The sequence below is a fragment of the Streptomyces sp. NRRL S-37 genome (genome assembly GCF_000721605.1).
Lineage (GTDB): Bacteria > Actinomycetota > Actinomycetes > Streptomycetales > Streptomycetaceae > Streptomyces.
This window is the reverse complement of the sequence record NZ_JOIZ01000001.1, coordinates 172,677-403,362: the sequence shown is the minus strand read 5'-3', so window position 1 is coordinate 403,362 and position 230,686 is coordinate 172,677. Positions and strand designations below refer to the sequence as shown.

The 230,686-nt window shown below is 71.9% G+C and carries 179 protein-coding genes, 1 tRNA gene and 5 pseudogenes (2 of these 185 only partly in view); 109 read left to right on the top strand and 76 right to left on the bottom strand.

Annotated elements, in window-relative coordinates; translation table 11 throughout:
* From IH50_RS0101650 to IH50_RS0101620, 7 genes are all read left to right on the top strand, one after another.
* Positions 1-1,252, top strand: the 3' portion of a protein-coding gene (locus IH50_RS0101650; protein ID WP_030856399.1) for a SpoIIE family protein phosphatase. Its footprint begins 1,220 nt before the window's first position; 1,252 of the gene's 2,472 nt are visible here — the last part of the coding sequence; the start codon falls outside the window, past its left edge; it ends in the stop codon at positions 1,250-1,252.
* A 141-nt stretch (positions 1,253-1,393) separates the two neighbouring features.
* A complete protein-coding gene (locus tag IH50_RS0101645) occupies positions 1,394-2,116 on the top strand; it encodes a class I SAM-dependent methyltransferase (RefSeq protein WP_030856397.1) in 723 nt (240 codons plus the stop codon).
* A gap of 102 nt (positions 2,117-2,218) precedes the next feature.
* Positions 2,219-3,052, top strand: coding sequence for a M55 family metallopeptidase (locus tag IH50_RS0101640; protein ID WP_030856394.1), 834 nt, complete (start codon positions 2,219-2,221; stop codon positions 3,050-3,052).
* On the top strand, positions 3,045-4,349 hold the full coding sequence (locus IH50_RS0101635) for a M20/M25/M40 family metallo-hydrolase (RefSeq protein WP_030856393.1): 1,305 nt from the start codon (positions 3,045-3,047) through the stop codon (positions 4,347-4,349). The genes IH50_RS0101640 and IH50_RS0101635 overlap by 8 nt, the downstream gene beginning before the upstream one ends.
* A 4-nt stretch (positions 4,350-4,353) precedes the next feature.
* Positions 4,354-6,318 (top strand): prolyl oligopeptidase family serine peptidase, encoded by a 1,965-nt coding sequence (locus tag IH50_RS0101630; RefSeq protein WP_030856391.1) that lies wholly within the window; start codon positions 4,354-4,356, stop codon positions 6,316-6,318.
* Entirely contained in the window at positions 6,315-7,247 is a 933-nt protein-coding gene (locus IH50_RS0101625) for a S66 peptidase family protein (RefSeq protein ID WP_030856390.1), read from the top strand. The genes IH50_RS0101630 and IH50_RS0101625 overlap by 4 nt, the downstream gene beginning before the upstream one ends.
* 59 nt (positions 7,248-7,306) lie before the next feature.
* Positions 7,307-7,861, top strand: a complete 555-nt coding sequence (locus tag IH50_RS0101620) for a GNAT family N-acetyltransferase (RefSeq protein ID WP_030856389.1) — start codon at positions 7,307-7,309, stop codon at positions 7,859-7,861.
* Between the two features lie 61 nt (positions 7,862-7,922).
* On the opposite strand, the gene IH50_RS0101615 is transcribed toward IH50_RS0101620, so the two are convergent.
* On the bottom strand, positions 7,923-8,270 hold the full coding sequence (locus IH50_RS0101615) for a VOC family protein (RefSeq protein WP_030856387.1): 348 nt from the start codon (positions 8,268-8,270) through the stop codon (positions 7,923-7,925).
* A gap of 137 nt (positions 8,271-8,407) precedes the next feature.
* Positions 8,408-9,370: an LLM class F420-dependent oxidoreductase gene (locus IH50_RS0101610; protein WP_030856386.1), complete on the bottom strand. Its 963-nt coding sequence runs from the start codon at positions 9,368-9,370 to the stop codon at positions 8,408-8,410.
* Positions 9,371-9,512: 142 nt separating this feature from the next.
* On the opposite strand from IH50_RS0101610, the gene IH50_RS0101605 reads away from it, so the two are divergent.
* The 13 genes from IH50_RS0101605 (at position 9,513) to IH50_RS0101545 (ending at position 19,144) form a co-directional block, all read left to right on the top strand.
* On the top strand, positions 9,513-10,985 hold the full coding sequence (locus tag IH50_RS0101605; RefSeq protein WP_030856385.1) for an NAD(P)/FAD-dependent oxidoreductase: 1,473 nt from the start codon (positions 9,513-9,515) through the stop codon (positions 10,983-10,985).
* Entirely contained in the window at positions 10,982-12,829 is a 1,848-nt protein-coding gene (locus tag IH50_RS0101600) for a transketolase (RefSeq protein ID WP_030856383.1), read from the top strand. Before IH50_RS0101605 ends, IH50_RS0101600 begins: the two co-directional genes overlap by 4 nt.
* Positions 12,826-13,752, top strand: coding sequence for a non-homologous end-joining DNA ligase (ligD, locus tag IH50_RS0101595; protein ID WP_030856382.1), 927 nt, complete (start codon positions 12,826-12,828; stop codon positions 13,750-13,752). The genes IH50_RS0101600 and ligD overlap by 4 nt, the downstream gene beginning before the upstream one ends.
* A 108-nt stretch (positions 13,753-13,860) precedes the next feature.
* Positions 13,861-14,232, top strand: coding sequence for a gas vesicle protein (locus tag IH50_RS0101590; protein ID WP_078913813.1), 372 nt, complete (start codon positions 13,861-13,863; stop codon positions 14,230-14,232).
* A gap of 46 nt (positions 14,233-14,278) precedes the next feature.
* The gene (locus tag IH50_RS0101585; RefSeq protein WP_030856379.1) at positions 14,279-14,713 is read left to right on the top strand and encodes a gas vesicle structural protein GvpA; all 435 of its coding nucleotides are present in this window, start codon (positions 14,279-14,281) and stop codon (positions 14,711-14,713) included.
* Positions 14,710-15,483, top strand: coding sequence for a GvpL/GvpF family gas vesicle protein (locus tag IH50_RS0101580; protein ID WP_030856378.1), 774 nt, complete (start codon positions 14,710-14,712; stop codon positions 15,481-15,483). Before IH50_RS0101585 ends, IH50_RS0101580 begins: the two co-directional genes overlap by 4 nt.
* 4 nt (positions 15,484-15,487) lie before the next feature.
* Entirely contained in the window at positions 15,488-15,754 is a 267-nt protein-coding gene (locus tag IH50_RS0101575; protein WP_030856376.1) for a gas vesicle protein GvpG, read from the top strand.
* The gene (locus tag IH50_RS41505) at positions 15,751-16,374 is read left to right on the top strand and encodes a hypothetical protein (RefSeq protein ID WP_030856375.1); all 624 of its coding nucleotides are present in this window, start codon (positions 15,751-15,753) and stop codon (positions 16,372-16,374) included. The genes IH50_RS0101575 and IH50_RS41505 overlap by 4 nt, the downstream gene beginning before the upstream one ends.
* A complete protein-coding gene (locus IH50_RS0101565) occupies positions 16,371-17,516 on the top strand; it encodes an SRPBCC family protein (protein ID WP_030856374.1) in 1,146 nt (381 codons plus the stop codon). The genes IH50_RS41505 and IH50_RS0101565 overlap by 4 nt, the downstream gene beginning before the upstream one ends.
* Positions 17,513-17,854: a gas vesicle protein gene (locus IH50_RS0101560; RefSeq protein ID WP_030856372.1), complete on the top strand. Its 342-nt coding sequence runs from the start codon at positions 17,513-17,515 to the stop codon at positions 17,852-17,854. The genes IH50_RS0101565 and IH50_RS0101560 overlap by 4 nt, the downstream gene beginning before the upstream one ends.
* On the top strand, positions 17,851-18,630 hold the full coding sequence (locus tag IH50_RS0101555) for a GvpL/GvpF family gas vesicle protein (protein ID WP_030856370.1): 780 nt from the start codon (positions 17,851-17,853) through the stop codon (positions 18,628-18,630). The genes IH50_RS0101560 and IH50_RS0101555 overlap by 4 nt, the downstream gene beginning before the upstream one ends.
* The gene (locus IH50_RS0101550) at positions 18,627-18,815 is read left to right on the top strand and encodes a gas vesicle protein (protein WP_030856368.1); all 189 of its coding nucleotides are present in this window, start codon (positions 18,627-18,629) and stop codon (positions 18,813-18,815) included. Before IH50_RS0101555 ends, IH50_RS0101550 begins: the two co-directional genes overlap by 4 nt.
* Complete coding sequence (locus IH50_RS0101545) at positions 18,812-19,144, top strand: gas vesicle protein K (RefSeq protein ID WP_391794207.1); 333 nt, start codon at positions 18,812-18,814, stop codon at positions 19,142-19,144. The genes IH50_RS0101550 and IH50_RS0101545 overlap by 4 nt, the downstream gene beginning before the upstream one ends.
* 134 nt (positions 19,145-19,278) lie before the next feature.
* Here IH50_RS0101545 and IH50_RS0101540 read toward each other — a convergent pair whose 3' ends face one another.
* Both IH50_RS0101540 and IH50_RS0101535 read right to left on the bottom strand, forming a co-directional pair.
* On the bottom strand, positions 19,279-19,449 hold the full coding sequence (locus IH50_RS0101540) for a hypothetical protein (RefSeq protein WP_030856366.1): 171 nt from the start codon (positions 19,447-19,449) through the stop codon (positions 19,279-19,281).
* Positions 19,450-19,491: 42 nt separating this feature from the next.
* Complete coding sequence (locus tag IH50_RS0101535) at positions 19,492-20,313, bottom strand: methyltransferase domain-containing protein (RefSeq protein ID WP_030856365.1); 822 nt, start codon at positions 20,311-20,313, stop codon at positions 19,492-19,494.
* A 145-nt stretch (positions 20,314-20,458) separates the two neighbouring features.
* Between IH50_RS0101535 and IH50_RS0101530 the strand changes: the two genes are divergently transcribed.
* On the top strand, positions 20,459-22,078 hold the full coding sequence (locus IH50_RS0101530; RefSeq protein ID WP_030856363.1) for an ABC-F family ATP-binding cassette domain-containing protein: 1,620 nt from the start codon (positions 20,459-20,461) through the stop codon (positions 22,076-22,078).
* A gap of 6 nt (positions 22,079-22,084) precedes the next feature.
* Here IH50_RS0101530 and IH50_RS0101525 read toward each other — a convergent pair whose 3' ends face one another.
* Positions 22,085-23,197: a Vms1/Ankzf1 family peptidyl-tRNA hydrolase gene (locus IH50_RS0101525; protein WP_030856361.1), complete on the bottom strand. Its 1,113-nt coding sequence runs from the start codon at positions 23,195-23,197 to the stop codon at positions 22,085-22,087.
* A 62-nt stretch (positions 23,198-23,259) separates the two neighbouring features.
* Between IH50_RS0101525 and IH50_RS0101520 the strand changes: the two genes are divergently transcribed.
* Positions 23,260-23,547 (top strand): DUF6158 family protein, encoded by a 288-nt coding sequence (locus IH50_RS0101520; RefSeq protein WP_030856360.1) that lies wholly within the window; start codon positions 23,260-23,262, stop codon positions 23,545-23,547.
* Positions 23,548-23,607: 60 nt separating this feature from the next.
* On the opposite strand, the gene IH50_RS0101515 is transcribed toward IH50_RS0101520, so the two are convergent.
* The 3 genes from IH50_RS0101515 to IH50_RS0101505 all read right to left on the bottom strand — a co-directional run bounded on the left by IH50_RS0101515 (position 23,608) and on the right by IH50_RS0101505 (position 25,074).
* A complete protein-coding gene (locus IH50_RS0101515) occupies positions 23,608-24,153 on the bottom strand; it encodes a type 1 glutamine amidotransferase domain-containing protein (protein ID WP_030856359.1) in 546 nt (181 codons plus the stop codon).
* A 30-nt stretch (positions 24,154-24,183) separates the two neighbouring features.
* Positions 24,184-24,609 (bottom strand): CBS domain-containing protein, encoded by a 426-nt coding sequence (locus IH50_RS0101510; RefSeq protein ID WP_030856357.1) that lies wholly within the window; start codon positions 24,607-24,609, stop codon positions 24,184-24,186.
* Positions 24,610-24,681: 72 nt separating this feature from the next.
* Positions 24,682-25,074 (bottom strand): DUF2795 domain-containing protein, encoded by a 393-nt coding sequence (locus IH50_RS0101505; RefSeq protein ID WP_030856355.1) that lies wholly within the window; start codon positions 25,072-25,074, stop codon positions 24,682-24,684.
* Positions 25,075-25,233: 159 nt separating this feature from the next.
* Between IH50_RS0101505 and IH50_RS41915 the strand changes: the two genes are divergently transcribed.
* The 4 genes from IH50_RS41915 to IH50_RS0101485 all read left to right on the top strand — a co-directional run bounded on the left by IH50_RS41915 (position 25,234) and on the right by IH50_RS0101485 (position 28,958).
* A complete protein-coding gene (locus tag IH50_RS41915; protein WP_199822026.1) occupies positions 25,234-25,374 on the top strand; it encodes a hypothetical protein in 141 nt (46 codons plus the stop codon).
* 309 nt (positions 25,375-25,683) lie between these two features.
* Entirely contained in the window at positions 25,684-26,478 is a 795-nt protein-coding gene (locus IH50_RS0101495; RefSeq protein WP_030856353.1) for an RNA polymerase sigma factor SigF, read from the top strand.
* Between the two features lie 141 nt (positions 26,479-26,619).
* Entirely contained in the window at positions 26,620-27,513 is an 894-nt protein-coding gene (locus IH50_RS0101490; RefSeq protein WP_030856351.1) for a hypothetical protein, read from the top strand.
* A gap of 197 nt (positions 27,514-27,710) precedes the next feature.
* Positions 27,711-28,958: an aminotransferase class I/II-fold pyridoxal phosphate-dependent enzyme gene (locus IH50_RS0101485; RefSeq protein ID WP_030856349.1), complete on the top strand. Its 1,248-nt coding sequence runs from the start codon at positions 27,711-27,713 to the stop codon at positions 28,956-28,958.
* Positions 28,959-28,984: 26 nt separating this feature from the next.
* Here the strand turns inward: IH50_RS0101485 and IH50_RS0101480 are convergent, their stop codons facing one another.
* The gene (locus tag IH50_RS0101480) at positions 28,985-29,608 is read right to left on the bottom strand and encodes a DedA family protein (protein ID WP_420708988.1); all 624 of its coding nucleotides are present in this window, start codon (positions 29,606-29,608) and stop codon (positions 28,985-28,987) included.
* 47 nt (positions 29,609-29,655) lie between these two features.
* Positions 29,656-30,429, bottom strand: coding sequence for an MBL fold metallo-hydrolase (locus IH50_RS0101475; RefSeq protein ID WP_030856345.1), 774 nt, complete (start codon positions 30,427-30,429; stop codon positions 29,656-29,658).
* An 83-nt stretch (positions 30,430-30,512) separates the two neighbouring features.
* Between IH50_RS0101475 and IH50_RS0101470 the strand changes: the two genes are divergently transcribed.
* From IH50_RS0101470 to dnaK, 7 genes are all read left to right on the top strand, one after another.
* A complete protein-coding gene (locus IH50_RS0101470; RefSeq protein ID WP_030856343.1) occupies positions 30,513-30,914 on the top strand; it encodes a hypothetical protein in 402 nt (133 codons plus the stop codon).
* Positions 30,915-31,087: 173 nt separating this feature from the next.
* A complete protein-coding gene (locus IH50_RS0101465) occupies positions 31,088-33,109 on the top strand; it encodes a phage holin family protein (protein ID WP_030856340.1) in 2,022 nt (673 codons plus the stop codon).
* Positions 33,110-33,205: 96 nt separating this feature from the next.
* The gene (locus IH50_RS0101460) at positions 33,206-34,267 is read left to right on the top strand and encodes an ATP-binding protein (protein WP_030856339.1); all 1,062 of its coding nucleotides are present in this window, start codon (positions 33,206-33,208) and stop codon (positions 34,265-34,267) included.
* Positions 34,264-36,066 (top strand): DUF2201 family putative metallopeptidase, encoded by a 1,803-nt coding sequence (locus IH50_RS0101455; protein WP_030856338.1) that lies wholly within the window; start codon positions 34,264-34,266, stop codon positions 36,064-36,066. The genes IH50_RS0101460 and IH50_RS0101455 overlap by 4 nt, the downstream gene beginning before the upstream one ends.
* Before the next feature lie 97 nt (positions 36,067-36,163).
* On the top strand, positions 36,164-36,592 hold the full coding sequence (locus IH50_RS0101450; RefSeq protein ID WP_030856337.1) for an OsmC family protein: 429 nt from the start codon (positions 36,164-36,166) through the stop codon (positions 36,590-36,592).
* Between the two features lie 80 nt (positions 36,593-36,672).
* Positions 36,673-37,404: a glycerophosphodiester phosphodiesterase family protein gene (locus IH50_RS0101445; protein WP_030856336.1), complete on the top strand. Its 732-nt coding sequence runs from the start codon at positions 36,673-36,675 to the stop codon at positions 37,402-37,404.
* A 93-nt stretch (positions 37,405-37,497) separates the two neighbouring features.
* Complete coding sequence (gene dnaK, locus IH50_RS0101440) at positions 37,498-39,369, top strand: molecular chaperone DnaK (RefSeq protein ID WP_030856335.1); 1,872 nt, start codon at positions 37,498-37,500, stop codon at positions 39,367-39,369.
* Between the two features lie 19 nt (positions 39,370-39,388).
* On the opposite strand, the gene IH50_RS0101435 is transcribed toward dnaK, so the two are convergent.
* From IH50_RS0101435 to IH50_RS42310, 3 genes and pseudogenes are all read right to left on the bottom strand, one after another.
* Complete coding sequence (locus tag IH50_RS0101435; RefSeq protein ID WP_030856334.1) at positions 39,389-40,204, bottom strand: SAM-dependent methyltransferase; 816 nt, start codon at positions 40,202-40,204, stop codon at positions 39,389-39,391.
* A 55-nt stretch (positions 40,205-40,259) separates the two neighbouring features.
* Complete coding sequence (locus IH50_RS0101430) at positions 40,260-41,123, bottom strand: helix-turn-helix domain-containing protein (RefSeq protein WP_030856333.1); 864 nt, start codon at positions 41,121-41,123, stop codon at positions 40,260-40,262.
* A 249-nt stretch (positions 41,124-41,372) separates the two neighbouring features.
* Positions 41,373-41,555 (bottom strand): annotated as a pseudogene (locus IH50_RS42310) (transcriptional regulator); the annotation flags it as partial.
* Between the two features lie 141 nt (positions 41,556-41,696).
* On the opposite strand from IH50_RS42310, the gene IH50_RS0101420 reads away from it, so the two are divergent.
* From IH50_RS0101420 to IH50_RS0101400, 5 genes are all read left to right on the top strand, one after another.
* Positions 41,697-42,002 carry a 4a-hydroxytetrahydrobiopterin dehydratase gene (locus IH50_RS0101420; RefSeq protein WP_030856332.1) on the top strand — a complete coding sequence of 102 codons (306 nt, stop codon included), beginning with the start codon at positions 41,697-41,699 and terminating at the stop codon, positions 42,000-42,002.
* Positions 42,003-42,007: 5 nt separating this feature from the next.
* A complete protein-coding gene (locus IH50_RS0101415; RefSeq protein WP_051767125.1) occupies positions 42,008-42,781 on the top strand; it encodes a class I SAM-dependent methyltransferase in 774 nt (257 codons plus the stop codon).
* 38 nt (positions 42,782-42,819) lie between these two features.
* On the top strand, positions 42,820-44,691 hold the full coding sequence (locus IH50_RS0101410) for a rhamnogalacturonan lyase (RefSeq protein WP_030856330.1): 1,872 nt from the start codon (positions 42,820-42,822) through the stop codon (positions 44,689-44,691).
* Between the two features lie 252 nt (positions 44,692-44,943).
* Positions 44,944-48,258, top strand: coding sequence for a CHAT domain-containing protein (locus tag IH50_RS37330; RefSeq protein ID WP_158801138.1), 3,315 nt, complete (start codon positions 44,944-44,946; stop codon positions 48,256-48,258).
* Positions 48,259-48,269: 11 nt separating this feature from the next.
* The gene (locus IH50_RS0101400) at positions 48,270-48,962 is read left to right on the top strand and encodes a hypothetical protein (protein WP_158801136.1); all 693 of its coding nucleotides are present in this window, start codon (positions 48,270-48,272) and stop codon (positions 48,960-48,962) included.
* A gap of 260 nt (positions 48,963-49,222) precedes the next feature.
* On the opposite strand, the gene IH50_RS0101395 is transcribed toward IH50_RS0101400, so the two are convergent.
* Both IH50_RS0101395 and IH50_RS0101390 read right to left on the bottom strand, forming a co-directional pair.
* Positions 49,223-51,892 (bottom strand): cellulose binding domain-containing protein, encoded by a 2,670-nt coding sequence (locus IH50_RS0101395; RefSeq protein WP_030856327.1) that lies wholly within the window; start codon positions 51,890-51,892, stop codon positions 49,223-49,225.
* Positions 51,893-52,035: 143 nt separating this feature from the next.
* Positions 52,036-54,951, bottom strand: coding sequence for a glycoside hydrolase family 48 protein (locus tag IH50_RS0101390; RefSeq protein ID WP_030856326.1), 2,916 nt, complete (start codon positions 54,949-54,951; stop codon positions 52,036-52,038).
* Positions 54,952-55,445: 494 nt separating this feature from the next.
* Here IH50_RS0101390 and IH50_RS0101385 point away from each other — a divergent pair, with 494 nt between their 5' ends.
* Both IH50_RS0101385 and IH50_RS0101380 read left to right on the top strand, forming a co-directional pair.
* Positions 55,446-57,158: a glycoside hydrolase family 6 protein gene (locus tag IH50_RS0101385; RefSeq protein ID WP_030856324.1), complete on the top strand. Its 1,713-nt coding sequence runs from the start codon at positions 55,446-55,448 to the stop codon at positions 57,156-57,158.
* A 165-nt stretch (positions 57,159-57,323) separates the two neighbouring features.
* On the top strand, positions 57,324-58,223 hold the full coding sequence (locus IH50_RS0101380; RefSeq protein WP_030856321.1) for a class I SAM-dependent methyltransferase: 900 nt from the start codon (positions 57,324-57,326) through the stop codon (positions 58,221-58,223).
* Positions 58,224-58,333: 110 nt separating this feature from the next.
* Here the strand turns inward: IH50_RS0101380 and IH50_RS0101375 are convergent, their stop codons facing one another.
* The 3 genes from IH50_RS0101375 to IH50_RS0101365 form a co-directional block, all read right to left on the bottom strand.
* Positions 58,334-59,125, bottom strand: a complete 792-nt coding sequence (locus tag IH50_RS0101375) for an aldo/keto reductase (protein WP_078913812.1) — start codon at positions 59,123-59,125, stop codon at positions 58,334-58,336.
* Positions 59,126-59,260: 135 nt separating this feature from the next.
* Positions 59,261-61,087, bottom strand: a complete 1,827-nt coding sequence (locus IH50_RS0101370) for an AMP-dependent synthetase/ligase (RefSeq protein ID WP_030856318.1) — start codon at positions 61,085-61,087, stop codon at positions 59,261-59,263.
* Between the two features lie 294 nt (positions 61,088-61,381).
* A complete protein-coding gene (locus tag IH50_RS0101365; RefSeq protein WP_030856317.1) occupies positions 61,382-62,254 on the bottom strand; it encodes a LysR substrate-binding domain-containing protein in 873 nt (290 codons plus the stop codon).
* A 171-nt stretch (positions 62,255-62,425) separates the two neighbouring features.
* Here IH50_RS0101365 and IH50_RS0101360 point away from each other — a divergent pair, with 171 nt between their 5' ends.
* On the top strand, positions 62,426-63,445 hold the full coding sequence (locus IH50_RS0101360) for a bile acid:sodium symporter family protein (RefSeq protein ID WP_030856315.1): 1,020 nt from the start codon (positions 62,426-62,428) through the stop codon (positions 63,443-63,445).
* A 322-nt stretch (positions 63,446-63,767) separates the two neighbouring features.
* Here the strand turns inward: IH50_RS0101360 and IH50_RS0101355 are convergent, their stop codons facing one another.
* The 6 genes from IH50_RS0101355 to IH50_RS0101330 form a co-directional block, all read right to left on the bottom strand.
* On the bottom strand, positions 63,768-65,369 hold the full coding sequence (locus IH50_RS0101355; RefSeq protein WP_030856313.1) for an alpha/beta hydrolase: 1,602 nt from the start codon (positions 65,367-65,369) through the stop codon (positions 63,768-63,770).
* Positions 65,370-65,675: 306 nt separating this feature from the next.
* Positions 65,676-66,524 carry a formate dehydrogenase accessory sulfurtransferase FdhD gene (fdhD, locus tag IH50_RS0101350; RefSeq protein WP_030856311.1) on the bottom strand — a complete coding sequence of 283 codons (849 nt, stop codon included), beginning with the start codon at positions 66,522-66,524 and terminating at the stop codon, positions 65,676-65,678.
* A 17-nt stretch (positions 66,525-66,541) separates the two neighbouring features.
* Positions 66,542-67,402 carry a 2Fe-2S iron-sulfur cluster-binding protein gene (locus IH50_RS0101345; protein WP_030856309.1) on the bottom strand — a complete coding sequence of 287 codons (861 nt, stop codon included), beginning with the start codon at positions 67,400-67,402 and terminating at the stop codon, positions 66,542-66,544.
* A complete protein-coding gene (locus IH50_RS0101340) occupies positions 67,399-69,351 on the bottom strand; it encodes an NAD(P)H-dependent oxidoreductase subunit E (protein ID WP_030856305.1) in 1,953 nt (650 codons plus the stop codon). The genes IH50_RS0101345 and IH50_RS0101340 overlap by 4 nt, the downstream gene beginning before the upstream one ends.
* The gene (locus IH50_RS0101335; RefSeq protein WP_030856303.1) at positions 69,332-71,275 is read right to left on the bottom strand and encodes a molybdopterin oxidoreductase family protein; all 1,944 of its coding nucleotides are present in this window, start codon (positions 71,273-71,275) and stop codon (positions 69,332-69,334) included. The genes IH50_RS0101340 and IH50_RS0101335 overlap by 20 nt, the downstream gene beginning before the upstream one ends.
* On the bottom strand, positions 71,272-72,243 hold the full coding sequence (locus IH50_RS0101330) for a 2-dehydropantoate 2-reductase (protein WP_030856301.1): 972 nt from the start codon (positions 72,241-72,243) through the stop codon (positions 71,272-71,274). The genes IH50_RS0101335 and IH50_RS0101330 overlap by 4 nt, the downstream gene beginning before the upstream one ends.
* Positions 72,244-72,419: 176 nt before the next feature.
* Here IH50_RS0101330 and IH50_RS0101325 point away from each other — a divergent pair, with 176 nt between their 5' ends.
* The 19 genes from IH50_RS0101325 to IH50_RS0101235 all read left to right on the top strand — a co-directional run bounded on the left by IH50_RS0101325 (position 72,420) and on the right by IH50_RS0101235 (position 96,323).
* Positions 72,420-73,760 carry an OFA family MFS transporter gene (locus IH50_RS0101325; RefSeq protein WP_030856299.1) on the top strand — a complete coding sequence of 447 codons (1,341 nt, stop codon included), beginning with the start codon at positions 72,420-72,422 and terminating at the stop codon, positions 73,758-73,760.
* A complete protein-coding gene (locus tag IH50_RS43445; RefSeq protein ID WP_391794251.1) occupies positions 73,729-73,872 on the top strand; it encodes an MFS transporter small subunit in 144 nt (47 codons plus the stop codon). Before IH50_RS0101325 ends, IH50_RS43445 begins: the two co-directional genes overlap by 32 nt.
* Positions 73,873-74,019: 147 nt before the next feature.
* Entirely contained in the window at positions 74,020-74,967 is a 948-nt protein-coding gene (locus IH50_RS0101315; RefSeq protein WP_030856298.1) for a beta-ketoacyl-ACP synthase III, read from the top strand.
* A gap of 144 nt (positions 74,968-75,111) precedes the next feature.
* Positions 75,112-75,789, top strand: coding sequence for a GntR family transcriptional regulator (locus tag IH50_RS0101310; protein ID WP_030856297.1), 678 nt, complete (start codon positions 75,112-75,114; stop codon positions 75,787-75,789).
* A 210-nt stretch (positions 75,790-75,999) separates the two neighbouring features.
* Positions 76,000-77,181, top strand: coding sequence for an ROK family protein (locus tag IH50_RS0101305; protein WP_030856296.1), 1,182 nt, complete (start codon positions 76,000-76,002; stop codon positions 77,179-77,181).
* Between the two features lie 329 nt (positions 77,182-77,510).
* On the top strand, positions 77,511-79,028 hold the full coding sequence (locus tag IH50_RS0101300) for a sugar ABC transporter ATP-binding protein (RefSeq protein ID WP_030856294.1): 1,518 nt from the start codon (positions 77,511-77,513) through the stop codon (positions 79,026-79,028).
* Positions 79,025-80,044 (top strand): ABC transporter permease, encoded by a 1,020-nt coding sequence (locus IH50_RS0101295; protein ID WP_030856293.1) that lies wholly within the window; start codon positions 79,025-79,027, stop codon positions 80,042-80,044. Before IH50_RS0101300 ends, IH50_RS0101295 begins: the two co-directional genes overlap by 4 nt.
* A 17-nt stretch (positions 80,045-80,061) precedes the next feature.
* On the top strand, positions 80,062-81,108 hold the full coding sequence (locus tag IH50_RS0101290; protein ID WP_030856292.1) for a substrate-binding domain-containing protein: 1,047 nt from the start codon (positions 80,062-80,064) through the stop codon (positions 81,106-81,108).
* Positions 81,109-81,187: 79 nt separating this feature from the next.
* Positions 81,188-82,396 (top strand): Gfo/Idh/MocA family protein, encoded by a 1,209-nt coding sequence (locus tag IH50_RS0101285; protein WP_030856291.1) that lies wholly within the window; start codon positions 81,188-81,190, stop codon positions 82,394-82,396.
* A gap of 14 nt (positions 82,397-82,410) precedes the next feature.
* Positions 82,411-83,409, top strand: a complete 999-nt coding sequence (locus IH50_RS0101280) for a sugar phosphate isomerase/epimerase family protein (protein ID WP_030856290.1) — start codon at positions 82,411-82,413, stop codon at positions 83,407-83,409.
* A 283-nt stretch (positions 83,410-83,692) separates the two neighbouring features.
* Complete coding sequence (locus IH50_RS0101275) at positions 83,693-87,406, top strand: ThuA domain-containing protein (RefSeq protein WP_030856288.1); 3,714 nt, start codon at positions 83,693-83,695, stop codon at positions 87,404-87,406.
* A gap of 152 nt (positions 87,407-87,558) precedes the next feature.
* Positions 87,559-88,722, top strand: coding sequence for an inositol-3-phosphate synthase (locus tag IH50_RS0101270; RefSeq protein WP_030856286.1), 1,164 nt, complete (start codon positions 87,559-87,561; stop codon positions 88,720-88,722).
* Positions 88,723-88,772: 50 nt separating this feature from the next.
* Positions 88,773-89,804 (top strand): SCO3242 family prenyltransferase, encoded by a 1,032-nt coding sequence (locus tag IH50_RS0101265; RefSeq protein WP_030856284.1) that lies wholly within the window; start codon positions 88,773-88,775, stop codon positions 89,802-89,804.
* Between the two features lie 119 nt (positions 89,805-89,923).
* Complete coding sequence (locus IH50_RS0101260; protein WP_030856282.1) at positions 89,924-90,841, top strand: sugar phosphate isomerase/epimerase family protein; 918 nt, start codon at positions 89,924-89,926, stop codon at positions 90,839-90,841.
* The gene (locus IH50_RS0101255; RefSeq protein ID WP_030856280.1) at positions 90,838-91,578 is read left to right on the top strand and encodes an EboA domain-containing protein; all 741 of its coding nucleotides are present in this window, start codon (positions 90,838-90,840) and stop codon (positions 91,576-91,578) included. Before IH50_RS0101260 ends, IH50_RS0101255 begins: the two co-directional genes overlap by 4 nt.
* Positions 91,578-92,468 (top strand): TatD family hydrolase, encoded by an 891-nt coding sequence (locus IH50_RS0101250; RefSeq protein ID WP_030856277.1) that lies wholly within the window; start codon positions 91,578-91,580, stop codon positions 92,466-92,468. Before IH50_RS0101255 ends, IH50_RS0101250 begins: the two co-directional genes overlap by 1 nt.
* Before the next feature lie 3 nt (positions 92,469-92,471).
* Entirely contained in the window at positions 92,472-93,641 is a 1,170-nt protein-coding gene (eboE, locus tag IH50_RS0101245; protein ID WP_030856275.1) for a metabolite traffic protein EboE, read from the top strand.
* A complete protein-coding gene (locus IH50_RS0101240) occupies positions 93,638-95,017 on the top strand; it encodes a nucleotide pyrophosphatase/phosphodiesterase family protein (protein ID WP_030856273.1) in 1,380 nt (459 codons plus the stop codon). The genes eboE and IH50_RS0101240 overlap by 4 nt, the downstream gene beginning before the upstream one ends.
* Positions 95,018-95,132: 115 nt before the next feature.
* Entirely contained in the window at positions 95,133-96,323 is a 1,191-nt protein-coding gene (locus IH50_RS0101235; protein ID WP_030856272.1) for a sugar phosphate isomerase/epimerase family protein, read from the top strand.
* A gap of 79 nt (positions 96,324-96,402) precedes the next feature.
* On the opposite strand, the gene IH50_RS0101230 is transcribed toward IH50_RS0101235, so the two are convergent.
* The 4 genes from IH50_RS0101230 to IH50_RS0101215 all read right to left on the bottom strand — a co-directional run bounded on the left by IH50_RS0101230 (position 96,403) and on the right by IH50_RS0101215 (position 102,981).
* A complete protein-coding gene (locus tag IH50_RS0101230; protein WP_030856270.1) occupies positions 96,403-97,782 on the bottom strand; it encodes an OFA family MFS transporter in 1,380 nt (459 codons plus the stop codon).
* 123 nt (positions 97,783-97,905) lie between these two features.
* The gene (locus IH50_RS0101225; protein WP_030856269.1) at positions 97,906-100,050 is read right to left on the bottom strand and encodes an acetate--CoA ligase family protein; all 2,145 of its coding nucleotides are present in this window, start codon (positions 100,048-100,050) and stop codon (positions 97,906-97,908) included.
* Between the two features lie 4 nt (positions 100,051-100,054).
* Positions 100,055-101,287 carry a formyl-CoA transferase gene (frc, locus tag IH50_RS0101220; RefSeq protein ID WP_030856268.1) on the bottom strand — a complete coding sequence of 411 codons (1,233 nt, stop codon included), beginning with the start codon at positions 101,285-101,287 and terminating at the stop codon, positions 100,055-100,057.
* An 11-nt stretch (positions 101,288-101,298) separates the two neighbouring features.
* The gene (locus IH50_RS0101215) at positions 101,299-102,981 is read right to left on the bottom strand and encodes a thiamine pyrophosphate-binding protein (protein WP_030856267.1); all 1,683 of its coding nucleotides are present in this window, start codon (positions 102,979-102,981) and stop codon (positions 101,299-101,301) included.
* A gap of 201 nt (positions 102,982-103,182) precedes the next feature.
* Here IH50_RS0101215 and sucC point away from each other — a divergent pair, with 201 nt between their 5' ends.
* The 4 genes from sucC (at position 103,183) to IH50_RS0101195 (ending at position 107,089) form a co-directional block, all read left to right on the top strand.
* Positions 103,183-104,313, top strand: coding sequence for an ADP-forming succinate--CoA ligase subunit beta (gene sucC, locus IH50_RS0101210; protein WP_030856266.1), 1,131 nt, complete (start codon positions 103,183-103,185; stop codon positions 104,311-104,313).
* Between the two features lie 14 nt (positions 104,314-104,327).
* The gene (sucD, locus tag IH50_RS0101205) at positions 104,328-105,212 is read left to right on the top strand and encodes a succinate--CoA ligase subunit alpha (RefSeq protein ID WP_030856265.1); all 885 of its coding nucleotides are present in this window, start codon (positions 104,328-104,330) and stop codon (positions 105,210-105,212) included.
* Positions 105,213-105,314: 102 nt separating this feature from the next.
* Entirely contained in the window at positions 105,315-106,856 is a 1,542-nt protein-coding gene (locus tag IH50_RS0101200; RefSeq protein WP_030856264.1) for an aldehyde dehydrogenase family protein, read from the top strand.
* Positions 106,857-107,004: 148 nt separating this feature from the next.
* Positions 107,005-107,089, top strand: a tRNA-Leu gene (locus IH50_RS0101195).
* A gap of 241 nt (positions 107,090-107,330) precedes the next feature.
* Here the strand turns inward: IH50_RS0101195 and IH50_RS0101190 are convergent.
* From IH50_RS0101190 to IH50_RS0101185, 3 genes are all read right to left on the bottom strand, one after another.
* Positions 107,331-107,837: a hypothetical protein gene (locus IH50_RS0101190; protein ID WP_420708980.1), complete on the bottom strand. Its 507-nt coding sequence runs from the start codon at positions 107,835-107,837 to the stop codon at positions 107,331-107,333.
* Positions 107,737-108,264 (bottom strand): alpha/beta hydrolase, encoded by a 528-nt coding sequence (locus IH50_RS43440; RefSeq protein WP_420708987.1) that lies wholly within the window; start codon positions 108,262-108,264, stop codon positions 107,737-107,739. Before IH50_RS43440 ends, IH50_RS0101190 begins: the two co-directional genes overlap by 101 nt.
* Before the next feature lie 217 nt (positions 108,265-108,481).
* Complete coding sequence (locus IH50_RS0101185) at positions 108,482-109,213, bottom strand: EcsC family protein (RefSeq protein WP_051767123.1); 732 nt, start codon at positions 109,211-109,213, stop codon at positions 108,482-108,484.
* Positions 109,214-109,674: 461 nt separating this feature from the next.
* On the opposite strand from IH50_RS0101185, the gene IH50_RS0101180 reads away from it, so the two are divergent.
* Entirely contained in the window at positions 109,675-110,619 is a 945-nt protein-coding gene (locus IH50_RS0101180; protein ID WP_030856259.1) for a serine/threonine-protein kinase, read from the top strand.
* A 142-nt stretch (positions 110,620-110,761) separates the two neighbouring features.
* On the opposite strand, the gene IH50_RS0101175 is transcribed toward IH50_RS0101180, so the two are convergent.
* The 6 genes from IH50_RS0101175 to IH50_RS0101150 form a co-directional block, all read right to left on the bottom strand.
* The gene (locus IH50_RS0101175; protein WP_030856258.1) at positions 110,762-113,038 is read right to left on the bottom strand and encodes a UvrD-helicase domain-containing protein; all 2,277 of its coding nucleotides are present in this window, start codon (positions 113,036-113,038) and stop codon (positions 110,762-110,764) included.
* Positions 113,035-119,898 carry a DEAD/DEAH box helicase gene (locus IH50_RS0101170; RefSeq protein WP_030856256.1) on the bottom strand — a complete coding sequence of 2,288 codons (6,864 nt, stop codon included), beginning with the start codon at positions 119,896-119,898 and terminating at the stop codon, positions 113,035-113,037. The genes IH50_RS0101175 and IH50_RS0101170 overlap by 4 nt, the downstream gene beginning before the upstream one ends.
* Positions 119,899-120,275: 377 nt before the next feature.
* Positions 120,276-121,229 carry a hypothetical protein gene (locus tag IH50_RS0101165; protein ID WP_158801134.1) on the bottom strand — a complete coding sequence of 318 codons (954 nt, stop codon included), beginning with the start codon at positions 121,227-121,229 and terminating at the stop codon, positions 120,276-120,278.
* A gap of 553 nt (positions 121,230-121,782) precedes the next feature.
* A complete protein-coding gene (locus IH50_RS0101160; protein WP_234328058.1) occupies positions 121,783-122,301 on the bottom strand; it encodes an ATP-binding protein in 519 nt (172 codons plus the stop codon).
* A gap of 99 nt (positions 122,302-122,400) precedes the next feature.
* On the bottom strand, positions 122,401-123,234 hold the full coding sequence (locus tag IH50_RS0101155) for an SAM-dependent methyltransferase (protein ID WP_030856250.1): 834 nt from the start codon (positions 123,232-123,234) through the stop codon (positions 122,401-122,403).
* Positions 123,235-123,519: 285 nt separating this feature from the next.
* Positions 123,520-124,233: a VOC family protein gene (locus tag IH50_RS0101150; protein WP_030856249.1), complete on the bottom strand. Its 714-nt coding sequence runs from the start codon at positions 124,231-124,233 to the stop codon at positions 123,520-123,522.
* 189 nt (positions 124,234-124,422) lie between these two features.
* Between IH50_RS0101150 and IH50_RS0101145 the strand changes: the two genes are divergently transcribed.
* The 3 genes from IH50_RS0101145 (at position 124,423) to IH50_RS41500 (ending at position 127,102) form a co-directional block, all read left to right on the top strand.
* Positions 124,423-125,088 carry a hypothetical protein gene (locus IH50_RS0101145; RefSeq protein ID WP_234328057.1) on the top strand — a complete coding sequence of 222 codons (666 nt, stop codon included), beginning with the start codon at positions 124,423-124,425 and terminating at the stop codon, positions 125,086-125,088.
* A 550-nt stretch (positions 125,089-125,638) separates the two neighbouring features.
* Positions 125,639-126,226, top strand: coding sequence for a hypothetical protein (locus IH50_RS0101135; protein WP_051767122.1), 588 nt, complete (start codon positions 125,639-125,641; stop codon positions 126,224-126,226).
* A 552-nt stretch (positions 126,227-126,778) separates the two neighbouring features.
* Complete coding sequence (locus IH50_RS41500; protein WP_158801132.1) at positions 126,779-127,102, top strand: hypothetical protein; 324 nt, start codon at positions 126,779-126,781, stop codon at positions 127,100-127,102.
* 258 nt (positions 127,103-127,360) lie between these two features.
* Here the strand turns inward: IH50_RS41500 and IH50_RS0101130 are convergent, their stop codons facing one another.
* The 4 genes and pseudogenes from IH50_RS0101130 to IH50_RS37325 all read right to left on the bottom strand — a co-directional run bounded on the left by IH50_RS0101130 (position 127,361) and on the right by IH50_RS37325 (position 130,366).
* Positions 127,361-127,885, bottom strand: a complete 525-nt coding sequence (locus IH50_RS0101130) for a hypothetical protein (RefSeq protein WP_030856246.1) — start codon at positions 127,883-127,885, stop codon at positions 127,361-127,363.
* A 112-nt stretch (positions 127,886-127,997) separates the two neighbouring features.
* Positions 127,998-128,435 (bottom strand): hypothetical protein, encoded by a 438-nt coding sequence (locus IH50_RS0101125; protein ID WP_037871790.1) that lies wholly within the window; start codon positions 128,433-128,435, stop codon positions 127,998-128,000.
* A 1,037-nt stretch (positions 128,436-129,472) separates the two neighbouring features.
* A pseudogene (locus IH50_RS43275) lies at positions 129,473-129,706 on the bottom strand (AAA family ATPase); the annotation flags it as partial.
* Between the two features lie 159 nt (positions 129,707-129,865).
* On the bottom strand, positions 129,866-130,366 hold the full coding sequence (locus IH50_RS37325; protein WP_078913791.1) for an ATP-binding protein: 501 nt from the start codon (positions 130,364-130,366) through the stop codon (positions 129,866-129,868).
* Between the two features lie 1,790 nt (positions 130,367-132,156).
* Here IH50_RS37325 and IH50_RS0101105 point away from each other — a divergent pair.
* The 5 genes from IH50_RS0101105 (at position 132,157) to IH50_RS0101080 (ending at position 139,439) form a co-directional block, all read left to right on the top strand.
* Entirely contained in the window at positions 132,157-133,002 is an 846-nt protein-coding gene (locus IH50_RS0101105; RefSeq protein ID WP_234328056.1) for a hypothetical protein, read from the top strand.
* A complete protein-coding gene (locus IH50_RS39225) occupies positions 132,987-134,204 on the top strand; it encodes a hypothetical protein (RefSeq protein WP_234328055.1) in 1,218 nt (405 codons plus the stop codon). The genes IH50_RS0101105 and IH50_RS39225 overlap by 16 nt, the downstream gene beginning before the upstream one ends.
* Before the next feature lie 186 nt (positions 134,205-134,390).
* Positions 134,391-135,209, top strand: a complete 819-nt coding sequence (locus IH50_RS0101095) for a helix-turn-helix domain-containing protein (protein ID WP_030856234.1) — start codon at positions 134,391-134,393, stop codon at positions 135,207-135,209.
* Complete coding sequence (locus tag IH50_RS43115; RefSeq protein ID WP_037871789.1) at positions 135,206-135,409, top strand: DUF397 domain-containing protein; 204 nt, start codon at positions 135,206-135,208, stop codon at positions 135,407-135,409. The genes IH50_RS0101095 and IH50_RS43115 overlap by 4 nt, the downstream gene beginning before the upstream one ends.
* A gap of 493 nt (positions 135,410-135,902) precedes the next feature.
* Complete coding sequence (locus IH50_RS0101080) at positions 135,903-139,439, top strand: AAA family ATPase (protein ID WP_234328054.1); 3,537 nt, start codon at positions 135,903-135,905, stop codon at positions 139,437-139,439.
* On the opposite strand, the gene IH50_RS0101075 is transcribed toward IH50_RS0101080, so the two are convergent.
* Together IH50_RS0101075 and IH50_RS0101070 are read right to left on the bottom strand one after the other, a co-directional pair.
* A complete protein-coding gene (locus IH50_RS0101075; protein ID WP_030856230.1) occupies positions 139,433-139,732 on the bottom strand; it encodes an NIPSNAP family protein in 300 nt (99 codons plus the stop codon). The genes IH50_RS0101080 and IH50_RS0101075 overlap by 7 nt on opposite strands.
* A 158-nt stretch (positions 139,733-139,890) precedes the next feature.
* Positions 139,891-140,607, bottom strand: a complete 717-nt coding sequence (locus tag IH50_RS0101070) for a DUF4839 domain-containing protein (RefSeq protein ID WP_030856229.1) — start codon at positions 140,605-140,607, stop codon at positions 139,891-139,893.
* Positions 140,608-140,867: 260 nt separating this feature from the next.
* On the opposite strand from IH50_RS0101070, the pseudogene IH50_RS42295 reads away from it, so the two are divergent.
* The 3 genes and pseudogenes from IH50_RS42295 to IH50_RS0101060 form a co-directional block, all read left to right on the top strand.
* A pseudogene (locus IH50_RS42295) lies at positions 140,868-141,199 on the top strand (transposase family protein); the annotation flags it as partial.
* A gap of 245 nt (positions 141,200-141,444) precedes the next feature.
* The gene (locus IH50_RS0101065; protein ID WP_030856226.1) at positions 141,445-142,263 is read left to right on the top strand and encodes a helix-turn-helix domain-containing protein; all 819 of its coding nucleotides are present in this window, start codon (positions 141,445-141,447) and stop codon (positions 142,261-142,263) included.
* Positions 142,260-142,466 carry a DUF397 domain-containing protein gene (locus IH50_RS0101060; RefSeq protein ID WP_030856224.1) on the top strand — a complete coding sequence of 69 codons (207 nt, stop codon included), beginning with the start codon at positions 142,260-142,262 and terminating at the stop codon, positions 142,464-142,466. The genes IH50_RS0101065 and IH50_RS0101060 overlap by 4 nt, the downstream gene beginning before the upstream one ends.
* A gap of 69 nt (positions 142,467-142,535) precedes the next feature.
* Here the strand turns inward: IH50_RS0101060 and IH50_RS0101055 are convergent, their stop codons facing one another.
* The 5 genes from IH50_RS0101055 to IH50_RS0101035 all read right to left on the bottom strand — a co-directional run bounded on the left by IH50_RS0101055 (position 142,536) and on the right by IH50_RS0101035 (position 155,862).
* Complete coding sequence (locus IH50_RS0101055; RefSeq protein ID WP_030856222.1) at positions 142,536-147,620, bottom strand: hypothetical protein; 5,085 nt, start codon at positions 147,618-147,620, stop codon at positions 142,536-142,538.
* Between the two features lie 25 nt (positions 147,621-147,645).
* A complete protein-coding gene (locus IH50_RS0101050) occupies positions 147,646-150,519 on the bottom strand; it encodes a DEAD/DEAH box helicase (protein WP_030856221.1) in 2,874 nt (957 codons plus the stop codon).
* Positions 150,520-150,643: 124 nt separating this feature from the next.
* The gene (locus IH50_RS37310) at positions 150,644-151,909 is read right to left on the bottom strand and encodes a serine/threonine-protein kinase (RefSeq protein ID WP_037871788.1); all 1,266 of its coding nucleotides are present in this window, start codon (positions 151,907-151,909) and stop codon (positions 150,644-150,646) included.
* A gap of 192 nt (positions 151,910-152,101) precedes the next feature.
* Complete coding sequence (locus IH50_RS0101040; RefSeq protein ID WP_234328053.1) at positions 152,102-154,246, bottom strand: N-6 DNA methylase; 2,145 nt, start codon at positions 154,244-154,246, stop codon at positions 152,102-152,104.
* Positions 154,247-154,455: 209 nt separating this feature from the next.
* Positions 154,456-155,862, bottom strand: coding sequence for an MFS transporter (locus IH50_RS0101035; RefSeq protein ID WP_030856217.1), 1,407 nt, complete (start codon positions 155,860-155,862; stop codon positions 154,456-154,458).
* Between the two features lie 484 nt (positions 155,863-156,346).
* Between IH50_RS0101035 and fusA the strand changes: the two genes are divergently transcribed.
* Complete coding sequence (fusA, locus tag IH50_RS0101030; RefSeq protein ID WP_030856215.1) at positions 156,347-158,395, top strand: elongation factor G; 2,049 nt, start codon at positions 156,347-156,349, stop codon at positions 158,393-158,395.
* 112 nt (positions 158,396-158,507) lie between these two features.
* Here the strand turns inward: fusA and IH50_RS0101025 are convergent, their stop codons facing one another.
* Positions 158,508-160,331: a hypothetical protein gene (locus IH50_RS0101025; RefSeq protein WP_030856213.1), complete on the bottom strand. Its 1,824-nt coding sequence runs from the start codon at positions 160,329-160,331 to the stop codon at positions 158,508-158,510.
* 253 nt (positions 160,332-160,584) lie between these two features.
* Here IH50_RS0101025 and IH50_RS0101020 point away from each other — a divergent pair, with 253 nt between their 5' ends.
* The 10 genes from IH50_RS0101020 (at position 160,585) to IH50_RS0100975 (ending at position 175,459) form a co-directional block, all read left to right on the top strand.
* Positions 160,585-161,661 (top strand): DUF1996 domain-containing protein, encoded by a 1,077-nt coding sequence (locus IH50_RS0101020; protein ID WP_030856212.1) that lies wholly within the window; start codon positions 160,585-160,587, stop codon positions 161,659-161,661.
* A gap of 141 nt (positions 161,662-161,802) precedes the next feature.
* Positions 161,803-163,560 carry a discoidin domain-containing protein gene (locus IH50_RS0101015; protein ID WP_030856211.1) on the top strand — a complete coding sequence of 586 codons (1,758 nt, stop codon included), beginning with the start codon at positions 161,803-161,805 and terminating at the stop codon, positions 163,558-163,560.
* A 53-nt stretch (positions 163,561-163,613) separates the two neighbouring features.
* Positions 163,614-166,091, top strand: coding sequence for a glycoside hydrolase family 3 C-terminal domain-containing protein (locus IH50_RS0101010; protein WP_051767121.1), 2,478 nt, complete (start codon positions 163,614-163,616; stop codon positions 166,089-166,091).
* A gap of 58 nt (positions 166,092-166,149) precedes the next feature.
* Positions 166,150-167,205, top strand: coding sequence for a LacI family DNA-binding transcriptional regulator (locus IH50_RS0101005; RefSeq protein ID WP_030856207.1), 1,056 nt, complete (start codon positions 166,150-166,152; stop codon positions 167,203-167,205).
* A 583-nt stretch (positions 167,206-167,788) separates the two neighbouring features.
* Positions 167,789-169,105, top strand: a complete 1,317-nt coding sequence (locus IH50_RS0101000) for an ABC transporter substrate-binding protein (RefSeq protein WP_030856206.1) — start codon at positions 167,789-167,791, stop codon at positions 169,103-169,105.
* Positions 169,106-169,142: 37 nt separating this feature from the next.
* Entirely contained in the window at positions 169,143-170,147 is a 1,005-nt protein-coding gene (locus IH50_RS0100995; RefSeq protein ID WP_030856203.1) for a carbohydrate ABC transporter permease, read from the top strand.
* Between the two features lie 49 nt (positions 170,148-170,196).
* Positions 170,197-171,036, top strand: a complete 840-nt coding sequence (locus tag IH50_RS0100990; protein WP_030856201.1) for a carbohydrate ABC transporter permease — start codon at positions 170,197-170,199, stop codon at positions 171,034-171,036.
* 11 nt (positions 171,037-171,047) lie between these two features.
* Positions 171,048-172,445, top strand: a complete 1,398-nt coding sequence (locus IH50_RS0100985; RefSeq protein ID WP_030856200.1) for a GH1 family beta-glucosidase — start codon at positions 171,048-171,050, stop codon at positions 172,443-172,445.
* A 131-nt stretch (positions 172,446-172,576) separates the two neighbouring features.
* Positions 172,577-174,463: a discoidin domain-containing protein gene (locus IH50_RS0100980; protein WP_030856199.1), complete on the top strand. Its 1,887-nt coding sequence runs from the start codon at positions 172,577-172,579 to the stop codon at positions 174,461-174,463.
* A gap of 210 nt (positions 174,464-174,673) precedes the next feature.
* On the top strand, positions 174,674-175,459 hold the full coding sequence (locus IH50_RS0100975) for an SAM-dependent methyltransferase (RefSeq protein ID WP_030856198.1): 786 nt from the start codon (positions 174,674-174,676) through the stop codon (positions 175,457-175,459).
* 40 nt (positions 175,460-175,499) lie between these two features.
* Here IH50_RS0100975 and IH50_RS0100970 read toward each other — a convergent pair whose 3' ends face one another.
* The gene (locus IH50_RS0100970; protein ID WP_030856197.1) at positions 175,500-175,955 is read right to left on the bottom strand and encodes a MarR family winged helix-turn-helix transcriptional regulator; all 456 of its coding nucleotides are present in this window, start codon (positions 175,953-175,955) and stop codon (positions 175,500-175,502) included.
* Positions 175,956-176,060: 105 nt separating this feature from the next.
* Between IH50_RS0100970 and IH50_RS0100965 the strand changes: the two genes are divergently transcribed.
* Positions 176,061-177,182 carry a Gfo/Idh/MocA family protein gene (locus IH50_RS0100965; RefSeq protein WP_030856196.1) on the top strand — a complete coding sequence of 374 codons (1,122 nt, stop codon included), beginning with the start codon at positions 176,061-176,063 and terminating at the stop codon, positions 177,180-177,182.
* Between the two features lie 53 nt (positions 177,183-177,235).
* On the opposite strand, the gene IH50_RS0100960 is transcribed toward IH50_RS0100965, so the two are convergent.
* Entirely contained in the window at positions 177,236-178,699 is a 1,464-nt protein-coding gene (locus tag IH50_RS0100960; RefSeq protein ID WP_158801130.1) for a hypothetical protein, read from the bottom strand.
* A 377-nt stretch (positions 178,700-179,076) separates the two neighbouring features.
* Between IH50_RS0100960 and IH50_RS0100955 the strand changes: the two genes are divergently transcribed.
* On the top strand, positions 179,077-180,108 hold the full coding sequence (locus IH50_RS0100955) for an alpha/beta hydrolase (RefSeq protein WP_030856194.1): 1,032 nt from the start codon (positions 179,077-179,079) through the stop codon (positions 180,106-180,108).
* A gap of 34 nt (positions 180,109-180,142) precedes the next feature.
* Here IH50_RS0100955 and IH50_RS0100950 read toward each other — a convergent pair whose 3' ends face one another.
* On the bottom strand, positions 180,143-180,877 hold the full coding sequence (locus IH50_RS0100950; protein ID WP_030856192.1) for a TioE family transcriptional regulator: 735 nt from the start codon (positions 180,875-180,877) through the stop codon (positions 180,143-180,145).
* A 57-nt stretch (positions 180,878-180,934) separates the two neighbouring features.
* Here IH50_RS0100950 and IH50_RS0100945 point away from each other — a divergent pair, with 57 nt between their 5' ends.
* A complete protein-coding gene (locus IH50_RS0100945; protein WP_030856190.1) occupies positions 180,935-182,140 on the top strand; it encodes an erythromycin esterase family protein in 1,206 nt (401 codons plus the stop codon).
* Between the two features lie 125 nt (positions 182,141-182,265).
* On the opposite strand, the gene IH50_RS0100940 is transcribed toward IH50_RS0100945, so the two are convergent.
* Genes IH50_RS0100940 through IH50_RS0100920 form a run of 5 tightly spaced genes read right to left on the bottom strand, consistent with a single transcriptional unit; the run spans position 182,266 to position 189,667 of the window.
* A complete protein-coding gene (locus IH50_RS0100940) occupies positions 182,266-185,166 on the bottom strand; it encodes a DUF5682 family protein (protein ID WP_030856189.1) in 2,901 nt (966 codons plus the stop codon).
* The gene (locus tag IH50_RS0100935; RefSeq protein WP_030856187.1) at positions 185,163-186,287 is read right to left on the bottom strand and encodes an ATP-binding protein; all 1,125 of its coding nucleotides are present in this window, start codon (positions 186,285-186,287) and stop codon (positions 185,163-185,165) included. Before IH50_RS0100935 ends, IH50_RS0100940 begins: the two co-directional genes overlap by 4 nt.
* Before the next feature lie 55 nt (positions 186,288-186,342).
* On the bottom strand, positions 186,343-187,758 hold the full coding sequence (locus tag IH50_RS0100930; protein WP_030856186.1) for a vWA domain-containing protein: 1,416 nt from the start codon (positions 187,756-187,758) through the stop codon (positions 186,343-186,345).
* The gene (locus IH50_RS0100925; protein WP_030856183.1) at positions 187,755-189,149 is read right to left on the bottom strand and encodes a hypothetical protein; all 1,395 of its coding nucleotides are present in this window, start codon (positions 189,147-189,149) and stop codon (positions 187,755-187,757) included. Before IH50_RS0100925 ends, IH50_RS0100930 begins: the two co-directional genes overlap by 4 nt.
* A complete protein-coding gene (locus IH50_RS0100920; protein WP_051767120.1) occupies positions 189,149-189,667 on the bottom strand; it encodes a hypothetical protein in 519 nt (172 codons plus the stop codon). The genes IH50_RS0100925 and IH50_RS0100920 overlap by 1 nt, the downstream gene beginning before the upstream one ends.
* A 179-nt stretch (positions 189,668-189,846) precedes the next feature.
* Between IH50_RS0100920 and IH50_RS0100915 the strand changes: the two genes are divergently transcribed.
* Positions 189,847-191,505, top strand: a complete 1,659-nt coding sequence (locus tag IH50_RS0100915) for an N-6 DNA methylase (RefSeq protein WP_030856179.1) — start codon at positions 189,847-189,849, stop codon at positions 191,503-191,505.
* Between the two features lie 150 nt (positions 191,506-191,655).
* A complete protein-coding gene (locus IH50_RS0100910) occupies positions 191,656-192,054 on the top strand; it encodes a hypothetical protein (RefSeq protein ID WP_030856177.1) in 399 nt (132 codons plus the stop codon).
* Between the two features lie 148 nt (positions 192,055-192,202).
* On the opposite strand, the gene IH50_RS0100905 is transcribed toward IH50_RS0100910, so the two are convergent.
* The 4 genes from IH50_RS0100905 to IH50_RS37305 form a co-directional block, all read right to left on the bottom strand.
* A complete protein-coding gene (locus IH50_RS0100905; RefSeq protein WP_030856174.1) occupies positions 192,203-192,877 on the bottom strand; it encodes a hypothetical protein in 675 nt (224 codons plus the stop codon).
* Positions 192,874-193,296, bottom strand: a complete 423-nt coding sequence (locus IH50_RS0100900; protein ID WP_030856172.1) for a hypothetical protein — start codon at positions 193,294-193,296, stop codon at positions 192,874-192,876. Before IH50_RS0100900 ends, IH50_RS0100905 begins: the two co-directional genes overlap by 4 nt.
* 28 nt (positions 193,297-193,324) lie before the next feature.
* Complete coding sequence (locus IH50_RS0100895; protein WP_030856171.1) at positions 193,325-195,787, bottom strand: glycoside hydrolase domain-containing protein; 2,463 nt, start codon at positions 195,785-195,787, stop codon at positions 193,325-193,327.
* A 457-nt stretch (positions 195,788-196,244) separates the two neighbouring features.
* Positions 196,245-196,808, bottom strand: coding sequence for a hypothetical protein (locus IH50_RS37305; protein ID WP_030856169.1), 564 nt, complete (start codon positions 196,806-196,808; stop codon positions 196,245-196,247).
* 898 nt (positions 196,809-197,706) lie between these two features.
* On the opposite strand from IH50_RS37305, the gene IH50_RS0100885 reads away from it, so the two are divergent.
* Together IH50_RS0100885 and IH50_RS0100880 are read left to right on the top strand one after the other, a co-directional pair.
* A complete protein-coding gene (locus tag IH50_RS0100885) occupies positions 197,707-198,162 on the top strand; it encodes a hypothetical protein (protein WP_030856167.1) in 456 nt (151 codons plus the stop codon).
* Entirely contained in the window at positions 198,159-198,617 is a 459-nt protein-coding gene (locus tag IH50_RS0100880; RefSeq protein ID WP_030856166.1) for a hypothetical protein, read from the top strand. Before IH50_RS0100885 ends, IH50_RS0100880 begins: the two co-directional genes overlap by 4 nt.
* 23 nt (positions 198,618-198,640) lie before the next feature.
* Here the strand turns inward: IH50_RS0100880 and IH50_RS0100875 are convergent, their stop codons facing one another.
* The 3 genes and pseudogenes from IH50_RS0100875 to IH50_RS37300 all read right to left on the bottom strand — a co-directional run bounded on the left by IH50_RS0100875 (position 198,641) and on the right by IH50_RS37300 (position 200,712).
* Positions 198,641-198,835, bottom strand: coding sequence for a hypothetical protein (locus IH50_RS0100875; protein ID WP_030856164.1), 195 nt, complete (start codon positions 198,833-198,835; stop codon positions 198,641-198,643).
* A 218-nt stretch (positions 198,836-199,053) separates the two neighbouring features.
* Positions 199,054-199,650, bottom strand: coding sequence for a hypothetical protein (locus IH50_RS0100870; RefSeq protein WP_030856162.1), 597 nt, complete (start codon positions 199,648-199,650; stop codon positions 199,054-199,056).
* Positions 199,651-199,817: 167 nt separating this feature from the next.
* Positions 199,818-200,712 (bottom strand): annotated as a pseudogene (locus IH50_RS37300) (helix-turn-helix transcriptional regulator).
* 142 nt (positions 200,713-200,854) lie between these two features.
* Here IH50_RS37300 and IH50_RS37295 point away from each other — a divergent pair.
* Positions 200,855-201,007: pseudogene (locus IH50_RS37295) on the top strand (RidA family protein); the annotation flags it as partial.
* Positions 201,008-201,080: 73 nt separating this feature from the next.
* On the opposite strand, the gene IH50_RS0100850 reads toward IH50_RS37295, so the two are convergent.
* Entirely contained in the window at positions 201,081-203,858 is a 2,778-nt protein-coding gene (locus IH50_RS0100850) for a glycosyl hydrolase (protein WP_030856161.1), read from the bottom strand.
* Positions 203,859-204,264: 406 nt separating this feature from the next.
* On the opposite strand from IH50_RS0100850, the gene IH50_RS0100845 reads away from it, so the two are divergent.
* The 4 genes from IH50_RS0100845 (at position 204,265) to IH50_RS0100830 (ending at position 210,895) form a co-directional block, all read left to right on the top strand.
* Entirely contained in the window at positions 204,265-205,185 is a 921-nt protein-coding gene (locus IH50_RS0100845; RefSeq protein ID WP_030856160.1) for a hypothetical protein, read from the top strand.
* A gap of 110 nt (positions 205,186-205,295) precedes the next feature.
* Entirely contained in the window at positions 205,296-205,742 is a 447-nt protein-coding gene (locus IH50_RS0100840; RefSeq protein WP_030856158.1) for a peptidase inhibitor family I36 protein, read from the top strand.
* Positions 205,743-205,909: 167 nt separating this feature from the next.
* Positions 205,910-209,818, top strand: coding sequence for a helix-turn-helix domain-containing protein (locus IH50_RS0100835; protein ID WP_030856156.1), 3,909 nt, complete (start codon positions 205,910-205,912; stop codon positions 209,816-209,818).
* Between the two features lie 153 nt (positions 209,819-209,971).
* Positions 209,972-210,895, top strand: coding sequence for a C40 family peptidase (locus tag IH50_RS0100830; RefSeq protein WP_051767118.1), 924 nt, complete (start codon positions 209,972-209,974; stop codon positions 210,893-210,895).
* A 129-nt stretch (positions 210,896-211,024) separates the two neighbouring features.
* On the opposite strand, the gene IH50_RS0100825 is transcribed toward IH50_RS0100830, so the two are convergent.
* Positions 211,025-211,678 (bottom strand): hypothetical protein, encoded by a 654-nt coding sequence (locus IH50_RS0100825; RefSeq protein WP_030856151.1) that lies wholly within the window; start codon positions 211,676-211,678, stop codon positions 211,025-211,027.
* Between the two features lie 517 nt (positions 211,679-212,195).
* Between IH50_RS0100825 and IH50_RS0100815 the strand changes: the two genes are divergently transcribed.
* Complete coding sequence (locus IH50_RS0100815; protein ID WP_030856148.1) at positions 212,196-212,696, top strand: hypothetical protein; 501 nt, start codon at positions 212,196-212,198, stop codon at positions 212,694-212,696.
* Positions 212,697-212,897: 201 nt separating this feature from the next.
* Here the strand turns inward: IH50_RS0100815 and IH50_RS0100810 are convergent, their stop codons facing one another.
* The 5 genes from IH50_RS0100810 to IH50_RS0100790 all read right to left on the bottom strand — a co-directional run bounded on the left by IH50_RS0100810 (position 212,898) and on the right by IH50_RS0100790 (position 217,684).
* Entirely contained in the window at positions 212,898-213,851 is a 954-nt protein-coding gene (locus tag IH50_RS0100810) for a hypothetical protein (protein ID WP_030856147.1), read from the bottom strand.
* Positions 213,848-214,927: a protein phosphatase 2C domain-containing protein gene (locus tag IH50_RS0100805; RefSeq protein WP_078913809.1), complete on the bottom strand. Its 1,080-nt coding sequence runs from the start codon at positions 214,925-214,927 to the stop codon at positions 213,848-213,850. The genes IH50_RS0100810 and IH50_RS0100805 overlap by 4 nt, the downstream gene beginning before the upstream one ends.
* Positions 214,928-214,935: 8 nt before the next feature.
* Complete coding sequence (locus tag IH50_RS0100800; RefSeq protein ID WP_030856144.1) at positions 214,936-215,601, bottom strand: vWA domain-containing protein; 666 nt, start codon at positions 215,599-215,601, stop codon at positions 214,936-214,938.
* A 38-nt stretch (positions 215,602-215,639) separates the two neighbouring features.
* A complete protein-coding gene (locus tag IH50_RS0100795; protein ID WP_051767135.1) occupies positions 215,640-216,068 on the bottom strand; it encodes a hypothetical protein in 429 nt (142 codons plus the stop codon).
* A gap of 62 nt (positions 216,069-216,130) precedes the next feature.
* Positions 216,131-217,684: a hypothetical protein gene (locus IH50_RS0100790; RefSeq protein ID WP_030856141.1), complete on the bottom strand. Its 1,554-nt coding sequence runs from the start codon at positions 217,682-217,684 to the stop codon at positions 216,131-216,133.
* 46 nt (positions 217,685-217,730) lie between these two features.
* Between IH50_RS0100790 and IH50_RS41495 the strand changes: the two genes are divergently transcribed.
* Positions 217,731-218,018: a hypothetical protein gene (locus IH50_RS41495; RefSeq protein ID WP_158801128.1), complete on the top strand. Its 288-nt coding sequence runs from the start codon at positions 217,731-217,733 to the stop codon at positions 218,016-218,018.
* A gap of 57 nt (positions 218,019-218,075) precedes the next feature.
* Positions 218,076-218,573: a tellurium resistance protein gene (locus IH50_RS37290; RefSeq protein ID WP_234328051.1), complete on the top strand. Its 498-nt coding sequence runs from the start codon at positions 218,076-218,078 to the stop codon at positions 218,571-218,573.
* 45 nt (positions 218,574-218,618) lie between these two features.
* Here IH50_RS37290 and IH50_RS0100780 read toward each other — a convergent pair whose 3' ends face one another.
* The 3 genes from IH50_RS0100780 to IH50_RS0100770 form a co-directional block, all read right to left on the bottom strand.
* Positions 218,619-219,131 carry a hypothetical protein gene (locus tag IH50_RS0100780; RefSeq protein ID WP_030856140.1) on the bottom strand — a complete coding sequence of 171 codons (513 nt, stop codon included), beginning with the start codon at positions 219,129-219,131 and terminating at the stop codon, positions 218,619-218,621.
* Positions 219,132-219,452: 321 nt separating this feature from the next.
* Entirely contained in the window at positions 219,453-219,776 is a 324-nt protein-coding gene (locus tag IH50_RS0100775; RefSeq protein WP_051767116.1) for a hypothetical protein, read from the bottom strand.
* 79 nt (positions 219,777-219,855) lie between these two features.
* On the bottom strand, positions 219,856-220,290 hold the full coding sequence (locus IH50_RS0100770; protein ID WP_030856134.1) for an ATP-binding protein: 435 nt from the start codon (positions 220,288-220,290) through the stop codon (positions 219,856-219,858).
* A gap of 273 nt (positions 220,291-220,563) precedes the next feature.
* On the opposite strand from IH50_RS0100770, the gene IH50_RS0100765 reads away from it, so the two are divergent.
* Positions 220,564-221,550 carry an aldo/keto reductase gene (locus tag IH50_RS0100765; RefSeq protein WP_030856132.1) on the top strand — a complete coding sequence of 329 codons (987 nt, stop codon included), beginning with the start codon at positions 220,564-220,566 and terminating at the stop codon, positions 221,548-221,550.
* Positions 221,551-221,590: 40 nt separating this feature from the next.
* Here the strand turns inward: IH50_RS0100765 and IH50_RS0100760 are convergent, their stop codons facing one another.
* Positions 221,591-221,812: a hypothetical protein gene (locus tag IH50_RS0100760; RefSeq protein WP_030856130.1), complete on the bottom strand. Its 222-nt coding sequence runs from the start codon at positions 221,810-221,812 to the stop codon at positions 221,591-221,593.
* Positions 221,813-222,151: 339 nt separating this feature from the next.
* Between IH50_RS0100760 and IH50_RS0100755 the strand changes: the two genes are divergently transcribed.
* From IH50_RS0100755 to IH50_RS0100740, 4 genes are all read left to right on the top strand, one after another.
* A complete protein-coding gene (locus IH50_RS0100755; protein ID WP_030856128.1) occupies positions 222,152-222,652 on the top strand; it encodes a hypothetical protein in 501 nt (166 codons plus the stop codon).
* A gap of 35 nt (positions 222,653-222,687) precedes the next feature.
* Complete coding sequence (locus IH50_RS0100750; protein WP_030856126.1) at positions 222,688-223,596, top strand: NAD-dependent epimerase/dehydratase family protein; 909 nt, start codon at positions 222,688-222,690, stop codon at positions 223,594-223,596.
* 246 nt (positions 223,597-223,842) lie between these two features.
* A complete protein-coding gene (locus IH50_RS0100745) occupies positions 223,843-224,703 on the top strand; it encodes a helix-turn-helix domain-containing protein (protein ID WP_030856124.1) in 861 nt (286 codons plus the stop codon).
* Positions 224,704-224,705: 2 nt separating this feature from the next.
* Positions 224,706-224,885 carry a DUF397 domain-containing protein gene (locus tag IH50_RS0100740; protein WP_030856118.1) on the top strand — a complete coding sequence of 60 codons (180 nt, stop codon included), beginning with the start codon at positions 224,706-224,708 and terminating at the stop codon, positions 224,883-224,885.
* 54 nt (positions 224,886-224,939) lie between these two features.
* On the opposite strand, the gene IH50_RS0100735 is transcribed toward IH50_RS0100740, so the two are convergent.
* Positions 224,940-226,169: an EcsC family protein gene (locus IH50_RS0100735; RefSeq protein ID WP_234328050.1), complete on the bottom strand. Its 1,230-nt coding sequence runs from the start codon at positions 226,167-226,169 to the stop codon at positions 224,940-224,942.
* A gap of 325 nt (positions 226,170-226,494) precedes the next feature.
* On the opposite strand from IH50_RS0100735, the gene IH50_RS38610 reads away from it, so the two are divergent.
* Positions 226,495-230,397, top strand: coding sequence for a sigma-70 family RNA polymerase sigma factor (locus IH50_RS38610; protein ID WP_107061947.1), 3,903 nt, complete (start codon positions 226,495-226,497; stop codon positions 230,395-230,397).
* A 78-nt stretch (positions 230,398-230,475) separates the two neighbouring features.
* Positions 230,476-230,686, top strand: the 5' portion of a protein-coding gene (locus IH50_RS0100725; protein ID WP_030856109.1) for a helicase-related protein. Its footprint extends 2,915 nt past the window's final position; 211 of the gene's 3,126 nt are visible here — the first part of the coding sequence; it begins with the start codon at positions 230,476-230,478; the stop codon falls past the right edge of the window.

Genomic DNA, 230,686 nt, shown 5'->3' with positions numbered 1-230,686 from the left:
CGTCCCGCTGAAGGCCCGCCACGTCGTCCTCGGCTTCATGATCCTGCTGCGCCATCCGGAGCGGCAGGTCTTCAACGACATGGACCGGGTCACCGGCGCCGAACTCGCCGCCCGCGCGGGGCTCGTGCTCGACAACGCGCGGATGTACACGTACCAGGAGAACGTCGCCGAGACGCTCCAGGACAGCATGCTGCCGCACATCCCGCCGCGCATGGCGGGCTGCGACATCGCCACCCGCTATCTGCCGGGCACCCTGCTCGGGCGGATCGGCGGCGACTGGTTCGACGCGGTGAAGCTGCCCGGCGCCCGTACCGCGTTCGTCGTCGGCGACGTCATGGGACACGGGCTGAACTCGGCCGCGATGATGGGCCAGTTGCGCACCTCCGTGCAGACCATGGCCGCACTCGACCTGCCGCCCGCGCAACTCCTGCGCAACCTCGACGACCTCGCCCAGCGGCTCGGTGACACCTACCTCGCGACCTGCCTGTACGCCGTCTACGACCCCATCGCGGGCGAGCTGCGTCTCGCCAACGCCGGACACATCCCGCCCGTGCTGGTGCGTGCCGCCGACGGGCGCAGTGAACTGCTCGACCTGCCCACCGGGGCGCCCATCGGCGTCGGCGGGGTGCCCTTCGAGACGGCGCGCGTGCCCGTGGAGCCCGGTGACCGGCTGGTGATGTGCACCGACGGACTGGTCGAGGTGCGCGGCGAGGACATCGGCGTCGGGCTCGCCACGCTGTGCGAGTCCGCCGCCCACCCGGCCGCCTCCATGGACGACGCCTGCGACACCATCATCCGGGCGCTCAACACCCAGGGCGGCCGCAAGGACGACGTGGCCCTGCTGATGGCACGCCTCGGCGGCATCGACCCCGACGACGTCGCCGAATGGCGGCTCGTCCCCGAGCCGTCCGAGGTCGGCCGGGCCCGCGCGGTGGTCCGCGAGCAGCTCTACGACTGGGGGCTGCCGAAGCTCGCCGACAGCACCGAGCTGATGGTGAGCGAACTCGTCACCAACGCCGTGCTGCACTCCCACGCCCGCCCCGTCGCCCTGCGGCTGGTGCGCGGCGACACGCTGCTGTGCGAGGTGGAGGACGACGACCACGAACTGCCGACGTTGCTCGACGCGCGGCCGGCGGACGAGTTCGGGCGGGGACTGCGCGTGGTCAGCACCCTGGCCCGCCAGTGGGGCACCAGCCGGACGACGACCGGCAAGAGCGTGTGGTTCGAACTGACACTGCCGCGACGACGCTGAGCGCCGGTGGTACACGGCGCACGCCGGGGCGAACGGGCCGTGAAGGAATCCGCCGGGCGCTTGTCCGCGCGCCCGGGGCGCGATACACCGTACTGGCCCGTCACACGGGGCGGGTCGGCGTCGCACCCTGGGGAGTCGGTCATGAGCGTGACGAGTCGGTACCGGGAGGCCTGGGAGGGCTTCTGGCGTGAGGCACCCGACGAGGAGGGGGCCGTGTTCTGGGACGCGGAGCCCGCCCTGACGGTGGCCCGCCACCTCGCTCTGTTCGAACCGCGTCTGACGGACCCCTGGCTGCCCCTGGTGGACCTCGGGTGCGGCAACGGCACCCAGACCCGCTTCCTCGCCGACCGCTTCCCGCACGTCCTCGGCGCCGACCTCTCCGCCGCCGCCCTGGACCGCGCCCGCGCCGCCGACCCGGCCGGGCGGGCGGCGTACCGGCTGCTGGACGCCGTCGACAAGGCCGGGACGCAGGAGCTGCACGCCGAACTCGGCGACGCCAACGTGTACCTGCGCGGTGTGCTGCACCAGTGCGAGCCCGACGACCGGCAGGCGCTGGCGGACGCCGTCGCCACGCTGGTCGGCGACCGCGGCCGGGCCTTCCTCGTCGAGCCCTCCGAGGCCGCCGGAGCCGTCCTGCGGGGCCTCGCGGCCGGCCCCGACGGCCCGCCGCCCAAACTCGCGCCGGTCCTGCGGCACGGCATAGCCCCCGGCGAGGTCGACGACGCGGCCGTGCCCGAGCTCCTGACCGCGGCCGGACTGACCGTGCTGGCGCACGGCACCCTGCCGCTGACCACCACGGAACACGGCCCCGACGGCACCCGTATCGCCCTGCCGTCCCTCTGGTTCCTGACGGGACGGCCGTAGGCAAACGCCTGGTGAGGAGCGATGCGCCCGTCACCGGTCCGGACCGGTGAGAGTTGTCCACAGGCTGGCCGGGATTCGGCGGAACCACGTAGCGTGTGCCGCATGAAGATCCTCATCAGCGCCGACATGGAGGGTGCCACCGGCGTCACCTGGCCGGCCGACGTGCTGCCGGGGACCCCCCAGTGGGAGCGGTGCCGGTCCCTGTTCACCTCGGACGTCGACGCCGCCGTGCGGGGGTTCTTCGACGGCGGCGCCGACGAGGTGCTGATCAACGAGGCCCACTGGACCATGCGCAACCTGCTCCTGGAGCGGCTGGACGAGCGGGCCGAGATGCTCACCGGGCGGCACAAGGCCCTGTCCATGGTCGAGGGCGTGCAGCACGGCGACGTGGACGGCATCGCGTTCATCGGCTACCACGCCGGCGCGGGCATGGAGGGCGTCCTCGCGCACACCTTCCTCGCCAACTCCGTCACCGGGGTGTGGGTCAACGACGTACGGGCCAGCGAGGGCCTGCTCAACGCGCATGTGGCCGCCGAGTACGGGGTGCCGGTGGTCCTGGTGACCGGTGACGACGTCGCCTGCGAGGACGCGCTCGGCTACGCGCCCGAGGCGCTGAAGGTCGCCGTCAAGGACCATGTGTCCCGGTACGCGGCGGTGTGCCGTACCCCCGCCCGGACGGCCGCCGACATCCGCGCGGCGGCCGAGGAGGCGGCCGCGCTGGCGGTGCGCCGGAAGCCCGTCGACGGCGGGCCGTTCACCGTCGCGGTGGAGTTCGACGCCGAGCACCTGGCGATGGCCGTCACCGTCGTGCCGGGCGTGACCCGCGTCGGTGAGCGGAAGGTGGCGTACACCAGCGGGACCATGTACGACGGGATCCGCGTCTTCAAGGCGGTCACCACGATCGCCTCGGCCGCGGTGGAGGAGCAGTATGGCTGACGAGCGGGCCCTGGACGAGGTCGTGACGTTCACGTCCGACCTGATCAGGATCGACACGACCAACAGGGGCGGGGGCGACTGCCGGGAGCGGCCCGCCGCCGAGTACGCCGCCGCGCGGCTCGCCGAGGCGGGACTCGAGCCGGTGCTCCTGGAGCGCGTTCCGGGCCGCGCCAACGTCGTCGCCCGCCTGGAGGGCACCGACCCGTCGGCCGGCGCGCTGCTCGTCCACGGCCATCTGGACGTCGTCCCGGCGGAGGCCGCCGACTGGAGCGTGCACCCGTTCTCCGGGGAGGTCCGCGACGGGGTCGTCTGGGGGCGCGGCGCGGTCGACATGAAGAACATGGACGCGATGATCCTCGCCGTGGTGCGGGCCTGGGCGCGCGAGGGCGTACGGCCCCGGCGGGACATCGTCATCGCGTTCACCGCGGACGAGGAGGCCAGCGCCGAGGACGGGTCCGGGTTCCTCGCCGACCGGCACGCCCACCTCTTCGAGGGCTGTACCGAGGGCGTCGGCGAGTCGGGCGCGTTCACCTTCCACGACGGCGGCGGACGGCAGATCTACCCGATCGCCGCCGGTGAGCGCGGCACCGCCTGGATGAGGCTCACCGCGCGCGGCCGGGCCGGGCACGGCTCCAAGGTCAACCGGGAGAACGCGGTGACCCGCCTCGCCGCCGCCGTCACCCGTATCGGTGAGCACCAGTGGCCGCTGCGGCTCACCCCGACCGTGCGGGCCGCGCTCACCGAGCTCGCCGCCGTGTACGGCATCGAGGCGGACCTGTCGGACGTGGACACCCTGCTGGACAAGCTCGGCACGGCGGGCAAGCTCGTCGAGGCCACCGTCCGCAACAGCGCCAACCCGACGATGCTGGACGCCGGTTACAAGGTCAACGTGATTCCCGGGGAGGCCGTGGCGCACGTCGACGGACGGTATCTGGCGGGTGCCGAGGAGGAGTTCCGCGCGACCATGGACCGGCTCACCGGACCGGACGTCGACTGGGAGTTCGAGCACCACGAGGTGGCGCTCCAGGCACCGGTGGACTCCCCGACGTACGCCCGGATGCGGGCCGCCGTCGAGGCGTTCGCGCCCGAGGGACACGTGGTGCCGTACTGCATGTCCGGCGGCACGGACGCCAAGCAGTTCTCCCGGCTGGGCATCACCGGCTACGGGTTCGCGCCGCTGAGGCTGCCGGAGGGCTTCGACTACCAGGCGCTCTTCCACGGCGTCGACGAGCGCGTCCCGGTCGGGGCGCTCCATTTCGGTGTCCGGGTCCTCGACCGGTTCCTGCGGACGGCCTGAGCGGATGGGGGAGACAGTGCGGACCCTGGCGTACGGCGAGTGGCCCTCGCCCATCGACGCGGCCACGGCCGCGGCCCACGACGGCGGCCCCGAGTTCGTGGGCTTCGTCGGCGACGAGGTGTGGTGGACCGAGCCCCGGCCCGCCGAGGGCGGCCGCCGCGCACTCGTGCGGCGGCACGCCGACGGCACCGAGGAGCCGGCCCTGCCCGCGCCGTGGAACGTGCGGAGCCGCGTCATCGAGTACGGCGGCCGGCCCTGGGCCGGCACCGTGCGGGACGGTGTCCCGCTCGTGGTGTTCGTGAACTTCGCCGACCAGCGCCTCTACCGGTACGAGCCGGGCGGCGAGCCCCGCCCGCTCACCCCCGTGTCCCCGGTCGGGCAGGGGCTGCGCTGGGCCGATCCGGTGCTGCCGCCGGACCGCGACGAGGTGTGGTGCGTCCTGGAGGAGTTCACCGGCGACGGCCCCAGCGACGTGCGCCGCGTCCTGGCCGCCGTACCGCTGGACGGCTCCGCCGCCGGTGACCGGGGCACCGTACGGGAACTGAGCGACGGCCGGCACCGGTTCGTCACCGGGCCGCGCCTCGCGCCGGACGGGCGGCGCGCCTGCTGGCTCGGCTGGGACCACCCGCGCATGCCGTGGGACGGCACCGAACTGCTCGTCGCCGACGTCCTGGCCGACGGCACCCTGCGCGAGGCCCGCACGGTGGCCGGCGGACCCGAGGAGTCCGTCGCCCAGGCCGACTGGACCCCCGACGGCCGGCTGCTGTACGCGAGCGACCGCACCGGCTGGTGGAACCTCTACCGGGACGGGGAGCCGGTCTGCCCGCGCGAGGAGGAGTTCGGCGGACCGCTGTGGAAGCTGGGGCTGCGCTGGTTCGCCCCGCTGGACAGCGGCCTGATCGCCGTCCTGCACGGCCGGGGCGCACCCGTGCTCGGCGTCCTCGACCCGGAGACCTGCGAGCTCGTCGACGCCGCCGGCCCGTGGAGCGAGTTCGCGCCCACCCTCGCGGCGCACGGCGAGCGGGTCGTCGCCGCCGGCGCCGGACCGCGCAGCGGCCACGAGGTGGTGGAGCTGGACACCCGGACGGGTCACGCCCGGGTGATCGGCGCCCGCCACGAGGACGCGGTGGACCCGGCGTACTACCCCGAGCCGCGGGTCCGCACGTTCACCGGACCGGGCGGCCGGGAGATCCACGCCCGGGTGTACCCCCCGCACCACCCCGGGTGCGCCGGCCCCGCGGACGAGCGGCCCCCGTACGTCATCCGGGCGCACGGCGGTCCCACCGGCCGGGCGCCGCTCGTGCTCGACCTGGAGATCGCCTACTTCACCTCGCGCGGCATCGGCGTCGCCGAGGTCGACTACGGCGGCTCCACCGGATACGGGCGGGAGTACCGCGACCGGCTGCGCGGACAGTGGGGCGTGGTCGACGTCGAGGACTGCGCCGCCGTCGCGCTGGCCCTCGCCGACGAGGGCACCGCCGACCGCGGCCGGCTCGCCATCCGGGGCGGCAGCGCCGGCGGCTGGACCGCCGCCGCCTCGCTCACCACGACCGACGTCTACGCCTGCGGCACCATCAGCTACCCGGTGCTCGACCTCACCGGCTGGGGCACGGGGGAGACCCACGACTTCGAGTCCCAGTACCTGGAGAGCCTGATCGGCCCGCGCGCCGAGGTGCCCGAGCGGTACGCGGAACGCTCGCCCGCCGCACACGCCGACCGGCTCACCGCGCCGTTCCTGATGCTCCAGGGACTGGACGACGTGATCTGCCCGCCCGCGCAGTGCGAGCGGTTCCTGGCCCGGCTGGCCGGCCGGGGCGTGCCGCACGCCTATCTCACCTTCGAGGGCGAGGGGCACGGCTTCCGGCGGGCGGAGACCATGGTGCGAGCCCTGGAGGCAGAGCTGCACTTGTACGCCCAGGTGTTCGGGATGAGACCGCCCGGCGTGCCGGCCCTGGAGCTGGGCACATGAGCCGGGTCCGAGCACTGCGCCGGCCGGCCCGCCTCGCCCCCGGCGCCCGGGTGGCCGTGGTCGCACCCAGCGGTCCGGTGCCCGAGGAGCGGCTCCAGGCCGGGCTCGACGTACTGCGCGGCTGGGACCTCGCCCCCGTGACGGGCCCCCATGTCCTGGACCGGCACGGCGAGTTCGGCTACCTCGCGGGCGGCGACGCCGACCGGGCCGCCGATCTGCAGTCCGCCTGGTGCGACCCGGACGTCGACGCGGTGATCTGCGCCCGCGGCGGTTACGGCGTCCAGCGCATGGTCGACCTGCTCGACTGGGAGGCGATGCGGGCCGCCGGGCCGAAGGTGTTCGTCGGGTTCAGCGACATCACCGCGCTGCACGAGGCGTTCGCGGTCCGGCTCGGCCTGGTCACCCTGCACGGGCCGATGGCCGCGGGCATCGACTTCGTGAAGAGCGCGCGGGCGCAGGACCACCTCAGGGCGACCCTCCTCGCCCCCGACACGGTCCGCACCATCCGTTCCGACGGCACCGCGCTCGTCCCCGGCCGGGCGCGCGGGATCACCCTCGGCGGATGTCTCTCCCTGCTCGCCGCCGACCTCGGCACCCCGCACACCAGACCCTCCGCGCGCGGCGGACTGCTCTGCCTGGAGGACGTGGGGGAGGAGACCTACCGGCTCGACCGCTACCTCACCCAGCTCCTGCGGGCCGGCTGGCTCGACGGGGTTTCCGGGCTGCTGCTCGGCTCCTGGGCGCGGTGCGAGCCGTACGACGGGGTGCGGGCGCTGCTCGCCGACCGGCTCGGCGGCCTCGGGGTGCCGGTGGCCGAACAGTTCGGGTTCGGGCACTGCGCCGACGCGCTCACCGTCCCCTTCGGCGTCACGGCCGAACTCGACGCCGACGCGGGCACCCTGACCCTGGACGAACCGGCGCTGAGCTGACGAACCGGCGTCGAGCCGACCGGCACGCGTCGCGCGCGGGCCCGTCGTAGGGTGGCGGGGTGCCGCACACCGCTTCCCGCTACCTCGCCGAAGGCCGCCGCGTGGGGCTCCGTCACTTCACCCACGCGGACGGCGCCGAGTTCACCGCCCGCGCCCGGGAGAGCAAGGACCTCCACCACCCCTGGCTGTTCCCGCCGGACAGCCAGAGCGCGTACGCCGCGTACGCGGGGCGGCTGATCGAGGATCCCACCAAGGCGGGGTTCCTGGTCTGCGAGAAGGAGGCGGACGGCGCCCTCGCCGGGTTCATCAACATCAACAACATCGTCGAGGGCGGCTTCCTGTGCGGTGCGCTGGGTTACGGCGCCTTCACGCACGCGGCCGGGCGCGGACTGATGCGCGAGGGCCTGGACCTCGTGGTGCGGTACGCCTTCGGCCCGATGCGGCTGCACCGCCTGGAGATCAACGTACAGCCCGGCAACGCCGCTTCCATCGCCCTCGCCCGCGCCTGCGGGTTCCGCCTGGAGGGCTTCTCGCCGAAGATGCTCTTCATCGACGGCGCCTGGCGCGACCACCAGCGCTGGGCGATCACCAGCGAGATGACGGCGGGCCGTTGACGCCCGGCCCCGTGCCCGGTTCCCCGTGCGGAGGCGGAGGCCCGCGCCGTGACCGGGCGTGTCAGGAGTGGCGGTCCGCGTACTCGTAGACCGCCCCGTCCGGGTGCCGGGCGATGAGGTTGCGGCCCACGGGGGTGGGGAGCGGGCCCGCGAGGATGTCGGCGCCCATCTCCGCGAGCACCCGGCCGGTCTCCTCGACGTCCTTGACCGCCAGGGTCGCGGCGACCCTGCGCAGCACGTCCAGTTCGGCTGCGGGACCGCTCATCAGCAGGAAGCAGCCGACCGCGGCGACCTGGACGCCGCCCCGCTCGAACCGGAGGGCCCTGCCGCCCGCCAGCCGCTCGTAGAAGGGGATGGCGGTCTCGATGTCGTCGACGCAGACACGCAGTGTGGCACCCAGAATCTCCATGCGGACGAGCCTAGTTGGGGCCGCCGCGGCAAGGGGAGCCGGCCTCGGGGGCGTCGGCCGGCACGGTGGGGACACGGACGCCGAGGCGGTGCGGTTCCGGCGTCGGTCCGTCCTTTCGTGGTCAGCCGGTCAGCCGGTCAGCCGGTCTGCTGGAGTCGCGGCAGCACCTTGGTGCGGTAGAAGTCGAAGAAACCGCGCAGGTCGGGGCCGATCTGGTTGACGTAGACACGGTCGAAACCCGCGTCGGCGAACCGGCGGAGCTCGGCGACGTGCTCGTCCACGTCGTCGCCGCACACCCGGTTCTCCCGCACCATGTCCTCGGTGACCAGCGTCTGCGCCTGCTCGAAGTGCCTGGGCGAGGGCAGCACCTGGCCCAGTTCGCCGGGCAGCAGCTCGTTCGCCCACAGCCGGTGCACGGTGCGCACGCACGCGTCGCGGTCGGTGCCGTAGCAGACCTTGGTGCCGCCGCTGACCGGTTTGCCGCCGCCCCCGCCCTTGCGGTACTGCTCCACCATCGGGGCGTCCGGCATCATCGTGATGTAGCCGTCGCCGACCCGGGCGGCGAGCTTGGTCGCCGCCGGCCCGAAGCCCGAGATGTCGATCGGCACGGGCTCGTCCGGCACGGTGTACAGGCGGGCGTTCTCCACCGTGTAGTGCGTGCCGTGGTGGTTGACCTCCTCGCCGGAGAACAGCCGGCGCATCACCTGGATGGCCTCCTCCAGCATCTCCAGCCGTACGTGCGCGGGCGGCCAGTGGTCTCCGAGGATGTGCTCGTTCAGGGCCTCGCCCGTGCCCACGCCCAGCCGGAACCCCCCCGGCGACATCACCGCGGCCGTGGCCGCCGCCTGCGCCACCACCGCCGGGTGCGTCCGCACGGTCGGGCAGGTCACCGCCGTCCCCACCGGCAGCGACACCGCCTCGGACAGCGCGCCGATCACCGACCACACGAACGGGCTCTGCCCCTGTTCGTCGTTCCACGGATGGTAGTGGTCCGAGATCCACAGGGCCTGGAACCCGGCCTGCTCGGCCATCCGCGCCTGCTCGATCAGCTCGGCGGGACCGTACTGCTCGCACGAGAGGAAATAGCCGTACTCGGGCATGGGGGGCGCCTCCGTGACGTGGGCGGTTCGGGTCCCGGACCGGGTACCCGGGGGGCCCGGCGGAAACCGGCGGACGTTTGGCGGACCCGGTCAGGGGGACGCGGAAGTCTCCCGACGTCCGCGACAGCGCCGGAGGCGAACCGTGAGTCGACCTCGTATTGTGATCGTCGGTGCCGGCTTCGCCGGGTACCGCACGGCCCGGACGCTCTCCAAAAGGGCCCGTGGCCGCGCCGAGATCGTCCTGCTCAACCCGACCGACTACTTCCTGTACCTGCCCCTGCTGCCCCAGGTCGCCGCCGGCGTCCTGGAACCCCGCCGGGTCACCGTCTCCCTCTCCGGCACGCTGCCGCACGTGAAGCTGGTGCTGGGGGAGTCCGACCGCATCGACCTCGACGCGCGGCAGGTCCACTACACCGGACCCGAGGGCGAGGGCGGCACCCTCGACTACGACCGGCTGGTCCTCGCGGCCGGCAGCGTCAACAAGCTGCTGCCGATCCCCGGTGTCGCCGAGCACGCCCACGGCTTCCGCGGCCTGCCCGAGGCGCTGTACCTGCGCGACCACGTGACCCGGCAGGTGGAGCTCGCCGCCGCGGACGACCCCAAGAACTGCGCCGCCCGCTGTACGTTCGTCGTGGTCGGCGCCGGCTACACCGGCACCGAAGTCGCCGCGCACGGGCAGCTCTTCACCGACGCGCAGGTCGCCAGGCATCCGATGCGGACCGGGATGCGCCCGCGCTGGCTGCTCCTGGACATCGCCGACCGGGTCCTGCCCGAACTGGACGAACGCCTCTCCCGCACCGCGGACACCGTGCTGCGGGAACGGGGCGTGGACGTGCGGATGGGTACCTCCGTGAAGGAGGCCACGCACGACGGAGTGCTGCTGACCGACGGGGAGTTCGTCGACACCAAGACCCTGGTGTGGTGCGTGGGCGTGCGCCCCGACCCGCTCGCCGAGTCCCTCGGACTGCCCATGGAACGCGGCCGGCTGCTCGTCGACCCGCACCTTCAGGTGCCGGGCCGGCCCGAGGTGTTCGCCTGCGGGGACGCCGCCGCGGTGCCCGACCTGGAGAAGCCCGGCTCGTTCACCCCGATGACCGCGCAGCACGCCTGGCGGCAGGGCAAGGTGTGCGCGCACAACATCGCCGCGTCGTTCGGCGACGGTGAGCGGCGCGCCTACCGGCACAAGGACATGGGGTTCGTGGTGGACCTGGGCGGCGTCAAGGCCGCCGCCAACCCGCTCGGCGTGAACCTGTCCGGGCCGGCGGCGGGAGCGGTCGCCCGCGGCTACCACCTCGCGGCGATGCCGGGCAACCGGGTGCGCGTCGCCGCCGACTGGCTCCTCGACGCCGTACTGCCGCGTCAGGCCGTCCAGTTGGGGCTCGTACGGTCCTGGTCGGTGCCGCTGGACACGGCGTCACCGGAACTGGCGCGGGTGCCGGGCGAGCCGGGGCGGGGACAGCCGTCCGGAGGCGAGCCCGCGAAGAAGCAGCCCGGTGGTGAGCCCGCGAAGGACCGGCCCGCCGTCACCCCGCCCCCCGATCAGCCGCCGCCCGGTCCCGATGTCGCGCCCGGGCCCGTCAAGCGCACCGACCGCCCCACCGAAGGAGACTCATGAGCACCGGTGAACTCGTCGAGCTCGGGCAGCAGTTGAGGGTGGACAGTGTCCGCGCCGCGGCCGCCGCGGGCTCCGGGCACCCCACGTCGTCGATGTCCGCGGCGGACCTGACGGCCGTGCTGTTCGCCCGCCACCTCCGCTACGACTTCGAGCGTCCCGACCACCCGGGCAACGACCGCTTCATCCTCTCCAAGGGCCATGCCTCGCCCCTGATGTACGCCGTCTACAAGGCGGCCGGCGCCATCGACGACGAGGAACTGCTCACCTTCCGCAAGAACGGCAGCCGCCTCGAAGGGCACCCCACCCCCCGCCGGCTGCCCTGGATCGAGACGGCCACCGGCTCGCTCGGCCAGGGGCTCCCCGTCGGCGTCGGCATCGCGCTGGCCGGGAAGCGGCTCGACCACGCCGGCTACCGGGTGTGGGTGCTGTGCGGCGACAGCGAACTGGCCGAGGGCTCCGTCTGGGAGGCCGCCGAGCACGCCGCGTACGAACACCTGGACAACCTCACGCTGATCGTGGACGTCAACCGGCTCGGGCAGCGCGGCCCCACCCGGCACGGCCACGACCTGGACGTCTACGCCCGCCGCTTCCAGGCCTTCGGCTGGCACACCGTCGAAGTGGACGGCCACGACGTGGACGCCGTCGACCGCGCCTACGGGGAGGCCCTGTCCACCCAGGGCCAGCCCACCGCGATCCTCGCCCGCACCCTCAAGGGCAAGGGCGTCGAGGCGGTCCAGGACCGCGAGGGACTGCACGGCAAGCCGCTGCCCGACGCCGAGGAGGCCATCGCCGAGCTCGGCGGCCCCCGCGACCTGCGCATCCGGGTGGAGGCCCCGTCCGCCGACGGGGCGCCGCCCGCCGGGCACACCGGGCGGCCCGACCTGCCCCGCTGGGACAAGGGCGAGGAGGTGGCCACCCGCAACGCCTTCGGCGAGGCGCTGGCCGCCCTCGGCACCGCGCGCGGCGACGTCGTCGCCCTCGACGGGGAGGTCGGCGACTCCACCCGCGCGGAGGCCTTCGCCAAGGAACACCCCGAGCGCTACTTCGAGTGCTACATCGCCGAGCAGCAGATGGTCGCCGCGGCGGTCGGCATGGCCACGCGCGGCCGGCTGCCGTACGCCGCCACCTTCGCGGCCTTCCTCACCCGCGCCCACGACTTCATCCGCATGGCGTCGGTCAGCGGCTCCGGGATCAACCTCGTCGGCTCGCACGCGGGCGTCGCCATCGGCCAGGACGGCCCCAGCCAGATGGGCCTGGAGGACCTGGCGATGATGCGGGCGGTGCACGGCTCGACCGTGCTGTACCCGTGCGACGCCAACCAGACCGCGCGGCTGGTCGCCGCGATGGCCGGCTTGGACGGCATCCGCTACCTGCGCACCTCGCGTGGCGCGAGCGAGGTGATCTACGGCCCCGACGAGGAGTTCCCCGTCGGCGGCAGCAAGGTCCTGCGCTCCTCCGGCCGCGACCGGCTCACCCTCGTCGCGGCGGGCGTCACCGTGCCCGAGGCGCTGGCCGCCGCGGAGGCCCTGGAGGGAGAGGGCATCGCCGTGCGGGTGATCGACCTGTACTCGGTGAAGCCGGTCGACCGGGAGACGCTGCGCACGGCCGCCGAGGAGACCGGCTGCCTGGTGACGGTGGAGGACCACCACCCGGAGGGCGGCCTCGGGGACGCGGTCGCGGAGGCCTTCGCCGACGGGAGCCCCGTACCGCGCCTGGTGCGCCTTGCCGTGCGCGAGATGCCGGGTTCGGCCTCCCCGGAGGAGCAGCTGCGTGCCGCCGGCATCGACGCGGAGTCGATCGCGGCGGCCGGCCGGCTGCTGGTGGGGGAGGCGATCGTGTCGTGAGCGGCGACGGTGCGCGCACCGTACGGGCCGGCCGTCGCTCGGTGGAGATCCGCAGGCCGGGGAAGGTGCTCTTCCCCGGCGGCGGGAGCACCGGGGAGTACACCAAGGGCGACCTCGTCGACTACCACCGGGCCGTCGCCCCGTTCATGCTGCCGCACCTGCGGGGCCGCCCGCTGATGCTGGACCGGCGCCCGGACGGCATCGACGGCCCCACGTTCATGCAGAAGAACACCCCGGACGGCTACCCGGACTGGATCACCCGCGCCGAGGTCGCCAAGGAGGACGGCACCGTCACGCACACCGTGTGCGACGATACCGCCACCCTCCTCTACCTCGTCGACCAGGCGAGCATCACCCTGCACCGCTGGCTGTCCCGCACCGACCGGACCGACCACCCGGACCGGCTGGTGTTCGACCTGGACCCCTCCGGTGACGACTTCGAGACGGTGCGGGAGGCCGCACGGCTGCTGAGGGAGCTGCTGGACGAGCTGGAACTGCCGTCCGCCCTGATGACCACCGGCTCCCGGGGGCTGCACGTCGTCGTGCCGCTGAGCGGGACCCAGGACTTCGACGACGTACGCGCCTTCGCCCGCGAGGCCGCCGACACCCTCGCCGCCGCCCACCCCGACCGGCTCACCACCGCCGCCCGCAAGAAGGACCGCGGTGACCGGCTCTACCTCGACGTGCAGCGCAACGCCTACGCGCAGACCGCCGTCGCGCCCTACACGGTCCGCGCCCTGCCCGGCGCTCCCGTCGCCGTGCCCGTCTCCTGGGACCAGCTCGGCGACCCGGACCTGCACGCCCGCCGCTGGACCGTCGCCGACGCCGTCGAGCAGGCCCGCACCGACCCCTGGGCCGGCCTGCCGGGCCGGGGCCGCTCCCTCGGACCGGCCCGCCGCCGGCTGGCCGCACTGCGGGACTGAGCGGCGCCGGCCCCCTGCCGACCGGGCGCGAGGCCCGGCCGTGGGGAACGGCTGAGCGCACAGAGGTTTGGCGAACACACTTGCGGCCACACGAAGGGGGAGGTGGCCATGTCGAACACAAAGAACACCGAAGAGTCACAAGATTCACAGGAAACCCGGGACTCGCAAGAATCCCACAAGAAAACGGACAGCACCCGAACCGCCAAACCGCCGAGCCCGATGGAGCTGTTGCGCCGGGCGCGCGGCCAGCTCGCGGAGCTCACGGGGATGGAGGCCGAGTCCGTGTCGTCCTTCGAGCAGACGGAGGAGGGCTGGGCGCTGGAGGTGGAGGTCCTCGAACTCGAGCGGGTGCCCGACACGATGAGCCTGATGGCGAGTTACCAGGTCGAGCTGGACTCCGACGGCGAGCTCACCGGGTACCGGCGCGTCCGCCGCTACGAGCGTGGGCGGGCCGACGCACATCGGCCCGGCGGCCGGTAGGCCGCCCAAGTGGACCCACACCCACAGACAAGGAGGAAAAGTCGGCATGACAGTCGTACCGGCACAGCAGACCGGTGGTGGAGGCGGCAGCAGCGGCCTCTACGACGTGCTTGAACTTGTTCTGGACAGGGGGCTCGTCATCGACGCCTTCGTGCGCGTGTCCCTGGTCGGCATCGAGATTCTCAAGATTGACGTCCGTGTCGTCGTCGCCAGCGTCGACACCTATCTCCGCTTCGCCGAGGCGTGCAACCGCCTCGACCTGGAGGCGGGTCCCCGCAAGAGCCCGGGTCTGCCCGAGATCGTCGGTGAGGTCACCGAGTCCGGCGCCCGCGGCAAGTCGAAGGGAGCGCTGTCCGGCGCAGCCGAGACCATATCCGGTGCCTTCAAGCAGGCGCGTGAGGACGGTTCCGAGCGCGAGACCGAGTCACGGCCGCGGGCCCGCAAGAGCACCTCGGCCCGCCGGAAGGAGGAGCAGGAGTGAGCACGTACGTCTACGGCATCACGGCGGCCTCGCACCCCGGCCTTCCCGAGGGTGTGGACGGTGTCGGCGACCCGCAGCTTCCGGTGCGCGTCCTGCGCGTGGGCGAACTGGCCGCCCTGGTCAGTGACGCCCCCGAGGGCCTGCGTCCCAAGCGCAGGGAGCTGCTCGCCCACCAGAACGTGCTCAGCGAGGCCGGCGCGGCCGGCTGTGTGCTGCCCATGCGCTTCGGCAGCGTCGCCGCGGACGACGACGCCGTCACCGGTGTCCTCGCCGAGCGCGCCGAGCACTACGCGGAGCGGCTGCGGGCCCTGGACGGCCGGGTCGAGTACAACGTCAAGGCCAACCACGTCGAGGACGCCGTCCTGCACCACGTGATGGCCGGCAATCCGGAGATCCGCGCCCTCGCAGAGGCCAACCGGAAGTCCGGCGGCGGCAGTTACGAGCAGAAGATCCAGCTCGGTGAGATGGTCGCCGCCGCCGTCAAGGCCAAGGAGGCCGAGGACGCCGTCGCGCTGGAGCGCGTCCTGGAACCGGTCGCCGACGCGGTGAGCGTGGGCCCCGAGTCCACGGGCTGGCTCGCCAACGTGTCGTACCTGGTGAAGCGGGATGCGGCGGCGGAGTTCCTGGAAGCGGTGGAACAGGCCCGCAAGGACCTGCCCCACCTCGAAGTACGTCTGAACGGCCCCCTGCCGCCGTACAGCTTCGTCGAGCCCGGCCCGGCCGAGCCGGCGGGCACCGCGGCCGGCGGGACGGACACCGGAGCGGGGTGACGACATGGGCCTGATCTCGGAGGTCCTGCTGCTGCCGTTCGCCCCGGTGCGCGGCAGCGGCTGGGCCATCCGGCAGGTGCTGCGGGAGGCGGAGCGCATCTACTACGACCCCGCCACGATACGGGCCGAACTGGCCCGGCTGGAGGAGCGGTTGGAGGCCGGAGAGATCACGGAGGAGGAGTTCGACCGGCAGGAGGACGAACTCCTCGACCGGTTGGAGACAGCGACGCGCACCGGCGCGGGTACAGGGGACGGGACGGCACCACGATGAACCGCATGGGACTGGGCCTCGCGATCGGGGCCGGATATCTCCTCGGACGGACGAAGAAACTGAAGATGGCGGTCGCCGTCGGCGGCCTGGTGGCGGGCAAGAAGCTGAACCTCAGTCCGCGCATGGTCGCGGACCTGGTGTCCCAGCAGCTTCGGGACAACCCGCAGTTCAAGGAGATCGGCGATCAGCTCCGCGGTGAGCTGCGAGGTGTCGGCAAGGCGGCCTCCGGCGCGCTGGTCGAGCGCCAGCTCGACTCCCTCGCCGACCGGCTGCACGGCCGTACCGCCGGCATGCGGGACCGGCTGACGGGCGCAGGCCCGCGGGAGGACGCCGACGCGGAACACGCCGAGGACGAGGAACGCGGGGACGAGGACGCGGCCCGTGAGGACGAGGGCCGCGAGGACGCGCGGGCGGAGGACCGGGAGCAGGAGGACCGGGAGCAGGCTGACGAGCCGGCCTCCGAGCGGCCGGCCAGGAAGGCCCCGGCGAAGAAGGCCGCCCCCGCGAAGAAGGCGGCGGCGAAGAAGACGGCTCCGGCGAAGAAGGCGGCCGCCAAGAAGACCGCGGCCGCGGCCCGCGGCGCCCGCTCCCGCACGGCGAAGGGAGGCGGTGAGCGATGACGGAGACCCTCGGACGGGCCGGCTCCGCCGCACGTGACAGCGCGGACGGGGCGGCGAAGAACCCGCTCGCCGGCGTGGCCCACAGCGAGGCCGCCGACCGGCTCAAGGCCGAGCTGCAGGACTACCTCGCGGCCCAGGCCACCCGGTTGCTGACCGGCCTCGGTCACAAGCTCGGCGAGACCACGAACAAGCTCAACGACATCGCCGAGGGCAACAGCCCGGGCTTCGCCAAGCTCGCCCTCGACGGCGGCCGCAAGCTCGCCGAGGGCAAGAGCCCGCTGCGCAGTGCCGTCGAACTCGGTGCCTCACGGGCCAAGGACAACGTGATGGGCGCGCTCAAGGGCCTGGGCGGCGGCAAGGGCAAGCGCAAGAAGTCCGCCGGCCAGAAGCCCACCGTCATCATGGAGTACATCGACGTCGGGGTCCCGCTGCGCACCGCGTACGACCAGTGGACCCAGTACCAGGACTTCAGCACCTTCGCCAAGGGCGTCAAGAGCGCCAGTAAGTCCGACGACACCACGTCGGACTGGCAGGCGAAGATCTGGTGGTCCAACCGGAGCTGGAAGGCGAAGACCACCGAGCAGGTCCCCGACGACCGCATCGCCTGGTCCTCGGAGGGCGCCAAGGGCACGACGAGGGGCGTCGTCTCCTTCCACCGCCTCGCCGACAACCTCACCCGGGTCCTGCTGGTCATCGAGTACTACCCCTCGGGCCTCTTCGAGAAGACGGGCAACATCTGGCGCGCCCAGGGCCGTCGCGCCCGGCTCGACCTGAAGCACTTCGCCCGCTTCATCACCCTCAAGGGCGAGGCCGAGGACGGCTGGCGGGGCGAGATCCGCGACGGCGAGGTGGTCCGCAGCCACGAGGACGCCCTCGCCGAGGAGGAGGACGAGACCTCCGCCGGCGACCGCGAAGAGGAAGAGGAGTACGAGCCGGAGTCCGAGGACGAGCCCGAGGAGGAGTACGAGCCGGAGTCCGAGGACGAGCCCGAGGACGAGGACGCGTACGAAGACGAAGAAGAGGACGAGGAAGAAGAGGAAGAGGAACCGGAGGAGTCCGAGGAGGACGAGTACCCGGAGGACGAGTACCCGTACGAGGACGAGGTCGAGGACGAGCGGCCCGAGAGCCGGAGCCGCGGATGACGACCCCCAGCCGGCTTCCCGAGCCGTACGGCCAGAGCAGCGGCGCCAATCTCGCCGACATCCTGGAGAGGGTGCTCGACAAGGGCGTCGTGATCGCGGGGGACATCCGCATCAACCTGCTGGACATCGAACTCCTCACCATCAAGCTGCGCCTCGTCGTCGCCTCCGTCGACAAGGCCAAGGAGATGGGGATCGACTGGTGGGAGTCCGACCCGGCGCTCTCCTCACGCGCCCGGCGCGACGAACTGGCCAGGGAGAACGCGGAGCTGCGGGAACGGCTGGCCCGGCTGGAGGAACTGGGGCCGGCGCCCCGCCGCGCACAGGAGGAGGGTCCGTGACCGGACTGCGGTACGTCTACGCGGTCTGCCGTCCCTACGGCACGCCGCTCCAGGCACAGCTGACCGGAGTCGCGGGCGATCCGCCCCGGCTGCTGCCTCACCACGGCCTGGTGGCCGTCGTCAGCCATGTGCCCGAGGCGGACTTCGCGGAGGAACCGCTGCGCGCGCATCTGGAGGACCTCGACTGGCTGACCGCGGTCGCCCGCGCCCACCAGGGCGTGATCGACGCGCTCACCACCGTCACGACCCCGCTGCCGCTGCGGCTCGGCACCGTGTTCCGCGACGACAGCGGCGTACGGACCATGATGGAGGCGCGCGAGGAGAGCTTCCTGCGCACCCTGGACCGGCTGGAGGGCCGGGTCGAGTGGGGCGTCAAGGTCTACGTCGAGCCGGACCGGACACCGGACGCCCCCGCCGCGCCCGCGCCGAAACCGGTGTCCGGCCGTGACTATCTGCGGCAGCGGCGGGAGCGGACGAAATCGCAGGACGATCTGTGGCAGCGCGCCGAGACGTTCGCGACCCGGCTGCACGAGACCCTGTCCGGGGCCGCCGAGGACTGCCGGCTGCACGCACCGCAGAATCCCACGCTCTCCGGCGCCTCCGGGCGCAATGTGCTCAATGCCGCCTATCTTGTCCCCCGGGTGGATTCCGAGGAATTCGTGGAAAAGGTGGAGCGTACGAAGGACGGCGCGCCCGGAATACGTGTCGAACTCACCGGTCCCTGGGCCGCCTATTCGTTCGCCGGTGAGGACATCGCCGAGGAGGAGGGTCCGTGACCGTCGTCGAACGCCGCGAGATAGCCCTGGTGGACCTGCTCGACCGGCTTCTGGCCGGCGGGGTCGTCATCAAGGGGGACATCACGCTGCGCATCGCGGACGTCGACCTGGTCCGTATCGACCTCAACGCGCTCATCAGCTCGGTGAACGCGCGGGTCCCGTCCCCCTTCGAGGAGTCGCAGTGACGGCAGCCCCCGACGACCGGCACGTCGAGCCGCACATCGAACCGCACGGCAGCCGGAGCAGGAGCCTGGACCTGGAGCCGGACACGGTCGAACGCGACCTGATCAAGCTGGTGCTCACCGTCGTGGAACTGCTGCGCCAGCTCATGGAGCGGCAGGCGGTGCGCCGGTTCGACGAGGGGGACCTGACCGAGGAGCAGGAGGAGCGGGTCGGGCTCACCCTGATGCTGCTCGAGGACCGCATGGCGGAGCTGCGGAACCGCTACGGACTGCGGCCCGAGGACCTGAATCTGGACCTCGGGCCGCTCGGACCGCTGCTTCCCCGGGACTGAGCCCGGCACGGCCCCCGGATTGAGTCCGGCACGCCCTCGGGACTGAGCCCGGCACGGGACATCACCGCTACCGAATTGAATTCCGGCACGAAAAAAACCCCGGGACCGAGAAGTCCCGGGGATTTTCCGTCATCTCACCACCGGTACCACCGGCTCCTGCCTCCGCCCGCCGACGTACTGCGCATGAAGAACCCCAGGAGCCACACGACCAGAACCGCCAGGGCGATCCACCAGAGAACCTTTACCGCGAATCCGGCACCGAAAAGGATCAGGGCCAGCAGCAGAACCAGAAGAATGGGAACCATAATGTCTACCTCCTGACATCCTGATGTCCCGGAAAACGCGGTTCAGACATCCTTGCGGCAGAGAATTTCGCCGTGCAGCACGCTGAACCAGCCGTCGTCCCGTTCGCCCCATTCCCGCCACGCCCCGGCCACCTCCCGCAGTTGCTGCCGGGTGGCGTGGCCGCCGTCGACCGCCCGCTCGGCATAGGCCGACGCCACGGTACGGTCCGCCCACAGGCCGCTCCACCAGGCCCGCTCCCCGGGAGTCGAGAAGGTCCAGGTGCCGGAGGTCGCGGTGACGTCCGTGAAGCCGGCGGCGAGCGCCCAGGACTTCAGCCGCCGCCCGGCGTCCGGCTCGCCGCCGTTGGCCCGGGCCACCCGCCGGTAGAGGTCCAGCCAGTCGTCCATGCCCGCCGACAGGGGGTACCAGGTCATCGCCGCGAAGTCCGCGTCCCGGACGGCGACGAACCCGCCCGGCCTGGTCACCCGCCGCATCTCGCGCAGCGCCCCCACCGGATCGCCCACGTGCTGGAGCACCTGGTGGGCGTGGACCACGCAGAACGTGTCGTCCGGGAAGTCCAGCGCGTGCACGTCCCCCACCGCGAAGTCGGTGTTCGTCAGCCCCCGCTCGCCGGCCACCGCCCGGGCCTGCTCCAGGATCCCCGGCTCCCGGTCGAGACCGGTGACGTGCCCGTCGGGAACGAGCCCCGCCAGGTCGGCGGTGATGGTGCCGGGCCCGCACCCGATGTCCAGGATCCGCATGTGGGGCTTGAGCGCCCCGAGGAGATACGCCGCCGAGTTCTCGGCGGTCCGCCAGGTGTGCGACCGCAGCACCGACTCGTGGTGGCCGTGCGTGTAGACGGCGGTCTCCCGCGCTTCCGGCATGACGAACCCACCCCTTCCACTCTCGTAGGAGGACCCTCACGCTACGCCCGCCACCCGCATGGTGAGACCGCTGTTTCACATCATGGACGCCATTCCGCTCGAAACCCGTTTGCCCCCGCACCGGCGACCCCGCACAATCCCCATCATGGGTCATCTGGAAGCCGCGCACCTCGAGTACCACCTCCCCGACGGGAGGGCGCTGCTGGGCGATGTCTCCTTCCGGGTGGGGGAGGGGGCCGTCGTGGCCCTCGTCGGACCCAACGGCGCGGGCAAGACCACCCTGCTGCGCCTCCTCGCCGACGAGTTGAAGCCGCACGGCGGCTCCGTCACCGTCACCGGCGGCCTCGGCGTCATGCGCCAGTTCGTCGGCTCCGTACGGGACGACACGACCGTGCGCGACCTGCTGGTGTCCGTGGCGCAGCCCAGGATCCGCGAGGCCGCGCGCGCCGTCGACGCCGCCGAGCACGCGATCATGACGGTGGACGACGAGGCCGCCCAGATGGCGTACGCGCAGGCCCTCTCCGACTGGGCCGAGGCGCGCGGGTACGAGGCCGAGACGCTGTGGGACATCTGCACCACGGCCGCGCTGGGCGTGCCGTACGAGAAGGCGCAGTGGCGCGAGGTCCGCACCCTCTCCGGGGGCGAACAGAAGCGCCTGGTCCTCGAGGCGCTGCTGCGCGGCACCGACGAGGTGCTGCTGCTCGACGAGCCGGACAACTACCTCGACGTGCCCGGCAAGCGCTGGCTGGAGGAACGGCTCGCGGAGACCCGCAAGACCGTCCTGTTCGTCTCCCACGACCGCGAACTCCTCGCCCGCGCCGCCCAGAAGATCGTCTCCCTGGAGCCGGGGCCCGCGGGCGCCGACGCATGGGTGCACGGCGGCGGCTTCGCCACCTTCCACCAGGCCCGGCAGGAGCGCTTCGCCCGCTTCGAGGAACTGCGCCGCCGCTGGGACGAGAAGCACGCGCAGTTGAAGAAGCTCGTCCTGACGCTGCGCCAGGCCGCCGAGAACAGCCCCGACATGGCGTCCCGCTACCGCGCCGCCCAGACCAGGCTGCGCAAGTTCGAGGAGGCCGGGCCCCCGCCGGAGCCCCCGCGCGAGCAGGACATCAGGATGCGCCTGAAGGGCGGCCGTACCGGTGTCCGCGCCGTCACCTGCGAGGGGCTCGAACTCACCGGCCTGATGAAACCCTTCGACCTGGAGGTCTTCTACGGCGAACGGGTCGCCGTGCTCGGCTCCAACGGCTCCGGCAAGTCGCACTTCCTGCGGCTGCTCGCCGGCGACGACGTGGCCCACACCGGGAACTGGAAACTCGGCGCGCGTGTGCTGCCCGGACACTTCGCGCAGACCCACGCCCACCCCGAACTGCTGGGCCGCACCCTCCTGGACATCCTGTGGACCGAACACTCCCAGGACCGGGGCGCCGCCATGTCACGTCTGCGCCGCTACGAGCTGACCCAGCAGGCCGAGCAGACCTTCGACCGGCTCTCCGGCGGCCAGCAGGCCCGCTTCCAGATCCTGCTCCTGGAACTCCAGGGCGTCACGGCCCTGCTCCTCGACGAGCCGACCGACAACCTCGACCTGGAATCGGCCGAAGCCCTCCAGGAAGGCCTGGAGGGCTTCGAGGGCACGGTTCTCGCCGTCACCCACGACCGCTGGTTCGCCCGCTCCTTCGACCGCTTCCTGGTCTTCGGCAGCGACGGCCGTGTCAGGGAGACCCCCGAACCGGTGTGGGACGAACGCCGGGTGGAACGGGCGCGCTAGAGGAGCTCACTTCCAGCGCAGCAGCGCGCCCAGTCCGCCGACCGGTGCGTCGTCCGGCGCGTCCGGCGCCAGGGACACCGACAGCGCGGGCGCGTCCGTCGCGACCGCCGACCGGATCAGCGCGTCGTCCGCCCGCGCCGACCAGGAGTTCTGCTCACCGAGCACCTTCAGATCCGTACGCCGCACCGCGAGCTGGTCCGGATCCTCACCGATCCACACCTCCCGGTGCGCGTCCGGCCCGTCCGGCCGGATCAGCAGCTCGTCGATCCGGTGCTCGCGCGCGGCCTCGACCAGCGCCGGCACGCCCTCCACCGCGCTCGCGCGGCCCTCGTCGTCGGGGCTCCGGGCGGCGAGGAACCGCTCCAGTTCCGCCGCGGCCCGGTCGTGGACGTGCTCCGCGCGGATCCCCTCCACGTCCTCGTCCAGCAGCCTGCTGCCGGCCCCGCGCGAGGCCTCGGCCACCAGGTCGTGCAGCCGCTGCGGCAGCCGCTCGTGCACGGAGCGCCGCTCACGGTCGTCACCGACCAGGATCAGCAGATCGGCGCCGGTCTCCTCGTGGCAGACGGCGAGCGCGTCGGCGATCTCCGCGGCGTTGTGCTCCCAGGTGTTCTCCACCCGTAGCTGGAAGTGGCGCTCCGACCAGTCGACGGAACCGGTCCGGTGCAGCGGCCACTGCCGCCCGGTGACACCGCCGGCGTCGTCCCGGCCGAGCGCGCTGCGCAGTTCGAAGTCCGCGCCCTTGCGGTCGACGTACGCGACGACGCACACCGGGTCCTCGCCGGCCAGCTCCAGCAGCGGCGCGACCCGGGGCAGCGGCGCCCACTGGGCCCAGTCGCGCTGCGGGGACCGGGCCAGCGGCGGATCGAGCACCACCTCGCCGTCCCGGGCGAACAGCGCGCGGCCGTGCGGTTCGGAGGAGTGCCGCAGATCCTCCAGCGCGTGGCGCACCGCCTGGCAGGTCGCCTCGTCCGCGCCCTGGTCCGCCAGCTCCCGGGCCATCGCCTGCGCCGTCAGATGCCGTTCCTGAGGGGTGTGCTCCGTGTGCCGGGAGGTGTCGACGTAGACGGAGGCCCAAGGGCCGGGACGTTCGTAGAGTGGATGCAGGAAAGCGAGTTCCATGGCTCCCTCCCGGTTGCCGTTCGGGGTAGTGCCTGTACCGGCCGGGCGGGTACCCGGACCGTATGGACACACACGACGAGCGGGGCACCACGATGACCGGAGTCGAGCCGGACCGCCTGGACGACCAGCAGCTCATGAAGGAGCTGGAGACCATCCACCGCACGCGCCACGACACACTGCTGTACGGCTCCAACGACGCGCTGCGCGCCCACAACGAGCGGATGGCGCAACTGGAGGGCGAGTACCTGCGCCGCAATCCGCGCCGCCCGGTGGCCGCGGGCCGCACCCGCGAAGGTGCCCGGGAGCGGAGTGCCGCGGACACCACGACACCCACGACCCCGGGCACCTGATCCCGGGCCCTGGACCCGTATGTCCCGGACCTCGGGACCTTACGGGGCCTGCTCGGCCTCTTATGAGGCCTGCTCGGCCTCGAACACCTCGAGGTACGTCTCGCAGAAGGCCTTCAGATCGTCCGGCTTGCGGCTGGTGATCAGTTTGTTCGGCCCGTGGTCGCAGACCTTCACCTGCTCGTCGACCCAGGTGGCGCCGGCGTTGCGCAGGTCGGTCCGCAGGCTGGGCCAGCTGGTCAGCACCCGGCCCCGGACGACGTCGGCCTCGACGAGGGTCCAGGGGGCGTGACAGATCGCGGCGACCGGCCGGCCCTGTTCGAAGAAGTCCCGCACGAAGGCGACGGCCTTGTCGTCCATGCGCAGGAAGTCCGGGTTGGCGACCCCGCCCGGCAGCACGAGACCACCGAAGGAGTCCGCCGACGTCTCGCCGACGACCTCCTGCACGGGGAAGGTGTCCGCCTTGTCGAGATGGTGGAACGCCTGGATCTTCCCCGGGCCCGTCGACACGAGCACGGCTTCGTGACCGGCGTCCACGGCCGCCTGCCACGGCTCGGTCAGCTCCACCTGCTCGACACCCTCGGGTGCGGTCAGGAATGCGATTCGCATGATGGCACTACGTCCCTTCGTTCCGCTCGTTCAGCTCTTCCCGTCCGGTTCCGCGCGGCTGATGTCGGCCAGCGCCGAGCCGGGCTCCCGCGCCTCGGCCAGATCGCCGAGACTCACCAGGCCGACCGGCAGACCGCCCTCGACCACCGGGATCCGGCGTATCGCGTGCTCCCGCATCAGGGCGACGGCCGAGGACACCGGATCGTCCGGGGCGAGCGTCAACGGGTCCGGTGTGCACACCGACCCCGCGCTCGTCCCGAGCGGGTCCGCGCCCCGGGCGACCGCGCGGACGGTGATGTCGCGGTCGGTGAGCACGCCGACGACCCGCTGCCCGTCCGCCACCACCACGTCGCCGATGTTCTGGGTGCGCATCAGCTGCGCCGCCTCGACGATCGAGGCGTCCGGGCGTACGGCGACCACGCCCGGAGTCATGACGTCCTTGACGAACTCGGCCATGACCGAAGCCCTCCCTGTCGATCCCGGCCGCCGGGGCACCGCGAACCGGCCGCGGTGCCCCGGACGGGCCGGTTACGCGGTCTCCGTCTCCCGGGACCGGGTCAGCGCCTCGGCCAGCTCCTGGACGCTGTTGTAGCGGGCCTTGTGCGGCAGCCGCTCCAACGCCTCGATGAGGGTGTCGGGCGCGTACCGCCGGTCCAGGGCGCGCATCAGCTCACGCGGGCCCGCGGGGAACGCCCCGCGGCCCAGGATCCTGGCCAGTTCCAGCCGCACCGACTCCAGTGACGTCGGGCCGCGGCCCGGCGTCACCGGGCCGTACGTGACCTCGGGGTCGTCGTCGGCGAACGGCTCCGGGTCGTGCCACTCCTCGGTACGGGTGGGGTGCCCGGACCGCAGCAGACCCTGCAGTTCGTGCTTCATCTCGTCGTCGCGGTGGACGCTGAGCCGGTCGCTGCCTCGCTGCATGTCTCCCTCCAGATCCTTCGGGGTGCGCACCGCGTACCCGGGGAGCGGAGGGCGACACAGGAGTTCGGGTGCCGGATCGTCACGGGCCGGGGTTTGGCCGCCGGAGGGCGGGAGACCCGCGTCCCACGCCCCCCACGCGCCTCCCGGAAAGGACAGGCCATGGCGGTGCTCGCCGTGCTCATCCCGCCCCTCATGCTCGGCGTGATCCTGATGCTGGGCCGCTACGAGGACGTCGTGCTCCCGCCCGCACCGCCCGAGACCGATCCGCCCGAAACCCGGTGGGGGAGTTTGGGACGGTGAGTCGGGGGCAGGCGCACCTCCAGTGCTTCGGACAGGAGGCACGTCCGTGGAGGCGGCGTCACGCCGCTCCGGACGCTCCCCGTCCCCGACGGGCGCGCCCACCGCGGTGACCGCCCGTCCCCCAGGCTCTGTCGTCACACCCCCGCCCGACCGGCGGCCCGGCACGCACCCTCCGGAGGGGAGCCCCCCGTCGAGGGTGCTTCGGCGCTTCACGACCGTGCGCACCGGACGCCGCCGCGTCCGCCCCCTCTCGGGCGGACGCCGGGAACGCGACGACAGGACCCGGCCCCGAGGGAGCTGCGACGCACCATGCCGACCCGAGCGACCGCGAAACACCCGCACGACGACGCCCCCGACACCGCGGCCGCCTTCCGCGAACTCGCCGCACTGCCCCCGGGCCCGGAGCGGGACGCGCTCCGTCACGAGATCGTCGAGGCCTGGCTGCCCATGGCCGACCGCCTCGCCGGACGCTTCCGCAGCCGCGGAGAGAACCTCGACGACCTGCGCCAGGTCGCCGCGCTCGGCCTGGTCAAGGCCGTCGACCGGTACGACCCCGGGCTGGGCAACGCGTTCGAGAGCTACGCCGTACCGACCGTCACCGGCGAGATCAAACGGCACTTCCGCGACCACATGTGGACCCTGCACGTGCCGCGCCGGGTCCAGGAGCTGCGCAACCGTGTCCGGCACGCCTCCCAGGACCTGTCCCGGACCACCTCCGGCCGCCGGCCGACCGTGGCCGAGATCGCCGAGCACGCCGGTCTGAGCGAGAAGGACGTCCGCACCGGACAGGAGGCGCTGGAGAGCTTCTCCGCGCTGTCCCTGGACGCCGAGCTGCCCGGCAGCGACGACGGCTGCTCGCTCGGCGACGTGCTCGGCGCGCCCGACCCGGCGCTGGACACCGTCATCGACCGCGAGGCCGTCAAGGAACGGCTGGCCGCGCTGCCCGAGCGGGAGCGGGCCATCCTCTACATGAGGTTCTTCGGCGACATGACGCAGAGCGGCATCGCCGAGGAGCTGGGCATCTCGCAGATGCACGTCTCCCGCCTGATCAGCCGCTGCTGCGGCCGGGTACGGGAACAGGTCATGCGGGACGGGGAGGCGTAGCGCGGGCCCTTCACCCGCCCGGGTGCGTCCGGTCCCGCCAATGGTGTCCGGCGGCGGGCGGCGCGGCGGCGATGGGGCTGTGATGGCTGTGGGGCGTGACCGAACGCCGTGCCCCCGCCGTCGCTCGAAGGAGCCCGCACCATGCGCCGCACCGCCCGTGCCCTGTCCCTCGCCGCCGCCACCGGTGCCGCCCTCGCGGCGCTCGCACCGGCCGCGTCGGCGGGCACCGTTCCGGACGACGGGGCCTCCTGGGGCACCACCTCCCCCTCGCCCTGTCCGCGGCCGGAGGGGCACGCGTGGGAACCGGACACCGCCCTCGCCCCCGCCGGGCCCGAGACGGTCCTACCGAAGCGCACGGCGCCGGACGAGCCCGCATCCGGGTTCGACGCCGCGCTCGACGCCGGACCGGACGCCGAGTCCGATGCCGGGCCGGACGCCGGACTCGACACCGAGTTCGGTACCGAGCCGGATGCCGGACTTGATGCTGAGCTCGATGCCGATGCCGATGCCGATGCCGATGCCGATGCTGATGCCGATGCCGATGCCGATGCCGATGCCGGCGCCGGACCCGGCTTCGGGGCGGAGATCCCCGCTCCCCAGGAAAGCGCCCCCGCCGGGTCCGAGGCGGTCGTACCGAAGCGCACGGCGCTGGACGAATTCGAGCCCGAAGCCGAGTTCGGTGCCGGACCGGATACCGAGTCCGGCACCGATGCCGAGTCCGACGCCGACGTCGGCACCGGCGCCGGACCCGGCTTCGGGGCGGAGATCCCCGCTCCCCAGGAAAGCGGCCCGGCCGCCCCGGAGGCCGTCGAACCGAAGGCCCTGAGGCCTGGGCCCACCGGGTCCCGGCCCACCGACCCGAAAGACACCCCCTGCCCCACCGCCCCCGCGCACCAGGGCGTCCACGCCGGCGCGGGCGGTGCCTTCACCGACTCCGTGCCCGCGCTGGCCGCCGGCGGGCTGCTGATCGCGGGCGCGTTCGGCGCCGCCGCGCACCGCGTGTACCGCGACCGCACCACCCGCGCGGACGGCTGACACCGGCCGCCCCGCGCCGCGTGGGAACGGCGCGTTCCACCCGGCACCCATGGCGCGCGGCACGCTGGGTACTGACTGGCGTGGGCCCGTCGTCCGGTCCCCGCCCGCCTTCCGGGCGGACGGCAAGGACGTGACGACAGGACCCGGAACACGAGCCGGCGCCGGGCACGGCGCCGGGGGACCGCGTGGAGGTAGGGATGCGGCGGACGGATCCGGAAGGCCACGGCCCCGTCCGGTTCGGGCCGGCGCTCCCCGAGGACGGGCTGCCCGTCCTGCCCGAGCTGTCCGCCGTGCTCGCCGCCGCGGCCTCCCGCGCCGACGCCGAACCGGTCGGCGGCGGGCCCGCCCTGCTGGACGCGGCCTGCGGGTACGGCGACCGGCGCGGACTGCCCGCCGCTCCCGACCGGGTGGCCGTCGCCCCCGGCGCCCCCGCCCTGCTGGTGGCGCTGACCGCCGCCCTCGGCGGCGACGTCCTGGTGCCCCGGCCCTGCCCCGCCTGGTGGGCCCCCTACGCCCGCCTGCTCGGCCGCCCCGCCTTCCATGTGCCGACCCCGGCGGAGGGCGGCGGCGTCCCCGACCCGTACGCCCTGCTGGAGACCGTGCGCCGGCTGCGGGCCGAGGGCGGCGACCCGCGCCTGCTGGTGCTCTCCGTCGCCGACGACCCCACCGCCGGCGTCACCCCGCCCGAGCTGCTGCACGAGACCCTGGAGGCCGCCGTCGGCGAGGGGCTGCACCTGGTCAGCGACGAGACCTGGCGCGACACCCTGCACGACCCGCACGGCACCGTGCTGCTCAGCCCCGCCGAGATGCTGCCCGACCGGGTCACCGTCGTCACCGACCTGGCCGGCGCCCTGCTCCCGCCGGGCTGGCCGGCGGCGGTGGCCCGCTTCCCGGCCGGCGAGGACGGGAACGCGCTCCACGCGCGCGTGCTCGACGTGCTCACCGCGCTCGACGCGCGCGTCGCCTCCCCCGTCGCCGCCGCCGCGGTGTACGCGCTGTCCGAACCCGGGCCGGTCACCGAGCGTGTCGCCGCCGCCGTACGCCTGCACGCGCGCGTGGCCGCCGCCGCGCACCACGCCGTCGTCGCCGCGGGCGCCCTCGCCCGGCCCCCCTGCTGCGGCCGGCACCTGTACGTCGACCTCGCCCCCCTGGCCCCCGCGCTCCGCGCGCACGGCATCGGTGACGCCCAGGAGCTGGAGGACTTCCTCACCACCCGGCTCGGCATGCCCGCACCGGGCGGCCACCGCTTCGGCGACGACCTCGAGGCACCGCGCGTACGGCTGTCCACCGCCCCGCTGCTGGGCGACACCCCGGCACTGCGCGCGGAGGGCCTGACGTCACCCGCGCCCCTGGAACTGCCGCGGGTACGACACGCGCTGAGCAGACTGACAGCGGTCCTCGGTGAACTCCGCGACGACGCCGGACGAGGGGAGTCCCCCCGGTGAAGCGGGCCCGGGCCGCCCCCGGGATCTCACCCGGTGGCCGTTCCCCGCAGTCGCCGCCACAGCCCCGGGGCCACACTGATCAGCACCGTCAGCACGATCGCCGCCAGGACGCCCTGCCACGGCCGGTCGAACAGCGAACCGCCGAGCACCCCGATCAGCTGGTACGTCGCCGCCCAGGCCAGACAGGCCGGCAGATTGCCCCGCACGAAGCGCCGCACCGGCCACTTCGCGACCAGACAGGCCAGCATCACCGGCAGCCGCCCGGCCGGGACCAGCCGGGACAGCACCAGCACCGCCACCCCGTGGTCGGCGAGCTTGTGCTGCGCCTGCGCCAGCCGGTCCTCCGGGGCGCGCTCCCGGATCGCCTCCAGCCAGCGGGAGCCGTTCCTCGACCTCATCCCGCGCCGCCCCAGCCAGTACAGCGCGATGTCCCCGAGGAACGCCGCCAGGGACGCCGTCACGAACACCAGCGCCATCGAGAGCGGCGCCGCCCGGTGGAAGGCGACCACGGCCGCCGAACTGACCAGCGCGCCCGTCGGCACCACCGGCACCAGCGCGCCGATCAGCACCAGCAGGAACAGCGAGGGATAGCCGACGGCCTGCTGGGTGAACTCGGGCGCCACGACCGGTACGGAGGCCGACGCGGCCACCGACGACAGGGACGCGCCGGCCGGCAGGCCCAGGGCGGCGGGAAGGATCACCGCGCGACCTCCAGGCGCACGCGCTCTCCGTGCTCCAGCCGGTGCACCGACGCGCCGGGCGCGTGCCGGGCCGCCTGCCGCTCGAACTCGTGCCCCGGCGCGTGGAACTCGTGCGGGCGCACGGCGTCCATCCCGACCGGCCAGTACGTGCCGTAGTGCACCGGCACCGCGCTGGACGCCCCCAGCCGGGCCAGCGCCTCGGCCGCGCGCCCCGCGTCCAGATGGCCCTCGCCCAGGTACGGACCCCAGCCGCCCACCGGGAGCAGCGCCACGTCGACCGGCCCGACCTCCTTGGCCATCTCGTCGAACAGACCGGTGTCCCCGGCGAAGTACGTCCGCGCCTCGCCCTCCAGGACGTAGCCGAGGGCGGGGGAGCGGTGCGGCCCGACCGGCAGCCGCCGCCCGTCGTGCCGCGCGGGCACGGCCCGTACGACCAGTCCGCCGACCCGCGTCACATCGCCGGGCGCCACCTCGCTCACCGCGAGATGCGTGAGCCGGCGCAGCCCCGGCACCGCGCGTGGTGCGCCCCGGGGCACGAGCAGGCGCGTACCCGGGGCGAGCCGGGCCAGCGACGGCAGGTGCAGATGGTCGGCGTGCAGATGGGAGACCAGGGCCACGTCCGCGTGCCGGGCCTCGGCCGGCGGCACCGCACCGCGCCGGCGCCGCAGATGCGCGAGCCGGCGGGCGAACAGGGGGTCGGTGAGCACACGGGTGTGCGAGTCCTCGATCGTGCAGGTGGCGTGACCCCACCAGGTGACCTCCACCGGCACCTCTTCCGCCCCCTTCGCGCGACTCCCCGAAGCCTACGCGCAGGAGTAGGGTCGGCGGCGAAAACCGGAGGTGAGGGGGCGCCATGGGGCCGGTGCGGGTGACGGCGATCGCGAGTCTGACGCCGCTGGAGGAACTGGACGCCGATCCCTTCCTGGTGGACTCCCGTGGCCAGCACGCCATGTGCGCCCGCTGGGCCGCCGAGCACGGCTATGTGGTGGCCCGGGAACTCCTCGTACGGGGACTGCGGCCCGACCACGGTGTGCTGTGGGACGGGGTGCGGCCCGGGGCCGATCTGTTCGTGGCGCCCAGCCTGCGGGTACTGGAACGCGCGCTGTCCTCCGTGGAGGAGTTCACGCGGGAGTGCGCGCGGCGCGGGGTGCGCGTGGAGACGATCGGCCGCGCGGAACCGTCGTACGACGCGGAGATGAAGGCCCGCGTGCACCGGCGGCTGTCGCTGCCGACGGCCGGGTACGACGGCCGCTGAGCCGCGGACGGCCCGCGCGACCGGGGACGGCCCGCGCGACCGGGGACGAAACGCCCCGTCCGGCCGTTGTGACAGGGTGGGGAAGGGCCAGGTCGGCCGGGACGTGAGGTGCGCGGGGCGTGGGTGGCGGGCGGTGGCGACGGGTCGCCAGTCAGATCGGGCGGAGTGTCGCCGTGTGGGCGGTCTCCACCCTCACCATGCTGCTGCTCGCGGGCATCCTGCCCGACTTCCGGCTGCGCTCGGCCGACGGCGACAGCGCCACGGACATCGCGGTCACCGCCGCTTTCGGCGCCGGCGCCTTCGGTCTGCTCTCCGCCCTGGTCTGGCCGCTGCTGGTGCGTCTGCTGCTGCTCGTGCCGGCGCTCGTCCTGGGCCTGCTGGTGTTCTTCCTCAACGGCGCCCTGCTGTGGCTGGCGCTGCACGTCACTCCGGTCGAACGCGGCACCGCGGCCCCGGAGACGGCGGTCGTGGTCGCCGCCGTGATGTCCGCCGTCGCCTCCGCCACCGGCGCCGCCCTGGCCGTACGCGACGACGACGCCTACCGCCGCCGCCTCTACCGCCTCGCCGACCGCAGACGGGGCTCCGCCCCGCCCTGCCCCGCCACCCCCGGCACCGTGTTCCTGCAACTCGACGGCGTCGGCCACGACGTGCTGCTGGCCGCCGTCGACAAGGGACTGATGCCCACCGTCGCCCGCTGGCTGGGCACCGGCAGCGGCGGCGACCGCCCCTCCCACCGCCTCACCCCCTGGCGCACCGACTGGTCCAGCCAGACCGGCGCCAGCCAGCTCGGCATCCTGCACGGCAGCAACCACGACGTCCCCGCCTTCCGCTGGTACGAGAAGGCCCGCCGCGAGGTCATGGTCTGCAACCGGCCCACCAGCGCCGCCGAACTCCAGGCCCGCGCCATCGAGTACTCCGGCCACGCCGGACTGCTGGCCCACGACGGCGCCAGCCGCGGCAACCTCTTCAGCGGCGGTGCCGACGAACAGGCCCTGGTGCTCTCCATCGCCACCCGCCGCCGCGGCCCGGCGGCCCGCTCCCGCGCGGGCTACTTCGCCTACTTCTCCGACCCCGCCAACGCCGTGCGCACCGCGCTGTCCTTCGTCGCCGAGGTGGGCCGGGAGATCGGCCAGTCCACCCGGGCCCGGTTCCGGGACCAGCGCCCGCGCGTCTCGCGCGGCGGCCTCTACCCCTTCGTCCGGGCCTTCGCGACCGTCGTCGAACGGGACGTCGTCGTCGCCGCCGTGACGGGCGACCTGCTGGCCGGCCGCACCGCCGTCTACGCCGACCTGGTCGCCTACGACGAGGTCGCCCACCACTCCGGTCCCACCGGCCGGGACACCGAGAAGGTCCTCCAGCGCCTCGACCGCGCCCTCGCCCTGATCGAGAACGTCGCCGAGCACGCCCCCCGCCCCTACCGGATCGTCGTCCTCTCCGACCACGGACAGAGCCCCGGCGAGACCTTCCGCTCCCGCTACGGCCTCACCCTCGGCGACCTGGTGCGGGCCGGCTGCGGACTGCCCGTGCCGCGCCGCGCCGGGCGCACCCACAGCGGCGCCGAGGCCCGCGCCGCCGTCCGCGCGGCGCTGCGCCGGCCCGTCGAGGAGGGCACCGGGCAGTACCGCCCCTCGCGCGGCTCCGAACCGGTCGTGCTCGCCTCCGGCAACCTGGGCCTGGTCTCCTTCCCGGACGTGCCGCACCGGATGACCAAGGAGGAGATCGACGCCCGCCACCCCGCGCTCCTCGCGACCCTCGCCAACCACCCCGGCATCGGCTTCCTCCTCGTCCGCAGCGAACGCCACGGCGGGGTCGTCCTCGGCGCGTACGGCGCGGAGATACCGCTGGACGAGCTGGACGACAACCCCGGCCCGCTGGCCGCGTTCGGCCCCGGCGCCGCCGACGCCGTGCGCCGCACCCACACCTTCCCGCACACCGCCGACATCATGGTCAACTCCTTCCACGACCCCGCCGACGGGGAGGTCCTCGCCTTCGAGGAGCAGATCGGCTCCCACGGCGGCCTCGGCGGCGCCCAGTCCCGCCCCTTCCTGCTCTCCCCCCTCGCCCTGTCCGCGCCCGTCCCCGACGGAACGGACCTCACCGGCGCCGAACAGATCCACCGGGTGCTGCGCCGCTGGCTGACCGAGTCGGACCAGGCGGACGTGCCGGCGGAGCCGGACCGGGAACGCGCGGCCTGACCGCACCGCCGGGCGCCGGAAATTCGGCTGCGCGGGCGATCGCCGCGACCCACACTGGGCGTGTCCACCCCTTCCCCGCACCCCAGGAGCCCCTGCGTGCAGGCAGCCGTCACCGTCACCCCCGCCCGCATCCCGGAACTGCTGCTCGGTCTCGCGACCGTGCGGCCGGTGTTCCTCTGGGGAGCACCCGGTATCGGCAAGTCCTCCCTGGTCAGGGAGTTCGCCGAGTCACTGGGGCTGGAGTGCGTGAGTCTGCTGGGCACCCAGCTCGCCCCCGAGGACCTCATCGGTGTGCCCCAGATCCGGAACGGCCGCTCGGTGTTCTGCCCGCCGGAGGCGATCGCCCGCGACGAGCCGTACTGCCTGTTCCTGGACGAGCTCAACGCGGCCACCCCGGACGTGCAGAAGGCGTTCTACTCGCTGATCCTGGACCGCCGCATCGGCGACTACGAGCTGCCCAAGGGCTCCATCGTCATCGGCGCCGGCAACCGCGCCACCGACAACGCGCTCGCCCGCCCCATCGCCTCCGCGCTCGTCAACCGCCTCACCCACGTCCACCTGGAGGCGTCCCCCGCCGACTGGCTGGTGTGGGCGGCGAACAACGGCATCCACCCGTGGATCACCGACCACCTCACCGACCGCCCCGACCACCTGTGGTCCAAGCCGCCGAAGACCGAGGAGCCGTTCTCCACGCCCCGCTCCTGGCACATGCTCTCCGACGCGCTCCACTCCTTCGGCCGGGACCTCGACGAGGACACCCTGAAGGTGCTCGCGCACGGCACGCTCACCCCCGCGCACGCCACCGCCTTCTGCGGCTACGTCAAGATCGTGCGCAGCCGCTTCGGCATCGACGCCGTCATCAAGGGCGAGGCCCGCTGGCCGCACCGCCTGGACGACCGCGACCTGCTCTACTACCTCGCCGAGTCGTTCCGCGGGCGCCTCGTCAAGGAACTCCCGGCCACCAAGGAGCACATGTCGGCGAACGGCCGCCAGACCGCGTACCGCGCCAAGGCGCTGCTGGTGCAGCTCGCCGAGATCTCCGTCGAGGTCGCCCAGACCGTCATCGCCCCCGACGGCGACGGCAACCCGGTCCTGCCGTCCTGGTTCCTCGTCGAGGCGGCCCGCGACATGCCCCGGCTGGTGGAGGCGCGCCGGTGAGCCGCGCCCGGACGAAGGGGCCGAAGAAGCGGGACCTCGCGCAGGAGGCGTTCGACGCGGGGCTGCGGCTGGTGCGGGCCAACCCCGCGCTGGCCGCCGTCGAGTTCGACGTCTGCCGCAAGGAGAACTGCGCGCTCGCCCCCCGCGACGGACTGGTGCGCGTGGACTCCGAGGCCGTCCTGCACGCCCACCCGGACCGCATGGCCGAACCGGACGCCTGGGCGTGGGCCCTCGCGCACGCCGTCCTCCACCTCGGCTTCGGCCACGTCCCGGCCGCCGCGGGCACGCGCGAGCAGCCGGACCGCTGCGAGCTCGCCGCCCGCTGCGTGGTCGTCAACCGCTTCCTGCTCGGCTTCCCCATCGGCACGGCCCCCGACCACCTGCCCGCCGCCTACCCCGACGGTGACGAGGAGCGGCTCGCCGCCCGCTGGCGCCGGGACGGGGTGCCGGCCGTGTACGAGCGCTGCGGTACGGCGGGCGGCGAGGCGGACCTCTTCCTCCAGGAGTGGTACGGCTGGTACGGGCAGCCGCCGGACCACCAGCTCGCGTTCGCCACCGCCCTCACCCGCACCGTGTCCGCCGCGATGGACATGGCGGCCGGCCGCCGCGACAGCCTGGACGGCAAGCCGGCCCCGCGACGCCCCTGGGAGCGGGCGCTGAGCTGGTTCGTCTCCTCCTACCCCCTGCTCGGCGGGATCGCCTCCGGCATCACCCTCGTCGCCGACGCCGAACTCGCCCGCGCGCACGGTATTTCCATCGCCGCCGTCGACGCCGAGGCCGGCGAGATCTACGTCAACCCGCTGCGGCGGCTCGACGACGAGGAGTGGCGGTTCGTCCTCGCCCACGAGATGCTGCACGCCGCCCTGCGCCACGGCGACCGCTGCGGCGGCCGCGACCCCTATCTCTTCAACGTGGCCTGCGACTTCGTCATCAACGGCTGGCTGGAGGAGATGCGGGTCGGCACCATGCCCGAGGGCCTGCTGTACGACAAGGAGCTCGCCGGTCTGTCCGCCGAGGAGGTCTACGACCGCATCACCGGCGACCTGCGCCGCATGCGGCGCTTCTCCACCCTGCGCGGCAAGGGCCTCGGCGACGTCCTCGGCGGCCCCCTCGGCCCGCCCCGCGACCACGTCGACCTCGACGGCTTCTACCGCCGGGGCCTCGCCCAGGGCCTGGACCTGCACGACCGGCAGGAGCGCGGCCTCCTGCCCGCCGGCCTGGTCCAGGAGATCCGCGCGCTCAGCCATCCCCCGGTGCCCTGGGACGCCCGCCTCGCCCGCTGGTTCGACGAGTTCGTGCCGCGCCCCGAACCGCTCCGGTCGTACGCGCGTCCCTCCCGGCGCCAGGCGTCCACCCCGGACATCCCGCGCGCCGGGCGGTACTTCCCGCCCGAGGAGGTCGCCCGCTGCACCTTCGGCGTGGTCCTGGACACCTCCGGCTCCATGGACCGGGTCCTGCTCGGCAAGGCGCTCGGCGCCATCGCCTCCTACGCCGAGGCCCGCGACGTACCGGCCGCCCGCGTGGTGTTCTGTGACGCGGCACCGCACGACGCCGGCTACCTGCCGGTCACCGAGATCGCCGGGCGGGTCCGGGTGCGCGGCCGGGGCGGCACCGTCCTCCAGCCCGGCATCGACTTCCTCCAGCGCGCCGACGACTTCCCCGCCACCGCGCCGATCCTGGTCATCACCGACGGCTGGTGCGACGACGTCCTGCGGGTCCGGCGCGAGCACGCCTATCTGATCCCGCAGGGCGCGCGGCTGCCGTTCACCGCGAGGGGGCCCGTCTTCCGGGTGAGTTGAGCCGTGATGTGATCGGATAGGGGCGGGCACCCGGTGATCCGGGCGCCCGGACCGAGCACCGCCGGACACACGGCCGGACATTTCGAAAGGATGCGTCATGGCAGCCACGCGCTCCGCACACACCGTTTGGGAAGGCAGTCTCTTCAAGGGCAGCGGGGTCGTCGCCTTCGACTCCTCCGGCAGCATCGCCGAGCAGCCGGTCACCTGGGCCTCGCGGGCCGAGGAGGCGAACGGGAAGACCAGCCCGGAGGAGCTGATCGCCGCCGCGCACTCCAGCTGCTTCTCGATGGCCCTCTCCAACGGTCTCGACAAGGCCGGCACCCCGCCGACCAAGCTGACCACCTCCGCCGACGTCACCTTCGTGCCCGGTGAGGGCATCACCGGCATCCACCTCACCGTCGAGGGCACCGTCCCCGGCCTGGACGAGGCCGGTTTCGTCGCCGCCGCCGAGGACGCCAAGGTGAACTGCCCCGTCAGTCAGGCCCTGAAGGGCACGAACATCACCCTGACGGCGAAGCTCGCCTGACCCGCCCGCCGCACCGCACCACCGCAGGCCGCCCCCTCCCGGGGCGGCCTGCGGCACGTCACCTCCCGGAGCCGACCACCATGACGCCACGCCCCGCCGTCTCCGCCCACCGGGGAGGATCCGAACGCGCCGCCCCCGCGACCTGGGAGGCGTACCAGGACGCGCTCGCGTCCGGCGCGGAGTACGTCGAGTTCGACGTACGGCGCACGGCGGACGGGGTCTTCGTCGTCCACCACGATGCCCGCGCAGGCCGCACCGGTCCGCCGCTGGCCGCGCTCACCCACGCCGAGCTGAACGACCGCGCCGGATACCCCGTGCCCGTCGTGGACGAGGTCATGGAGCTGGTCGCCGGGAAGCTCGTCGCCCATCTGGACCTCAAGGAGACCGGCCACGAGCGGGAGCTGATCGACCGCGCGGTCGCCCTGCTCGGCGAGGACGGACTCGTCGCCACCACCCTCGAGGACCGCTCCGTCGCCGCCCTCACCGCCGCCCGCCCGCGCGTGCGCACCGTGCTGTCCCTCGGCCGGGACGGCAAGGACATCGGCCGGGGCCGGCTGGTGCGGACCCGGATCGGCGAGCTGCTGCCGATGCGCCGCGTCCGCGCCTGCGGCGCCCACGGCGTCGCCGCGCACTGGCGCCTGGCCCGCGCCGGCGTGCTGCGCGAGGCGGCGCGGGGCGGACTGTTCACCATGGTGTGGACGGTCAACGAGGACGCGGCACTGCGCGGCTTCCTCGGCGATCCGCGCGTGGACGTGCTGATCACCGACCGTCCCCGCCGTGCCGTGGCCCTGCGCGATCACCTCTCCCGTTGACCATTGACAACCATCCGCTCAAACTATTGACAACAAGCCGCTCAAGTTTTGTGCTGGAAGTCCGGAGAGGTGCCCTGACGGAAGGGGACAGCGATGGGACGTGCGGTCGGAATCGACCTGGGAACCACGAACTCGGTGGTGGCGGTGCTGGAGGGCGGTGAGCCCACCGTCATCGCCAACGCGGAGGGCGCCCGGACCACCCCCTCGGTGGTGGCCTTCGCCAAGAACGGCGAGGTACTGATCGGCGAGGTCGCCAAACGGCAGGCCGTGACGAACGTCGACCGCACCGCCCGCTCGGTCAAGCGGTACATGGGCGACGCGGACTGGCGCTTCCCCGGGCAGGGCTCCGTCGACGGCACCCGCTACACGGCGCAGGAACTGTCCGCCCGGGTGCTGCAGAAGCTGCGCCGGGACGCCGAGTCCTACCTCGGCGAGGACGTCACCGACGCGGTCATCACCGTACCGGCGTACTTCGACGACACCCAGCGGCAGGCCACCAAGGAGGCCGGGGAGATCGCCGGCCTGAAGGTGCTCAGGATCATCAACGAGCCCACGGCGGCGGCCCTGGCGTACGGCCTGGACAAGGAGAACGACCACACCGTCCTCGTCTTCGACCTGGGCGGCGGCACCTTCGACGTGTCGCTGCTCGACATCGGTGAGGGCGTCATCGAGGTGAAGGCCACCAACGGCGACACCCACCTCGGCGGCGACGACTGGGACCAGCGCGTCGTCGAGTACCTCGCCAAACGCTTCAAGGGGCAGTACGGCGTCGACCTGACACAGGACAGGATGGCGGTGCAGCGGCTGCGGGAGGCCGCAGAGAAGGCGAAGATCGAGCTGTCCTCGTCCACCGAGACCACCGTCAACCTGCCCTACATCACCGCCTCCGCCGAAGGCCCCCTGCACCTCGACGAGAAGCTCACCCGCGCCCAGTTCCAGGAACTCACCGAGGACCTCCTGGAGCGCTGCAAGAAGCCCTTCCACCAGGCCGTCAAGGACGCCGGCGTGCAGCTCTCCGCCATCGACCACGTCATCCTGGTCGGCGGCTCCACCCGGATGCCCGCCGTCACCGACCTGGTCCGCGAACTCACCGGCAAGGAGCCGCACAAGGGCGTCAACCCCGACGAGGTCGTGGCCCTCGGCGCAGCCCTCCAGGCGGGCGTCCTGCGCGGCGACGTCAAGGACGTGCTCCTCCTCGACGTCACCCCGCTGTCCCTGGGCATCGAGACCAAGGGCGGCATCATGACCAAGCTGATCGAACGCAACACCACCATTCCCACCCGGCGTTCGGAGATCTTCACCACCGCCACCGACAACCAGCCCTCGGTCGGCATCCAGGTCTACCAGGGTGAACGCGAGATCGCCGCCTACAACAAGAAGCTCGGCGTCTTCGACCTCACCGGCCTGCCCCCGGCCCCGCGCGGCGTCCCGCAGATCGAGGTGGCCTTCGACATCGACGCCAACGGGATCATGCACGTCTCCGCCAAGGACCTCGCCACCGGACGCGAACAGAAGATGACCGTCACCGGCGGCTCGGCCCTCCCCAAGGACGACATCGACCGCATGATGCGCGACGCCGAACAGTACGCCGAGGAGGACCGCAAACGCCGCGAGGCCGCCGAGACCCGCAACCAGGCCGAACAACTCGCCTACCAGACCGAGCGGTTCCTGCGGGACAACGGCGACAAGGTGCCCGGCGAGACCAGGGCCGAGGTCGAGTCGGCCGTCACGGAGGTGAAGCGGCTGCTGGAGCAGGAGTCCTCCGACACGGCCGCGCTGCGCGCCGCCGTCGAGAAACTCGCCTCCGTCAGCCAGAAGATGGGCCAGGCGATGTACGCGCAGGCCCAGCAGACCCCCTCGGAGGGCACCGCACAGCACACCTCGCCGCAGGACGACGGCGTCGTCGACGCGGAGATCGTCGACGACGACAAGGACACCGGCCGGCGCGAGGACGGCGCGGCCTGACCGCCGTACGCCGCACCGGTCAGGGCTTGCGGGCGACCCCCGCGTACACCGGCACGATGCCCTCCGCCTGCGCCGCCACGTCCTCCGCCTCCGGACGCCACCCGTGCACTGGGATCACCCCCGGGCCCAGCAGTTCGAGGCCGGTGAAGAAGCGGGAGAACGCGGCCAGCGAGCGCGGGTGGAAGGGCGTACCGCCGCGCCGGAAGTGCTCGGCGGCCTGCCCGACGGCCTCGGGGCTCAGATCGGGTGTGACCTGGGAGAGGATCAGGTAGCTGCCCGGCGCGAGCGCGGCCGTGTACCGCTCCAGCAGGCCGTACACGTCGTCGCCGTCCGGGTCGTCGTCCAGGTAGTGGGTCAGCGCCACCAGCGACAGCGCCACGGGCCGGCCGAGGTCCAGCGACCCGGCGGCCCGGCGCAGCAGCGTGTCCGCGTCCCGCACATCGGCGTGCACGTACCGCGTGCTGCCCTCGGCGGTGCCGTGCAGCAGTGCCTCGGCGTGCCGCAGCACGATCGGGTCGTTGTCCGCGTACACCACCCGGGACTCCGCGGCGACGCCCTGCGCCACCTGGTGCAGATTGGGCTCCGTGGGGATGCCCGTGCCGATGTCCAGGAACTGGCGTATCCCCGCCTCGGCGACGGTGCGCACGGCCCGGTGCATGAACCGGCGGTTGGCCCGCGCCCCGCGTAACACCGTGCCGTCCGCCGCGAGGATCCTCCGCGCCAGCTCCTCGTCCACCGGGTAGTTGTCCTTGCCGCCGAGCCACCAGTCGTAGACCCGGGCCGGATGCGGCCGGCTGGTGTCGATGGGGGCGGGCGCGGTGCCGGATCCGGTCATGGGCGGTCTTCTCCTCAGGGTCGAAAGGATGTGAAGGCCTGCTCGGGCGCGCGGCTCAGTAGTGCTCGCGGCACTCCCGCAGCAGTTTCTCGGTGCGTTGTGCCGAGGCCGCCCGCGCCGTCATGTGGTCCAGGACCTCCAGGTGCGCCGACACCTCCTTGCGGGAGTCCAGGTACAGGGCACCGGTCAGATACTCGGTGAACACCATGTCCGGCAGCTCCGGCTCGGCGAACCGGAACAGCGAGAACGGCGCGTACGTCCCCGGGTGCGGGCCGTCCGCGAACTCGGCGATCTGCAGCGTGATCCGGTCCCGCGCGGAGTACTCCAGGAGCTTGTCGAGCTGGTCGCGCATCACCCGGCCGTCGACGCTCACCGGACGCCGCAGCACCGTCTCCTCCATCAGCACCCACAGGTGCGGCGGATCGGGGCGCTCCAGCAGCCGCTGGCGCTCCATGCGCAGCGCCACGTGCCGCTCGACCACGTCGGGTCCGATGGTCCCGATCGTCCCGGCCTCCAGCACGGCGCGCGCGTACCCCTCGGTCTGCAGCAGCCCCGGCACGAAGTGCGGCTCGTAGGAGCGGATGATACGGGCGGCGCCCTCCAGGCTCACGTACATGCTGAACCACTCGGGCAGCACGTCGCCGTACCGCTGCCACCAGCCCGGCCGGTTCGCCTCCTCGGTGAGCTCGACGAACGCGGCCGACTCGGCCTCGGGCACCCCGTAGGCGCTCAGCAGCAGCTGGACGTACGGGATCTTCAGCGCGACCTCGGCGGTCTCCATCCGCCGTACGGTCGCGGGCGCCACCCGCAGGACGCGGGCGGCCTCCTCCCGCGAGAGGCCCGCGGCCTCCCTCAGTTCCTGCAGCCGCCTTCCCAGAACCACCTGGCCCACGGTGGGTGCGGCCCGCCGCTCACTCACGCCACGCCTCCCCAACGCGCCCGGGCATGCGCTCAGTCTGTCATGTTCTTCCGACACTCTCACGAGTCGCAGGTGACCGCCCTGTTTCACTGGTCCTCCGGTCCCGCCGCACGACCCGAGAGACGGTCGACCCGGCCCCCGCGGAGGACGCAGCGTCAGATCAGCCAGGACCGGAGGTACTCGGCCGTCGCCGGGTCCGCCGGGTCCGCCGGGAGCAGGGTCTCCACGGCCGGCTCGGTGACGGCCACGTCCATTGATCAGCCGCTCGATGCCGTCGCGCACCACCTCCAGCGCGGGATCGTCCAGCGGGGTCTTCGGGCGGTACGGCGCGTAACCGGCCGCCGGCAGCAGCGCGTTGCGCTCCCGCCAGGCGCGCGGCAGCGGACCCGCGCCCCCGGTGCGGGAAGCGGTACCGGACGTGACAGTGGTCATGCCAGGACGGTGATCGAGAAACGGCCGTACCGGGGCGCCGCCCGCTTCCGGCGGGGCCCCGGGGAACCTTCTGTGGCAGCCTGGGAGTCCCGCACGAGATCACGGGACCACGAGACCCGAACCGGCGAAGGAGCGCAGCCCATGCCTGTCGAACCGCTGTCGCAGAAGGAGACCGAGGAGCGGCTGGCCGGGCTGCCGGGATGGTCGCTCGACGGTGACCGGCTCACCCGCGCCTACCGGCTCGGCTCGCACGTCGCGGCGACGGCGATGGTCGTCCACATCGCCCAGGTGCAGGAGGAGCTCGACCACCACTCCGACCTCACCCTCGGCTACGACACGGTGACCCTGTCCGTGCACACCCACAGCGCGGGCGGCGCCGTCACCGAGAAGGATTTCGAGCTCGCCCGCAGGGTGGAGGACCTGGCCCCCGGTCACGGTGCACACTGAGGCGCGTGCTGGACTACGACGAGGAAGCGGAACGGTACGACGTCCTGCGCGGCGGGGAGCCCCGGGCGGCGGCGGCCGCGGAGGCCGTGCTGAGCCTGGTACCGGCGTCGGCGCGGGAGCTGCTGGACGTGGCGTGCGGCACCGGCATCGTGACCCGGCGGCTGGCCGCCGCCCGTGCCGGTCTGCGGGTGACCGGCGCCGACCTCTCCGAGGCGATGACCCGGATGGCCGTCGCCCGTCTGCCGGGCGCGGTGGTCCGCGCGGACAGCCGCCGGCTGCCCTTCGGGGACGCCCGGTTCGACGCCGTGGCCAGTGTGTGGCTGCTGCACCTGTTGCCGGGGCCCGAGGCCGTACGGGCGGTCGTCGCCGAGTGCGCCCGCGTGCTGCGGCCCGGCGGGGTGTACGTCACCACCGTCCACAAGGGTGCCTCGCACAACGTCGGCAGCGACATCGACGCGGTCCTCGCGGCCCGTCCGCGCAGCCCGGTCCCCGACGACCCCGACGCCGTCGACGCCTGCGCCGCCGCGCACGGTCTGCTGCCCGCGGGGGAGGCCCGCTTCCGGGGCCACGGACAGGGCCGCAGCCCTCGCCGCACCATCGCGGACCTGCGGCGCGGCTGGTTCGTCACCCTGCCGCCCGGAGAGCCGGTCGCCGAGGAGTTCGCCGCCCGGCTGGCGGCACTCCCGGACCAGGACCGGCCCCGCCCGGACCCCGTGTTCCGCCTCCGGGCGTACCGGAAGCGGAAGGACGGCAACCTGGAGCGTCCCGGCGGCGACTGAGGGGCGGAACCCATCCGTCCTCCCAGGAGGTCCGTCCCGTGACCCACCCCCACAGGCACCGCAGACGCCGTGTCGCCCTTCCCGCGGCGCTCGCCGTGGCGGCGCTGGCCGGCGCCGGTCTGACCGCGCTGTCGGACGCGCCCGCCGAGGCCGCCACCGCACGGCAGGTCGAGAAGCTGGACCGCGGCGTCGTCAGCGTGTACACCGGCAGCGGCAACCTGGTCAGCTGGCGCTGGCTCGGCACCGACCCGGACGGCGTCGCCTTCAACGTCTACCGGGCCGGCACCAAGGTCAACTCCAGTCCGATCACCGGCACCACCACCTACTTCCACTCCGGTGCGCCCTCCCACGCCGACTACACCGTCCGCGCGGTGGTGAACGGCACCGAGCAGGGCGACTCGGTGCACGCGATCCAGTTCCGCGCCGGCTACAAGGACGTACCGATCAGCCCGCCGTCCGGCGGCACCACCCCCGACGGCGTCTCCTACACCTACGAGGCCAACGACGCCTCCGTCGGCGACCTCGACGGCGACGGCGCCCTCGACATCGTGCTCAAGTGGCAGCCCACCAACGCCAAGGACAACTCCCAGTCCGGCTACACCGGCAACACGATCGTCGACGGCATCAAACTGGACGGCACCCGGCTGTGGCGCATCGACCTGGGCCGCAACATCCGCTCCGGCGCCCACTACACGCAGTTCCAGGTGTACGACTACGACGGCGACGGCAGGGCCGAGGTCGCCATGAAGACCGCCGACGGCACCAAGGACGGCACCGGCGCGGTCATCGGCAGCTCCTCCGCCGACCACCGCAACACCGGCGGATACGTCCTGTCCGGCCCCGAGTACCTGACCATGTTCGACGGGCAGACCGGCAGGGCGATGGGCACCGTCGACTACGTCCCGGCCCGCGGCACCGTCTCCTCCTGGGGCGACTCCTACGGCAACCGCGTCGACCGCTTCCTCGCCGGCACCGCCTACCTGGACGGCGCCCGCCCCTCCCTGATCATGGCGCGCGGCTACTACACGCGCACGGTGATCGCGGCCTGGGACTGGCGGGACGGCCGGTTCACCCGCCGCTGGACCTTCGACACCAACTCCTCCACCAACAGCGGCAAGGGCTACGACGGCCAGGGCTCGCACAGCCTGTCCGTCGGGGACGTCGACAACGACGGCCGGGACGAGATCGTCTACGGCTCGATGGCCGTCGACGACAACGGCAACGGCCTGTGGACCACGAAGACCGGCCACGGCGACGCCCAGCACCTCGGCGACCTCGACCCGTCGACGTCCGGCCTGGAGTACTACAAGGTCTCCGAGTCCACGAGCCAGCCCGCCGCGCTGTACATCGACCCCGCGAACGGCACGGTCCGCTGGAAGCTCTCCGCCTGCTGCGACAACGGCCGCGGAGTCGCGGGGGACATCTGGTCCGGCAACTCCGGACCGGAGATGTGGTCCTCCTCCGACGGCGGCATCCGCGACGAGGGCGGCGGCACCAAGGGCCGCAAGCCCTCCTCCACCAACTTCCTCTCCTGGTGGGACGGCGACCCGGTCCGCGAACTCCTCGACGGCACCCACATCGACAAGTACGGCACGTCCTCCGACACCCGCCTGCTGACCGGCTCGGGCGTCTCCTCGAACAACGGCACCAAGGCCACCCCGGTCCTGTCCGGTGACATCCTGGGCGACTGGCGCGAGGAGGTCGTCTGGCGCACCGGCGACAACAAGAACCTGCGCATCTACTCCACCCCCCACGACACGGACCGCCGCATCACCACCCTCCTCCACGACACCCTCTACCGCACGTCCCTGGCCTGGCAGAACACCGCCTACAACCAGCCCCCGCACACCGGTTTCTTCATCGGCGCCGGCATGCCGACACCACCGAGGCCGGCAGTGTTCACGCCCTGACGTCCGGCAGGCGGACCCGTCGTCCGCGAGCGGGCACGGCCCGGCTTTCCTAGTACACCTGACGTACGTCGTGCGGGTGATCGGGCCGGATGCGGGCGTAGGACGACGGTTTCCCGGCGTCCGGGACCGATGAACAGGGCATTCTCCTGTCCGTTGCCCCGCTCGGACGGTCGGACCGTGGCGCGTGTGCCCGGGAAGGGCGGCACCGTCTCCCCGCGGTCCCGGCGGACGACCGGAACGACGGGGAGTCACGTGAACGCCTCAGAGGTGAGGGCGCTGCTCGACCAGCAGCGGTACGCGGAACTGGTGGGAGCGGTCGGAGACGCCGCGCATCGGCCGGTCCCGGACGGCGGGGACGAGGAGGTGTGGACGCTCCTGCTCCGGTGCCGGCTGGAGCAGGGCCTGATCCGTGAGGCGGGCGCCCTGGTCGACGACGCGCGGGGACGATTCGCCCCGGACGGCGTCGCCGATCTGTGGAGCCGCTTGACCGAGGTCTACAGAAACAGGGCGGCGCTCACCCCCCGGGCGCTGGACGCGTTCGTCGCGCACTGCGAGCGGATCGCCGCCCGCGGGGCCTCGGCACCGGGCCTGCTGGCCGGTGACCTCCGCGCGCAGGGACTGGCACTGCGGTTCCTGCTCTCGGGTCAGGAACCCGGCCGGCGCACGGCCGTGGCCGACGCGTGGGAGTCCGCGGCGGACGCCTACCGCGACGCCGGTCTGCCCGGCGACGCCGACCGGGCCGTACGCAGGGCCGCGTCGTTCCTGCGCGGGAACCCGGGAGCCGACCCCGCCCGGGCACGTGATCTGCTGGCGGCCGCCCTGGAAGCGGCGCAGCGGCGGGGTGACGGCCTGTCGGCCGCCGAGTCGGCGTTCGCACGGGCCGAACTGGACCTCGAGGTCTGGTTCGCCACCGACTTCGGGAAGCCGCGGGGACGGGAGCCCGGGCCGCTCGTGGCCGCGCTCGAGAACGCGGCGGAGCGGATCACCGCGGCCGGCGGCCGCCTCGGCGAACCACGGGCGTACCTGGCCCTGGGGCACCTGTGCCTGAACCACGGGGTGCCCGACGGAGTCGCCCTCACCGAGAAGGCCGCGAACGGTTTCCGGGAGGCGCGGGTACCGGCCCAGGAGCTGACCGCGTGGCAGGCGCTGTCCCAGTGGCACATCCACCACGGCGACGCGGAGGCGCGGAAGAACGCCGATCAGGAGGCGGCCGCCCTGACCCGGCTCATCGGGCATCCCCTCGCCGACGACGCGCGGGCGATCGGCGAGGCGGACACCGCCTTCCGGGCCGGCGACCGCGGACGCGCCGACCTCCTCACCGCACGGCGGGGTCCCTCGGAGGCGGGGGAGTTCGTCGGGCAGGCGGTCGTGCGCGCGTCGGTGCTCTCGGCGATGGGCCTCGGGGACGAGGCCGTGCTGCTGCTGCGGGAGATCGACCGTGAACTGCGGGACCGGCCGGCGCCGGCCGGTCTGCTGCCCGAGGTGTCGCTGTCACTGGCCGGTCTGCTGGCCGATTCCGACGGACCGGCGGCCCGCGTCCACCTGGAGCGGGGTGCCGCCGCGGCCCGCCGATTGGGTCTTCCCGTGGACGAGGCGCGCTGCCTGGCCCTCGAGGCGTGGGTGGCGGTACTGGCCCGCAGACGCGGCGGGACCACGCTCCTCTCCCCCGAGGAGACAGCCGGCCTCTTCGACCGGGCCACAGCGCTGCTGGAACCCCTGACGACCCTGGACGCCCGCGTCCACCTGGTGTCGGTGCACCAGCAGCGCGGGCAGGCGGCCTTCTTCACCCAGGACTGGGAGGAGTGCGGGACGTCGCTGAGCCGGGCCGAGGACCTCTGCCGGACCCTCGGCCTCGGCCCCCAACTGGCCTTCACCCTCAGCTACCAGGCCCTGGTGCTGATGGACAGGGCCCGCCACGGCGGTGGGGCCGCGCTGTACGAGGACGCCGACCGGCGCCTCGCCGAGGTCCAGGGGCTGCTGGCCGCCGCGGGCCTGCGCCCGGAGATCTGGCGGGTCCTGTTCCACCGCGGCATCTGCGCCCTGGAGACGGGCGACCGCTACGCGTCCACCGAGAGGGACCGCGCCCGCCACTGGTCCCGGGCGGACACCCTGCTCGACGAGGCCGCCCGGGAGGTCGACCGGCTGCGGGCGGCAGCGGCGACCGCGGACACGACCGCACTGCGGACCCAGCACGTACGCATCGCTCTGGCCGGCGACACCTCGGAGGTCTACCGTCTCGGTTTCGAACTGCACTGGTACCGCAGGGCCGACGCGGCCACGGCCCTGAGATGGCTCGAGCGGTCCAAGTCCCGGGCCCTGCTGGACGGACTCGGTGAACTCACGCCCCCCGAACCCGTCCTGAGACAGGTCCCCGAACTCGCGCGGGAACAGGACCTGCGGAAGCGGCCGGCGGCCACCGACGCGGAGGAACTGGCCCTGCGCCGGGAGATCGACGGACTTCTGGCCACGATGCGCACGGGCCCGATGGCCGGCTACGCGCGCGCCAGGTCCGTCGAGCCGCCGGCCTACGAGGAGCTGCGTGCCGCACTCGGCGAGGAGGAGCGGCACACCGCCGGGCGGCGGATCGTCGTGGCCGAGTACCGGTGCGGCCCGACGGGAACCTTGCTGTTCGCCCTGCGCGCCGACTGGGCCGCGCCGCGGGTGGAGACCGTCGCGGTCGACCACGCGCGGTTGTCCCGCTACGCCGCCCAGTACTTCCGCCGCCCCGGCGGGGTCCGCCTGATGATGCAGGACCTCGCCGACGGAGGGGAGCGCGACTGGCACTCCTTCTCCTCCCTCGTCGCCCCCCTGGCCGACTGGCTCTCACCCGGGGACATCCTGTACCTCGTACCGCACGGAATCCTCCACGACCTGCCGCTGCACACACTCCCCGTCGCGGGTGAGCCGCTGCTGTTGCGCAATCCGGTGTGTTACAGCCCGAGCAGCGCCGTGCTGCTCGACCTCCTGAACCGGACGACGCGGGGGGAGCGGACACGAGCGGGGGCGCGATCGGTCTTCGGTGACTCGCGGTCCGACCTCCCGAGGTCGGCCGAGGAGGCCGGAGCCGTGGCCCGGCTCCTCTCGGTCCGGGAGAGGCTGGGGGCCGAGGTGACGACGGCGCGTGTACTGGACGCGCTCGACGCGTGCGCGCTGGTGCATCTGGCGGGGCACGGACACCTCTCGACCGGGGACGGCTTCGAACGGGGCATGGACATGGCCGACGGTGTGCTGCGCGCCTCCGACCTCGTGGGCCGCCGTGTCGGGGCCGGTACCGTGGTGCTCAGCGGCTGCGAGACAGGCGTGAACGAGCAGCGGACCGGGGACGAACCGGTGGGGCTCACGCGCGCCCTGTTCCTGGGCGGGTGCAGGTCGGTCGTGGTGAGCCAGTGGAAGGTGGCGGACACGTCCGCGGCCGTGCTGCTCACCGCGTTCCACCGGGAACTGGCGGAGGGCTTCGGCTGCGCGGACGCGCTCCACCACGCCGCACGGGCCGTGGCGGGCACGCCACCGCACCGCCGGCACTTCTACCACTGGGGCGCGTTCGTGGCCGCCGGTGACTGGCGATGAAGGAGGAACGGGTGGGAAACGCACAGGACACGGGGGCCGGCGAACACGTCGTCGACTACACCATGGACATCGACGAAGCGGCGCTGGAAGAGCGTGCCGAACCGGCCGCCGTGGACCGGACGGTCAGGCTGCTGGCACGGGAGAACAGGTTCGCCCTGCGCGCCGGGCCCGCCTCCTGGAACCCGCTCGGCAACGGCCAGGGGGTCGCGGTCGACATCTCGCTGCGGTGTGTCGCCCACCGGCACCCGGAGTGCCGATTGCGCTGGGTGAGGGTGAGCGTGGACGTCTCCGGCAGTGACGGCACGGTCCTGGACCTCAGTCCCAGGGACGAGGTGGCCACCGACCCGGTCAGAGTGAGCACCCGCTACGGCGGCGGCCTGTCCCTTCAGATCGAGACCGTCCCCCTGGGACCGGAGGTCACCGTCGAACGGGCCAGGGAACAGGACGTGTTCTTCCCCCGGCTCACCTCGTCCGGCCCCATGTTCGCCGCGGCCTGGTGGGACTTCCTCCAGGTCGGGGAGGCTCCTTTGCACGTCGACCGCACCCTGCGGCTTCTGGCCGGCCTGCCCGACGGCGCCACGCAGGCCCACCTCCACACCACCCTGCGCGCGGGCGTCTCGGCCCGGGGAGCCCTCGGCACCGTGCCCCTCGTCGGCCGCCGAAGGGTGAGGCTGGACGCCCAGGGCACGTTCGAGGACCTGTAGGAGCGCCGTCCGCTCCCCGCACGGCGGGCAGGCCCGGGCCGGGGGAGCCGTTCCCGCGGCACCGGGGCGGCGGTGCTCACGCCCCGGGAGAACGGCACGGCACCGCCCGCTCGGTGGCCCCGGCCCCTTCGCCCGCCCGTACCCGGTACGGGCGGGCGAAGGGGCCGCGGGTCACGGCCTCGGTGAACCGGCCGTCCGCGCATCGGGGCTTCCTCGCTGTCGCCGGCGGGGGCCCGGTCGTCATCCCCCACCGGCGGTCCTCAGCGCACCGCGCAGGCCTGTCCGCCCAGTTCGAAGGCGGTCGGTGCCGTGTTCGTCGCGGAGCGGGTCGCCGTGAAGCCGAAGGCGACCGACGAGCCCGCCGCCACCGTGCCGTTCCAGTCGGTGTTGCGTACCGTCACCGTCGGACCGGACTGGGTGGGGGACCCGTTCCAGAGCTGGGAGATCTTCTGGCCGTTCGCGAAGGACCAGGTCAGGGACCAGCCGTTCCAGGCGGCCGGGCCCGTGTTGGTGAGCTGGACGTCGGCCTGGAAGCCGTCGCCCCACTGGTTGGTGATCTTGTAGGTCACCGCGCAGGCACCCGACGGACCGGGCTCCTCCGGCTCCTCGGGCTCCTCCGGGTCCGTGCCGCCGGTGTCCGAGGTGTCGCCGTAGACGACACCGCGGCCGTTGGTCGCCACGTAGACCCGGCCGTAGACCCGCGGGTCACCGGTGATGGCCGCGCCCGTCCAGCCCCACTGGTGGGCGTCGTCGTTGACCCGGGTCCAGGTCGCGCCCCGGTCCGTGGAGCGGAAGATGCCGCGTACGCCGCCGATCTCCGCGCTGGTGAAGAGGGTCTGGTACGAGGCGCCCGGCGCCGCCTTGCCGAAGCCGACGGTGTCGGCCTCGTCGACGTTCGACAGTTTGGTGAACGTCGCGCCCGAGTCCGTGGAGTGCCACAGGCCGTACGGCCCGTCGCTCGCCCCGCCCGCCAGCCAGATGTCGCCCTTCGCACCCGGGAGTGCCTTGAAGCGCACGCTGTCACCGGCCGGGAGCCCCGTCGCCGCCGACGCCGTGAACGTCGCGCCGCCGTCCGTACTGACGTAGAACGTCCCGGACTTGAAGCCGTAGAACGTCTTCGGGTCCACCCGGTCGGACTCGACGACCGCCCCCGCCGGGATGCCGCTCGACGCCGACCAGGACGTGCCGAACCCGGTCGCGTAGTGCACGCCCGCGCCCTGCGGGCTCCACACGAACCGGCTGCCGTCGGCCGCCGCCGCGACCGTCCCGCCGCCGCTCACGCCCGAAGGGTCGGTGCCCGCGAACCAGTTGGCGCCGTTGTCGGTCGAGAACGCGATGTGCGGACCGGAGTCCAGGTTGCCGGCCCGTACCACCGTGTTCGGTTGGGACTCGGCGAAGTCGAGGCTGGTCGTCGAGGTGAAGTTCGGCTGGGTGAACATCATCGACGGGACCTTGGTCAGGTCCGTGTGCCGGAAGCCGCCGACGTCACCGAGCGCGCTGATCAGCGGGGCACCGGACGGCGGGGAGATCAGGTCGTTGACGGCCGTCTCCTCCAGGCCGCGCACCATCGGGGTGATGGTGAACTTCGACCCGGAGTCCCAGTTCCCCAGGTTCTCCGTGCCGTAGATCGTCGCGCCCGTCCCGTACATCATCCGGTCGGAGTCGAACGGGTCGATCTCCAGCGCCTCCGTCATCCAGCCCAGCTTCGGCGTCTGCTCCGGCGGCGACGGGTTCGCGCCCCAGGTCAGCCACGGGGAGGACGAGACGTCCATCGTGTAGCGGTTCTCGCGGCTGGGGTACGACGTGTAGCTCCACGCCTGCGTCCAGGTGCCGCCGCTGTCCGTCGAGCGGAAGATCTGCGTGTCCGGCCACCAGGAGCTGTACGCCGTCGCCATCACCGTGCCCGGGTTCTGCCGGTCCACGGTCAGGCCGCTGAAGCCGTAGTAGGTGTCGGCCTCCGCCACCGGGCTGATGTCCGTCCAGGTGCCGGTCGCCGTCGCGTACCGGTACAGCCGGCCCTTGCCGCCGTCGTACGGACCGCCGGTGTCGCTGTAGGCCAGGTACAGGTAGCCGTTCTCGGCGTCGAGGACGCCCTTGTGCGCCAGGTGTCCCGTCGGCTGCCCGGCGATCCGCTGCCAGGTCGCGCCCGCGTCCGTCGACCGGTAGACGGCGTTCTCCTTGTCGGCGACCCCGACGTAGATCGTCCTCGTCGCCGTCCCGGCGCCGCCCGTCGACTCGTCGAAGGTGACCCAGGTGATGCCCTGGTTGTCGGACGCGTACCCGGAGGTGTCGCTCGGATCCTGCGCGTAGTTCCCGGGGTTGGGGAACGCCGTCACCTCCGACCAGGTGACGCCCGCGTCGGTCGACCGCCACAGCCCGTGGCCGCTGGGCGCGCCCAGGTACAGCACATCGTTGTCGTGGGGGTCGACCGCCAGCCGTTCCCCCATGCCGCGCCCCGGCATGTTCCCGCCCAGCTTGAACGGCAGGTCCGCCTTCTTCCAGCTCGCGCCCCGGTCCGTGGAGCGCAGCACCGCGCCGTTCGTCGGGTCCCAGTCGTTGGTGTACGTGCCGACCGCCGCGTACACCCGGTCGGGGTCGGCGGAGTCGGAGGCGAGGCTCACCACACCGGTGTGCCCCCAGTCGTCCCAGCCGACCGAGTCGAGCAGCGGGGTCCAGGTCTTCGTGGACTCCTGCCAGCGGTAGGCGCCGCCGATGTCGGTGCGGGCGTAGGCCAGGTCCTTCTCACCGCGGTTGAAGACGATGCCGGGCACGAAGCCGCCACCGTCGATGCGCGCGTTCCTCCAGGTGTAGGTGTCGGCGGCGAGCGTGCCGGCCGGCTGTGGGGCGCCGGCGGCCAGGGCGGGCGGGCCGCCCGCGAGCAGACCGGCCGCCAGCGCGAGCACGGTCGTGAGAACACGGGTTCTTCGCACGGAGGTTCCTTCCTCTTGGGGGGAGGGGGAGCGGGGAGAGCGTGCGAGGGCCGGACGGCCCCACCGTGCGCGGGTGGGACCGCCCGGCCGTGTGTGGTCCCGGCGTCATGTGCCGGGGCCGGTACGCGGAGCGTCGGCGGGGGCTATTCGAGAAGCTCCGCGTACGAGCCCATGGCCAGGGCGATGTCGGCCTGGGCCCAGAACCGGTGGTACGTGAAGGTGGGCGCGGCGCCGCCCGCCAGATAGGACTCGATCTTCGACCACGCCGGGTCGTCCTGGTAGAAGGAACGGATCGACGCGAACGTCGACGACGAGTTGATCACGTCACCGTTGGGCATGGTGCCGGTCCAGCCGCTCGGGACGTGGACCGGGTCGTCGAAGCGGTTGTAGTCGGCGCGGGTCTCCGGGACGGCGATACCGAGCGCGTCCTGGTTGTTCTCCCACATGCCGTCGAGGAGCGCCTTCGCCGTGGCCGCCGCCTCGGTGTCACCGGAGCGGTCGGCGTAGTACGTCAGCGTCTTGGCGTACGCCGCGGCCACACCGACGTCGTTGGTGTAGTCGGCGACGGTGACGTGCAGCCCGCTGTTGGCGCCGGGCGACGACGCGTTCCAGGTGTCGGGCTTGCCCGACCACTGCAGCGTCGACGGGATCCGGAAGGAACCGTCCGGGTTGACCGTGGTCTCCGACAGCGCCCAGTCGACCCACTTGTCGAGAACCGACTTGGCGAGCGCGTTGCCGGTCTGCTGGTACAGCTCGGCGACCCGCTCCATCGACCACGCCTGGAAGCCGAACCACTGGTTGGACGGCGGGTCGTGGTAGACCGGCTTCTCGTCGTAGTGCATGCCGTAGAAGGTCGGCGTGCCGGACGGCGGGGTCGTGTACCGGCCCGCCCAGCTGTTGGTCGCGCCGCCCGCGATGCCGCCCTCGTCGGACTGCAGCCAGCGGTAGAACTCCAGCTGGCGCTGCATCGACTTGGCCCAGTCGTCCGCGCCCGTCGCCGACTTCGGCTTCAGCGGCGCGTACTGGCTCAGCGCGTACGCGGCCAGCGGGTTCTGGTAGCCGCCGTGCGCGTGGCTGGAGCCGATGCGCCAGGCCCAGCCCGCCGAGGTGTCGGTGGCGCCGCCCCAGGCGTAGTACCAGGAGAGCAGGTAGTGCGAGGCGTCCTTGCCGGTGCCGGCCGGGCAGGACGTGCTGGTGCAGTTGCCGATCTTCTTGAAGTACTTGTCGTACATGGCGTAGCGCAGGTAGTCACCCATCTTCGCGGCCTTGGCGACGGTCGCGGAGACCTGGGAACCCTTGCCCTGGTCCTTGGCCCACAGGTCCGCCCAGTACGCGGCCTGCACGGCGCGCGCGTCGGCGTCCGGGGCGTTGGTGAACTTCCACTGCTTGGCGTACGAGGCGTCCTTGGTGAACAGGTCCAGGTAGCCGTTCTTCCCGCCGTACTTGAAGGCGTCACAGGTGGGCTGGGTGACGGTCTCCCACACCGACTCCTGCGGGCCGCGCTGGAAGGTGTTGATGTACGACGGCCCGGTGTCCGACGGGCCCGCCTCGCACTTGCCGGGCGAGTTGCCGTAGCCGTAGACGTTGTCGACGTCCTGGATCCAGTGCATGCCGTAGACGTCGTCGGTGCCGTAGGCGGACTTCAGCTCGGACGCGATCGGGTCGGGGCCGACCGAGACGCCCGTGTCGAGCTGCGACGGGTACTCGTTCGGGGTGTCGTGCTCGGGCGCGTACGTCGCCGGCTTGGAGGCGTTGTAGAAGGAGTTGGTGGGCTGGTCGGCGTGGGTCGGGATCATGTACTTCTCCATGATCTCCCAGGCCCCGTTGAACTTCGACCAGTCACCGGTCACCTTGCCGTACATGGCCTGCAGCCACAGCAGGTAGCTGTACGCCTCCGAGGTGGTCTCGTGACCGTGGTCCGGCGCCTCGACGATCAGCGTCTCCACCGAGTGGTACGGGATGCCCTCCGGCGAGAAGTAGCCGTTCGCCGGGTCGGTGATCTTCCCGTACAGCTCCAGGAAGCGCGCGTCGTACGCCTTCTCCGCGCCCAGCTGCGTCACCGTGACCGCCGCCTTGGCGTGGCCCGGCGCCGAGGACTCGAAGACCGCCGAGCCGCTGCCCGAGGAGTCGGCGGCGATCGTCACCTTCTGCGCGGTGTTCCAGTTCGACGGTGTGAAGGTGAGCGAGGCGCCGGCGGAGACCGACAGTCCCGAGTTGCCGCTCGCCCGGGCCGTCGTGACGGTCACGTTCGAGGCCGGCTGCTTCGACAGCTTCACCTCGTACGAGCCCGACTCGCCCTGCTGGACGCCGAGCTGGGACGGCGTGGCCACCACGGCGGGACCCGAGGCGACCGTGATGCCGACCGGCGTCGAGGAGGCGGAGGCCCCCATGCTGTCGTACGCCTTCGCCACCAGCGAATGACTGCCCACGGTCAAACCAGAGGCGGAGAGCGTGAAGGGCGAGCTGGTGTCCGTGCCCAGCAGCGTGGTGTCGTCGTAGAACTCCACCTTGGTGACGGTGGCCCGGTCGGCCGCCGCCGCGGTGGCGGCGAGCGGGACCGCCTCGCCCTGCGTGTAGACGGCGCCGGCCTCGGGGCTGGTCAGCACGGTGATCGGCGGCTGGTGGGCCCCGACGCAGGGGGTGCCGTTGATGGCGAACGAGGTGGGAGCGGCGTTGCTGCCGCTGTAGGTGAACTGGCCGCCGGTCGTGACGGCGGCGCCGGCGGCGATCCGGGCGTTGTACCCGGCGTCCTTCACGGTGATGGTCCTGCCGGACTGCGACCAGCTGCCGTTCCAGCCGTTCGAGAGTCTCTGGTTGCCCGTGTAGTCGTACGTCAGGGTCCAGCCGTCGATGACGTCCGTACCGCGGTTGGTGAGGGTCAGATCCGCGGTGAATCCGGAACCCCAGTCGTTCGTCTTGTAGTCGACGCTGCACTGGACGGCAGCCGCCTGAGCGGGAGTCGAGCCGGTCGACAGCATGGTCAGCGGAAGCGCGAGAGCAGCGGCGACGGCCGTCAGCGATCTCCGTAAGCCTCTGCGTCTCCTGGGTGGGGGATGCATGGTGCTGGTTCCTCCTGCGACTCGTACATGTCAAGCCTTGAACCAGTGGGAGCGCTCCCATAGTGGGGACGGGGTGGGGTACGGTCAACCCTTGGGGCGAGTCGAAAACATTCGACGGTTCAACTTGCGTGAAAGTCGGTTCACCCTCTGTTCTTTACCGTCACTTGGCGCTAGCTTCATGTGCACCAGTGGGAGCGGTTCCATCAGTCGACGCGTCCGTCACGACGCGTCCGAGCTGCAAGGAGTCGCTCGATGCGCCACCCCCCGCGTTCAGTACTTTGAGCCACCCCCCGTACACGTGTGGAGCACCTGACGCGGGGTCGCTCGTTCCGTGGGATCCATGTGCCGTCCGTGCTGTCCGGAAGCCTCCGGCCGGCACCACGGGCCTGCCCCCATCAGGCCCGAACGGCATCCCCACCCGTGAGGCACCAGGCCGCGCGATCGTCCGCGCGCGCCCAAGAAGGACAGCCCCCTACGGATAGGAAACCCGCACGATGAGTCGCACCAGAACCGCGCTTCTCGCCGCCATGGCGCTGGTCGCCGGCGCCGCCGGGACGGCGATCGCCGCCGTCCCCGGCGCCGCCGGCGCGGCTGCCGCCGTCCCCTGCACCGTGGACTACAAGGTGCAGAACGACTGGGGTTCCGGCTTCACCGCGTCCGTGACGATCACCAACAACAGCGCCGCCAAGTCGTCGTGGTCGCTGAAGTGGTCCTACGCCGGCAACCAGAGGATCACCAGCGGCTGGAACGCCAAGGTGAGCCAGTCCGGCGCGAACGTCACCGCCGCCAACGAGTCCTACAACGGCACCCTGGCCACCGGGGGTTCGACCTCCTTCGGCTTCCAGGGCACCTACAGCGGCAGCAACGCCGTCCCCGCCACCTTCACCCTCGACGGCGTGACCTGCAACGTCGACTCCGGCGGCGGCCCCACCGACCCGCCGCCGGACCCGACCGGCCGGGTGAACAACCCCTACGACGGCGCCAAGGTGTACGTGAACCCCGAGTGGTCCGAGAAGGCGGCCGCCGAGCCGGGCGGCAGCCGCATCGCGAACCAGCCGACCGGTGTCTGGCTGGACCGCACCGCCGCCATCAACGGCGTCAACGGCGGCATGGGCCTGCGCGACCACCTCGACGAGGCCCTGCGGCAGAAGGGTTCCGGCGAGCTCGTCATCCAGCTGGTCATCTACAACCTGCCCGGCCGTGACTGCGCCGCCCTCGCCTCCAACGGCGAGCTCGGCCCGACGGAGATCGACAAGTACAAGACGCAGTACATCGACCCGATCAAGGCCATCCTCGCCGACGAGAAGTACGCCGACCTGCGGATCGTCACCACGGTCGAGATCGACTCCCTGCCGAACCTGGTCACCAACGTCTCCCCGCGGCCCACCGTCACGCCCAACTGCGACGTGATGAAGGCCAACGGCAACTACGTCAAGGGCGTCGGCTACGCCCTCAACAAGCTCGGCGACGTGCCCAACGTCTACAACTACGTGGACGCCGGCCACCACGGCTGGCTGGGCTGGGACGACAACTTCGGCGCCTCCGCCGACATGTTCAAGCAGGCCGCGACCGCCGAGGGCGCGACCGTCGCCGACGTGCACGGCTTCATCGCCAACACGGCCAACTACAGCGCGCTGAAGGAGGACCACTTCTCCATCAGCGACAGCGTGGCCGGCAAGTCGGTGCGCGAGTCGAAGTGGGTCAGCTGGAACCGTTACGTCGACGAGCTGTCGTACGCCCAGGCGCTGCGCGAGAAGCTGGTCTCGATCGGCTTCGACTCCGGCATCGGCATGCTGATCGACACCTCCCGCAACGGCTGGGGCGGCGCGAACCGGCCCACCGGGCCCGGCGCCACGACCAGCGTGGACACCTACGTCGACGGCGGCCGCTACGACCGCCGCTTCAACACCGGCAACTGGTGCAACCAGGCGGGAGCCGGCCTCGGCGAGCGGCCGCAGGCCTCCCCGGAGCCCGGGATCGACGCCTACGTGTGGATGAAGCCCCCGGGTGAGTCCGACGGGGCCAGCGAGGCCATCGACAACGACGAGGGCAAGGGCTTCGACCGGATGTGCGACCCGACGTACACCGGCAACCCGCGCAACGACAACAACATGTCGGGTGCGCTGGGCAATGCCCCGATCTCCGGGCACTGGTTCTCCGCCCAGTTCCAGGAGCTGATGAGGAACGCGTACCCGCCGCTGTCGTGACGGGCTGACCACCGGTCCGCCGGGGCAGGACCTGCCGGGTCCTGCCCCGGCGGACCGCCGCGCGCCTCGTCCGCCGCGTCCTTCTTGCCGGACCGGCAACGTGAGTTGCCCGTCGCCGGTGCGTCGTCGCACCCTGGCGGCATCCGAGCGGAGAGGCTGAGCACCATGGCGCACGACCACGACCACCAGCACGACCACGGGCGCAAGCACGGGGGGCACGACCACGGCCACGACTGGGCCGAGATGGCACCCCTGCTCGAATCCGAGGCGGAGCTGTTCACGCCGCTCTACGAGCGGGCCCTGAACTGGCTGGCGAAGGAGGTGACGGAACCGGGACTGATCGTGGACGCGGGCAGCGGTCCCGGCGTCATCGCGTGTCTGTTCGCCGAGACCTTCCCGGGCGCGCGGGTCGTGGCCGTCGACGGCAGCGAACCGCTGCTGGAGCGGGCCAGGGACCGGGCCGGGCGCCAGGGCGCCGGCGACCGTTTCGGCACCCTCGCCGGTGAACTCCCCGAGGTGCTCGGCGAGCTGGACTACCCGGTCGACCTGCTGTGGGCCAGCCGCAGCGTGCACCACCTCGGGGACCAGGCCGCCGCGCTGGCCGCCTGCGCGGAGCGGCTGGCGCCCGGCGGCACGCTGGCCGTGATGGAGGGCGGGCTGCCTCCCCGGTTCCTGCCCCGCGACATCGGGTTCGGCCGGCCCGGTCTCCAGGCGCGCATCGACGCGGTGCAGGAGGAGCGGTTCGGCCGGATGCGGGCCGAACTGCCGGGCTCGGTGGCGGTCGTCGAGGACTGGCCGGCCCTGCTCACCTCGGCCGGTCTGCGCCACACCCGCTCGCGCACCTTCCTCCTCGACCTCCCCGCCCCGGTCACGGACCGCTCCCGCGCCCATGTGGTCGCCGCCCTCACCCGCACGCGCGAGGTCATCGGCGAGGACCTGGACGCCGACGACCGCGCCACCCTTGACCGCCTCCTCGACCCCGCCGACGAGGCGAGCGTCCACCACCGCCCGGACGTGTTCGTCCTGGCGGCCCACACGGTCCACACGGCGGTACGGCCCGTGTGACGGTCTCCGGGGACGGTCGTGCCTTCCCCGCCCGGGCGAAGCCGGGAGCGGGGGAGACACCCCGTCGGCGCCGGGCCGCGCGACCCGTCCCCGCCCCGCCCCCGGAGACGTCAGCCGCCGTTGAACTCCGCCGGATGCGAGCCGATCCGCCGGTCCTCGTTGAGCGCGCTGATCGCGGCGAGGTCCTCCGCGTCCAGACTGAACCCGAACACATCGATGTTCTCCGCGATCCGGGACGGCGTCACCGACTTCGGGATGACGATGTTCCCCAGCTGAAGGTGCCAGCGCAGCACCACCTGCGCCGCCGTACGCCCGTGCTTCTGCGCGATCGCCACGATCGCCGGGATCTCCAGGATCCCCTTGCCGGAACCGAGCGGCGACCACGCCTCGGTCGCGATGCCCCGCTCCGCGTGGTACTCACGCGAGGCGTGCTGCTGCAGATGCGGATGCAGCTCGATCTGGTTGACCGCCGGGACCACCGACGTCTCGGCGGTCAGCCGCTCCAGGTACTCCGGCAGGAAGTTGGAGACGCCGATGGCGCGGACCCGGCCGTCGTCGAGCAGCTTCTCGAACGCCTTGTAGGTGTCGACGTACCGGTCCCGGGCGGGCGTCGGCCAGTGGATCAGGTACAGGTCCACGTACTCGAGACCGAGCTTCGACAGGGACGTGTCGAAGGCCCGCAGGGTGGAGTCGTACCCCTGGTCGCTGTTCCAGAGCTTGGTGGTGACGAAGAGGTCCTCGCGCGGGACGTCCGACTTCGCGAGGGCCCGTCCGGTGCCCTCCTCGTTGCCGTAGATCGCGGCGGTGTCGATGCTGCGGTAGCCGGCCTCCAGCGCCGTCGTCACGGCCGTCTCGGCCTCCGCGTCCGGCACCTGCCAGACGCCGAAGCCCAGCTGGGGCATCTCGACGCCGTTGTTCAGGGTGATCGGGGGGACCTTGCTCACGAGCTCTCGATCCTTCGGTTGTGGTCAGATACGTACAGGTGTTACCCCCATCGTCGACGATCACGACCCGTGGCGCATTCCTGACCGGGAAATTCATGCCTGGTAGAGCGCCTCGACCTCGGTCCCGTACGCCTTCTCGATCGCCCTCCGCTTCAGTTTCAGCGACGGTGTGAGCAGCCCGTCCTCCTCGGTGAACGGCTGTGCCAGGATCCGGAACGTACGGATCGACTCGGCCTGCGAGACCAGGGTGTTCGCCGCGACCACGGCCCGCCGCACCTCCGTCTCCAGATCCGCGTCCCGCACCAGCTCGGCCGGTGACATCCGCGCCTTGCCGCGCATCGCCAGCCAGTGCTCGACGGCCTCCTGGTCCAGGGTGACCAGCGCGGCGATGTACGGGCGGTCGTTGCCGACGACGATGCACTGGCTGACCAGCGGATGGTCCCGCACCCGCTCCTCCAGCACCCCCGGCGAGACGCTCTTGCCGCCGGAGGTCACCAGGATCTCCTTCTTGCGGCCGGTGATGGTGAGGTAGCCGTCCTCGTCGAGGAAGCCGAGGTCGCCGGTGGCCAGCCAGCCGTCGTGCAGTGTCTCGTCGGTCGCCTCGGGGTTGTTGAGGTAGCCGTCGAAGACGTTGTCGCCGTGCAGCCAGATCTCGCCGTCGTCCGCGATGTGCACGGTGACCCCGGGGATGGGCTGCCCGACCGTGCCGTAGCGGGTGCGCTCGGGCGGGTTGGCGGTGGCCGCCGCCGTCGACTCCGTGAGGCCGTACCCCTCGTAGACGTGCACGCCCGCGCCCGCGAAGAACAGCCCGAGCCGGCGGTCCATCGCCGAACCGCCCGACATGGCGTGCCGGATCCTGCCGCCCATCGCCGCCCGGATCTTGGCGTAGACGAGCTTGTCGAAGAGCTGGTGCTGCATCCGCAGCGCCGCGGACGGTCCCGGCCCGGTGCCCCAGGCCCTCGCCTCCACCGCGTCCGCGTACTTGACGGCCACCTCGACGGCCTTCTCGAACGGGCCCGAGCGGCCCTCCCGTTCCGCCTTGCGCCGCGCCGCGTTGAACACCTTCTCGAAGATGTACGGCACGGCCAGGAAGAACGTCGGCCGGAACGCGGCCAGATCGGGCATCAGCGCCGCCGCGTTCAGCTGCGGCTGATGGCCGAACTTCACCTTCCCGCGGATCGCCGCCACCTGCACCATCCGCCCGAAGACGTGCGCGAGCGGCAGGAACAGCAGCGTCGACGCCTCGTCGCCCCGGCGTGAGTGGAACACCGGCTCCCAGCGTGCGATGACGGTGTCCGCCTCGTACATGAAGCTGCCGTGCGAGAGCACACAGCCCTTGGGGCGGCCGGTGGTGCCCGAGGTGTAGATGACCGTCGCGACCGAGTCGGGGGTGACCGCCCGCCGGTGCCGGTGCACCACCTCGTCGTCGAGGTGCGCGCCCGCGTCGTACAGCTCCTGCACCGCGCCCGCGTCGAGCTGCCACAGCCGGCGCATCCGCGGCAGCCGGTCGATGACGGTGGCGATCGTCATCGCGTGGTCCTCGTGCTCCACGATCGCGGCCGTCACCTCCGCGTCGTGCAGCATCCACAAGCACTGCTCGGCGGAGGACGTGGGGTAGACGGGCACGACCTGCGCGCCGATCGTCCACAGCGCGAAGTCGAAGAGCGTCCATTCGTACCGGGTACGGGACATGATCGCGACCCGGTCGCCGAACCGGACACCGCCCGCGAGGAGGCCCTTCGCGAGGGCGAGCACCTCGTCGCGGAACTCGGCGCCGGTCACGTCCCGCCACCGGCCGGTGTCGTCCTTGCGGCCGAGCGCGACGCGCGACGGGTCCTCCGCGGCATACCGGAAGACCACGTCGGCCAGACCGCCCACCGGAGGTTCCAGGGCCGACGGAGGGTTGGTGAACTCGCGCAAACCCGCTCCCCGCTCCTCAGCGCCGGAATGGTGCGGTGACGCCCTCGTCCCGCACGGCGCCGTGAAAGCTACCCCACGCGGGCGGCGGACGGGAGGGGAGCGAAAACCGGGCGGAGCTCTCGTCCGTGCTGGTCAGGGGAGGAAAATGCGCTCACAAGGGGAAGGGCCGGACAGAAACCTGACCGATGAGTAAGTTTCGGTGGAGCAATCTCCACCGAATCTGTACGGCCTCATGACCGCCCCTTGGGGCGTCCTGCGGCCCCACCGGTTCCAGCGTGCGCGCCGACCGGAACGTCACCCCCGCCCGCCCCGGTGCAGCCGGTCGCCGCCCGCGAGGATCGCCGACGCCAGCGCGTCCGCCGCGCCCTGCGCGGAGGGACGGCGCCGCCCGTGCACCACCACGAAGTCCACCTCGCCCGGTTCCGGCAGCCCCGCCCGCTCCGGCATCCGCACCAGCCCCGGCGGGATCAGCCCGCGCGCGTGCACCATCACCCCGAGCCCGGCGCGGGCCGCCGCGAGCAGCCCGTTGAGGCTGCCGCTGGTGCACACGATGCGCCACGGGCGGCCCTCCCGCTCCAGCGCCCGCAGGGCGAGGGCCCGGGTGATGCCGGGCGGCGGATAGACGATCAGCGGCACCGGACGGTCCGGGGCCGGCCGCAGCCCCGGCGCGCCGATCCACACCAGCTCGTCGTGCCAGACCAGCTCGCCCCGCGGGTCCTCGGGCCGCCGCTTGGCCAGCACCAGGTCCAGCCGGCCCGCCGCCAGCCGCTCGTGCAGGATGCCGGACAGTTCGACCGTCAGCTCCAGGTCGACCTCCGGGTGCTCGTGCCGGAACCGCTCCAGGATCTCCGGCAGCCGGGTCAGCACGAAGTCCTCCGACGCGCCGAACCGCAGCCGTCCGCGCGGCCGGCTGCCGGTGAAGAACCGCGTCGCCTGCTCGTGCACGTCCAGGATCCGCCGGGCGAAGCCGAGCATCGCCTCGCCGTCCTCGGTCAGCTCCACCGAGTGGGTGTCCCGCGTGAACAGCTGCCGTCCGGTGGCCCCCTCCAGCCGCCGCACGTGCTGGCTCACCGTCGACTGGCGCAGCCCGAGCCGCCGCGCCGCCTGCGTGAAGCTCAGCGTCTGCGCCACCGACAGGAACGTCCGCAACTGCGTCGGGTCGTACATGCGGCCAGGGTAGCGGCGGTCATCGCGGAACGTGATGACAGTGAGAGCGGTATACCGGATTCCCGATCACGGCGGGAGGGAGCAGGATGGGGAGGGGACGCCCGTGACCATCCGGGCGCCGCGTACCCGAGCAAGTGGAGCACCGTGAAACGCCTGCGCTGGCCGAACTGGATGCCGATCGACCCGTACATCCTGCTGTTGCTCGGGACCGTGGGCCTCGCCGCGCTGCTGCCCGCGCGAGGGACCGGCGCGGACGTCGTCTCCGGCGCCTCCACCGCCGCGATCGCCTTCCTGTTCTTCCTCTACGGTGCCCGGCTCTCCACCCGCGAGGCCCTGGACGGGCTGAAGCACTGGCGGCTCCACGTCACCGTGCTGGCCTGCACCTTCGTCGTCTTTCCGCTGCTGGGCCTGGCGGCCCGTGGACTCGTCCCGGTGTTCCTGACCGACCCGCTCTACCAGGGCCTGCTCTTCCTCACCCTGGTCCCGTCCACCATCCAGTCGTCGATCGCGTTCATCTCCATCGCCCGCGGCAACGTGCCCGCCGCGATCTGCGCCGGCTCCTTCTCCTCGCTGGCCGGCATCGTCGTCACCCCGCTGCTCGCGGCGACGCTGCTGGGCGGCGCCGGGGGCGGGTTCTCCGCCGGGTCGGTGGTGGAGATCGTGCTCCAGCTGCTGGTGCCGTTCGTCGCCGGGCAACTGCTGCGCCGCTGGATCGGCGGATTCGTCTCCCGGCACCGGAAGGCGCTGGGGCTGGTCGACCGGGGCTCGATCCTGCTCGTCGTCTACACCGCGTTCAGCGAGGGCATGGTGCGGGGCGTCTGGCACCAGGTGAGCCCTGCCCGGCTCGGCGGGCTGCTCGCCGTCGAGGCCGTGCTGCTCGCCGTGATGCTGCTGCTGACCTGGTACGGCGCCAAGGCGCTGCGGTTCGGCCGGGAGGACCGGATCGCGATCCAGTTCGCCGGCTCGAAGAAGTCCCTGGCGGCCGGGCTGCCGATGGCGAGTGTGCTGTTCGGGGCCGAGGCCTCGCTGGCCGTGCTGCCGCTGATGCTGTTCCACCAGACGCAGCTGATGGTGTGTGCGGTGATCGCGAAACGGCGGTCGCGCGACCCCGTCGAGGAGACGGAGGTCACCGCCCCGGACCGGGCCGGACGGTCACGGACCGGGGCCGGTACGGGGACGCGTTCCGGCTGAGCGTCCCGGCCGCTCCGGGCGTCTCCAGCCGGTTCACGTGGTGGCCGGGCACCAGCCGCCCGTCGTCGCTCGGCTCCGGGTGCGTCTGCGGGGTGCAGGCGGCACCCCCTCCGGGGCAGGGCCGGGGTGAACGCGCGTGCCGGCCCGCGCCACGGTCCGGTCGGGGAGCAGGTCCAGGACGACGCCGCCTCGGGGACGCCGGCGGGTGTCGCGGCCCGGTTCATGGAGCCCCGGGCGCCGGGTCGTCCTCGAAGGGGCGGGAGGCGTGCGGGCGCGGGCATGCGGCATCGCAGCCGGTCGGACCGGCCGGTGGGAACCGACATCACGAGCACGTCGTGCCGGCCCGGGGGACCGTGCCGTGGAGGAGGTATGTGTCGACGGCCTTGGTCGCGCAGCGGTTGAAGGGGTACGACCCGTGGCCCTCGTCCCGCACCGTCAGCAGCACGCCGACCCCCTCGCCCAGCTCGGCCGCCATCCGCTCGGCGCCCTCGTACGGCGTTGTCGGGTCGCCGGTGTTGGCGACGACGAGGATCGGGGCAGCACCGTCCGCGCTGACGTCGGGAGTGGCGCTCTCGCCACCGAACGGCCACTCGTAGCAGAGGTAGACGCCGCTGGCCCAGGTCTCGCCGAAGACGGGGGAGGCCGCCTCGATCCGCTTCATCATCGCCTCGGCTTCGGTGAAGTCGGGGCGCAGGTCGGAATCGGCGCAGGTTATCGCCGCGAAGGCGGACGTGCCGTTGCCGCTCGAGGTCCCGCCGCGGGCTCCGGCGCCGGCCCGGGTGCCGCGTGCCTGGGTGTCCGGGCCGTGGTCGTACGCCTCCTCCAGCAACGCGTTGCCGGTGCCCCGCTCCATGACCTCGCGGAGCGCCTTCGCCAGTGACTTCCAGCCTTCCTTGCCGCTGTCCAGGTGATTCGCGATGGCGTGGGCGGCGAGACCGCCGTCGAGTTCCCCGCCGCCGTCGGTGGGCGCGGGCTTCTCCTCGAGCTTGTCCAGCAGTTCGGTGACGCGTTGTCCGGCCTGCTCGGGGCCGCTGCCGGTGGGGCAGTCGTCGTAGGCCTTCGCGCAGTGTCCGGCGAAGCGGTCGAAGGCGAGCTGGACGGCCTTGACCTGGCTGAGCTCGTCCTGCAGGCGGTCCAGTGTCGGGTCGACCGGGGCTTCGAGCACGAACCGGCCCACGTTCTCCGGGAACAGATGGGCGTAGACGCCGCCCAGCCTGGTGCCGTAGGAGACGCCGAAGTAGTGCAGCTCCTCGTCACCGAGGAGATAGCGCATCAGGTCCATGTCGCGCGCCGTATGGGAGGTGCCGACGTACGGCAGCAGCTCACCGGAGTGCTTCCCGCAGGCGGCACCGCCCTCGTACTCCTTCTCCCCGCAGATCACAGGGGCCGTCCCGCCGACGCCTCGCGGATCGAAACTGACCAGGTCGTACCGCTCGCCCAGCGCGGCGTAGTCGCTCGCGAACTCAGGGAGCCCCACGACGCCGGACTGGCCGGGGCCGCCGAAGTTGAGGAGGAGCGATCCGATCCGCTCCGGTCCGGTGGCCCTCTTCCGGATCATGGCGACGTCGATCGTGCCGCGGCCGGGCCGCCCGTAGTCCAGCGGCGCCTTCATCGTGGCGCACTCCCAGTCGTCGCCCGGGGCGTCACCGTCCCCCTGCGCCCCGGACGGTGCCGGGCAGACCGACCAGTCGAGCCGCTGGCCGGCGGTGAAAGCCGCGGGCAGCCCCGGTGGCGGGTTCGTCGCCTTGCGCTCGTCCCGGCGGGGCGCCTCGCCGCCCTCGGAGGACGCGGACGGACCCGAGTCCGAGCCTCCGACGACATCGCATCCGGCCCCCGCGGCCACCACGAACACGACGGCGAGGGCGAGCAGGCCCGCGGCGGCGCGGCGGGACGCGGCGGCGCGGCGGGACGCGGCGGCGCGCACCGCGGCACACCGCGAGAGACCACCGGACCAGTCCGCCCCCGTAGCGAAAGACCGGGGCGAGCGACCCGAGTTCCGAAATCGCGTACGCATCCGCGAGTCCCCCTGCCTCCTGGCACACCGCAACAGCGTGCCGTTCGATGTTCGACAGCCCGAACCTACTGATCGTCATTCTTCGACGGCAACCGATCGGGCGTCCGGACGGGAGACGTGAGGGCGCGACGTGGTACGGGGGCGAGGCGGGGCCCCGCGGCGCAGGGGGCGCTCCCCGCCGGCCGGGGCCCCGCCGCCGTGCAGCGGGGGAACCGGTCAGCCCCGGGCGGCCGCGGCCCGCAGGGCGATGCGCTCCTCACCCGCGTACACGTTCATGGAACCGCCCCGCAGGAAGCCCACCAGGGTCAGCCCCGTCTCCGCCGCCAGGTCCACGGCCAGCGAGGACGGCGCCGAGACCGCCGCCAGCATCGGCACGCCGGCCATGACCGCCTTCTGCGCCAGCTCGAACGAGGCCCGGCCGGAGACCAGCAGGATCGTCCGGGACAGCGGCAGGTTCCCGCTCTGCAGGGCACGGCCGACCAGCTTGTCGACCGCGTTGTGCCGGCCCACGTCCTCCCGTACGTCGAGCAGTTCGCCGTCCTCGTCGAACAGGGCCGCCGCGTGCAGGCCGCCCGTGCGGTCGAAGACCCGCTGGGACGCGCGCAGCCGGTCGGGGAGGCCCGCCAGCAGTTCCGGCTCCACGCGCAGCGCGGGGGTGTCCGCGATGGGGTGGCGGGTGGTGGTGCGCACCGCGTCCAGGCTGGCCTTGCCGCACAGGCCGCAGGAGGAGGTGGTGTAGACGTTGCGTTCGAGGGTGATGTCCGGGACCACCACTCCGGGGGCCGTCTTCACGTCGACGACGTTGTACGTGTTCGAGCCGTCGGCCGTCGCCCCGGCGCAGTAGACGATGTTCTGCAGGTCCGCGCCGCTCGCGAGCACTCCCTCGCTCACCAGGAAACCGGCCGCCAGCGCGAAGTCGTCGCCCGGTGTGCGCATGGTGATGGCGAGGGGCTTGCCGTTGAGGCGGATCTCCAGGGGTTCCTCGGCGACGAGTGTGTCCGGGCGGCTGGACACCGCTCCGTCCCGGATGCGGAGCACCTTGCGTCGTTCCGTGACTCGTCCCATGTTCCCACCAGCTCCGCTCAGTCCCGGTTCTGTACGTGCGAAAAGCCGAAGCGGCCCTTGATGCACAGGTTGCCGTGGGTCACCGGGTTGTCGTGCGGCGAGGTGACCTTCACGATCTCATTGTCCTGCACATGGAGGGTGAGGTTGCAGCCCACACCGCAGTACGCGCACACGGTGGTCGTCCTCGACTGCCGCGACTCGTCCCAGGTACCCGCTGCCCGCATGTCGAACTCCGACTTGAACGACAGGGCTCCCGTGGGGCAGACCTCGATGCAGTTGCCGCAGTACACGCACGCCGAGTCGGTCAGCGGGGCGTCGTGCTCGACGGCGATCCGGGCGTCGAAACCACGGCCCGCGACCGAGATCGCGAAGGTGTTCTGCCACTGGTCGCCGCAGGCGTCCACGCACTTGTAGCAGAGGATGCACTTGTCGTAGTCGCGGACGTACAGGTCGTTGTCGACCCTCGGCTCCTCGTCGACGCGGGCCGCGTCCGGGCCGAAACGGTCCGGTTTCGCCTCGTACTCCTTGAGCCACTCGGCGACCCGGGGGGTCGTCGACAGGTCGACGGAGGACGCGAGGAGTTCCAGGACGACCTTGCGGCTGTGCCGGGCCCGCTCGGTGCCGGTGCGCACCTCCATGCCCGGCTCGGCCCGGCGGGAGCAGGCGGGGACCAGGGTGCGGGAGCCCTCCACCTCCACCACGCAGACCCGGCAGGCGTTCTTGGGGGTGAGGGTGTCGCCCTCGCAGAGCGTCGGGATGTCCTTTCCGGCCGCCCGGCAGGCGTCCAGGATCGTCGACCCCTCGGGCGCCCGGACCGGCTCGCCGTCCAGGGTGAACTCCAGCAGGCGGCGGGGGATCCCCAGCGGTGTCACGGTCATTCGTACGCCCCCAGACGGTCGATGGCGGATTCCACGGCGTTCCAGGCGGTCTGACCCAGACCGCAGATCGAGGCGTCCCGCATCGCCCGGCCGACCTCGCGCAGCAGGGTGATGTCGCCGGCGGCGTCGGCGCCGGCGCGGTCGACGATCCGGTGCAGCGCCTCCTCCTGGCGGACGGTGCCGACGCGGCAGGGGACGCACTGGCCGCACGACTCGTCACGGAAGAACCTGGCGATGCGCAGGAGGAGGCGGGGGAGCGGGACGGTGTCGTCGAAGGCCATGACGACTCCGGAGCCGAGGGTGGTGCCCGCCGCCCGGGTGCCTTCGAAGGTGAGGGGGATGTCCAGCTCGTCGGGGCGTACGAAGCCGCCGGCGGCTCCGCCGAGGAGGACCGCCCGGAGGTTGTCGCGGACGCCGGCGAGGCGGAGGAGTTCACCCAGGGTGGCACCGAAGGGGAGTTCGTAGACGCCGGGGCGGGCGACGCTGCCCGAGACGCAGAAGAGTTTGGGGCCGGTGGACCTCTCCGTGCCGATCGCCGCGTAGGCCTGGGCGCCCAGGGTGAGGACGGGCAGGACGTTGACCAGGGTCTCCACGTTGTTCTCCACCGTCGGCTTGCCGAACAGGCCCTTCTCCACCGGGAAGGGGGGCTTGGTGCGGGGCTCGCCGCGGTAGCCCTCGATGGAGTTGAAGAGGGCTGTCTCCTCGCCGCAGATGTACGCGCCCGCGCCGCGCCTGATCTCGATGTCGAAGGCGTGGCCCTGGCCGAGGATGTCGTCGCCGAGCAGGCCGCGGGCGCGGGCCTGGGTGATCGCGTGTTCCATGCGGGCCGTCGCCCGCGGGTATTCGCCGCGGAGATAGAGGTAGCCCTGGTGGGCGCCGGTCGCGTACGCGGCGATCGTCATCGCCTCGACCAGCGCGTACGGGTCGCCCTCCATGAGGACGCGGTCCTTGAAGGTGCCCGGCTCGGATTCGTCGGCGTTGCAGACGAGGTAGTGCGGGTGGTCCGGCTGGGAGGCCGTGGCCTGCCATTTGCGGCCGGTGGGGAAGGCGGCGCCGCCCCGGCCGAGGAGGCCGGAGTCGGTGACCTCGCGGATGACGGCGGCGGGGCCGAGGGCGAAGGCGCGGCGGAGGGCGGTGTAGCCGCCGTTCGCCCGGTAGTCGTCGAGGTCGGTGGGGTCGGTCGTGCCGATGCGGTGGAGGAGGGTGAGGGCGGGGTCGCCGGCCTGGGGGACGGCGGTGGCGGGTGGGGGTTCCAGGGGGGCGTTCTCGGGGGCGGTGGCTGCTCGGATCGCCGTGTCGGGGGTGGCGGGGGCGCATACGGCTGTGGCCCTCGGGGTTTCTTCGCCCCCGCCGCCCCTTCCCGTCCCGTTCCCGGGGGCTGTGCCCCCGGACCCCCCTTTCGGCCCTGGACGGGCCTCGTCCTCGAACTCCCCCAGAGGGGGTACCCCCGGACGGGCTGAGTTGTCCCCGGCCCGGATGACCAGGGCCGCCGGTGCCCTTTCGCACAGGCCCAGGCAAGGGCTTCGTTCGACGTGTACGCCGGATTCCGGGCCCAGACGGGATTCGACGTCGGCGCACAGGCCGGTCGCGCCCGCCGCCGTGCAGGCCAGGTCCGTGCACAGGTGCAGGACCGTCGCCGGGCGGGGGCGGACGGAGAACATCGCGTAGAAGGTGGCGACGCCGTAGGCCTCCGCCGGGGGGACCGTCAGGCGGCGGCACAGGTAGTCCAGGGCGCCCTCGCTGATCCAGCCGACCCGGTCGTTGAGGGCGTGCAGCCCCGGCAGCAGCAGGTCGCGGCGGTCACGGGCCTCGCGGCCGCCGCGGGCCCACCTCAGGTCCGCGTCGGAGCGGTCGGCGCCCTCCCAGGAGGACTCGGGCGGGCCGAGCAGGGCGTCGACGGCCGCACGTTCCTCGTCCGTCGGTTTACTGTCACCGAAGTGCAGGTCCATGGGTGCTCACCTTCTCGATCCGGATCGCCGACGCCTTGAACTCCGCCGTCCCCGCGATCGGGCAGTTCGCCTCGATCGTCAGCCGGTTGGTGTCCACCTCGTCGGGAAAGTGGAACGTCATGAACGCGAGGCCCGGCCGCAGTCCCGTGTCCACCCAGACCGGCGCCAGCACCGAGCCGCGCCGCGAGGTCACCCGCACCTCCTCGCCGACCACCACCCCGTAGCGCTCCGCGTCCTCCGGGCACAGCTCGACGTACTCGCCACGCCGCAGGGGAGACGCGAAACCGCCGCTCTGCACACCCGTGTTGTAGGAGTCGAGGCGCCGGCCCGTGGTCAGCCGGATCGGGTACTGCTCGTCGGTGAGGTCGACCGGCGGGTCGTGCCGCACGATGCCGAAGGGGGCGGGCCTGCCGCGCCCGGCCGGGTCCGGGTCCCACAGACGGCCGTGCAGGTACGTCGGTTCGAGCGCGTCCGTGCTCGGGCACGGCCACTGGATGCCCTGGTGCTCGTCCAGCCGCTCGTACGTCATCCCGTAGTGGTCGGGGGAGACCGAGCGCAGTTCGTTCCACACCGCCTCGGCGTCCGTGTACTTCCAGTCGTGGCCGAGGCGGCCGGCGAGGTCGCAGAGGATGTCGATGTCCTCACGCGCCTCGCCGGGCGGGACCACCGCCCGGCGCACCCGCTGCACCCGGCGCTCGCTGTTGGTGGTGGTGCCCTCGGTCTCCGCCCAGCCGGCCGTCGCGGGGAGGACGACGTCGGCGAGTTCGGCGGTCTTCGTCAGGAAGATGTCCTGGACCACCAGGAAGTCCAGCGACCGCAGACGGCGTACCGCCTGCTCGCTGTCCGCCTCCGACTGCGCCGGGTTCTCGCCGATGCAGTACACGGCCCGCAGGGAGCCGTCGTCCATCGCCTCGAACATCTCGGTGAGGGTCAGCCCGTAGCGCGGCTGGATGACGGAGTCCCAGGCCGACTCGAACTTCCGCCGTGTGTCCGGGTCGAGGAGATCCTGGAAGCCGGGCAGACGGTTGGGGATCGCGCCCATGTCGCCGCCGCCCTGCACGTTGTTCTGGCCGCGCAGGGGCTGAAGTCCCGAACCGTAACGCCCGACATGGCCGGTGAGCAGGGAGAGGTTGATCAACGCGCGGACGTTGTCCGTGCCGTTGTGGTGCTCGGTGATGCCCAGGGTCCAGCAGAGCTGGGCGCGCTCCGCGCGGGCGTAGGCGTGCGCCAGCTCCCGTATGGCCGCCGCCGGAACGCCCGTCACCTTCTCGGCCAGGGAGAGCGTCCATGGTTCGACGAGCGCCGCGTACTCCTCGAAACCCGTGGTGGCCCGCCGTACGAACGCCTCGTTGACCAGGCCCGCGTGGATGATCTCGCGGCCGATCGCGTGCGCCATCGCGATGTCCGTGCCGACGTTCAGCCCGAGCCAGCCCTCCGCCCACTCGGCGGTGGACGTCCGGCGCGGGTCGACCGCGTACATCCGGGCGCCGCCCCGGATGCCCTTCAGCACGTGCTGGAAGAAGATCGGGTGCGCGAAGCGGGCGTTGGAGCCCCACATCACGATGACGTCGGTGTGCTCGACCTCCTCGTACGACGACGTGCCGCCGCCCGAGCCGAACGCCGCCGACAGGCCGGCCACGGACGGGGCGTGGCAGGTGCGGTTGCAGGAGTCGACGTTGTTGGTGCCCATGACGACCCGGGCGAACTTCTGCGCCACGTAGTTCGTCTCGTTGGTCGCGCGGGAGCAGGAGAACAGGCCGAACGCGCCGCGCGCCGCCGCCAGGCCCCGCGCGGTCCGGTCCAGGGCCTCGTCCCAGCTCGCCCGGCGGAAGGGGGCGTCGCGCGAGTCCCGGACGAGGGGGTGGGTGAGACGGGTGTAGGTCTTCGGGCTTCGGTCGCGTTGCCCGCGGGCGGGTTTCCTCATGCGGCGCTCCTCAGCGCGAGCAGGTCCGACAGGGCGTGCACGGTGCGCAGGGTGGGCACCGGGACACCAGTGATCTCCGCCAGCTCGACGACGGCCGCGAGCAGGACGTCGAGTTCCAGCGGCTTGCCGCGCTCCAGGTCCTGGAGCGTGGAGGTGCGGTGGTCGCCTACCTTCTCCGCGCCCGCCAGCCGGCGTTCGATGGAGACGCCGACCTCGCAGCCGAGGGCCCCGGCGACCGCCAGCGTCTCGGCCATCATCGTCTCGATGACCTGCCGGGTGCCGCCGTGCAGGCACATCTGCCGCATGGTGGCGCGCGTCAGGGCGCTGATCGGGTTGAAGGAGATGTTGCCCAGCAGCTTCAGCCAGATGTCGCCCCGCAGGTCCGGCTCGACCGGGCACTTCAGGCCCCCGGCCCGCATCGCCTCGCTCAGCGCCAGACAGCGCGCGGAGACGCTCCGGTCGGGCTCGCCGAGGGAGAAGCGGGTGCCTTCCACATGGCGCACCACGCCGGGCTGCTGAAGTTCGGTGGCCGCGTAGACGACGCAGCCGACGGCCCGTTCGGGCGCGAGCACCGCACTGACCGCGCCGTCCGGGTCCACACTTTCCAGGCGGCGGCCGTCGTACGGTCCGCCGTGCCGGTGGAAGTACCACCAGGGGATGCCGTTCTGGGCGGCCACGACGGTCGTGGTGGCGCGCAGCAGCGGCTCGATCAGCGGCCCGCACGCCGCGTACGAGTTCGCCTTGAGACCCAGGAACACGTAGTCGGCCGGGCCGACTTCGGCCGGGTCGTCGGTGGCGTGGGGGTGTGCGGTGAAGTCACCGCGCGGGCTGCGCACCCGTACTCCGTACTGCCTCATGGCCGCCAGATGCGGTCCACGGGCGATGAGATGCACGTCGGCGCCCGCACGGTGGAGCGCGGCACCGACATAGGCGCCGATCGCCCCGGCGCCGAGGACTGCGACTTTCATGGCGAGGGTAGCTCCGTCCGGTCGAGGGACACGGGACCACGGAAACCGCCGAATCTCTGTCGACGAAATATTGTCTACAGTATGGGGGTGGCCCCAGCAAGGCTTTGTGCAGTACCAGTGGTTGTCCGCTCAACCGTCTTCTCAACAGCCCCTTCGGTCCCTACGGTGGGGGACTCATGAGTCCCCCCGTCGCACCGCCGGGCTGGAGCCGCTGGCTCGTGCCGCCCGCCGCTCTCTCCGTCCACCTCTCCATCGGCCAGGCCTACGCGTGGAGCGTGTTCAAGCCGCCGCTGGAGTCCGCGCTCGACCTCAGCGGCACCCAGAGCGCCCTGCCCTTCCAGCTCGGCATCGTCATGCTCGGCCTGTCCGCCGCGTTCGGCGGCACCCTCGTCGAACGCCGGGGCCCCCGCTGGGCGATGACCGTCGCCCTGATCTGCTTCTCCTCCGGCTTCCTGCTCTCCGCGCTGGGCGCGGCCACCGGGCAGTACTGGCTGATCGTGTTCGGCTACGGCTTCGTCGGCGGCATCGGACTCGGCATCGGCTACATCTCACCCGTCTCGACGCTCATCAAATGGTTCCCGGACCGGCCCGGCATGGCCACCGGCATCGCCATCATGGGCTTCGGCGGCGGCGCGCTGATCGCCTCCCCCTGGTCGGCGCAGATGCTCGACTCCTTCGGCACCGACAACACCGGCATCGCGTACGCCTTCCTCGTGCACGGGCTGACGTACGCCGTGTTCATGCTGCTCGGCGTGGTCCTGGTGCGGGTGCCGCGCACCGCCCGCCCGGGGGCCGGCGGACCCGCCGTGGCCACGGGGCCGCAGGTCTCGGCCCGCTCCGCCGTGCGCACCCCGCAGTTCTGGCTGCTGTGGATCGTGCTCACCATGAACGTCACCGCGGGCATCGGCATCCTGGAGAAGGCCGCCCCGATGATCACCGACTTCTTCGCGGACACCTCCACGCCGGTGTCGGCGACCGCCGCCGCGGGATTCGTCGCCCTGCTGTCGGCGGCCAACATGGCGGGCCGCATCGGCTGGTCGACCACCTCCGACCTCATCGGCCGCAAGAACATCTACCGGGTCTACCTCGGCGCCGGCGCGCTGATGTACGCGCTCATCTGGCTGCTGGGCGACTCCTCCAAGCCGCTGTTCGTGCTGTGCGCCCTGGTGATCCTCTCCTTCTACGGCGGCGGCTTCGCCACGGTCCCGGCGTATCTGAAGGACCTCTTCGGCACCTACGAGGTCGGGGCGATCCACGGCCGGCTGCTCACCGCCTGGTCCACGGCCGGTGTGCTCGGACCGCTGATCGTCAACCGGGTCGCCGACCACCAGGAGGAGGCGGGCCGGCACGGCCCCTTCCTGTACGGGCTGTCACTGGTCATCATGATCGGGCTGCTCGTCGTCGGCTTCGTCGCCAACGAGCTGGTCCGGCCCGTCCACCCCCGCCACCACGTCCCCGGTCCCGGGACCCCGAAGGAGGCCGCCGATGACCGGCGAGAGCAGCCAGAGTCCGCCTAGCAGCCCCGGCCGCCGCGGGCTCATCACCTTCTCCTGGCTGTGGGTGGGAGTGCCGCTCGCCTACGGACTGTACGAGCTCGTACGCAAGGCGGCACAACTGTTCACCGGCTGACCACGAGGCAGGGAGGGCGGCGCATCGAGGGGCTGACGGAAGCCGACAAGCCTCACCCCCGTTTCCTGTCGCTTCACCTGCCTTCGTACCCGTGAGTCACTGATCAGACTGGTGCATCCCGTAACCGAACCACCAGGGGGATCGCCCATGATCGGCTCGCGCATCGTCGCCGTCGGCCACTACCAGCCCGCCCGGGTCCTCACCAACGAGGACCTGGCGGGCATGGTCGACACCAGTGACGAGTGGATCACGAGCCGCGTGGGCATCCGCACCCGTCACATCGCCGGGCCCGACGAGCCGGTCGACGAGCTGGCCGCGCACGCCGCCGCCAAGGCACTGGCGGCGGCCGGCCGGACTCCCGCCGAGATCGACCTGGTCCTGGTCGCCACGTCCACCGCCATCGACCGCTCGCCCAACATGGCCGCCCGCGTCGCGGCCCGCCTCGGCATGCCCGGACCCGCCGTCATGGACCTCAACGTGGTCTGTGCCGGATTCACCCACGCCCTCGCCACCGCCGACCACGCCGTACGGGCCGGCGGCGCGAGCCGGGTGCTGGTCGTCGGCGCCGACAAGATGTCCGACGTGGCCGACTGGACCGACCGCACCACCTGCGTGCTGGTCGGCGACGGGGCGGGGGCCGCCGTCGTGGAGGCCTGCGCCCCGGGCGCGGAGGCGGGGATCGGCCCGGTGCTGTGGGGCTCGGTGCCCGAGATGGGCCACGCGGTGCGGATCGAGGGGACACCGCCGCGGTTCGCGCAGGAGGGGCAGAGCGTCTACCGCTGGGCCGCCACCCAGCTGCCGGTCGTCGCCCGCCAGGCCTGCGAGAAGGCGGGACTGGCGCCCGAGGACCTCGCCGGAGTCGTACTGCACCAGGCCAACCTGCGGATCATCGAACCCCTCGCCCGCCGGATCGGCGCCGTCAACGCCGTCGTCGCCCGCGATGTCACCGAGTCCGGCAACACCTCGGCCGCCAGCATCCCGCTCGCCTTCTCCAAGCTCGTCGAACAGGGCGCGGTGACGGCCGGCGACCCGGTCCTGCTCTTCGGCTTCGGCGGGAACCTGTCGTACGCGGGACAGGTCGTGCGCTGCCCCTGAGCCCGCCGCGGATGTGACGAGGCCGACTTCCCGCCCCCCTGGCATCCGTGCGCCGTAGACTGTAGACGAAAGACAATCACTACGGGCGTTGCGGTGCACCGGTGTTCGCGGCGGTGCGCGGCGCCGCCGAGGAGGGGGACCGCGATGCTGTCGACCGGACTGCCCCAGGGGGCGGTGCCCAAGCTCGAACGGCCGGGACCGCTGCGCGACCGGGTCTACGAGGCGCTGCTCGAACTCATCACCACCCGCGCCCTCCGGCCCGGCCAGCACCTCGTCGAGAGCGAACTCGCCGGCCATCTCGGCGTCTCCCGCCAGCCGGTGCGCGAGGCGCTGCAGCGGCTCAACACCGAGGGCTGGGTCGATCTGCGGCCCGCGCAGGGCGCGTTCGTGCACGAGCCCACGGAGGAGGAGGCCGACCAGCTCCTCACCGTCCGTACGCTGCTGGAGGCCGAGGCGGCCCGGCTGGCCGCGAGCAACGCCGACGCGGAGGGAGTGGCGGCCCTGGAGGAGATCCTGGCCGAGGGGCTCAAGGCCGTCGACGCCGACGACGTGGACACCGCCGTCGCCCTCAACGCCCGCTTCCACGCCAAGATCATGGAGCTGGCCGGCAACGCCGTGCTCGCCGAACTCGCCGCCCAGGTCGACCGGCGCGTGCGCTGGTACTACACGCCCGTCGCCCGGCAGCGCGGCGGACAGTCCTGGGTCGAGCACCGCGAGCTGATCGCGGCCGTCGCCGCCCATGACGAACAACTGGCCACCCGGCTCATGCGCGAACACACCGAGCACACCCGCCGCTCGTACCACGCCCGCACGACGTCCTGAGTGCGCCGTTTCGGTTGCTTTGTGGCGTCTCTTCGTGCGCCCTCACGGGCTCCTTTGTCCTGTGAGTGGAAAAAGTAGGGGGCAATTCCCGCGCGACTTCTTCCCACCTCCGGCAGGCGCTGCTACTTTCCCATCCGAAGGAACGCCACACACGTGGCCGGAATCCGGCGCGCACAGGCCGATCGAGGCGGGGAGGGGCTCGTGAGACGTATGACAGCGCGACCCGCCAACGCCCACCAGGCACGACTGCTCAGACTGCTGCGCGACGGCGGACCCAACTCCCGTGCCCAGCTGGGCGACCAGGTCGACCTCTCCCGGTCGAAACTGGCCGTGGAGGTGGACCGGCTGCTGGAGACGGATCTCGTCGTGGCCGACGGACTCGCCGCCTCGCGCGGCGGCCGGCGCTCCCACAACATCCGGCTCAACCCGCACCTGCGTTTCCTCGGCGTCGACATCGGCGCGACCTCGGTCGACGTCGCCGTCACCAACGCCGAGCTGGAGATCCTCGGGCACATCAACCAGCCCATGGACGTACGCGAGGGACCGGTCGCGGTCTTCGAGCACGTACTCGCCATGGCCGCGAAGTTGAGGGCCTCGGGGCTCGCGGAGGGGTTCGACGGCGCCGGCATCGGCGTCCCGGGCCCGGTCCGCTTCCCCGAGGGCATCCCGGTGGCTCCGCCGATCATGCCGGGCTGGGACGGCTTCCCCGTGCGGGAGGCGCTCAGCCAGGACCTCGGCTGCCCGGTCATGGTCGACAACGACGTGAACCTGATGGCGATGGGGGAGCAGCACGCGGGCGTCGCCCGCACCGTCGCCGACTTCCTCTGCGTCAAGATCGGTACCGGCATCGGCTGCGGCATCGTCGTCGGCGGTGAGGTCTACCGCGGTACGACGGGAAGCGCGGGCGACATCGGGCACATCCAGGCCGTGCCCGACGGCCGCCCGTGCGCCTGCGGCAACCGGGGCTGCCTGGAGGCCCATTTCTCCGGCGCGGCCCTCGCCCGGGACGCCATGGAGGCCGCCGAACAGCGGCTCTCCGCCGAACTCGCCGGCCGGCTGGAGGCGAACGGCACGCTCAGCGCCGTCGACGTCGCCGCCGCGGCGGCGGCCGGTGACGCCACCGCCCTCGATCTGATCCGCGAGGGCGGCAACCGCACCGGCCAGGTCATCGCCGGCCTGGTCAGCTTCTTCAACCCCGGCCTGGTGGTGATCGGCGGCGGGGTCACCGGCCTCGGCCACACCCTGCTCGCCGCGATCCGTACCCAGGTCTACCGCGGCTCGCTGCCCCTGGCCACGGGCAACCTGCCCATCGTGCTGGGGGAGCTGGGACCCACCGCCGGAGTCATCGGCGCGGCCCGGCTCATCAGCGACCACCTGTTCTCACCCGCGTAAGCAGCCTTCCCCGCTCCTTCGTCGCACCTGATCCAGGCACCACCGCACCCGCGTCACGGCACCTGCTCCAGACACCACCGCACCCGCACCCGCATCCGCGTCACGGCATCCGCTCCAGGCACCACCGCACCCACATCCGCGTCACGGCACCCGCTCCAGGCACCACCGCACCCGCGCTACGGCACCTGCTCCACAGCACCTTTCTCCGCACCGGAACGGCCCACCCGCACCAGGCACCGCCACCGCCCTACCCCGCCCTGCCCGAAAACGCCTGCCCCGCAAGGGGATCGCCCTGACACCGGCCCGTACGCCCGCCGAGGGGAATCCGCATGGCACCACAACCACCGCTGCTCAGCATGTCCGGCATCACCAAGTCGTTCCCCGGAGTCCGGGCCCTGGACGGCGTCGACCTCGACGTCCAGGCCGGCGAGGTGCACTGCCTGCTCGGCCAGAACGGCGCCGGCAAGTCCACCCTGATCAAGGTGCTGGCCGGCGCCCACCAGCCCGACACCGGAACCATCCGCTGGCGCGGCGAGGACGTCGTCCTGCGCTCGCCGATCGCCGCCATGCGCCTCGGCATCGCCACCATCTACCAGGAACTCGACCTGGTGGAACACCTGTCGGTCGCCGAGAACGTCCACCTCGGCCACGAACCCACGGCTGCCGGCTTCGTCGTACGGGGAAGGGCCGCCAGGGCGTCGACCGCCGAACTCCTCAAGCGGCTCGGCCACCCCGAGGTCGACCCGGCCCGGCTGGTCGGCGAACTCTCCGCGGCACAGCAGCAGATCGTGTCCATGGCGCGGGCGCTCTCCCACGACGTACGGCTCATCGTGATGGACGAGCCGTCCGCCGCCCTCGACCCGGACGAGGTCGACAACCTCTTCCGCATCGTCGGCGACCTCACCGCCGACGGCGTCGCCGTCGTCTACATCTCGCACCGCCTGGAGGAGATCCGGCGCATCGGCGACCGGGTGACCGTCCTCAAGGACGGCCGGGCCGTGGCCGGCGGACTGCCCGCCAAGTCGACGCCCACCCGTGAGGTCGTCGCGCTGATGACGGGACGCAACGTCGAGTACGTCTTCCCGGACCGGCCCACCGCCGCACCGCGGGACGAACCGGTGCTCACCGTCGAAGGACTGTCCCGTCGGGGAGAGTTCGCCCCGCTCGACCTCCAGGTGCGCCCCGGGGAGATCGTCGGGCTCGCCGGACTCGTCGGCTCCGGACGCTCCGAGATCCTGGAGACGATCTACGGCGCCCGCAAGCCGGACACCGGCCGGGTCCTCGTCGACGGGCGCCCGCTGAGGCCGGGCAGCGTACGGGCCGCCGTGCGCGCCGGACTCGGGCTCGCCCCCGAGGAACGCAAGGCGCAGGCCCTGCTGATGCTGGAGTCCGTCACCCGCAACGTGTCCGTCTCCTCCATGTCGCGCTTCGCGAAGGCCGGCTGGATCAACCGGGGCGCCGAACTGGGGGCGGCGCGCGCGGCGGTCCGCGAGCTGTCGCTGCGGCCCGACAACCCGGACGTACCCGTGCGCACCCTGTCCGGCGGCAACCAGCAGAAGGCCGTGCTCGCCCGCTGGCTGCTGCGAGGCTGCCGGGTGCTGCTGCTCGACGAACCCACCCGCGGCGTCGACGTCGGCGCCCGCGCCGAGCTCTACGCGGTCGTCCGCCGGCTGGCGGACGAGGGCCTCGCCGTGCTGCTGGTCTCCAGCGAGGTGCCCGAGGTGCTCGGCCTCGCCGACCGCGTCCTGGTGCTGCGCGAGGGCAGCGTCGTCCACACGGCTCCCGCCCGCGAACTCGACGAACACCGCGTACTCGACCTCGTGATGGAAGGAAGCCCGGCGTCATGACGCAGAACGTCTCCCCGCCGCGGGACAGCGCCCCCAAGGTGCCGTCGGCCGGCGAAACACCCGCCTGGCGCGCCGTGCTGTTCCGCGCCGACGTCCGCACGCTGTCGCTGTTCGGCGTGCTCGCCGTACTGATCCTCATCGGCGGCATCACCAAACCGGACCAGTTCCTGGACACCCGCAACCTCCAACTGGTCCTCACCCAGGCCTCCGTCATCGGTGTCGTCACCGTCGGCATGACCTTCGTCATCATCTCCGGCGGCATCGACCTGTCGGTCGGCGCGATCGTCGCCCTCGCCTCGGTGTGGGCGACCACCGTCGCCACCCAGGAGTTCGGCTTCGCGGGCATCCTCTTCACCGCCGTCCTCGTCGGACTGGGCTGCGGTCTGGTCAACGGGCTGCTCATCGCGTACGGCGGGGTGGTCCCGTTCATCGCCACCCTCGCCATGCTGGCCTCGGCCCGCGGCCTCGCCCTGCAGATCACCGACGGGCGCACCCAGATCGTCACCGTCGACGGCGTCCTCGACCTCGGCGAGCGCGACTCCTACATCCTCGGCATCCCGCCGCTGGTCCTGGTGTTCGCCGCGGTCACCGTCGTCGGCTGGCTGCTGCTCAACCGGACCACCTTCGGCCGCCGCTCCGTCGCCGTCGGCGGCAACGCGGAGGCCGCCCGGCTGGCCGGCATCGACGTACGGCGCCAGCGGCTCTACCTCTACCTGCTGTCCGGACTGTGCTGCGGCATCGCCGCCTTCCTGCTGATCGTGCTGGCCGGCTCCGGCCAGAACACCAACGGCAACCTCTACGAACTCGACGCCATCGCCGCCGCGATCATCGGCGGCACCCTGCTCACCGGGGGCCGCGGCACCATCGTCGGCTCCGTCCTCGGCGTCCTGATCTTCACCACGATCACCAACATCTTCGCCCTGAACAACCTGCAGACCGACGTCCAGCAGATCGCCAAGGGCGCGATCATCGTCGCCGCCGTGCTGGTCCAGCGCCGTACCCCGAGCACGACCTGAGGAAAGGGTTCACCGCCATGCCAGAGACACCTTTCGCAAGCCGCAGAGGACTGCTCTTCGGAGCGGCCGCCGTGTCCGCCGGCGTGCTCGTCACCGGCTGCACCAGCAACGAGTCCAGTGACGACGAGCCCGCCGCGAACAACCAGCCGGCCGCCGACGACAAGCCCGGCAAGCAGGTCACCATCGGCTTCGCCGGACCGCAGGCCGACCACGGCTGGCTCAACGCCATCAACGACAACGCCAAGAAGCGGGCGGAGAAGTACTCCGACGTCACCCTGGAGATCACCGAGGGCTCCAACGACACCGCCCAGCAGATCGGCCAGATCGAGACCCTCATCAACAAGAAGGTCGACGTCCTGGTGATCCTGCCCGCCGACGGCAAGGCCCTCACCCAGGTCGGGCTGAAGGCGATGCGCGCCGGCATCCCCGTCGTCAACCTCGACCGCATCTTCAACACCCCGCAGGCGTACCGCTGCTGGGTCGGCGGCGACAACTACGGCATGGGCCTGAACGCCGGTCACTACATCGGCGAGAAGCTCAAGGGCAAGCAGGGCGCCAAGGTCGTCGAACTGGCAGGACTGGACAACCTGGAGCTGACCAAGCAGCGCACCCAGGGCTTCGACGACGCGCTGAAGAACTACCCCAACATCCAGAAGGTGGCCCGCCAGGCCGCCGAGTTCACCGTCGAGTCCGGCCAGGCCAAGATGGCCCAGCTGCTCCAGGCGCAGTCGCGGATCGACGCCGTGTGGAACCACGACGACGACCAGGGCGTGGGCGCGCTGCGCGCCATCGAGCAGGCCGGGCGCGACGAGTTCCTGATGGTGGGCGGCGCGGGCGCGCTCTCCGCGTTCGAGGCCATCAAGGCCGACAGCGGGGTCCTGAAGGCCACCGTCCTGTACCCGCCGACGATGGCCGCCTCCGCGATCGACCTGGCCCGCGCCCTCGGCCAGGGCAAGGGAGTGGGCGGTCTTGCCGAGTTCGAGATCCCCTCGTCGGTGACCTGCTACTCGGCCGTCGTCGACAAGGAGAACGTGGACCAGTACATGCCCACCGGCTTCAAGTGAGGAGCCCCGCCTTACGGGCCTGACCAGCCCCCCGGGCGGGGTCCACCCCGCCCGCCACGACGACGAGGAGGACATCCGAATGGCACAGCCGCAAGCGTCCGACGGGGCGGAGACGGGGAAGCCACCGCTGCGCATCGGCATGGTCGGTTACGCCTTCATGGGCGCCGCCCACTCCCAGGGCTGGCGCACCGCGCCACGCGTCTTCGACCTGCCGCTGAGCCCCGAACTGGCCGTGATCTGCGGCCGGGACGCCGACGCCGTGCGCACGGCGGCCGACCGGCACGGCTGGGCGGAGACCGAGACGGACTGGCGTGCCCTGGTGGAACGGGACGACGTCGACCTCGTCGACATCTGCACCCCCGGCGACAGTCACGCCGAGATCGCCCTCGCCGCGCTCGCCGCGGGCAAGCACGTGCTGTGCGAAAAGCCCCTCGCCAACACCGTCGCGGAGGCCGAGGCGATGACCCGTGCCGCCGAGGAGGCGGCGGCACGCGGCCAGTTGGCGATGGTCGGCTTCAACTACCGCCGGGTCCCCGCGACCGCGCTGGCCCGGCGGATGGTGGCCGAGGGACGGATCGGGAGACTGCGGCACGTGCGGGTCGCGTACCTGCAGGACTGGCTGGTCGACCCGGAGTTCCCGCTGACCTGGCGGCTGCGCCGCGAGCAGGCCGGCTCCGGTTCGCTCGGCGACCTCGGCGCGCACATCGTCGACCTGGCGCAGTACCTGTCCGGTGAGCGGCTCGCGGGTGTCTCCGCGCTCACCGAGACGTTCGTACGGGAGCGGCCGCTGCCCACCGCGCCCAGTGCCGGCCTGGCCGCCGTCTCCGCCGCCGGCACCGGGCAGGTCACCGTCGACGACGCCGCCCTGTTCACCGGCCGGTTCACCTCCGGGGCCATCGCCTCCTTCGAGGCCACCCGGTACGCCACCGGACGCAAGAACGCCCTGCGCATCGAGCTCAACGGCGAGCGCGGGTCGCTCGCCTTCGACCTGGAACGGCTCAACGAGCTGGAGTTCCACGACGGCACCGAGCCCGCCACGCACGGCGGCTTCCGCCGCATCCTGGTCACCGAACCCGAGCACCCCTACCTCGACGCCTGGTGGCCGCCGGGCCACGGCCTCGGCTACGAGCACACCTTCGTGCACCAGGCCCGCGACCTGGTCCACGCGGTCGCCGAGGGCCGTGTGCCCGAACCCTCCTTCGCCGACGGGCTCCAGGTGCAGCGCGTCCTGGCCGCGGTGGAGGAGAGCGCCGAGAAGAACTCCGTCTACACACCGATCGCCGCCTGAGAGGACGGATACGGATGCCGCGCAATTTCACGCTGTTCACCGGCCAGTGGGCGGACCTGCCGCTGGAGGAGGTCTGCCGGCTCGCCCGTGACTTCGGCTACGACGGCCTCGAACTCGCTTGCTGGGGCGACCACTTCGAGGTGGACAAGGCGCTCGCCGACCCGGCGTACGTCGCCGGCCGCCACCAGCTCCTGGAGAAGTACGGCCTAAAGTGCTGGGCGATCTCCAACCACCTGGTGGGGCAGGCGGTGTGCGACGCCATCATCGACGAACGCCACCAGGCGATCCTGCCCGCCCGCATCTGGGGCGACGGCGAGGCCGAGGGCGTACGGCAGCGGGCCGCCGCCGAGATCAAGGACACCGCGCGCGCCGCGGCCCTCCTCGGCGTCGACACCGTCATCGGCTTCACCGGCTCCGCCATCTGGCACCTGGTCGCCATGTTCCCGCCCGCCCCCGAGTCGATGATCGAGCGCGGCTACGAGGACTTCGCCGAGCGGTGGAACCCGATCCTGGACGTCTTCGACGCCGAGGGCGTGCGGTTCGCCCACGAGGTCCACCCCAGCGAGATCGCCTACGACTACTGGACGACCGTACGCGCCCTGGAGGCGGTCGGCCGCCGGCCGGCGTTCGGCCTCAACTTCGACCCCTCCCACTTCGTGTGGCAGGACCTCGACCCGGTCGGCTTCCTGTGGGACTTCCGCGACCGGATCTACCACGTCGACTGCAAGGAGGCCCGCAGGCGCCTCGACGGCCGCAACGGCCGCCTCGGCTCCCACCTGCCCTGGGGCGACCCGCGGCGCGGCTGGGACTTCGTCTCCGCCGGCCACGGCGACGTCCCCTGGGAGGACGTCTTCCGCATGCTGCGCTCCATCGACTACCAGGGGCCCGTCTCCGTCGAGTGGGAGGACGCCGGCATGGACCGGCTCCAGGGCGCCCCGGAGGCGCTGACCCGCCTCAAGGCCTTCGACTTCGAGCCGCCCAGCGCGTCCTTCGACGCCGCGTTCAACAGTTGATCCGAGGCCCGGCCGCAAGCCGGGACAGGGACTGGGGGCGGGGACCGGAACATCCGCCGGTCCCCGGATCCGGCCTGCCCGAATCCCGCTTTGTCCTGAGTTGGGAAAAAGTTCAACCGGTCCTGGTCCAAGGGGTGTTCCGCCCGGAAGAACGCGGTTACCGTCCCTGAAGTGTTCAGGACACCCACGTCCCCGGGGTGACGGCGCACCCCGGCGCCCGCACGCACCCCCCACGTCTTCGCACCTGTTCCGTACGGCTCCACCCCGTTCCCGGAGGGACTTCGTGCACAGAACCAGACTCAAAACCACCCGCGTCACACGGCGCCCCAGGCTGCGCACCGGCCTCGCCCTGATCACCGGCCTGCTGCTGGCCGTGGGCACCCCGGCCACCGTCGCCGGCGCCCACCCCGGCCACCCGGAACACGACGAACCGGCCGCGGCCGAGGGGCAGTTCCAGCAGGTGCCGCTCGCCAAGGGCGAGCCGGAGATGGGCGAGCCGATGTCGCTCGCCGTGCTCCCGGACCGCAGCGTCCTGCACACCGCCCGCGACGGCACACTGCGCATCACCGACCAGGGCGGCGTCACCAGGGTCGCCGGCAAGATCCCCGTCTACACCCACGACGAGGAGGGCCTCCAGGGCGTCGGCATCGACCCGGACTTCGAGAACAACCGGGCGATCTACCTCTACTACGCCCCGCCGCTGGACACCCCCGCGGGCGACGCCCCGTCGACCGGCACCGCCGCCGACTTCGCGAAGTTCGACGGCGTCAACCGCCTCTCCCGCTTCGTCCTCAACGCCAACGGCACCCTCGACCTGGCCAGCGAGAAGAAGGTCCTCGACGTCAAGACCTCGCGCGGCATCTGCTGTCACGTCGGCGGCGACATCGCCTTCGACGCCGAGGGCAACCTGTACCTGTCGACCGGCGACGACAGCAACCCCTTCGAGTCCGACGGCTACTCGCCGATGGACGAACGGGCCGACCGCAACCCCGCCTTCGACGCCCGCCGCACCTCCGGCAACACCAACGACCTGCGCGGCAAGATCCTGCGCATCAAGGTCGCCGAGGACGGCTCGTACACCATCCCGGAAGGCAACCTCTTCCCCCCGGGCACCGAGAAGACCCGCCCCGAGATCTACGCGATGGGCTTCCGCAACCCGTTCCGGATCAACATCGACAAGCCGACCGGCACCGTCTACGTGGGTGACTACGGCCCCGACGCCGGCGCCGCCGACCCGAACCGCGGCCCGGCCGGGCAGGTCGAGTTCGCCAAGGTGACCAAGGCCGGCAACTTCGGCTGGCCGTTCTGCACCGGCGACAACGACGCCTACAACGACTACGACTTCGCCACCGGCACCTCCGGGCCGAAGTTCGACTGCGCCGCCCCGAAGAACACCTCGCCGCACAACACCGGCCTCGAGGACCTGCCGCCCGCGCAGGCCGCCTGGATCCCGTACGACGGCGCCTCCGTACCCGAGTTCGGCACCGGCTCCGAGTCCCCGATGGGCGGCCCGGTCTACCGCTACGACCCCGAGCTCGACTCCTCGGTGAAGTTCCCCGAGGCGTACGACGGCGACTTCTTCGCCGGCGAGTTCGGCCGCCGCTGGATCAAGCGGATCGAGCAGAACGAGGACGGCACGGTCGCGAAGATCAACGACTTCCCGTGGACCGGCACCCAGATCATGGACATGGAGTTCGGCCCCGACGGCGCGCTCTACGTCCTCGACTACGGCGTCTCCTGGTTCCAGGGCGACGAGAACTCCGCGCTGTACCGGATCGAGAACGCCGAGGACGGCTTCTCCCCGATCGCCGGGGTCAGCGCGAACCGGACCTCCGGCGCCGCCGGCCTGAAGGTCGAGTTCACCGGCACCGCCAACGACGCCGACTCCCCGGACCTCACCTACAGCTGGGACTTCGGCGACGGCACCAAGGGCGAGGGACTCACCCCCACCCACAAGTACAAGAAGATCGGCACCTACACCGCGACCTTCACCGCGAAGGACCCCGAGGGCAACACCGGCAGCGCCAGCACCCGGATCGTCGTCGGCAACACCGAGCCCACGGTGAAGATCACCCTGCCGGGCAACGGCAGCCTCGCCGCCTTCGGCGAGCCCGTCCCCTTCAAGGTGACCGTCACCGACCCCGAGGAGACGATCGACTGCTCCAAGGTCAAGGTCGCCTACAGCCTCGGCCACGACTCGCACGCCCACGAGCTCACCAGCGAGATGGGCTGTGAGGGCACCCTGAAGCCGCCTGCCGGCGACGGCGGTCACGACCCCAACGCCAACATCTACGGTGTCGTCGGCGCCAGTTACACCGACGGCGGGGCGAACGGCCAGGAGGCGCTGACCGGCACCGCCCGCGCCGTGATCCAGCCGCTGCACCGCCAGGCCGAGCACTTCGGCGCCCAGCAGGGCGTGTCGGTGATCGACAAGACCGGCGCCAACGGCGGCAAGACCGTCGGCGACATCGACGACGGCGACTGGATCTCCTTCAGCCCCTACCTGTTCAAGGGCCAGAAGAAGATGACCGTACGGGCCTCCTCCGGCGGCTCCGGCGGCTTCATCGAGCTGCGCACCGGCTCGCCCACCGGCAAGCTGCACGGCTCGGCGTACATCCCGCCGACCGGCGGCTGGGAGACGTTCCAGGACGTCGACGTGCCGCTGCGGTCCCTGCCGAAGAAGACCACGGAGATCTATCTGGTCTTCCGGGGCGGCGAGGGCGCGCTGTACGACGTGGACGACTTCGAGTTCTCCAAGGAGCCGTTCAAGAAGGGCAAGAAGGTCCTGGTCTTCTCCAAGACCGCGGGCTTCCGCCACGACTCCATCCCCGAGGGCGTCGCCGCCCTCAAGGAGCTCGGCGCCCCGGCCGGCATCTCGGTCACCGCGACCGAGGAGGCCCGGCAGTTCACCACCGCCAACCTCGCCAAGTACGACGCGGTCGCCTTCCTGTCCACCACCGGTGACGTCCTGAACGCCGAGCAGCAGACGGCGTTCGAGAACTACGTCAAGAACGGCGGCGGCTACATGGGCATCCACGCCGCCGCCGACACCGAGTACGACTGGGAGTTCTACGGCGGCCTCGTCGGCGCCTACTTCGACTCGCACCCGGCCATCCAGAAGGCCACCGTGCGCGTCCACGACCACGACCACCCGTCCACCGCGCACCTGGAGGACGCCTGGGAGCGCACCGACGAGTGGTACAACTACCGCACCAACCCGCGTGAGCAGGCCAAGGTCCTCGCCACCCTCGACGAGACCACCTACTCCGGCGGCAGCATGAAGGGCGACCACCCGATCGCCTGGTGCCAGAGCTACGGCGGCGGCCGCTCCTTCTACACCGGCGGCGGCCACACCAAGGAGTCGTACGCCGACGCGGCCTTCCGCACCCACCTGCTCGGCGGCATGCAGTACGCCACCGGCCAGGTGAAGGCGGACTGCAAGCCGGACAAGGGCTACCGCGAGATCTTCAACGGCCAGACCCTGGACGGCTGGAAGCAGGCCGGCCCCGGCAAGTTCAACGTCAAGGACGGCACGCTGGAGACCGAGGGCGGCATGGGCCTGCTCTGGTACCAGGCCAAGGAGCTGAAGTCGTACTCCCTGAAGCTCGACTGGAAGATGCAGGGCGACGACAACTCCGGGATCTTCGTGGGCTTCCCCGCCTCCGATGATCCCTGGTCCGCGGTGGACAAGGGCTACGAGATCCAGATCGACGCCACGGACGCCGTGGACCGCACCACCGGTGCGATCTACTCGTTCAAGTCGGCCGACATCAAGGCCCGTGACCAGGTCCTGCGGCCGCCCGGCCAGTGGAACTCCTACGAGATCAAGGTCCAGGGCGAACGCCTCCAGGTGTTCCTCAACGGAGTCAAGATCAACGACTTCACCAACAAGGACCCCGAGCGGAGCCTGACCGACGGCTACATCGGCCTGCAGAACCACGGCGCCGACGACCAGGTCTCCTTCCGGAACATCCAGCTGAAGGAACTGCCCTCCTAGGGCGCTCCGCCCCTGACGAGGGGGCGACCGGAACGGCGGCGGGCGGAGGACGCCGGCCCCCCCCCCGCCGTCCCGCCGGGCCCGCGCCCGGCACCCCGCACATCCCCCCACCGGCACTCGCACCAGGTTCGCGTACGACAAGGAGGCTGCCCATGTCCGCCGAACCGTCCCTCCCCACCCCCTCCCCGGCCCCCCGCTTCGGCGTCTGGCTGATCGGCGCACGCGGCTCCGTCGCCACGACCGCGATCGCGGGCTGCGCCGCCGTCGCCGCGGGTCTTCACCCGCCGACCGGCATGGTCACCGAGACCGCCCCCTTCACCACCTGCGGTCTGCCCTCGCTGTCGTCCCTCGTCTTCGGCGGTCACGACACCGTCGACTGCCCGCTGCCCAAGCGCGCCGAGCACCTCGCCGACGGCGGTGTCCTGCCGCACGGCCTGCCGTCCGCCGTGCACGCCGAACTCGTCGCCGCCGACCGGGAGATCAAGCCCGGCGGCCCCCCGCCCGGCGACACCGGCCGCACCCAGGACGAGTGGATCGACGTCTTCGCGTCCGACATCCGCGACTTCGTGCGCCGCCAGGACCTCGCGGGCGCCGTCGTCATCAACGTCGCCTCCACCGAACCGGCCCCCACCGACGGCACTCTGCCGCCCAGCTCCCTCTACGCGGCGGCTGCCCTGCGCGCCGGCTGCCCCTACGTCAACTTCACCCCCTCCACGGGACTGCACCACCCGGCGCTCGCCGAACTCGCCGCCTCCTCCGGCCTGCCGTACGCGGGCCGCGACGGCAAGACCGGGCAGACCCTGCTGCGCTCCGTGCTCGGCCCGATGTTCCTCCAGCGCGCCCTCGCCGTGCGCGCCTGGTCCGGCACCAACCTGCTCGGCGGCGGCGACGGCGCCGCCCTCGCCGACCCCGCTGCCGCCGCCGCGAAGAACGCCGGCAAGGAACGCGTCCTCGCCGACACCCTCGGCACCGTCCCCGAGGGCGAGGTCCACATCGACGACGTACCGGCCCTCGGCGACTGGAAGACCGCCTGGGACCACATCGCCTTCGACGGCTTCCTCGGCGCCCGCATGATCCTCCAGACCACCTGGCAGGGCTGCGACTCCTCCCTCGCCGCCCCCCTCGTCCTCGACCTGGCCCGACTGACCGTCCGCGCCCGGCAGAAGGGCCTGACCGGCCCGCTGAGCGAGTTGGGCTTCTACTTCAAGGACCCGGTCGGCGACGGCCCGTCCTCCCTGGCCGAGCAGTACAGGGACCTCGTGCACTTCACCGCCCGCCTGCGCGACACCGCCCCCGCCCCCGAGGCCCACCGATGACCGACACCCACGACGGCCCCGCACGGAGCGAACCTGCGGGAGGCGGCCCGGTGCAGGTCGACTCCCCAGGGGCGCGGGGAACTGCGCGATCAGCCACATCGGACCCGCACGGCACCCCGACGGCCCACGCACGGGGCGGCCGCGCGGCCGCGTGGGCGGAACTGCTGCGCCTGCCCGCGCTGTTCACCGTCCCCGGTGACGCCCTGGCCGGCGCCGCGGCGGCCGGTGTGCGCCCCGGGCCCCGCACCCTGCTCGCCATCGGATCCTCCCTGTGCCTGTACGAGGCCGGCATGGCCCTGAACGACTGGGCGGACCGCGCCGAGGACGCCGTGGAGCGCCCGCACCGCCCCCTGCCGTCCGGCCGCATCCGCCCGGCCGCCGCCCTCACCGCCGCCGGTGCCCTCACCGGCGCCGGACTCGCGCTCGCCACCGGCGCGGGACGCCCCGCCCTCGCGGTGGCCGCGCCCCTGGCGGCGACCGTCTGGGCCTACGACCTCGCCCTGAAGCACACACCCGCGGGCCCCGTGGCCATGGCCGCCGCCCGCGGACTCGACCTGCTCCTGGGCGCCGCGGCCACCGGCGGCGGCACCCGCGCCGCCCTGCCCTCCGCCGCGCTGCTCGGCAGCCACACCCTCGCGGTCACGGCCGTCTCCCGCCGGGAGACCACCGGCGGCTCGGCCCTGGCCCCGCTGGCGGCCCTCGCGACGACGGGGGTACTGACCCGGCTGGTCACCCACCGCCGCACCCGACTCCCGGCAGGCCGGCGGGCAGCAGCCGCCCCCGGCCTGCCGGGCTCCAGCCCCGCCGCGCGCCCGCCCGGGACCGCCGGCGCCCTCGCCACAGCCCTGGGCGCCGCCTACGCCGCCACGGCCGCCCGCCCCTACGTCCACGCCGCGCTCAACCCGTCACCCCCGCTCACCCAACGGGCGGTCGGCGGCGGCATCCGCGCGACCATCCCGCTCCAGGCCGCCCTCGCCGCCCGCTCCGGCGCGACCGCCACCTCCCTCCTGGTCGCGGCCCTGGCCCCGGCCGGCCGGATGTTCGCGAGGAGGGCCGGCATGAGGAAGGTGAGCATCACGTGAGCCCGAACCCGAACCAGGGCGCGCCCCAGGACGCCACCGGGGACCGTCGTGCCCCGGCCCCGGCTCCGCCCCCGGCCTCGGAGGCGAGCCGGGGCGCGGGCGCGGGCCCGGCCCGTGACATGAGCGGGCACGCCCGCACTCCCCTCCGCTTCGGCTACGGCACCAACGGCCTCACCGACCTCCGCCTCGACGACGCCCTCGCCCTCCTCGCCGACCTCGGCTACGACGGCGTGGGCCTGACCCTCGACCACATGCACCTCGATCCGCTCACCCCGGACCTCGCCGCCCGCACCCGTAAGGTCGCGCACCGCCTCGACGCGCTCGGGCTCGGCGTGACCGTGGAGACCGGCGCCCGCTATGTGCTCGACCCCCGCCGCAAACACGGCCCCTCGCTGCTGGACCCCGACCCGGACGACCGCGCCCGCCGCGTCGACCTCCTCCTGCGCGCCGTCCGCGTCGCCGCCGATCTCGGCGCGCACGCCGTGCACTGCTTCAGCGGCATCGTCCCCGACGGCACCGACGAGGACACCGCCTGGAAACGCCTCGCCGAGACCCTCGCCCCCGTCCTGGACGCCGCCGCCGGCGCCGGCGTCCCGCTCGCCGTCGAACCCGAACCCGGCCACCTCCTCGCCACCCTCGCCGACTTCCACCACCTGCGCCGCACGCTCGGCGATCCCGAGCCCCTCGGCCTCACCCTGGACCTCGGCCACTGCCAGTGCCTCGAACCCCTCCCGCCCGCCGACTGCGTCCGCGAGGCCGCCCCCTGGCTGCGCCACGTCCAGATCGAGGACATGCGCCGGGGCGTCCACGAGCACCTCCCCTTCGGTGACGGCGAGATCGACTTCCCGCCCGTCCTCGAGGCCCTCGCCGCCACCGGCTACCAGGGCCTGACGGTCGTCGAACTGCCCCGCCACTCCCACGCCGGCCCGCACTTCGCCGCCCGCTCCCTCCCGTTCCTCCGTCACGCCGCGCCTTCCGTCCCCGTCCCGCCGCACGGCGATCCCTCCGCCACCCCCGAAGGGAGCAGAACCCCATGACCCGCCCCCATGTCACGCCGGCCACCCCGGAGGCAGACACCACCGGCGGACCGGCGACCCCCGGTGACGGCACCACCCCCGCCCTCACCCCGCCCGCCGAACTGCGCCGCCACCTCGCCGGCCGGCTGGGCGGAGCCGCCCGCGCCTGGCTCGACCAGGCCCTGGACGAGGCCGCCGCCCACCCCGGCACCCACGGGCCCATCTCCGTGTGGGAGCTGCGCCTGGCCGAGGCCGGCCGCCGCTGCGGTCCCGCCCACGCCGACGCCGCCCGCGTCCTCATCCTGCACGCGGCCCACGCCGACACCGACGCCCTGACCCGGGTCTACTTCCAGGGCACCGCCGACGAACGCCGCGCCGTCCTGCACGCCCTGCCGCACCTCGTGCCCGACGGCCCCGCCGCCCTCCCGCTCGTCGAGGACGCCCTGCGCACCAACGACACCCGGCTCGTCGCCGCCGCCCTCGGCCCCTACGCCGCCCGGCACCTCGACGCCCACGCCTGGCGGCACGCGGTCCTGAAGTGCCTGTTCACCGGTGTCGGCCTGGACCACGTGGCGGACCTGGACCGGCGCGCCCGGGGCGACGGCGAACTCGCCCGCATGCTCGGCGACTACGCCGCGGAACGCACCGCCGCCGGCCGCACCGTCCCCGAGGACCTGCACCGCGTCCTGGCCCTGACCGAGTCCGCCCCCGCCACCCCGCCGCACGGCACGGACGACCCCCACGGCAAGGAGTCCTGATGCGTATCTTCGACCCCCACATCCACATGACGTCGCGCACCACCGACGACTACGAGGCCATGTACGCCGCGGGCGTCCGCGCCGTCGTCGAGCCCTCCTTCTGGCTCGGCCAGCCCCGCACCTCCCCGGCCTCCTTCCTCGACTACTTCGACGCCCTCCTCGGCTGGGAGCCCTTCCGCGCCGCCCAGTACGGCATCGCCCACCACTGCACGCTCGCCCTCAACCCCAAGGAGGCCAACGACCCGCGCTGCACGCCCGTCCTCGACGCGCTGCCCCGGTATCTCGTCAAGGACAACGTGGTGGCCGTCGGCGAGATCGGCTACGACTCCATGACCCCCGCCGAGGACACCGCCCTCGCCGCCCAGCTCCAGCTCGCCGCCGACCACGGCCTGCCCGCGCTGGTGCACACCCCGCACCGCGACAAGCTCGCCGGGCTGCGCCGCACCCTGGACGTCGTCCGCGAGTCCGCCCTGCCCGTCGACCGCGTCCTGGTCGACCACCTCAACGAGACCACCGTCAAGGAGGCCAAGGACAGCGGCGCCTGGCTCGGCTTCTCCGTCTATCCCGACACCAAGATGGACGAGGAACGAATGGTCGCCATCCTGCGCGCCTACGGCCCCGAGCAGGTCCTGGTGAACTCCGCCGCCGACTGGGGCAGGAGCGACCCTCTCAAGACCCGCAAGGTCGCCGACCTGATGCTCGCCGAGGGTTTCACCGAGGACGACGTCGACCGGGTGCTGTGGCGCAACCCCGTCGCCTTCTACGGCCTCAGCGGCCGCCTGAACCTCGACGTCGACGCCCCCGGCGCCACCCACGAGGGCAACTCCATCCTGCGCGGCGCCCCGAGAGACGAGCCACAGCCGGCCGGCGCCCCCGCCACGGAGGCGTGAGCCATGCGCTTCCGCCACCCCGACGGCTCCACCGTCCACCTCGCCTACTGCACCAACGTGCACCCCGCCGAAACCCTGGACGGAGTCCTCGCCCAGCTCCGCGACCACTGCGAACCCGTCCGCCGCCGCCTCGGCCGGGACAGGCTCGGCATCGGCCTGTGGCTCGCCAGGGACGCCGCCCACGCCCTCGTCACCGACCCCGCCGCCCTGCGCGGACTGCGCTGCGAACTCGACCGGCGCGGCCTGGAGGTCGTCACCCTCAACGGCTTCCCCTACGAGGGCTTCGGCGCCGAGGAGGTCAAGTACCGCGTCTACAAGCCGGACTGGGCCGACCCCGAGCGGCTGGAGCACACCACCTCCCTGGCCCGCGTCCTCGCCGGACTCCTCCCCGACGACGTCACCGACGGCAGCATCTCCACCCTGCCGCTGGCCTGGCGCACCGCCTACGACGAGCAGCGCGCGCAGACGGCCCGCACCGCCCTGCGCACCCTCGCCGAACGCCTCGACGCCCTCCAGGAACTGACCGGACGCTCCATCCGCGTCGCCCTGGAACCGGAACCCGGCTGCGTCGTCGAGACCACTCGGGACGCCATCGCCCCGCTCACCGCGATCGCCCACGACCGCGTCGGCATCTGTGTCGACACCTGTCACCTCGCCACCTCCTTCGAAGACCCGCACACCGCCCTGGACGACCTCACCCGGGCCGGCGTGCCCGTGGTCAAGTCCCAGCTCTCCGCCGCCCTGCACGCCGAACAGCCCCACCTCTCCGAGGTCCGCGAGGCGCTCGCCGCCTTCGCCGAACCCCGCTTCCTGCACCAGACCCGCACCTCCACCCTCGCCGGACTGCGCGGCACCGACGACCTCGACGAGGCCCTGGCCGGCGACGCCCTGCCCGACGCGGCACCCTGGCGCTCCCACTTCCACGTCCCGCTGCACGCGGCCCCCGCCGCGCCCCTCACCTCCACGCTGCCCGTCCTGAAGTCCGTCCTGACCCGGCTCGTCGGCGGCCCGCACCCGCTCACCCGCCACCTGGAGGTCGAGACCTACACCTGGCAGGCCCTCCCGCCCGAGCTGCGCCCCCGCGGCCGAACCCAGCTCGCCGACGGCATCGCCGCCGAACTCACCCTGGCCCGCGACCTCCTGACGGACCTCGGCCTGAAGGAACTCCCATGACCGACCCCACCCCCCTGCTCGTCCTCGACGTCGTGGGCCTCACCCCCCGTCTCCTCGACCACATGCCCCACCTCAAGACGCTCGGCCGGTCCGGCTCCCGCGCCCCGCTCGGCACCGTCCTGCCCGCCGTCACCTGCGCCGCCCAGTCCACCTTCCTCACCGGCACCATGCCCTCCGAGCACGGCATCGTCGGCAACGGCTGGTACTTCCGCGAGCTCGGCGACGTACTGCTGTGGCGGCAGCACAACGGCCTCGTCGCCGGCGACAAGCTCTGGGACGCCGCCCGCCGCGCCCACCCCGGCTACACCGTCGCCAACATCTGCTGGTGGTACGCCATGGGCGCCGACACCGACATCACCGTCACCCCCCGCCCCGTCTACTACGCCGACGGCCGCAAGGAACCCGACTGCTACACCCGGCCGCCCGCCCTGCACGACGAACTCACCGAGAAATTCGGCACCTTCCCCCTCTTCCACTTCTGGGGCCCCGGCGCCGACCTGGTTTCCAGCCAGTGGATCATCGACGCCACCCGCCACATCATGCGCACCCGCCACCCCGACCTGACCCTGTGCTACCTCCCTCACCTCGACTACGACCTGCAGCGCTTCGGCCCCGACGACCCGCGCTCCCTGAAGGCGGCCACCGACCTCGACGCCGCCCTGGCCCCGCTGCTGGACGACGCCCGCGCCGAGGGCCGTACCGTCGTCGCCCTGTCCGAGTACGGCATCACCCGTGTGAACCGGCCCGTGGACATCAACCGCGCCCTGCGCCGCGCGGGCCTGCTCGAGGTGCACACCCAGGACGGCATGGAGTACCTCGACCCGATGGCCTCCCGCGCCTTCGCGGTCGCCGACCACCAGCTCGCCCACGTCTACGTGCGCCGCCCCGAGGACCTCGACGCCACCCACGCGGCCCTGGACGGACTGCCCGGCATCGAGCAGCTCCTCGACGACGAGGGCAAGAAGGCCCACCACCTCGACCACCCGCGCGCCGGCGAACTCGTCGCCGTCGCCGAACCCGACGCCTGGTTCACGTACTACTACTGGCTCGACGACGACCGCGCGCCCGACTTCGCGCAGCTCGTCGAGATCCACCGCAAACCCGGCTACGACCCGGTCGAGCTCTTCATGGATCCCCTCGACCCCTACGCCAAGGTCAAGGCGGCCGGCGCACTGGCGCGCAAGAAACTCGGCATGCGCTACCGCATGGCGGTCGTGCCCCTGGACCCCTCACCTATTCGCGGCAGCCACGGCCGCCTCCCCGCGAGCGACGACGACGGTCCGCTCCTCATCTGCTCCACCCCCCGCGCTGTCGGAGACCGCGTCGCGGCCACCGATGTGAAACAACTCCTGCTCGAACTGGCCGGACTCGGCTGACGCACCACCCGGCACGGCCCCCGAGATCCGACTACGGAGAGTGAAACACACGGCACTGACAACGGCCGGTCCCGGCGGGACCGGAACCGGCCACGACCGAGAAGGCAGGCCACTCGTGACCCTGTATTCCGACCCCTCCCGCACCGAAGCCGACGCCCCCGACGAGGGACTGCGCCGCACCCTCGGTGTGGACCGGCGCCGTTTCCTCAGCACCTGCACCGCCGTGGCGGCCGGAGCCGTCGCCGCGCCCGTCTTCGGCGCCGCCCCCGCCCTGGCCCACGGCCGGGACAGAGACCACGACCACGACCACGGACACGGGCGCGGACAGGTGCTCGTCCCGCCGCACAAGCGCGGCATCATCCTCTACACCGTCCGTGACGCCACCGCCCGCGACCCGCTCGCGAGCGATCTGCCCTCCGGCTTCCGCGAGGTGTTCAAGCAGCTCTCCCGCCACGGCTACCGCCAGGTGGAGTTCGCCGGCTACAACCAGCACGCGAACGCCCCGGGCGGCGCGAGCCTGGAGTCGGTCCAGGGCGCCAGGCTGCTGCGCTCCTGGCTCGACGACTACGGTCTGCGCGCCCAGGGCAACCACGGCTTCATCCCGGGTTCCTGGCCGCTCACCGCGGCGGACAAGGACACCTTCAAGAAGCACCTGGAGATCGCCAACATCCTCGGCATGGACCACATGGGCACCGGCGGCGACCCCACCGGCAGCTCCTACCGCGCCGACTGGGACGTGGCCGCCGACAAGTGGAACGCCCTCGGGGAGATCGCCCGCCGTGAGGGCATCAAGCTCTACACCCACAACCACGACAGCGCCTACGGCTTCCTGCTCGACGGCGGCCCGCTGGACGACCAGGGCCGGCCGACCCGCAGCTCCGGCATCCGGAAGCTGGAGTACTTCCTGAAGATCACCGACCCCCGGCTCGTCTGGCTGGAGATGGACATCTTCTGGGCGCACGTCGCCCAGTACAAGTTCCACACGTACACCGCCCACGACGGCTCGACCAGGAAGAACGTCTTCGACCCGGCCGGCCTGGTCGTCCGCCACAACAAGCGCTACCCGCTGTTCCACGCCAAGGACGGCGTCGTCAGCACCACCAACGGCATGGGCTACGACATGGTGCCCTTCGGGACCGGCGTCATCGACTACACGACGTTCTTCTCACGGGTCGGTGAGCGGAACTACCACAACCCGATGGTCGAGGACGACAACTCCCCGAGCGCCACCGACCCCGCGCAGTCGCTGCGCGAGGCCAAGATCAGCTACGACAACATGGCGGCCCTGCGCAAGCGCCGCCACTGAGCCGGACACAGGCCGGGCGGCCCTTCCCGCGCGCTGCGGGAGGGGCCGCCCGGTCCGTGTGGGGGGAGGCTCCGTCGGGTCAGCCCTCGCCGAGCGGCCGCGGGTTGGGCGTGACGTGCTTGCCCTTGGTGCGTCCCGGCGGATGCAGGAACAGCGCCACGATCCCGGCGAAGAGCGAGATGCTGCCCGCCAGACCGAAGGCGCCGTTGTAGCCCCAGGCGCCGACGACCACGGAACCCATGCCCGCGCCCAGACCGGAGACGAGCTTGGAGCTGTAGACCATCCCGTAGTTGGTGGCGTTGTTGTTCTCACCGAAGTAGTCCGCCGTCAGCGCCGCGAACATCGGGAAGATGGCGCCGCCGCCGAAGCCGGAGACGGCCGAGAAGACCAGGAACAGCGGCAGGTTCTTGAGCTCGGCCGACCAGATGATGCCGAACTGGGCGAGGCCCAGGATGACGCACACGTAGAGCAGGCACTTCTTGCGGCCGTACAGGTCGGAGAGCCAGCCGATGACACCGCGCCCGGTGCCGTTGACGATCGCCTTCAGCGACATCGCGGTGGCCACGATGCCGGCCGCGAAGCCCGCCTCCTCACCGATGTCGACCTGGAAGGCGATGCCGAAGATGTTCACGCCGGAGGTGCAGGCGAGACAGAACCACATCAGCGCCACCCGTCCGGTCCTCCACGCCTCCATCGGGGAGTACTGCTTGACGGCCGGCGGGTTCTTCTCCAGCGAACGCCGGGCCCGCGGGTCGTCCGGCGGGTTCAGCGGGTCGACGGCGGCCGGCCACCAGTTCTTCGGCGGGTCCCGGAAGTAGAAGCCGGCGACCGCCACGATCCCGGCGAGGAAGACACCCGCCGCGACCAGCACCCAGCGGAAGTTGGAGGTGTCCATGTAGCCGTGGAAGATGAAGACGAACGGCACCGAGCCGTAGGCGAAGCCGCCGTTGACGAAGCCGGTCTTGCCGCCCCGGCGCTCCGGATACCACTTGCCGACCATGTTGACGCAGGTCGCGTACACCATGCCGGCGCCCATACCGCTGAACACGCCGAACCCGATGAAGGCGAGCGCGACGTGCGGCGCGTACGCCAGCGACAGATAGCCCAGCAGCGTGCCGACCGAACCCAGCATCATCGCCCACCGCGCGGGCAGCCGGCCGCTCTCCCGCAGCCGCCCCGCCGGGAAGGCGACCGCCGCCTGGCAGAACACCCAGGCCGTCATCATCCAGTAGACGCTGCCGCTGGACCAGTGGTGGGCCTCGTGGAGCGTGTCCTCGGCGGATGCGAACGCGTACTCGGCGGAGGAGATGCCCATCATGCCGATCCAGGGCAGGATCACCATCCACTTGCGTTTGCGCCCCATGATGTCGATGTCGGACTCGCCCACGCGGTAGACGCGTCCGTTCCTGTCGGTCACCTCCCGGTAGGCGGCGACCCTTGAGACATCGGTGGTTGTCATGTCGATTGCACCCCTAGCGTCGAAAGTTCTGGCCAGCGCCCCCTGTCCCATGCCTTTCGTGCGCGCGTGGGTCCCCGGGGCCGGCCGACGCGCACCCGCCGGCCGGCCCCTCGCCGTCTCACGTCATGAACCGCCCCCCAACAGGCCCGCGGCCCGCGCCCACCGGTACTTGGCGCCCAGCACGGCCACCGGCTTCTCGGTGGTGTACGGGTACGCCACGACCCCGTGCTCGAAGAGGTACTGGCAGGCCTCCTCCACCTCCACGTCGCCCGCGAGGGACGCCACCACCGGCTTGGAGATCCCGCGCTCCCGGAACTCCGCCACCACCCGCGCGGTGAGTTCGGCGAACACCAGGGGAGGAGTGACGATCGTGTGCCAGTAGCCGAGCACCAGCGCGTGGATGCGCGGGTCCTCCAGCCCCAGCCGGATCGTCGCCTCGTACGTCGACGGCGGCTCCCCGCCGGTGATGTCCACGGGGTTGCCCGCGGCGCCGAACGGCGGGATGAACTCCCGGAACGCCGCGTCCAGGTCGGCCGGGATCTCCATCAGCGACAGCCCGTTGTCCGTCACCGCGTCCGACAGCAGCACCCCGCTGCCGCCGGCCCCGGTGATGATCACCACGTTGTCGCCCTTCGGGGCGGGCAGCACCGGCAACGCGCGCGCGTACTCCAGCATGTCGTTCAGCCCCGGCGCGCGGATGACGCCGGCCTGCCGCAGGATGTCGTCGTACACCGCGTCGTCGCCCGCCAGCGCGCCGGTGTGCGAGCCCGCGGCCTTCGCGCCCGCCGCCGTGCGCCCCGCCTTCAGCACCACGACCGGTTTCCTCGGCACGGTCGCCCGCGCGGCCTCGACGAACGCGCGCCCGTCCTTGAGGTCCTCCAGGTGCATCGCGATGCACTCGGTGTGCGGGTCCTCCCCGAACCAGGTCAGCAGGTCGTCCTCGTCCAGGTCCGACTTGTTGCCCAGCCCGACGATCGCCGACACGCCGGTCTTCGTCGTCCGTGCGAATCCCAGGATGGCCATGCCGATGCCGCCCGACTGGCTGGTCAGCGCCACGCCGCCCTTGACGTCGTAGGGCGTGCAGAACGTGGCGCACAGGTCCTGCCAGGTCGAGTAGTAGCCGTAGATGTTGGGCCCGAGCAGCCGGACGCCGTGCCGCTCGGCGATCGCCACGATCTCCTCCTGGAGCCCGTGCTCACCGGTCTCCGCGAACCCGGAGGGGATCAGTACGGCGTTCGGGATCCGCTTGCGTCCCACCTCCTCCAGCGCCGAGGCCACGAACCGGGCGGGGATCGCGAAGACCGCCACATCCACCTCACCGGGAACGTCGGTGACACTCTTGTACGCCTTGCGGCCGAGAATGTCATCGGCCCTGGGGTTCACCGGATGGATCTCCCCGGCGAAGCCGCCGTCGACGAGGTTGCGCATCACCGAGTTGCCGATCTTGCCGGCCTCGTTGGAGGCCCCGATCACCGCGACCGAACGCGGCCGCATCAGCCGCCGCATGGAGGCGAGGATCTCCTCGCGCGAGTAGCGCCGCCGCTCCTTCGGCGTCCCGGTGGAGAGGATCACGCGGATGTCGGCGGCGACCGCGCCGTCCGCCGTCGCGATCACCGGGTTGAGGTCGACCTCGGCGATCTCCGGGAAGTCCGCCACCAGGTGCGACACCCGCCGGATCTGCTCGGCGAGGGCCCACCGGTCCACGCCCGCCCGGCCGCGCACCCCGCGCAGGATCTCCGCCGACCGGATCGAGTCCAGCATCGACAGCGCCTCGTCGGCGTCCACCGGCGCCAGCCGGAACGTGACGTCCTTGAGCACCTCGACGAGCACCCCGCCGAGCCCGAACGCCACCACCTTCCCGAACGTCGGATCGGTGACCGCGCCGACGATGACCTCCTGCCCCTTCGGCAGCAGCTCCTGCACCTGCACGCCCTCGATCCGGGCGCCGGGAGCGTACGCGCGGGCGTTCTCGACGATCCGGCAGAACGCCGCCCGTACGTCCGCGGCGCCCTCCACACCGACGATCACACCGCCGGCGTCGGTCTTGTGCAGGATGTCCGGCGACACGATCTTCATCACCACGGGCCCGCCGAACCGCGCCGCGCACGCCACGGCCTCGTCGACGTCCGTCGCCAGCTCCTCACCGGGTACGGCGATCCCGTACGCGTCGGCGATCACCTTGCCCTCGGGCGCGGTGAGCGCGCTGCGCCCCTCGGCACGCACCGAGTCCAGCAGCGCCCGCACCTTCGCCGTCCGGTCCTCCGCCATCACGTCAGATCACCCCGTTCGACTTGAGCAGGCGCAACTCCTCGTCAACGAGCCCGAGTTCGCCGACGTACACCTCTTCGTTGTGCTCGCCGAGCAGCGGGGAGGCGACCACCTCGACGGGGGAGTCGGACAGCTTCAGCGGGCTGCCCACGGTGACGAACTCGCCGCGCTCCGGGTGCGGGACGGTCACCACCATCTCGTTGGCGACCAGCGAGTCGTCCTCGATGATCTCCCTGGTGGACAGGATCGGCCCGCACGGGATGTTGTGCGCGTTCAGCCGCTCCAGCACCTCCCACTTGGGCAGCGTCGAGGACCACTCCTCGATGAGCTGGAACATCTTGTTCAGCTTCGGCAGCCGGGCCTCCGGCGTCGCCCACTCGGGGTCGTCGGCCAGCTCCGGCCGGCCGATGAGCTCGCTCAGCGGCTTCCAGCCGACGGGCTGCACGATGACGTACACGTAGTCGTTCGGGCCGCCCGGCGCGCACTTCACCGCCCACCCCGGCTGGCCGCCGCCGGACGCGTTCCCGGACCGGGGAACCTCGTCGCCGAAGTCGTCGTTGGGATATTCGGCGAGTGGACCATGGCTCAGGCGCTGCTGGTCGCGCAGCTTCACCCGGCAGAGGTTGAGCACCGCGTGCTGCATGGCCACGTTCACCCGCTGCCCGCGCCCGGTGCGCTCCCGCTGGAACAGGGCGGCGAGAATGCCGGCCACCGCGTGCACACCCGTGCCCGAGTCCCCGATCTGGGCCCCCGTCGCCAGCGGCGGCCCGTCCTCGAAACCGGTGGTCGACATCGACCCGCCCATGGCCTGAGCGACGACCTCGTACGCCTTGAAGTTGGTGTACGGGCCGTCCCCGAACCCCTTGATGGAGGCGTAGACGATCCGTGGATTGATCTCCTTGATGCGGTCCCAGGTGAACCCCATCCGGTCGATCGCGCCCGGCCCGAAGTTCTCGACCATGACGTCCGAGCGCCGGATCAGTTCGGTGAGGATCTCCTTGCCGCGCTCGGTCTTGGTGTTGAGGGTGATGCTGCGTTTGTTGCAGTTGAGCATCGTGAAGTAGAGGGAGTCGACGTCCGGCAGATCGCGCAGCTGCCTGCGCGTGATGTCGCCGGTCGGCGCCTCCAGCTTGACGACGTCCGCGCCGAGCCAGGCCAGCAGCTGGGTCGCGGAGGGGCCGGACTGGACATGCGTCATGTCCAGGACGCGGATGCCCTCAAGTGCCTTGGGGGTCATGGGCGTGCACCTCACTTGTACATGGTCTGGTTCATGGTTCCGGGGGCGTACGCGTCGGGGTCCACCCAGACGTTGATCAGCGACGGCTTGCCGGACTCACGGGCCCGGCGCAGCGCGGGGCCGATGTCGGCGGGGTCGCGGACCTCCTCGCCGTGGCCGCCCAGCATCCGTGCGAACTCGTCGTACCGGACGTCGCCGAGGGTGTTGCCGACCCGCTCGCGCTCCTTGCCGTACTTGACGGCCTGGCCGTAGCGGATCTGGTTCATCGAGGAGTTGTTGCCGACGATGCCGACGAAGGGGAGGTCGTAGCGGACCAGGGTCTCGAAGTCCCAGCCGGTGAGGGAGAAGGCGCCGTCGCCGAAGAGGGCGACGACCTCCTTGTCGGGCCGCGCCTGCTTGGCGGCGAGCACGAAGGGGACGCCGACGCCGAGGGTGCCCAGTGGTCCCGGGTCCATCCAGTGCCCGGGCGACTTGGGCTGCACGACCTGCCCGGAGAAGGTGACGATGTCGCCGCCGTCGCCGATGTAGATCGAGTCCTCGGTGAGGAAGTCGTTGATCTCGCTGACCAGCCGGTAGGGGTGGATGGGGGAGGCGTCCGACCTCAGCTGCGGCAGCCGCTTCTCCAGGGCGGTCTGCTCGGCCGCCCGCAGCTCGTCCAGCCACTCCTTGCGCCTGGACGCGCCCCCGTTCACCCGCCCGGAGGCCGCCTCGGTCACCGACTTCAGCACCAGCCCCGCGTCGCCCACGATGCCGAGGTCGATGTCGCGGTTCTTGCCGACCGTGCGGTAGTCGAGGTCGATCTGCACGACCGTCGCGTCGGGGGAGAGCCGCTTGCCGTAGCCCATGCGGAAGTCGAAGGGCGTACCGACGATCACGATGACGTCGGCGTTCGAGAAGGCGTACCGGCGGGAGAGCTGGAAGTGGTGCGGGTCGCCGGGCGGGAGCGTGCCGCGCCCCGCGCCGTTCATGTACGCGGGGACGTTGAGGGTGCGCACCAGCTCGATGGCCGCCTCGGTGCCCCGGGTGGTCCACACCTGGCTGCCGAGCAGGATCGCCGGCTTCTCGGCGTGCACCAGCAGATCGGCCAGCCGTTCGACGGCCTCGGGGTCGCCGGCCGACCGGGTCGACGCCCGGTAGGCGCCCTGCCGCGGCACGCGCGCCTTGGACACCGGCACCTTGGCGTCCAGCACGTCGCGCGGGATCTCCAGGAAGGAGGGGCCGGGGGCGCCGTGGTAGCACTCGCGGAAGGCCATCGACACCATGTCCGCCGCCCGCGCCGTGTCGGGCACCGCCGCCGCGAACTTGGTGATGGGGGTCATCATGTCGACGTGCGGCAGGTCCTGCAGCGACCCCATCTTGTGCTGGGTGAGCGCCCCCTGACCCCCGATCAGCAGCATCGGGGACTCCGCGCGGAAGGCGTTGGCGACCCCGGTGACGGCGTCGGTCGTCCCCGGACCGGCCGTGACGACCGCGCAGCCGGGCTTGCCGGTGACGCGCGCGTAGCCGTCGGCGGCGTGGGCGGCCACCTGTTCGTGCCGTACGTCGACGACCTCGATGCCCTCGTCGACGCAGCCGTCGTAGATGTCGATGATGTGGCCGCCGCACAGCGTGTAGATGCGGTCGACGCCCTCGGCCTTGAGGGCCTTGGCGACGAGATGACCGCCTGAGATGACGTCCTGGGTGTCGTCGGGCATGGCGAAGTCCTTGTCCCTTCCTAGGGGGTGGGGAACGCTCTCGCGGTACATTGCATACAGTCGACGAATACTGTATGAAGCTTGTTATCCCGCATCCGATGGGTGGTGTCCAGGGGGTGCGCGGCACTTTTCGGTCGCCGGTCCCCAGGCCCTCCGGGCCCCTCTCCGGACCTTCCGGCGACTTCACAGACAGGAGCCGAGATGGACCTGTACGAACACCAGGCAAGGGAACTCTTCGCGGAACACGGCATCGTGGTGCCGCCGGCCGAGGTCACCGACTCGCCCAAACAGGCCCGCGAGATCGCGCGCCGGCTCGGCGGCCGGGTCGTCGTCAAGGCGCAGGTCAAGACCGGTGGACGGGGCAAGGCGGGCGGCGTCAAGCTCGCCGCCGACCCGGCCGCCGCCGAACTCACGGCACGTCAGATCCTCGGCATGGACATCAAGGGCCACACGGTCGGCACGGTGATGCTGGCCCAGCCCGTCGACATCGCCGAGGAGTTCTACGTCTCCTACGTCCTCGACCGCGCCGCCGGCCGCTTCCTCGCCATCGCCTCCGCCGAGGGCGGCATGGACATCGAGGAGGTCGCCGCGACCCGCCCCGAGGCCGTCGCACGCGTCCCCGTCGACCCGGCCGAGGGGGTCACCCCGGCGACGGCGTCCCGTATCGCCGAGGCGGCCGGACTGCCGCCGCGGACGGTCGACGTCCTCGTCCGGCTGTGGGACGTCCTCGTCCGCGAGGACGCCCTGCTCGTCGAGGTCAACCCGCTCGTGCGCACCACCGACGGCCGCATCATGGCACTCGACGGCAAGGTCACCCTCGACGACAACGCCGTCTTCCGCCACGCCCGCCGGGACGCCGGGGACGACGGCCGGCACGACCCGCTGGAGGCCGCGGCGGCCGCGAAGGGCCTCCACTACGTCAGGCTCGACGGCGAGGTCGGCATCATCGGCAACGGCGCCGGACTCGTCATGTCCACCCTCGACGTGGTGGCCGGCTGCGGAGCCCGCCCCGCCAACTTCCTCGACATCGGCGGCGGCGCCTCCGCGCAGATCATGGCGGACGGACTGTCGGTCGTCCTCTCCGACCCGTCCGTGAGATCCGTCCTCGTCAACGTCTTCGGCGGCATCACCGCCTGCGACGCGGTCGCCGACGGCATCGTCCGCGCCCTTGACACCGTACGGCTCACCAAACCGCTCGTCGTACGGCTCGACGGCAACAACGCGGCCCGGGGACGGGCCGTCCTCGACGAGCGCCGGCACCCCCTCGTCGAACAGGCCACCACCATGGACGGCGCCGCGCGCCGGGCCGCCCACCTCGCCACCACACCCTGAGGAGACCGGACGACATGGCGATCCACCTCACCAAGGAGAGCAAGGTCCTCGTCCAGGGCATGACCGGCGGCGAGGGCATGAAGCACACCCGGCGGATGCTCGCCGCCGGCACGAACGTCGTCGGCGGGGTGAACCCCCGCAAGGCCGGCCGCGGCGTCGACTTCGACGACCGTGCCGTCCCCGTCTTCGGCTCCGTCGCCGAGGGCATGGACGCGACGGGAGCCGACGTCACCGTCGTCTTCGTACCGCCCGCCTCCGCCAAGCACGCCGTCGTCGAGGCCGCCGACGCCGGCATCGGCCTCGCGGTCGTCATCACCGAGGGCATCCCCGTCCACGACTCCGTCGCCTTCCTCGACCACGCCCGGCGCAAGGGCACCCGCGTCATCGGCCCCAACTGCCCCGGCCTGATCACCCCCGGCCAGTCCACCGCCGGCATCATCCCGGCCGACATCACCAAGCCGGGCCGCATCGGACTGGTCTCCAAGTCCGGCACGCTCACCTACCAGCTCATGTACGAGCTGCGCGACACCGGCTTCTCCACCTGCGTCGGCATCGGCGGGGACCCCGTCGTGGGCACCACCCACATCGACTGTCTCGCCGCCTTCCAGGACGACCCCGACACCGATCTGATCGTCCTCATCGGGGAGATCGGCGGCGACGCGGAGGAACGCGCGGCGGCGTACATCCGCGACCACGTCACCAAGCCCGTCGTCGGCTACATCGCCGGTTTCACCGCCCCCGAGGGCCGCACCATGGGCCACGCCGGCGCGATCGTCTCCGGCTCGTCCGGTACGGCGCGGGCGAAGCGGGAGGCACTGGAGGCGGCCGGAGTCAGGGTCGGCGCCACCCCCACCGAGACCGCCCGTCAGGTGCTCGCCGTCCTGAACGCCGACGGCTGACCCCCTGGAACCTCCCGGAACCTCCCGGAACCTCCCGGAACCTCCCGGAACCTTCTGGAGCCCCCTTTCTCTCGACCGTGCACCGAGAGCGGAGCGAACCGCATGCCACCCACCCTCACCCTCAAATCCGGCACCTCCTGGACCGACGCCTGGCAGCGCTGCCTCACCGTCGCCCCCGAGGCCTTCCGGGACGACCGCGTCCTCAACCTCTGGGACTCCGCCTGGCAGCCGGACGGCCGGCCCCTGCCCGCCGTCAGCCCCGTCGACGGCAGCCCCGTCGCGGGCCCGCCGCGCCTGGACCGCACCACCGCCCGGCAGGCCGTGCGCGCCGCGCTCGACCGGCACCGCGCCTGGCGGCACGTCCCGCTGCCGGAGCGCAAAGCCCGCGTCGCCGCCACCCTCGACGCCCTCACCCAGCACCGCGAACTCCTCGCGCTGCTGCTGGTCTGGGAGATCGGCAAGCCCTGGCGGCTCGCGCAGGCGGACGTCGACCGCGCCGTCGACGGCGTGCGCTGGTACGTCGACGGCATCGACGGCATGCTCGCCGGCCGCTCCCCGCTCGACGGACCCGTCTCCAACATCGCGAGCTGGAACTACCCGATGAGCGTGCTCGTTCACGCAGTGCTGGTACAGGCACTGGCGGGCAACGCGGTCATCGCCAAGACCCCGACCGACGGCGGCGTCGCCTGCCTCACCCTGGCCTCGGCGCTCGCCGCCCGTGAGGGGATACCCGTCACCCTCGTCAGCGGCAGCGGGGGCGAGCTGTCCGAGGCGCTGGTGCGGGCGCCCGAGATCGGCTGCGTCTCCTTCGTCGGCGGCCGCGACACCGGCGCCGCCGTCGCCACGGCCGTCGCCGACCTCGGCAAACGGCACATCCTCGAACAGGAAGGACTCAACACCTGGGGCATCTGGAACCACTCCGACTGGGACACCCTGAGCGCGGTGATCCCGGGGCTCTTCGACTACGGCAAGCAGCGCTGCACGGCCTACCCGCGCTTCGTCGTCCAGCGACGGCTCTTCGACGACTTCCTGGCCGCCTACCTCCCCGCCGTGCGCACGCTCCGGGTCGGCCACCCGCTCGCCGTCGAACACCCCACCGACCCCCACCCCCGGCTGGACTTCGGGCCGGTGATCAGCGCGGCCAAGGCGAAGGAGCTCCACGACCAGGTCGCCGAGGCCGTCGACCGCGGCGCCGTCCCGCTGCACCGGGGCACGCCGTCCGACGCCCGCTTCCTGCCCGGCCAGGACACCTCGGCGTACGTCCAGCCGGTCACGCTGCTGAACCCGCCCCCCTCCTCCCCGCTGCACCACGCGGAGCCCTTCGGCCCGGTCGACACCATCGTCCTGGTCGACACGGAGGCGGAACTGCTGGTCGCCATGAACGCGTCCAACGGCGCCCTGGTGGCCACGCTCTCCACGGACGACCGGTCCACCTACGACCGGCTGGCCCCGCACATCCGCGCCTTCAAGGTCGGCCACGGCGTCCCGCGCTCCCGCGGCGACCGCGACGAACTGTTCGGCGGCTTCGGCGCGTCCTGGCGCGGCGCGTTCGTCGGCGGCGACCTCCTGGTCCGCGCCGTGACCCGGGGCCCGGCCGGGGAGCGCCTGCCCGGCAACTTCCCGGAGTACCAGCTCATGCCCTGACCCGTGTGACCGCCCGGACACACACCGTGCACCCCGTACCGCCACCGCCCGGAGGCACGGAAAACGCAGGTGAAAGGCGCTGCGAAACCTTGGTATGGTTGTCCATGTCGCCGCGAGGGGGAAACCCCGCGAAGGCGGCGGACACCTTGTCCGGGTGGCGGAATGGCAGACGCGCTAGCTTGAGGTGCTAGTGCCCTTTATCGGGCGTGGGGGTTCAAGTCCCCCCTCGGACACTCGATCCAGCAGTACGCATGCGAGGGCCTCGACCTGACGGTCGCGGTCCTCGTCGCGTTGTCGTGACCGACAGTGATCCCGGGCTTCGCCGCGGACCGCTTCGGCGTCGGGACCGGCGGAGCAGCGCCAGGGCTGCGCCCAGGGCGCCGGCGTCGGTCTCCGGACCGGCGTGCGTCCGGAGAACCCGTCCGCGAGTCCGCTGGACACCGCATCGCTCCGCGACGCTCATCGCTCGCGGTGTCAGAAGTGGTCGACCGTTTCCCCTTCGGGCACCTGGTGGCAACCGGACGTGACGTTGATCCCCAGGCTCGGTTTCGCGTCCTTGGAGTATTGGACGATCCAGACGCTGACCTTCTTCGCGTCGTTGTCGGCGATCAGGTTGAGCGCCTTGTTGGGACTGTTGTCGTGGTACAGCTTCTTGGTCACCCAGTCGCCCGTGTCCAGCCTCTTCTTCAGGTTCTCCATCGTCACGTCGAGGTCTTCGGGCTTGGACGGCGCGAAGTTCCAGGGGTGGTAGACGGTGAAGTACGTGTCCGGGTCCTTGCCCGCGCACTCCTTGACGCCGGGGCCGGGCTCGGACGCCTTGCCGGGGACGCCGGCGAACCGGTAGATCTCGCTGGACACGTCCTTCACGGCGGCGACCGCATCATCGGTCGTCGCCGTGCCCGCGTCGGGAAGGCCCGTACGGGCCTCCTGGGAGTCGTCGGCGGTGCTGCCGGGGGAGTCGTTGCCGTCCTTGTCGGTCATGCCGCATCCGCTGAGGAGAAGTCCGGTCAGGACGAGGGCCAGGGGCAGGGTCCGGGGGAAGCCGCCCGGGCGGCGCGGGGCCGGTACGGGGCGTGGTCCGTAGAACATGGGATTCCAAGATCTTCGTCGAGTGGGCGGTGGAACGGCGCTCGACACCGTCATGCCGTCTTGTCCGGGAGTGGTTACGTAGCCGTACTTGCCGACCACGACCAGCGCCTGGTTCTTCGACGCCGTCGTGCCCCTTCGGGACGTTCATCTCGTCGGCGTGGCCGACCTTGACGCCGGGACTTCCGGCGAAGATCACGTCGTCGGCGCTGAGGGTTCCGGTCCTGGCGGCGGCTCCGATGAGGGTGGTGCCGTACGAGTGGCCGATGGCGGCGCGGTGCGGTTCCCCGGGGCCGGAGCGGGAAGCGCCGAGGCCGTCCATAAACTGCCGGGTGTCGTGCGGCAGCGTGTCGTGCGCTTCATCGCCGGCCGGCACGAGGCTCCTTGGCCGTACGGCGCCCTGGAGGCCTTGCTCGGATGGAAGGTGCCGACTGACCGTCCACCCTGATCCGCAGGGCTGCGCCGGAATCGTCCGAGGCGGCCCGTGGTCGATTCCGGAACCCGTGCGGCACGCCTCGTGCACTCGGTCCGCTTCCTCGTCACTCCGGTTCCTCGGCCTGCAGGGTGCCGTCACGCAAGGCCTTGTCCGTGGCCCGTCCGATGATCGCGGTCGTTCCCGCGTCCACGACGCCTCCGACGATGCCTCCCAGGATCGGGATCCCCTTGGCGAGCGTGATCGCGGCGCGCTTGGTTCCGTACTTCGCGACGAGGTGGGTTCCGGTCTTCTTGTTGATCGCCCGGATCACCGTGATCGGGATCTTTTTGATCATCTGCTCGCCGAGCTTCTGGCCGACCTTCACACCGAAGGACGCCAGGACGTTCTGCGCGCTCATCCCGATCGCGAGCAGCATCGCGACGGTCCGCACGTGCGGATCGCCGATGTCCCATCCCCGGAGGTGCGCGATGGAACCGGCCAGCCGTATGTTGATGGCGAGGGACGCGGCCACGTTCGCGGGGATCGTCACGCCTGCGGTGATCAGACCTCCGAGCCCGGTGATGAATCCCTGGGTCCCGGCCGCGGTCACGGACTCCTTGATGAGGCGGGTGACGACCGCGTCGATGTCGTCCTTCATGTCCTCGGGAGAACGGCGCTCCTCGTCCTCAGGTACCCGGTAGTCGTCACCCTGTCGACGCGAAAGACGGTCCTCGGCCCAGGCCGCCGACCCCGTGACCGGCCCCACGCCGTTCACCATGACCTTCTCCGCGAGATCGGCGATCCACCGCCCGGCCCTCTCGGCCGCTCCCTCGTCAGGAGTCTTCTCGTCGGCCATCACACACCCCTTCCGCGAGCGCCCCACCGAGAGGCGTCCCGCACTGCCACGGGTAAGAGAAGGAGTCCGGTCGCCGACATCCCGGCAGAACCGCGGGCGGCTGAAGCCGCGTCCCCCTCGCCACCGCCCGTCCCACCCTTCGCGCCGCGACGCCCTTCGCCGCGCCGCCCTTCACGAGCTGAAGCGCTTTCACTTTCCCATAGAGGTGAAAGCGCCGTCAAACTTCTCCTGTTTGCTTGCGTGCGCTCGATTAAGGAAGACGAGAGGACGCGGCCTGCCGCCTCGGTTCGGGCCGTCTGGCGTCACGTTCGTCGCTCCCGCGCGGGATTCCGTGGTCCCCGGGGTTTTCCGGTCCGCGTGCGGGACTGGTTGACTTCTTCCGCGCGGACTGCCGGCGCCGGGCCTCGGGCCGGGCGGTCCGCGCGTCGGCACACCGCTGGGACTCACTGAGGGAAGTACACGTGGAGCAGTTCGCTGCGGGCAAGGTACTGCGCGGCAGGTACCGGCTGGACCGGATCCTGGGCAGAGGGGCGATGGGGCACGTCTGGCAGGGGACGGACGTGTACCTGGAGCGTCCCGTCGCGGTCAAGACGGTCGCCGCGGATCTGCTCGCCCTGCCGGACCGGCGCCGCACCGCCCTGGCGCGCTTCGAGAGGGAGGCCAAGACCGCAGCCCGCCTGGACCACGCCAACCTCACCACCGTGTACGACGCGGCCGTGACCGAGGACGTCTGCTGCCTGGTGATGCAGCTCGTCGACGGGACGACCCTCGACAACGTCGTCGACGGCGCCGACGACGGACGCCTGCCGGTACCCGCCGCGGTCTCCGTGGCCGCGCAACTGTGCTCGGGTCTCTCCGCCGCGCACACCGCCGGCCTCGTCCACCGCGACCTCAAACCCCAGAACGTCATGGTCCGCGCCAGCGGCCTGGTGAAGATCCTCGACTTCGGGCTCGTGAAGGTCCTCTCGGACGCCGACCCGCAGCTCACCATGACCGGTGAGACGCTCGGCAACGTCGCCTACGCCTCGCCCGAACTGCTGGCCGGGGAGAGGCCGCTGGACGGGCGCAGCGACCTGTACGCGGTCGGGTGCCTGCTGCACCACATGCTCACCGGCCGCCCTCCCTTCCGCGGCCGGGGCCCCGCCGAGATGGCGACCCTGCACCTCACCGCGTCCCCGCCCCGCCTCGCCGACGACGGCGCCGACGCCCCGGCCGCCCTCCAGGACCTGGTGCACGCCCTGCTCGCCAAGCGCCCCGAGGACCGTCCCGGCGGGGCGGCGGACGTGTACGCGGCCCTCGCGCCGTATCTGCCGGCCCCCGATGCGGCGTTCGCGACCCGCAGGATGCCGCCGGAGGATCCCCGGCGGCCGTTCCTCGTGCCCCAGGGGCCGGTCATGCCGCGTTAGCCGAGGCGGACCGCGGCACGGGTCCCGGACCGGGGCACGGCCTCGGAGCGGGGCACGGCCCCGAAGTGGTTCACAGCCCCGGGACGGGCCACAGCCCCGGGACGGACCACGGCCCCGGAGCGGGCCACGGTCCCCGGCCGGTTCACGCCGCGGCCGGCGGCCGGACCTCTATCAGTTCCCTGAGGAACGGGCTCGCCTCCCCGTGCCAGAAGACGTCCAGGCTGTCCCGGGCGCGCGTGGCCGCCACGAAGAGCAGGGACCGGGCCCGCTGCATCTCCGTCCGGTGGCGCGCCGGGTCCGTGGCGCGCCGCCGCTGGACGTCCGCGCGGGGCACGAGCCCGTCGGTCACCCCGGCGATGATCATGCGCTGGTACTCCAGCCCCTTGAACCGGAACATCGTGCCGATGTGGACGCCGCTGTCGCCGAGGGGCCCGTCCGGACCGATCTCCAGCGCCATGATGCCGTGCTCCCGCAGCGTGTACGCGACCTCGCGCGCCATGTCGTTGGTCGGCACGGCGATGGCGATCTGCTCGTGCGGCACCTCCCCCCAGGACTCGATCAGCGCGGCGACCGCCTCGCGCTCCTCCGCCCAGTCGGCCAGCCGGTGCAGGTCCGGGACGGCGCCGCTGAGCACGGACCGGTACCCGGCCAGCGTCTCGGCGCTGCCGTCGAGGTCGTCGTACTTCTCCTCGCCGAGCACGTTCAGCGCCGAGCGCAGGATCTGCCGGGTGGTGCGGTAGCTCAGCGACAGCTTCGACGACCGGCCGCGGATGTTGACGCCGAGGCTGCCGAGGGTCACCTGGTTCTTGTAGATGCGCTGGTGGGTGTCGCCGACCAGGAAGAGGTCGTTGCGGTCCGGGGCGGTCATCGCGCGCAGCATCTTCCAGTGCGCCGGCCGCAGGTCCTGGGCCTCGTCGACCACGATGTGCCGGTACCGGTAGCGCAGCCAGCCCCCCGAACCGTCGGCCACGTGGACGTTGTCGAGGCCGCCCGCCTCCTCCCGCCGGCGGTCGATGTCCTGGATGCGCCGGGCGCGTGCCGCCTCCAGCTGCGCCGCCCGCTCCGCGATCTGGTCCCACGTCTGGACCCCGAGCCGGTCCAGGCGCTGGGTGAACCGCTCGGCGAGCTGCCAGATCTCGGCGCGCTCGGCACGGGTGACCGTGCGCCCGCGTCCGGCGCGGCGGGCCCGGAAGTAGTCCGTGCGGGAGGTGACCGCCTGGCCGAGGATCACCTGCGTCCACTCGTCGTGCAGGAACTCCGCGTCCCAGCCGTCCTCGCCGAGTTCGTCGAGGAGCGAGCGCCATTCGCGGACCGCCTGCGCCTCGTCGACGATCCGCTTGCGGTTGCCCGGCTCCGCCTCCCGGACGGTGCGCAGCGCGAGCTGGTCGACGTGGCTGATCTCGACGCGCGACAGCAGCGCCTCGCCGCCGAGCGCCAGCAGCCGGGAGCGCAGGTCCGCCGCGAGGTTCTTGTTGTACGTGGTCAGCAGGACCGGCTTGGTCCGGCCGGCCGGGAGCCGCTCCACCAGGTGCTTGACCCGGTGCAGCGCCACGATCGTCTTGCCGGTGCCCGGCCCGCCGCCCACCCGCGCCGGACCGCTGTAGTCCCGCGTGACCAGCTTGGCCTGGGTGGGGTGCAGGAACACCTTCCAGCGCCCGAAGTCCTCGCCCTCCAGCGCCTCGCGCAGCGCGTCGTCGGTCGTGGTGACGATGGTGGCGGGACGCTCGACGGCGGCCCGGAAGTCCTCGGGGTCCACCGGGTCGGGCGCCGCGACGGGGGCGGTGACCTGCTCCAGGACGTCGTCGTAGGCCTTGCCGTCGTACAGCGCCAGCAGCACCTCGCCGGTGAGCTGCGGCGCGTACTCGACGAGGCCGAGGAGCTGATCCTCGGTGGTCAGCGCGGCGACGACCGGGACCAGGGACGGCGCCACGCCCAGGTCGGTGAGCTCCTGCTCCGACCACCGCGCGAACAGCGGCTCCGGAGCGGCCGGTTCAGCGGGACGGACGGGCTCGGCGGGCGAGGCGGGTGAGGCGGGCGGTGCGGCCGGCGGGGCCGCGGGGCTGAGCACCTCCTCCTGCACCACCTGGAGGTCCACGTACTCGATACCGCCGGTGACGCGGTTGACCGAGTAGGTGAGCCGGTCCAGGTGCGCGTACACGTCCTTGCGGTGCTTGACCGAGACGATCAGCCAGTCGTCGTCGGCCAGCCGCAGCAGCAGCGCGCGGTACTCGTCGTTGACGCGCGCCGAGTGCAGCTTGTCGTGCCCCTGCAACTGCTTGAGCCGCAGGCCCGCCGAGTCCGGGTTGGTCTTGAACTTGTGCTGGAAGTCGTAGATCGCGCCCTTGACCGGGCGGGGGAGCTTCAGGATCTCCCGGTCCGCCTTGTCGAGCAGGCGCAGTGTGACGTTCTTGCCGGTCACGGCTGTTCGTTCTCCCCGTTGTCCGTGGTGGTGTCGTCTGACGGGCGACGGCCGATCCGCTCGGCGAGGGCGTCGGCCGTCCAGTCGGCGGCGGTCCGCACCTCCCAGCCGGCCGCGGCGAAGTCGCGGTCCCGGTCGGCGGCCTCCGGATCGGTGTCCTCGCCCTCCGGCGGGCGCGGGGTACGGACGACTCCGACCCGTGCGTCCGGCCAGGCCAGTTCGGCCTGCCAGCCGGTGTGCGCGTCGAGCTCGTAGCCGTCCCGGGGTACCGGGACACCCCGCGCGGCGAGGGCCTCGGCGAGCGCGAGCAGGCCGGGCTCGTCCGGGTCGAGGTACTCGACGACCCGGTCCCACGCCGCGTCCCGGACGGGCGGGGTGTCCCCCGTGGTGGCCGTCCCGGCGGCCGCGGGGGCCGGCGGTACGGTCCCGGCCGGCGCCGGCGTGCCGTCGGTGAGCGTGAGGCGGACGCTCCGGAGGACACCGCCGCCGCCCGTGACCGCCAGCGTCTCCACCGGGAACCCGTCGAGGCGGCCGGTCGTGAGCTGGACGGCGTCGCCGCCCCCGGTGTCCAGGAACTGCAGCAGGTTGGACCAGTACAGCCAGGCCCGCCAGCGCCGCTTGTGCGCCTCCTCCCGGGCGTGGACACCGGGCGCGTCGTCGAGGAGGACGATGCCCGTCCAGGCGGGGGGCCTCACCCGGCCGTCGGCGGCGCACACCAGCGGCAGTCCCGAACGGTCGGTCACCGTGAAGAGCTGCACCGGCCCGGCCGGCCCGGCGGGGGCCGCCCCGCGCAGCGCCGCCGTGATCTGCCCGCCCAGCGCGTCCGGCGCGAGGACGACCGGGCGGGCCCCGGCGCCCATGAAGCCGGCCAGGGCGGCCTCCGCCCGCCACTGCCAGAGCTCCGCGTCCGGCCGGCGCAGGTACTCCACGAGCTGCACGGCCGGATTGGTCCACACCGTCTCCGCCAGCTCCCCGGGCAGTCCGCCCCGGGCGGCGGCGTAGTACGCGCGGGCCTTCTCCTGGGCCTTGGCGCCGTACGGCTCCCACACCGGGTCGGCCGGTCCCGTGCCCGAGGAGCCGGTGTCCCGGACGCGGCGCCGCCAGTCGCTCACGTCGCCGTAGGTGAGCTGGAAGACCCGCAGCCCCTCCGCGCGCAGCCGGGTCCGCTTGTCGGCGTCGTCACCGACGCGATTGTGCTCGTGTCCGGCGTGGAACTCGTAGCCGTCCAGGTAGAGCGCCACGCGCGGGCCGGGCGCGTCGACCCGTTCGAAGAGGACGTCGGGCCGGGTGCCGTCGAGGACCCGCTGCTGGGAGACCCGCCAGCTCAGCGTGGTGCCGTCGGTGGCGGTCAGCCGCAGGTCCAGGGCGTGGGTGCCGGCCGGGGTGATGTAGGCGTCGCCGCTGGCGCGGCTCTCGGGCAGCGCGGCCCACTCCCGCAGCGTGTCGATGAACAGGACCTCGAGGTCGCTCTCGGCCTGCTGGTGCATCGGGATGTGCTGGGTGGTGGTGACGGGGGAGGTGGACCAGCGCTCGCCGTCCGCGCCGAGGAGTTCGTCCAGCATCTGCCGGACCTCGTTGCGGCTGACCTTGTCGTAGTCGGCGGGCGGGACGCGGCGCAGCAGGCAGCGGTGGCAGCCGTCGAGGCCCTTCCGCAGGCAGTCGCAGTTCTCGATCACCTCGCGGGCCTTCAGCAGGACCTCGCGGAAGCCGTCGGAGGTGGCCAGGCGGTGCAGGTAGCCGGTGCCGCCGGGCAGCCGGTCGTAGACCACGAGGAACCGGCGCGGCCAGTCGCGGTCCTCGCCGTCCGGCATGGACGCGGCGGTGATGTCGATGTGGTCGGGGTCGCCGCCGTAGCGGGCCGCTATGCCCGCGAACAGCGCGGCGGTGAACGAGGCGAGCCGCTCCTTGGCCCGCGCCACGGACGCCGGCAGCAGGATGCGTACGGCCTCCGTGGTCAGCTCGTGCGCCAGCAGCAGCGGTACGTCCTCGCCGGCGCCCTGCGCCTCCCCGTCGCCGCGCAGCCGCCGGCGCGGGCACCACAGCTGGTGGTGGGCGCTGGCCCGGGTGGACAGGGCGAGGGACGCGGTGAGCGCGTGCTGCGACTGGTCGACGACCGGCCGCCCGTCGGCCGTGGCGCCGCCGCAGCTCGTGCACACGTAGAACGGGTTGAGGCGTACGTCGTCCCCGGCCAGCGGGACCGTGCTGCTGCCGTCCTGCCGGTCGATGCCCAGGTTGAGGGTGCGCACGACGGCCTTGCGCGTGAAGTCGGCGCCGAAGACCGCGCCGTCGTGCCGCCAGGAGCCGGCCGCCAGGTGCGCCGGGTCGACGTCGACGGTGGTGAGCACCGCGTACCGCCTGCGGTCCCGCTCGTCGCGGTCGTCCCGCACCCGGGCGTCGTCCCGCTTGTCCCGGGACGTCACGCGCTTGGGCTCCAGGACGTGGTGCACGCACCCCGCGTCGGCGATCTCCCGGGAGCCGCACCGCGGGCACGGCGAGGTGTCGTTCTTCGGGTCGCCGTGGGTGCGCGCGTACCCGCAGGCCGGGCAGAGCCGCCACACCGCCCAGGCACGCCGCTCCGGGCTGCCGATGTCGAGGGCGCGCACGACGTGCCGGTAGCCGTTGACGTAGAAGCTGTTGCCGGGCGCGAGTTCGGTCAGGGCCAGTTTGCGGGACCGCTCGTAGTCGCGCGTCTCGCTGCGGTACACCCACTCCCGGCGCTCGTCGTCACCCTCCGGCGCCTCCGCGTCCTCGTCGCTCCCGGCGGCCTCCTTCCAGTAGAGGGTGGCCTCCAGGGACGTCGTGGTGTCGGTGAGGCTGTAGTTGGGCAGCAGGCCGAGCTCGACGAGGGCGCCGTGGGCGCTGGTCTGGCTGAGCCGGCGCAGCAGTTCGCCCGTGGCGCGCCGCTCCGCCAGCAGCTCGCGCCGCTCGGCGCCCTGTTCGCGGTCCTCGGCGAGCAGCCCGTCCATGGCGGTGTCGATGGCGGCGATGCGGCGGCGCAGCTCCTCGCGGCGCGCCGTCCACTCCTCCTCGGCCTCCGCCAGGGTGCGCGCGATGCCGCCGGTGGCGTACGCGCGCAGCTCGTCCGCGGCGTGCGCGGACACCCCCCGGTCGTCGTCCGGGCCGCCCGGCGCCTGCGGGAACAGCGCCAGGAACTCCTCGACCAGCCGGGCCCCGTGGGTGAGTGCCGCGTCCGACAGGTCCTGGCACCAGCCGGACGTGCCGAACAGCGCCGACGACAGGCGCGGCACCGGCGTCAGCGGCTCGCCGTCCGCCGTGGTCAGTTCGCCGCGCGCCGCCCGGTCCAGCAGGTGCGCCGTGTACTGGCGGCGCAGGATCTCGACGGCCGACAGGTAGCAGCCCGGCGGCACGATGTCACCGGCGATCATCTCGGTCGGGTCGTCCAGGTAGTACCGGTCGCGGGCCCGGCGCCCGCCGAAGGCGACCACCAGCGCGTTGCCGGTCCGGCGCCCGGCGCGACCGGCGCGCTGCACGTAGTTGGCCGGACCGCCCGGCAGCGAGCCGAGCAGCACGGCCGACAGGTCGCCGATGTCGATGCCCAGCTCCAGGGTGGGCGTGCAGGACAGCACGTTGGGGTCGGTGTAGTGGGTGCCCTGCCGGAACGCCCGCTCCACGCCCTCGCGTTCGGGCCGGGTCAGCATGCCGGTGTGCTCGGCGGTGACGACCCGGTAGGTGCCGCCGGTCAGGTACAGGCGGCGGTAGTAGTCGGCCCGGTAGTCGCGCTCCAGTCTCCCGCCGAAGCCGCCGCTGCCCGTCCCGGTCGACGCCATGTCGTACGGGGGAGGCGCCAGGACGCCGGTGCAGCGCCAGCGCGGGCAGGGGTGCCCGTACCAGCGGGTGCGCCGCTCGGGCGGCACCACCTGCTGCCAGCCGCACTCCTCGCAGGACACGAACGCCTTGTTGACCAGGTCGTCGGCCAGCAGCCGCACGTGGATGTGGCCCGGCTGGAGCCCGTACACGCGGGTGGTGCGGTCCTTGGCGGTACGCGCCGACAGCACGCCCACGTCCGCGAGGACGGGCAGCAGCCGGCGCAGGTACTCGCTCGCCTGGGCGGCGTCCAGGCCGAGGCAGCGCCGCGTCCAGTCCTGGTACCAGTTGCCGCGCCCGGTGACCGTGTCGAACTTCGTCTTCTCCTTGGGCCCGGCGAGCAGGAACCTCGGCGGTGCCACGTACCCCTCGGGGAAGGCCGGCATCCCCTCCGGCCGCTGCCCGGAGATCAGGTACTGGTTGACGCCCGCTTCCTTGATCCAGGTGTCCAGCCACCGGTGCCGGACGCCGCCGCGCAGCCGCATCCGCTCCAGCAGCCCCCGCACGTACGCCAGATACCGGTCGGGGGTGGGCAGGCCGCCGTCCAGGCCGAGCTGTCCCGGCAGGGTGAGGTGCAGGTCGCGGGCGAGCGCGACGATCCGGTCCGGTTCGGCGATCACGACCTCGGCGGCCGTGGTCCGGGTCAGCTCCAGGGTGCGCCCGAGCCGCGAGCGCAGCCCGAACTCCATGACGGTCGCGAACGCGAGCCGCTCCCCGATGAGCTTCCAGGTCCGCGCGTCCCCGGTGCCGCGCCCCGACAGGAGCCGGTCCACGCCCGGTTCGTCGTGCAGATCCGGCGGAACGACCGCGGCCAGCGTCTGCGGGTCGTCCACGGAGTCCAGTACGTCGCCGATGAGATCGTTGAGCGGAACCGGCGCACCAGAGTCGTCCAGCCGGTGCGCCAGCAGCGAGCGCAGCGAGAACTTGTACGAGGCGTTGGCGACGTATCCGGCACGGTGTGCCGCGTCCTGCGTGGAGTCGTTGAACAGCAGCGTCTTGCGTTCCTCCGGCGCCAGCGCGATCTCGTGGCCGCCGGTGAACAGCTGCGTCACCGTCGCGGAGGCCAGCGCGGCGAGCGCGGTGCCCAGGAACCGGATGCCGTTCTCGGCGCCGCACGCGGGACAGGTGTCGTCCTTGGCGGCCCGGTCGGCGGTCTTCTTGTCCAGGACGGCCCGCGCGAACCAGGCGTCCTGCAGCCCTTCCGCGTCCTCGGCGACGGGCATCCGGTAGGTGCCCTGCGTCCCGTCCAGCACCACCACCGACTGCGGGTCGACGCCGCCGGCCTGCTTCGGCGCGGCGCCGGTGAGCGCCGCGAGGGCGTCCCGCGCCTCGGCCTGCGTCGCCGAGACGAAGTACCGCAGCCGCCGCTTGTCCCGTCCGAGGGCGGCCTGCCAGATCTTCGGCGGACTGCTCTCCAGCTTCTGCGGATCGGCCTCCGGGGACAGGGCGGCCCAGCCGGAACGGCCGCACACCCGGCAGTAGACGGCGGGCAGGTGGGCCTGGGCCGGCCGCTGCACGGTGTCCGAACCGGGCAGTGCCTCGGGCCGCCGCGCGTCCGCCGACGGCCACTCGTCGCCGTCGGACGACTCCTCGGACGCGGACGCCGCGGTGAGCGCGGAGCGCCGCGCGAGGGTCCGCTCGTCCTCGTACCAGCGGAACTCCGGCCGGCCGCTCACCCCGCTCAGCACCCGCCCCACTGGCCGCACCCACAGGTGCGCCTCGATGTGCAGCAGCGGACGCGGCCGGCGCTCGTCGGACTCCGGGTCCCGCGCGGACGACAGCAGCGCCACGAACCGCGACAGCGCCTCCAGCGCGAGCCGCGGGTTCTCCCGCGCGGTGCGCGCCCACGCGTACCCGAAGCGGGCCATGCGGTCCCGCAGCCCCCACTCGTCGAGCGGCTCGCCGTTCAGCAGCGCGAGCACCCCGTGGGTGAAGTCGTGCTTCTTCAGCAGCCGCCCGATCCGGAACGCGTCCAGGCCGCGCCGCCCCAGCAGCCGCTCGGCGAGCCCGTCCAGGTCGAGCCGGTCCGGGTCGGACTCCACGCCCGGCCCGCCGGAGACCTCGATGACCTCCTTGGGGCCGGGCGGCACGGGCAGCTCGTAGTCGATGTCGCCGGTGAAGTCGTCGGCGCTCAGCCGCTCCTCACCGATCACCGCGTCCGGACCGAACGGCACGCCGAACACCTGCTCGGCGACGGCGAGGATGCCACTGCCGTCGCCCCCGCCCTCACCGAGGGTCGCCGAGGTCGCCACCGGGCAGATCGACCCGAGCGGCCGCTCCGGCTTCGAGGCGCCCACGGCGGACGCCAGCCGCCGCAGCAGCATCGCCACGTCCGTGCCCTGCGCGCCGTCGTAGGTGTGGAACTCGTCCAGGACGACGTACGCCGGGTCCGCGCCCTCCCACAGCGGCCGGTCCTCGGCCCGCTGGAGCAGCAGGTCCAGCATCTTGTAGTTGGTGATCAGCACGTCCGGCGGCGCCTGGCGCATCTCCTCGCGCCGCGTCATCACCCGCCGGAAGTCCGTGTCCGGCTTGTCGCCGATGTAGAGACCGGCCGTCACCTGCGCCAGCTCCGGCTGCGCCAGGTACTCCCCGATGCGCCCCGCCTGGTCGGTGGCGAGCGCGTTCATCGGGTACAGCAGTACGGCCTTCACGCCGCGCCGCCCCAGCGCCTTCTCCCGCTTGCAGTGATCGAGCACGGGGATCAGGAACGACTCCGTCTTGCCCGACCCGGTGCCGGTCGTCACGAGCGTCGGCTCGGCCGCCCCCCGGTACGTGCTCAGCCGCTCCCACGCCTTCGCCTGGTGCCGCCACGGCGTGAACGACGGCTGCCACTCCAGCGCCGCCTGCCACCCGTCCTCCGCCGGATGGAACGGCGTCCTGATCCGCAGGAACGGCCCCCGGAAGATCCCCGTCTCCGGATCCCCGAGGAACCGCTCCAGCGCACGCCGCGTGTCCTCGTCGGCCAGCGCGTACGTCGTCGTGAGGTACTGCGTCAGACTGCCGCGCAGCTGCGCGGCGGCCAGGGTGGGTTTCACGAGGACCTTTCGGGCAGAACGGCTACCGCGACCGCCGGGTGCGCGGTGCCCGTGACGGTGGCACCGGCGTCGTGACGATCGCCACCAAAAATAGCGCCCACCTCGGACAACGGGACCCACCTGGTCCCAACCCGGACGCGCGCGAAAGGGAACAAGCAGTGTGAAAGCGGCAAATGGTCGCGCTGTCGGTCGTCCACGGTGCCAGGTCCGGCCGTCTCCGTCCGAACGGCACCGGCCGAAGCCGGTGATCCGGGTACCGCCGCGACCGAGGGGTTCACGATCACGTGCGAGTGCGCATCACCGGCTCACTGTTCCGGCTCCGTGGCGGAGCAGCTTGGAGAAGTGCTACCCCTTACGCGCACCACCGGGATCCATCGTCAGGGTGCCCACTCCGACGCATCGGTCTCAGGTGTGTACGTAGGCTGGTTGTTCTTGTTCCAGGTGAGTCCGGACGCCGGCACGGTGACGATGCGGAATTTGGTCAAGTCCGTGCCGGGCGCTGTCACGTACCGTGTTTCGTACGCATGGTTCCGGTTGGGTGCTGTGACGCGGAACGTGTACGCGTCGTCCCCCTTCTCACCCCAGTGGGCCGGGATCCTCTGCTTGTAACGCTTTCCTTCCGAGGAGACGATCAACGAAGCCTGGAAAGTGCAGGATTTCGTGCTGGAGAAGAAATGAAGGAGGATTTCCCGCTGGTCGCCCTTCTCGAGGGTGACGTTGACCCTGGAGGGTTCACCGGGTAGCCCCTCGGTGTTCATCTTGCGGGCGATCGGGCGTGGAGCATCCACGTTGAAGGCGAACACCGCGGGCATTTCCAACGATCCGCCGTCCCCGATGGGCGGGGTCGCGAAGAGAGCGCCGCCCGGCTCGGGATCCGTGCATTTCCGGTGTGTGATCTCCACCCCTTGAACAAGCACAGTGTGTTTGTGCTTGCTCAGCACGTTCACCGCGACACCGGTCGAATTCAGAGGCGTCCAGTGCTTTTGCAGCCATGCGAAAGACGGCCGGCTGTCATCCGTCGATGACATGTCGAACAGTTGCCCCGCGTACTTGTCGCTCCCGTCTTCCTCCGCATACCAGGAAGGGCCCCAATACGATTCGCCGGCGGAGATCTTCAACGGGTCGCCGGCCTCGAACGCCTCGTCGGCTCCGTCCTCCGCCTTGTCGTCGAAGTACTGGAGCGCGGCGATGACGACCGATACCGTGGTGACCACGGCGACCGCGATGCCGAGGGCGTAGGTTCTTCGGTTGTTCCTCTTCTGTTCCTCGGCGGCGCTCCGCGAAATCTCATTGGACTCCCGCGGATAACGCTCAGGGTCGGGAGGCGTCACCCATACGTGTGGCGCACCGGGTTGAGGGCCCGGTGCGGGAGCGGGCGCCGGCGGGTTCGGTTGCGGCGCTCCTCCGTACGGTGCCCCGTGCTGAGGGACCGGCGCGGGAGCCGGCTGAGCCTGATGCGGCAGCGGCGCCCCTCCCTGCGGCACTCCGTTCGTGGCGGGATCCGGATGCCCAGGGCCGGGCGGTGGCGGCGTGGCCATGACGTGCTCCGTGCGTCGTGAGTGCCAAAAGGTGTTCAGGTGAACGTAGTTGTGGCAGACGTCGGGCACCTTGTCCACGGGGCGCAGGTGTTCCACGGGTCGTTTCGCTGAGAACGGCGCGTTCTGGAGGGCGGGTTGTCCATTCTGTTTCGCTCGGTGAGTGCCTCGCCCGAGTGTTGACGCGTCGATCCGGCGGGCGAGTACCCGCGCAGGGCGGGTGCTCCGTTCCCTTCCGTGCACCGCCGGCCGACACGGTACGGCCGCCGAGCCCGTGGGAACCGCGCGGCTTCCGCCCGGTATCCGCGCCCGAACCGCACACCCCCTTGTACGAGGAGCACGGTTCGGCTCAGGGGTGTCCGGCGTCCGGCGGCCCCGCGGCTGCTGCCCGGTGAGGGTGACGGGTCCGGGCATCCGACGCGGCGCGGACCACCGCCCACACCGTCTTGCCGGGGCCGCCGCGGCGGTCGGTGACGCCCCAGTCGTCGGCGAGGGCGGTGACGAGGAGGAGGCCGCGGCCGGTCTCGGCGTCCGGGTCCGCGGGGGTGGCGGCGGGCCGGCGTTCCGCGCAGGTGTCGGAGACCTCCACGCGCAGCCGCCCGCCGTCCGCCTCGGCGGCCAGCCGGACGTGGAAGTCCCGGCCGGGCACGCGTCCGTGCCGGACGGCGTTGGCGCACAGCTCGGCGGTGATCAGGGCCAGCGTCTCGTTGACGTGGCCGTCGTACGGGTGCCCCCAGGAGTTGAGGCAGTGCGCGACGAACAGCCGGGCCAGCCGGGCGCCGCGCGGGGTGGAGGTGAAGGCCATCGCGAACTCGGCGGCGGCGTCGGTGGGACGGGAGGGAGGGAGCGGGGAGGGCGAGATGTGCATGCGCTCAGCGTTGCGGCCGCACCGGCTCCGTGACCAGCGGTGACACCTGTACGACGGGGCGCTGTACGCCGGTGGGACGCCGGTGTGAGGACCCGGTTGCTACGCCTTCCGGGCCAGCCCGGCGACGATGAGGTGTTCCCAGACGGTGAGTTCCCGTTCCTCGCCTCCGGCGCCCCACGGGCTGCCGCCGACCGGGTCGGGACGCCACCGGGGCGCCGGGACGATCCCGGGGTCGAGGAGCTCCAGGCCGTCCAGCAGGGCGGCGATCTCCTCGTCGGTGCGCCACCGGCCGCGGCCGAAGGTCTGCTGGAGGACCCGCTCGGCCTCCGCGGTCTCCGGGTTGTCGCCGGACCGGAAGTGGCTGACGAAGAAGTGGCTCCCGGAGGGGACGTGGTCGCGCCAGTGGCGGACGATCCCGGCCGGGTCCTCCTCGTCGTTGACGTGGTGGAGGATCGCGCTGAAGACGACGGCGACGGGACGGTCGAAGTCGATCAGTTCCCGGGTGTCCGGGTGGGTGCGGACGCCTTCCGGGTCGCGGATGTCGGCCCGGACGACCCGGGTGCGGTCGTTCTGCTCCAGCAGCGCGCAGCCGTGGACCAGCACCTGGGGGTCGTTGTCGACGTACACGATCCGGGACTCCGGGGCGTACCGCTGCGCGACCTGGTGGACGTTGTCGGCGGTCGGCAGACCGCTGCCCAGGTCGATGAACTGCCGTATGCCGGTGGTCGTCACGATCTGCGCGATGGCCCGCGTCAGGGCCGCGCGGTTGGCGAAGGCGATGGCCACCGACCCGGGGAGGTCCCGGAAGAACACGTCACCGACCGCCCGGTCCACGGCGTAGTTGTCCTTGCCGCCGAGCAGATAGTCGTAGACGCGGGCGATGCTGGGCCGGGTGGAGTCGATGGAGGAGCCTTCAACCGTCATACCGCCCATCCTCTCCCGCGACATCGCCCGCCCACCGGCGTTCCGGCATCCCCGGGCGGTCCTCGACGGGATCGTGCGGAAGTTCCGTACCGGTACGGCCCGTCGGGACGTGCCCGAGCGGTACGGTTCCCGGGCCACGTCGCCCCCCGCTTCCGCCGATGGGCCGAGAACGGCACTTTCGAGCGAATGCTCCGGGCCGCCCGGGCCAGGGCCGGCGCGGCCGGAGCGCGAGAAGAGGGCTTCGCACCCCGGGACGACTCCGCCGTGCGAATCGGCCGGGTGCCGGTTCCGGCTTCACCGGCGCGTGAGCACGCGGAACTCGTTGCCGTCGGGGTCGGCCAGCAGCACCGCGCCGTCCCCTCCATGGGCGGATCCGAGACGCTTCGCCCCGAGGGAGAGCAGGCGCTCGACCTCCGCTTGCTGATCGTCGTCCGGGACAAGGTCCAGGTGCAGGTCCTTGCCGGGGTCCGGCATGAGCGGCGGACCGCCCCACGTGATCTTCGTACCGCCGTCCGGTGACTGGACGGCGGTCTCCTCGTCCTGGTCCCAGACCAGCGGCCAGCCCAGCGCCTCGCTCCAGAAGTAGCCCACGGCCTGCGAACCGTCGCAGGCGAGCGCTCCGATGAAGCCGCAGCCGGCCAGGAAATTATTGCCCGGCTCGAGGACACAGAACTCGTTGCCCTCGGGGTCGGTGAGCACCACATGGGCCGCGTCCGGTCCCTGACCGATGTCGGCGTGCCGCGCGCCGAGGTCGAGCGCTCTGGCCACGGTCTCCTGCTGGTTCTCCAGAGAGGAGCTGGTCAGGTCGAAGTGCAGCCGGTTCTGGGCGACCTTCCGCGCCTGGGAGGGTCGGAAGCCGAGGCGGTAGCCGGCGTCGTTCCCGGACAGCAGGGCGACGCCGTCGTAGGAATCGCCGGCTCTCTCCAGGCCCAGGACCCCGGACCAGAAATGCGCCAGGCGCTCGGGCTGGTGCGCGTCGAAGGAGATGGCGAAGAGTCGGCTGCTCATTGCGCCACGCATCCTCGGTCCGTTGAGTGCCGGCTGCCGGCAGGGCGCCCTGCCGGCGCCTCGAACGAGGATCCTAGGGGCGGCCCGGCCTCGGCCGCAGCCGAGTATTCCGCGGCCCCGGAGCCGGAGCCGCACCCTTCGCGGTGTGGGCCGAGGACGGACTTCGACACGGCGTGCGGCCTGGGCGGTGTGCCGGAACCGGGGGCGAGCGCGGACGAGTTGCGACAGTGGGCGCGGGAGCTCGACGAGTCGATGTTCGGGACGGACCCGTCGGACGAGCCGGTCTCCACCTGGACCGACCTGGCGCGGGACCAGGGGATGACGGACCTCGCGCGAGTGACGCTGATCCGCGAACTCGACGGCATCGTCCTGGACCAGAGCAGACTCCGCCGCCCCGACGCGCCCCACACCCTGACCACGGCTCCACTGAGCGGGCTCGCCCAGGACTTCGAGGAACTCGGCGACCTTCCCCAGGCGCTGCGCGCCCAGCACCTGTGCGCCGCCCTCCAGGAGACGGCGTGGGACCGGGCCTCGGCCCGGCACACCCTCGCCCGCCTGGAGCGGGAGGCGGGCCGGCTGCCACAGGCGGCGGACAGTCTGGCCGCCGTGCGCGAGGCCCTGGCCACCCCGGACGACGACTCACTGCGCCACTGGCAGCGGGTCAACCTCGGCCGCTTCATCGCCGAGGAGCACTACCGGCTCACCCTCGCCCTGGCCGACGCGGGCCGCCCCGAGGAGGCCCGTGCCCTCCTCACCGCCGCCGACGCCGTACTCGGCCGGCTCTCGGAGAACGCCGCCGACGGCGTCCGCGAGCTCGCCGAGCGAACCGCCGCACGCGTGCGGGAGACGGACTGAGGACGGGCACGGCGTGGACGGTGTCACCGGCACCACCATGGACACCTTCGTCGCCGGCAGCGACGGTGACCGCTTCGTCGTACTGATTCAGGTGCAGGACGACTGACACGTCCGGCGGCGACGAGGTGCCCGGCCGCGGTGAGCGGTTACAGGATGCTGATTGGACCGTTTCTCCAGACGATGCGCCGAGTATGCGCCGTTTTGTCTGGAGAAACGCTCCCATCATCCTCGCCGCACTCCTGATGCGGGCGTGAAAGGAACGGCAGTGCCTGGAAGGGCGCTTCCAGGGAGCACCCGTTCTCGCCACGAGGGGCGGGTTCCGGTTCGGCGGCGCGCTGTTCGGTCACGGTGGGGTGGACGGCGATCGCTTCGGCCGCCCGCCCGAAGCAGGATCCCGGCCTTCGCACACAGGGCGGCCCGCCACCCGCAGGAGGCAGGGGCCAGGGCTTGTCCGGGCGGTCCTGGCCATAGGCTGAGTGCGGCACGATCAAGCCGGACAGGGCATGGGGCAGGGGGTGACGGGGTGGGTCGGCAGGAGAGGTATCGCAAGGTGATCAGGCCGCTGCTGCGAGCCGGCATCGAGGTGGTACCCGACGCGGTTCCGGGCTCGGCGATACCGCATGTCGTGGGGTACGAACGGGAGCGGGTCTTCGGGTTCCACCTGGTCGATTACAAGGACCCGCGCTTCGTGGAACGGCTCAACGAAGCCTGGTACGACCTCGCCACGTCCTCCGGCCTGATCGACGGGAACCGTGAATTCCTCCTCAGGCTGCCCAGGGGGACCCGGACCGCCGAGGAGGACCGCCGGCGGCGCACGATGCGCGTCTGGCACCGGGTCCGCCTGCTGGAACGGTGGGACCTCATGGGGGCCGGCGCGGCGACGTTCCTCGGCGTCCGCGCCGGCCTTCCCGGCTTCGCCATGCTGGCCCTGGACAACAGTGTCTGGCTCCTGGCCGACACGTACGAGACGGGTGCGGCCGTGTACGCGGTGCGCGATCCCGCCGGCTCTCCAGGGGTGCTGCGCGAGTTGGAGCGGCTCGCCGGGAAGGACGAGGACCGGGAGTTCCGGCGCGAGGTCGGCGAGTGGCTCGAGAGCAGGAGGCGACACCGGACGACCGGCGCGGACAGGGTGGGGTGAGGAGGCCGGCGGTCGCGGCCCGAGTGAGCTCGGGACAACCGGCGCCGAGGCCCCGGACGGGAACGAGGAACCGGCGCCGGGTGGGCGACGGAGGCAGGCCGGGAGTGGTCTCGACCCACGCCCCGGATCAGCAGGGCCGAAGCCGGATGACCACGGCTGCCGAAGCGGTCTCCTCGCCCGCCGCCACTACCGCGAGAAGCCAGGAGCGTAGGGTGCGGCCCTCGACCGTCGCTTTGGGAACCCCCAACGAAATGACCTTTGAGGTGGTTGGATCACCTTCTGATCCGGTGACGGTCAGAGGGACTCGTCGGGGAGGGGCTGGGAGTGACGTCACAGATATTTCCGGTGGGGGGCTGGGAGGCGCGCACTGTTGCCGTACCTCGACCGTTTGGGGAGCCGGCGCTGTTGAGGTTGAGGTCGCGGGGGCCGTTCACCACCTACTTCGCAACCCCCTGGACCGACACGGCGCAGGAGCGATCGTCGGATGCGGCCCTTTTCCACACGTGGGGGCGGTCGTGGCATCCGTTCGTGCTGCCCGGCAGGTATACGCACGTGGAGGTGCGCAAGGCGAGGGGGAACGGCGTGGCTCGCTGGCAACTCGACAGGATGCTGCCTGAAGACGTGCCTCCTTTGCCGACCGCCGTTGCAAGCCACGGCACCCGACTTTTCAGCTGGGAGGGTGAGCATCTGGAGATGCGTTACGAGTACGCTGACCGTTCGGGTGGCCTGCGCTTCACGCATCATGCGGTCGACACCGGTGAATCACTCGAGCTGGACAGAACAGGAACCCAAAGAGGGACAGTTCATGTGAGCGGCCCTGGTTACCTGTGGGTTCATTCCGCGCCGGCAAGCGATTGGACACTCAAGGCCATCTGAGCCTCCTCGCGTACAGTCTGAGGAGTCGTCGGCAGATGAGTGCGCATCCGAGGACGGGGACTGCTTCGTGGATGTCGTCGCGGATCTCCCAGCCGATGCGCAGACGGCGGAACCAGTGCAGGTGGGCGAACGCGCGCTCCACAACCCAGTGCTGGGTGTCGGCGCTTGCGATGCCGGTCCCGCCGTCCAGGGGCTTCCCGTGAATGATCTCCGAGCGGCTTCGGCCGGGGGGAGGCCGCGGCCGTCGGGGCCCGGTTCTCAGGGTTCCACGCCGCAGCGTCGTGCGATGGCTTCGAGGCGTTCGAGTTCGCGTCGCGCTGCCGTCGGGTGGGCGAGGTCGAGGGCCATGCTCGCGCGGGCCCTGATGTAGAGGATGTCCCGGCGGGTGGCGGTGTCCAGGCCGGGGGCGGCCCGGAGGCGGCGGCCCGTGACGCTCAGGTAGATCGCGATGCTGTCGAGTTCCTCGCGCAGGTATACAGGGAGGACCTCCCGCAGGTCGTCCTTGGCGTAGTCGTGCGCCTGCCGGTCCGCCGTGCAGGGGTCGGGCGGTACGGGGGCCCAGGGAAGGCCGGCTTCGCGCGCGGCGTCGTACATTTCCGCCACCAGGGCGCGTGCGGACGCGGGATCGCCCTCGGCGGCCGCCTCGCGCGCCGACTGCAAAATGGCACGCAGGCGTGCACGGGCCTGGGGGTCTTCGCCGGTCCGGGCGTCCAGATAGCCCGACCACACGTCGAACGCCTTGCTCAGCTCGGCGTCCAGCATGATCTTGTACACGTCCGGCACTCCGCCGCCCCTCCGTCGAGCCCGTCCCGACATGGACGGCAGCGGTCAGAATAGGACAGTCGCTGGGTGGGACGCCCGCGCATTACCCGGTGGCGGTGGCGGGCCCTCGACCTCATCCCTGACCGGGGTGTGCTTTGAAACTGAGCGAGCCCACGTTGCCGGCCTGAACCACCGGGCCGTGCTGCACGCCCCCGCTGATCGTATTGTGGACATCCGCGACCTGTTGATTCTTCCGATCGGGCGCCAACTCATCAAGCATTTCCTGAAGTTCGGTAGCGGCGGCTGGATTGGCCAGCAAAGAACGCCGCAACCGCGTACGCCACTCCGCCTCAACATCCAAGGTGGTCTGCTCGTCGCCGGACTCCATCGCCGCCACCAGTTCTCCGCGCGAGGTTTCCAGCTCTCCCTCGATCACACCTTCCTCGCCGCCGTCACGACGCGAGAAGAACGAGACGATGCGATCGCGGGCCTGCGCCCAGGAGTCCGCCGCCATCTGCTCAACGAATGCCGTGGCGCCTGCGGCAGCAAGTGCCATCAACTCTGGTTCCACCGAACCCCCTTCGCGGCAACTGAGGCGACCACAGTACCCCTGGAGCCGACGGCCCGCGGTGCCGATGCGCTGACGTACGTCGTACGCTCATCGGCGCACGAGCGGCGGTCCCTGCTCACCACATCCACCGGGATCGCGGAATCCTGATTGTTCGCCCCGATTCCGCCCTCCTGATGATTACGGAACAACGGATCCACCCGAACACGGATATGACGCCAAACAGAAGCGCGAATGCCTCAAGGAGTGCTGCCGCAGCAAATACGCGCAGATGCCCGAGCACCACGAGAACGCTTTCAAGCAGCAAGACCCACAGGTTCAAACGTCGCTTCCTGCGGACGACTCGTATGTAGTCAGTGAATCTGCGCTGATCTGCCGCTCGCTGGGCATCCTCCGCGTCAAGGACGCGTCGTTGGCGCTCTTCCCAACGGCGTCGCAGCTCCGCTGACTCCCGACTCATCGGGGCGGCGGGCGAGCTGAATACCACGTCGCCGTGGATGGCCCCGGACTGCACCACGTGCCCCCCGACATCGCCGCTCAACTCATTGCGTATGGACGGCTGTTCACTCATGGGGCGAAAGATACGCCCGCGACTCACAAGATCACCATTGGAGGTGGCGGATGTTGCTGCCAGACAACGGTTCTCCCTGGCCGCCCTGACATGCCACAGCCGTTCGTCATGGTCGTCGGCCCATTCGTCGGCCAGACGCGCCGGAACCCGGACCGACGTCCCCGTACTGCGAGGTCGCGGCCGTTCTGGTGGAGCCGAACCCGGTCCACCGGTCCTCGTCTTCGGACTGCTGTGCTGGTCCCGGCCGTCGAGGCAGCGTGTGGCGGCCGAGACCTCGTCAGTGGCGAGGGGTGAGGCGGACGGCGGACAGGTGGTGGCGTTCGACGGCGTCCTGGAGTTCCTCGAGGGTGGGGCGGCGGTTCACGGTGAGGGTGATGCCGAGCTGTCGGGCCTTGCGGTGGTCGAGGCGGGCCAGAAGTTCGTCGTAGAGGGCGGCGACGGAGCGGGGGTCCTCGTCGAGGGTGGCGTGCGTCGGGCGGCGTTCGCCCCGCAGGATGACCTTGATGTCGGCGCCGCCGCGGGCGTCGAGCACCGGCTGGAGGCCGGTACGGATGATGTCGGCGAGGAAGTCGAACGCCTTCAGCACATTGGACTTGCCCGCGCCGTTGGGGCCCACTGACACCGTGAGCGGACCGAGCGGCACGGTCACGTCGCGCAGACTCCGGAAGTTCTCGACGTGCAGTTCGAGGAGGCGGCCAGGCATGGGACGAAACCTATCGGGTCGGTGATCGCGATGCGGCGGATCGGGCCGGGCAGGTGGCCGCGCCGTTGTGTTCCCCTCCCGTCCGTACGCGGCTCGAAGGCCGCCGGGCGTGCGGTCCGGTGCGGGGCGGGCCCGGGATGTCGCGCGGACCGGGTCGGATCACGGACAGCACACGCGGGGTTCACGGAGGTCCGGCGCGGACCTCACCACCGCCCACACCGTCTTGCCGGGACCACCGTGACGGTCGGAGACGCCCCAGTCGTCGGCCAGGGCGGTGACGAGGAGGAGGCCGCGTCCCGACTCGGACTCCGGGGCGGTGTCCGAGGAGGTGGCCACGGCAGGCCGGCGTTCCGCGCGGGTGTCCGAGACCTCCAGGCGCAGTCGTGCACCGTCCGCTTCGACGGCCAGCCGGACGTGGAAGTCCCGGCCGGGCACGCGCCCGTGCTGTACGGCGTTGGCGCACAGCTCGGCGGTGATCAGGGTCAGCGTCTCGTTGACCCTGCCGGTGTGGGGGTGACCCCAGGAGTCCAGGCAGTGTGCGACGAACAGCCGGGCCAGGCGGGCGCCGCGCGGGGTCGAGGCGAACGCCATCGCGAACTCGGCGGAGGGCATGGGAAGCAGGGAGAGCCGCCGGGGGCGCTGTGGGAAGGGACTGTGCATGGCACCAGCGTGGTGGCCGGGACCGGCCGGTGACCAGCAGCGACGCCTGTACGGGGAGGCGTTGTACGTCCGTGGGGCGAGCGCCCGTTGGACAGGGCCCGCCCTTGGGGGACGAGCCGGCCCGGTGGGCCCCGCCCCGGTCCGGGTGTGTCAGCAGTGCGGAAGGTGTTGTCCCGGTATCTGCCGGTGCCGGTGCTGCTGCCGATGGTCGGATGGTGACGGTCGTACGGGCCAGGTGGGGGCGGATCCGTTTCGGCGTCACCGGGCCATCGGTGCCGTGCTCCCGCCCGTTCGCCACCGGCGGGACGGCCATGAGGTGTTCGGCTCTCAGGTGCCCGGATCGGCGCAGAGGGTATCCCCACCCTGGGGCGCAGCCGCAGTCGGTGAGCTTGCCGATCAGGTCCTCCGGGTCGGTCAGGCCCAGCCCGGTGGCGTCCTGGCCGACGAGGTTGCCGGTACCGGTGTGCGCGGTGCGCAGCGTCAGTACCAGCAGCCGCGTCTCCGCTCCGGGGAGCGGCGTGTGGTCGGCCACGTGCGCGAGGACGGAGCGCGCACACCCACTGCGCCGGTACGGTCGGCAGGCGCGCCACGCCCGGTTCCTCGCCCTCCGAGACCTCGCCGGTGCCGGCCTGCTCGGCGCGCTGTGCCTCCAGCCGCAGGGTGACGTCGCGGCTGACGTCGGACCAGGTGAGGAAGGCGCGGGCCTTGCGTGCGGCAGGCGAGGCACTGCACCCCCAGGCGGTGCTTCGAACCGACGTATGCCCCCGCCGGACCTGCCCTGACGCCGGCCGATTCCAGGGATTGCTGCATCTTTGGCCCCGAGCGCTCGAGCACCGGCGGCGTCAACGAGGCACCACGGGAGAGCCGACACCGCGCCCCTCTTCCGCGCCCCGGCAGGACGATTGCGGACGGACTGCCGTGCGGGGTGAGTGGAGCGCGCACACCTGCGACCCACCCTCAAGGTGCGGGGGCCGCATCCGCCGCCGCAGACTCGCCCAACGGCCGATGTGAAGGGACACGCCGTCCGCATCGTGTCGCCGACGCCGCGAGGACGGCGGCCCGGTACGGCACCTGCCGGCCGTACCGGGCCGGCCCAGGGGTGCCGTGGCCATCGTCCGCTCGCCGCGGAGCGGGCTGTCCGGCCGGTGGTGCCCTGCACCGTGACCGATGGCGGACGGGCCCCTGCCCCCACGCTGGACACCGCCCGGACCCTGATCCAGCCCAGTCGGGTGGAGCGCTGCGTACGGGCCTTCGACCGGCTCGCCCAGCATGCTGTACGGGGGTCGGCGGCCTGTGGGTTCATCGCTGACTCCCTGGCCTCACCCGATCCTTGACCGGATCGGCGCCCCGGCAGCGAGTGGGGCAACTCCCGTGACGTCTGCGGTAGTCGTCCTTATGGTGGGTGGGGCGGCGATACCCGGTGGGAAGGGGCGCCGTGGGGACTCCGGGCCGGTGCACCGGCCTCGGAAGCAGGGATCACGTCGTGAGGGGACGGCATGACGGCGACCGCGCCAGCGGGCGGGACACCGGAACCTGGGCCGAACACCGCCGGGAGCGGTGGGGGAAGCACCGCGCCGGGACCGGCAGGGCAGAACGGAACCCCGGACGGGACCTCAGCGTCCGCCCCTGTGCCGCCCCCGCCGACGCGACCCTCGGACGTGCCGCCTCCGGCTTCCCCCGGCGCGGGCAGCGGGGCCGACGACGGTCTGCGGACGGTCCTTCCCGAAGCGCTAGGCGTGCCCGCCGGAGCCTCCCGGCGCAAGAGGAGGCTGTGGCTGACGGTGGCAGCGGTGAGCGCTGTGCTGGGAGGTCTGGGCGGAGCACTGCTGGCCTACGTCATGATCGGGCCGAGCGTCACCAAGGAGAACGACTCCAACAAGGAGTACGACGCCTCCCAGCCGCCGTTCACGGTGTCGGTGCGACCCGAGCGGAGTGAGCCCAATGAGTGGGCGATGGTGCTCGACCGGACGCTGACCGACGAAGAGGTCCGGAAGATGAAGGCCAGCCCGGACGTCTTCTCCTACCTCACGTCCCTGGGCGGCCGTCCGCTCGCCTACGCGCCGTTCCTTGAGCACGCTCCGCAGCGGTACAAGGAGGCGCAGACCTCCAGTGGGCGCATGGAGTTCTCGGACACGTTCAGGATGACGGTGATGAGCACACGCCAGTACGCGGTGACCATCAACGACTGGAAAGTCACCGACCTCACCTGCCGGAAGAGCACCACGCAGGCCGTCATCGGCCGCCCGCCGCAGGGCGGGGTCGCCTACGAGGGAATCCGGCTGCACCTCCCGCCCCGCGCCGACGAACCGGTGCTGACCGACGACACCGAGGGCCAGGGCGAACCCTATTTCGACAATCGCTTCGTGGAGGTGGGCAACGGCCAGTCGTCGGGCGGGCTCCGGGCGGAGGTCATCGCGCCGCGGGGACAGACCTGCGAGTGGGGCGTCCAGGTCCACTACAACGACACCCACCGGCCGGAAGGACGGTGGGTCCGGCTGAAGGACGACCAGGGCGAGCCGTTGCGCATCCGCACGGAGTCCGTGCCTGAGAACCCCCGGCAGAGCTGGGTCTTCGGGCCCGTTCCCTGGACGCCGTGCCACGACAAGCCCGAGGGGAACCTGTGCTCCCTGCTCTGAGAGGCAAGGCCGCGGTCCTCGTCGCCGTGCTGGCCCTCCTGTGCGTCCAGGGATGCGGCTCCTCGCAGTCCGAGGAGGAGGAAGGGCCGGCGCCGGCTTCCTCGGCGCCCTACTGGGGTAACCGCGGATACGCCCTTCCGGACAGCCCGTTCACCCGTGAAGACACGGTCGTCACCGCCACGTGCAGCATGGGCGCGCGCTACGCCGGGGTCGACGTGCAGGCCTGGGACCCCGAGCGGTGGGAAGTGCGCGAGACCCGGAACTTCTTCATCCCGGTCGACGCCGCGTTCACCAACTACCCGGAGGTGAGGGACGTCCACAGCCCTCTCGTGGACCTCTGTGGGGTGAGTTCGGACAGGCCGTCGCCCTACGCCGTGGATGACCTGGAGTACGTGACTCCTCGGGTCCGCGCCCTGTTCGACCTGGCGTACACGCGCATGGCGGTGGTGTTCCGGGACGCGGATGGCAGGACGACACACACCGGCTACGTGGAGAGCGGTGGCAACGCCGACGACTTCGTGCGCCTCAGCGACGGGCGGAGTGACGACGAGCAGAACGCGGTGATGGCGCCCGACGGGCGCAGTGTGTGGTTCACGTACATCACCGCCGAGGGTGAGCGCAGGATCGGTTCGCGGTCCACGGAGGGGGATCACCGGCTGTCGGACAAGGGTCCGGCGATCGGACACGACCTCCCCCTGACCGTCACCGGGAGGCCCCCGCGCGCCGTCCAGGCCGACATGGTGCACCTCGCTCCCGACGGCCGACGCCTCACCGCGACCGCGCCGAAGATCTACGGGCATGTCTTCCACACCCGGGATTCCTCGGGACCGCTCACCGCCGCGTCGGGTCGCTCCGCGACCCTGCTCAGCGGGTGCGTCGGCATCGTCGGCTGGGTCGCGGACGAACGGGTGCTGTGTCGCACGCAGTCGGACAACTTCCGGACCATGGACGCTCGTAGCGGTCGCGTCGAGGGGAACGCCGTCGCCGTGGTCCGTGAGGACGACGGGAGGGTCGCCGAGGGGATGGTGGTGTCGGCGGACGGTGAGAAGTTCATCGCGTCCGTTCACCTGCCCAACGACCGCTCGGGGCAGCCGTTGGGTCGGGGCGACTTCCGGGTGGTGTCGACCTCGGGGGAAGGGGCCGCGGTTCCTGTCTCCGCTGAGTCCATGACCAACGACACGGTGTTCCTGGAGTGGCGCTGAACCACGCGGGCGCGGGTGTACGGGCGGCGGCTGTACGGGGGAGCGTGGGCGCTTGTCGCCGGTATGGGGGAAGCGGGGGAAAGTGGCGCGAAAGCTACGGTACGTGTCTTTAGAGTGAGCTGTGAGTGATGGCCGGGTGTGGTGCGGGGCGTTACCACGGTGCGGGTGGGTGAGGTGAGGTGGCCGGTGACTACGACTCACGGTGAGAGCGAGACGGGCATCCTGCGGTGTTTCGGGCAGCAGTTGCGGTTGCTGCGGACGAGCAGGGGGCTGACGCGGGCGGAGCTGGGTGCGAAGCTCAGTTACGGCGAGGACATGGTGGCCTCGGTGGAGTTGGGGCGGCGGATTCCGAAGCCGGAGTTCATCGAGCGGGCGGACGCGGTGCTGGAGGCCGGCGGGCTGCTGGCGGCGTTGAAGGAGGAGGTGGCTCGGGCTCGGTATCCCTCGTTCTTCCGGGATGCGGCGAAGCTGGAGGCGGAGGCCGTTGAGCTGCATGTGTATGCCAGCAAGGCCGTGCCGGGCCTGTTGCAGACCGAAGAGTATGCGCGGGCGGTCTGCGAGATGTGGCTGCCGTTGATGGACGCGGAGGTCGTCAGCCAGCGGGTCAGCTCCCGTCTCGCACGCCAGGTGATCTACGACCGTCAGCCCCTTCCCACCATCAGCTTCGTCATCGAGGAGCACGTGCTGCGGAGGCCGCTTGGCGGGTGGGGCGTCATGCGGGGCCAGTTGGAGGAGGTCCTGCTTCGCGCGCAGCACCGGAACGTGGTCGTACAGATCATGCCTGTCGGATGTGTGGAACATGCCGCGCTGGATGGGCCGTTCACCCTCTACGAGACGCAGAAGGGGCAGCGGCTCGCCTATGTCGAGGCGCGGAACGACAGCCGCCTCTTCACTGAGCGGAGGCCGGTGCGCGAGTATGAGGAGCAGTACGGCATCCTGCGTGCTCAGGCCCTGACTCCACGTGAGTCCTTGGGGCTCCTCGAGAAGATGTTGGGAGAACTGTGAACGCGGAAGACGCGACGCAAAGTGACGTCAAGCTGCACTGGCGCACCAGCAGTTACAGCACCGGGTCGGGTGGCGAGTGCGTCGAGGTGGCCCTTACGGCGGTTGCCGTGCACGTGCGTGACTCGAAGTGCGTGGCGCAGAACGGGCCTGCGTTGCGGGTCGGTTCGGTGGCATGGACGGCAATGCTTCGGGCGATCTGAGTTTGTTACCGCGTGAGCCCGTGCGACTTGGGCTAGGACGTCGTTTCTCCTGGTGGGTGGGTGCTGGCCATCGCGGTTGCCGGTAGGGGCCACCGCGCGAGAGGACGAGTGCGGCAGATGCCCGGAGGTCTACCGGCGGCCTGGACAGAGCCGGCGAAGCGCGGACGACGAGATCGAGTACGCCGTCGTCCTTGAGCTGTGCGACACGGTCTTCGATGAGCTGTTCGCCGAAGTCGAGTCGTAGGGGCCGCAGGAGTCCAGGCCATACGTCGTATGGCTGGTTTCCACAGGCTGTCTTGTTCCCCCGTGGTCGACCTTGGATCATGTCCACCGTTGTTCTCTCGCGTCCCTTGTCCGTGAGTTCGGTGCAGGTCGGATGCATGGACAGGACTCAGAGCGGTATGGCGGACGAACAAGACGGGGGCGTCACAGTGCTGCGCGGGTGTCGAGCCGGTCTGCAGAGGAACGGTGTCTTATGAGGCATCGTCTGCAAGTGGCGCTCCAGATTCTGCTGGCGTTGGTCGCCTGTCTGCTCGGCATCGCCACCAACTACGCCACCAGCACGGACGAGGCACCCTGGGTGCTGGAGGTCATCCGGCGGGGGGCCGTGCCGGCCATCGGGCTGCTGATCGTCACGATGGTGATCGGGCAGGTCGTCGTGTACAGGCTGGAGAACCCGGCGCCCGAGCGGACGGAGTGGCCCCGTGACCGTATTCCGTACCCGGGGCTGGACGCGTACAGCGAGGACGAAGCAGCCGTCTACTTCGGCCGGGAGGCGCAGGCCGCTGAACTGACACGGAGGCTGCACGCCTCGGCGCCCGGTCCCGCCGATCGGTTCCTGTTGCTGACCGGGGCGTCCGGCAGCGGCAAGTCCTCGCTGGTACGCGCCGGGGTACTGCCCCGGCTGCGACGGCGCCGGTGGACCATCGTGCCGGCGTTCTCGCCGGGGGCGAACCCGCTGCACGCCCTGGCCGCCTCCCTGGCCGTGGCCGGTGGCGGCCAGGAAACGCCCGGTGCCGTGCTGCGACGGTTACGGCACGGGCCGGAGAGTCTCGGGAGCGAGCTGTCGCGGCTGCGAGGCGGGCAGTTCCAGCGGGTGCTGCTGGTCATCGACCAGTTCGAGGAGCTCGTCACTCTCGCGAGTGAGCGGGAACAGGTCCAGTTCCTGGAGACGCTGAACGCGTGCCTGCGGCAGGAACCCTCCGTCCGAGTCCTGGCCACGTGCCGGGTGGACCTGCTGGGACGGCTCCTGGGCACCGATCACGCACAGCTCCTCCAACACCCGGTCGCCCTCGGCACGTTGAACAGGGCACAGCTCGCGCAGGTGGTCGAGCGACCGGCCGCTCTGGTGGGCATGTCGTTCGCTCCCGGTCTCGTCGAGACCATCGTGGACGACACCGGCACGGACGACGCACTGCCCCTTCTCGCCTACCTCCTCCAGGAGCTGTACTTCGCCTGCGGTCCGGGCAGCACGGTGACCGAGGAGACGTACCGGCAGCTCGGGGGTGTGGCGGGGGCACTCGCGCGACAGGCCGACAGTACCGTGGCGGCACTCAGCACCCCGGACGGCATCGACTTCGCGCTGCGGGTGCTGCTGCGATTCGTCACGCTGGAGGAGCGGGAACTCGCCCGCCGTCCCGTACGACTGTCGGAACTGACCGACCGGGAGCGGTACGTGGTGGACGCGTTCATCGAGGCGCGCCTCATTCGCTCCGACGCCGTGGAAGGAAGGGCGGGAGACGCGTACGCCGAGGCCACGCACGAGGCGTTGTTCCGTCAGTGGGCGCCTCTGCGTCAGGAGGTGGAAGCGCGGGCGGAACGGCTGCGGGAGCGCGCCGAGCTGGAGCGGTGGGCGGCGGACTGGGAGCGGTCCGGACACAGCGTGGACTACCTCCTCACCGGGGAACGTCTCGCAGTCGCGCAGCGGTGGCTGGTGGCGCTGGAGGAGGCCGGGCAGGCGTCGACGCCCGCCCGTGCGCTCGTCGAGGCGTCTCAGCGAAGGGACCTGGCCTTCCTAAGCCGTGTCTCCGAGAGCATCGGCAGGCAGGTGCTCACGAGCGCGGCGACCGAGCCCGAGCGCGCGCTGCTCCTTTCCCTGGCAGCTCTCGGAGAGTGCGCGCCGACACCTGCGGCGCGGCGCGGACTGATGGCGGCGCTGGCCGCAGGGCACGCCCGGATCAGGCTGGAAGGGCACGCGGACACGGTCCGCGACATCGCCTGGTCCGCCGACGGGCGGCTGCTGGCGACCGCGTCCAGGGACGCCACCGCCCGCGTGTACGAAGCGGAGTCGGGACGGTCACTGTGTGTGCTGCCGTGCGACGGGGCCATGGTCGAGTCGGTGTCCTTCTCCCCGGACGGGGCCCGGCTGGCCACCGCCGGCCGCGACCAGGTCGTACGCGTCTGGGACGTCGCGTCCGGTGAACCGGTCCGGCAGCTCACCGGCGCAGGGGACATCGGCCGGCAGGTGGCCTGGTCGCCGGACGGGTCACGGGTCGCCGCCACGTTCAAGGACCAGGTGACACGAGTGTGGGAGGCCGACACCGGACGTCTCGTGGAGGAGCTGCGGGGCCACACGGGCGACGTCTGGGGAGTGGCCTGGTCGCCGGACGGTTCGCGACTGGCGACCGCGTCGCACGACCGGACAGTGATCGTCTGGGACACGGCGACGGGAACGGCCACGGCAACGCTGACCGGTCACAAGGAGTTCGTCGAGGGCATCGCGTGGTCACCGGACGGTGAGTGCCTGGCCACCGGGTCCGGTGACCACACCGCCAGAATCTGGGACGCCCGCACGGGAACACAGCGACTGCTGCTGCGCGGCCACACCGACTACGTGTGGAACCCGGCCTTCTCGCCGGACGGCCGGCTGCTCGCGACCCCCTCCTCCGACCGGACCGTCCGCATCGTCCGCACCGAGGACGCGAAGGAGGTGGCGGTACTGCGCGGGCACACCGACACGGTGTGGACCGTCGTGTGGTCGCCGTCGGGCACGCAACTCGCCACCGCGTCGACGGACGGCACCGGCCTGGTGTGGGACCTTCAGCCGCGGGGAGCCGAGTCCGTCCTGGCGCAGGGGCACGACGGGCCGGTGAACCAGGCCGTGTGGTCCGGCGACGGTACCCGCCTCGCCACCGCCTCGGACGACGGGACGGCCCGGATCTGGAGCGCGGAATCCGGCGCGCCCGCGGGGCCGGTGACGACGCCCGGCGAACGGGTGTGGAGTGTGGCATGGGCGCCGCACGGCGACCGTATCGCTCTCAGCACGGCGGACGGTTTGCTCCGCGTTCTGGACGGCACCGGCGGCACGGTGTTCGACCTGCGCGGCGCACCCGTCGAGGGCTGCTCGTGGTCCCCGGACGCCCGGCGGATCGCGACCGGCGACCACGACGGCACCGTACGCGTCCTGTCGGCCGTCGACGGTACGGAGCTGCGGAAGCTGACCGGACACCAGGACTGGGTGGGGCGTGTGGCCTGGTCTCCGAGTGGAGGGAAGCTGGCCAGTTGCTCCGACGACCGCACCTGCCGCCTCTGGGACACCTCCGACGGCACCCAGCTGACCGTGCTCCGGGGCCACGACAACTACGTGGAGGACGCCGCCTGGTCACCCGACGAGACGCGTGTGGCCACGGCCTCCGGTGACTGGACGGCCGCCGTGTGGGATGCGACGACCGGGCGCCGCATCGACGTGCTGAAGGGCCATGAGGGACGGGTACGCACCATCGCATGGTCGCCGGACGGCCGTCGCATCGCGACCGGATCGGACGACCGGACAGTACGGCTCTGGTCGGCCTCGACTCTTGAGGAACTCGCGGTCGTCGGCGTCCACCGGGACAAGGTGATGTCGGTGGAGTGGTCCGAGGACGGTACGCGCCTGCTCACCGCGTCCGCCGACGGGACCGCGCGGGTGTGGCCGGCGGACCCGGACTACGACCGGCTGGAAGCGCGGGCGCGTGGGCGGGTCTTCCGGACCCTGGACGCGGAGGAGCGGCGACAGCACTTGCTGCCGCCGGACCCGGCAGGCGATCAGTAGCGCTGCTCGACCGTACGGTCGTCGGTGTGCAGGAGGTAGTCGTCCGGGTCGAGGCCCATCGCCTTGCGCTCGGGCGACGCCCAGTACAGCGCGTTGCGCTCCGCGAAGGTCTCCGGGCCCTCGTAGGAGATCAGCCAGACGAACTGGTTGCGCTCCCGGTCCACCCAGGCCCCGCCGATCTCGAAGCCCAGATCCAGGCGCAACGGCACGATGTCAGTGCGCCACCGCTCCACCCACTCGTCGAGCAGACCGTCCCGGACGGTGTAGGTACGCAACTGCGTGGTCCTGGGCATCGAGCGCGCTCCCCCTGTCGGGTCGAGACAACCGGCAGGCCGACCGCTGGACTGCTCGGGCTTTGCCAGACGACCGCTTCGAACGGCCGGTCCAACGGTATGCCATGAGGCGTGCACCCAACCAGCGCCTCCGACCGGGCGGCGGCTGCCCATCGTGACTACCGGGTTTCTGTCGAGACCGGGTCGAGGTAGAAGAGGCACTGGGCCGGGTTGAATTCGCCCACTTCGGCGACGAAACGGAACTTGTCACCTGTGACGACGGTGGCGGGGGTTTCCTCGCCGGTCAGCTTGAGGTCGGAGATGGTGACGTCCGCGTACTTGAAGGACGGGCCGACTGTCGTCTGAGGTCCCTCGTCGCCTGGGCCGAGGAGGAAGTGGTAGCCAGTGGAGTAGCGCTCCGTGTGCCGGATCGAGCCGTTGAACGCGACCGTCCGGCCCTCATACCTGGTCGCGAAGTCCAGGTTCGTGTCGTCGCATGGGTCCGCCGTCAGCAGCGCCGCGAACTCCGGGTTGTTGTCAGGAGTGATCACCTCAGTGGCAGCCGGCTCGGCCGCAGCCGGAGTAGGTGCAGCGGAAGGTTTCTTGTTTGCGGTGGCCGTGGGCTTACCTGAATCGGCCTTCTTCTCGTCTCCGTCGCTGAGCGCGGATGCAACGCCGATGATGGTGGTCAGGACCACGAGGACGGCGGCCCCCGCACCGATCAGGAGCCACGGCAGCGGCTTCTTCGGCCGACGGAAGTTGAGGGTGGAGCGAAGTGTGCCCGGGACCTGTTCCACGAGCTCCCAGCCGTCCTTCTGCATCTTCGAGATCACCAAGCCGTCGGTGCCGCGAACTGTCCGCACGGTCTTGTACTCGTACTTGATCTCGTCGGTCATGCGGTTCCGTTCCCCCTGAATGAACTGCTCATACCAATTGCCTCGTGAGCATAAGGGACTCCGGGAGGAACTCGGTATCCTCAACCGGAGGCAAGCCTGCCTGTCAGGTCGAACGCTGCTTCGTGACGGCTGTGGCGCCGGACACCGTCGATTCCGCACTTGGCACCCCACCGGATGCGATCCGTGCCCGGCACTGGTGGTCCATCCCTCTTCCCGCGAGCAGGACACACTTTCCCAGCCTCCGGCCAAGGCGCCTCCCCCATGCTCGGCTCGCTGCCGGATTCGGCGTCGGAAGCATGACCGCCTCCGCTATGCCACCGGGGCCGTCGACCTCCTGGTCGCCCTGATACCCGGCCCCTGGCCGGCGCCGCCCGCACCGCGACGACGAGGTGTACCGCTCCTGGATGGCACACTCTGCCGATCGACCGCATGGCCGTGGACCGACCCCTCTACTCCGGCAAGCGCGAGAAGCACGGGATGAACGTGCAGGTCCTCGCGATCCCTTCGGCCGGCTGCTGCGGGCCTCACCGACTCTGCCCGGCGCCGTCCACGATGTCCTCCTGTTCGCGAACAACACGGCATTGTCGATGCGTCCGCCTTGTTGGAACCGGTGCGACGTTCTCGTGAGCAGCTGGGTGGGGGCGGGGTCCTGGCGTGAGGGCGTGTATATGGGGGTGCTGTACGGGGGAGTCGCGGGCGCTTGTCCCCGGTACGGGGGAAGCGGGCCGAAGTGGCGCGAAAGCTACGGTGTGTGTCTCTAGGGTGAGCTGTGAGTGACGTTCGGGTGTGGTATCTGCGGAGGGCGCCATTGTGTGGGCGGGTGAGGTGAGGTCGACGGTGACTACGACTCACGGTGAGAGCGAGACGGGCATCCTGCGGTGCTTCGGGCAGCAGTTGCGGTTGCTGCGGACGAGCAGGGGGCTGACGCGGGCGGAGTTGGGTGCGAAGCTCAGTTACGGCGAGGACATGGTGGCCTCGGTGGAGTTGGGGCGGCGCATTCCGAAGCCGGAGTTCATCGAGCGGGCGGACGCGGTGCTGGAGGCCGGCGGGCTGCTTACGGTGATGAAGGAGGAGGTGGCCCGGGCGCGGTATCCCGCCTTCTTCCGGGATGCGGCGAAGTTGGAGGCGGAGGCCGTTGAGCTGCACGTGTACGCCAACCAGGCCGTCCCGGGCCTGTTGCAGGTCGAGGAGTACGCGCGGGTGGTGTTCGAGATGTGGCGCCCCCTCCTGGACGAGGAGACCGTCAACCAGCGAGTAGCCGCCCGGTTGGCTCGCCAGGAGTTGTTCTCGCGCAGGAGCATGCCGACGATCAGCTTCGTCATCGAGGAGAGCACTCTGCGACGGCCGCTGGGAGGGAGCGCGGTGATGCGGGCGCAGTTGGAGCAGATCCTCCTCTACGGCCAGCAGCGCAACGTCGAGATCCAGGTCATGCCAACGGACCGGCGCCAACACGCTGGAATGGGTGGCCCGTTCACCTTGATGGAGACGGGCAAGGCGCAGAGGATCGCTTATGTGGAGGTGAACGAGCACAGCCACCTCTACAGTGAGCGGCCGGTGGTCCGGGGGTACGAGGAGCGGTACGGCATCCTGCGAGCGCAGGGCCTCACGCCCTCGGAGTCACTGGCCTTCGTTCAGAAGCTGTTGGGAGACCTATGAACACGGAAGACGCGAGCCGTCAGCCCCGCTCGGACCTGTGCTGGTTCACGAGTAGCTACAGCAGTGGCGCGGGCGGTGAGTGCGTTGAGGTTGCACTGGACGCGGCCGCTGTCCACGTGCGCGACTCGAAGTACGTGGCACAGGGCGGACCTGTATTGAAGGTCGGCTCGGCGACTTGGACGGCCCTGCTCAAGATGATGTGAGCCTGCATGGTTCCCTCGACGGTCGGCGCTTCTCTAAGAAGCGCCGACCGTTGTCATGAGGAACGGCGTTCAGGCCTCTTGCTTGGCGGGAGGAGTCCAGCGGCCAGCGGCGATCTCCTTGTCCAAGCGAGCTTGGAAGTGCGCGTGTGCGGCGCGCATCTCGGCCTCACGATCTACCTTATAGAAGGGCGCACTGTAGCCGGCTGGGGGTGGGACAGTTTCCGGATTTTCCAGATGGGCCAACAGGTCGACATAATCTTGTTTTGTCTGATTGTAGCCGTAAGTATTGTGATTGGCGGCGATCTTTCTCCCCTTGGTGTCAAAGTAGGTTCCTGACTCATACTCGGAGAGAACCGGAAAGCGTGATTTGTAGATTGCCGCCAACTGGTCAGCGGTAATGCCGAGCCAGACGGAGACAAGTGCGTCGATTTCGATGAGGGCAGCGCGACGCTCGTATTCTGTGCGGAGTGGAGTGTCGTACTTCCACTCTGGCGTGAGATGGGTAGCAAGTGGGTTGAGATTGGGCCAATCCGGGTTTGCCCATTCCTCGTAGCCTGGCCAGGTCGGATGAAACAAACTCTCCCAGAGGGGGGCGTAAGCGTTAGTTAGGCAATTAAGGCGCAGGGTGCGGACAAGGAGGGGAGGTGCCAATGGATGGTTTGCGTCCGGAGCGGGCATCTTTGTGGCCTCGCCCGCCATGAGATTTCCTCGACCGGTGATGCGAAGCAGATAGTCCAGCGGCAAGGAAGCCCAGAATCCGGCATTTAGGACGGTGAGGGTGTCGTCTGGCAGCTTCAGAGAATGTACGCCATGGATGTGGGCGGGTCCTGGGGGGATGAGGGCGGCAAACAAGCTGCGCTCATTGGAGAGGGGAATCATGATTCGCCAAGCCATCCGGTAATGGGAGGTGTATGGGCGATCACCCCAGAAATCCTGGCTATCTGTGTATCGATCCTGTGTGCACGCGCGGATGTAGTTTGTTCGGGGAATAGTGTCGGCCGGTAGGCTGGTCAAATCCCATGCGGAGTAATCTTGATTGTGTCGGCAGGGGATTTTAGGTTGCTTATTGAATGGCGTGCTGACCCCGATGTGCGGTCCTTGTAGGATGACATCCGAAAGTTGGGAAACGTCCTGGTTTGCCCAGCGGATTAGGCCGTCCTTCTTGGCGCCGGTTTCGTGATACCCGCTTGAGATCATCGGGTGGTAGTCGTTCAGGCTGCGGGGGTGGACGGCCAGGGCCTCGATCGCTCCTTGTTCGCCGACGAGGAGCGGATAGAGCAGCGGGGCCTGTGCTGCTCCACCTGTTGAGCCGGCCAAAGCCTCCCAACTGGCAAGCAGGGGCAAGTTCACATGCACCACGCGCTCGCGGTGTGGTCGGATGTCCCAAGAGCTATTGTGCCTGACGCCAGGTGCCGCACCGTGTCCGTCATGATCTAGCGAGTTGGGTAGAAGATCGGCATCGCGCAGCTCGCTAAGATGCAAAAAGTCGGGATCTGTGGGATTGCCGTAGATATGCATCCCGAATTCCATAGCACGGTGAAGATCTTCGAATGCCCAGTTCGCCGAATTCACAAACTGTGCATGGACGCGGAGATGCCTGTATGCGGCGGCCCGGATGGCGCCCTCGCGTACGCCCCCAAAATGGGTGTCGGGGTGGATTAGGCCCGCGCTGCCGTGCGGTGCGATGTGTTGCCATACCCGAGCCATGAAGGCCCGATAGAGGTCTCCTTGAGTTCCTGCAAGGACGGGATACGTGGCTGGGCTTCCTAGCGTAGCGGCGACCCCTGCATGTGCAGCCACCTCGTCGAGAAGGAAACTCTTTGCATATGCAAACGCGTCCAGTATGCCTTCCTTGCGAAGGCGCCATTCCTCAACGCTCGGCTTGTTTGCCAGCATGAACCAAGGTTCCAACTCTGCCAGGATCACGTCCTCCTGCCACCGAGGTCGAACCCAAGGCGGATTCCCTACCTGCAAGTCATAGCCACCCCGCGTAAATACCTGCCCGAACTCCAATTCCCAATGAAAGAACCCCTGCCGCTCAGCCACATCCCGAGCGACCCCCGCCCACGGATACCGCGACTCCAGCGAGGTGAACCGCTCCATGCCCATCCACTCGGGCAACTCGTCCTCGTACCGCTCCAGTGCATCCAGCGTGTCGAAATGCGCCACCAACGAGTCCGCAGCCACATCCTGCGTCCCCAACAGCGACTCGGCGAAGTCCAGCCAGTCGTCCAGCGAGGCCAGCGGGATCACAGCCCGCCGCTCGCCCCGAATCTGCTCCTTGCGGCTACCGCCCCGCGCGGCCTTCGACTTGACCTCGACTACCTGAACGTCACCGAACAGGTCCTCCGACTCGTACGTCTCCCGCGCGGGCGCACCTGACTGACCCGGAACCGAAGCCGGCGCCGCCGACACCGTCCACCCTGCCGACTGCGAAGCGACCTCCGCCGCCCGCGCGTACACCTCAGCCGACCCGTCCAGCAGCGCAGCCTTCTGCACCGGCCAGAACCACAGCGCGCACCACGCATCCATTAGCGTCTTCAGCCGCCAGTACGGCGTGTCAACGGCCTCCAGGTCCGCCTTGACCTTCTCCCTCGGCACCGCCACCTCGGGCGACCGCAGCCACCCCTCCTCCGCGCCCCACACGTCCACCCGCCGCGAGATCTCCCGCTCGGAGATCTCCAGCCGGCGCACGACCAGTCCCCACAGGTACTCGGCCCGCCGGGCCAGCCCTTGAAGCCGCTTCGTCTGCGCGGCACTCGGCGACTTGGTGATCGCCTTCCGCCAAGCACCCAGCGCCTTCGCCTCCGCCGGAGCCAGTGCCTTGGCCTCCTTCTCGGCCGCGACCGCGCCCCACTCCTTCGCCGGAAGCAGGAAGTGGTGCACCGCTCCCTCAGGCAGCGCCGCCCCCGCCACCGCCTCCGACAACGGGAAGCGCTCCGGCGTCGTCCCCAGCCAACCACCCTTCTTCAGACGCTCGGCCGAGTAGATCTCCCGCCGCCCGCCGATCAGCGAGTTGCCCCGCCGCAGGTGCAGCCCGAACCACGGTGCCTCCATCCCCGGATGCATCGTGTTGAGCCACAGCGACACCTCCGCCAGCTCCACCGCCGTGTTGTTGAGGTCCACACCGTAGGAGTTGTGCAGCGCGATGTACGCCTTGGCCTTCTGCAACTCGACCGCGTACTTCTCCGTGTCGATCGCGACGCCCAACTCGTCCTGCCGCCGCCGCAGGTACTCCGCCGCGACCTGGTTGATCGCCTCGTTGAGGAACGCGCCCGAGCCGAGCGCCGGCTCGCAGATCTTCCACTCAAGGAGTTCGCGCGCTTCCGTCACCGTGTCGTCCTGGTCCAACCGGTGCTGCAACGCCAACTGCACCGTCACCCGGGTCAGCGACTCCGGCGTGTAGTACGAGGCCGACGTCTGCCGGTCGCGCCCCGACAGCCGGTACACGAACGCGCCCGGCGCATACCGGACCCGCCGCTCCTCGCCCGTGCCCTCGTCCTTCTGCCGGACGAACACCGCATCCGGGTACTCGTCGGCCTTCGTCGCCGGAACCAGCCACGAACCGTCCTTCGGGTCACCGTTCTTCGCGACCTCGTACAGCTCCTCGCCCGCGACGAAGCCCGAGTACGACATCAGCCCCTCGTACACGGCCCCGAGCTGGTTGATGCCGAGCTGGGCGTAGGAGATGAAGCCGCCGCGCTCCCGCTTCTTGCCGCGCGTGAGCATCAGCAGCCGCAGCACCCGGTACAGCGTCTCGTTGCGCAGCCGGGTGTCGAGGAACCGCTCCCCGCCCTCAGGACCGGCCTCGCCCTCGACCCGCGGGTCGGGCACCGCACGCGCGCCGATCAGCCGGATCGCCTCCGGCTCGAACAGCTTGGAGTGCAGCGGCTCGAACCGCAGCCCCATGTCCTCCGACGTCTTCGCCGTCACGGCCTCCGATGCCGTCTCCGCGTCCACCCCGTGCGTCCGACGCGGCCGGTAGCCCTCCTGCACCTTGCGGAACAGCAGGTCCAGCGACTCGTACAGGTAGAACCCCTTGCGGGACTTCTCGTCGACGAGATCCCGCTCGGCGATCAGCTCGCCCAGCCGGCCGAGCCCGTACCCCAACTGGTACTCGGGGTAGTCCGACGGCAGGATGCCCAGCTCCGGGCGGGCCTCCGCATACAGCAGGAACAGGATCCGGTACAGGTACCGCAGCGACTCACGCGTCAACTGGCGGCCCAGCTCGGGGAGTTCCTTGACCTCCTCCGGGCGGACACCGCCCTCCCGGATCCGGTCGAGGACCTCGTTGGCGATCAGCTCGACGCTCAGCCGCAGCCCGTCCCGCAGCTCACTCGAAACGCCCACCGCGTGCTTCGTGGACTTGTCGACCAGGGAAGCCAGAGGGTTCTCCCCGCCCTCCTCCGGCGTGCGCAGCGAGTCCGCGCCGAACAGTGCGGCGATCGTGTCGAGTTCGCCGCCCGCCTTGGTGTCGTTGCGCTCCAGGGACGCATCCAGCGACACCGCCAGGTAGCGGCCCTCGCCCCACGCCGCCCGGTCCGCGAGCACCACGACACCGCCGACCAGCAGCAGCACATAGCGCGGCGCGTCCTCGCACGCGAACAGGAACGAGGCGAGCTTGGACCCGGTGACGACGGTGTGCTGGCCGTCCAGCCGCAGCTCGTCCAGCAGCCGCCCCGCCCCGTCCGGGTCCAGCGCGTCATCGGGCTCCGCCGACCAGCCACAGTCCAGCGCGACGAGATCCTTCTCGGCGTGCGCGACCGTCACCTCGTACGACTGGTCCGCGCGGACGACGGTGAGCGTGCCCGGCTTGGCGTCGAAGCCGAGGGCGCGCAGCACCTCCCTGTTCAGTGCGCGCACGCGGTCGCGCCACTCGGGGGCGTCGTACGTCACGGCGTCGTCGCCGGTCGCCGCCCGCTCCTCGTCCATCGTGAAGTACGAGCGGGCCCCGAAGTAGGCGCGGCGCAGCGCCCGCAGGCCCGCGCGCGGGGTGACCGGCAGGGCGCCCTCGGGCCGCTCGGCGCCGGCGGCGTCCTCCTCGCGCTGCTTCCACTCGGCGAGCAGGCCGGACTTCAGGTCCTTGGGCAGGACCTCGGCGAGGTAGTGCGCGGAGAAGTAGTCGCCGCGGTTGACCAGGGAGTCGAACGTCATCGTGAGAAACCTCTGGGTGGGTCGGTCAGGCGGCGGCGTGGGCCGGAGCGAGGACGGCGAGGACGCGGAGCATCGGGCGGCCGGTGGTGAGGAGGGAGTCCGCGAGCGAGGTGAGCCGGTCGCGCGTAGCGGTCGGCGCGGAACCCCTGCCCGCCGTCAGCGTCGGCTGCTCCCACGCGCCCAGGCGGGCCTTGTACTCCTCGATGGGCGCCCGCAGCGGCTCGTCCCACGCCTCCCGGTGCTGCTCCAGGAACGCCTCCGCCCGGTCCAGGACGCCGGGGATCGCCTCGGCGAGACCGGCGGTGTCGTGGGCGAGGCCCGGGTTCGCCATCGTCGGGCCGACCTGGGCGCGGCGCAGCACCGCCACCATGTCGTCGTCGACCTCGCCGTCCGTGGTGACCGCCATCCACTTCACGACGGTCGGGCGGCCGAGGGCGTTGGAGTAGATGCCCTGCACGAGGTACGTCGGCTCGGGCACGTCGGCGGTCAGCACCGGCGCCTCCTGGCGGTCCAGGCGGACCAGGACCTTGTCGGTGAGCCACTCCATGACCGGGTGCAGGTCGGTCAGCAGGGAGATGTCCGGCCAGCTCGACGTCGCCGAGGCGCGGGCGCGCGTCAGGCTGCTGTCGGCGAGCCGCCGGTTGAAGGTGACCTTCAGCCGGTCCCGCAGGCCCTGCTCACGGACGTACTCCGGAGGCAGCGCCTTGAGGCGGTGGACCAGGTCGGAGGGCGGGACGAAGGAGAGCAGGCCCTGCTCGGCGTCGATGGACAGGTCCAGGCGGTCGTGGGCGTCCGGGTACACCTCGCGCAGCGCCTCGTCGAGGAACTCGCGCGCCGAGCCGAACAGCCGGGGCACGTCCGCCCGGGGCACCTCCCCGGAGCCGTCCCCGCTGTCGGAGTCCTCCTCCAACTCCTCGTTCACGGGGTTGAAGAAGTCGGCGAGGAAGTCGCCCACGGCCTCGTCGCCACCACCGGAGGTGCGGTCGGCGTCCAGGGACTCGTCCACGTCCCGGCCGCGCAGCAGATCCTGGATGAGGGACTTCTCCTCGGCCTCCGCCCGGTACAGGCCGGACACCGCCTCCGCCGTGCCCAGCGACCGGTGCGCCTCGGCCTCCCGCTCCAGCAGGCGCTCGGAGACGAGCGTGTCGTCCTTGGCGCCGTCCACCGCGCTGGTGAGGATCAGCGCCCGGAACTGCGGCTGGTGCGGCTGCCCGTAGCGGTCGATACGGCCGTTGCGCTGCTCGATGCGGATCAGCGACCAGGGCACGTCGTAGTGGACGAGCTGGTGGCACTGGCGGTGCAGGTTGACGCCCTCGGAGGCGACGTCACCGGTGAACAGGATCCGCACCGGCGTGTCCGCGAGGCCGAAGTCCTCCACGCACTGCATCTGCTGCTCGTCGGACAGGCCGCCGTGCATGACCCGGGCGGCCTGCTCGGCGGCCTTCCCCTTGAAGCCGAGCGCCGCCGGCACGGTCCGCGCCAGCCACTCCAGCGTCTGCACCCGCTCCGAGAACACCACGACCCGGGTGTCGGACTTCGGCCCGACCCCGATCTCCCGCAACTGCTCCACCAGCGCCCCGAACTTGCCCGAGTCCGCCTCCGTCATCCCCGACGCCAGCTCCAGGAGCCGGTGCAGGGCCGCGCGCTCGGCGGCCGTCGCCTCCGGATCGTCCTTCTTCTCCAGCGTCTTGATGCGCGTGGTGACCGTGGCCTTCAGCGCCGTATGGGAGGAGAGGAAGGACTTCAGCAGCGTGTACGGGAACAGGGGGACGTCGCTGACGGACTTCGAGCCGTCGGACGGCAGCCAGACCGCCGCCAGCTCCTCGAAGACCTTCTCCTCGGCCGGTGTCGCCGTCACCCGGATCGAACGGGACGGGCCCCGGTCCGCCCACTGCCCCTTCATCTGCTCCCGCACCTCGGGGCTGACCTTCGTACGGCGGATGAACAGGTGCTTGATGTCGTCGGCGCGGTAGTGCTCCGGGTCGCGGATCGCGGCCGGGTCGAGCAGGGAGATCAGCTCGGCGAAGGAGCGGGCGTCACCGTTGTGCGGGGTCGCCGAGGCCAGCAGCAGGGCGTCCGTGTGCGGGGCGAGGGTGCGGGCCAACTGGTTGCGCAGGGAACCCTTGTTGATGAGGTTGTGCGACTCGTCGATGACGACCGCGTCCCAGTTGATGCGCTCCAGATGGTGCTTGTACTGGTCGGTGTTCTTCAGGGTGTCGATGGAGACGATGACCCGCTTGAAGTACGTGAAGGGGTTGCGGCCCGCCGGGATCTCCCGCTGGATCCGTTCGATGCCCACCGAGTCCAGCCGCACCAGCGGGATCGCGAACCGCGTCCACAGCTCGTGCTGGAACTGCTCAAGGACGTGCTGCGGGGTGACGACCAGGATGCGCTCGCCCCGGCCCCGGCGGATCAGCTCGGCCAGCGTGAGACCGATCTCCAGGGTCTTGCCGAGACCGACGACGTCCGCGATGAGCAGGCGGGGGCGCAGGTTGCGGCCCGACAGGGCGAGCTGGGCGGGGCGCTGCTGGTAGGGGAGGGCGTCCAGGAGGAAGGAGTCCGCGAGCGCCAGGCCGCGCTCGGCCTGCGGCAGGGGCGTCTTGCGCAGCACCGCCTCCAGGAAGAGGCGGGAGCGGCGGAAGTTCGGGGAGTCGTCCCGCACCAGGCGGGTCAGCTTCGGGTCGAGGAGTTCGATCCGGTCGAGCTTGTCGAAGAACACCGCCTCCTGGTCGCGTACGAAGTCCGACGCGCCCACCGCCTCGATCCTGGCCCCGTCGTGCTCGGTCCGCGTGGCGTTGCGCACCAGCCACACCTCGTCCCGTACGAGGATCTGGGCGCCCGGCGGGTACTGGGCGTCCTCGCCGCTCGTCGCGGGGGCGGTGCTCAAGTCGGCGGTCACGCGGGGGCCTCCTGGGCGATCGTTGTCGATGGGGGTGGATGGAGGGGGGTGGGGCGGGCGGCCGGGCCGGCGGGACGTGCGGCCGGGGGCGCGGGCGCGGGGCCCGGCCGGTCGGCCACCGGTGTCAGAACGGGGCCGTCGCCGCGTACGCGGTGCGCAGCCGTTCCGCCGTCCTGCGGGCCTGCACGGAGTGGCGCAGCGAGGGCGCCGCCGTCTTCGGCCGTGGGGGAGCGGTGGGCGGGCGGCGGTCCGGCGCCGGCCGCGCGCGCCGGGACCCGTCGGGGCGGTCCCGTGGCTCGGCGGGTACGGCGCCGGGGGAGTCGTCGTGGGCCGGAGGGACGGCGGGGGCGCCGGGGGCGTCCTCGACCAGGGTGGCGGGGGAGGCCGGCGGGGCGTCGGCCGGGGCCGGTGCCGCCGGCTCGGCCGGGCTGATCTCCGGGGCCGGGGTGTCGTGCGTGGGGGCGGGCCAGGCGACGGTGGGGAGGCCGTCGGAGGGGGACTCCCTGTGCCGCTGCCCCGCCGTGTGCGCGGTGAGCCTGCGACGTGCCTGGGCGATCCTCATGCCCTGGGCCTCGATCACCGAGCGGCACCGCTGCACCACCTCGGTCAGCGACGGCCGGCCTGCGGCGTCGTGGGCGAGCATGCCGGCCAGCAGCGGCTCCAGCTCCTCCGGCACACCGGACAGGTCCGGTGCCGTGCCGGGGTCCGTGACCAGGTGGAACACCATGTACGGGGTGGCCGCCTCATGCGGATAGTGCCCCGTCACGGCGAAGAGCAGCAGGGCCCCCAGCGCGTACACGTCCACCGCCGCCGTCAGCGGCTTCACGCCCGCGGCCTGCTCCGGGGCCATGCAGATCGGGGTGCCGACGACCTGGTGGGGGGCGGTGAGGGAGACGGACGACTCGGTGAACGCGGCCAGACCGAAGTCGATGATCTTCGGGCCGTTCGGTCCCATCAGGACGTTGGCCGGCTTGAGGTCGCGGTGCAGCAGGCCTTGCGCGTGCACGGCCGACAGCGCCTCCGCGAGGACCGCGCCGAGCGCCGCGGCGAGCACGGACGGCAGCGGCCCGTGCGTCTTGACGTGCTTCGCGAGGTCCGGGCCGTCCACGTACTCGGTGGCCAGCCACGGCTGCTCCGCCTCCGTGTCGGCCCCCAGGAACGCCGCGATGCGCGGACCCCAGATGGTCTTGAGCACCTCGATCTCCTGCGCGAACCGCTGCCGCGACTCGGAGTCCACGACCGACGGTTTGATCACCTTCACCGCGGCGGGCTCACCGCCGAGGGACTCGCCCAGGAAGACCTGGCCCATGCCGCCCTGGCCGATCCGGCCGAGGAGCTCGAAGTCACCCATCGCGGGCGGGTCCTCGGGATTCAGGGGCGTGATCTGCACGTGTGTCCTCGGCATTCGGTCCTGGCGGGCGTCCCATCAGCCGCGATGCGCGCCTGGGGACACGGTAGTGGATGGGGGAGGAGGCAGGGACAGGTGTTGCGGAACGGAGATATCCGCCTCTATGGGTCCGGAGACATCCGCCTCTGTGGGTGAGGAACGCGCGGACGGTCCGGGCCGGTGGCGGCGCGCCGGCTAGGACACCGCCTCCCGAGCCGGGAGCAGTTGCCCCCCGGTCAGTCCGCCCGCCAGCAGCCGTGCCGTCTCCTCCGCCAGCAGGGCCGCCCGCCGTGCCTCCGCCCGGAGCGCGTGCACCTGCCGGAACGCCTCCCCGTACCGCCGCTGCTCCTCCAGCGGCAGCAGCGGTACGCGCAGCCGCCCCGGGGTGAGATGCGACGACGTGCTGCCGGTCGAGGCGCCGGCCAGGTTGGTCTCGGCGCTGAGGAAACCGAGGAGGAACCAGGGGTCGAGGCGCGCCGGGTCCGGCCGGAACAGGTGGACGCCGGCTCCCAGCAGGGCGCCGGACTCCGCCCCGCCCGCGACCCGGGCCACGGGTCCGGTGCCGCCGACCAGGTTGCGGACCAGGACGTCGCCCTCGGCGATCTCCGGCATCTGCTCGGCCCGCACGTCCAGGGCTTGCCCCGTCGGTCCGGTCCCGCGGGCGATGTCGCCGCCCGTCAGCACCGGCGGGCGTGCCCCGGCGCCGGTGCCCGCCGCCGCGTCCTCCGCCCCGGCGGCCGTCGCCCGCGGCGACACCGGAACAGCGCGCAGCACCTTCAGCGCCCCGCCCCGGGCCAGGTCCGACACCGTGGCCGTGCGCCACTCGCGGGCCGAAGCCCCCGCCGCGTCCCACGACGCCGCGCCGGCCAGTTCGGCCACCGTCCGCGCCGCCGCCGCCAGCCCCTCGCGGGCCGTCGCGGCCTCACGGGCCAGGTCCCGCGGGTCGATGTCCGCCGGGGAGGCACGCACCCGCCGGGCCGGGGTCACGTCGACCACATCGTCGAGCAGGTCGACCACACTCACCGCCCGCGCCACACCGGCCCGCGCCTCGAACCCGTCCGGGTCATCGGCGTACGCCGTCCACGCGGAGACGATCCGCTCCGTCACCCCCGCCCAGTCCACCGCACCGCCCCGGCTCCCGCCGCGCCCCGGCGCCGGCGGCTCGCCCGCCGTGTCGACGAAGAGCACCGTCCGGTACGCCGGCCCGGCCGGCTCCGGGCGCCGGAGCACCCACACCTGCAGGCCGATGTGGAGCGGGATCGCCGCCCCCGGTGGCAGGGCCGCCACCGCCCGCAGCGCGCCGCTGCGGATCAGCTCGGCGCGGATCCGGCGGCCCGAGGAGCGGGACGCCGTGGCCGGCGGGAGGAGCAGCACGGCGTGGCCGCCCGGTTCGAGGTGGGCCAGCGCGTGCTGGACCCAGGCCAGTTCGGACTCGGCGCGGGGCGGGAAACCGTACGCCCAGCGCGCGTCGTAGGCCAGTTCGTCGTGGCCCCAGTCCCGGTCGCCGTAGGGCGGGTTGCACAGCACGGCGTCGACGGTGAGGTCGGGGAAGGCGTCGGCGCGCAGGCTGTCGCCCGTGCGCACGGCGACACGCGCGCCCTCCCCGGCCGTCAGGGTCAGGCCGACCGCGGTGCGCCGCGCCTGGACGGGAACGCTGTCCTGCCCGTACAGCTCGCGCGCGCCGCGTGCGGCGGCGGCCGTCAGCAGGGTGCCGCTGCCGCAGGCGGGGTCGAGGACACGGGCCGGGGAGCCCGGGACCAGGCGGGCCAGCAGGTCGGCGAGCGGGGCCGGGGTGAGGTAGGCGCCACTGGTGGCGCTGTCCTCCAGCTCCCGCTCCGCCAGGACGCCCAGCGCCGTCTGCGCGCCCTCGTCGCGGACGCAGAGCAGCAGGGCGCGCAGGACCGTGGCCTCGGCGTCGGTGAACCGGACGGGCTCCGTGCCCGGCACCACGTCCACGACCCCGGCCGCCGCGTCGTTCGCCCGCTCCACCAGGTCGGCGTCGGGCAGCGCGAGCAGACCGGTGAGGCCGTCGGCGGGGCGGCGGGCCGCCGCGAGGACCAGCAGGAGCAGGTCGGACGCGCCGGCACCGGCCCGCTCGCGGAGGCGCAGGGTGGTGCGCAGCTCCCCGCTGGGCGTGGCCGCCGTGTGCTGTCCGCGCGAGGCGAGCCAGGCGCGGACCTCCTCCAGGTCGTACAGCGGGCTGCTGTCCGTACCGCCCGAGGGCGCGGGGAAGTCGTCGTGCCGGCGGCGCCAGTTGCTGACGGTGGCGCGCGTGACCCCCGCGATACGGGAGATCTCGGCGGCTGTCACCTGGGCGGAGGGTGCGGGTGGCTGCGGCATGGGTGAGGTCCTGGCTCCGGTGGTCGACGTGGTCACACCCTACAGCACGCGTCAACCTGTGTATGTTGTTCGACAATGCTTTCATGGATGCGCTTGCGTGCGGGCGCTTCCGTGCCATCCGGAGAGGTATGCGGGCCGGACCCGGACGCACCGAGGCCCTCCCCACCCGGTGCACGGGTGGGGAGGGCCTCGGCGGGCCGGCGGACGGCTCAGGGGGCCGTGGTGGCGGCGGGGGTCTCGTCCCTGGCGGGGGCGTCGGCGGTCTCGCCCTCGTCGAGTCCGACGTCCTTCGTCTCCTTGCCCAGCAACAGCGCCACCAGCGTCAGCAGCGCCATCGAGGAGAGGTAGACGCCGACCAGCCACGGCGAGCCGTCACCGGCCTCCCACAGGGCGACCGCGATGAACGGGGCGACGGCCGCGCCGAGGATCGAGCTGACGTTGTAGGAGATCCCGGAGCCCGTGTAGCGCACGCTCGTCGGGAAGAGCTCCGGCAGCAGCGCCCCCATCGGGCCGAACGTCATGCCCATCAGCGTGAAGCCGAGCACCAGCCACAGCACCACGCCCAGCGTGCCCAGGCCGATCAGCGGCACCCACACCAGCCCGAAGACCAGGATCCCGGCGGTGACCGCGATCAGCGTCGAGCGCCGGCCGTACTTGTCCGCGAGCGGGCCGGAGACCAGGGTGAACACGGCGAAGAACAGCACCCCGAAGATCATCATCAGGACGAAGGTGGTGTAGTCGTAGCCCAGGCCGGGCACGGCGTCGTCCTCGGGCGTACGGCCGTAGCTCAGCGAGAACGTGGTCATCAGGTAGAAGAGCACGTACGTCGCCAGCATGAAGAAGGTGCCGAGGATCAGCTGCTTCCAGTGGTTGCGGAAGACGGTGGCCAGCGGCAGCTTGCGCACCAGCCCGGCCTCGCGGGTCTTGGCGAAGACCGGCGCCTCCACCAGGCGCATCCGCACCCACAGGCCGATCGCGACCATCACCGCGGAGAACAGGAACGGGATGCGCCAGCCCCAGCTCAGGAAGGCGTCCGAGGGCTGGGACGGGTCGGCGCCCGCCGTGGACGGCAGCAGCGCGCCGATGGCCAGGAAGAGCCCGTTGCCGATGATGAAGCCGAGCGGGGCGCCGAGCTGCGGGAACGTGCCGTAGAGGGCGCGCTTGTGCTTCGGGGCGTTCTCGGTGGCGACCAGGGCCGCGCCGCTCCACTCGCCGCCGAGCGCGAAGCCCTGCGCGAGCCGCATCAGCACCAGCAGCGCGGTGGCGGCCCATCCGGCCTGCGCGTAGGTGGGCAGCACGCCGATGAGGAAGGTGGCGATGCCCATGGTGAGCAGCGACGCCACCAGGGTGCCCTTGCGGCCGAGCCGGTCGCCGAGGTGTCCGAAGACCACGGCGCCGATCGGGCGGGCGACCATCGCGGCGCCGAACACCGCGAAGGACGACAGCAGGGCCGTGGTCGGGTCGCTGCTCGGGAAGAAGAGCTTGGGGAAGACCAGGACGGCGGCGGTCGCGTAGATGTAGAAGTCGTAGAACTCGATCGTCGTGCCGATGAGGCTCGCGATGAGGACCCGGGACCGGGAGTTGACGGGGGCCGGGCCGGTGGAGGGTGCGGGCATTTCACGGTCTTTCCGGGGAGGAACGGTCACCGGCGGCGTACACCGGCGGCCCGCACCGTGCCACGCGTCCGCCTCGCGGGAGGGGCCGCACGAACCGTGTGGGCCATACAACGATCTCAGACATCTCACTGACCAGGAACGCCGTACCAGAATGTGAGACGTGGATATTGTGTGGCCCGGTCCTCCCCTGCCTCCCTACACTCACCGCACAGACGCCGCCCGCCGTCGGGCCGCGCATCCATGACCAGTGAGGGGAGACCGGCCGTGCGTGACCACGCCACCGCCGCCGCTCCCCGTTCCCGGTCCCGCCGGTCCGCGGTGATCCTGGTGTCTCCCGTCCTCCGGTGCCCGCCGCGCGGCCGGCACCGGATGCCCGCGACGCACGTCTGAGTCCCGTACGCCCCCCTCAGATCAGGGGTGTACGACGCCGTGCGCCCGGGAAATCGCGCCGCCCTTCTCCGGAACCTCCGAAAGGCCACGGGCCATGCGCACCAACCCTCTCGCCACCGTCCGCAACCTGGGCATCCTCGCCCACGTCGACGCCGGCAAGACCACCGTCACCGAGCGGATCCTGTTCGCCACCGGCACCACCCACAAGCGCGGCGAGGTCCACGACGGCACCACCGTCACCGACTTCGACCCGCAGGAACGCGACCGGGGCATCACCATCTTCGCCGCCGCCGTGAGCTGCGCCTGGGACGGTCACCGGATCAACCTCATCGACACCCCGGGCCACGTCGACTTCGCCGACGAGGTGGAGCGCTCCCTGCGCGTCCTCGACGGCGCCGTCGCCGTGTTCGACGCGGTCGCCGGCGTGGAGCCGCAGAGCGAGTCGGTGTGGCGGCAGGCGGACCGGCACGGCGTGCCGCGCATCGCCTTCGTCAACAAGATGGACCGGGCCGGCGCCGACCTGGACGCCGCCGTCGCCTCCCTCCGGGAGCGGCTGCACCCCGCACCCCTGGCGGTGCAACTGCCCATCGGCGCGGAGGACACCTTCACCGGCGTCGTCGACCTGCTGCGCATGCGCGCCCTGACCTGGACCGACGAGGGCCGGGCCCGCGACGCGGCACCCGTGCCGGACGACCTGCGCGAGGAGGCGCACCGGCGGCGCCGGCTGCTGGAGGAGGCCGTCGCCGAACTGCATCCGGGCGCCCTGGAGGAGTTCTGCGACACGGGCACCCTCGGCGACGCCACGCTCGCCGGCGCGCTGCGGGACCTGACCCGCACCGGTGACGTCGTCGTCGTCCTGTGCGGCTCCGCCTACCGCAACCGCGGCATCGAACCGCTGCTGGACGCCGTACTCGCCTACCTGCCGTCGCCGCTCGACGTACCGCCGGTGCGCGGCACGGACCACGACGGCGGCGAACAGCGGCGGGCCGCCGACCCGGCGGCACCCCTGGCCGCCCTCGCGTTCAAGGTGAACGCCACCGCCACCGGGCGGCTGACCTACCTGCGGGTGTACTCGGGAACGATCGAGAAGGGAGACACGGTGTGGGACGCCACCGCGCGCCGCTCCGAGCGCGTCGGGCGCATCCTGCGCGTCCGGGCCGACCGGCACGCCCAGCTCGACCGGGCGGTCGCCGGGGACATCGTCGCCGTGGTCGGGCTCAAGTCCGCCCGCGCCGGCTCCACGCTGTGCGCGCCGGACGCCCCGCTCGTCCTGGAGCCTCCGGGGGTCGCCGAGCCGGTCGTCTCCGTGGCCGTCGAGGCGCTGAGCGGCACCGACACCGGACGTCTGGCGTCGGCGCTCGCGCGGCTCGCCGAGGAGGACCCCTCGCTGGTCGTGCGCACCGACCCGGAGACCGGTCAGACGGTGCTGTCCGGCATGGGCGAACTGCACCTGGAGGTCGCGGTGGAGAAGATCCGGCGTGAGCAGGGGCTGGGCGTCAACGTCGGCCGTCCCCGGGTGAGTTACCGGGAGACCGTGGGCCGGGGTGTGTCCGGTTTCGTGTACCGGCACGTCAAACAGGACGGCGGGGCCGGGCAGTTCGCCCATGTCGTCCTCGACGTCGAACCGCTGGACTCCCCGGAGTCCGGCTTCGAGTTCCGCTCGGCGGTCGTCGGCGGGCGCGTACCGCAGGAGTACGTCCGCGCGGTCGAGGCCGGCTGCCGGGACGCGCTGACCGAGGGCCCGTCGGGCGGTCACCCGGTGACCGGGCTGCGGGTCACGCTCACCGACGGGTCGACCCATGTGAAGGACTCCTCGGACACCGCGTTCCGCACCGCCGGCCGGTTCGGACTGCGGGACGCCCTGCGGGCCTGCGCGATGGTGCTGCTGGAACCGGTCGTCGAGGTCACGGTCACCGTGCCCGAGGACGCGGTGGGCGGAGTGCTCGGTGATCTGGCCGCGCGTCGCGGCCGGGTGAGCGGATCGGTCACCCGGGCCGGTGCGACGGTCGTCACCGCGACCGTGCCGCTGGCCGAACTGTTCGGCTACGCGACCCGGTTGCGCAGCCGCACCCAGGGCCGCGGCACCTTCACCACCCGGCCCACCGGCTACGCCCCCGCACCGGCCCCCGCGCCCGCGCGGTAGGGCGTGAACGGCGGCCCCTCCCGCAACTCAGCCGGGAGGGGCCGCCACCGCCGCCGTACGAGCACACCCGGACCGCCGGCGTTCGGTCATGGGCGTGCCCCCGGCGCCGGGGTCAGGGGTACGACACCACCGTGGACGGCACCGTGTTCGTGCCCGAGGTCGGGGCGCCGGTGTCGTTGATGACGCACTCGTACTGGCCGTGCCCGCTCAGCGAGACGACCAGCAGGCCGTGGAAGCGCACGCCGGGACGGTTCGGGGCGGCGAATCCGTGGTGCTGGACGATGCCCGGGTTCACGTTGTAGTAGCAGTAACTGCCCATGCCCCAGCCCTCGTGGGTGGTGACGTGGTCGCCGACCTTGTACGCCGCGTAGCCCTTGACCGAGCCGTTCTGGACGGCGGCCTGGTCGGGGGCGTCGTACGCCTTCTCGTTCTGGAAGAAGACCGTGCGGCCGCGCTCGCCGTTCCACTGCACGTCGTACTTGTTGAAGTGCTCGACGAACAGGCCGGTGGCCAGGACGTCGTGGCCGTTGACGAGGACGCCGTAGTCGCAGCGGTTGGTCTCCCAGCCGACGCCGTCGCCGTGGTCGGCGCGCCACACCCAGGTGTGGTCGACGATGGTGTGCCGGGCGTTGACCACCATGGCGGTGGTCGCCCTGCCGGGGCCGGCGCCGCCGATCCGGAGGAAGACGTCCTGCACGGTGATCGGGTCGCGGGAATGGTCCCGGGAGGCGCCGTTCGGGCCGACCTCCAGCAGGACGGGGGAGTCGACCGGCCCGGCGTCGACCAGGAAGCCCGCGAGGCGGACGCCGTCGACGTCGGCGACCTTCAGGGCGGTGACGCCGTTGTCGGGGATCAGGGTGGCGTAGCCGAGGCCCAGGACGACCGTGCCGGCGCGGTTCACCCTCACCGGCTGGTCGACGTGGTAGACGCCCGGCGTGAGCAGCAGGTGGAGGCCCTGGTCGAGCGCCTGGTTGAGGGTGGCCGCCGAGTCGCCCGGCCTGGCGACGTAGAAGCGCTCCAGCGGCAGGGAGGTGCCGCGCGGGGTGCCGTTGCCCCAGGTGACACCGCGCGCGTCGGTGCGCAGCGCGGGCAGGAAGACGCGGTACCGGTCGCCCTCGAGGTACAGGAAGGGCTTCTCGCGGGAGCGGGGCGTCCGGTCCAGCGTGGTGTACGGCGGGTCCGGGAAGCTCTGCGCGGGGGCGCCCTCGACACCCGAGAACACCATGTTCCAGACGGCGTTGGTCCAGCCGCCGACCGAGCTGTCCCGGGTGTACCACTGCTGCTGCGAGTACGGGCCGACCGTGCCGTCGATGCGGCTGTCCGCGATGTAGCCTCCGCTGGCCCAGCCGTAGGTGGATGAGGCGAGGTTGAGGTCGCCGCGCACATGCATCCGGCGGAACGGCGCGGCCTGGGCGACCGCCCACCGGTTGGTGCCGTTGGCCGGGACGAGCGCCAGGTTCTCCGCCGAACGCCAGAAGTTCTGCGTGGCGTTGCCGTCGAACCAGCCGGCGTCGACCGTCACGTCACCGTTGATGGTGGTGTCGTCGGGGGAGAGGCCCAGCCCGGAGATGGAGGTGTAGAAGCCGATCTGGGCGTTGAGGCCGTGGTACGTGCCCGGCTTGAAGAGGAGTTGGTAGCGGCCGGTGCCGAACTGGGCGCGCTCCTGCTGCCGGAAGACCTCGTCCAGGCGGGCCTGGATGCCCGGGGTGGACGGGTCGAAGACGATCACGTTGGGGCCGAGGTCGCCGCCGGCCTTCAGACGGCGCGGCTTCCGGCGCGGCTTCTCGTGCCCCGCCGCGGGCGCGGTCGTGGTCGCGGCGGCGGCCGTCGCGGGCAGGCCGGCCAGTACGGGAGCGGCCGCGGCGGCGCCCAGCAGGGCCCGTCGCCGCACCCCGGAGGGTTCGGGCAGGGCGGGGTTCGTGCGGGAAGCGGGCATGGGGCGGCTCTCTCCTTGTTCGGAAAGTGAACGGTGTGGGGGTGGGGGAGCGCTCTCTGGGTGTGCATGTTTCATCTGTGTGCGGGACACGTCAAGAGTTTGGACCGTTCAACCTTCGTCGTGTTCAACAAGTGTGGGTGCGGTGCTTGTTGTCCTTGTGCCGGATCCCTTGACACCTTTCGCCCCGCGCCCAACACTCCGTCCGTGGGAGAGCGCTCTCCGAGATTTTCCCCGACCCTCTCAGGAGGTCTCCATGCCACGGAGATCAAGAGTTCTGTCCGGCGCCCTGGTCGCGACCGCCTTACTGCTGACCTCGATCGGGGTCGGCACGGTCGCGGCGGGCGCCGACGCGGGAACCGCCGCCGCCCCGGTCGCGCACACCGGGCACACCAGGGCGGTCTCGGCCGCCGCCTCGCCCGAGGACCCGGACGGCGACGGCTACATCCCCGCGAACCCGCCGGTCACCGGCGTCACCCCGTCCACGAAGGAGCCGCCGCACCGCTACTTCCACGAGTTCCAGGCCAACTGCTCGGTCACCCACACGGCGCCCGACGACCCGATCGTCTACGCGCAGCAGCCCGGCAAGTCCCACGACCACACGTTCATGGGCAACACGACGACGAACGCGAACAGCACGACGGCCTCGCTCGCCGCCGGTTCCACCACCTGTCTCGCCCCCGGCGACCGGTCGGCGTACTGGATGCCCACCCTGTACAACGGCGACGAGCCGGTGCTGCCGGTGGGCCCGCAGGTCATCTACTACAAGGCCGGCGTCACCGACTACACCAGCGTCCGCCCCTTCCCCAAGGGCCTGCGGTACGTCGTCGGCAGCCCGATGCAGAGCGCCCAGGAGTTCCGTGACCACAAGGGCTTCGTCGAGGGCTGGGAGTGCGGCGACAGCTTCTTCAACGTCGACTTCCCGGCCGACTGCCCCGACCGCCGCGACGTCCAGGTCAACATCCGCTTCCAGGCGCCCAGTTGCTGGGACGGCCGCAACCTGGACACCCCGGACCACCAGGCCCACATGGCCTATCCGGTGGTCAACCCCGGTACCAACAACAACATCTGCCCGGCTTCCCACCCGGTCGCCCTGCCGATGATCGAGTTCAAGATGGCGTTCCCGGTCAACGGCGACCTCTCACGGGTGCGGCTGGCCAGTGGCGCGAGCTACTCGTTCCACTACGACTTCTTCAACGCCTGGGACGAGCCGACGCTGAGGGCCATGGTCGACCACTGCATCGTCGGCGGCCTGCAGTGCGACGCGCGCGGCTACGACCAGAACCACCCGGAGGCGGGCGCGGCCCTGAACGAGCACTACGAACTCCCCTGAACGGGCACGACGAACTCCCCTGAATCCACATCTCCGGCCGGCTCGCCGCGAGGACGAGCCGGCCGTACCGAACGGGCCGGCCCGGCCGTCCACGCCCCGTCACGGCCGGGCCGCCCCCCACCCCGTATCCGGAGACCCCGCATGAGCCGACCACGCACCCGCACCCGCGCCCGCAGACTCGCCGCACCCCTGACCGCCGTCCTGCTCACCGCCGGTGCCCTCACCGCCCTGCCCGGCCCGCAGGCGGTGGCCGCGGGCAGCACCGTGAAGGTCACCGGCGGCCAGGGCAACTGGCAGCTGACCGTCGACGGCAGCCCCTACCAGATCAAGGGCCTGACCTGGGGCCCCTCCGTCGCCGACGCCAACCGGTACATGCCCGACCTGAAGTCCATGGGCGTCAACACCATCCGCACCTGGGGCACCGACGCCAGCAGCAGGCCCCTGTTCGATTCCGCCGCCGCCCACGGCATCAAGGTCATCGCCGGCTTCTGGCTCCAGCCCGGCGGCGGACCCGGCAGCGGCGGCTGTGTCAATTACCGTACCGACACGGCGTACAAGGACCGGATGCTCGCCGAGTTCCCCCGCTGGGTGCAGGAGTACAAGGACCACCCCGGCGTCCTGATGTGGAACGTCGGCAACGAGTCCGTGCTCGGCCTGCAGAACTGCTACAGCGGCGACGAACTCGAGCGGCAGCGCGACGCCTACACCACCTTCGTCAACGACGTGACGAAGCGGATCCACGCCGTCGACCCCCACCACCCGGTCACCTCCACCGACGCCTGGGTCGGCGCCTGGCCGTACTACAAGAGGAACGCCCCCGACCTCGACCTGTACGCCGTCAACTCCTACAACGCCGTCTGCGACGTCCGCGCCGCCTGGGAGCAGGGCGGCTACACCAAGCCGTACATCGTCACCGAGTCCGGTCCGGCCGGCGAGTGGGAGGTGCCGGACGACGCCAACGGCGTACCGAGGGAGCCCGCCGACCAGGCCAAGGCCGAGGGCTACACCAAGGCGTGGAACTGCGTCACCGGGCACCGCGGCGTCGCCCTCGGCGCGACCCTGTTCCACTACGGCACCGAGTACGACTTCGGCGGCATCTGGTTCAACCTCCTCCCGGCCGGGGAGAAGCGGCTGTCGTACTACGCCGTGAAGCGGGCGTACGGCGGTGACACCTCGCGCGACAACACACCGCCGGTGATAGCCGGCTTCGGCGTCGAGGGCGACGCGGGCAGGGTGCAGGCGGGCAAGGACCTGGTGCTCACCACCCGCGCCACCGACCCGGACGGCGACCGGATCGCCTACGAGGTGCAGGCCAACAGCACCTACATCGACCAGAGCAAGCAGTTGACCACCCTGCCGTACACCGACCTGGGCGGCGGACGGCTGCGGGTCACCGCGCCCGAACGCCCCGGCGTGTGGAAGCTGTACGTCAAGGCCACCGACGGCCACGGCAACGTGGGCGTGGAGACCTTCTCCGCGCGGGTCGTGCCACCGGCCGTGGACGGCACCAACGTGGCCCTCGGCAGACCGGCCACCGCCTCGTCCTTTCAGCCGAGTTACGGTGACTGTCCCTGCCCCGCCGCCAACGCCGTCGACGGCGACGTGAACACGCGCTGGGCCAGTGACTGGAGCGATCCGCAGTGGCTGCGCGTGGACCTCGGCAGCCGCACCTCCTTCCGGCACGTGCAGCTGTACTGGGAGACCTCCTACGCCAGGGCGTACACCATCCAGACCTCCGACGACGGACAGAACTGGCGGACCGTACGCACCGTCACCGACGGCAACGGCGGCGTCGACACCCTCGACGTGACCGGCACCGGCCGCTACGTCCGGGTCAACGGCACCGCCCGCGGCACCGGATACGGCTACTCGCTGTACGAGTTCGGCGTCTACAACTGACACGGCATCGGGAAGAGAGGGCGGGGGCCCGGGTGGGGACGAGCGAGGAACCGGTGGGGACCGGCGAGGAACGGGCGGGGACGAGCGGGGAACGGGCGGGGACCGGCGAGGAGGACCTCGACCGGCTGCTGGGCAAACTGACCCCGCGCGCCTGCGCGCTGCTGCTCAGCGGCGCCACGGCCTGGCGCACCCGCGCCGAACCGGCCGTCGCGCTGCGCGAACTGGTGATGTCGGACGGACCGGCGGGCGTACGCGGACAGTCGTGGGACGAGCGCGACACCGCCGTGCTGCTGCCGTCCGCGACCGCGCTCGCCGCCACCTGGGACGAGACCCTCGTCGAACGCCTCGGCGGCCTGCTGGCCGCCGAGGCCCGGCGCAAGGGCGTGCACGTCCTGCTCGCCCCCAACCTCAACCTGCACCGCAGCCCGCTGGGCGGCCGGCACTTCGAGTGCTTCTCCGAGGACCCGGAGCTGACCGGCCGCATCGGCGCCGCCCTCGTCCGCGGCGTCCAGGCGGGCGGCGTGGCCGCCACGGCCAAGCACTACGTGGCCAACGACTCCGAGACCGACCGGCTCACCGTCGACGTACGCGTCGGCGAACGCGCCCTGCGGGAGGTGTACCTCGCGCCGTTCGAGGCCGCGGTGGCCGCCGGGGTACGGCTGGTGATGGCCGGCTACAACGCGGTCGACGGCACCACCATGACCGCCAGCGGACTGCTCGCCGACCCGCTGAAGAGCGAATGGGGCTTCGACGGGGTCGTCGTCTCCGACTGGGGCGCGGTGCGCGACACCGTGGACACCGCGCGCGCCGCGCTGGACCTCGCCATGCCCGGCCCCGACGGCCCCTGGGGCGAGGCCCTGGCCCGCGCGGTGGCCGACGGCAGCGTGCCCGAGGCGGCCGTCGACGACAAGGTACGGCGCCTGCTGCGGCTCGCCGCCCGCTGCGGCGCCCTCGGCGACGAACGGCCCCCCGCCCGAGCCCCGATGCGCACCCGGGACGTCCGGGCCCTGGCCCGGCGGGCCGTCGCCGCGGGCGCGGTGCTGCTCGGCAACCGGGGCGTGCTGCCCCTGGACCCCGGCCGCCTGCGGACGGTCGCCGTGATCGGGGAGCACGCCGCACGCACCCGCACCCAGGGCGGCGGCAGCGCGGGCGTCTTTCCCCAGGACGAGGTGTCGATCCTGGACGGCATTCGGGCCGCACTGCGCGGCCGGGCCCGCGTCGTCCACGTCCCCGGCCCCCGCCCGGACGGCCCCGCACCCGCGCTGGACGCCGGGACGTGCGCCGACCCGCGCTCCGGGCGGCCCGGAGTGCTGCTGCGCGTCCTGGACGCCGACGGCGCCGAACTGTACGCCGAACGGCGCGCCGGCGGACGCCTGCTGGAGCCGCGCCTGGTGCCGGGCGCGCACACCGTCGAGATCAGCGCCCGGCTGCACCCCCGCACCGGGGGCCGGTGGACGCTCGGCGTCGCCGGCTTCGGGCGGATGAGCCTGACCCTGGACGGCCGTACGCTCCTGGACGGGGAGTACCCGCCGGCGACCGACGACCCGGCGGTCGTCCACGTCAACCCGCCCGCCCGGTATGCCGGCGCCGACCTGGTGGCCGGGCGGGACGTCCTCCTGGTGGCCCGCCGCGAACTGGCGCCCGGCACCGGCCGTGCCACCGTCGTCAGCGCCGCCTCGCCGGCCCCCGACACCGCCGCGTCGCTGGCCGAGGCGGCCCGCGCGGCCCGGGAGGCGGACGCGGCGATCGTGGTCGTCGGCACCACCGAACACGGCGAGTCCGAGGGCCACGACCGGACGGACCTCGCCCTCGGCGCAGGACAGGACGCGCTCGTCCACGCCGTCGCCGCCGCCAACCCCCGCACGGTCGCCGTGGTCAACAGCGGCGGGCCCGTCGAGATGCCGTGGCGCGAGGCGACGGGCGCGGTGCTGCTGGCCTGGTTCCCCGGACAGGAGGGCGGCGGAGGAGTGGCCGACGTGCTCTTCGGACGCGCCGAGCCGGGCGGACGGCTGCCCACCACCTGGCCGGCCGCCCTCGCCGACGCCCCCGTCACCCGCACCCGCCCGGACGGCGGCCGGCTCCCGTACGACGAGGGCCTGCACCTCGGCTACCGCGGCTGGCTGCGCACCCACCGCACCCCCGCCTACTGGTTCGGCCACGGCCTCGGCTACACCACCTGGGCGTACGAGGAGCTGAGCGCGCCGGCCGTGTGGCGGGCGGGGGAGGACCTGACGGTGACGGTGCGGGTGCGCAACACCGGCGGCCGGGCGGGCCGGGAGGTCGTCCAGGTCTATCTCGCCCGGCCGCCCGGACCGGTCGACCGCCCCGCACGGTGGCTCGCCGGGTACACGGCCGTGCACGCCGGGCCGGGGGAGACGGTGACGGCACGGGTGCGCCTGCCGGCGCGGGCCCTGCGGCACTGGTCGGTCCAGGAGCACGCCTGGCGGGTCGAACCGGGGCCGTGCCGGGCCCTGGCGGGACGGTCGGCGGGGGAGCTGCCGCTGGCGGCGGAGGTCCGTGTGACGGCGTGATCCCCGCTGGGGGAGAGCGCTCTACCGACCGGCCGACCGCGCCGGTTAGGGTGCGGTCATGAGCAGACAGGCCCCGACCCTGGAGGACGTGGCCCGGGAGGCCGGCGTCTCCCGGGCCACCGTGTCCCGGGTGGTCAACGGCGTCCGCAACGTGGACCCCGCCATCCAGGACCTGGTCCGCCGGGCCATCGAACGCACCGGCTACGCCCCCAACCAGGCCGCCCGGCAACTCGTCACCCGGCGCACCACGACCGTGGCGCTGGTGGTCTCCGGCGCGGGCGACGCCTCCGAGGGCGACCCCTCCGCGTCGGAGCAGAACGCCTTCGCCGCGCGGGTGTTCGCCGACCCCTTCTTCGGCCGCGTCGTCGGCGGCGTGGTCGGACGGCTGCGGCCGCGCGGGATGCACCCGGTGCTGATGTTCGCCGAGACGCCCGAGACCCGGCAGGAGGTCGTGTCGTACCTCCGCCAGGGCGGCGCGGACGGCGCGCTGGTGGTGTCCACCCACCCCGACGACCCGCTGCCCGCGCTGCTCGCCGACGCCCGGCTGCCGGCGGTGCTGTTCGCCCGGCCCGGGCGTCCGGTGCCGCTCAGCTACGTCGACCTCGCCCACCGCGAGGGCGGCCGGCTCGCCGCCGAACACCTGCTGGCGCGCGGCTGCCGCCGGATCGCCACCGTCGCCGGTCCGCTCGGGGTCGCGGCGAGCCAGGAACGCCTGGCAGGGTTCCGGGACACCCTGGCCCGGCACGGGGACCCGTACGTGCCGGTCGCCGAGGGCGGGTTCACGGTCGACAGCGGCATGGCGGCGATTACGTCGCTGCTCGCCGAACACCCCGACATCGACGGGGTGTTCACCGCCAACGACCTGATGGCCCAAGGAGCGGTCCAGGTCCTGCGCGACCAGGGGCGCCGGGTGCCGCAGGACGTGGCGGTCGTCGGCTTCGACGACTCCAGCGTGGCCGTCACGTGTCGGCCCCGGCTGACCACGGTGCGGCAGCCGGTGGAGGAGATGGCGTCGACGATGTCGGCTCTCCTCGACGACCACATCGCGGGGCGGCGCACCGCCCCTACGTCGGTGATCTTCGACCCGGAACTGGTGGTGCGGGATTCCGCGTAGCGGTTGGTGGTTGGTGGTTGGCCTCGGGCCTCGGGCCGGGCGGCCGGTGGGCGGCTGCGGGCCGTCCGTGGCTGGTCGCGCAGTTCCCCGCGCCCCTGGGGACGTGACCGTCGCCGTGTGTCATGAGCGGGCCTTGGTTTGCCGGGGTGGTGGGCGGCTGCGGGCCGTCCGTGGCTGGTCGCGCAGTTCCCCGCGCCCCTGGGGACGTGACCGTCGCCGTGTGTCATGAGCGGGCCTCGGTTTGCCGGGGTGGTGGGCGGCTGCGGGCCGTCCGTGGCCGGTCGCGCAGTTCCCCGCGCCCCTGAGGGGGTGTCCCCGCGTGTTGAGACACAACCGTTGTGAACCGGTGTGTGGGTGGCTCTTCGCAGGTCATCGGTGGTGGGGGTGGTCGGGGCGGGTGTTCGGGACCGGGTTCCTGCCGCGTGGGTGGGGAACGGGTGTGCGCGACACCTTGACGCGGGCTTCTCTTGAGGTTTAACTCACGTCCTAAATTAAGCCATGAGGGGCTTCGGGGCGCGAACGGGGTGTCGTTTCCGGAAGCCTGCCTCTGACTTCTCGCCTCCCGGAAAGGGACCCAGAAGCCATGCGCAGCATCCGAGCCGCAGCCATAGGCGCCGTCACCATGTCTCTCGCTCTCGCCGCCTCGGCCTGCGGCGGGGGCTCCTCGACGGGCGGCGGGTCCGACGACTCGCCGAAGGAACTCACCTACTGGGCCTCCAACCAGGGCGCCAGCGTCGAGGTCGACAAGAAGGTCCTCCAGCCCGAGCTCGACAAGTTCGAGAAGGAGACCGGCATCAAGGTGAAGCTGGAGGTGGTGCCCTGGTCCGACCTGCTCAACCGGATCCTCACCGCCACCACCTCCGGCCAGGGCCCCGACGTGCTGAACATCGGCAACACCTGGTCCGCCTCCCTCCAGGCCACCGGCGCCCTGCTGCCCTGGGACGCGAAGAACTTCGACAAGATCGGCGGCAAGGACCGCTTCGTCGACTCCGCGCTCGGCTCGACCGGCGTCGAGGGCCAGGACCCGGCCGCGGTCCCGCTGTACTCGATGGCCTACGCGCTCTACTACAACAAGCAGATGTTCGCCGACGCGGGCGTCACCAAGCCCCCGGCCACCTGGGACGAACTGGTCGAGGTCGGCAGGAAGATCTCCAAGGACGGCAAGTGGGGCCTCGGCGCCGAGGGCTCCAACCTGTCGAACAACATCCACCAGGTCTTCGTCCTCGGCAAGCAGCACGGCGCCGACTTCTTCACCGCCGACGGCAAGCCCGACTTCACCTCGGACGGCGCCGTCGCCGCCGTGAAGCAGTACGTCGACCTGATGGCCAAGGACAAGGTCATCGCCCCCGGCAACGCCGAGTACGCGCAGAACCAGTCCCTCAGCGACTTCGCCAAGGGCAAGACGGCGATGGTCCTCTGGCAGACCGCCTCCGCGACCTTCAAGACCATGGGCATGAAGGACGACCAGTGGGGCATCGCCCCCGCCCCCGTCCCCTCCGGCGCCCCCGGCACCGGCACGAACACCAACTCCATGGTCGCGGGCATCAACATGGCCGTCTTCAAGAACAGCGACAACATCGACGGCGCCACCCGGTTCGTGAAGTTCATGACCAGCGACGCCGAGCAGAAGCTCCTCAACAAGGCCTACGGCTCCATCCCGCCGGTCAAGGCCGCCCAGTCCGACCCGGCGTTCAACACCCAGGGCACCGCCGTACTGCGCGAGACGCTCGCCACCAGCGCCGCCGCCCTGCCCCAGGTGCCCGACGAGTCGCAGTTCGAGACGGCGGTCGGTACGGCCGTCAAGGAACTGTTCGCCGACGCCGCCGCCGGCCGCGAGGTGACCACCGAGTCGGTGAAGGCCAAGCTCGCCAAGGCGCAGCAGCAGATGCCCGCCAAGTGACCGCCCACCCGACTCCGACACGGACACGGACATCTCCATGACCACCACGACCGCCCCGGCGGGGCCGGGCGAGCGGACGGTCGGCAAGAGCTCCCCCGGTGCGGCGCGCGGACCCCGCCGCCGCACCGGGCGGATCCGCCGCATCGGACTGCCCTACCTGCTCCTTCTGCCGGCCCTGCTGCTCGAACTCCTCGTCCACCTGGTGCCGATGGTCATCGGCATCGTGATGAGCTTCAAGGAGCTCACCCAGTTCTACATCCGGGACTGGACCACGGCCCCCTGGACCGCCCTCGACAACTACCGGATGTCGGTGGACTTCAGCGCCCCGGTCGGCGAGGCGCTGCTCCACTCCTTCCTCGTCACCTGCGCGTTCACCCTGCTCTCCGTCGGCCTGTGCTGGTTCATCGGCACCGCGGCGGCGATCTGCATGCAGGACACCTTCCGCGGCCGGGGCCTGCTCCGGGCGGTCTTCCTGGTGCCGTACGCCCTGCCGGTCTACGCGGCCGTCATCACCTGGGCGTTCATGTTCCAGCACGACAACGGCCTGGTGAACCACGTCCTGCACGACCAGCTCGGCCTCACCGACAAGCCCTCCTTCTGGCTGATCGGCGACAACAGCTTCATCGCGCTGCTCGTGGTGTCCGTCTGGAAGGGCTGGCCGTTCGCCTTCCTCATCGTCATGGCCGGACTGCAGAACATCCCCAAGGAGCTGTACGAGGCGGCCTCCCTGGACGGCGCCGGCGTCTGGCAGCAGATCCGCCGCATCACCCTGCCGTCGCTGCGCCCGGTCAACCAGGTACTGGTCCTGGTGCTGTTCCTGTGGACGTTCAACGACTTCAACACGCCGTACGTGCTGTTCGGCAAGGCCGCCCCCGAGGCCGCCGACCTGATCTCCCTCCACATCTACCAGTCGTCGTTCGTCACCTGGAACTTCGGCACCGGCTCCGCCATGTCGGTCCTGCTGCTGCTCTTCCTGCTCGCCGTGACGGGCGTGTACCTGTTCCTGACGTCGCGCGAACGGCGGAGGTCCGCCCGTGTCTAGCTCCCCGACGGCCGCACCCCGGCCCCGTACGACCGCGCCCCGGTCCCCGATGGCCGTACCGGCGTCCTTCCTGTGGACGCGCCGCGTCTTTCTGACCCTGCTCACCGGTTTCGTGCTGCTGCCGGTGTACGTCATGGTCTCCAGCTCGCTGAAACCGCTGGAGGACGTCACCGGCAAGTTCCGCTGGCTGCCCACGGGGCTGACGATCCGCCCGTACATCGACATCTGGTCGACGGTCCCGCTGGCGAAGTACTTCGTGAACTCCCTGATCGTGGCGGGCGTGGCGACCGTCTGCTCGGTCGTGATCGCGGTCTTCGCCGCCTACGCGGTCAGCCGCTACGAGTTCCGGGGCAAGCGGGTCTTCTCGGTGACGGTCCTGTCCACGCAGATGTTCCCGGGCATCCTCTTCCTGCTGCCCCTGTTCCTCATCTACGTGAACATCGGAAACGCCACGGGCATCGCCCTGTTCGGGTCCCGCGGCGGGCTGATCCTCACCTATCTGACCTTCTCCCTCCCCTTCTCCATCTGGATGCTGATCGGGTACTTCGACTCGGTGCCGCGCGACCTGGACGAGGCGGCCCTGGTCGACGGCTGCGGCCCGCTCAAGGCGCTGATCCGGGTCGTCGTCCCGGCGGCCGTCCCCGGCATCGTCGCGGTCGCCGTCTACGCCTTCATGACCGCCTGGGGCGAGGTCCTGTTCGCCTCCGTCATGACCAACGACACCACCCGCACCCTCGCCGTCGGTCTCCAGGGTTACTCCACCCAGAACGACGTGTACTGGAACCAGATCATGGCCGCCTCGCTCGTGGTGAGCGTGCCCGTGGTGGCCGGCTTCCTGCTCCTCCAGCGCTACCTGGTGGCCGGACTGACCGCCGGAGCGGTCAAGTGACCGGCACCCGGCTGACCGGCACCCCCGAAAAGAACGAAAGGACCTACGTGAGCATCGACTTCGCCGCACTCCCGCACGACTTCCTGTGGGGCACGGCCACATCGGCGTACCAGATCGAGGGAGCCGTGGCGGAGGACGGCCGTTCACCGTCGATCTGGGACACCTTCTCCCACACCCCGGGGAAGATCGACAACGACGACCACGGCGACGTCGCCTGCGACCACTACCACCGCTGGCGCGAGGACATCGGCCTGATGCGCCGGCTGGGCACCAACGCCTACCGCCTGTCCGTCGCCTGGCCGCGCGTGGTGCCGGGCGGCGACGGACCGGTCAACGCCAAGGGCCTCGCCTTCTACGACGAGCTGGTCGACGGTCTCCTGGAGGCGGGCATCACCCCGTCCGTCACCCTCTACCACTGGGACCTGCCGCAGGCGCTCCAGGACCGGGACCGCGGCTGGCAGGAGCGGTCCACCGCCGAGCACTTCGCGGCGTACGCCTCCGTCGTCGCCGAACGCCTCGGCGACCGCGTCTCCCACTGGGCCACCCTCAACGAGCCGCTGTGCTCGGCCTGGATCGGCCACCTCGAAGGCGTCATGGCCCCCGGCCTGACCGACCTGACGGCGGCGGTCCGCGCCTCCTACCACCTGCTCCTCGGCCACGGCCTGGCGATGCAGGCGATCCGCTCGGCGGCCCCGGACGCCCAGGTGGGCATCGTCAACAATCTCTCCACCATCCACGCGGCCAGCGACCGCGAGGAGGACCTGGCGGCGGCCCGCCGCATGGACGGCCACACCAACCGCTGGTGGCTGGACCCGGTCCACGGCCGCGGCTTCCCGGAGGACATGCGGGAGGTCTACGGCGTCGAACTCCCCGAGCAGCCGGGCGACATGGAGCTGATCGGCGCCGACCTGGACTGGCTCGGCCTGAACTACTACTTCCCGCAGACGGCCGCCGACGACCCCACGGGACCGGCCCCCCGCGCCCGCACCGTCCGCCGCGACGGCGTCCCGCGCACCGGCATGGACTGGGAGATCGACGCGAGCGGCATCGAGGACCTGCTGCTGCGCCTGACGAACGACTACGGCGCGCGCAGGCTGTACATCACCGAGAACGGCTCGTCCTTCCCCGACGTCGTCCGCCCCGACGGCACGATCGACGACCCGGAGCGCCAGGACTACCTCGCCGCCCACCTCGCGGCCTGCGCCTCGGCCGCCCGCAAGGGCGCCCCGCTGGCCGGGTACTTCGCCTGGTCGCTGCTGGACAACTTCGAGTGGGCGTACGGCTACGACAAGCGCTTCGGCCTCGTCCACGTCGACTACGAGACCCAGGTCCGCACCATCAAGGGCTCCGGTCACCGGTACGCGGAGATCATCCGCGGCCACGCGGACCGCGCACGGCGAGCGGCCTGACGTGACCGGTGGGCGCGGACGGACGGTCCGCGCCCACCGGGACGACGCGCGCTCATACATGTCATGAGCGCGTCATGAATGAGTTGTCGCGGGGAACCGGCGCCCCACCCTCCCTCCCCAAGGAGAGCCGCATGTCATCCCGTACCCCACACCTCCTCACCGCCCTCACCACGGCCGCCGTACTGACCGCGGGCCCCGCGTTCGCCGCCCCCGCCCCCGACCCCGCCCCCGGTCAGCTCGCGGCGGCCGCCGCCTGGGACACCGACCGCGCGGCCGCCGCGTACGCCGCGAACCCGGCCGCCGTCACCGCCTCCGGCAGCGAGAACGCCGGCGTGGCCCCCGGCCTCGCCTTCGACGGCAACGGCGCCACCCGCTGGTCCAGCGACTTCGCGGACAACGCCTGGATCCGCCTGGACCTCGGCTCCACGATCCGCGTCGACCGCGTCGTCCTCGACTGGGAGGCGGCCTACGGCAAGCGCTACGTCCTCGAGGTCTCGAAAAACGGCACCGACTGGACCCCCTTCTACACGGAGACCGACGGCACCGGCGGCTCGGTCACCGCCCACACCTACCCCCAGGAGGTCACCGGCCGCTACGTCCGCATGCGCGGCGTGGAACGCGCCACCCCCTGGGGCTACTCCCTCTACTCCTTCAAGGTCTACGGCGGTGAACCGGCCCCCGCGTCGGCCACCCGCACCAACCTCGCCCTGAACCACCCCGCCTACTCCAACCTCTACCAGCACGCGGGCAACTCACCGGCGTTCGTCACCGACGGCGGCCGCCCGGCCGGCCTGAAGGGGGACCAGTCCCGCTGGGCCGGCGACTGGAACGCCGACCGCTGGGTCTCCGTCGACCTCGGGGCACGCTCCACCATCGACACGGTCGACCTCTACTGGGAGGCCGCCTACGCCGTCGACTACGAACTCCAGGTCTCCGACGACAACCGCACCTGGCGCACGGTGTACCGCCCCTCGGCCGCCGACGTGGCGGCCCGCCGCGCCGACGTGAAGTCCCCGGGCGAGGCGGTGGGCCTGCACGACTCGGTCCGCCTCCCGCAGCCGGCCACCGGCCGCTACGTCCGCATGCTCGGCAAGGAGCGCCGCTCCTTCTACAACCCCGCCCCCGCCACCGCCCAGTTCGGCTACTCCCTCTACGAGTTCGAGGTCTGGGGCACCGGCGGCAGCGCGGCGGCGGCCTACCCGGCGCTCCCGGCGGAGCAGCCGGGCACGTACCGTACGACGTTCTTCGACGACTTCACCACCGCCTCCCTCGACCGCGCCAAGTGGCGGGTGGTCCGCACCGGCACCGAGATGGGATCGGTCAACGGCGAGTCCCAGGCGTACGTCGACTCCCCGGACAACATCCGCCAGGAGAACGGCAGTCTGGTCCTCGAGGCCAAGCACTGCAAGGGCTGCACCAAGGCCGGCGGCGGCACCTACGACTTCACCTCCGGCCGCATCGACACCAACACCAAGTTCGACTTCACCTACGGCCGGGTCAGCGCCCGTATGAAACTCCCGGTCGGCGACGGCTTCTGGCCCGCCTTCTGGCTGCTCGGCAGCGACGTCGACGACCCCACCGTGTCCTGGCCCGCCTCCGGCGAGACCGACATCATGGAGAACATCGGCTACGGCGACTGGACCAGCACCGCCCTGCACGGCCCCGGCTACTCCGCCGACGGCAACATCGGCGCCCGCCAGACCTACCCGAACGGCGGCCGCGCCGACCAGTGGCACACCTACGCGGTGGAGTGGACCCCGACCGGCATGCGCTTCTTCGTCGACGACCGCCTCGTCCAGGAGACGACCCGCAACAAGCTGGAGTCCACCCGGGGCCAGTGGGTCTTCGACCGCAACCAGTACGTGATCCTCAACCTGGCCCTCGGCGGCGCCTACCCGGCCGGCTGGAACAAGGTCACCACCCCGTACTGGGGCCTCCCGCAGTCCAGCGTGGACCGCATCGCGGCCGGGGGAGTCCGGGCGGAGGTGGACTGGGTGCGCGTGGAGCAGAAGGGCTAGCCACCGCGCGCCGCTGTGCCGTGGACGCCGGCCGGTGGGGCGCCGGCCGGTGATCCGGGCCGGCCCCGGCGCCCCCTCGCGGAGTCGCCGGACAGGCCGGACAGAGCGGCACGCCGCTCGGCTCAACGATCGTGCACCGCACGGGCGTTCACGCGCCCCCGGTTAGGCTGGCGGCCTGACGACGCCGTTCCGCGCACGGAGGAGTGCCCTGTGACCGCCGGTATGCCCAGACCCCGCATCGACACGAGCAAGCCGCACCCCGCCCGCGTCTACGACTGGCTGCTGGGCGGCAAGGACAACTACCCCGTCGACCAGGAGGTCGGCGAGAGACTCCCCGAGGAGGCGCGGGGCAACGCGGCCCGCAACAGGGCGTTCATGCACCGCGCGGCGGCCTGGCTGGCGAAGGCGGGCGTCGGCCAGTTCCTGGACATCGGCACCGGCATCCCCACCGAACCCAACCTGCACCAGATCGTGCAGGCGATCAGGCCGGACGCCCGGATCGTCTACGCGGACAACGACCCGATCGTCCTCCGCCACGCGGAAGCACTGCTGACCAGCACCCCGGAAGGCGTCACCGACTTCCTCCTCGCCGATGTACGGCAGCCAGGGACGATCCTCGAACGCGCCCGCGAGGTACTGGACTTCGAGCGCCCGATCGCGCTCTCCCTGATCGCCCTGCTCCACTTCCTGCCCGACGACGAGGACCCGTACCGCCTCGTGCGCACCCTCGTCGACGCCCTTCCCTCCGGCAGCTTTCTGCTCATCTCGCACGGCACCGCCGACCAGCACCCGGAGCTGAAGCAGGAGACCGAGGCCGCGTACAGGAAGGGCGCCATCCCGCTGCGGATGCGCACCCGGAGCGAGGTCGAGCCCTTCTTCGAGGGACTGGAACTCGTCCCGCCCGGCCTGGTGTTCGCCACCGAGTGGTACCAGGAGGAACCGGCACCGGCGCGGGAACGCAGCGGCTTCTACGTGGGTGTCGCGCGCGTCCCCTGACCCGGCCCCCGGCGGCACGCCGGCTTCGTGTTCCGGGCGGCTACAGCCGACGGAGCACGGAGCTCAGCATCTCGATCTCCCGCGCGGAGAGCTTGTCGGTGAAGTGGCGGCGCACGGCGGCTTCCAGGCCGGGGTGCACGGCGGCGACGGCCTGACGCCCGGCGTCGGTGAGGGCGACGGTGACACCGGCGGCGCGTTCGCGGGTGACGAGTCCGCGCTTGTCCATGCGGGTGAGCTGATGGGAGACGCGGGTGCGGTCCCAGCCGAGCGACGTGGCGAGTTCGCTCTGGCGCAGGGCGCCCCCGGCCTTGTCGAGGCCGACGAGGATCGTCAGGTCCGGCTCGGACAGGCCCGCCGCCTCGGCGGTGTCCGCGATCACGCGGGCACGCACGGTCTCGTGGGCGCGCTTGAAGGCGGACCAGAGGCCGACGGGCTCCGGTGCGGTGTCGCCCATGGACTCGTCCGGGCCGGTGGCCCCGCCGCCAGGTGTTGACATGTCAACGCGCCCTTCCTAGTGTTGAGATGTCAACACTAGCAGGCGGCTGCTCCCTCACCGGCCTGTGAGTGCGCCGAGGCGTCCACGCGAAGAAGGCTGCGAGTCATGAACACATCCGCATCACCGCTCGCCGAGCTGGCCCGGTCCGAGAAGCCCATCGGAGTGGGCATCATCGGACTCGGTGCTCGGGGGAGCTGGGCCGAGCGTTCCCACCTGCCGGCCCTGCGCGCCGTCCCGGGCTACGAACTGAGGGCGCTGAGCACGAGCTCGAAGCGGTCGGCGGAGCTCTCCGGACAAAAACACGGTGTGCCCCGCACCTTCGGGACCGCGGCCGAGCTGGCCGCCTGCGACGAGGTGGACCTCGTGGTCGTGGCGGTGAAGGTGCCGCACCACCGGGAGCTGGTGACCGCGGCGCTGAACGCCGGCAAGGGCGTGCTGTGCGAATGGCCGCTGGGCAACGGGCTCGCGGAGGCCGAGGACATGGCCCGGCTGGCGCGCGACCGCTGCGTGCCGACCGCCGTCGGACTCCAGGCCCGGTCGCACCCGGTCCTCGCCCACGTACGGGACCTCGTGGCCGACGGATACGTGGGGGAGGTGCTGTCCACGACGGTCGTCGGATCCGGCGGCGCCTGGGGCGCCACCGTCGGCCCCGGCGATCACTACGTGCTCGACGCCGCCAACGGCGCGACGCTGCTGACCGTTCCGTTCGGCCACGCCCTCGACGGGCTCGCGTCCGTCCTGGGGGAACCCGAGGAACTGCGGATCCACCTGGCGTCGCGCCGTACGTCGGCCGTGGACACCGAGAGCGGACAGCCCGTGCCCATGACCGCCGCCGACCAGGTGGTGGCCTCGGGACGGCTCCCCGGCGGCGCGGTGGCCACCTTCCACTACCGCGGAGGCATGTCCCGGGGCACCAACTTCCGCTGGGAGATCAACGGCACCGAGGGCGACCTCGTCCTCACCGCCCCGGTCGGCCACCCCCAGCTCAGCCCGCTCACTCTGGAGGGCGGCCGCGGCACGTCCACCGGCCTCGCCCCCCTCGCGGTGCCGGAACCGTACCTCCGCGTCCCGCACCTGGACCCGCGTGCCGACGCGCCGGCCTACGCGGTCGCCCACGCCTACCGGCAGTTCCTGGACGACCTGCGTGAGGGCACCTCGGGCGTCCCCGACTTCACCCACGGCGCCACCCGGCACCGCAGCATCGCCTCCGCCGGGGGCGGCGGGTGAGCGGTGTCCGGTCTCCCGGGCGTGCTCCCGGTCAGGAGTGGCTCCAGGCCGGGTCAGGCGGGATCGGTGGGACTCTCGCCGGCGCGGTCGTCCGTCCTCACCACGCGGCTGGCGGTCCCCGCCAGGAAGAGCACGGCGGCGAGGACCGATACGACGCAGGCCGCCCCGAAGACATCGGACTGCTCGTCCTCGAACATGCCGGTCGCGGTCAGCGCGAGGAAGACGCCGGATGTCTGCCAGCCGGTTCCGTCGGGCATCGGCCCCGCGGACCGAGCGCGTACGCGGGGCAGCCACAGCCGCAGGAGCTCGGCCACGGCGGCCAGGGCGACGAGCCGGGAGACGATCATCGTGTACGGGTGAGCCGTGTTGCCTCCCATCTCGCCCACGCCCACGACGGCCGTCAGGGCGAAGTAGAGCACCGGGACCAGCCAGCCGGGGCTCGCCCGGACACCCGGAACCGGGCGGGGACCGGGCCGGCCGGTCCCCTTGGTGAGGCTGACCCCGGTCGCCGCGTCCTCTGGAGTGCGGGGAGACGGAATGCCGGGGAGGGGCCCCGGCACCTCGGCGACCGGTCGCAGCGCGCGCTTCTGCGCGCGGCGGACGCGGCGGCCGACATCGCCGTACGCCTCGATGTGGGCGGACAACCGGTCCTGGAGCTCTCTCAGCCGCTCGGCCATCGCGTCGAACTCCGCCCGGCGTACGGCGGCGAGCCGCGCCGCCTCGCTCGCGGCGCCGTCGAGCAGGCCGAGGGCCTCGGCGTGCAGCCGTACGGCTTCCGCGCGCGCCGCCTCGGCGGTCCGCGGCACCTCCGCCGCCTCCTGCCGCAGACGGACCCGCTCGGCCTCGATGATCTCGGTGATGCGGTGCCGCTCGTCCGGGGGCAGCTTGTGCGGGGCGCGGGCCTGCGCACGGGCGAGGGCGGCCCGGCGCCACTCCAGCAGCGGGCGGCCACGGTGCTCGCCGATGCCGTTGATGTGGATCTTGCCGCCCTTGGTGCGGTGGAGGTAGAGGACGTCGCCGCCCTTGCCGTTCGGCGCCTTGCCCCAGCTCACGTCGTCGAAGTCGGCCGCGGTTCTGATGCCCTGCGCCGACAGGCTGCGGACGAGGCCGGCGCCGATGCCGTTCACCTCGCTGGCGGTGAGGTACGTGCTGCCGAGGGCCCGCTCGACGGACTGACGGCGCAGGACGGACAGGGCCTGACCCTCCCGGCGTTCGCGCTCTCCGTCCAGCGCGCCGAGCAGGTGGGCCAGCGAGGCCTCCTGACGGGCCCGTTCCTCCTCGATGCGGTGCAGTTTCTCGCCGTGGGCGGTCTCGACGCGCTCTCGCTGCCTCGCCTCGTGCCGGAGGCGCCGCTGGTCGGCGATCTCGAAGGCGCGGCGCTCGGAGAGGAGGCGGCGGACGGCGCCGATCGACTCGACGAGCCGTCGGCGTTCCGCACGCACGTCCGACGGGGAAGGGGAGGCCGACGGCGGGACGGGAGCAGAGCCGTCCCGGCGAGGGGTGGTGCTGTCGGTCAACGAGGGCTTCCTCAGGCAACGGGGATGTCGAAGGGCCGGGGCCCGGTGGCGGGTCGGGGGGCGATCGCGGACGGTGCCCGCACCGACGCCGGCCCTCGGGACCGGTGAGCGGGAAGGACTGCGTCACGAGCCGGCCCCGCTCGGCCCGCCCGTGCGGGAATCGCACGTGCACACCGGAGGTGACCTGCGACGACAGAAAAAGATTGTACGCAGCAGTGAGGAACATATGCCCCACGGCTCAGCCCGCCCCCCTCGGGAAAGAGAGCACCCGTACTGTCGCGGATCGCTCCCGTGGTGGATCCTGCCTCGAGGCAAGTCCGTCCCCGAGCCCGGTCGAACCGTTCATGCAGTGACGCACCGCACCGCAGGGAGCCGCCGTGACCGCCGTCCTGACCCTCCGAGCCCGCATCCGGCTCGTCCTCGCCCTCCTCCTGGCCCTCACCTTCGTGCCCACCACCCCCGCACGCGCGGCCGACCCGGCCCGAACGGCCGCCCCGGCCCCCGCCCCGGGTGCCGCGAGACCGCACGGCGCCGAGGTCGTCGCGGTCACCCGGGTCGCGGACCGCCAGCTCGACCTGACGGTCCGCTCCACGGCCCTGGGCGGCCGGACGGTCAACGTCCGTCTCCTCACCCCCGACGGCTGGAACCCGGCCGACCGGAGCCGGCACTGGCCCACCTTCTGGCTCCTGCACGGCTGCTGCGGCGACTACACGTCATGGACCGCCAAGACGGACGTCGCGGCCCTCGACAGCCTGCGCGACGTGCTCGTCGTCATGCCGGAGGCCGGCTGGAACGGCTGGTACAGCGACTGGTGGAATCACGGCGAGGGCGGCGACCCCGCCTGGGAGACCTTCCACACCGTGGAGCTGCGGCACCTCCTGGAGCGCGACTGGGGCGCCGGCCACGACCGCGTCGTGGCCGGCCTGTCGATGGGAGGCCAGGGCGCCCTGCTGTACGCCGCCCGCCACCCCGGGATGTTCAGGGCCACCGCCGCCTACTCCGGCTCCGCGCACCCCCTCCTGAACGACGAGTCGGTCGACCGCCTCATGGGCTTCTTCGCGGGCCAGGGCGACGACCCCCTGCGCGTCTGGGGGGACCCGGTCGCCCAGCGCCGCGTCTGGGAGGCGCACGACCCCTTCCACCTGGCCAAGCGTCTCAAGCACCTCCCCGTGTACCTCTCCTGCGGAGACGGCACCACCGGCCCCCTGGACCCACCGGGCGCCACCAGCGCCCTCGAGGCCGACTTCAACCGCCAGAACCACGCCCTCGCCGCGGAGCTGAAGCGCGTGGGCGCGCGGCACCTGACCACCGACTTCTACGGCCCCGGCACGCACGCCTGGCCCTACTGGCAACGCGCGCTGCACGACTCGCTCCCGATGCTGCTCGGGGCCCTCGGCGTGACCGGCTGACGTCCGGGGCCGGCCCGCTTCACACCGACGGCCTTCACGCGCGTGCGCGGAGGTAGGCGTCCAGTTCCGCGGCCCCGGCGAGCATCGCCCGTCCGCGGGCGGACAGCCGGCCGTGCCACTCGCGCAACGTGTCCTCCAGCGGCCCCACTCCGCCCGCCTCCCGCACCCGTGCGATCAGCGGGGCGATCTGCCCCAGCAGGTGGCCGCCGCGCCGGAGCTGGTGAGCCAGCCGTGCGTCGCGTACGTCGGCGTCGTCGTAGACCCGGTACCCGGTCACCGGATCCCGTCGCGGGCGCACGAGTCCGGCCTCCTCCCACTTGCGCAAGGTCGCCGGCCGCACCCCCAGCTCCGCGGCCAGCGGGCCGATGAACGTACGGCCCGAGCGGGGCGCGGGGGTGTCGCGCGCGGACCCCCTCTCCGGGGAGAGGGCGCGGAGAGCTCCCTCCACGGCCTGCAGTGTGCGCCGGTCCTCGAGCAACTGGGCGTGACTCTCGTCGATCAGACGGAACGCCTCGTCGGCCGCGTCCTGGTTCACGGCCCGCATGACCGCCGTCGCCGTCCGGTGACTGTGCCCGGGCACCAGGGCGAGGAAGGCGCTGAGGGCCTGCGCGTGCAGCTCCGTGTAGGTGCGGTAGCCGTGGGCCGTGCGGCCGGCCGGGGGAAGGATGCCGGCCTCCTCGTAGTTCCTCACGGCCTGCGTGGACAGACCGTGACGTCGTGCCAGGTCGACGGGTCTGAGTTTCCCATGGCTTTGAAGGTTTCGCCCCACCGAGCCGACGATACCGCGCTCAAGTTTCCACCGAAAGTTCAACGATACGGTTGAAGCATGGAAACCGGGAACAAGGACTTCGCCCGTCCCGTCGACGCCGCAGCCGTGATGGGGCTGCTCCCGTCCCGCCCACGGCTGCTGGCCCTCGGAGAGCCCACCCACGGCGAGGACGCCCTGCTCGGCCTGCGCAACGAGCTCTTCCGGCAGCTCGTGGAAGAGGAGGGCTACCGCACGATCGTGCTCGAGAGCGACTGCGTGAGGGGCCTGGCCGTGGACGCGTACGTCACCACCGGCACCGGCACCCTCGACGACGTCATGGAGCGCGGATTCAGCCACGGGTGGGGCGCGTCGGCGGCCAACCGCGCGCTCGTCCGCTGGATGCGGGAGTACAACGAGAAGCACCCCGCGTCCGAGCGGCTCCGGTTCGCGGGCATGGACGGCCCGCTGGAGATCACCGGCCCCGCGAGCCCGCGGCAGTCCCTCACCGCCCTCCACGACCACCTCGCGGCACACGTCGACCCGCAGCTGCTGCCCTGCACCGCGGACACGCTCGACCGCCTGCTCGGCACCGACGAGCGGTGGACCGACGAGGCCGTCATGACGGACCCGTCCCGGTCCGTGGGCCGGTCCGCCGAGGCCGGGGAGCTGCGGCTGCTCGCCGACGACCTCGTCGCGCTGCTCGACACACAGACACCCCACCTGCTCACGGCGGCCTCACGGGACGACTGGGACCGGGCGCGCCTGTACGGCCGTACCGCCACCGGACTGCTGCGCTACCACCACTGGACGGCCGACCCCTCACCCGCCCGCATGACGCGCCTGCTGGCCACACGGGACGCGATGATGGCCGGCAACCTCCTCGCCCTCGCCGAACGCGGCCCGGTACTCGTCCACGCCCACAACAGTCACCTCCAGCGGGACAAGAGCTCGATGAGCATGTGGGACCACCCGCGGCTGGAGTGGTGGAGCGCCGGCGCGCTCGTGAGCGCGCGCCTCGGGGAGCGGTACGCCTTCCTGGCCACCGCGCTCGGCACGATCCGGCACCAGGGGGTGGACACACCACCCCCGGACACCCTCGAAGGCCTCCTGTACGCCCTCCCCGAGGACCGCTGCGTCGTCGACCCCGCCCGCCTGTCCGCCGCGCTCGGCGACACCGGTCCCGCGCTCCGGGTGTCCCCGTGGTTCGGCTACGCGCCGTTCGACCCGGCCCATCTGCCCCGCACCGACGGGATCGTGTTCCTCGCGGACGTCCGGCGGAGCTAGGCCGTCTCCGACGGCTCCTGCCGGGCCGCCGCACCTCATGGTGCGGCGGCCCCCTGTTCGTGACCGTGTCGCAGGGCTTACGGATCCGGGAGGCCGCGCGGCCGCCCGGACCTCGGCCGCGGCCGTCACGCGCCGGCGAGCAGGGACTCCAGGGCCTCCGCCGTGGCCGGATGACGGGCCGTGAGGACGGCGCCGCCCGACGGCGACGGGCCGGCCGCCGCCCACGTACCGTCGCAGCCCAGCAGTTCCGCCACCGCGTCGCACGTCGCCGGGTGCGCGGCCAGCAGCCCCACGCCCGCCGGGGCGGGGACGTCGGGCCGCGCCCAGCCGTCGTCGCAGCCCAGCAGCTCCGCCACGGCGTCGCACGTCGCCGGGTGCGCCGTGAGCAGCGCCGTGCCCCGGCGGACATCGGCCACGGGCGCGGCGGCGAACGGCTCCGGCTCCGGCATCCGCCACGGCGGCACCCACGCGTCCAGCGCCGCCAGCCGGCCCGGGAAGATCCGCCCCGCCTCACGGACCATCAGCGGGGCGAGGTCCGCCGCGCCGGAGCGCAGGGTGGTGATCAGCAGCGGCAGCCACGGCAGCAGCACCGAGTCCGGCAGCCGCCCGAACGCGTTCGACACCGCCTCCACGACCACGTCCGCCAGCCCCGGCACAGGCTCCAGGGCGTGCACGAAACCGCTGAGGTAGCGCGGGTAGGAGGGCACCACCAGCGGGTTGTCCAGCAGCTCGTCGCACCGCGCCCGCAGCTCGGCCCGTGACAGGGTGCCGAGCTGCACCTGCGCCGCCCACAGCAGTGCCGTCTTCGACGGGTCGTCGGGGTGCGACTGGGCGACCGCGAGCTCGAGCTGGTTCCGGTCGCAGCCCAGCGACAGCGCGAGGCTCTCCATGGAGAACAGGAAGCCGAGCATCGCCGCGACCTGCCCCACCGTCGCGTCCTCGTCCCGGAACGCCGTCGGCAGCAGCGTGCAGTAGTGGGCGTAACCGGTCTTGACGAACGACTCGATCCACGCCGGCAGCACCGGCTCACTGGTGCGGTAGTACGCCAGCAGCGCCCGCACCCGCCGCAGCACCTCCGGCGCCCCGTCGACGCTCCGCTCCGCTGCGAGCAGCTTCAGCGCGTGCGTGCCCAGCTCGTCGGCGAGACGGTGACCGCGCAGGTACAGAAGCGCGTCCTCGACCGCCGCGAGCACCGTCGCCGTGGTCGCCCGCGGCCCGTACGCGTCACGCCGCAGCCGCTGCTCCAGGACCTGCTCCAGGCTGACACCCTCGTAGCCCAGCTCGATCAGGGCCCGCTGGTGCGTACCGAGCGCCAGGTCCCACGACTCCTGGATCGACCGCTCACCGAGCCGCCGCTCACCCATGATCGGCCGTGCCGCGCCCTGCGGCATCAGGCGCCGCAGCATCCACAGCACGTCCGAGCAGGCCCGCAGTTCCGGCCGGGACGCCATGTCCAGCAGCGCCCGGCGCACCCCGCGCTGTTCGAGCTTCAGCTCCAGCGGCGCCAGCCGGTCGTACACGTCACGGGCGAGCGGCGGCAGCGACTCGTAGCCGACCTGCCCGATCCGGTCGCCGCCCATCATGATCTCGACGAGGCGCCGCACGTCCCGCCGCCCCGGGACGCTGTCCTTCTCGATGCAGGTGACCGCCGCGTCCTGGAAGTCGTACGGCGTCGGCTTGGCCCGGTCCCGCATGCCGGCGAGCAGGATCGACGTCTCGAAGACGGCGATGGCGTCGGCGGTGGAGGCGAGGTAGCCGTTGCGCCGGGCCGCCCGCACGATCTCCACCGACCAGCCGAGCAGCTCGGCCTCGTCGAACCCGTCGAGCACGGGCGGCCGCCGCAGGAAGCCGGACAGCTTGTCCGCGGCGGCCGTCCCGGGCGGCGCTGCCGGGACGACGGCCGTCTTCTTCGCCGCGGACTTCCTCTTCCCGGCCTGCCCCTCCAGCACATACGGCTTCACCCGGGTCCGCTTCAGGCCCTTCGCCCACTCCGTCGCCGCGATCGACACCGACCCGGCGGCGAGGCCGAACTGCGCCTCGATCGCCGCGTGGCTGGACGGGATCAGCCCGTACTGCCAGGTCGTCGCGGTGCGCGGCGAGATCGTGAACGTGTCCGAGCTGCCCCGCACGCCGAACTCCTCGACCCGGCTGGCCGCGTGGAACGCCCCGCACACGTACAGGCAGTCCTCCGGGTCCGTGCCGGTCGCCGCCAGGTGCTCGCGCATCCGCGTCCACATGTACCGCTCGCGGTCCTCGTCCACCCGGAGCCGGGACCCGTCGCCGGGGGCGAGCCGCCGGAACAGGCTGCCGATGAGGAACATCACCTGGCGGTAGGTGTCGTGGTCGCTGTCCCCGAGCGGGACCTCGACGTACTGGTGCCACCACTCCGACCAGTGCCGCACCTTGCCGTGGCGCAGCAGGTGCTCCTCCAGCTCGGCGAAGCGCGGCCGCAGGTCGCCGATCTCGACGCCGACGGCCTCACCGTGCAGCGCGGCCTCGGCCTCCTCGGGGACCTCGGTCCCCTCCCCGGCCTGTCCGCCCCTGCGGTCCCACTGGAAGACATGGTCCGAGGACCGGTCGACGAGCACCAGTTCGACGCCCGGCGTGTCCAGGGCGTACGCGATCGCCTGGTACTCGGCGGACGCCTCGGTGACCGGCGCGACGACCGACAGCGGCGCCCACTCCTGGGGGAAGCCGTCGACGTCGCCGGCGAACGCCTGCACCGCCACCGGCAGCCGGCAGTTGCGCAGTTCGGTCAGCAGCGGCGCCATGTCCTCGCACAGCTCCAGGTACACCACCTTGGGCTGCTTCTCACGCAGCCGGCGCGCCATGGCGAGCGCGGAGGCGGGGGAGTGATGACAGACGGGGAAGATCTCCAGTGGCTCGCGCACCGCCCGGTCGACGTCGTCGACCATGCCGAGCAGGATGCCCTCCAGGGCGTCCGGACCACCCGCGAACTCGGCCGCCGCTTCCTGGAGCTGCCCGCGCAGCGCCGCGAACGACGTGCTCTCCTGGGGCCCGCTCATGACAGGGTGGCGATCGCGTCGCGGCCGCCCTCGAGGAACTCCGGCCAGGAGCCGCCCTCCTCCTTGCTGCGCGGCTCGACGACACCGTGCAGGTACTTGTTGAGGATGGCCAGGTCCTCGGGCTCGCGCCGGGTGAGGGAGCCGACCAGCGAGGAGGCGAGGGCGCGGGCGGTCAGGGTGCGCTCGCCGAAGAAGTTGCTGTGCAGGACGGCGTCCTCCAGCACACCGATCTGCTCGGCCGTCGACAGCGCGGATTCCAGCTTCTCGTCGTCGCTGCCGGCCGCGGCGGCGGACGCCCGCAGGTCGGCGAAGCTCTGCAGCAGCACGTCCAGCAGGGTCGGCGGCACGTCCAGGTCGATCGAGTGCCGGCGCAGCAGCTCCTCGGTGCGGAAGCGGACGATCTCCGCCTCGCTCTTCTTGTTCGTCACCACCGGGATGCGGACGAAGTTGAAGCGGCGCTTCAGCGCGGAGGACAGGTCGTTGACACCCCGGTCGCGGCTGTTGGCCGTGGCGATGACGGAGAAGCCGGGCTTGGCGAAGACGATGTTGTCGTCACCGCCGCCGCTCTCCAGCTCCGGAACCGAGATGTACTTCTCGGAGAGGATGGAGATCAGCGCGTCCTGCACGTCGCTCGTGGAACGGGTCAGCTCCTCGAAGCGGCCGATGGCCCCCGCCTCCATCGCGGTCATGATCGGCGAGGGGATCATCGACTCCCGCGACTGGCCCTTGGCGATGACCATCGACACGTTCCACGAGTACTTGATGTGGTCCTCGGTGGTGCCGGCCGTGCCCTGCACCACCAGCGTGGAGTTGCGGCAGATCGCGGCGGACAGCAGCTCGGCCAGCCAGCTCTTGCCCGTGCCGGGGTCACCGATGAGCAGCAGACCGCGGTCGGAGGCGAGGGTGACGATCGACCGCTCCACGAAGCTGCGGTCGCCGAACCACTTCTGCGACACCTCCCGGTCCAGGCCGTCGGCGCGCTCGGAGCCGAGGATGAACAGACGGACCATCTTCGGGGACAGCCGCCACGAGAACGGCTTGGGGTTGTCGTCGATCGACTCCAGCCAGTCGAGCTCCTCGGCGTACTTGATCTCGGCGGGGGCGCGCAGCAGGTCGGACATGAGGGGAAGGCCTTTCCGTACGGTGATCACAGACAAGATGTGCGGATGAGGGTGATCAGGTGAGGAACGTCTTGAGTTCGTGCACGAGCTTCTTGATGTGGCCGGAGATCACCGGCGTGCCGAGGTCCTTGAACTTCTCCCGGAACCACGGGTTGACGCTGCCGCGCCCGGAGCTGGTCACCGAACCCACCGGGATGAACTTCGCCCCCGAGCGGTGAACGGCGGCCATGCTCTCGAACAGCTCGTCGGTGCGCCATTCGTAGAAGTCGGAGATCCACACCACGACGGTGTTGCGCGGCTCGGCGATCTTCGGCTGGGCGAGCGCCATCGCCACGGTGCCGTCGGTGCCGCCGCCGAGCTGGGTCCGCAGCAGCGTCTCGAACGGGTCGTGCGCCCAGGGCGTGAGGTCCAGCGCCTGCGTGTCGTACGCGATCAGGTGGACGTCCACCTTCGGCAGCCCGGCGAAGATGGACGCCAGGATGGTGCAGTTGACCATCGAGTCGACCATCGAACCCGACTGGTCCACGACCACGATCAGCCGCTGGGGTGTCGTCTTGCGGCTGGTGTGCCGGTAGTAGAGCCGGTCGACGTAGAGCCGCTCCTCCTCCGGATCCCAGTTGGTGAGGTTCTTCCAGATGGTGCGGTCGAGATCGAGGTTGCGGTAGACACGCTTGGGCGGGACGGACCGGTCGAGTTCACCGACCGTGGCCTTCTCCACCTGGGTGCGCAGCACTTCGGTGACCTCGTCGACGTAACGCCGGATCAGCGCCTTGGCGTTGGCGAGGGCGACACCGGAGAGGTTGTTCTTGTCGCGCAGCAACTGCTCGATCAGCGACATGCTCGGCGTCAGCCGGGAGGCCAGCGCGGGATCGGCCAGCACCTCACGCAGATGCATGCGCTTGACGAGACCGGCCTCGATGGAGCCGAGCTCAGGACCGATCTCGGGGATCAGCCGGCTGAGGTCGGGCGCGGGCGCGCCGACACCGGTGCCGGTCGGGCTGACGCCCGGCCCGGCTCCCGCGCGGCCGGCGCCACCGCGCAGCTCACCGGGCCGGCAGCCCAGCGCCCGCTCCAGCCAGCCCGCGTCGGACTGCCAGCGCGCCAGCTGCTCGGCGGTGACGGTGCCGGAGCCGGAGGCGAAGACGTTCAGCAGCACCTTCGACGCGAGCGCCGCGCGCCGCACCTCGGCGGCCCGGTCACGCGTACCGTCCTCGTCCGGCTCGGGCGTCATCAGTCCGTCGAACTCGGCGGCCAGCTCCGGGTGCCGCTGCACCACGGAGTCGACGGACGCCCCCGGGTCGAGCAGCGCGGCCGGCAGGCCGACGTCCTCGACGACGGCGAGACTCGCCGACTCCAGGGACGCCTGCTCCTCGGGGTCGAAGAGACGGGCCAGCAGGCGCCAGTACAGCACCTGCCGCCGGTTCTCGTCCGGATCGGGCGCCGGGGCGCCTCCCATGGTCCGCCCGCTCATTTCCGCAGCAGCTTTCCGGCACGCTCGCGCAGCACCTTGACGGCGTCCGTGGCGGCCTTCTCGGCGCGCACGCCGGCCTTGTCGGCCGTACCCCCGGCCCACGCCCCGGCGTGCACGGCGACGCTCTTCTTCCGCACCGTCCGCTCCACGGCGAGCGGCTGGAGCAGGAACTCCCCGGCGTCCCACCGCAGCAGCCCGACACACGCACCGGACGAGGCGACGACCTCGGGGGTGAGCGGACCGGCGGCCGGAACCCGGTCGGTGTCGACGGCCAGACGCCCGTCGGCGAACCGGAACACCACCTTGCCCTCGTCCTCCTCCACGGTGTACCCCTCCAGCAGGACGGGCACGGCGATCCGGGCCGGATGCCGGTCGAGCGGAGCGGTCGCGAAGGCCGCGGCGACGGGCAGCGCCACCCGCGCGGTGGCGAACGCCTCGGCGGGCTCGCCCGCACGCGCCCGGGCGTCGTCCCACAGCAGATCGCCCTCACCGGTGAGGGGCATCGCGTCGAGCTCCATGGCCCGCCCCTCGCTCACGGCGGCCAGCAGGGACAGGTGCGGCCGGAGCATCTGCCACAGCCCCGCCCCGACGACGGTGTCGGGCTTCGGCGCGGACACCGAGGCCCGCACCAGCCGCGGCGTGCCGCCGTCCGCCGGCTCGAACACCGCGTGCACCTGCGCCTGTACGGCGGTGGCGTGCTCCTGCACGTCGACCCCGAGCGGCAGCAGCCGGCCGGTCGCCTCGCCGGCCGCGGGGGCGGACGCCGCGCCGGGCAGGGTCAGCAGCAGGGCGCGCGACCACAGGTCGGCCCACCGGCGCACGGGAACGTGCTCCAGTGCCGCGCCGGGGCAGGAGGCGGCGAGTTCGGCGGCGAAGCCGTCGAGCAGCGTGGCCAGGCGGCGCAGTGCCGGGTCGGGCAGCATGGCGGACACGACGGGCGCGGCACCGGCGATCACCTCGTGGTCGATACCGTGCCAGCCGGCCCGCGCGAGATCGCACAGCCAACTACGGGCGGCGACAAGCAGGTTGACGGCGTGTTCCCCGCCTTCGGCCGCGGCCGTGCCGCTCTCCCCGTCCCGCGCCCGCCCGACGGCCTCCTCGGCCCGCTGGACGAGCGCGTCGTGCACGGAACCGAGCAGCGCGGTGCGCGCGGCCGCGAGCGCCACGAAGTGATCCTCGCCGGCCGCCCCGGCGGCCGTCTTCCCGGCCGCCTCGGCGACCCGCCCGGCCAGCGGCGACCCGGCGACGGCCTCGGCGAGAGCGGCCAGCCCGACGGCCTGGGCGGGCCCCGGACGGAGCAGGCCGTCCACGAGAACCTCGTCGAACCCGTCCACGGCCGCGAGGGCCTCGTCGAGTCCGTCGACCGTGTCGTTCAGCAGATCGGCACGCATCACGCCACCGCCCTCGTCGTCGGGAACCACTGCATCTCGGGCAACGGGGCCGTGGCCGGGGCGAGTTCGAGATAGGCGAGGTGCCGCAGGAACCGGCTGAACACCTGCGCCGCCGCCGAACTGCCGGCCTGGGCGGGCCGCGTGCGGCTCATGGCGCTGAAGACGGTGTGGGCGCCCGGGTCCTCGCCGGAGACCTCGGCCTTCAGATACCGCGCCACGCGCTCGACGCCGTACTGCAGCACCGCCTCGTCGACGAGGGCGCGTATGTGATTGCAGAACCCCCCGCGCGCCCCGCCGCAGGGCCGGTTGTTGTTGGTGCTGCACGCGAACGCGTACGTCGCCGCCTCGATGGACGACACGTACACCCGCCCGATGTCCGACCCGCTGGACACCACACCCTGCAACCGGCCGTCGGCCAGCTCCACGAACGGCACCTTCGCGAGCTTCCGCGGTCGCGCGGGCGGCACCACCCGCGCCGTACTCGACTTCTCCCGGACCGACAACGCACCATCTCCCATGCATGCGAAAGGGGACGTCAGCGCCAGAGCGGCGCGACGAGATCAAGTTATCGGCGACCACTGACAACGTCCCCTGCCCGGGGCGGACGCGGAGGCGGCGGACAAAACGATCATCGTTGACGTCGTCAACGGTCGCATTCCGTTGATACGCGGTCGGGGCGCTGTGTACCGTAGGCGGTATGCCAGAGACCCCGGCCACGCCGACGAACCCGTCGGTCACCGGCTCCGAGATCGCCCGTATCGCGGGTGTCACCCGCGCCGCCGTGTCGAACTGGCGACGGCGGTACGACGACTTCCCGGCGCCGGTCGGCGGCGGCGCCAACAGCCCCCTCTTCGACCTGGCCGAGGTCCAGGCCTGGCTGGACAAGCAGAGCAAGGGACAGGACGTCACCGACGAGGTCCAGCTCTGGCAGGTGCTGCGGGGTGCCTACGGCGACGACATCCTCGGCGGGCTCGCGGACGTCGCGCACGCCCTCGCCGCCCCCGGGGAGGAGACACCGGCCGCGTTGCCCGAGCAGGCCGTCCGGCTCGCCCGCCGGATGGCCGGCGGCGGCTCCGCCGCGGACGTGGTGAACGGCCTCGCCGAGCGCTTCACGGAGTCCGTACGGCGGGCGGGCTCGGACCAGGTGACCTCGCCCCGAGTGGTCCGGGCCGTCCGGCACTTCGCGGGCGACGTGGCCGACGGCGCCGTACTCTTCGATCCCGCCTGCGGAATCGGCACCCTCCTGCTCGCCGTCGGCGCCGGACAGGGCGCCAGGCGCTGCGGCCAGGAAACGGACGCCCGCAGCGCACGTCTCGCGCAGTCGCGGGCCGACCTCGCGGGACTTTCCCGTACCGAGATCAAGCAGGGCGACTCCCTGCGCGCGGACCGGTGGTCCGGCCTCAAGGCCGACCTCGTCGTCTGCGATCCGCCGGTCAGCGACACCGACTGGGGCCGGGAGGACCTCCTCCTCGACCCCCGCTGGGAGCTCGGCACCCCCTCCCGCGCGGAGGGCGAACTCGCCTGGCTCCAGCACGCCTACGCGCACACCGCCCCCGGCGGCCGTCTCGTCATGGTCATGCCCGCCTCGGTGGCCTACCGCAAGGCCGGCCGCCGCATCCGGGCCGAACTGGTCCGCCGGGGCATCCTCACCCAGGTCACCGCGCTGCCCCCGGGCACGGCCGCCGCGCACTCCCTCCCCGTGCACCTGTGGCACCTGCGGCGCCCGGTGTCGCCGGACGACGCGGCCACCGCCGTACGCATGGTCGACCTCACCTCCAACGGCCCGGACGACCCCCTGGAGCCGCGGCCCCAGCAGATCACCGAGGTCCCCCAGATCGACCTGCTCGACGACCTGGTCGACCTCACCCCGAGCCGTCACGTCGAGGAGTCGCACCGCGACTACGTGACCGAGTACGACACCTTGCGCCAGGAACTGACCGAGCAGGTGCGGCGCCTGGCCGAACTGCTCCCCGCCTTGATCGCCGGTGAAGGCGCCGGAGCCCTGGACGGCCCGAGCGTCAGCGTCGCCGACCTGATCAGGGCCGGGCTGGTCGAGTACGCGGACCCGGAACCGGTCTCGGTCAGCGACCAGCTCGACACGGACTTCCTCCAGGGCTTCCTGCACAGCGCCGCCAACAGCCGCCGCTCCACCACCGCCAGCGGCACCTTCCGCCTCGACAGCAAGGGCGCCCGCATCCCGCAGATGGACATCACCGCACAGCGCGGCTACGGGGCCGCGTTCCACGCGCTGAGGGAGTTCGAGGAGCGGTCGCGGAGGGTGGCGGAACTCAGCCGGCAGATCGCGGCACTGGCCCGGGACGGCCTCAGCAACGGGGCGCTGAAGCCCGACGCCTGACGTCCGACGTCGGACGCCCGGCGTCGGATGCCTGACGCCCGACACCTTCGTGTCGAAAACATGTACGCGCACGCCCCGGCCGTCTGGCACCATGAGTCGCCGCACCAATGTGTTGTCGCGCGGGTCGAGCGTCCTACCGAAGGGGATTCCATGGCGGACTGGATCTACATCCTCGATCCGCGCAAGGACACGCTGGACGGGGAACCGTCCGACAAGGAGACGATGCGCCGACTCGCCGAGGAGGAACCGGAGCTGGAGCTCTGGCTCAGCCGCCGCAACCGCATGGAGCCGGGCGACCGCCTCTGGTTCTTCTTCGCCCAGCCCGAGTCGGCGGTCGCCGCGGTGGCCGAGGCCGACGACAGACCCCGCCCGGACGACGAGGACCCCGACGTCCCCTTCCTGGTCCCCGTGACCTTGCTGACCGAAGCGACGAAGGCGCTGTACCGCGACCCGGTGAGCCGCGAGGAACTGGGCCTGGGACAGGTGCGATCGGTCCAGAAGGTGAAGCCGGAGGCCCTGCCGGTACTGCTGGCGCGGGCGGGCCTGTAGGCGGCGCGGCGGCGCCCGCCGGAAGAGCCGGGCGACGGTACGGCCACCCCTGACGCGGAGGAGAACCGCCTCCTCGGCGCCGGCGCTCCCGGCCGTCGCCGTCACCGGATCTCCGGCCCGGGCCCCCGGACCGGAGATCGCACGGACCCTACGAGGCGTTCCGCCGGCCGAAGGCCTTGACGGCCGCCCGCCGTTCCGGGGCGAACGCGTCGACCGTCCCCGCTCCCAGGCCCGGTGCCTCCCTCCAGGACCGGAGCTTGCGGGCCACGCCCCGTACCTTCGGGTGGGCCGGACCGAGAGCGATCTCGAAGTGCGACTCCTGGGGCGAGGCGAAGTCACCGCCCCAGGCGACGGCACCGTCCAGCTCGGCCAGGATGTCCCGCACCACCACCAGCTCCTGCGGGTACAGACCACCGCGTACCCCCAGCGGGTAGGCGTGCGGCCGGATCGCCATCGCCGTCCCGGACAGGTAGTTCGACTCGTGGGGCCGGCGCACCTCGCGGGACGTGGCGTGGCCCGTCACGTCCTTCTCGCGCAGCTGGTCGATCTCGTAGTGGAAACGCCGGGCGACGTGCAACAGGAGCGTCGCGGCGTCACCGTCGGCCAGACGTACGGTCAGGCCGCTGCCCTCGACGGTGTGGGACACGGCCTCGTCGAGGATCTTCCAGCCGTTGGCCGAGCGGCTGCCGCGCCAGGCGGCCGCCGCCCCGTCGGTCCGGGCCGGGGCGGCGGCCGCCGGGGCCGTGTCCAGGAGGCCGAGGGCGGCGGCCCCGGCCAGGCTCCCGGTGGCGCCGAGCACACGGCGTCTGCTCAAAGCGGTCATGAAGTGCCCTTCTTGTCGGTACGGAGTCGGATGACGGCCAGGCCCACGGCACAGGCCAGGCAGAGCAGCGCCAGGACCGGGAGCACGACCAGAACCGGGTTCACCCAGGCCGGGACCAGGTCGTATCCCGCATGACACTTGTCGTGCAGCGGGAACCACCGCGTGTACTCCTCGAAGTTCGCCCTGCGGTACGCCCGGTCGTAGGTCTGGCCCGCCCTGTGGCACGCCTCCTCCGGGTCCAGCGACGCCCCGGCGAGGGAGCCGATGAGATAGCTGACACCGGCTCCCAGCAGCAGGAGCACCGCGCTCCAGGTGAACCACGCGGGACTGCGCCGCCACGTGCCGGAGAGCAGCGGGCGGCTCCAGAACCACAGGCCGACCAGGAGGGGCAGGAGAATCGGGACGAGAATGAGGGCCATGGGCTGAACTCTGCCGGTTCTTCCCGGCCTACCGGGACGCGGCCCGCTGCGCGGCCTGCTTGCGGTAGACGGCCAGGTTCTCCTTGTACTTGGCGGCCAGGCTGTTCTCCAGGCCGATGAGGGCGAGCTGACGGTCGGAGAAGCCCTGACAGAACTGGGCCAGCTTCTCCGTGTTGCCGGGAAGGAGGACGAAGTCAGCCGGCAGGGCGGCGCCCGCCCCTGTGATGAGCGCGAGCCGGGCCGCGTCGACGGTGATGTCGGACGGGCCGGCGAGGATGTCCCAGCAACTCGCGCGCGCGTTGGTGGCGTTCTGCCAGCGCCGGTCGAAGTGGCTGCGGAAGCGGGTCAGGGCGCCCCCGTTGTTGTAGTGCGCCTTCATCCAGTCGACGACGTTCCCGCCCCCGGCGACGTCCTTGGCCAGCAGGTACCCGTCGACGTCCTCCAGCATGTCCGTGTAGCCGAAGCTGGAGACGGTGCCGGGGATGGCCAGCTTGGCCTGGCAGAACGTGAGCGGTGAGGCGTACTCGTCCACCGAGTTCCGCCAGTCCGCCCAGAACGTCATGATGTCCCCGCCCCAGCCGGCGACGTCACCACCGGTGGACTCGCCCTTGTCGGACGGGTCGGAATTCTCCAGGAAGCCGTTGGCCGTGGCCATCAGGTGGGTGGCGTCGAGCTGGTAGCCCGTGACGGTGTCGGTGAAGGAGTCCTCGACCTCCATCCCGCGGCTGTCGCAGTACTCGACGAAGTCCTCGTCGTAACTGTTCGCCAGCCACCACCACTTCACCCCCCGGTACTTCTCGTGACGGATGTACTCCATCACCAGCCGGCTGGCGTTGGTGCCGACGCCGTTCGACGCCTTGTACGCGACGGCGTGGTCGTAGAGACGCTGCACGTAGGCGATGTACGTGTCGGCGGGACCGCCCGTGCTGTTCACCGAACGGACGCCGGGCTCGCCGTCGCGCCGCCAGACGTCCCGGTCCAGGTCGAAGCCGTCCGAGCCGTTGGTGACCTGGAACTCCTTGATCTGGTTGATCGCCCAGTTGGAAGGCAGGGGGTAGCCGAGGTTCCCGGAGAAGCCCCAGGACATGCCGGAGACGAAGGAGAAGCGCGCGCCGGTCTTGGCGGTGACGTTGATGCAGACGTTGCGGGAACCGTAGACGCCGTGGAAGTACTTCTTGCCCCGGCTGGCGAGGCCGGCCACCACACCGTTGAAGTAGGCGACCACACCTTCCGGCTGGCCGTCGATCTCCCACTGCTGCGCGTCGTAGTCGACCGCGAAGTAGATCGTCGTGCCGCGGTTGAAGCCGTACCCGCTTGCCAGGTCGTGCGCGTTCAGGGCGTGCTGGAAACCTTGGGTGTAGGTGAAGTCCGAGAGCCGGCGCGCATTGTCCTGGTAGATCGGGAAGACGCGCAGGCCGGCGTCGAAGATGGTCTGCAGCTCGCCGGGTTTGATCTCCTTGTCGAGGGTGGACCCCGGCGGGTCGTAGAGGTAGCGGCCGACCAGGCGGTAGCCGTTGTCGTACAGCCAGCGGGCGCGGGAGGCGGTGATCTCGAATCTCGTGTCCGAACCGGTCGCCGCACGGTCCGCGTTGCCCATGGACACCAGCAACTGGGACCAGGTGTCGTACTCGCCCACGCCGTAGTTGGCGTCCCCCGGCTCGTAGAGCTGGGAGAACTTCTGGAAGACCTGGACGAACTCCTTGGTCTTGTCGTCGAAGGTGCTCTTGAACGTCGTCCGGACCTCCGAGTCGTCCAGACCGCGCAGGATCACCGGCTCGTTGAAGACACAGGCCGCGGTGAACAGCTGCACGAAGATGCCCGAGTCGCCCTCCCGCACGGGATGACTGCGCAGGCCGGCCTGGGTGCCGGGACCGAAATTGCCGTTGGGGCTGAGCCCCAGTTCGTACTGGATGGCGATCACCAGGGACTTCTGCACGTCCCGGGAGTAGATGCCGTCGCACGGGCCGATCGAGTAGGCGTCCCGCTGCCAGTAGCGGTTGTTGAGCCACTGCTGGATGGCCCGGATCTTCTCCGTTCCGCCGGCCACGACGACGTACGCGTCCATGTTGAGGATGCACTTGAAGATCTTCGCAGTGGTGACACCGCCGGACGTCCCCGTTCCGCCGTCGGGCAGGCCCATGTCGACCAGGAGGGCCTTCACCGCCTCCGTGGTCACGGCCCCGTACTCGCCGTATCCGTTGGCTCCCCAGTAGCCCTTGCAGAACAGGCCGTGCTGGAGGATGCGGACGATGTTGGCGTTCTTGTTCCAGCCGAAGCCGATGTCGCCGAGCGCCTGGAGCCTGGAGAGGGTGGTCGGGCCGAAACTCGCCACCACGGGACTGATGCCCAGCTCGTGCTGGAGCCCCATGGTCAGCGCGTACATCGTGGACCAGCCGGTGCGCCCGTCCTCGGGGCACCTGACGTATCCGGCGACAGATCCGTAGGTGGCGTTCACCCATTGTTGCGCCTCAAGAACCTTGGCGTCGGCCAAGTCCGCCACTCCTTCTGTGGTGAGCCGCGGTGACGGCGGCTGGTTCGAAATTGAAGTCGGGCATGAAAGAGCGCGCCCAACCCGTCGGCGGTCGCCCGGACGGGACACGCTCGGGAATGCGGAATCCGGCGCCTGCGCGCCGGAAAGGGACGGCGCGGTACGTGAGGGGAACGGACGGAATTTCCTCACCGCGTGATTCCCGGGGCGCCGGCGAGGACCGCCGGTTCATTCCGTGGAACGACGGTGTGCGATTGTCCTGTCGGCGCCGCGCACCCTGCGCTTCCCTCGTCCGTGTCCGCAGGACATCACGGGCCCCGCCGTCGGAGTGTTCACTCCGGCGGTGGGACGTCGTGCCTCCCGCACCGGGTCCCCGCCGTCACGCCGCAGTCCGGGCCGGCGGCCACCACCGGGGCGGTGACCGCCGCCGGAGCACGTCGTGCCGGCGTGCGGGCCACGATCAGTTGCAGCTTCCGACCGTCTGGACACGGTCGACGAGAACACTGCCGTTGGACGCCTCCATGTAGGAGTAGACCGTCCCGCAGTAGCCCCGCTTCTGGTAGACAGGGCCGGCGTAGGAGCCGAAGGCGCCGAAGTCCTCGGCGGGGGCGTCAGCGGTGTAATTGGACTTCAGACGCACGCCCATGTACTTCGTGTAGCCGCTGTCGTTGAAGAACACGGCGCAGATCGGCTTGTCGTAGTACCCGCTGCCGGACGTGCCGTTGGTCCACGTGTACGTGGTGCCGTAGCCGTCGTAGCGCCACGCTCCGGTGGAGATGGTGTAGCCGGATCCACACACGTTCGCGGCGGCGGCGGCAGCCGGCGCGTCGGCCTCGATGATCCGTCTCGTGTCGGCCGACGCCTTCTTGTCGACCTGTACGCCCTTGATGTCGACGGTCGCGAGCGTCGTGTTCGTCTGCTTCGTCCGTGCGGGGGCGTGCTCGGCCGCGGAGGAGACGGGCGCGGCCGTCATGAGGCCCAGGGCGGCGGTAGCCGCGATGCCGACGCGTATCGCTGTCTTCACTTGTGCTCCTTGTCAGAGATTCCCGCCGGGATGTTCGGCCCGCGTCACTGAAAATCTTGGCGCAAGGGTTTTCGATGGAAGGCTCATGGCCTTGGGATGTGGTGTCATCCGAGAACACTGCGGCCGTCATGACCATAGATCAATTGCAATGCCGGGGGAAGAGGCGTGAGTTGAGAGGCCGGGCGACCGGTCGGCGTCGTTGCCGAGCTTTTTTGCGGGGATTCCTATTTTCTCTCTTTGTGAGTCCATCGCGCACTTTGCCGACTTTCCCGTGTATTCCATCGGCTGCTTCCGGCCAATCGCTCGTGCGGCCGTAGGCCGGCCACGCCTCGTCCGGATCCCCGGTTCGCGGGCGGAGAACCAGGCGCTCGGGCGGGCGGGGAGCCGTCACCGTCGCGGTGCGCGCCGGTGGTCTGCCGACGAGTTCCGGCCATGCCGGGCGAAGAGGCTGCACACGGAGGGGGTGACTGCGGGGTGAGCGGAGAGCGAGGCCCTCCGCTGTGACCCTGATCACCTCGACCGGAGGGGTCGTCGACAAGGAGGGGCGCGACGGGACTCGGGCTCCTCGAGATCACCGTGTCCACACGACTTCGCAGACCGGAGGCACGGGGCCGGAGGGACGGGGCACGGGCGTACGGGTGCCGGTGCGACTGGGGGCCGGCTGGGCCATGACCCGGCTTCCACGGGAGTACGCCCTCCCGCGTCTGCCGGGCGACGCGCACACCTTCGTGGCCACGGCCCTCGGCGACCCGCGCCCCCGCTCCCCGGGAGTCCCCGTGCTTCGGCTGCGTCCCACTCGACCCGGCCCGTCCGACCCGGACCGACGGGGTCGTGCACGTCAGGAACGTCCCGCGGGCTTAGGGTCTTTGTGACGTGGGAGCCAGGAGGAGTGACAGACGTGTTGTCGGGTCCGGTTCTGTTCGTGGTCTGTGCCGTCGGCGCGATCGTCGCCGCGGTAGGGGGCGTCGCACCGGCGCTCCCCGGCCGGCCCCAGCTCCGGTCGACGCGTCTGCCGCGCCGTGCGGCGGCGGCAGCGGCCGTCCGCTCCCGGGGATCCTTCCCCGTTCCGGCGCCGGAGCAGGCGTTCGGCGACGGCGCGGACTCGATCCCGGCCCCGGCCTGCCGCGACGGCTTCGACGAGGAGACGAAGCGGGGCCTCTCCCACCACCGGTCCTCGTACCTGCCGCTCCGCTTCGACTGCGTCCGCCACGACGGCTCCGTCTGCTCCAGTGATCCCGGCTACGTGGGGATGAACCGGGCGAGTGTGTCCCTCACCCTGGCCGCCGCCCTGCTCGTCATCGGCGCCGGCTGCGCGACCGGGTTCCGCGCCCGGAAGACCGCGGTCGCGTCATGACGCTGCTCCCGGTCTTCATCGGGCTCGTGGTCGGATGGGTCGCGCTGCGCGGGCTGCTGGCGCATCCGCTGCTGCCGCTGTGGGTGCGGACCGCGGTGTTCTGGGCGGCGCCGTCCGGCGCCCTCACCTGGGTCGTGATCATGACGGCGGACGACGCCTTCCTCTTCCCGGAGACCGCCCCCTGCCCCAGGGAGCCGATGCGGAAGGGCATCCTCGGGGACGGGGAGGTCTCGGGAATCTCGACCCCGTTCCCACCGCGCGCCTACTGCCGGTGGGACGACGGCACCGTCTACGACCTCGCGCCCGGCGCCGAGTTCGTGTTCTGGGTCTTCTTCGCCCTGACGGCCGTACCGCTCGCGGCGGGACTGTGGCACGCCCTGCGGGACCCGCGGTCGCTCCTGCGCCGGACACGTCGACCCGTGGCGGTGACGGTCAGCCCCGCCGCGCGCCCTTGACCGCCCGGTCCTGCCACAGGCAGTTACACGGCGGCCGGATCCTCCCAGTACCGCCACGGCAGGGCGTCCACGTACCCGTCGACCAGCCGGAACTGCAGCAACGCCGCCTCGTGACGGCCCTGCCGGGTCAGGAAGTACGCCGGCAGATGCCGTACCGACGCAGCGCCCGGATGGTCCGACGGGGCCGCGGCCACGTCCGCCGGCGCCGCGTCGACCATGGCGACCAGGTGGGGCGCCCGGAAATCGCTCCCCTCGCATCACTGTCACGGCGCTCGTACCACACGAGTACACCCATCAGGACGGAGTCCTTCACAAGGAGACACATACGACCGGGACAGGTGGGGGAGAGACGGAGTACGACCCGCGGACGTCACTTCCCGCACACATAGGGACGGCCCCTCCAGCTGTCACCGTGCCGCGGATCCGCCGGCCGTCCTCAGATGCCCCACGGGTCGGGGTGCGGCACGGCCGCCGGATCCCCGGACCAGAGCAGCCGGGCCTCGATCCCGTCACCGGTGAGGCCGGTCAGCCGCTCGACCGCCCATCCGTTCCACTGGACGGCACGGGGGAACTGCGGCAGACGGAAGGCCGGCAGACCGGCCGGCAGGGCGTCGGCCCGGAACACCGCCCGCTTGACCTCGCCGTCCCTCTTCTTCGGCTTCGACGACCTGCGCAGGTCCAGACAGTCGACCACCTCCTCCACCAGAAGGAGGTGGTACTCGTCACCCTTCGCCCCTTCGATGTCGACCGGAACCAGGCTGCCGGACGCCAGGAGCCCGTCACCGAACCGGTCGAGGACGCGCCGGCTGAACACGGGAGCGCTCGGACGACCGGAGGGGAAGTCACTCTTGGGCCAGTGCCTTTCCCCCATCCATGCGGCCCTCAGCCGAGCAGGCCGGTCCGCCTCGGCGCCGGTGCGCTGCCAGCGCATGAGCCGCCGCGCATCGAAGCTGTCGAGACTCAGCACCCGGTAGTCGCTCAAGCCGGGCAGGAGCCGGTACACCGACAGTCCTTCCGCGGGCAGATCAGCCATGGAGCCACCTTTCGTGTCCGTTGCCGCGCCGGCCGGCGGCTCTCCACGGCTTCGCCGCGCTGACGGCCGTGGGATCGTGGGCGCTGCGGCTGTGGCCTGTCACGGGTGTGATCGTCCTGCTCTCGCCGCTGACGCCGTTCCGGCGGCCCGGCTGAGGCGGCCGGCCCTCAGGGCGAGTCCTCGTAGCGGGCGGCCATCGCGGCGGCGCGGTCGCGCAGGGAGGCGCGCAACGACTCCGGGGCGAGGGCTTCCGCGTCCGTGCCGAGCTGCCACAGCGCCCACTCGGCGTGCCGCAGGTCCTGGAACGTCACCTCCAGCCGCAGCCGGCCGTCCGCGTCGGGTTCCTCCGCGCGGACGGCCACCGCGGCGCTCAGCAGGTCCTCCCGCCGCTCCGGGGCCACCCGTACCGGCACGGCGATGTGGCCGTCGGACAGGAACCGCGCGCAGCGTTCCCGCCAGATCCGCTCCAGGTCGACCCGGTCCGGCCGCCGTGCCGGGTCGGGGAGTTCCTCGGCGGCCAGCACCCGTGACAGCCGGTAGGTGCGGTCCGCGCCCGATCGCGTGGCCAGCAGATGGCCCCGGTCGCGTACGGTGACCAGGCCGACCGGGTCCACCGTGCGCCACCGCGGTGCCTGGTCCGTGGCCGCGTAGTGGATGCGCAGCCGGTGTCCGGTGAGCACCGCGCGCCGGATCTCGGTCATCGTCGTACCGGACACCCCTTCGGCGGCCGGCCGGCGGGGGAGCAGGTCGGTGTCGGGTTCGACGAGAAGGCGCCGGGCCGAGGCCGAAGACCCGCTCGCCGCGCCCCGTCCCGGTGGCCAGCAGGGCGAGGGCCTCGCCGTGGTTCAGTCCGGTGAGCTCGGTCCGGAAGCCGGGCAGCAGCGCGAACCCGCCGTGCCGGCCGCGTTCGGCGTAGACCGGCACGCCGGCCGCGGACAGCGCCTCGACATCGCGCAGCACGGTACGGACGGACACCTCCAGCTCGCGGGCCAGCATGTCCGCGGTCATCCGGCCGCGCTGACGCAGCAACAGCACCAGCGAGACCAGCCGATCGGCGCGCATGCGGGAACCGTACCGAATACATGACCGGGGATGTCGTGATTGGTTGGAAGGCTCGTGAGCGGTGACATCGACGTCGGCGGTCGCCGCGCCGGTGGACGTACTTCTCATGAACCGAAGGGAACAGATGTGGCGGTGGAACGAAACCACCGACGTCGATCTGCTGTTCCCGCACTACGGCGTGCTGGCGGCGCGGCTGGGCGCCGCCGGGGTGGCACCGGCCACCACGATGTTCGGGGTGACACGGCTGGCGGTCCCCGGCCAGCTGGTCGAGCTGGAGGGGACCGCCGTCGCGTGACGCGATCGCACCGCCGCTGCCGCTCGTGCCGGCCGGACCGGCACGAGCGGCAGGCGGACCGGCCTTCGCCGGTTCAGCTGTACGGGATCACCAGCACGGACTTGTCCGTGCCCGTCCGGAGCTTCGAGGTGCCGTTGCCGATGGCGCTCCACACCTCCAGGCGCACGGTGCCGCCCTTGAGGTCGCCCGGTGTGCCCGTGGCCGCCTTGAGTCCGCGTGCCTGCGAGTACTCCTCCCATCCGGTGACCGGGTCGGTCGCGAAGTAGTGGTAGGTCTCGGTCCGGTCGAAGCTGCCGTCGCCGGTGAGGTCGTAGCTGATCCGGGCCTGCTGGCCCAGCCCGACCGCGGTGCCCGCGTCCACCTGGAGCCGGAAGGCGGTCTGCGCGCCCGGGGTGAGCGTGCCGTTGACACCGCGGACCTCGTAGACGAGGGGCTGGTACGGGGTGCCGTCGTGGTTGGCGCCGCCGGCGGAGGCGAGGGTGTCGCTGCCGTCCGTGCCGCCGGTCGCCGTGGTCAGGGTGCCGCCGCTGCGCAGCTGGAAGGTGTTGCCGGTCGGCGGTTCCGGGTCGGGGTCGGGCTCCTGCGAGCCGGTTCCGGTGCCGGTCGCGGTGGAACGGGCCGGTACGGACAGGGACTTGCCGTCGGAGAAGGTCACGGTGCGGGCCGTGGAACCGTAGTTGTGGGCCGCGTAGGTGCGGGTCGTGCCCTTGGTGAAGACGGCGGAGGTGGGGATGTCACCGGTCACGCCGGCGTCCGGGGCGCCGAGGGTGTCGAGGGTGTCGATCCAGTGGTAGGTGTGCGCCTTCGACTCCCCCTGCTCGGGGGTGTAGCCGGCGTTGCCCGCGTCCCACTTCGCCTTGGCCGTGCCCGGGTCGGCGAGGGACTGGAACTCCCAGAGGATGTCGCGCCATTCGACGGCCGGGCCGCCGTTCTCCCGTTCCATCTCGGCGATGTTGCGCCGGATCGCGGCCTTCTCGCCGCCGAGGTGGAGCGAACCGCCGGTCACGGGCAGGACGTTGATGCCGTGGATCTCCTCGGGGTTGGCGGTCCACCAGGTGGAGTAGGCGGCGCCGCTGCCCCACACCATGCCGGCCGTGTCGTGGCCGAAGGAGGAGGGGAAGACCTGCTCGTCGGCGTCGAACCAGTACTGGGCGATCGACTCCGACTCGGTGGTCAGCAGGAAGGTGCCGAGGTCACGCAGCGAGGTGTCGCCGGTGGCGGAGCCCCACAGGACGAGGGCCGCGCTGAGGTTGGTGGACTCCGAGGAGGACTCCTGGTTGTTGCCGGCGGCGAAGCCCTGGTGGCCGGAGGCCCAGCTGTGGCCCGCGTAGACGTCGAAGCCGCGCAGGAAGGGGAAGGCGGAGTCGGTGCGGCTGGGGTTGGCGGTGTCCCGCACGAGCGTCTCGACCATGCCGCCCCAGGCGGAGTCGGCGGCCCACGCCGGGTCGTACTGGGCGACGATGGCCGCCGCGTAGACGTAGTAGCCGTAGTGGAAGTGGTGGTCGTTCAGCTCGGTGTCGCTGCCGTAGGAGGCGGGGTAACCGGTGAGGGTCTTCCAGTCCTTGTCGTAGCTGAACTCGTTCGCGCCTCCCGCCGTGAACCAGTCCTGCAGCCTGCCCTTCATCAGGCCGAGCATCCGGTCGCGGGTGCCGGTCTCACCGATCTGGTCGGCCACCGGGACGAGTTGGGCGAGGCGGCCGAGGGCCTTGCCGGTCCAGTAGGTGTCGGAGGCCCCGGAGAAGGGGTCGGCGGCGTTCACGACCTCGTTCAGGTAGCCGCGCAGCCGGGCGGCGTCCACACCGCTCGACTTCGGCAGCGCGGGCAGCACCGCCGACGCCTTCTGGCTCGTGGTGAAGGAGGCCGACTCGCGGACCTTCATGGTGCCGCGCGGGGAGACGTAGGTGTAGGAGGTGAGGGGGTCCGTGGTGTGCAGCCACTGGTGGCGGTAGAGGGCCTGGAGCGTGCCGCGCTCGGTGCCCTCCTTCGCCTCGGTGGTGAGCGTGTAGGTGGCGCCGACGGTGCCCCCGCCGTAGTTCCAGGTGACCTTGGAACCGGTGACGAAGCTGTAGGCGTACTTCTTGAACGTCGCCAGCGCGCCGGTGGACGGCAGTACGGCGACGGAGAAGTAGTCCTTCGAGCCGAGACCCGCGGTGACGGTGGAACCGGAGACGTTCCAGTCGCTGCCGGTCGGGGCGAAGAGCGCGTAGTGGTGCCCGGCGACGGTGATGCCGAGGACGTTGCCCTGGTCGGCGAAGACGGCGGGCGTGCCGGCGGTGGTGATCTGGGCGTTGCCGCCGGAGCCCTTGGCGTAGACGAACGGGGAGCCGTGGCCGATGGTGGTGCGCAGGGTGCGGGTGCCGTCGGACCAGTAGGGGGTGACCGTCCAGTCGGACCAGTCGTCGGCCTTGGTGTCGGGGGAGTTGAGACCGGTCAGCCCGATGGTGAGGTCGCGCTTGTGGGCGTACTCGTACTGGCGGCCGTCGCCGACGATCGCGGGGGTCGTCGGGTAGCCGACGTCGAGCCCGCCGGCCGTGGCCTGGTAGGTGAGGGGGTGCCCGTACATGGGGGTCGAGTACGGGTTGTCGCCGTAGCGCTGGAAGGCGAGGGAGGACCACCAGTCGTTGGTGGGCACGGGCCGGTTCCTGGCGGCGGCGGTCACCTTGGGCGTGACCGGCGTTCCCGTGTTGGTGGTGGGGCCCGACGTGCCGGAGGGCCGGGTGTCGGAGTAACTGCCGGAACCTACGGGAACGGTGGCGGCGGCCGCCGGTGTGGCGGCCGGGCCCAGACCGAAGACGGCGAGGGCTGAGGCCAGCAGCAGAACAGGGGCGGATCTGGTGCGTGGGGATGGCATGCGTCACCTCAAGTCGTGACAGGAAGAGGTACTGAGAGCGCTCTCAGATGGCCGGAACGTAAAGCCCATGTAATGCACGTGTCAATGGCTTGAACGCAACGGGTGGGTGCCGGGCCCGGAATCCGTCAGGTCTTCGCGACGCGACGGGGTGAGCGTCCCGCGGCCGGTTCCGACGACGGGGCGCGTGTACGGGGGCTCCCTCCACCGCGTCACCTCCCCCCACCGTGTCGCCTCCCCCCACCGCGTCACCTCCCCCCACCGTGTCGCCTCCCTCCCCGCGTTCCCCCTGCCCACGCCTTGTTTCCCGGTCGGCCACCCCGGCGGGCAACAGGAAACCCGTCGACCGCCGCCGACGGCGGGACGACTCTGGACCCGTCAGCAAGCGCCAGCGGAGGAGGCGGAGTTCATGAGACGGGTACTCGTCCCCTTGTGCGCGGTCGTGGTGTTCGTCACGACCGGATGCGCCGACAGCGGAGACGGCGACGGCGGCCGGGCACCTCAGGACCCGCGTCCGCGTCCCCAGGCGCTGACCTGGCGGCAGGAACTGCGCGTAGCCGACGCGCAACAACGCCTGACCAAGCAGTGCATGAACCGCCAGGGCTTCACCTACTGGGAGGATCGCGGCCTGACACTCCAGGAGAGCCGCCCGGTGCGCTTCGTGCAGGACGACGTGGCCTGGGCCCGCGCGCACGGTTACGGGGGACGTATCGAGGCGAAGAGCCTGCGGATCCACGAGCGCAACCCCAACGGCACCTACCGGCAGAGCCTTTCCGCCACCCGGCGCGCCGCCTTCGACACCGCGCTGGACGGCGGCGACGACGCGAAGACGCTCCGGGCGCCGCTGCCCGCCGGCGGAGAGGTCCGCAAACGCCTCGGCGGCTGCACGGAGGAGGCCGAGCGCACGCTCTACGGCGACCCGGCCGTCTGGTTCCGCACGAGCAAGACCGTCTCAGGACTCAACGCCCTGTACGGCGAGGAACTCATGAAGGACCGCCGGCTGACTTCCGCGATCAGGGCGTGGGCGCGGTGCATGAAGCAGGCGGGACAGCCTTACGAGGACCCCGGGGCGGCCCGCGAAGCCGTCCGCGTCCGCACCAGCCGACTGGGCGCGGCGCGCGCGGACGAGGCGTTCGCCGCCGAGCGGAAGACCGCCGTGGCGGACGCGGCCTGCGCCCGCGAGACCTCCCTGCGTGCCGTGGCCACGGCACGGGAGACGCACTACCAGGACCGCCTGCGTAACCGTTTCGGTGAGGACATCGACACCTACCGCAACCTCGGCCGGCAGGCCTACGACCGGGCGGTGCGCATCGTCCCGGAGCGCGACTGACCATGCCGCGCCCGGGCGGACACCGCCCCACGGCGCCGGTGCGCGCCGGGCAACCGGCCCGGCACACCGGCTCCGACCCACCGACAGGGAAACCAACGAGGGGAAACAGCATGCGCAAGTCCATCGTCACCGCAGCGGTCATCGGGCTCGCCGCCCTGGGCCTCACCGCACCCGCCCCCGCCGCGCAGGCGGCCGGGAACGCCGTCTCCGGCCCCGGCTGCGACAGCAAGTGGGGGCCGCGCAACGGCAACGTGTACGCCTGGGACGGCTTCGACTGCCAGGGCACCCAGCTGGTGGCCACGTCCGGCAACAGCAGCAACTGGGGCTCCGCCAACGACAGGGCCTCGTCGGTCATGAACCGCGGGTTCACCGGCAGCCTGTCGATCGTCGCGTTCTACTTCCTGCAGAACTACGAGGGAGGCCACGCCTGCCTCCAGCCGGGCGAACTGTACGCCGACAACCTCTCCGACAACTTCTTCAACACCGGTCCGACGGTGAACGACAACATCAGGTCGCACCGGTGGGTGAACGGCGGCTGCGCGGTCAACCTGACCTGACCCACCCGGCAGCCCGCCTGCCCGCCCGGTGACGAACGCCCGGAACCGTCCCACGGTTCCGGGCGTTCGTGGTTTCGCCACATCGGGTGAAAGGTTTGGCTGCCCTCACCACCCCGGCATTAACCTGGGCTTCCACCGTCTCACGGCCGCATCGCATGGGGGACTCCGTGGGAGATCCGCAGCACGGGCATGAAGCAGACCACGGGAACGGGCGGGACGGGAACGCGCCGACCACGCACTCCTTCCCCGCCCAGTTGAGGCGACTCAGACAGGCGCGTGGCCTGTCGCTGACCGACCTGGCACGGCAGACGCATTACAGCAAGGGCTATCTCAGCAAGATCGAGACCGGTACGAAACGGGCGACCGCCGACGTCGCCCGTATCTGTGACCGAGTACTCGGCGCCGAGGGGGAGTTGCTCAGACTCGTACAGGAGGGGCCACCCGCCGGCAGCGGGAGCGGAGCCGAAGCCACCGTTTTTGAGCGGCAGTCCGACGGAGTGTGTCCGTACCGCGGCCTGTCGGCGTTCACCCCGCAGGACGCGGACTGGTTCTTCGGTCGGGAGCACGCGACGGCCGCACTGGTGGAACGGACCTTCGAACGGGTGGGAAGCGGCCCGCTGATGCTCGTCGCCCCCTCGGGCGCGGGCAAGTCGTCCCTGCTCAACGCCGGGCTGGTGCCCGCCCTGCGGCGCGGCGACTTCCCCATGCCGGGCGCCGACCGGTGGCCGGTGGTGACGTTCACCCCCACCTCACGGCCCCTGGAGGAACTCCTGGAACGCACCGCGAAAGCGGTGGGCGGGGACCTCGCCGTCACCGTCGAGGAGGCGCGCGAGAATCCCGGCGCGCTGCTGGACGCCGTACGCGCGAGGACGGACGATCCGCCGGCGCCGCCCGGGGAACGCCGGCCCCCGCCCTGCCGGCCGGTGCTGATCGTCGACCAGTTCGAGGAACTCTTCACCCTCTGCGCGGACGACGACGAGCGGCGCTCCTTCGTCCGGGTGCTCTGCGCCCTGGCGGCCCCCCGGCCGGAGGAGAGCGGACACGGCTCCGCCGTCGTGGTGCTCGGCGTCCGGGCCGACTTCACCGGCCACTGCCTGGACCTCCCCGAACTGGCCCCGGTCCTCACCGACGGGCTGTTCGTGCTGCCGCCCATGTCCGTGGGGGAGCTGCGGGAATCCATCACCCGCCCGGCGCGGCTCGCCGGACTGACCCTCCAGCCGGGCCTGGTCCCCCTGCTCCTGCGCGACGCGGGGCTGCGCGACGAGCGGGACGGCCCACCGAGGGGCCCCGGGACGGACACCGGCCCCGGAACCGACGTGACACCCTCCGGCGTGCTCCCTCTCGTCTCCCACGCCCTGCTGGCCACCTGGCAGCGGCGCGAGGGATCCGTACTGACCGTCGCCGGATACGAGCGGGCCGGCGGTATCCGGGGCGCGATCGCGCGGACCGCCGAGAACGTCTTCGCCCGGCTCTACCCGGCCGAGCAGCGGACGATCCGCCGTGTCCTGTCCCGTCTGGTGTACGTCTCGGACGGCGGCGGGGCGACCCGCCGCCGGGCGAGCGGGGCCGCCCTGAGGGAGCAGTTCGCCGACGCGGACGGCGCGGCCGCCGCGCTCGACGCCTTCGTACGGGCCCGGCTCGTCACCATGGACAGCGACACGGTCGAGATCACCCATGAGGCCCTGCTGCACGCCTGGCCACGGCTGAGGGACTGGATCCACGCCGACCGGGCCGGGCTGCTCCTCCACCAGCGACTCGCGCACGCCGCCGCCGAATGGGAGCGCGAAGGCCGGGACCCGTCCGCGCTGTACCGCGGCACCCGGCTGAGCACGGTGCGCTCCTGGGCCGACGAACTGGACGGCCGGCGCCGGCTCGGCCCCGGCGAGGAGGCGTTCCTCCGGGCGAGCCTGGCCGAGCAGGAGAGGCAGGAGAGGCAGGCCGGACGCCAGGTCCGGCTCCGGCAGTCGATGCTCGCCACGCTCGCCGTCCTGCTGGGGCTCGCCCTGACCGCCGGAGCCATCGCCCACCAGCAGCGTGAGAACGCCCTCGGCCAGGAACGCGTCGCGCGTTCCCAGGCACTCGCCGTGCGGTCCGCGTCGCTCGCCGGAGGCCTGCCGGAGGCGTCGATGCTGCTGGCCGGGGAGGCCTACCGGGCCCACCCCACCGCCGAGGCGCGCGGCGCGCTGCTGAGCACGCAGTCCCAGCCCTTCCTCGGCCGGCTGGGCGGTCACCGGGGGCCGGTCAACGCGGTGGTCTTCGCACCGGACGACCGGTCCCTGGCGACGGCCGGTTCCGACGGGACCGTGACCCTGCGACGGGTGTCGGACCGCCGTACGACCGCCGTGTTCACCGTGTCCGGGCCCGTCCGCTCGGTCGCCTTCAGCCCCGACGGCCGTACCCTCGCGGCGACGTCGACGCGCGGGCCCGTCAGCCTCTGGGACATCACCGGGCGCCGCAGGAAGGCCGTACTCGCCGACAGCACGAAGGGCGCCCGGGCGCTGTCCTTCGACCCCCGAGGGCACCGGCTCGCCGTCGCGACCGCGCGGGGGCCGGTCCAGTTGTGGGACACCGCGCGCACACCCCGCCTCACCGCCACCCTCCGCGGGCACGAGGGAGCGGTCAACGCCCTGGACCACGCCCCCGACGGCCGGACCCTGGTCTCCGCCGGAGCCGACCGGACCGTGCGCCTGTGGGACACCGGCCGGGCCCGGCCCCTCACCGTGCTCAAGGGGCACGCCGACGACGTGCTGGGCGTGGCGTTCTCCCCGGACGGCCGGGAGGTGGCCTCCGGAGGCGTCGACCGGACCGTACGGCTGTGGGACGTGCGCGGCAGCCGGCTCGACGCGACCCTGTCCGGGAGCAACGACGACATCAACGCCGTCGCGTACACACACGACGGCGCCACGGTCGTCGGCGCGGCCGGCGACGGCACGACCAGGCTGTGGGACGTCCGCGGCGGCCGCCAGACCGCCGTCCTCGCCGGCCACACCGACTACGTGATGGGGGCGGCCGTGACCTCCGACGGCACCCTGCTCGCCACGGCCGGTTTCGACCGGTCCGTGGTCCTGTGGAACCTCGGCGGCCCGGTGCTGACGGCCCGTCCGTTCACACAGGTCTGGCAGGCCCGGTACAGCCCCGACGGACGGCTGCTGGCCACCGCCGACGCCGACCACACGGTACGCCTGTGGGAGGTGGGCCGGCGCCGGCTCCTGGCAACGCTCCGGGGACACACCGAGGCGGTCTTCTCGGTGTCCTTCGCGCCCGACGGGCGGACCCTGGCGTCGGCGGGCTCCGACGGCACGGTCCGGCTGTGGGACGTGACCGCACGCGAACCGCTGGCGACCCTGACCGGCCACACCGGGCAGGTCTTCTCCCTCGCCTTCGCCCCCGACGGCCGCAGTCTCGCCTCGGCCGGCGCCGACCGTACGGTGCGCCTGTGGGACGTGACGGAGCGCGCGCCGCTGGCGGCACTGACCGGCCACCGGGACTTCGTCAACGCCGTCGCCTTCAGCCCCGACGGCCGGATCCTGGCCGGCGCCGCCGACGACCTGACCGTACGGCTCTGGGACGTCTCCTCGCACCGTCCGCTGGGCACGCTGAAGGGCCACACCGGCGCGGTGCGCGGCGTGACCTTCACCCCGGACGGGCGGTCACTGGCCAGCGGCGGCAACGACGGCACCGTACGGCTGTGGAACGTCCGCGAACGCCGCTCGGAGGCCGTCCTGACCGGCCACATCGGCTCCGTCCGGGGCATCGCCTTCGCGCCCGACGGCCGTACCCTCGCCAGCAGCGGCAACGACCGTACGGTGCGCCTGTGGGACGTCGCCGGACGGCGTCCGTGGGCGACGTTGACGGGCCACACCGACGCGGTGTGGAGCGTGACCTTCGCTCCTGGCGGGGGCACGGTGGCCAGCGCCGGCACGGACGGCACCGTACGGCTGTGGGACCTCGATCCCGGGGCCCGGCTGGCGCGGATCTGCCGGCTGGGCGCGGGCGTCGACGCGGACGCACGCGCGAAGCTCCTGCCCGGTGTCCGCCTCACCGACGACAAGACGGCCTGCGACGGGCGGGGGTGACGGTGACTCACCTGCTCACAAGGGGTTTCCCGGGCGTTTCCCGTTGCCTGCCGGAGGGAGGCGACACCCGGGCCCTCGACAAGCGCGAGGCACGGCCCGCAGGCTCCTGAGCGACCACTTCTCTCACCAGCCACAGGAAACGGGGGTCCTGGCATGCATCGCCGGACCGGTCTCATCCGCACACTGATCGTGTTACTGGCCTTCCTCCTCTGGGCGCCGGTGTCCGCCGCCGCGAACACCCGGGCGCCCGCGCAGCGTACGGCCGCCGACGCGTGCGGCGTCCTCGCACCCGGGGCCTCCGCGGCGGCCGAACGCGCGATCGCCGCCGCCTGCGCCGAGGTCGCGGCCGGTACCTGGTACACGTGGGGCGGCGGACACGGCGCCCGGCCCGGCCCCACGTACGGCCAGGTCGACCCGACCGACCCGGACAGCGAACACGACCCCGAACGGCTCGGCTTCGACTGCTCGGGCCTGATCCGTCACGCGTACGCCGAGGCGGCGGGCTCCGACATCCTCGACGGCGTCGCCGGCCAGCAGTACTACACGCACCGCGCCGCCGCCCGCTTCACCGCCGCCCAGGGCCTGGCCCCGCTGGCCCCGGGCGACCTGCTCGCCTGGGGCACCTCGCAGGACCTGCACCACATCGCCCTCTACCTGGGCGCGGGCAAGATGGTCGAGGCCAAGGAGTCCGGCACCAGGATCATGGTCAGCGACGTCCGCCTGGGCGGCGACTACTTCGGCGCCCTCCGCGTCAACACCGGGGCGGTCACCGGTCACATCCACCAGACGTGGGGCACCGGCGTGTGGACCAAGGCGGAACCCTCCCTCAGCGCCGCCCGCGTCTACGCCTTCCCGTACTCCACCACCATCCGCATCCAGTGCCAGAAGCACGCGGAACGGGTCACCTCCGACGGCTACACCAATGACGTGTGGTCCTATCTGCCGGACTACAGGGCGTGGATGACCAACATCTACATCAAGGGGGCGGCCTGGCTCGACGGGGTACCCGAGTGCGGGACGACGGTGTCGGCACGCCTTATGCCCGGAGCTCCTCACGACGTCTGGTCGGCGCCTTGACATGCTTGCCCAGCGGGGGCATCACATGGTCCCGCGCCGGAGAACCGGCCCGGACGAGGAACTTCCGGCTGCCGTTGGTTCCCGTCTCGTCCAGGAGTACCCGGACACCTCCCGGTGGTCAGCGGTCCGTCACGTCAACGTGTTGGACAAATGGGGTCCGATGTACCCGATGTAGATGCCGTACTCGGCACAGGCTCCGTCGAAGTAGTGCAGCCGCGGCGCGATCGTGTTGCCGCCGCCGACGCGTATGTGCGCGCCCATGAACACCTTCCGTGCCGGATCGACGTGCTCCGGTACGGGGAACGTACGCTGCCGGCGCCAGCTCGAGTTGCCCTTCACCGACTTGGACTCGTCCCGCACGATCTTCCGGGGTGAGATCGTGCGGACCCCGCACGGGGCGTCGGCACACCACTGCTTGAAGTCCCGGCCGACCTGCCCGGCGATCGCCGCCCGCGCGAAGTCCCCGAGCGCCAGCAGCGCGTCCCAGGTCATGCGCACCCAGGACGAGCCGTACGCCTGCGCGTCGAGGTCGAGCGTCACCTTCCGGGAGCCGGTGAAATGCAGGCGGGGTAAGGAGTCGAGGTGGCGCAGGAGTTCCTCGAAGGACTCCGGGCCGTCCTCCGGCACGGTGAGCGGGGTGTACGCGGCCGCGGCGGTGCCCGGTCCCACCATGCTCTTCGGGGGTTCCCTGAGCCATCGGCACAGCCGGTCGTCGACCTGCGCACCGGTCGTGACGTAGTCCGGTCCGCTGGTGACGACCATGCGGTATCGGCGGGTGTCCATGGCGGGATCCTCATGTCCGGAGATGTGCGGTGCAGGGGGACTGCTCAGTCCTCCGCGGCGTTGAGTGCCGTCAGCGGGTCGGTGGCCTCCTGCGGATGGGTGTGGATCCGCGCCGGGTCCGGAGGCGGTTCGCGCGGCGAGGGTCACACCTCGGCAGCGAGGTCCGCATCGTCGAGTCGGCGGTGGTCTGCGGCTGGTCGATCACGACTGCCCCTTTCGTGGGGGTGCGGGATGAGGTGTGCCTGAGACCGATGGACATCCTGTTTGCTCAAAAAGAATGACTCATATTTGTGAGCATGGTCAACGAATTGATATAAATAGGCCAATTCGAAAATGTGTACACATGGGGGGAGTGCTCGATGCGCCGATCGACGGCTGCAGCGCTTGTACACGGCGTCCACGGGCGGTAATGAGCGGGCGGAGGCCCCCTGACCGGGGAGTTCGAGCAGTACGTGGGGCCGGCCTCCGACCGGCAGGGTGGCGTCCGGGCACCCGGAGTCTCGATAAAGTGATCGGCATGCCGTCCTCGCACCTGCTGATCATCGGAGACCGGGCCGCTCTGGGCTGGGTGGTGACCGAGCAGCGCATGGCGTTCCCGGCCGGGCGGACCAAAGCGGCGCGGGCCCTGGAAGAGGGCGACGAGATCTTCCTGTACACGACGCGCGGCTGCTTCCGGAATCCGACCCGCGACCTGGGCCGGGTGATCGCCCGGGCCTCGGTCGCCACTCCGGTGCGGACGCTGGACGAACCGGTCGTCTTCGGCGACCGCTCCTTCACGGAGGGCTGCCGCCTGGAAGTGTCCGGGCTGGCACCCTTCCGCGACGGACTCGTCCTGCGTGACCTGGTGCCCCGGCTGTCGGTCTTCCCGGACCCGGCGACGTGGAGCGTCCGCATGCGACGGGCGTCGCTGCCACTGCCGCCGGCGGACGCCGGCCTGGTACGCGCGGAACTGCGACCACTGCTGCGCCCGTACGACGAGGCCGCCGACGCCTACCGCTGGGAACCGGCGCCGGCCTGAGCCGGAGTACGGCTCCCACGAGGTCCGGGAGCCGGTCATCCTCTACTCGTGCCGTCGGCGAATCCGCCGGACCGCCTCCGGGCGCAAGCCCTGAGACCACGACGGGAGCGAGTCTCCCGGTGACACGCCACTTGGCGACCGTCGTGCGAGGACATGCGCTCCCGTCGGCTCTTGCCGTTGGTTCCGCCGACAGCGTCTTTCCTACTGCACCGGGCCCCGCAGATCGATCGGTGTCCGGTTGCGCACCCCGTCAAGGACCGTGTGGTCGACGGCAGGCCGGGGCCGGGGCGTCGCCGCGGTGAGCGTGATGATGCCGCGGTCGCCCAGCGCGGTCCGCCACTCGCCCGGCCGGGGCCGGCTGCCGCGCTCGCCGGCGGCCTGCGCGAAGAGCCTGCGCACTCCGTCGCTCTGCCGGTCGTCGAGGCAGCCGGGGACCAGCTCCAGATCCTGGCCCGGTCTGACGTACGGCTGCCGGGCGAGGATGCGCCCCGCCACCAGGGCCGTCTTGTAGGCGTCCGTGTCCACCGTCGCGTCGGTGGAGGACGCGAGCGGGTCGTTCCAGTCCGGAGTGGCGGCCTGGGCCTGGACCGCCGCGCGTCCCACCCGGCGGAAGCCGTCGCAGTCCAGGAAGTGGACGGCGGGCTCGGGGGAGAGCGACCACAGGACGTTGGCCTGTGAGATGTCACCGATCACGAGTCCGGCGTCGTGGAACCAGCCGATGGCTTCGACGCAGGCCAGCGCGAGGGCCCTGCGCTGCTCCGGGGCCGGCTGCGCGACGTCCTGCCAGGCCGCCTTGGGCGGCCGGATCAAGTACTGCAGCTCGAGGAGCTTCGTCGACCCGGTCGCGGTGCGCCACGTCATGGCGGCGGGGGCCCGCCTCATGAGAAAGCCGAGCGCCCGGCCGCCCTCGACCACACGGCACAAGGGCCAGGCGGCAAGGGCGTCCAGGCGGCTCCGGTCCGCCTGACCGAGGCCCTGCCGCAGCCCGACCAGGTCGACGAGGGCGCCGCCGTTGACCTTGGACGGGTCCTTGTACTCCTTGAAGAGGAGCGGGCCGCCCGTGATCGCGTACACGTCTCCCTGGCCGCCGCTGCCGATCCGCTCACCCAGAGTGAGTGACGACCGTGCGACGTCGGCCCCGTCCTCCGCGCTCATTCCGGCTTCTCCCATACGCAGATGACGGTCCGGTCGTCGTCGTAGGACTTGGCCCGCGTCTGCGCCTGCCACAGGAAGTCGGACAGCGAAGGCACCTCGGGCCCGCCCCACACGTGCGCGAGACGCTGGGCGAACTCGGGATCCCTCTGGGTGAGCGGGTTGGTGATGCCGTCGGTGCCCAGGAGGAGGACCTCACCCGGGGTGGTGCGCAGCAGCTTGGCCTTGACGCTGCGATAGGCGTGCGGAAGGGCCTCGGTACGGGTGTCCAGGAGGCTTCCGTCGTCCACCGGACTGCCCTGTTCCCACCGGCCTTCCCGCAGCACGAACAGACCGCCGTCCCCTACGCTGAACACGACGCGTTCGCGGATGCGGGCATCGGCCGGTACCAGCAGGACGTGCAAGGTGGTGGCGTGCTCCTGACCGATGCGCAGCTCGTTGACCGCGCCGGCGATCGCCTTGTTGGCGATCGCACGGAGTTCGCCCTCGTCCTGGGCGATCAGCGCCGCATGGATGTTCTCCGCCTCCCGGTCCAGGTGGAGAGCCGCCTGGCGAGTGACGCGGTGTGAGCCGATGTGCGAGCGCTCCGCGGAGCCCACTCCGTCGGCGACCGCCAGCAGTAGCAGTTCGGCCTCCGGCGGGCCGATGCGCGTCACCGTCATGGCGTCCTGGCGGCAGCTTCCTTCCCAGTTGTGGGAGTCACCGCGTACGGACGCGGCCCGCACCGTCAGCCGTCCGGCCTCGGCCCCGTCCAGCAGCACCGCCGGGGTGAAGGCCGCGAATGCGTCACCGTCCCGCACGGAGGGGCACCCCAGAGGATGGGGCGGATAGCTGGGAGGCCGTTGGCCGACGTGCGCGGGCACCCCGCGCACCAAGGGGCCTTCGGGTTTCGCGAGGGATACGGGCGACATGAGGTGCTCTCTCATCGTGGGCCCGGACTGCTCCGCGGAAGCGGATCCGTACATGCGCATGTCGTGGAAGGTGATGCCGTCGGGCAGGCCGAGGTCTTCGTCGAGACCGTGACCGGGGGCGGTTCCGCCGCCGCTCGTCACCTCGTCGCGGGTTTCTCCGTGATGCATCGGGCCGCTCACAGCTTGTCCAGGGAAAGGCTGGTGAAGCCGGGAACCTGCTCCTCGACCTGGAGGTCGAAGCCCTCCCCGCCCTGGGCGGCCATGCTGGTTGCCGAGCTGACGATGGACCGGGTGATACTCGCGGCGAACTCGCGCAGCGCGACGGCAGGGGAGACGGAGTGGTCCCGCTGAAGGAACGCCTTGAAGTTGGCCACCTCGGTGATGGTCGCGGCGTCAGCGTCGCTGATCCCGAACGCGATGATCTTCGGCGCGTAGCGGAACCCGTTCAGGTCGTCGAGCGCGGTGCGCCAGCCTTCGTCCGTGGGGATGCCGTCGGAGAGGAAGAACACCACGGGCCGGTACACGTCGTGACCTTCCGCCTTCAGCGCGGCGACGTCCTTCTCGATGGTGTCCTTCAGTAGCCGGAAGACCGCCCCGAAGGAGGTCACGCCACCCGCCGACAGGGACGGCAGCTGTGTCAGCTCGCTCAGGTCGGCGAGCGGCTGCAGCACGGAGGCCTGCGTGGAAAAGCCGATCAGCGCGAAGCGGGTCTTGTCCGCGACACTCGGGTTGGTACTGACCTCGTGGTGGAGGTCGGGCAACGCCGAGTTGATGGCGTCCACGCCGTCACCGGCCATGGAGCCGGATTCGTCACACACCATGTAGAAGGGAAGAATTTGCATGGATAGGCTCTCCTGAGCTCGTCAGACGGCGTTGGCCGTCACCGGGTGTAGAAGTAGATCTCCAGGTCGGCCGAGCCCGAGGGGCCGCCGTTCCAGAAGTCCCGCGTGGTCGCGTCGGTGAACATGTCCGGCCGCGCCTTCCGCAGGGCCTTGTTCACGTCCCGCGCATACGCCTGGCCGTCACTGGGTTCCGATGCCTGGCCGAAGGTCAGGACGAAGGCGGCTTCGCGCCCTTCGTAGCGAGTGGTGGCGGCACGGAGCTGTTTCACCATCCGCGCGGTGTCGCCGACCGCCGCGGTCAGCCGGACCTTCACCGGCTTGCGCGCCACGGACCGCGGTCCCGTGGGTGTGGGACTCGGTGCGGGCGACGGCTCGGCCGCGGCCGGTTTCGAGGGCTTGGCGTCGGCATGCGCGGCGAGCGGGTCACCGCGGTCTCCCATGGACACCAGGGCGAGCACGAGCAGCATGTCGGCGAAGAGCCACCCGGCCAGGTGAAGTGGCGTGAACCGGAAGCGCTTCTTCAACGGGCTCACCGGTCCGGTCCGATCCCGGCCCGCAGCTTCTCGGCCTGCCGCAGCTCGCTCTCCGCGCGCCGCTGGGCCGCCTCGGCACCCAGGCGCGCGGCCTCCGCCTCGCCGCGTGCGCTCTCCGCCTCGCTGCGCGCCGTCTTTGCCTCGCCCCGTGCGGTCTCCGCCTCGATCCGCGCCGTTTCCGCCCGGCCCCGTGCGGCCTCCGCTTCGCTTCGCGCGGTTTCCGCCTCGATCCGCGCCGCCTCCGTCTCACGGAGCGCCCGTTCCAGGACGTCGGTGACCGCGACGAAGCGGTCCATCGCCTCCTGGACGGCGCGGCTGCGCGCCTCGATACCGAGCAGGGCCTTTCGTGAGGCCTCGGCGGCCTCGCCGGTCCGGTCGGCCACCGTGCCGAGGTCGTCGAGCAGGCGGCCGTTGACGTCCGCCACGACCTCGACGCCGGTGGTGAACCCGCGCTGGGAGGCGGCCAGCACGGTCAGGGAGTCCTCGACCTGCCGGGCCGCGTCCGACAGCGCGCCGCGCACGCGGTCGCCGTTGTCGCCGACCGCTGTCTCCAGGCGGTCCGCCGCGCGGGACAGGACGTCGCGCATGTCGTCGCCGGCCGTCCGCAGGTCTTCCAGTGCCTTGTCCAGAACACCGGTCTGCCCGCTGACGGCATCGGCCAGGCGGCGGCCCGCCTGCGTCAGCGGGTCGTCCAGGCCCTGGACGGCGGCCTGGATGGCCGTGCCGCTGTCCCGGACGCTCTCCTCGATCCGCAGCACCACCTGCTCGATGGGCCGTACGTACGCCTCCGCCTGGGAGAGGCGCTGCTCCGCCTTGTCCGAGGCCTCGCCCACCAGCTCGGCGGCCCGGGTGAGCGCCTCCTGCGTGGTGATGGCCTTGGAGTGCATCCGCTTCAGCCGACTGGCCGCCGAGTTGAGCTCCGCCGCGAAACGCTGCGGCGAGGCGAACCGGTGCTCGTTGAGCGAGAGCTGTGCACGCGTGAGGACGGGGACCAGGCGGGCCAGAGCCGCACGGGCACGCTCCCGTACCTCCTCCTCGTGGCGTTCGGCGCGTGTGCGCCGGTAGCCGTGCACGGCCGTGAGGATGAACAGCATCACCAGGGCCAGGCACCCGAACACGGCGACGTGGCCGAAGCGGTACGCCTCGCTCAGGTGCCCGTCGAACCCGGACTGCCACAGCTGCAGGAACGGCCGGCCGGCGGCCTTGGGGTCGTCCCCGGTGAGCGCCCCGTAAGCACTCGACGCCTGCCACAGACCGAACCACGTGAAGAGCAGCGGCAGGAAGACCAGGGCTCCCAGAACCCAGTCCAGCACGGAGTCGAACCGTTCGCCCCGGCCGGCGTCCACCGGTCCGGCGACGCTCTCGGGCCGGGCGAAGTGGGCCATCAGGTCGAGGTCGGCCCAGGCGTCGAGGGCGTCCGCGTCGGTGGAGTCGAGCGCGCGCGCCAGCGCGCGCAGTTCTTCGGCGCGCGGGGCGAGCGCGGGGTCCTGCGCGGCGTCCTCGAGGTGACGCGCGGTCACCCCTTTGTCGATGTGTGTCCCGGTGAACATTTCCCACCCTTGCCCGGTGTTGCCGGGACTTCGTACGGATCCGAGCGTGACGGAGGAGGGGGCGATGGCATGCCACGCACATCCCTGTCACACAGAGAAAGCAAAGAGGAATCTTCACTTCCTCTTCACCAGTCGGACAATAATAGATGACGATCACATGGTGTCCACGGCGTGGCGCAACGCCGTTGTGCAGGTCTTTGAGGTAGAGGAGCGTTCATTGAGTGGCGACGGCAGACGACGGACGGTCATCGACCTCACCAGGGGTGCGGCCGCCGGTACGGAGGCGCGGACGCGGTGGGGAGCGCCGACGCGTCCCGTGGACCTCACCGAGTGAGCGCCCCGCGCCGAGATCACGGGCCGGGGCGTCATCCAGCTGAACCTCAACTGGTCGGTGACGGCCGAGGCCGACCTCGACCTCGGTTGTCTGGTGCTCACCCGTGACGGAGCGGGGACGGCGGTGCAACCGCTCGGCGCGCAGTTCGGCGACCTCGACGCCTGGCCCCACGTCAGCCTCGACCAGGACGACCGGACCGGCGAGACCTCGGACGGTGAGACCCTCCGCATCAGCCTCGAACACCGGCACCGGTTCGCCAAACTGCTCGCCTACGTGTACCTCTACGAAGGCGCGGCCGACTTCCGCAGCCTCGGAGGCGTCGTCACCGTCAGCGCGCCGAACGGCACCTGGCGCATCCACCTGGACGATTCCCCGGCCGGAGCCACCGCGTGCGCCATCGCGCTGTTCACCCCGGGGCAGGGCGCCGCCACTCTCGACCTGCGGCGCGAGGTCCGCTGGTTCACCGCCGAGCCGCTCCTGTCGAACCAGGAACTCATCGACCGTGCCTACGGATTCGGTTTCGACTGGGTGCCGGGCACCAAGCCGCCCCTGTAGGTGTGTGCCGCCGGGAGTCGGCTCGCGGCCTTGCCCTGCCGTCCGTCAGGAGTAGGACCAGCGCCACGCGTTCGAGCTGTACCTGCACGTGATCCGGGTGCCGCCCGCGGTCGTCGTCGTGGCCCCGTGGTCACTGTTCCGGCAGTACTGCCCCGCCTGGTAGCAGTTGCCCGCGTTGGAGGTGATGGAGCAGGTCCCGGAGCCGCTGCTGTTGCCACTGCTGCTGTTGGTGCCGGATCCGGCGGCGGCCCGAGCGGTCTTGGTGACGGTGACGGTCGGGCCGGGGGTGGTGACCTTCTTGGTCTTGGTGACCGTGGGGGCGGGTTCCGGCTCGGCGGTGACGGTCGCCGTCGCCGTGGCCGTGATCGTCGCCGTGGTCGTGACGGTCGGTGCGGGCTTGGCGGCCAGGGCCTGGGCGGCGTCCACCTCGTCCTGCGCGGACTGGGTGCCGCCGAACGCCCCCAGGGCGAACAGGGCGGCGCCGACGGCCCACAGTCTCTTGCGCTTGCGCAACGGCCGTATGTCGGACGGACCTTGCGGGTGGTTCTGCGGATTCACGGTTTCTCCCGGGGACGGCGAGCGGGGTGGACGCACGGCAGCTGAGGCACAGGGGCGCCGCCTGGGCTGCTCATGCTCTGTGAACTGGAGCATGATGCATACGTGTTGATAATGTCAACAAGCCTTGCGCTGTAAGGTGTGTACGGTCGCCGATGCGGAGCGTCGAGAGCGAACAGTGGTCACAAGAAGCAAGGGGCCGGAGCGCATGACTCATCAGCGCGGTGCGCGTGGGCGGTCGTTGTCCGCCGCGCGGTCGTCCACGGTGTCGGGAGGTGAACTGTGCCGATGACCCCGTTCACCGGGCCGCGATGACAGGCGTCATCACTGCGTGACGCGATGTCCTCGGTCACCGACACGAGGTGAATTCGGGAGGGGCCCACCGGCGGCCACCCGCCGCGCGTGGGCCGGCTCGGCATGCCTGCGCTCGATCTCCCGGCGCTCCGCCTCCGCCTCCGCCAGTTCGGCCTCGGTGACCTCGCCGTCCTCCTCTTCACACCAGGCGACCACCTCTCCGAGGCGGTCCTGCTCCCGCTGACGCTCCATGGCGTGAGCGACGTAGCGGCTGAACCCGCCGGGGCCCACCTCGGCCCGAACGGCCTCGGCGAGCTCCTCGGGAAGCGTGACGGTGTACTTCTTCGTTGCCATGCGGCTCTCCGTCCTGCTGCAGGACCCGAGTGACGCCGGCCGCACTCCTCCAGGGGCGTGTCGGCGAACAGGGCGGCGTTCAGCATGCGCACTCGGCCCAAACGGTCTTGCCGCCCGGCGGGTACAGCTCCGTGCCCCAGCGGTCGGCGAGGGCGGTGACGATGAGCAGGCCCCTGCCCGACTCGTCGTCCGACGGCGTGACGACGTCCGCCACCGGGGAGGGGAGCCGGTCCCCGCGGGCGTCGGTGACCGCGATGCGCAGAACGCCGGTGGCCGGGTCGTGGGAGAGGGTGAGACGGAAGTCGCGGCCCTGGACGCGGCCGTGCAGCGCCGCGTTGACGGCCGGCTCCGCGACGATCTGCTCCGCCCGGTCGGTGACGCCGGGTGACACCTGCCAGATCCGCAGCTGCTCGTAGGTGAGCAGCCGGGCGAGGCGGGCACCGCGCCGGGTGGACGAGAACTGCTGCGTGAACGTCCGCGCGGCGGCGGGAAGCTGGGGCGTGGTTGTGCTCATGGGACCACCGTGGCGGGCGCGCGGGGGCGCGTTCCAGAGGAGAGCCCCGTACGTCAAGTCACCGTACGGACACATACCGTGCGGGCCCGAGGTGGCGCCACCGGCACGACCAGGGCCTGTCCGGCGGACCATGCCGCGGTCGTGGCGGTCCGGCACCTGATGACCCACTCCCCGCTCCGAGGGGGGCGACCTTGGCGCCCCTTGACTTCGAGAGCACTCCAGCAGGCAGGATCACCGCCGAAGCCCCAGGCATCCCCTTCGGAAGGCCCCAGCATGCGCTACCGCACGATCGGTCGGAATCCGGACAGCCGCCGCGAGGTGAGCGTCCTGAGCCTCGGCGCCATGCGGTTCGGCACCACCACCGACGAGGCGACCTCGTACGCGATCCTCGACCGGTACGTCGAGGCCGGCGGCACCTTCATCGACACCGCCAACAACTACGCGTTCTGGGTCGACGGCACTCAGGGCGGCGAGAGCGAGCAACTCCTGGGACGCTGGCGGCGCAGCCGGGGCGTCGGCGACGAGATCACGATCGCCACCAAGCTCGGCGGCCGCCCCAACCACCCCACCTCGGCCTTCACGAAGGACGTCGAGAGCCTCACCGCGAAGACGATCCGCGAGTCGGCCGAGCGCAGCCGCGAGAACCTCGGCACGGACAAGCTGGACCTGCTCTACGCGCACATCGAGGATCCCCGCGTCCCCCTCCAGGAGACGGTGGAGGGTTTCGCCGCCGTCGTCGCCGACGGCACGGTGGGCCTGCTGGGTGCGAGCAACCATCGTGTCTGGCGCCTGGAGCGCGCCCGGACCCTGGCGGCAGCCGCGGGTCTGCCCGGTTACGAGGTTCTGCAGTACCACCACAGCTACCTCCGCCATCGCACCGACGAGCCCACGCTCCGCTCTCCCGACGGCGACCTGGGGGTCGTCTCCGGCGACCACCTCAGCTACCTCCGCGAGGACCCGTCCCTCTCCCTGGTCGCCTACTCCCCGCTCCTGAACGGCAGTTACGGCCGTACGGACAAGCCCCTGGGCCCCGGCTACCAGAACGCGGGAACGGCCACCCGCCTCGCCGCCCTGGCCGAGGTCGCGGCGGAGACGGGAGCCACGCGGAACCAGGTCGTCCTCGCCTGGCTGATCGGTGGCGAGATCCCGGTCATCCCCCTGGTGGGCGCGTCCTCGGTGGCTCAACTGGAGGAGAGCCTGGCGGCGGCGGACCTCGACCTCACACAGGACCAGCGGGCGAAACTGGACGCCGCACATTAGGCTCCGTCCGGGTCATGGACGGAGCCTCGTTCGACGAGCGTCAATTCCAAGGTTCCTGGCAGGAGTCCTCGCGCAGCAGCCTCGCCGCGGCCACACAGAGGTCCTCACCGAAGAGCTGATTGCTGCCCCGTTCGAAGCCCCACAGATCGGATGCGGCCTGGGCCACAGCGCGCCAGGAGTAGTCCTCCTCGCACCGCCACCTGCGGATCTGAGCAGCCATCTCCGGTGTGATCGCCGCCGGGGCGACCGTGTCGCGTGTCATCCCGGCGACCCTAAGGGCGTTGCGCGGAAGGCGGCCACCGGATTACGGCCTCGCCCGCCCGGCGGACACATCCACAACTCGCCCTCGAAAATCGACAGACGCGCACCTTCGCAGTGCTCCGGGCCTCAGGAGCTTGGAGTGCCATCCGGTGAGCCGGCGAAGACGGTGGCGGCCGCTGCCGCACGACATCTCCGGGCCGCCGGCTGCTCCCCATCTGAGACCGCTCGATCGGCAACTTTTGCCATAGCAGCAAGGCGCCTTCGCGCATCGGCACGGTTGCGCGGACGCTGGTTCTCGAGCGCCCCTGACCGCATGGGGGTGGGTACGAGAGGGCAGCCGATGACCAGCAGTGACATAGCCGCAGCCGCAGCCGCTGCGGGCCGGCCCGACGAGCAGGACTCCGAGTCGTCCGCCTGCCTGGCCGCTGTGCGCCAAGTCGCCAGCCGGTTCGCAGGAACATACGGCCTGACGCAGGTCGACCCCGAGTTCGATCTGCTCTTCGCCGAGACCGTGGAGGTCTGGCACAGCTTCGATCACGAGACCGTGGCACTTCCCGGCAAGGAGTTCGCGGGTGCGATGCTGCGGATGCTCCGTGCAACCGCCGACCTCGTGAGAAACCACGCCGACCGCATCTGGTCCCTCCACGTCGACCACCACGGCTTCGCTCTGGCCGCCACCGCTTCGGGTGAACTGGAGAACGGCACCCCTGTGCGCATTTCACGTTGCCTCCAGGTGACGGCCCACGAGGGGCGCATCACTCGCATCTGCGAGTTCGGCGACCGACAGCAGCGCCTGCCGCTGGATGAAGCCCTGCGTGCCGCAGGCCGCTTCCGCAGCTGACACCCCCCACCACCCCACCATCGCCAGGAATCATCATGGACGTCTTTCTCACAGGTGCCGGCGGCTATATCGGCGGAGCCGTAGCCCGCCGTCTGATCCGCGAGGGGCACACGGTGCGCGGCTTGACCCGCACGCCCGGCGTGGTCGATGTTCTCGCCGCCGCCGGCATCACACCGGTCGTCGGGGACCTCGACGACGCGGCGCTGCTCAAGCGAGAGGCCGACCGCGCCGACGCGGTCGTCAACGCCGCTCACAGCGACCACCGCGGCGCTGTGGCCGCCTTTGTCGACGCCCTGCGGGGTTCGGGCAAGGTGTTGATCCACACCAGCGGGACCAGCGTCATCGGTGACGACGCCCAGGGCCAGTACGCATCCGAGGTGGTCTTCGACGACGCGAAGCCTTTCGGCCCGGGGGACCACGAGATCCGGCGGGCCCGGTACGCCATCGACCGCTCCGTCGTTGATGCCGGTGCGGCGGGAGTGCGTTCGGTGGTGCTGTGCAACTCACTGATCTACGGCAACGGCACGGGACCGCGCCCGCAGACCGTGCTGATCCCGCCGCTGGTCACACAGGCCCAGGCCGGTAAGACCGTCCGCGTCGTCGGACGCGGCCTGAACCGCTGGTCGACGGTGCACCTCGATGACATGGCCGACCTGTATCACCTGGCGCTCACCGACCCCGCGGCCACGGGCTTCTACTTCGTGGAGGGCGGCGAGGACGCCTCGTTCGCCGATATCGGTGAGGCGATCGCCCGTCGGCTGGGTCTGGGGCCGGTGGAGCCGTGGGATCTGGGTTCCGCTGCGGCCGCGTGGGGGGAGGGTTTCTCCCGGTACGCCCTCGGTGCCAACAGCCGCGTACGTGCCACCCGGGCTCACGACCTTGGCTGGCACCCCTCGCGCCCATCGATCACGAAGTGGATCGAGCTGGAAATGCCCTTGCCGTGAGGCGGTCGGCGCGTCGGTGGTGTGGTGGCGCGGGCAAGGGTGGGGCCGGGTGCTCGCCTCCAGGGCGAAAGATCCCTTCCGGTTGCGGACATACAGCTCTCGCGTGAGCGTCTATGCGGGGTCCCTCCCCGTACGGTGCGTCACCGTACGGGGATGACGGGTGGGTTGTACGAGTGTCCTGTTGGCTGCTCCCGGCGTTTTCCATCAGAGGGACCCGGTGTGCGCGAACCTGGAGGTGGGCCTCGGATGACGACCGACCATGTGGAGCCGACGGTAGCGGGTGGGGAGTGCGAGCGGGAGCCGGATCCGTCGGACAGTCTGCGGACGTTCGGGGCGGTCGTGCAGGCGCTGCGGGAGCACGCGGGGCTGAGCAGGGTGCAGTTCGGGGAGCTGGTCCGGTACTCCAAGCACACGGTGGAGTCGGTGGAGTTGGGCCGGCGGATGCCGGACGCGTCCTTCGTGGAGCGGGCGGAGGAGGCGCTGGGGAACACGGGGGCGCTACGGCACTCGGCGCGGTTCCTGACGCGGGGGGAGGCGGGGCTGGCGGCGTGGTTCCGGCGGTGGGCCCGGCTGGAGCGGGAGGCGGTGAGTCTGTGCACGTACGAGTGCCGGTTGGTGCCGGGCCTGTTGCAGTCGGTGGGGTACATGCGGGCCCTCTGTGACAACGACATCCCGCCCCTGTCGGACGAGGACCTGGAGGCCACGGTTCAGGCACGTCTGGAGCGACAGTGCCTGCTCGTGGAACGTCCCGACACCGCCTTCGACTTCATCGTCGAGGAGTCACTGTTCGTGCGTCGACTCGGCGGTGCTGATGTGACTCGTGACCTGATCGACCATGTTCTCCAGGCAGTTGCACCGAGGAACGTCACGTTGCAGATCATGCCTGCCGACACCGAGTACCACGCATGCATGGCTGGTCCCATCCAGCTGCTGGAGACGCCTGACGGGAGCTGGCGTGGATACTCCGAAGGGCAGGAGAACGGTCGCCTGATTGCTGACCCGAAACAGGTCAGTCGTCTGCACATGCGCTATGCGAGACTGCGCTCGCAGGCCCTCTCCCCGAAGGACTCCGTGGGCCTGCTGGAGCGGATGCGAGGAGAACTGTGAGCATGTCCGAACTCGACTGGTCCAAGTCCAGCTACAGCAGTGCGCAGGGGGACAGCTGTGTGGAGGTCGCCGTCACCGAACAGGCCATCCACGTCCGGGACTCCAAAGACGTGACGCGTCCCCACTTCGCCTTCGGGCGTGAGGAGTGGTCCCGCTTCGTGCGGTTCGCGGCCGGGGCGTGAGCCACGTCGTCCCTGTGGTGCGCACGGGGACACGCGCACCACAGGGACGACAGATCAGCGGAGGTCCGGGCCGCCCTCCTCGACGATCTCGTCGAGCACGCTGATCTTCTCGTCGGTGTCCTCTGGGGCATCCGTGTCGGTGAACGTCACGGGCACCTCCTCCTCGGCGAGATAGGGGTACTTCTCCAGGAGGAACCGGCGCCGGTACGCCATCTCGGCCGCGTCGACGACCCCTTCCAGCGTCGCCCAGTTCAGGGTGGAGCCGACGACGATGCCGAAGGCGGGTACGACCTTGCCGAGCCCCTTCTTGGTGAGGCGGACGCCGAATGCCTCGGTGAACTTCGAGTAGACCTTGGTGACGAACGCGTTGTTCAGGACATCCCAGGACTTGCCCTTGAAGAGCGCCTGCGTGAGCTTCGAGATGTCGGCCATCGCGGCGTTCTTGGCGGTGGCCGAACTCGCGGTCCCGAGGTTGACGACAGACATGATGAAGAGCTTCTCGGAGGGCTCTTCGGGGTCGTAGCCGTAAAACAGAGAGATCTGGCCGACGGCCCGGGACGAGAGTCCGAGGACGACCGCGGTGTCCGCCGTGAACGCGCCCGCGATCGCACCGGCCGAAGGCGCTGCCGCGGCGCCGGCGGAGGCGGTGATGGCGAGCTGTCCTCCGGTGATGGCGAGCCCGGCACCCGCGCCCGAGAACGCCGCCGCAGCGGGGTAGTACCAGCTCGCCGCCCGGCCGCGAACCTTCTCGACCTGTTCGAGGTCGAGGCGGCGCACGTCGGAGAGTGAGGCGACCTCGTGCCCGCGCTTGTTGTGGAGTGCCACGACCCGCTTGGGGGAGAGCCCCGCGCGAGAGACCTTCCCCACGGTCTTCCGGACGGACTGCACGGCGGTGCCGCCCCATTCCGGCATGTGCTCGGCGGCGTTGCGTGCCTTTTCCCCGGCCTTGGACGCGCCCTTGGCGACGAACTCCTGTCCCCGCGAGACCGCCGACGCGGCTCTAGGGTGCTTCTCCAACTGTTTCGCGGCCCGCTTGCCGAGTTGGGCGACGCCGTTGGCCACGTGCTCGCCGGCGTTCTGCATCGCCTGTGACAGCGGGCGGCCCTTGTACCGCTGGATGGATTCCCATACTTCGAGTTCGTACGTCGAGGGCTTCGGATCGGGCTGGTGCGGGTTGCTCATGGTCCCCCCTGGGATGTCGATGGTGAGCGCGCGCGGGTGGTGTGGGGTGAGGTCAGGCGGGGTGGCGGGGGCCATGGCCCGGTGGACGCCGAAGACGTCCATGCCGGCTCCGGCGGCCGGACCCGGCGCGGTGGGCCTCCCCCATGGCGCCCCTGTCGATGACCTGTCCGATGCGGAACCTGTTGTCGACCAGCTCCTGGCTCACTGCCCCTCGTTTCTTCGGCCCTTGTACACGTTCCCGCGTCCTGCCCTGCCGGGTGGACGGAGACCCCCTCACGTGTCACTGCGCTCACCCATCGTGACAGAGGGGGAGCGACAGCGGACGGAATAGTACACGAAGGGTGGCCGAACCCACAGGTCAACATCCGTTGACATCATCAACGCATCAGGTCTAGCGTGAGGCCGAGGAAAGTTGTGGGGTGAACGAATGACGCAGTGGTCTGTGGCCGACGCCGGATCGTCCGGTCTGCGCGCGGCGCTCGGTGAGGTGCTGGCGCGGTTGCGGCGCGCGGCCGTGGACGGCGTCGTCCCGGAGCACGTCTTCCTCGAGAGCGTGCGGGCGCTCGCGCTGGGGGACGCCGAGCGGGAGCGGCTGCGTCAGGAGCTGGCCCGGCTGGGACTGCCCGTGGGGGAATTGCAGGTGCACACAGGGGGTGACCAGCGGAGTGGTGAAAAGGTTGCACGGGATCGTGCAGAAAATGTGTCCCCTCGCGTGTCGCTCGTACAGGACCTGCTGGCCCGCTATGCCGACGCCGACGGGTACGTGACTCAGCGGGTCGTCGACGGCGTGGTCCGGCTCGCCGGGCTCGGCGCGCATGAGGCCGCTCAGCTCCGCGCGAGGGCCCTGGTGCGGGACCCGGAGGGGGAGCGGGGCGCCGAGGGCGGCGAGGAGACCGACGGGCCGGACACGTCCGACGATGCGCCGGGTTCGGAGGAGGGTGCGTCGGATCCGGGGCAGGACGTGGCCGCGGGGGACGTGTCACGAGGGGACCTCGCGGAGTCGGTGGCCGCGGCGCACGCCGTCCTGGACACCGACCGACGGGTGCGGCGCCCCGACAGGCGGTTGCTGAGCGCGCAGGCCGAGGTCGGCCTCGCCGTGCTGCTGCGGGGCGGACCGGACCACATCGCGCGGGAACCGGACGAGGACGAGCTGAAGGCCCTCCCTCCCGAAGACCTCAGAATCCGTGCCCGGGACTGTCTCGTGGTGCACAACCAGCGACTCGTGCACTCCATGGTGCGGCCCTACCTGGACCAGGGGCTCGACTACGACGACCTCCTCCAGCACGGCTTCCTCGGTCTGCTCAGGGCGGCGCGGAAGTTCGACCCGACCATGGGCAACAAGTTCTCCACCTACGCCACCTGGTGGATCCGGCAGTCCATCACCCGGGCCATCGCCGACGAGGGCACCCTCATCCGCGTCCCGGTGCACATGCACGAACAGATGCGGAAGGTGGCCAGGGCCGAACGCGCCCTCGCGGCCGAGGGGCGGCGCGCGGACGACGCCGATGTCGCGGTGCGGTGCGACATGACCCTGCAGAAGGTGCAGGAGATCCGGAAGCTCACCCGGCGCACCGACTCCCTGGACCGGGTCATCGGCGACGGCGCGACCCTGGCGGACTTCGTGGCGGAGACCCACGTCCTGCCGTCGGTGGAGCGGCAGGTGGTGGGCGTCCTGCACGCGGCGGAGATCCTGGCCGTGGTGGACACGTTCACCGAACGGGAGGCGCGCATCCTGGTGCGGCGGCTCGGGCTCGACGGGGACGAACCCTCGACCCTGGACGAGCTCGGACGCGAATTCGGCGTCACCCGGGAACGCATCCGGCAGATCGAGGGCAAGGTCCGGCCCGTGCTGCGGGAGCGGGTGCGCGAGGCGGGGCTGGTCGGCCTGGACGCCGTGTGCGAGAAGGCCGAGCGCGCGGCGGAACGCGCCGCCGAGGCCAAGCGGGCGGCCCGGATCGCCCGCGCCACCCACGCGGCCCGCACCGCCCGGGCCCGGATCGCCCTGCGCAAGGCCAGGGCGGAGCGCCTCGCCCGGGTCGCCGGGGAGCGGGCAGCGGCGACTGAGGCCGTGACCGCGGCTTCGGTACCCGCCTCGGTGGTCGGGGAGACGGAGCCGAACGGCGACACGCCGACCGTCGAGGCGGAGAACGTGATGTCCGTGATCCCCCGGGAAGACGCCCCCGCGGGAGAGCTCACGGACACCGGTGAAGCCGTGGACACCACGGCTCCGGACACCCTCGCCGCCGACTGGGAGCGTGCCCGCCGGATGGCGGAGGAGCCCGTCGACCACCTCTGGTGGCTCGCCGACTACGCACGTACGGCGCTGGGGGACGACGGCCTGACGGCGGTGCTGGGGCAGCCGGCCGCCGACGTGGTGGTACGGGACGCCCGCAGCGGCGGACGCCTCTCGCGTCCGGTGCTGACCGCGCTGGAAGTGCTGCGCCGGGTCTTCGACGCCCTGGTGGCCGCCGGGCAGCGCCCGGAAGACTTCTTCGACCGCCCCGCCGAAGCGCTCGTCGGGGCGACGCCCCACGACTATCTCGTACGCAGGCCCCTGGTGGAGCGCGAGTCGCGGCTGGCCGTACGGGACGCGCTGCGGGAGTTCCTCGCCGTGGTGGCGAAACCGGCGGAGGCGGAGAGCGAGCGGGCAGCGGAGCCCGGGCGGGTACCGGAGGCTGAGGGCGAGCAGGTACCAGAACCCGAGAACGAGCAGGTACCGGAGTCTGAGAACGAGCAGGCACTGGAGTCTGAGGCCACGCAGGCGCCCGGCTTCGAACCGGCCCCGGCCCCGGCACCGGAGACGGAACGGCCGGCGGAGACCACCGGCCCGGCCGGTGCGCCGCAGACCACCGCCGACTGGGACAAGGCCCTGACGCTGACGCGGCCACCGCTGGGCGGAGGAGTGACCTGGCTCGCCGAGTACGCTCTGCTCGCCCTGGGACATCTGCAACTGTCCGTGCTGCTCGGCTCCTCCGCCACGGACGCGGTGGTGCGCGCCGCGCGGCATCGGGGGACGCTCGACCGGCCCGTGGTCGAAGCCCTCGAAGTCCTGCAGAAGGTGCTCGACTCCGTCAAGAACGCGGGGCTGCGACCCGAGCACTTCTTCGAGCGGCCCGCCGGAGCGCTGGCCGGGGTCACTCCCCGGGCGTACCTGGCCACAAGACCACTGGTGAGCGCCGAGTCGCGCCGTGCCGTCGGTGCCGCCCTCGCGGAGTTCGTCGTGGCGCGCCCACCACGGACGGTTCCCGCCCCGAGGAACGGCGGTGCCGGTGAGAGCACGGCCGCGGAGCAGGCGGCCGATACGGCGGACGGGCATCCGGAAACCCCTCCCGCTCCTTCCGCGTCGACCGGGCCGCGGCCGGCCGACACCGAGCCGTCGCTCGCCGAGGTCCACGCCCGGCACGAGGCCCGGATCGCCCTGCTGACGCAGGAGAACGAGCTCCGGCTGGACCAGGAACGGCGCCGCGCCGACGAGCGTGTCGCGGCCGTACGGGCCGAGGCCGAGCGACAGCTCGACGCGTGGGAAGAGGTGCTTCTGCACCGCGCGGACCGGTCCCGGGACCGGCGCGAGAGGCAGGTGCGGCGCCAGGCCGAGGAGCACCTCGCGCGTCTGAAGGAGCAGCACCGCGAGGCCTACGAGGCGGTGCTGCGCCGTGCCGAGCGTGCGGAGGAGGCCGCCCGGGAGACGACCGGCACCGGGCAGCGGGCGGACGAGCTGGAGCAGAGGCTGCGCGACTACCGCGAAGGCGCCGAGGCACGCATCGGGGACCTCGAGACACGGCTGAGCGAGGCCCAGGCGGTGGCCGCCGAGCGTGAACGCGCCGCCGGAGCGTGGGTCGCCGAGCTGGAGATCCGCCTACGGCAAGCCGAGGCGACTGCCGCCGAGCTGGAGACCCGCGCACGGAAGGCCGAGGCGACTGCCGCCGAGCTGGAGACCCGCGCACGGAAGGCCGAGGCGACTGCCGCCGAGCGGGAGCGTGCCGCCGCCTCGGCGCGGGAGGAGTACCTCCAGGGCGCCCGACTGCGCGTCTCCGAGGTGGAGGCACGCCTGCGGAAGGCCGAGGCGGCCGTCGCCCAGCGGGACCTGTTCGTCGAGGCGGCCCGGCGGCGCGCCGAGGAGGCCGAGCGGGAGGCGGCCCAGCGCATCGCCCAGAGTGAGCACGACGCCTGGCTCCGCCTCACCGACCTGCAGACGCAACTCGGCGAGACGCAGACACGGCTCGGCGAGGTACAGGCGCAACTCGACGAAGCGCAGGCGCAACTGGCCGCGGCCCAGGAAGCGGCCGACCGCGGTCGCGGCTCCCTCCGGGACCGCTGGCGCCGCTCCTGAGCCCGCCGGCCGCCCACCCGTCCCCCTCCCCGCCCCACCCATCGACACCCATCGACACCCATCAACACCAGGAATCCCATGGACCCCAGACAGGAACTCGTCTCCTACCTGCGGCGACAGCTCGTCGGTCCGGTCGGCGGTGACGACGAGACGCTCGACGCGCCGCCCGACCGGCAGTACCTCATGGGCACCCTCTACCCGCAGGAAGCGGACTTGCAGGGGCAGTTGGACCTCGCCAAGGAGGAGTTCGACGGGGCCGGCACCGAGCGGGGGGCCGAGGACACCGCGC

Bases quoted from the DNA above. Each gene is read 5' to 3' on its own strand.
- IH50_RS0101645 (WP_030856397.1), top strand. From the start codon at position 1,394: ATGAGCGTGACGAGTCGGTACCGGGAGGCCTGGGAGGGCTTCTGGCGT.
- IH50_RS0101640 (WP_030856394.1), top strand. From the start codon at position 2,219: ATGAAGATCCTCATCAGCGCCGACATGGAGGGTGCCACCGGCGTCACC.
- IH50_RS0101635 (WP_030856393.1), top strand. From the start codon at position 3,045: ATGGCTGACGAGCGGGCCCTGGACGAGGTCGTGACGTTCACGTCCGAC.
- IH50_RS0101630 (WP_030856391.1), top strand. From the start codon at position 4,354: ATGGGGGAGACAGTGCGGACCCTGGCGTACGGCGAGTGGCCCTCGCCC.
- IH50_RS0101625 (WP_030856390.1), top strand. From the start codon at position 6,315: ATGAGCCGGGTCCGAGCACTGCGCCGGCCGGCCCGCCTCGCCCCCGGC.
- IH50_RS0101615 (WP_030856387.1), bottom strand. From the start codon at position 8,270: ATGGAGATTCTGGGTGCCACACTGCGTGTCTGCGTCGACGACATCGAG.
- IH50_RS0101610 (WP_030856386.1), bottom strand. From the start codon at position 9,370: ATGCCCGAGTACGGCTATTTCCTCTCGTGCGAGCAGTACGGTCCCGCC.
- IH50_RS0101600 (WP_030856383.1), top strand. From the start codon at position 10,982: ATGAGCACCGGTGAACTCGTCGAGCTCGGGCAGCAGTTGAGGGTGGAC.
- IH50_RS0101590 (WP_078913813.1), top strand. From the start codon at position 13,861: ATGTCGAACACAAAGAACACCGAAGAGTCACAAGATTCACAGGAAACC.
- IH50_RS0101585 (WP_030856379.1), top strand. From the start codon at position 14,279: ATGACAGTCGTACCGGCACAGCAGACCGGTGGTGGAGGCGGCAGCAGC.
- IH50_RS0101575 (WP_030856376.1), top strand. From the start codon at position 15,488: ATGGGCCTGATCTCGGAGGTCCTGCTGCTGCCGTTCGCCCCGGTGCGC.
- IH50_RS41505 (WP_030856375.1), top strand. From the start codon at position 15,751: ATGAACCGCATGGGACTGGGCCTCGCGATCGGGGCCGGATATCTCCTC.
- IH50_RS0101565 (WP_030856374.1), top strand. From the start codon at position 16,371: ATGACGGAGACCCTCGGACGGGCCGGCTCCGCCGCACGTGACAGCGCG.
- IH50_RS0101560 (WP_030856372.1), top strand. From the start codon at position 17,513: ATGACGACCCCCAGCCGGCTTCCCGAGCCGTACGGCCAGAGCAGCGGC.
- IH50_RS0101540 (WP_030856366.1), bottom strand. From the start codon at position 19,449: ATGGTTCCCATTCTTCTGGTTCTGCTGCTGGCCCTGATCCTTTTCGGT.
- IH50_RS0101535 (WP_030856365.1), bottom strand. From the start codon at position 20,313: ATGCCGGAAGCGCGGGAGACCGCCGTCTACACGCACGGCCACCACGAG.
- IH50_RS0101530 (WP_030856363.1), top strand. From the start codon at position 20,459: ATGGGTCATCTGGAAGCCGCGCACCTCGAGTACCACCTCCCCGACGGG.
- IH50_RS0101525 (WP_030856361.1), bottom strand. From the start codon at position 23,197: ATGGAACTCGCTTTCCTGCATCCACTCTACGAACGTCCCGGCCCTTGG.
- IH50_RS0101520 (WP_030856360.1), top strand. From the start codon at position 23,260: ATGGACACACACGACGAGCGGGGCACCACGATGACCGGAGTCGAGCCG.
- IH50_RS0101515 (WP_030856359.1), bottom strand. From the start codon at position 24,153: ATGCGAATCGCATTCCTGACCGCACCCGAGGGTGTCGAGCAGGTGGAG.
- IH50_RS0101510 (WP_030856357.1), bottom strand. From the start codon at position 24,609: ATGGCCGAGTTCGTCAAGGACGTCATGACTCCGGGCGTGGTCGCCGTA.
- IH50_RS0101505 (WP_030856355.1), bottom strand. From the start codon at position 25,074: ATGCAGCGAGGCAGCGACCGGCTCAGCGTCCACCGCGACGACGAGATG.
- IH50_RS41915 (WP_199822026.1), top strand. From the start codon at position 25,234: ATGGCGGTGCTCGCCGTGCTCATCCCGCCCCTCATGCTCGGCGTGATC.
- IH50_RS0101495 (WP_030856353.1), top strand. From the start codon at position 25,684: ATGCCGACCCGAGCGACCGCGAAACACCCGCACGACGACGCCCCCGAC.
- IH50_RS0101490 (WP_030856351.1), top strand. From the start codon at position 26,620: ATGCGCCGCACCGCCCGTGCCCTGTCCCTCGCCGCCGCCACCGGTGCC.
- IH50_RS0101485 (WP_030856349.1), top strand. From the start codon at position 27,711: ATGCGGCGGACGGATCCGGAAGGCCACGGCCCCGTCCGGTTCGGGCCG.
- IH50_RS0101470 (WP_030856343.1), top strand. From the start codon at position 30,513: ATGGGGCCGGTGCGGGTGACGGCGATCGCGAGTCTGACGCCGCTGGAG.
- IH50_RS0101450 (WP_030856337.1), top strand. From the start codon at position 36,164: ATGGCAGCCACGCGCTCCGCACACACCGTTTGGGAAGGCAGTCTCTTC.
- IH50_RS0101445 (WP_030856336.1), top strand. From the start codon at position 36,673: ATGACGCCACGCCCCGCCGTCTCCGCCCACCGGGGAGGATCCGAACGC.
- dnaK (WP_030856335.1), top strand. From the start codon at position 37,498: ATGGGACGTGCGGTCGGAATCGACCTGGGAACCACGAACTCGGTGGTG.
- IH50_RS0101435 (WP_030856334.1), bottom strand. From the start codon at position 40,204: ATGACCGGATCCGGCACCGCGCCCGCCCCCATCGACACCAGCCGGCCG.
- IH50_RS0101420 (WP_030856332.1), top strand. From the start codon at position 41,697: ATGCCTGTCGAACCGCTGTCGCAGAAGGAGACCGAGGAGCGGCTGGCC.
- IH50_RS0101390 (WP_030856326.1), bottom strand. From the start codon at position 54,951: ATGCATCCCCCACCCAGGAGACGCAGAGGCTTACGGAGATCGCTGACG.
- IH50_RS0101385 (WP_030856324.1), top strand. From the start codon at position 55,446: ATGAGTCGCACCAGAACCGCGCTTCTCGCCGCCATGGCGCTGGTCGCC.
- IH50_RS0101380 (WP_030856321.1), top strand. From the start codon at position 57,324: ATGGCGCACGACCACGACCACCAGCACGACCACGGGCGCAAGCACGGG.
- IH50_RS0101375 (WP_078913812.1), bottom strand. From the start codon at position 59,125: ATGCCCCAGCTGGGCTTCGGCGTCTGGCAGGTGCCGGACGCGGAGGCC.
- IH50_RS0101365 (WP_030856317.1), bottom strand. From the start codon at position 62,254: ATGTACGACCCGACGCAGTTGCGGACGTTCCTGTCGGTGGCGCAGACG.
- IH50_RS0101360 (WP_030856315.1), top strand. From the start codon at position 62,426: ATGCCGATCGACCCGTACATCCTGCTGTTGCTCGGGACCGTGGGCCTC.
- fdhD (WP_030856311.1), bottom strand. From the start codon at position 66,524: ATGGGACGAGTCACGGAACGACGCAAGGTGCTCCGCATCCGGGACGGA.
- IH50_RS0101345 (WP_030856309.1), bottom strand. From the start codon at position 67,402: ATGACCGTGACACCGCTGGGGATCCCCCGCCGCCTGCTGGAGTTCACC.
- IH50_RS0101340 (WP_030856305.1), bottom strand. From the start codon at position 69,351: ATGGACCTGCACTTCGGTGACAGTAAACCGACGGACGAGGAACGTGCG.
- IH50_RS0101335 (WP_030856303.1), bottom strand. From the start codon at position 71,275: ATGAGGAAACCCGCCCGCGGGCAACGCGACCGAAGCCCGAAGACCTAC.
- IH50_RS0101330 (WP_030856301.1), bottom strand. From the start codon at position 72,243: ATGAAAGTCGCAGTCCTCGGCGCCGGGGCGATCGGCGCCTATGTCGGT.
- IH50_RS0101325 (WP_030856299.1), top strand. From the start codon at position 72,420: ATGAGTCCCCCCGTCGCACCGCCGGGCTGGAGCCGCTGGCTCGTGCCG.
- IH50_RS43445 (WP_391794251.1), top strand. From the start codon at position 73,729: ATGACCGGCGAGAGCAGCCAGAGTCCGCCTAGCAGCCCCGGCCGCCGC.
- IH50_RS0101315 (WP_030856298.1), top strand. From the start codon at position 74,020: ATGATCGGCTCGCGCATCGTCGCCGTCGGCCACTACCAGCCCGCCCGG.
- IH50_RS0101310 (WP_030856297.1), top strand. From the start codon at position 75,112: ATGCTGTCGACCGGACTGCCCCAGGGGGCGGTGCCCAAGCTCGAACGG.
- IH50_RS0101305 (WP_030856296.1), top strand. From the start codon at position 76,000: ATGACAGCGCGACCCGCCAACGCCCACCAGGCACGACTGCTCAGACTG.
- IH50_RS0101300 (WP_030856294.1), top strand. From the start codon at position 77,511: ATGGCACCACAACCACCGCTGCTCAGCATGTCCGGCATCACCAAGTCG.
- IH50_RS0101295 (WP_030856293.1), top strand. From the start codon at position 79,025: ATGACGCAGAACGTCTCCCCGCCGCGGGACAGCGCCCCCAAGGTGCCG.
- IH50_RS0101290 (WP_030856292.1), top strand. From the start codon at position 80,062: ATGCCAGAGACACCTTTCGCAAGCCGCAGAGGACTGCTCTTCGGAGCG.
- IH50_RS0101285 (WP_030856291.1), top strand. From the start codon at position 81,188: ATGGCACAGCCGCAAGCGTCCGACGGGGCGGAGACGGGGAAGCCACCG.
- IH50_RS0101280 (WP_030856290.1), top strand. From the start codon at position 82,411: ATGCCGCGCAATTTCACGCTGTTCACCGGCCAGTGGGCGGACCTGCCG.
- IH50_RS0101270 (WP_030856286.1), top strand. From the start codon at position 87,559: ATGTCCGCCGAACCGTCCCTCCCCACCCCCTCCCCGGCCCCCCGCTTC.
- IH50_RS0101260 (WP_030856282.1), top strand. From the start codon at position 89,924: ATGAGCGGGCACGCCCGCACTCCCCTCCGCTTCGGCTACGGCACCAAC.
- IH50_RS0101255 (WP_030856280.1), top strand. From the start codon at position 90,838: ATGACCCGCCCCCATGTCACGCCGGCCACCCCGGAGGCAGACACCACC.
- IH50_RS0101250 (WP_030856277.1), top strand. From the start codon at position 91,578: ATGCGTATCTTCGACCCCCACATCCACATGACGTCGCGCACCACCGAC.
- eboE (WP_030856275.1), top strand. From the start codon at position 92,472: ATGCGCTTCCGCCACCCCGACGGCTCCACCGTCCACCTCGCCTACTGC.
- IH50_RS0101240 (WP_030856273.1), top strand. From the start codon at position 93,638: ATGACCGACCCCACCCCCCTGCTCGTCCTCGACGTCGTGGGCCTCACC.
- IH50_RS0101230 (WP_030856270.1), bottom strand. From the start codon at position 97,782: ATGACAACCACCGATGTCTCAAGGGTCGCCGCCTACCGGGAGGTGACC.
- IH50_RS0101225 (WP_030856269.1), bottom strand. From the start codon at position 100,050: ATGGCGGAGGACCGGACGGCGAAGGTGCGGGCGCTGCTGGACTCGGTG.
- frc (WP_030856268.1), bottom strand. From the start codon at position 101,287: ATGACCCCCAAGGCACTTGAGGGCATCCGCGTCCTGGACATGACGCAT.
- IH50_RS0101215 (WP_030856267.1), bottom strand. From the start codon at position 102,981: ATGCCCGACGACACCCAGGACGTCATCTCAGGCGGTCATCTCGTCGCC.
- sucC (WP_030856266.1), top strand. From the start codon at position 103,183: ATGGACCTGTACGAACACCAGGCAAGGGAACTCTTCGCGGAACACGGC.
- sucD (WP_030856265.1), top strand. From the start codon at position 104,328: ATGGCGATCCACCTCACCAAGGAGAGCAAGGTCCTCGTCCAGGGCATG.
- IH50_RS0101200 (WP_030856264.1), top strand. From the start codon at position 105,315: ATGCCACCCACCCTCACCCTCAAATCCGGCACCTCCTGGACCGACGCC.
- IH50_RS0101190 (WP_420708980.1), bottom strand. From the start codon at position 107,837: ATGACCGACAAGGACGGCAACGACTCCCCCGGCAGCACCGCCGACGAC.
- IH50_RS43440 (WP_420708987.1), bottom strand. From the start codon at position 108,264: ATGGACGGCCTCGGCGCTTCCCGCTCCGGCCCCGGGGAACCGCACCGC.
- IH50_RS0101185 (WP_051767123.1), bottom strand. From the start codon at position 109,213: ATGGCCGACGAGAAGACTCCTGACGAGGGAGCGGCCGAGAGGGCCGGG.
- IH50_RS0101160 (WP_234328058.1), bottom strand. From the start codon at position 122,301: ATGCACATCTCGCCCTCCCCGCTCCCTCCCTCCCGTCCCACCGACGCC.
- IH50_RS0101155 (WP_030856250.1), bottom strand. From the start codon at position 123,234: ATGGGCGGTATGACGGTTGAAGGCTCCTCCATCGACTCCACCCGGCCC.
- IH50_RS0101150 (WP_030856249.1), bottom strand. From the start codon at position 124,233: ATGAGCAGCCGACTCTTCGCCATCTCCTTCGACGCGCACCAGCCCGAG.
- IH50_RS37325 (WP_078913791.1), bottom strand. From the start codon at position 130,366: ATGCACAGTCCCTTCCCACAGCGCCCCCGGCGGCTCTCCCTGCTTCCC.
- IH50_RS0101075 (WP_030856230.1), bottom strand. From the start codon at position 139,732: ATGCCCAGGACCACGCAGTTGCGTACCTACACCGTCCGGGACGGTCTG.
- IH50_RS0101070 (WP_030856229.1), bottom strand. From the start codon at position 140,607: ATGACCGACGAGATCAAGTACGAGTACAAGACCGTGCGGACAGTTCGC.
- IH50_RS0101060 (WP_030856224.1), top strand. From the start codon at position 142,260: ATGAACACGGAAGACGCGAGCCGTCAGCCCCGCTCGGACCTGTGCTGG.
- IH50_RS0101055 (WP_030856222.1), bottom strand. From the start codon at position 147,620: ATGACGTTCGACTCCCTGGTCAACCGCGGCGACTACTTCTCCGCGCAC.
- IH50_RS0101040 (WP_234328053.1), bottom strand. From the start codon at position 154,246: ATGCCGCAGCCACCCGCACCCTCCGCCCAGGTGACAGCCGCCGAGATC.
- IH50_RS0101035 (WP_030856217.1), bottom strand. From the start codon at position 155,862: ATGCCCGCACCCTCCACCGGCCCGGCCCCCGTCAACTCCCGGTCCCGG.
- fusA (WP_030856215.1), top strand. From the start codon at position 156,347: ATGCGCACCAACCCTCTCGCCACCGTCCGCAACCTGGGCATCCTCGCC.
- IH50_RS0101025 (WP_030856213.1), bottom strand. From the start codon at position 160,331: ATGCCCGCTTCCCGCACGAACCCCGCCCTGCCCGAACCCTCCGGGGTG.
- IH50_RS0101020 (WP_030856212.1), top strand. From the start codon at position 160,585: ATGCCACGGAGATCAAGAGTTCTGTCCGGCGCCCTGGTCGCGACCGCC.
- IH50_RS0101015 (WP_030856211.1), top strand. From the start codon at position 161,803: ATGAGCCGACCACGCACCCGCACCCGCGCCCGCAGACTCGCCGCACCC.
- IH50_RS0101005 (WP_030856207.1), top strand. From the start codon at position 166,150: ATGAGCAGACAGGCCCCGACCCTGGAGGACGTGGCCCGGGAGGCCGGC.
- IH50_RS0101000 (WP_030856206.1), top strand. From the start codon at position 167,789: ATGCGCAGCATCCGAGCCGCAGCCATAGGCGCCGTCACCATGTCTCTC.
- IH50_RS0100995 (WP_030856203.1), top strand. From the start codon at position 169,143: ATGACCACCACGACCGCCCCGGCGGGGCCGGGCGAGCGGACGGTCGGC.
- IH50_RS0100990 (WP_030856201.1), top strand. From the start codon at position 170,197: ATGGCCGTACCGGCGTCCTTCCTGTGGACGCGCCGCGTCTTTCTGACC.
- IH50_RS0100980 (WP_030856199.1), top strand. From the start codon at position 172,577: ATGTCATCCCGTACCCCACACCTCCTCACCGCCCTCACCACGGCCGCC.
- IH50_RS0100970 (WP_030856197.1), bottom strand. From the start codon at position 175,955: ATGTCAACACCTGGCGGCGGGGCCACCGGCCCGGACGAGTCCATGGGC.
- IH50_RS0100965 (WP_030856196.1), top strand. From the start codon at position 176,061: ATGAACACATCCGCATCACCGCTCGCCGAGCTGGCCCGGTCCGAGAAG.
- IH50_RS0100945 (WP_030856190.1), top strand. From the start codon at position 180,935: ATGGAAACCGGGAACAAGGACTTCGCCCGTCCCGTCGACGCCGCAGCC.
- IH50_RS0100940 (WP_030856189.1), bottom strand. From the start codon at position 185,166: ATGAGCGGGCCCCAGGAGAGCACGTCGTTCGCGGCGCTGCGCGGGCAG.
- IH50_RS0100935 (WP_030856187.1), bottom strand. From the start codon at position 186,287: ATGTCCGACCTGCTGCGCGCCCCCGCCGAGATCAAGTACGCCGAGGAG.
- IH50_RS0100930 (WP_030856186.1), bottom strand. From the start codon at position 187,758: ATGAGCGGGCGGACCATGGGAGGCGCCCCGGCGCCCGATCCGGACGAG.
- IH50_RS0100925 (WP_030856183.1), bottom strand. From the start codon at position 189,149: ATGCGTGCCGATCTGCTGAACGACACGGTCGACGGACTCGACGAGGCC.
- IH50_RS0100920 (WP_051767120.1), bottom strand. From the start codon at position 189,667: ATGGGAGATGGTGCGTTGTCGGTCCGGGAGAAGTCGAGTACGGCGCGG.
- IH50_RS0100915 (WP_030856179.1), top strand. From the start codon at position 189,847: ATGCCAGAGACCCCGGCCACGCCGACGAACCCGTCGGTCACCGGCTCC.
- IH50_RS0100910 (WP_030856177.1), top strand. From the start codon at position 191,656: ATGGCGGACTGGATCTACATCCTCGATCCGCGCAAGGACACGCTGGAC.
- IH50_RS0100905 (WP_030856174.1), bottom strand. From the start codon at position 192,877: ATGACCGCTTTGAGCAGACGCCGTGTGCTCGGCGCCACCGGGAGCCTG.
- IH50_RS0100900 (WP_030856172.1), bottom strand. From the start codon at position 193,296: ATGGCCCTCATTCTCGTCCCGATTCTCCTGCCCCTCCTGGTCGGCCTG.
- IH50_RS0100880 (WP_030856166.1), top strand. From the start codon at position 198,159: ATGACGCTGCTCCCGGTCTTCATCGGGCTCGTGGTCGGATGGGTCGCG.
- IH50_RS0100875 (WP_030856164.1), bottom strand. From the start codon at position 198,835: ATGGTCGACGCGGCGCCGGCGGACGTGGCCGCGGCCCCGTCGGACCAT.
- IH50_RS0100870 (WP_030856162.1), bottom strand. From the start codon at position 199,650: ATGGCTGATCTGCCCGCGGAAGGACTGTCGGTGTACCGGCTCCTGCCC.
- IH50_RS0100850 (WP_030856161.1), bottom strand. From the start codon at position 203,858: ATGCCATCCCCACGCACCAGATCCGCCCCTGTTCTGCTGCTGGCCTCA.
- IH50_RS0100845 (WP_030856160.1), top strand. From the start codon at position 204,265: ATGAGACGGGTACTCGTCCCCTTGTGCGCGGTCGTGGTGTTCGTCACG.
- IH50_RS0100840 (WP_030856158.1), top strand. From the start codon at position 205,296: ATGCGCAAGTCCATCGTCACCGCAGCGGTCATCGGGCTCGCCGCCCTG.
- IH50_RS0100830 (WP_051767118.1), top strand. From the start codon at position 209,972: ATGCATCGCCGGACCGGTCTCATCCGCACACTGATCGTGTTACTGGCC.
- IH50_RS0100825 (WP_030856151.1), bottom strand. From the start codon at position 211,678: ATGGACACCCGCCGATACCGCATGGTCGTCACCAGCGGACCGGACTAC.
- IH50_RS0100815 (WP_030856148.1), top strand. From the start codon at position 212,196: ATGCCGTCCTCGCACCTGCTGATCATCGGAGACCGGGCCGCTCTGGGC.
- IH50_RS0100810 (WP_030856147.1), bottom strand. From the start codon at position 213,851: ATGAGCGCGGAGGACGGGGCCGACGTCGCACGGTCGTCACTCACTCTG.
- IH50_RS0100805 (WP_078913809.1), bottom strand. From the start codon at position 214,927: ATGCATCACGGAGAAACCCGCGACGAGGTGACGAGCGGCGGCGGAACC.
- IH50_RS0100800 (WP_030856144.1), bottom strand. From the start codon at position 215,601: ATGCAAATTCTTCCCTTCTACATGGTGTGTGACGAATCCGGCTCCATG.
- IH50_RS0100795 (WP_051767135.1), bottom strand. From the start codon at position 216,068: ATGCTGCTCGTGCTCGCCCTGGTGTCCATGGGAGACCGCGGTGACCCG.
- IH50_RS0100790 (WP_030856141.1), bottom strand. From the start codon at position 217,684: ATGTTCACCGGGACACACATCGACAAAGGGGTGACCGCGCGTCACCTC.
- IH50_RS0100775 (WP_051767116.1), bottom strand. From the start codon at position 219,776: ATGGCAACGAAGAAGTACACCGTCACGCTTCCCGAGGAGCTCGCCGAG.
- IH50_RS0100770 (WP_030856134.1), bottom strand. From the start codon at position 220,290: ATGAGCACAACCACGCCCCAGCTTCCCGCCGCCGCGCGGACGTTCACG.
- IH50_RS0100765 (WP_030856132.1), top strand. From the start codon at position 220,564: ATGCGCTACCGCACGATCGGTCGGAATCCGGACAGCCGCCGCGAGGTG.
- IH50_RS0100760 (WP_030856130.1), bottom strand. From the start codon at position 221,812: ATGACACGCGACACGGTCGCCCCGGCGGCGATCACACCGGAGATGGCT.
- IH50_RS0100755 (WP_030856128.1), top strand. From the start codon at position 222,152: ATGACCAGCAGTGACATAGCCGCAGCCGCAGCCGCTGCGGGCCGGCCC.
- IH50_RS0100750 (WP_030856126.1), top strand. From the start codon at position 222,688: ATGGACGTCTTTCTCACAGGTGCCGGCGGCTATATCGGCGGAGCCGTA.
- IH50_RS0100745 (WP_030856124.1), top strand. From the start codon at position 223,843: ATGACGACCGACCATGTGGAGCCGACGGTAGCGGGTGGGGAGTGCGAG.
- IH50_RS0100740 (WP_030856118.1), top strand. From the start codon at position 224,706: ATGTCCGAACTCGACTGGTCCAAGTCCAGCTACAGCAGTGCGCAGGGG.
- IH50_RS0100735 (WP_234328050.1), bottom strand. From the start codon at position 226,169: ATGGACGTCTTCGGCGTCCACCGGGCCATGGCCCCCGCCACCCCGCCT.
- IH50_RS38610 (WP_107061947.1), top strand. From the start codon at position 226,495: ATGACGCAGTGGTCTGTGGCCGACGCCGGATCGTCCGGTCTGCGCGCG.